Below are 226,621 nucleotides of genomic sequence, written 5' to 3'. Positions count from 1 at the left end.
GGGCGCGGAGGCCCCCGACCACGGTCGGCAGCCGCTGGTCATGAACGCCGTGCTCTGGGTGCTCGCCGTCCCTTCGCTCGCCCTCGGCGGGCTCGCCTACCGGGTACTGCCCGACTGGTTCGACGGCCGTGACCTGACCCCGACGCTCACCACCTCCATCCTGGGCACGGGCCTCGCCGTGGTCGGCGGACTCGTCACCTACGGCGCCTGGCAGCGCACCACCGCCCTGGCCGGCCGCGTTCCGCTCGGCGCGGTCGCGGCCCACCCCGAGGGCGACGCCGCACTCGTCGAGGCCGAGGCCATCGCCAGCCACGAACCCGTCTACGGCGACGTGGCCTACGCGCCCGACCCGGCCGACCCCGGACGGCTGCTGCTCGGCCCGCTGCACCGGCACGCGGCCGTCGGCTTCCACCTGGACGCCCTCTGCACAGCCCTGTTCGTCCGCCCGGTGCTGGCCGGCGCCAGTCTCGTCAGGTTCCTCGACCGCGAGGTCGTCGACACCTACGTCCACGGCGCCGCCGCCCTGCCCCGCCTCCTCGGCGCGGCCGTACGCCGGGCCCAGACCGGCAATGTGCAGACCTATGTGAGCGCGCTGCTCGCCGGCACCGTCGTCCTGGCGGTCGCCGTCCTCCTCGTCGCCACGGGAGCGTGAGCAGGCGTGATCGATATCAGCGAGTCCGTGATGCAGTTCCTTCTGGCGTTCGTCGTCGTCGGCCCGCTCCTCGGCGCCGTCGCCGCCCTCCTGCCCGCCCCACCCGGACTGAAGGGGAAATCACCCGAGCAGGCCGTGCTGCGCCACGGCCTGACCGTCACCGGCGCGATCCTCATCGCCGCGATCGTCCTGGCACTCGGCTTCGACCACGACCACCCGTCGAAGATGCAGGCCACGACCGACATCAGCTGGATCCCCGCACTCGACGTGCGCATCCACCTCGGCATCGACGGCATCTCCCTCCCCCTTCTGGTCCTGACCGCGCTGCTGACCTTCCTGTGCGCGCTGTACTCCTACTACAAGCCGCCGACCGGCCCGTCTCCGAAGGCGTTCGTCGCGCTGCTGCTCCTGCTGGAGTCCGGCACGCTCGCCACCTTCGCCGTCCTCGACCTCCTGCTGTTCTTCCTCGCGTTCGAGATGGTGCTCATCCCGATGTACTTCCTCATCGCCCGCTGGGGCGGTGCGGGCCGGACCCAGGCCGCCTGGAAGTTCATCCTCTTCACCCTGCTCGGATCCGTGGTCATGCTGCTCGGCCTGCTCCTGATCGGAATCAAGGCGGGCACATTCGACATGGTGGCACTCGCCACTGACAACGGCCGGTCGCTGACCACATCCGTGCAGGTCATCGCCGTTCTGGCGATCGGGATCGGGCTCGCGGTCAAGACACCGATGTGGCCGCTGCACAGTTGGCTGCCCGACGCCCACACCTCCGCCCCCACTGTCGGCTCGGTCCTGCTGGCCGGCGTCCTGCTGAAGATGGGTACGTACGGGTTCGTCCGGATTCTGCTGCCGATCGCACCGGACGGCTTCCGTACCTTCGCGCCCTACCTCGCCGCCTTCGCCGTCGTCGGGATCATCTACGGCTCCCTGGCCTGCCTGGCCCTCGCCAAGCAGGGCGCGAAGGGCGACCTCAAACGCCTGATCGCCTACTCCTCCGTCGGCCACATGGGCTTCGTCCTGCTCGGCATCGCGACCATGACCCCGACCGGTGTGAACGGCGCCCTGTTCGCCAACATCGCCCACGGCCTCATCACCGGCCTCCTCTTCTTCCTGGTCGGCGCGCTCAAGGACCGCACCGGCAGCACCGACCTCGACACCCTCGCGAAGGAGACGGGCGCCGCGCTCTACGCCAGGGCCCCCCGCCTCGGCGGCCTGCTCGCCTTCGGCGCCGTCGCCTCGCTCGGACTGCCGGGCCTGGCCGGGTTCTGGGGCGAGATGCTGGCGATGTTCGGCGCGTTCAAGCCCGCCGCCGCCCTCAGCCGGCCCGCCTTCCTCACCTTCATGGCGGTCGCCGCGTTCGGCACGCTGCTGACGGCCGCGTACATGCTCGTCGTGGTCCGCCGCGTCTGCATGGGCGCCCCGCAGCAGCAGGCCCCTCGCCTCGCCGACGTCCACACGTACGAGTTCGCGGCCTGGACCCCGCTCGTCGCCCTCACCCTCGTCGCCGGGCTGTGGCCCAGGGCCCTGCTCGGCCTGACCGACCCGGCCGTGCAGCAGCTCCTCGCAGGAGGCACCCGATGAGCGCCCTGGCCCAGCCGCTGGCCGAGTCGGCGGTCCAGTCCGTCGACTGGCTCGCCATCGCCCCGCCCACCACCGCCGCCGCCGTGGGCCTCGCCGTCCTGGTCGCCGACCTGTTCCTGCCGCAGGCCCGCAAGGCCGTCCTCGGCTGGGTCTCCGTCGCCGGGCTCGCCGCGGCCGCCCTCCTGCTGCTGCCCCTGCTCGACGGCGACCGCAGCACCTTCTGCCTGAGCGGCTCCACGCGCGCGTGCAGCTACACCGCCGACCGCTTCACCCTGATCATCCAGTTCCTCGTCCTCGGCGGCGCACTCCTGGCCGCCCTGCTGTCGGTCACGACCCTCAAGGACGAACAGCGGCGCGTTCCCGAGGGCGAGTTCTGGTTCCTGCTGCTCTCCTCGGCGGCCGGCGCCGCCCTGCTGCCCGCCTCCCGCGACCTGGCCACCCTGATCGTCGCCCTGGAGGTCGCCTCCCTGCCGGCGTTCGCCCTCGTCGGCATCCGGCACGGCGACAAGAAGTCCTCCGAGGCGGCCCTCAAGTTCTTCCTGTCCTCGGTCACCGCCACCGCGGTGAGCCTGATGGGCATCAGCTTCGTCTACGCCTCCACGGGCACCCTCTACCTCACCCAGGTAGCCCAGCGCATCCAGCACGTCGACGGACAACTGCACACCCTCGCCCAGACGGGCGTCGTCCTCACGCTGATCGGCTTCGCCTTCAAAACGGCCGCCGTCCCCTTCCACTTCTGGGTCCCCGACACCTACGTCGGCGCCCCCCTGCCCGTCGCCGCCTACCTGTCGGTCGTCGGCAAGGCGGTCGGCTTCTCCGGCCTCATCCTCGTCACCGTCGTCGCCCTCCCGTCGTACGCAGACGTCTGGGGTCCCGCCCTCGCCGCGCTGGCCGCCCTGACCATGACCGTCGGCAACGTCGGCGCGCTGCGCCAGCAGGCCACGCGCGCGTACAGCGCCGTACGGATCCTCGCCTGGTCCTCCGTCGGCCAGGCCGGATACCTCCTGGTACCGATCGCCGCCGCCGGCTACGCCAGGGACGCACAGAGGGCCATCGGCTCCACGGTCGCGTACGCCCTCATGTACGCCGCCGTGAACCTCGGCGCCTTCGCGGTGGCCGCCCTGGTGGGCCGAACCAGGTCCCTCAACCGGATCAGCGACTACCGCGGCCTGTACGCCGCCAACCCGCTCGCCGCCCTCCTCCTGGCCTTCTTCCTGCTCTGCCTCGCCGGGCTGCCGCCGGGCATCATCGGCCTGTTCGCCAAGGTCACCGTGTTCTCGGCGGCCGTCGACGCGGGCCTGGGCTGGCTCGCGGTCGTCATGGCCGTCAACGTGGTCATCGCCCTCTTCTACTATCTGCAGTGGACGGCCCTGCTGTTCCGCGCCCCCGAGGGCGAACCGGGCGGACACCGAGCCCCCGCCCCGCTCACCGCCGCGATCGGCCTCACCGGCATTCTCGCCGTCGCCCTGTCCGGAGCACCCCAGCTCGTCCTCCGCTTCGCCGCCACCAGCCTGTTCTGAGCCCGTCACCCGGACGGCCGAGCCGTGACACCCCCCGCACCAGGGAACTCGTGGCCGCCGCCTGGCGTTGACCATTGCGGGAGGGTCCACTGGACCAAAGGGTTCCCCTGCCGCACGACTTGGAGGGCGTACCGTGCACCGCCGGCACAACGGGCTAAGGACCGCAGTACTCCTCGGGGGGCTGTCGGCACTCATCATCGTCATCGGCAGCTTCTTCGGCCGTACGGGCCTGGTCGTCGCGGTCCTGGTGGCGCTGGGCACGAACGCCTACGCGTACTGGAACAGCGACAAGCTGGCGCTCCGCGCGATGCGCGCCCGCCCGGTGAGCGAGTTCGAGGCACCGGCCCTGTACCGCATGGTCCGCGAGCTGTCCACGCAGGCCCGTCAGCCCATGCCGCGCCTGTACATCTCGCCGACGGAGGCACCCAACGCCTTCGCGACCGGCCGCAACCCGCGCAACGCCGCCGTGTGCTGCACGGAGGGCATCCTGCGCCTGCTGGACGAGCGCGAGCTGCGCGGCGTCATCGGCCATGAGCTGAGCCACGTCTACAACCGCGACATCCTCATCTCCTCGGTCGCCGGAGCCCTCGCCTCGGTGATCATGTTCCTGGTCAATTTCGCCTGGCTGATCCCGGTCGGCCGCTCGGACGACGACGACGGCCCGGGTCTGCTCGGCATGCTGTTGATCATGATCCTGGGTCCGCTGGCCGCCAGTCTCATCCAACTGGCCATCAGCCGCTCCAGGGAGTACGAGGCGGACGCCTCGGGCGCCCAGCTCACCGGCGACCCGCTCGCCCTCGCCGGCGCGCTGCGCAAACTGGAGACGGGCACCCAGCAACTGCCGCTGCCCCCGGAGCCCCGGCTCGAGACCGCGAGCCACATGATGATCGCGAACCCCTTCCGCGCGGGTCAGGGACTCTCGAAGATGTTCTCCACGCACCCGCCCATGGCGGAGCGCATCGCCCGGCTAGAGAAGATGGCAGGTCGTTACCAGTGAAGATCATCCTTAATGTCATCTGGCTGATCCTGAGCGGGTTCTGGCTGTTTCTCGGCTACCTGCTCGCGGGCGTACTGCTGTGCGTCACGATCATCGGCATTCCGTTCGGGATCGCCGCCTTCAGAATCGGTGTCTACGCCCTGTGGCCCTTCGGTTACACGACCGTCGAGCGGCGCGACGCGGGCGCCGGCTCCTGCGTCGGCAACGTGCTGTGGCTGGTCCTCGCGGGCTGGTGGCTGGCCCTCGCCCACATCACCACCGGCATCGCCCTGTGCCTCACGGTCATCGGCATCCCGTTCGGCATCGCCAACTTCAAGCTGATCCCGGTGTCGCTCCTTCCACTGGGACGCGAGATCGTGCCCACGGACCAGCCGTTCGCGGCACGGTGACCGACTGACGGAACGTCATGGGCGACGGCATCACCCAGGGTTTTCCACAGGTGCGCGGTTGTCCACAGGGCCGCCCCGGCTGTCAGTGGCGGCCTGCATCATGAAGCCATGACCGACATCGAGCAACTGCTGACACGGGTGGCGGAGCAGGCCCGCAACCTCCGTCCGTGGGGCTGGCCTTCCCTTCCCCAGCCCGTCGACACGGCCGCGCTCGAACGAGCCGAGGCCGCCCTGGGCTTCCCCCTGCCACCCCTCCTCGCCGCGCTCTACCTGCGGATAGGAGACGGCGGCTTCGGCCCCTCCTACGGTCTGCTGCCCCTGCTCGACAGCCCGCCCTCCGGCGAACCGGCGGCCGTCGCCCAGTACCTGGCCAACCGGGAGCACTCCCTCAAGAACCCCGACTGGCCCTGGCCGGAGGACGTCCTGCCGATCTCCCACTGGGGCTGCGGAATGTACGCGTGCGTGGACTGCCGCAGCCCGCGGGCCACCGTCCTGCTCTACGAGCCCAACGCCGACCGGGCCGACGACGCCTGGTACCTGGACGCCCCCGACCTCACCGACTGGCTCCACGCCTGGCTCGACGGCACGGGCTGGTACGAAGAGGCCAACGACGGCATGGACCTCGCCCCCTGGAGCGACTTCCGGATACGTACGGCCCCGGCACAGGCGCTCTGACGGCGAGCCGCGAGCGCCCTACCGCGCTCCCCGCAGCCGCCGCACGCCGTACGCCGCCGCCCCCGCCGCCAGCACCCCGGCCCCCACGGCCACCGAGACCACCGGCAGTGCGAAGGCCAGCGTCGCGCAGCCCAGCACCCCAACCACCGGCACCACACGCGCGATCGGAGCACGACTCAGCGTCCAGGCCGAGGCGTTGGCCACCGCGTAGTAGGCCAGCACACCGAAAGAGGAGAAGCCGATGGCCCCCCGTACGTCCACCGTCGCCGCCAGCACGGCGACCACCGCGCCCACGGCCAGTTCCGCCCGGTGCGGCACCTGGAAACGCGGATGTACGGCGGCCAGCGCGCCGGGCAGATGGCGGTCGCGGGCCATGGCGAGCGTCGTCCGCGACACACCCAGGATCAGGGCGAGCAGCGAGCCCAGTGCCGCAACCGCCGCTCCCACCCGCACCACGGGCGCCAGCCCCGGCACCCCGGCCGCCCGCACCGCCTCGGCCAGCGGTGCCGCGGCACGGCCCAGACCCGCCGAGCCGAGCACGGACAGGACGGCCACGGCCACGCACGCGTACACCACCAACGCGATACCCAGGGCCAGCGGGATGGCGCGGGGGATGGTGCGCGCCGGATCCCGCACCTCCTCACCCAGGGTGGCTATGCGCGCGTACCCGGCGAAGGCGAAGAACAGCAGACCGGCAGCCTGAAGCGCCCCGCCCACGCCCGAGGACAGCCCGAGGTCCAGGCGCCCGGCGTCCGCCCGTCCGGAGGACAGGCACACCACCACCACGGAGACGAGGACAGTCAGCACCACGGCCACGATCAGCCGCGTCAGCCACGCCGACTTTTGGATGCCGCCGTAGTTCACGGCGGTCAGCGCCAGCACGGCCGCGACCGCCACCGCGTGCGCCTGCGCCGGCCAGACGTAGGCGCCCACGGTGAGCGCCATCGCCGCGCACGAGGCGGTCTTGCCGACGACGAACGCCCAGCCCGCGAGGTATCCCCAGAAGGCGCCGAGCCGCTCCCGCCCGTACACGTAGGTGCCGCCCGAGGCCGGGTACCGGGCGGCCAGCCGGGCCGAGGACATGGCGTTGCAGTAGGCCACCACGGCCGCGACGGCCAGCCCCGGCAGGAGCCCCGAGCCGGCCGCACGAGCAGCGGGGCCCAGCGCGGAGAAGACGCCGGCCCCGATCATCGAGCCGAGGCCGACGACGACGGCGTCCCGCACCCCCAGGGTGCGTCGCAGGCCGGTGTCCGGAAGTGTCATGGGGCGACCCTATGGGCGGCCGCAACCGCGCGGTGGACCTGGGGCGTCCTGTTCATCAACAGAGCACGAACACGCGCGCGGTGCACAGTCGGACCAGGCGGAAATCACAGCGCCCAGACGGTGCGAACACAGCGCGGAAGGGCAGGTTCACGGCATGAGCATCATCGGTTGGATCATCCTGGGACTGTTGGCCGGAGCCATCGCCAAACTCCTGCTGCCGGGGCGTGACCCGGGCGGCTTCATCGGCACGACCCTCATCGGCGTCGCGGGCGCGTTCATCGGGGGCTGGATCTCGGCCCGCTGGCTGGACCACCCGATCAGCAAGCACTTCTACGACGGCGCGACCTGGGCTGCCGCGATAGGCGGCTCGCTGGTCCTCCTGGTCGTCTACCGCATCCTGTTCGGGAACTCGCGCGACTGACCCAGGACAGCAGAGCCGCCGGACGAGGTGAGGGCGGCCACCCCCGCGGGCGACCGCCCTCACCTCGTGATCCCCGGCTCTCGTCCGGCTCTCGACGCTCCCGATTACCGGTAGTTCACGAACTGCACCGCGAAGTCGAAGTCCTTGCCCTTCAGCAGGGCGATCACGGCCTGCAGGTCGTCGCGGCTCTTGGAGCTGACGCGCAGCTCGTCGCCCTGGACCTGGGCCTTCACGCCCTTCGGGCCCTCGTCACGGATGATCTTCGCCACCTTCTTCGCGTTCTCCTGGGAGATGCCCTCCTCGATCGACGCGAAGATCTTGTACTCCTTGCCGGAGAGCTGGGGCTCGCCTGCGTCCAGAGCCTTCAGCGAGATGCCGCGCTTGATCAGCTTGGACTGGAAGACGTCGAGGACCGCCTTGACCCGCTCCTCGGAGTTCGCCTCCATCAGGATCTTCTCGCCGGACCACGAGATGGAGGCACCCACGCCCTTGAAGTCGTAGCGCTGGGAGATCTCCTTGGCGGCCTGGTTGAGGGCGTTGTCGACCTCCTGCCGCTCGACCTTCGAGACGATGTCGAAACTGGAGTCGGCCATGTCCTGTGGCTCCTTGTATCCGGGTGCGTGATCGGATGCGTGTCGGCGTGCGCGGCGGCGGCCGCCGAGCCCGGCATGACACCGGGCCGCATCCGCACCAGCCTAGCCACCCCACGACCCCCGGGTGGCGATCAATCGGGTGGCGAAGCACCCCCGGGCATCGGGTATTGTTTACGTCGTTGCCAGGGAGCACCGCCGAAAAGCGGGACTACCTGCATCACCCCCCGGCGGTGTGCCCGAGCGGCCAAAGGGAGCAGACTGTAAATCTGCCGGCTTCGCCTTCCCAGGTTCGAATCCTGGCGCCGCCACTTTGGGGATGACCCCCTCTGAACAGGTTCTTAGCCTGGTCAGAGGGGGTTTTCATTTGCTCGGCGCCGTTCGAATCAGCGTGGACGAGACGCGGACGTGTCTCACCTCGTACCGCCCATATCCCACTGTTGATCAGTGCGTGTCCCCCAGGTGTCCCCCGGGGGGAGAGCTTGATCACTCCGGCTCGTTCCACTCCCGAAGGGCTGCATCGATCCGGCTGTTCGCCCGCTCCCGCGTCTGGTCGAGCACCTTGGCGTACACCTTGTGCAGTACCGCGATGCTGTGGCCGGCGCGGCGGGCGCACTCCATCGCGTCCACCCCGGAACTGAGCCAGAACGACACCCCGGCGTGTCGGAGGTCGTAGGGACGACGGGCCAGCAGTGAGGCGGTTTCTGCCTCGCTCAGCACGTCCTTCCGGGCCTTCGCCCACACCTCCCCATAGCCGGTCTCCTGTAGCAGGCCGCCACGGTTCGTCCGGAAGAGTCGGCCATCGGGTGCCGTGCCGTGCGTGGCGATGTGCTCCCGCAGGAGGCGCACGAAGTGCGGGGGGATCGGCACCGGACGGGAGTCCTTCTTGGCGCGGGCCTTGAGGTGGCGCGTCTCATGCGCCGTTCCGTCGTCGGTCCAGCTCCGTCCGGCCCGGACGACTCCTTGCCGCAGGGTGAGCATCCCCCACCCCGTCTCCGGTAGGTGGCACTGGCTCACGCGCAGTCCGGCGGCCTCGGCTGGCCGCATGGCCGCGTAGTACAGGCACCCGAAGAACGCTTCCAGGTGCCGCCCGCGCGGGCCCTGCTCCCGTACCCCTGCCAGCAGCGCGCGGACCTGGCGGGGGTTGGCGACGCTTTCGGGGTCGACCGCTTCCACCGACTTCGGGGCGGTCCACTTCACGGCCGTGATCGGGTTGACCGGCATGGTGAAGTACTGCTCTTCCACGGCGAGCCCGAGAACGTCACTCAGGCAGGCCCGCTTGCGCTTCGCGGTGCGCGGCGACGCCTCTTTCCCGTCCAGCCGCAGGGAGAGCGCGTCGAGGGCCAGCCGGACGGTCGCGGGGTCCTCCATCGCGGAGACCGGCAGGGAGTGCTTGGAGATCCAGGCAAGGGCGTGGGCCACATCGTCCGGCGCGGTCAGGTCCCAGCGGTTCCGGTTGTACGCCCACCCGTACAGCGCGCGTCGCATAAGCGCGGTGTCGGGCATCCCCGTCTTCGTCTTCACGAGTGCGGGGGTGATGGTCGCCAGCGCATCGGCGTAGTTCTTCCGCGACTTTGCCGGGGCCAGCGCCCACTTGCGGTCGACGTAGGAGCGGCTGTGCTCGTACCACGTGATGGAGCCCTGCTTGGCGCGCAACTCGGAGACCGGCAGGCCCGTCTCCTCGTCGAACTGGTCGCCGCGCCGTACGGCGGACATCAGTTCCGAGCGGCGCCCCTCGGCCTGAACCTTGAGCGTGTAGCTCTTGGAGTGCTTGCGCTCCCCGACGAGCCAGCGCAGACGGTAGGGCTTCGGGCGATCCTTGCGGACCTCGATGGAGTAGAGGCGGACGTCGTAGGTCAGTGCCATATGAACTCCAGAGGGGCCCGCCGGAAGCGGGCCCCTCGTGTCTCGGGTGTTCGGGGAGGTGGTCAGGCAGCGTCTTCCATGGACGCCCACCAGGCGTCGAGGTCACTGCGTCGGCAACGGAGCTGCCCGTTCGGCAACTTGATGAGCTTGGGGGCCTTGCCCCGGGCGCGCATGCGGTAGAAGGCGGCGCGGCTCATCTTGATCTCGGTGAGGACTTCGCGGAGTTCGAGCTTCTCGGTGCTGGCCAAGACGGCGACTCCTTCTCGGGGTGAGAGCCGGGGGCCCGTCGGCCCCCTTCTGAGGGGCGCTACCTCCGCTACCGCCGCTACCGCGCAGGTCAGGGGCCTGTTCGAGGTAGCGGGAAGGGGTAGCGGTAGCGGATGGGTAGCGGCGGGGTAGCGGCTCCGGATGCCGGTTGCCGCTACCCCGTTGGTGCAGGTCAGGCCACGTTTTCCGTGCCGGGTAGCGGAGGTAGCGGACTTTGCGGGGGTGGAGGGAGGTACCGGTCCCACGCGTCGTGCAGATCGGTGGCGTAGTAGCCCTTGAGGACGCTCCCGGCGGTCTTGATGTTGCGGGAGGTGATCGGCTCGTTGTCCGCCGTCATGTACTCCGCGAGCATCTTCGACAGGCGCCGGTTGTCCAGCGGCTTGCCGTGGAGGTCGGCCCAGGGGGCGTCGTCGAGGGCGTTGAGCCGGTCGAGGATGGCGACGGTGGGCAGGCGGTCGATGCCGACCAGGACGTGGTCGCGCAGGTCGGCCAGCAGTCGAACCCCCAGGCTGCCCTTGTCGTTGGCCTTGGACGCGGTCACTAGAGTCACGCAGGCCTCGCGCGCCCGTCGGGGCCACTCCCCGCCAGCCGCGTCCGCAATGGCAAGCAGGGGCTCCCACACGTCCGCCGGCCGGTCGGCGACCCCCTCGGGCATCTCCGGGAACACGTCGGTGACCTGCTCCTGCACCGTTTCAGCCCACTTGGCGAGACGGTCCCGGAGCTGGTTGCCCTCCTGCACGTGGATGCGGGTGCGCCACTGTTCGACCTTCTCGTTGCGGGCCCGGCGGCGCATGCGGATGATCACGGACCGGGTCATGATCGTGTCGGGCAGTGAGCCGAGTCCGGCGACCGCGACGGCGCAGTACGAGGGGAAGCCCTGTACTTGCTGGTTGGCGCCGTCTCCGACGCACCGGTACATCGGGCGCCCGCGGGTGTGGCCTGCGTTGATGAACCCGCGAAGCTGCTCGTTCTCTCCGGCCTTCGGGCCGAAGATGGTGTCGATCTCGTCGAACAGGATCGTGGGACGGCCGCCGTCGACTCCTGAGACGGAGCGGAACAGCGCGGCGGCGGAGGCGTCCACGGCCGCCATGGCGCGCGGCACGAGGGCCTCCACGACCTCCAGCGCCCGTGACTTGCCTGAGCCGGGTTCCGGGGAGAGGAAGGCGAGGCGGGGCGTGGAGTCGAACGCGTCGAGCAGGTGGGCGTGCGCGTCCCACAGCGTGACGGCGACGTAGGCGGCCTCGGTGGGGAAGACGTTGAAGCGGCGGTGGAAGGCTTCCACCTCGTCGAGCAGTGCGGCCCCGTCAATGGTGTCGGTCATGCGGCGGTCCTCCCTTCCTGGGGAGTGCGGAGCGGGCAGAGGTCGCGGTGGGTTTCGTGGTCGGTGATCAGGGCGAGCACCTTGCCGTGGCCGACGGCGCTGCGGTCCCTGCCGCACAGGCACGTCGAGGTGGCCGTGGGTACCGCGCCGCGCGGTGCGGTGATGCGCAGCCACGCGATGGGGTACCGGCCGTCGCCCTGCGGCGGGTCAGGACGAAGAGCTGAAGGGACGCCTTCGGCGACGACCCTTCGGGCGCCCACGGTCGCCTGAGGCGCGGCCCGTCCGGCGGCGTGCGGGCCGGTCGTTACGGTGGGTTGGCCTTCCAAGGGGAGGCGGGGTCGTGTGTTCATGCCGCATCCCGGGGCCGGGCCTTGCGGATGGACGCGTCCAGGGCGCTGCGGATCGTGGCGCGGCACTCCGCAGCGGTGAGTCCGTGCGCCTCCCCCGCCGCTTGGAAGGCCTCTTCCACCACGTGCCGGGGGACGTCGCCCCATGCGACGAAGCGCCCCACCTTGAAGGCGCACCGGTTGAGCGTGATGTTGCGCATCGACTCCGGCGCGGCAGTGACCGCAGCGCACTCGGCTTCCAGCGCGGCCACGGCGGCACGGGAGCCGCTGACCGCCGGGAGCCGCAGCGGTGCGGCTGGTTGTACGGGAGCCGGTTCGAGCAGCCGCAGCAGCCATACGGGCAGCGCCGCTACGGGGGAGTCGTTCACGGTCTCGTACGGTCCGGCGGCGGTGATGCTGCCTGCGGCGACGACGTAGCCGCCCCATGCCCGGGTGTCGACCAACGGGGCGAGGGTGCCTGCGGTGTTGGCGAGCCGTGCGCCGGACGGGGCGGCGAGGTAGAGGTGTTGTCCACCGCTCGCGGTCCGGGTCCGGTGGGTGTCGGGGACGGTGTGGCCGGCGCGCTCGCAGAGCGCCTCAAAGGTTGCCGCGCCGCTAGGCGCGTCCGAACTGCCCTTTTCTTTGGGCATGTCGAGGTCGACCACGACCAGCCCGGACGGGCCGGTGGCGATGCCGACGTTGAACGGGGCGCGGGACCAGGCGGCGCGGATGCGGTCCGGGTCGGTGGTGGCGCGCTGCTCCCACTTCCGGTGGCCGTGCGTGCATTCGCCGGCTCCGGTGCAGGCGGCCTCGCCGTGCAGGGCGGGGCGCTTGGCGCCAGGCCGGAGAGGGAAGACGTGCCAGCCGCGTGCGGCGGCGTCCAGTGCCGCGCGCAGCAGCGCGGAACGGGCGTCATGGGTCATGCTGGAGACCTCCAATAGGTCTGTTGCGGACTGGAGACCAGGGCGGCCCGGGACTTTGGCGAGAAGCGGGCCGCCCTAGGCGTAGCTAGCCGTGGAAGTGGCTGCGCTTGATGACGGCTTTGCGGATGTTGACCGTGGTCCCGCCCCCGCCGGAGTGGCTCGGGCCGAAGACCTGCACGGCGATCCATCCGCCGAAGATGACCGCGGCGAGGATGATGAGCTGGTGGATGAACGCGGCGAGTGCCGCGATGAACGAGGTGAGCAGGACCAGCCCGCCGCACACCGCGCCGAACCCGATGCCTCCGAGAGCGATGTTCACCGCGGCGCGGGAGACGGCCGGTCGGGATTCGGCCGGTGCCGGGAGCGGGGCGGGTGTGGGGGTGAGGGCGTAGCCGGTGATTACGCGGCCGTCGGGCAGCACGATGCTCTGCACGGCCGGTGGCGGCCCCGGCTGTGCCGGCTCCAGGGGTGCGGCGGGCGGGTACACGGTGATCGGCTCGGGGTGGTGGACTTCGACGGTTCCGGGGCGTTCGAGGTGAGTCACGGCGACTCCTTCGGGACGGCTGCGGGCCCGCGCGTGGGTGCGCGCGGCGGGCCCGCGGGTCGGGTGTCAGAGACGGGTGTCAGGGGTGTCACGCGGGGGGCGTCACGCGTTTCTGACACCGGGTTTGCCTAGGGGTTTGGGTGTCAGACGACCGTGACGGTGTCAGGCGTCAGGCGGCCGTCAGGGCGGGGACGATGCGCCACCGGCCGGTGGTGTTGGTCGGCTCCAGCCGGCCGTCGATGGCCGCGTCCTTGAGGCGGGCGGAGACCCACGGGCGTGAGAGGTTGTGCCGGTCGCACCAGTCGGTGAAGTCCTTCGGGCCGACGATCATGCGTCCCTCGCGCTCGAACTCCTCCAGTGCCTGAGCGAACAGCCGCCGGGCCTCCTCCGGGGAGGGCTTGCGGCCGGTGTCCTGGCCGAAGATCGGGGCATCGTCGCCCTGCTCCGGCTCGGGGAGTTCGGCTTCGGGGTCGATGTCCTGGTCCTCGGGGTCGACCAGCAGGCCGGCTTGCTCCATGTCGTCTTCTTCCTGCTCGACGGCCCGCAGCGCGGTCGGCTGCTCGGTGCCGGCCGTGGCACGGCCGGCGTAGGCGCGTCCGGCGACGCTGGCGGCGGCGCCGGCGGTGACGGGGTCGGCGGTGGCGCCGTTGCGCTGTGCCCAGGTGGCGAGCAGTTCCATGACCGGCACGGCCCGGTGGGTGAAGCGCCGAGTGCGGCCCGGGGAGGGGTAACGGTCCTCTGGGATGCCCGGAGAGACGACGTAGCAGTAGCCCGGGCGCCGGTTGCCCCACGCCCCGGGGTGGGCGCCAGCGGCCAGCACCTCATCCGGCAGCGAGAACCCCTCATCGCGGGCGTCGCAGCCCAGTGCGATCACGGATGGCAGGGAGGCGCGGGTGCTCGTGGACATCTGGTCGTAGGACGGCCGCTGAAGCGACACGATCAGCGAAATACCCGCCGACCGGGCCTCCTGAGCGATGCCCGTGAATGCGTCGTCACCCAGCGCGCGCAGGGTGTTGGCGGCCTCCTCGAACCAGGCCACCAGGAACGGCATCCCTTCGCAGCCACACGCCCGCCCGTCCGAGCGGCAGGTGTGCTCGGGGCTGTTCTGCTGCTGCGCCGCCGCGGGGACCCACTGCCGGTAGCCGTGGGCCCCCAGCCAGCGCGTACGCGCCGGGATGGCGGCCTCGACCGCGGCCACCATGACCTCCGTGGACGTGCCGCCCTCCGCTGCCCAGTCCAGCCCGGGGCGCAGGGTGGCGAAGTCCTGGAACGCCTTCGGGTCGGAGAACCACACGATGACGTCGCGGCGGGAGAGGACCTCTGTGAGCAGGTTCAGCGCGGCGTCGCCCTTGCCGGAGCCGGTACCGCCCGCGACCAGGACGTGGGTGGAGTTGCGGCCGGCGTCCGGGTCGCCCGGCAGCCAGATGACCAGCGCGGCACCGTCGTCGTAGCGGCCGATGACCAGCGGTTCGGCGATCGACCCTCCGAGGTTCGACGGGCCCGCCCATTCGACGACTTCGGCGAGCATGTCTTCCGGCACGATGACCAGTTCCCCGCGCCGGGCGGATCCAGGGTCCGGGGTGTAGCGGACAGCGGACGTCGGCAGATCCAGCGCAGAGGCGATATTGCTCAGGGCCTTGGTCATGTCGTCGTTGGTCTGCGTGCCGGCTTCCAGGGCGACCGGCGCGGTGACCCGGTTCGGCTCCACCTTCGCCGCACCGATCTGCGCCCGCGCGAGCCCGATCTTCTCCATCAGCCCCTTGTCGCTGCTTTCGCCGGCCGCGTCCGGGTTGTGCCGCAGAACCATCCGCACGTTCCACGACAGGGCGATGACGGGCCCGCCCATCAGGTACAGGTCGCCGATCGGCCCGGCGGTGGGTCCGGCGAGGCAGGCCGCGGTCAGCCAGGCGGAGCCCGCGGCCACGGTGATGGCTGAGTGCAAACGCCGCTGCTGGCTGGTGTTCTTGCCGATCAGCCAGGTGGCACCGGTCAGCGCCACCGATCCCAGCGTGAGGCCGACGGCCGCCCCGGCGCTGTCGGCCCACCGCAGGTGGCCCAGGACTCCGGCCAGGCCGGTACCGGCCCACCCTAGCCACGGCGGCAGGTGGGGCTTGGCCCGGTGGAGCAGATACTTGCCGACCCCGCCGGCGTCCGAGCCGCCCTGCAATTGGACTTCGAGCAGCTCGGCAAGCTGCTGCTGTGCGTTGCGCTCAGCCATCGGTGAGCCTCCTTACTGCTGGGCCCAGTTGATGACCGGCTGAGCCGGACGCCGGGCGCGGTGACGGACGCGGTTGATCTCTTCTTCGTACTCCTGCTGGAAGGTGGAGTAGGCGGCCGCGGCGTTCTTCGCGGCATCCCGCAACGCGTCGGCGGAGCGGCGCATCTTGCGGGCCACCTTGTTGGCGCGCACCCGGGAGCCGCCCATGCGGCCTTGAGGATCCGGTACCGCGGCCAGCACGCCCTTGAGGATCTCGGCCCCCATCGCGACCTCGATGGACAAGGTCACGGCGGCGGCGCGCAGGGTGTTGCAGTACTGCCGTACCTGCGCCGGGGAGCCGAACTCCGGGGCGGGAAGCAGGGACTCGCTCCGCGAGCCGCCACCATGGCCGCCGGACGACCCGGAGCCGTTCGTGGTCTTGTTGCCCGCGTTGACGTTGATCGTGAACCCGGGTGCGAACGAGGCGCCGAAGTTCTTGCTGTTCACCGCGCCCTTGGCGTAGGAGCCGTTGGCTCCGTCGATGTGCCGGGGGTGAGTGAACGGCTGGCTTGCCTGCCGGTTCGCGAAGTCGCGAACCTGCTTGGCGGATCCGTTGTCTGCCATTGAGTGATCTCCTCGGGTCAGCGGGAGCGGACGATGAGCCAAGCGGTCTGCGCGGTGAGCCAGGTCAGGAGCCAGATCAGCGGCAGCGGACCCGCGAGAGGCCCGAACCCGGCCGCGAGCGCGGCCCAGGTGACGGCAGCGGTGGCGAGCAGGGCCAGGCCCACCCGCCAGGCCGATGCGGCGGCCCGGGCGGGTCGGCGGAACTGGACGAAGCCGAGCCACAGCAGCGGGGCTGCGGCGACGGGGGCGAGCAGGAGGCCGGACCACCAGGCGAGGGCGTGCAGGATGGCAGTCAGCGGCCACGCCGCCAGGGCCAGGAAGGTGGGGGCGAGCGCGTGGCGGAAGCGCCACAGCGTCCGGCCCAGGAAGCCGAGTGCCTCGCGGGTCAGGCTCGGGTGCTCGGGGACGACGACCACGAACGGCTGGGAACGGCGCCCGCGCGAGCGCGGGATGTGGACGGTGTGGATGCCCGCGGCCGTCTTCAGGCCACGGGAACGGGTACGGCTGGACACAGCGAAACTCCCAGGTTGAAGGGTCAGGCGGCGCGCTGTTCTTCGGCGGCCAGACACAGGCCGCAGATGCCGTGCGAGGTGGGGATGCAGTAGCCAACGTCGAGCAGGCAGCGCGGGCAGGTACGGCGGGCGAGCATCGCCAAAGCGAGCGCGCCCCACTTCCGCGACGTCATCGGCCGGACCGGCTTGGCCAGGTCGAGCCGGTAGAGGAAGGCGACCCGGGCGCCGTGGCGACGGTTGAACACCATCACCTGTGCGGCGATCGGCTGACCGCCGGGCCGTAAGCCCCGAGCACGGAGCTGCCGGCGGGTGGCGTAGCCGTCCGGGGCCATGCGCCACGGGAAGGTCGGTATGCCGTAGCGGGCCCCGTTCGGGTCGAAGCACTTCGTGTAGGCCGTGGGCATCAGACCATCGCCCCGTCAGCCTCGAACGTCGGGTGGCCGGCGTCGCGGAACTCCTGGTAGCGGGTGGAGACCCAGCCCACCGACCAGCCGCACAGCTCGGCCGCGGACCGGACCGATAGGCCCGCCTCGAACGCGGCCTGGACCGTCGCGCGGGCCTGCTCCTCCGGGAGCTTCTCAGTCGCGGGCCCGGCGGCCAGCAGGGCGGCGCGCTCACGCTCGGCCCGAGCATGACGCTCGGCCCGTTCACGGCGTTCACGCTCCGCCCGCGCGGCCCGCTCCCGCTCGCGGCGCTCGGCCTCCTCGCGCTCAGCGCGTTCACGCTCCCGCTGCTGGTGTTCACGCTCGCGCTCGGCCCGTTCACGCTCGGCTCGCTCGGCCTCCTCACGGGCGGCGGCGCGCTCACGTTCCTCGCGGCGGGCCCGCTCGTCGCGCTCGGCCTGTTCACGGATCAGGCGGGCTTCGTGTTCACGCTGTTCACGCGCCAACAGCGCGGCGTGCTCGCGCTCCTCACGGGCCAGCCGCACGGCCTCCTCACGGCGCTCGGCAGCCGCCTGCTCGCGAGCTTCCCGCTGTGCCTGCTGCCGCTCCTCCACCGCGGCCACCGCCGCGGCGATCGCACGCCGGTAAGCAAGTCCCGCCTCAGCGGTGACGATCAGCAACAGCGGAGCGACCGCATGTACGGCCACGCCCACCAGGTCTTTTCGCAGCGCGGAGTCCGCAACGTTCAGAGCGAGGGTCATGCAGCCGGTCATCCAGCGCAGGACGATCGGCCAACTGCCGCCGTGTCCCCCGAGCAGAGCCAGTACGGCATCCAGGCGGACGACGATCAGCACAGCCGCATCCACCACGGTCGGCAGGATCGGCGCCGTCCACGCCCACTTGGCCGGCGTGTGCGCGGCGGCCAGCGGGGTGACGGTGAGGATCGAATAGAGCATGGCGCCCGCCACGATCAGCCACGTGCCGATGGACAACGCGCGCTCGGCTGAACGGATCTGAACGGCGTTCACGCCCCGACCCCCGCGGCCGTGACCGCGTGGTTGGTCAGCTCCACCCGCGCGGCCAGCGCCCGCCGACGGGCCCGGCGAAGGCGGCGCTCATCCAGCTCGGTCGGCGTGCGGTCGAGGGTGACGATGTACGCGTCCAACAGGTCGATGTCCGCGAGGATGACCGGCATCTCCCGGTCGATGGCGTCCAGCTCTGCATCCGTCGGCTCGTTCCAGTCGGCGAACGCGGTAACAGCTTCCTGAACAGTGACGATGTCGCTCATTGGGTCGTGTCCTCTCAAGGTGAACGGCCCGAACAGAGCCCCCGGAGTTGCAGCTCCGGGGGCTCACGCCGTTGAAGTCGGTAGATCCGGCTCCCCTCAGCGCTGCTCGTACGAGACGAGCAGCGGAGGCAACCGGCGCAGCTCAGAGCGCTGCGAAGTGGTTGAGGTCGCGCTGTACCGCGCACAGGAGCAGAACCTGCACGCGCCCGCCCTCTTGCTTGCGGAGGTGGGGCGGGACTCCCTCAGACACGCTGTTGAGTTCTCAAGGAACGACCAGCTCAGGGCCCCACTTGCACGAGCAATCCCGAACCGACAAGGCCACGAAGCAGCCCAGAGAAGGCCCCTCCGTTTCGCTTCCGCTTGCGCGGTGGCGATAGACTGACCGTATCGCTATTCGCGAAAGGTAGCAAGGTTGAGGCGTGGGGCGTATCGCTTACTGTGTAAAGCGGCGAGGTTGGCAGCCCAACGGACTGAGATGGGGACCAGATGAGCAGCAGTGATTGGGTCAGTAGCTCGGTGCCGTACGTGGTGCCCAGGGCGAAGGGTGAGCGTGACGCGTGGCAGGACGAAGCCGCAGCCAAGGGGGGTGTGGGCAGTCAGCGCATCGTCCAGGCCGGCGAGGTGCCCGCGCCTGAGGAGGTGGCGACACTGCTCGCCATCGGGGACGGCGCTGACGTCGTAGTGAGGCAGAGGATCATCTATCTCGATGACCAGCCGACCGAGCTGACCGACACCTACTACCCGGTGGACATCGCCCGTGGCACTCGGCTGGAGGGAGCCGCCAAGATCCGGGGTGGCGCGGTCACACTCCTCGCGGAACTGGGCTACACCGCGCATCGCGTCCGCGAGGAAGTCTCAGCGCGGATGCCCACTGAAGCTGAACGGCGAGTGCTCGACCTCGCGGACGACGACCCTGTTCTGTGCATGACCAGGGTGACGTTGGACGCGGACGGGCGGCCCTTCCAGGTGGACGTGTCCGTCTTCCCTGCGAGCGGGCAGCGACTTCGTTACGAACTCGAACCGAGGAGCTGAACGTGCCCAAGGCTGAGCAAGACGCCTACGATCGGCGTCCCCTTCACGAGCGCATCGCGGCTGATCTGCGCGACGAGATCATGTCGGGCGATCTCCCGCCCGGGGCCAGTCTCCCGTCGACTCAGCGGCTCAAGGATCGGTTCGAGGCATCCAACGCGACCGTGCAGAAGGCGCTACAGGTCCTCAAGGACGAACGACTCGTGGTCGGCCGCGCTGGTGCGAGCGTCACGGTTCGGGAGCACCGGCAGGAGACCATCCGACCGGCCGACACGGGGCAGCCGGCGCCCCCTGGCGAGCAGTACTCATGGCTCACCGTGGCCAGCCGGCGGGGCAAGCGCGGAAGTATCGAGTTGGTGGATGTCGCGGAAGTGCAGCCGCCAGCGGACGTGACCGCAGCACTCGGGCTGGCCGAGGGGGAAACGGCCGTCATGCGGAGCCAAGTGCTCTCGTACGACGACGTGCCGGTGGAGCTGGTGAAGTCCTACTACCCTGTCGAGCTTGCCAGGGGGACAGCGATGGCCGAGCGCCGGAAGATTCGCGGCGGAACGCCCGCCCTGCTCGCAGAGATGGGGTACCCGCCGCGCAATACGGTGGACCGGGTGTCGGCCCGGGTGCCCACCCAGGAGCAGTTCGAGGCGTTGCAGTTGCCCAGTGGTCTCCCCGTGCTTCGCACGTTCCGGGTGGTCTACAGCGACGGAGAACGTCCGATCGAGGTCACGGTGATGGCCAAGGCCGGGCACCTCTATGAGCTTCAGTACGAGTTCGTCTGACCCGAGGATTCCCCCAGGTGTTCCCCAGGTGAGGAGATCGTCAGAAAAGCAGCAGCTCAGGGGCACTGAAAGCGGCCCGCTGTAAATCTGCCGGCTTCGCCTTCCCAGGTTCGAATCCTGGCGCCGCCACTTTGGGGATGACCCCCTCGGGACTGTGGAAACACAGTCCCGAGGGGGTCTCTTTGTGTTGTGTCCGCTCGGGGCACACTGGGGCCATGTCCTCCCGTCGCAGAACCTGTCCGGTGTGCCGTCGCGACATCGCCGTCGTCGCAGGGCGCTTCGCGCGGCACGATCCGCCCGGCGCGCGGGAGAGCGGGGGATTCGTCTCGTGCGCGGGTTCGCGACGGCAGGCGCAACTCGGGGCGGTCCAGCCGGCGTTGGACGGATACGCGGTGCCGGACTTCCCCGGGCAGCTGTCGCTCTTCTGACGGGTCGGCGACCGGTCGGGCGCTCCCTGCCGGACCGGCCGTCGGAGCCGTCGGAGCATTCAACGAACGGTGCGCGGCCTCAGTTCCCGGCCACCGACTTCACCGCCACCGACACCGGGGTGGACCCGCTGATCAGCTCCAGGGTCAGGCCGGCCGTGGCCGAGGTGTCCACCAGTTCGGCCAGCACGGCGGCCACGTCGTCGCGCGGGACCGGTCCCCGGCCTGTATGCGCCTCCAGGCGGACCAGACCGGTGCCCGCGTCGTCCGTCAGGCTGCCGGGCCGCAGGATCGTCCAGTCCAGGGCGTCCTGCCGCATCACGTACGCGTCGGCCTCGCCCTTGGCGCGCTGGTACACGTCGAAGACGTCGTCGCCCTCGTGTGCCGGATCCGCGCCCATCGAGGAGACGACCACGAAACGGCGTACCCGCGCGCGGACGGCCGCCTGCGCGAACAGCACCGCCGCGCCCTTGTCCACCGTCTCCTTGCGGGCCGCGCCGCTGCCCGGGCCCGCGCCCGCCGCGAAGACCGCCGCGTCCGCGCCCTGCAGATGCGCCGCGACCTCCTCCACCGAGGCCGACTCCAGGTCGAGCAGAACCGGTTCGGCACCGGCTTGCCGCAGATCGTCGCCCTGTTCGGGCCTGCGGATGATCCCCGCGACCTCTTCCCCGCGCGCGGAGAGCAGCCGCTCCAGCCGCAACGCGATCTGACCATGACCACCAGCGATGACAATGCGCATGATTCCGACCGTACGCCCGAAGGGACGCATCCGCCGCACGACTTGGCACCCGCCCCATCGGCGCACACCGTCGCTAGGAGAGTTCCTTGCGGCCCTGTCGGGGCAGGCCCAGTTCGGTCGTCACGGCGGAGTTGCAGTACTCGCGGACCGCGCTGGTGCGCGCCACCACGCGCCCCCGGTGCACCACGATCCTGCTGTACGCCAGCGACAGCGCACCGGCCAGGTGGTCACCGCGCAGAGCGAGGAGTTCGGCGGGGAAGCCGGCCTCCACCCGGACCTCGGGCAGGCCGAGGGCCGCGCGGGAGGACGTGCTCACCGCGTCGTAGGCCTCCTCGGCCCGCAGACCGCAGCGGGACGCGAGCAGGTAGGCCGCCTCCAGGGGGTCGCCCCGTCCCACGGGGTTCGACACGTCCCGCAGGGCGCCGCTGCCGGCCGCCACCCGCACCCCGGCCGCGCGCAGGACTCGTACCGGAACCATGCCCCGGCCGTCGGCCCCGCCGCAGCCGCCCTGGGGCAGGCAGACCACCGTCACACCGGCCGCCGCGAGCCGCTCCGCGACCCGGGCGGCCGACCCGGCGGGCAGGCGCGACAGGCCGGCGCACGGACCGATCGTCACGCCGGGGCGCAGGCCACCCGCCATGGCCGCGAGCCGGGACAGCCGGGCGGGATCGACCGCGTCCGTGTGCAGGTCGACCGGGCAGCCGTGCTCGGAGGCCACCTCCAGCACCGCCTCCACGTAACCCGTCGGGTCCGGGTCCAGGTCCGGGCATCCGCCCACCACGGAGGCGCCCATCTTCACCGCGTCCCGCAGCATCGCGAGCCCGTCCGCGCCGGCCGTACCGGTCAGCAGCCGTGGCACGGCCACCGCGGTCAGCTCCGCCAACCCCTGCAACGACCGCCGCGCCCGCAGAACGGCGGCCAGCGCGCCCAGCCCCTGCACATCGCCCACGCGCACGTGCGCCCGCAGCGCCGTCGCCCCGTGCCCGAGTTGCAGCAGCACCGCCTCCGTCGCGCGGCGCTGGACGTCCTCGGGGGTGTACGAGACCGGCCCGCCGCGCTCGGCGGACAGGGCGGTGTCGGCGTGGGCGTGGGGTTCGGCCGGGGCCGGCAGCAAGAGATATCCGCCGAGGTCCACGCGTGTGGCGCCGGTGCGGGCCCCCGGCGCCAGGCTGCCGGCCGTACCGACCGCCTCGATGCGCCCGTCGGCCAGCCGCACGTCCACGGTCCGGCCGTCGGTGAGCCGGGCCCCGCACAGCAGGAGCGCGGCCCTGTCGGGCTGTCCCGAGGAGCCCGAGGAGTCCGGCGACGACGGGGGCGGCTGCGGCTGGCTGTCGGGCATCGCGCTCCAGGGATCGGGCTGCGGCCTCGGGCGGGGCCGGGTGAGGACGCAGCAGTGGGGGCCGGGTGAGGGCGCAAGATCACGCAGAGTGAGTCGAGCCTAGGGTGACGAGCGGCACAGGGCGGGGAGGAGCGCAATAGTCGTACCGGCGTGGTCCGCCTCGGGGGACGGCCGTCGGGCACACGCGCGTGCGGCGCCTCGGAGGGGGCCGACGGGGTCGCCGGGAGACCCGTGACGGACCGGTCGAGGGTCGGCCGAGGGTCGGCCGGGGGCCGGTCCGGGGCCTGGTGTCGGGGGGCCCGAAACGGATTTGGGCGAACGGCTGCCGAGCGTGTAATGTCTTCATCGCTCGCCCCAATAGCTCAGTCGGCAGAGCGTCTCCATGGTAAGGAGAAGGTCTACGGTTCGATTCCGTATTGGGGCTCTGGTGTGAAAGGTTCCCGTCGCAAGGCGGGACCGATCGCATCACAGCGGTGTAGCTCAGTCGGTAGAGCAAGCGGCTCATAATCGCTGTGTCACCGGTTCAAGTCCGGTCACCGCTACTGACAGTAGCCGATTGCGGGGTCGGTCCTTCGATCGGCTACTCTTTCTTGCGTTGAATCAGTCCTATCCGTTCGTCAAGGAGCACTCACGTGGCTGCCACCGACGTCCGCCCGAAGATCACGCTGGCCTGCGTGGAGTGCAAGGAGCGGAACTACATCACCAAGAAGAACCGGCGTAACAACCCGGACCGTCTTGAGATGAAGAAGCACTGCCCGCGTTGCAACGCGCACACCGCGCACCGCGAAACGCGATAATCAGGCTCGTACGCGAGGCCGTCCCCACACCGGGGGCGGCCTCGCGTCGTTTCACCGGCTGGTGACCAGCCGATTCGTGGGCCATCACAGCAGACATCAGGAGGTGCCGGGCCATGGCGCTCGACCAGTCCTTCGTGGGGCGGAGCTACCCGCCCACCGAGCCCTACGAGGTGGGCCGGGAGAAGATCCGTGAGTTCGCCGAGGCGGTGGGGGAAGCCAATCCGGTGTACACGGACCCCGAGGCCGCCAAAGCGCTCGGCCACCCCGATGTGATCGCCCCGCCGACCTTCGTGTTCTCGATCACTTTCAGGGACGCCGGACAGGTCATCGAGGACCCCCAGCTCGGGCTCGACTACGGCCGTGTGGTGCACGGCGACCAGAAGTTCGCCTACAGCCGCCCGGTGCGCGCCGGTGACCGGCTGACGGTCGCCTCCACCATCGAGGGGATCAAGTCCATGGCGGGCAACGACATCCTCGACATCCGCGGTGAGGTGCACGACGAGGCGGGCGAGCACGTGGTGACCGCCTGGACCAAGCTGGTGGCGCGCGCGGCGGACGAGGGGGCGTGAGGAAGCGATGACGGCGAAGATCGCGTACGACGACGTCGAGATCGGCACCGAGCTGCCGGCCCAGACCTTCCCCGTGACCCGCGCCACACTGGTGCGCTACGCGGGGGCCTCCGGGGACTTCAACCCGATCCACTGGAACGAGAAGTTCGCCAAGGAGGTGGGCCTGCCGGACGTCATCGCGCACGGCATGTTCACCATGGCCGAGGCGATCCGCGTGGTCACCGACTGGACCGGCGACCCGGGTGCGGTCGTCGAGTACGGCGTCCGCTTCACCAGGCCCGTCGTCGTCCCGAACGACGACCGGGGCGCCGTGATCGAGGTCAGCGGCAAGGTCGGTGCCAAGCTCGACGACAACACGGTCCGCGTGGACCTGACCGCGACGAGCGGCGGCCAGAAGGTGCTGGGGATGTCCCGGGCGGTCGTACGACTGGCCTGAGGGAAGAGGTGAGGGTAAGGAGCGCCCATCAAGGGTGGGTGCCCCTTACTCGCGCTCGCCCCCTGCCCGCGTTCCGTCACCCCGCACTCCCTCACGCCCACTCCTGCCACCTCCCCTTGACTTGGTTAGTGATTGAGCACTAACTTCCAGGCATGGTCAGGATGAGCGCAGCCGAGCGGCGCGAGAGCGTGGTTCGCGCCGCGATCAGCGAGTTCGCGCGCGGCGGCTACCACGGCACGTCCACCGAGGCGATCGCCAGGCGGGTCGGGGTCTCGCAGCCGTACCTCTTCCGCCTCTTCCCCGGCAAGAAGGCGATCTTCCTGGCGGCGGCCGAACGCTGCGTCGAGGACACCATCCGCACCTTCGAGGAGGCCGCCGAGGGGTTGGAGGGCGAAGCGGCCCTGCACGCCATGGGCGCCGCGTACATCAGGGTCATCGAGGAGCGGCCGGAACGGCTGCTGATGCAGATGCAGATGTACGTCGCGGTGGCGGCCGCCGAGGAGGAGGGCGACCTGGCCTTCGGCGAGACCGTCCGCGCCGGATGGACGCGCCTGTGGGACGCCGTGAACCTGCCGCTCGGTGCCGACGTCAACGAGACGACGAACTTCCTGGCGTGCGGGATGCTCATCAACTGCCTGATGGCCATGGGGTTTCCGCCCGGACACCGGGTGTGGGAAGGGCTCTATCCATCGGCTCGCATCACCGGCCGGCTGGAGAAGTAGCGGGACCGCAGGGGTCGGTTCCGCCTTTTCATGGCCCGAGAAGTTAGTCATTGATAACTAACCGAAGACGCTCTGGGGGAGCGATGTCACAGCAGACCGCACAGACCACCACACGGCGCGGGGGAGCCGCCTGGGCCCTCGTGATCACCAGCGTCGCCGGATTCATGGCGGCCCTCGACAACCTCGTCGTCACCACCGCCCTGCCGTCCCTCCGCAAGGACCTCGGGGGCGCGCTGAGCGACCTGGAATGGACCGTCAGCGCCTACACGCTCACCTTCGCCGTCCTGCTGATGTTCGGTGCCGCGCTGGGTGACCGCTTCGGCCGCCGCCGGCTGTTCCTCGCCGGACTCACCGTCTTCACCGGCGCCTCCGCCGCCGCGGCCATGGCGCCCGGCATCGGCTCCCTCATCGCCGCACGCGCGGTCCAGGGCGTCGGCGCGGCCGTGATGATGCCGCTGACACTCACCCTGCTGACCGCGGCCGTGCCCGCCGCCAAGCGCGGAACCGCGTACGGCATATGGGGCGCCGTCAACGGCCTCGCCGTGGCCTCCGGCCCGCTCATCGGCGGCAGCCTCACCGAGCACGTCTCCTGGCACTGGATCTTCTGGCTGAACGTTCCGCTCGGCGTGGCCCTGCTGCCGCTCGCCCGGCTGCGCCTGGCCGAGTCCTTCGGCACCGGCGCCCGGCTCGACGTCCCCGGCACCCTGCTCGCCAGTGGTGGGCTCTTCGGAATCGTGTACGGCCTGGTCCGCGGGCCCGCCGACGGCTGGACCGACTCCCCGGTGCTGACCGCGCTGATCGCCGGGAGCGCCCTGCTGGCGGGCTTCGTCCTGTACAGCGCCCGCGCCGAGAACCCGATGCTGCCCATGCGGCTCTTCCGCTCCCGGGCCTTCTCCGGGATCAACGCGGCCAGCCTGCTGATGTTCGTCGGCATGTTCGGATCGATCTTCCTGCTCAGCCAGTACATGCAGGGCGTGCTCGGCTACTCGCCCACCGAGGCGGGACTGCGCATGCTGCCCTGGACCGGCATGCCCATGCTCGTCGCGCCCGTCGCCGGGATCCTCTCCGACCGCGTCGGCGGCCGTCCGGTCGTCGCCACCGGTCTGTTCCTGCAGGCCGTCGGGCTCGGCTACCTGGCCTCCCTGGTCACCGCGCACGCCTCCTACACCGCCCAGCTGCCCGGTCTGATCATCAGCGGCATCGGCATGGCCCTGTACTTCGCTCCCGCCGCCAACCTCGTCATGTCCAGCGTCCGCCCGCACGAACAGGGCATGGCGTCCGGCGCCAACAACGCGCTGCGCGAAGTCGGCGGCGCCCTCGGCATCGCGGTGATGTCGTCGATCTTCTCCGCACAGGGCGGCTACGCGAGCGCCCAGGACTTCGTCGACGGCCTGCGGCCCGCCCTGGTCACGGGCTCCGGGGTGGTCGCCCTCGGCGCCGCCGCGGCCCTGGTCATCCCGGGCCGGCGCCATGCCGGACGGGTCGTCGCCGAGGCGGAGCTGCCGCCGGTTCTGGGGGCGGTCGGCCACTGAGACCTCCGGCGGTCCGCCGCCGGACAGCGGCACGCGCGTGTACGGCTCCCGTCCCGACCAGGGGCGGGGTGGGGCCGTACGCGCGCGTGGGCGTTCCGGGCCTGCCGCGCGTCATGGCCGGCCAAGGGCTGTCGGTGGTGTCTCGTAGTCTTGGGCGCGTGCAGGAACTCCACGACGCCCCCCTCGCCCCGCTGACCACCTTCCGACTGGGCGGCCCCGCGGCCCGGCTGGTCACCGCCACCACCGACGCCGAGGTGATCGACGCCGTCCGCGAGGCCGACGACAGCGGGACACCGCTGCTCGTCATCGGTGGCGGGTCGAACCTGGTCATCGGCGACAAGGGCTTCGACGGCACCGCCCTGCGCATCGCCACCCGCGGGGCCGAACTGCGCGGTACGACGCTGGAGCTGGCGGCCGGCGAGGTGTGGACCGACGCCGTGACCGGCACCGTCGAGGCCGGGCTCGCCGGCATCGAGTGCCTGGCCGGCATTCCCGGCTCCGCGGGCGCCACGCCCATCCAGAACGTGGGCGCCTACGGCCAGGAGGTGTCCTCCACGATCACCGAGGTGATCGCCTACGACCGCCGGGCGGGCCGGACGGTCGCGCTCACGAACGAGGAGTGCGCCTTCTCGTACCGCCACAGCCGCTTCAAGGCCGACCCCGAGCGCTATGTCGTCCTGCGGGTCCGTTTCCAGCTGGAGGACGCGGACGGGCTGTCCGCACCGGTGAAGTACGCCGAGGCGGCCCGCGCCCTCGGCGTCGAGCCCGGCGAGCGAGTGCCGCTGGCCGCCGCCCGGGAGACCGTGCTGGGACTGCGGGCCGGCAAGGGCATGGTGCTCGACCCCGACGACCACGACACCTGGTCGGCGGGCTCGTTCTTCACCAACCCGATCCTCGACGACACCCAGTTCGCCGCGTTCCACGCGCGCGTGAGGGAGCGTCTGGGCGACGGCGTGGAGCCGCCCGCCTACCCGGCGGGCCAGGGCCGTACCAAGACGTCGGCGGCCTGGCTGATCGACCGGGCGGGCTTCACCAAGGGGTACGGCAGCGGACCCGCCCGGATCTCCACCAAGCACACGCTCGCCCTCACCAACCGGGGCGGTGCCAGCACCGAGGACCTGCTGGCCCTCGCCCGCGAAGTCGTCGCCGGAGTCCGCGAGGCCTTCGGCGTCACCCTCGTCAACGAGCCGGTCACGGTGGGCGTCAGCCTCTAGGGCTGCGACCGGAAAGGTTCACCGGCTCGCGACGCCGGGCACGGCACTCCCCCAGCCTTCGGCCGGGGGTACTCCCACGCCGCGTTGTCGCATCACCCGAGTACGTCCAGTACGCGGGCGACGCTCCGCCTTGCGATGTTCCCCCACTGCCTGAACGGCGTGGGAGGTGCCCCCAGCACCGGACGCCGCGAGCTTCTCGGCAAACCTTTCCGGTCACAGCACTAGACGGAGGACGCGGGCGGGCGGGCGAGCCAGTCGTCCACGCCCGCCAGCAGCTTCGCCCGCACGTCCGCCGGTGCCGCCGAACCCAGCAGCGACTGCCTGGCCAGTTCGGCCAGTTCCGCGTCCGTGAAGCCGTGGTGGCCGCGGGCCAGTTCGTACTGGGCGGCCAGCCGGGAGCCGAAGAGCAGCGGGTCGTCGGCGCCGAGCGCCATCGGCACCCCGGCCTCGAACAGCGTCCGCAGCGGCACGTCCTCGGGCTTCTCGTACACGCCCAGCGCCACGTTCGACGCGGGGCACACCTCACAGGTCACGCCCCGGTCCGCCAGCCGCTTCAGCAGCCGCGGATCCTCCGCCGCGCGCACCCCGTGCCCGATCCGGGCCGCGTGCAGGTCGTCCAGACAGTCGCGCACCGAGGCCGAACCGGCCAGCTCGCCGCCGTGCGGAGCCGCGAGCAGACCGCCGTCGCGGGCGATGGCGAACGCCCGGTCGAAATCCCGCGCCATGCCCCGCCGCTCGTCGTTCGACAGCCCGAAACCGACCACGCCCCGGTCCGCGTACCGCACCGCCAGCCGGGCCAGGGTGCGCGCGTCCAGCGGGTGCTTCATACGGTTGGCGGCCACCAGCACGCGCATGCCCAGGCCCGTCTCCCGCGAGGCCGTGTCCACCGCGTCCAGGATGATCTCCAGCGCCGGGATCAGGCCGCCCAGCCGGGGCGCGTACGACGTCGGGTCCACCTGGATCTCCAGCCAGCCCGAGCCGTCCCTCAGGTCCTCCTCGGCCGCCTCCCTGACCAGCCGCTGGATGTCCTCCGGCTCTCTGAGGCAGGAGCGCGCCGCGTCGTACAGCCGCTGGAAGCGGAACCAGCCCCGCTCGTCCGTGGCCCGCAGTCTCGGCGGTTCCCCGCCGGTCAGGGCGTCGGTCAGCGCCTCGGGCAGGCGCACGCCGTACTTGTCGGCCAGTTCCAGCAGGGTCGCGGGCCGCATCGACCCGGTGAAGTGCAGGTGCAGATGGGCCTTCGGCAGTTCAGAGACATCACGTACACGCTCCATTGGAGGATCCTGCCGTACGTTCCCGTGGTCCCGGTAGCGGATCGGGCGGCGGATTGCCCGGACGTGGTCTTGCTCGCACAAAGGAGCCAAAGAAACAGGGGCACATACGGGAACCCGTATGTGCCCCTGCCCAGGCGGGATCTCAGTCGCGGGCCTCCGCCAGCAGCTTCTGGATCCGGCTCACGCCCTCGACGAGATCCTCGTCACCCAGGGCGTACGACAGCCGCAGGTAACCGGGCGTACCGAAGGCCTCACCGGGGACGACCGCGACCTCGGCCTCCTCCAGGATCAGCGCGGCCAGTTCGACCGTGTCCTGCGGACGCCTGCCGCGGATCTCCTTGCCGACCAGGGCCTTCACCGAGGGGTAGGCGTAGAAGGCGCCCTCCGGCTCGGGGCAGACCACGCCGTCGATCTCGTTGAGCATCCGCACGATCGTCCTGCGGCGGCGGTCGAAGGCCTCACGCATCGTGGCGACGGCCTCCAGACCGCCGGAGACGGCGGCCAGGGCGGCCACCTGGGCCACGTTGGAGACGTTCGAGGTGGCGTGCGACTGGAGGTTGGTCGCGGCCTTGACGACGTCCTTCGGGCCGATGACCCAGCCCACCCGCCAGCCGGTCATGGCGTACGTCTTCGCCACGCCGTTGACCACGACGCACTTGTCGCGCAGCTCGGGCAGCAGCGCCGGCAGGGACACCGAGACCGCGTCGCCGTACACCAGGTGCTCGTAGATCTCGTCGGTCAGCACCCACAGGCCGTGCTCCACGGCCCAACGGCCGATCGCCTCGGTGTCGGCCTCGGAGTACACCGCGCCGGTCGGGTTGGACGGGGAGACGAAGAGGACGACCTTGGTCTTCTCGGTGCGGGCGGCCTCCAGCTGCTCCACGCTCACCCGGTAGCCGGTGGTCTCGTCCGCGACGACCTCCACCGGGACACCGCCGGCCAGGCGGATCGACTCCGGGTACGTCGTCCAGTACGGCGCCGGGACGATGACCTCGTCGCCCGGGTCGAGGATCGCGGCGAAGGCCTCGTAGATCGCCTGCTTGCCGCCGTTGGTGACCAGGACCTGCGAGACGTCGGGCTCCCAGCCGGAGTCGCGCAGCGTCTTCGCTGCGATCGCGGCCTTCAGCTCGGGCAGACCGCCGGCCGGGGTGTAGCGGTGGTACTTCGGGTTCTTGCAGGCCTCGACGGCCGCCTCGACGATGTAGTCCGGGGTCGGGAAGTCGGGCTCACCGGCGCCGAAGCCGATCACCGGACGTCCGGCGGCCTTGAGGGCCTTGGCCTTGGCGTCCACGGCGAGGGTGGCGGACTCGGAGATCGCGCCGACTCGGGCGGAGACCCGGCGCTCGGTGGGAGGGGTTGCAGCGCTCATGGGCCCCATCGTCCCAGACCGGAAACACGCCCGGCACGGGGGTTTCACGGACTGAACAGCATCGGGCCGATGCGTGAACACGGGTACGAATCCGGGCCCCCGCCAGGACGATCTTCCGTCGGGCGGGTCCGGACGGGCACTTTCTGTTCGACGCCGGGCGCCGGACCACGTACACTCTCACCTCGTTGGCCTTCAGCAGGCGCACACGCCAGGTGTACACCGAGCACCCGGTCGGATGCGGTACGTTGGGGGACAGACAAAGGGTCGTAGCTCAATTGGTAGAGCACTGGTCTCCAAAACCAGCGGTTGGGGGTTCAAGTCCCTCCGGCCCTGCTACACACACCGCCAGGATGTGTGCGCATGTACGTACAGCAGCGATGCACCGCCGTGCGGCTCAGAACCGGGCGCGGCACGGCCACGACCCGGGATCAGGTGAGGACGAATGACGGACGCCGTGGGCTCCATCGACACGCCTGATGCCCAGGACGAGCTGCCGGAGTCCAAGAAGAAGGCCCGCAAGGGTGGCAAGCGTGCCAAGAAGGGCCCGCTGAAGCGGCTCGGCACCTTCTACCGCCAGGTCATCGCGGAACTCCGCAAGGTCGTCTGGCCGACCCGCAACCAGCTGACGTCGTACACCACCGTGGTGATCTTCTTCGTCGCCATCATGATCGCCCTGGTGACCGTGATTGACTATGGGCTCAACCACGCGGCCAAGTACGTCTTCGGCTGAGCCAAGAGCGAAGGGCGCCGTGGTACCGGCGCCCGTTTTCGCATGTTCCACCCCTATGTATCCAGGAAGAAGCAGCCATCGTGTCTGACCCGAACCTGAACGACGCCACCGAGCCTCGCGAAAGTGCCGCCGAGGCGGTGGACGACGAGCTCGACATCGTCGAGGGCGCGGACGAGACCGACGAGTTCGAGGCTGCGGAGGCCGAGGCGGGAGAGGCGGCCGAGGAAGCCGCCCTGCACGTCGAGGACGACGAGACCGACGAGGACACCGACGAGAGCGAGGCCGACGAGGCCGAGGCCGTCGTCGAGGAGCCGGTCGAGGAAGAGCCCGCCGAGCCCGTCGACCCGATCCAGGCGCTCCGCGAGGAGCTGCGCACCCTGCCCGGCGAGTGGTACGTCATCCACACGTACGCCGGTTACGAGAACCGCGTGAAGACCAACCTGGAGCAGCGCGCCGTCTCGCTGAACGTCGAGGACTACATCTTCCAGGCCGAGGTGCCGCAGGAAGAGGTCGTCCAGATCAAGAACGGCGACCGCAAGACGATCAAGCAGAACAAGCTGCCGGGTTACGTGCTGGTCCGCATGGACCTCACCAACGAGTCCTGGGGCGTCGTCCGCAACACCCCGGGCGTCACCGGCTTCGTCGGCAACGCCTACGACCCGTACCCGCTGACCCTGGACGAGATCGTCAAGATGCTCGCCCCGGAGGCCGAGGAGAAGGCCGCCCGCGAGGCCGCCGAGGCCGAGGGCAAGCCGGCTCCGCAGCGCAAGGTCGAGGTCCAGGTGCTGGACTTCGAGGTCGGCGACTCGGTCACCGTCACCGACGGCCCGTTCGCCACGCTGCAGGCGACCATCAACGAGATCAACCCCGACTCGAAGAAGGTCAAGGGCCTGGTGGAGATCTTCGGCCGCGAGACTCCGGTCGAGCTCTCCTTCGACCAGATCCAGAAGAACTGACGCCTTCGGCGACTCAAGCCACCGGTCGGGTCAGACGGGCTGCACAGCCTGTCTGACCTGCTCGGTTTTTAGCCGCGCAGCACTACCCGTTAGGGTTGTGCGGTTGCCTTCGGGCACTCGGAAATCTACAGAGAAACGGGAGAGGACCCGAAATGCCTCCCAAGAAGAAGAAGGTCACGGGGCTCATCAAGCTCCAGATCCAGGCCGGCGCCGCCAACCCGGCTCCGCCGGTCGGCCCGGCGCTGGGCCAGCACGGCGTCAACATCATGGAGTTCTGCAAGGCCTACAACGCCGCGACCGAGTCGCAGCGTGGCTGGGTCATCCCGGTGGAGATCACGGTCTACGAGGACCGTTCCTTCACCTTCGTGACCAAGACGCCGCCGGCCGCGAAGATGATCCTGAAGGCCGCGGGCATCGAGAAGGGCTCCGGCGAGCCGCACAAGACCAAGGTCGCCAAGATCACCGAGGCGCAGGTCCGCGAGATCGCCCAGACCAAGCTGCCCGACCTCAACGCCAACGACCTGGACGCCGCCGCGAAGATCATCGCCGGTACCGCGCGTTCCATGGGCGTCACGGTCGAGGGCTGACCCTCACCTTCGTAGCAGTCATGCGGCCGTAGGAAGCCGCACGTGGCAGGGCCTGCTCGGCCCGTACACCACGACTCCTTTCAGAACACACAGGAGCAAGTTGTGAGCAAGCGCAGCAAGGCTCTCCGCGCTGCGGACGCCAAGGTCGACCGGGAGAAGCTGTACGCCCCGCTCGAGGCCGTCCGTCTCGCCAAGGAGACCTCCACGACCAAGTTCGACGGCACCGTCGAGGTCGCCTTCCGCCTGGGTGTCGACCCGCGCAAGGCCGACCAGATGGTCCGTGGCACCGTGAACCTTCCGCACGGCACCGGTAAGACCGCCCGGGTCCTGGTCTTCGCGACCGGTGACCGTGCTGCGGCCGCGGAGGCCGCGGGCGCCGACATCGTCGGCTCCGACGAACTGATCGACGAGGTGGCGAAGGGCCGTCTGGACTTCGACGCCGTCGTCGCCACCCCGGACCTCATGGGCAAGGTCGGCCGCCTCGGCCGCGTCCTCGGCCCGCGTGGCCTGATGCCGAACCCGAAGACCGGCACCGTGACCCCGGACACCGCCAAGGCCGTGACCGAGATCAAGGGCGGCAAGATCGAGTTCCGCGTCGACAAGCACTCGAACCTGCACTTCATCATCGGCAAGACGTCCTTCGAGGACGACAAGCTGGTGGAGAACTACGGCGCCGCGCTGGACGAGATCCTCCGTCTGAAGCCGTCCGCCGCCAAGGGTCGCTACATCAAGAAGGCCGCGATCAGCACCACGATCGGCCCCGGCATCCCGGTCGACCCGAACCGCACCCGCAACCTCCTCGTCGAGGAGGACCCGGCCGCCGTCTGAGCCCCCGCGCTCACCCGGTAGCCGCGTCAGGTACGCGCAAGCAAAGAGGGCGGGCCCCGCAACCTTCCAGGTGCGGGGCCCGCCCTCTTTCCTGTCGGTGGCAGGTACCGGTGGCAGGTACGGATGGTCGGCGTCGGTGGCCGGATTATTTCCGTACGGATGTCAGTGGCCTGGGTTAGCGTGCAGAGCACAGCGATCACACAGGGGTGGGGACCAATGAGGAACACGACCGTACGCCGGACGACTCTCGCGATAGCAGTGGTGGCCGCCCTGACGGGAGTGGCCGCCTGCGGCTCCTCCGGTTCCTCCGACGGCAAGGGCAAGGCCACGGGCGGTGCCCTGCAGGTCAGCCCCATCGCCGCCCTGCGCACCGCGGAGCAGTCCACGGACAAGGCGAACTCCGCCAAGGTCGAGTCGACCACCACCATCGGCACCGTGATGGCGATGACCGCGAAGGGCTCCGTCCGGTGGGGCCAAGGCCTCAACGGCACGCTCACCATCGACTACACCGGCGGCACGATGGCCGAGGCGATGCGCAAGACGGGCAGCACGTCCATGGAGGCGCGGTACCTGCCCGACGCCTACTACGCCCACATGAGTGACACCTTCGCCCGCCAGTCCGGCGGCAAGCACTGGCTCCGGTACGGCTACGACGACCTCGCCAAGATCGCCGGCGGTTCGGGCGCGTTCCTCAAGGACCAGATGCAGAACAGCACGCCGAACCAGTCGGTGAAGCTGCTGCTGGCCTCGGGGGATGTCAAGAAGGCCGGTGAGGCGACCGTGCGCGGTGAGCACACCACCCACTACGCGGGCACCGTCAGCGTCGCCGACCTCGCCGCCAAGACCTCCCACCTGCCGCAGAGTCAGCTGGACCAGCTGAAGAAGCAGCTCGCCCAGGCCGGTGTCACCACCGAGACCGTCGACATCTGGGTCAACGACCAGCAGCTGCTGGTCAAGTCGCACTCCACGGCCCACATGACCATGGGCGACATGGACCAGACCTCGTACTACAGCGACTACGGCGTACAGGTCCTGGTGCAGAAGCCCGCCGCGAGCGACACCATGGACTTCGCCCAGCTGCTGAAGAAGCTGGGCGGCTCGCCGAACACCGCGGTCGGCTCCGGCAGCGAGGTCGGCGGCTCCGGCGCGTCCTCCTGAGCGGCCGGCCCAGCCCCGTACGGGACCGATTTGCCTGACGGCGACCCGGTCCCGTACTCTTCCGAGGAAGCCAAAGACCGCTGGTCGTTGCCGTGCGCTCGAATGAGGGTGCGGTGGCCGAAGGATCCGCTGAAAAGTGGACGACCCGCGCAGGTGACTGTGGAAGAACTCCCGGAGCGAACGCGTTATCGCGTCTGCCGCCGGTCGAGTCCGCCCCGTGCGCCTGCGCCGGGGCGTTTCGTTTCCCCAGTCCTCCTTCGGGTCCGCGCGGTCCGAATCACCCGGAAGGAGGCCGAGGCTCTATGGCGAGGCCCGACAAGGCTGCCGCGGTTGCCGAGCTGACGGACAAGTTCCGCACCTCGAACGCTGCCGTGCTGACCGAGTACCGCGGTCTCACCGTGGCGCAGCTCAAGAACCTGCGCCGGTCGCTCGGTGAGAACGCCCAGTACGCCGTGGTGAAGAACACGCTGACCAAGATTGCGGCCAATGAGGCCGGGATCACCACGCTGGACGACCAGTTCAATGGTCCGACGGCTGTCGCCTTCATCACGGGTGACCCCGTGGTGTCGGCGAAGGGTCTCCGTGACTTCGCCAAGGACAACCCGAATCTCGTCATCAAGGGCGGTGTCCTTGACGGCAAGGCGCTGTCCGCCGACGAGATCAAGAAGCTTGCGGACCTCGAGTCCCGCGAGGTTCTGCTCTCCAAGCTGGCGGGTGCCTTCAAGGGCAAGCAGACTCAGGCTGCTCAGCTCTTCCAGGCGCTTCCCTCGAAGCTCGTCCGCACCGTGGACGCTCTTCGCGCCAAGCACGAGGAGCAGGGCGGTGCCGAGTAACTCGGCTCGCTTTCTGACCCGCGCCGCCTGAGGCGGCAAAGGTCGCAGCGGGCCGACGTACGCCCGCCTTACCCCGTACATCCGGCACCCGCCGAACAAGTGGAAGGATCGCCCATCATGGCGAAGCTCAGCCAGGAAGACCTGCTCGCGCAGTTCGAGGAGATGACCCTCATCGAGCTCTCCGAGTTCGTGAAGGCGTTCGAGGAGAAGTTCGACGTCACCGCCGCCGCCGCGGTCGCCGTCGCGGGCCCGGCCGGCCCGGCCGCCCCCGCCGAGGCCGTCGAGGAGAAGGACGAGTTCGACGTCATCCTCACCGGTGCCGGCGACAAGAAGATCCAGGTCATCAAGGTCGTGCGTGAGCTGACCTCGCTGGGTCTGAAGGAGGCCAAGGACCTCGTGGACGGCGCCCCGAAGCCCGTTCTCGAGAAGGTCGCCAAGGACGCCGCCGAGAAGGCCGCCGAGTCCCTCAAGGGCGCCGGCGCCTCCGTCGAGGTCAAGTGACCCCACGAGTCCTCCAGGACTCACCTGCGCGCTGACAGCGGCCCGGTAGGGCTGTAACGCGAACGCACCGAGGAGCGATCATCCATCCGGGTGGTCGCTCTTCGGCGTATCCGGGGGTCCGGCGGCGGCTACCTTGCGCCCACGGTCGCGGGGAGTATGGTGATCTTCGCCGTGGCCTTGAGCGCCCGTGGGGTCCGGCTGCAAGTGACGAGTGCAGCACCCGGTTTGGGCAAGGGGGGCCTTGACGAACCGCACGCAGCGCGCAATTCTCAGGACGCGTCGTCACAACGATCCGAATCCGAGGCATGGATCGACGGCGAAGAGGGCAGTATCAACGTGCGTTGAGGGCAGGATGCCAAGGGCTTTGACGGTAACGAGGGTCTCAAAGAACCCGCACTGGACATCAGTGTGCCAAGTGGCTACACTGACCCTTTGCGCTGCCTGTTAGCTGTCCCCTGCCCGTCACCAGGGGTCTGCCCTCCCTCGAGCATCGACGACGAACGTTCCCTGACCTGGGACTTCTGTCTCCGTGCGCGGGAGAGGGGCCGGTACGCGCGTAGTGAGTCCGAGCCCTCGGAAGGACCCCCTCTTGGCCGCCTCGCGCAACGCCTCGACCGCGAATACGAACAACGGCGCCAGCACTGCCCCGCTGCGCATCTCCTTTGCAAAGATCAAGGAGCCTCTCGAGGTTCCCAACCTGCTCGCGCTGCAGACCGAGAGCTTCGACTGGCTGCTCGGTAACACCGCCTGGCAGAGTCGGGTCGAGGAGGCTCTGGACAACGGTCAGGACGTCCCCACCAAGTCCGGCCTCGAGGAGATCTTCGAGGAGATCTCCCCGATCGAGGACTTCTCCGGGTCGATGTCGCTGACCTTCCGCGACCACCGTTTCGAGCCGCCGAAGAACAGCATCGACGAGTGCAAGGAGCGCGACTTCACGTACGCCGCGCCCCTCTTCGTGACGGCCGAGTTCACCAACAACGAGACCGGCGAGATCAAGTCGCAGACCGTCTTCATGGGCGACTTCCCGCTCATGACGAACAAGGGCACCTTCGTCATCAACGGCACCGAGCGTGTCGTGGTGTCGCAGCTGGTCCGCTCGCCCGGTGTCTACTTCGACTCCTCCATCGACAAGACGTCCGACAAGGACATCTTCTCCGCCAAGATCATCCCGTCCCGGGGTGCCTGGCTGGAGATGGAGATCGACAAGCGCGACATGGTCGGTGTCCGCATCGACCGCAAGCGCAAGCAGTCCGTGACCGTTCTGCTCAAGGCTCTCGGCTGGACGACCGAGCAGATCCTGGAGGAGTTCGGCGAGTACGAGTCCATGCGCGCCACCCTGGAGAAGGACCACACCCAGGGCCAGGACGACGCGCTGCTCGACATCTACCGCAAGCTGCGTCCGGGCGAGCCCCCCACGCGTGAGGCCGCGCAGACGCTTCTGGAGAACCTCTACTTCAACCCGAAGCGCTACGACCTCGCCAAGGTCGGCCGCTACAAGGTCAACAAGAAGCTGGGCGCGGACGCCCCGCTGGACGCCGGCATCCTGACCGTCGAGGACGTCATCTCGACGATCAAGTACCTGGTCAAGCTGCACGCCGGCGAGACCGAGACCACCGGTGACAGCGGCCAGTCGATCGTCGTCGAGACCGACGACATCGACCACTTCGGCAACCGTCGTCTGCGCAGCGTCGGCGAACTGATCCAGAACCAGGTCCGTACGGGTCTGGCGCGTATGGAGCGGGTCGTCCGCGAGCGCATGACGACCCAGGACGTCGAGGCGATCACGCCGCAGACCCTGATCAACATCCGGCCGGTCGTCGCCTCCATCAAGGAGTTCTTCGGCACCAGCCAGCTGTCGCAGTTCATGGACCAGAACAACCCGCTGTCGGGTCTCACCCACAAGCGCCGTCTGTCGGCCCTTGGCCCGGGTGGTCTCTCCCGTGAGCGGGCCGGCTTCGAGGTCCGTGACGTGCACCCCTCGCACTACGGCCGTATGTGCCCGATCGAGACCCCCGAAGGCCCGAACATCGGTCTGATCGGTTCGCTCGCCTCCTACGGACGGGTGAACGCGTTCGGTTTCGTCGAGACGCCGTACCGCAAGGTCGTCGACGGCCAGGTCACCGACGAGGTGGACTACCTGACCGCCGACGAAGAGGACCGATTCGTCATCGCGCAGGCCAACGCCACCCTCACGGAGGACATGCGGTTCGCCGAGAACCGCGTCCTGGTCCGCCGCCGTGGCGGCGAGGTCGACTACGTCGCCGGTGACGACGTGGACTACATGGACGTCTCGCCGCGCCAGATGGTGTCGGTCGCGACCGCCATGATCCCCTTCCTGGAGCACGACGACGCCAACCGTGCCCTCATGGGCGCGAACATGATGCGTCAGGCCGTGCCGCTCATCAAGTCCGAGTCCCCGCTCGTCGGCACCGGCATGGAGTACCGCTCCGCCGTCGACGCCGGCGACGTGGTCAAGGCCGAGAAGGCGGGTGTGGTCCAGGAGGTCTCCGCGGACTACATCACCACCGCCAACGACGACGGCACGTACATCACGTACCGCCTGGCCAAGTTCGCCCGTTCCAACCAGGGCACCTCGGTCAACCAGAAGGTCATCGTCAACGAGGGCGACCACGTCATCGAGGGCCAGGTCCTCGCCGACGGTCCGGCCACCCAGAACGGCGAGATGGCCCTCGGCAAGAACCTGCTCGTGGCGTTCATGCCGTGGGAGGGTCACAACTACGAGGACGCGATCATCCTGTCGCAGCGCCTCGTCCAGGACGACGTCCTCTCCTCGATCCACATCGAGGAGCACGAGGTCGACGCCCGTGACACCAAGCTCGGCCCCGAGGAGATCACCCGGGACATCCCGAACGTCTCCGAGGAGGTCCTCGCCGACCTCGACGAGCGCGGCATCATCCGTATCGGTGCCGAGGTCATCGCCGGTGACATCCTCGTCGGCAAGGTCACCCCCAAGGGTGAGACCGAGCTGACGCCGGAGGAGCGCCTGCTGCGCGCGATCTTCGGTGAGAAGGCCCGTGAGGTCCGTGACACCTCGCTGAAGGTGCCGCACGGCGAGACCGGCAAGGTCATCGGCGTGCGCGTCTTCGACCGCGAGGAGGGCGACGAGCTGCCCCCCGGTGTGAACCAGCTGGTGCGCGTCTACGTCGCGCAGAAGCGCAAGATCACCGACGGTGACAAGCTCGCCGGCCGCCACGGCAACAAGGGTGTCATCTCCAAGATCCTGCCGATCGAGGACATGCCGTTCCTGGAGGACGGCACCCCGGTCGACATCATCCTCAACCCGCTGGGTGTCCCGTCCCGAATGAACCCGGGACAGGTCCTGGAGATCCACCTCGGCTGGCTCGCCAGCCGCGGCTGGGACGTCTCCGGCCTCGCCGACGAGTGGGCCCAGCGCCTGCAGGTCATCGGCGCCGACCAGGTCGACCCCGGCACCAACGTCGCCACCCCGGTGTTCGACGGTGCCCGCGAGGACGAGCTGGCGGGTCTGCTGCAGCACACCATCCCGAACCGCGACGGCGAGCGCATGGTGCTCCCGTCCGGCAAGGCGCGGCTGTTCGACGGCCGTAGCGGTGAGCCGTTCCCGGACCCGATCTCGGTCGGCTACATGTACATCCTGAAGCTGCACCACCTGGTCGACGACAAGCTGCACGCCCGCTCGACCGGTCCGTACTCCATGATCACCCAGCAGCCGCTGGGTGGTAAGGCGCAGTTCGGCGGTCAGCGCTTCGGCGAGATGGAGGTGTGGGCGCTGGAGGCTTACGGCGCCGCCTACGCCCTCCAGGAGCTGCTGACCATCAAGTCCGACGACGTCACCGGCCGCGTGAAGGTCTACGAGGCCATCGTCAAGGGCGAGAACATCCCCGAGCCCGGCATCCCCGAGTCCTTCAAGGTCCTCATCAAGGAGATGCAGTCGCTCTGCCTGAACGTGGAGGTGCTGTCCAGCGACGGTATGTCCATCGAGATGCGTGACACCGACGAGGATGTCTTCCGCGCAGCGGAGGAGCTCGGCATCGACCTGTCCCGGCGCGAGCCGAGCAGCGTCGAAGAGGTCTGACGGGAGTTGGGCGGGGCCCTCACCCACAGGGCCCCGCCGACCCCCAGGCCCCCGTTTCAGACCACAGACTTACGACCCTGAGAGGGATTGACGCATAGTGCTCGACGTCAACTTCTTCGACGAGCTCCGGATCGGCCTGGCCACCGCTGACGACATCCGTCAGTGGAGCCACGGCGAGGTCAAGAAGCCCGAGACGATCAACTACCGCACGCTCAAGCCCGAAAAGGACGGACTCTTCTGCGAGAAGATCTTCGGTCCGACCCGGGACTGGGAGTGCTACTGCGGCAAGTACAAGCGCGTCCGCTTCAAGGGCATCATCTGCGAGCGCTGTGGCGTCGAGGTCACCCGCGCCAAGGTGCGCCGTGAGCGGATGGGCCACATCGAACTGGCCGCCCCCGTCACGCACATCTGGTACTTCAAGGGTGTTCCCTCGCGCCTCGGCTACCTGCTGGACCTGGCGCCGAAGGACCTCGAGAAGGTCATCTACTTCGCGGCGTACATGATCACGTTCGTCGACGAGGAGCGCCGTACCCGCGACCTGCCCTCCCTGGAGGCGCACGTCTCGGTCGAGCGGCAGCAGATCGAGAACCGTCGCGACGCCGACCTCGAAGCCCGCGCCAAGAAGCTGGAGAGCGACCTGGCCGAGCTGGAGGCCGAGGGCGCCAAGGCCGATGTGCGCCGCAAGGTGCGCGAGGGTGCCGAGCGCGAGATGAAGCAGCTGCGCGACCGCGCGCAGCGCGAGATCGACCGTCTCGACGAGGTGTGGACCCGCTTCAAGAACCTCAAGGTCCAGGACCTGGAGGGCGACGAGCTGCTCTACCGCGAGCTGCGTGACCGCTTCGGCACGTACTTCGACGGTTCGATGGGTGCCGCGGCGCTGCAGAAGCGCCTGGAGTCCTTCGACCTGGAGGAGGAGGCCGAGCGCCTCCGCGAGATCATCCGCACCGGCAAGGGCCAGAAGAAGACCCGCGCCCTGAAGCGGCTGAAGGTCGTCTCCGCGTTCCTGCAGACGTCCAACAGCCCCAAGGGCATGGTCCTCGACTGCGTCCCGGTCATCCCGCCGGACCTCCGCCCGATGGTGCAGCTGGACGGTGGCCGCTTCGCGACCTCCGACCTGAACGACCTGTACCGCCGCGTGATCAACCGCAACAACCGTCTGAAGAGGCTCCTCGACCTCGGCGCGCCCGAGATCATCGTCAACAACGAGAAGCGCATGCTTCAGGAGGCTGTTGACGCCCTCTTCGACAACGGCCGTCGCGGCCGTCCGGTCACCGGCCCCGGCAACCGCCCGCTGAAGTCCCTCAGCGACATGCTGAAGGGCAAGCAGGGCCGTTTCCGTCAGAACCTGCTCGGCAAGCGTGTGGACTACTCCGCGCGTTCCGTGATCGTCGTCGGTCCGCAGCTGAAGCTGCACCAGTGCGGTCTGCCGAAGGCGATGGCGCTGGAGCTGTTCAAGCCGTTCGTGATGAAGCGGCTCGTGGACCTCAACCACGCGCAGAACATCAAGAGCGCCAAGCGCATGGTCGAGCGCGGCCGCACCGTCGTGTACGACGTCCTCGAAGAGGTCATCGCCGAGCACCCGGTGCTGCTGAACCGTGCGCCCACCCTGCACCGCCTCGGCATCCAGGCCTTCGAGCCGCAGCTGGTCGAGGGCAAGGCCATCCAGATCCACCCGCTCGTCTGCACCGCGTTCAACGCGGACTTCGACGGCGACCAGATGGCCGTGCACCTGCCGCTGTCCGCGGAGGCGCAGGCCGAGGCCCGCATCCTGATGCTGTCCTCGAACAACATCCTCAAGCCCGCCGACGGCCGTCCGGTGACGATGCCGACCCAGGACATGGTCCTCGGTCTGTTCTTCCTCACCACCGACGGCGAGCTGCGTGACACCAAGGGCGAGGGCCGGTCCTTCGGCTCCACGGCCGAGGCGATCATGGCGTTCGACGCCGGTGAGCTGGCGCTGCAGTCGGCGATCGACATCCGCTTCCCGGTGGGCACCATCCCGCCGCGCGGCTGGACCCCGCCGGCGCGTGAGGAGGGTGAGCCGGAGTGGCAGCAGGGGGACACCTTCCGCCTGCGCACCACGCTGGGCCGCGCGCTCTTCAACGAACTGCTGCCCGAGGACTACCCGTTCGTCGACTACTCGGTGGGCAAGAAGCAGCTCTCCGAGATCGTCAACGACCTGGCCGAGCGCTACCCCAAGGTCATCGTGGCGGCGACGCTCGACAACCTGAAGGCGGCCGGCTTCTACTGGGCGACCCGTTCCGGCGTCACCGTGGCCATCTCCGACGTCGTCGTTCCCGAGGCGAAGAAGGAGATCGTCAAGGGCTACGAGGCGCAGGACGAGAAGGTCCAGAAGCAGTACGAGCGCGGTCTGATCACCAAGGAAGAGCGCACTCAGGAACTCATCGCGATCTGGACCAAGGCGACCAACGAGGTCGCCGAGGCGATGAACGAGAACTTCCCCAAGACCAACCCCATCTTCATGATGGTCGACTCGGGCGCCCGAGGAAACATGATGCAGATGCGGCAGATCGCGGGTATGCGCGGTCTGGTGTCGAACGCGAAGAACGAGACCATCCCGCGTCCGATCAAGGCGTCCTTCCGTGAGGGCCTGTCCGTGCTGGAGTACTTCATCTCCACGCACGGTGCCCGTAAGGGTCTGGCGGACACCGCCCTGCGTACCGCCGACTCGGGTTACCTGACCCGTCGTCTGGTGGACGTCTCGCAGGACGTCATCATCCGCGAGGAGGACTGCGGCACCGAGCGCGGCCTCAAGCTGCACATCGCGGAGCGCGGTGCGGACGGCGTGCTGCGCAAGGCGGAGAACGTCGAGACGTCCGTGTACGCGCGCTGCCTCGCCGAGGACATCGTGGTCGACGGTCAGGTCCTGGCCCCGGCCGGCACCGACCTGGGTGACGTCCTCATCGAGGAACTGGTGGCCCGCGGGGTCGAGGAGGTCAAGACCCGCTCGGTCCTGACCTGCGAGTCCGCCGTCGGTACCTGCGCGATGTGCTACGGCCGTTCGCTCGCCACCGGCAAGCTGGTCGACATCGGTGAGGCGGTCGGCATCATCGCCGCCCAGTCCATCGGTGAGCCCGGTACCCAGCTGACGATGCGTACCTTCCACACCGGTGGTGTGGCCGGTGACGACATCACCCAGGGTCTGCCGCGTGTCGTCGAGCTGTTCGAGGCCCGTACCCCGAAGGGTGTCGCCCCGATCTCCGAGGCCCAGGGCCGCGTGCGGATCGAGGAGACCGAGAAGACCAAGAAGATCGTCGTCACCCCGGACGACGGCAGCGACGAGACGGCGTTCCCGATCTCGAAGCGTGCCCGGCTCCTGGTCAGCGAGGGCGAGCACGTCGAGGTGGGCCAGAAGCTCACCGTGGGTGCCACCAACCCGCACGACGTGCTGCGCATCCTGGGTCAGCGTGCCGTCCAGGTGCACCTGGTCGGCGAGGTCCAGAAGGTCTACAACTCGCAGGGTGTGTCGATCCACGACAAGCACATCGAGATCATCATCCGGCAGATGCTGCGCCGGGTGACGATCATCGAGTCCGGTGACGCCGAGCTGCTGCCCGGTGAGCTGGTCGAGCGCTCGAAGTTCGAGACCGAGAACCGTCGTGTGGTCCAGGAGGGCGGTCACCCGGCCTCCGGTCGTCCGCAGCTGATGGGTATCACCAAGGCCTCGCTGGCGACGGAATCCTGGCTGTCGGCCGCCTCCTTCCAGGAGACGACCCGAGTCCTGACGGACGCGGCGATCAACGCCAAGTCCGACAGCCTCATCGGCCTCAAGGAGAACGTCATCATCGGTAAGCTCATCCCGGCCGGTACGGGCCTGTCCCGCTACCGCAACATCCGGGTGGAGCCCACCGAGGAGGCCAAGGCCGCGATGTACTCGGCCGTCGGCTACGACGACATCGACTACTCGCCGTTCGGCACCGGCTCCGGCCAGGCCGTTCCGCTGGAGGACTACGACTACGGTCCGTACAACCAGTAGGCGAGCAGCCGCTTGAACCGAAGGGCGGTCACCCCGTGGGGTGGCCGCCCTTCGGCGTTCCTCCTGTGCCCGCCTGGAGCCCGTGCCGGCCTGAGCGGGTGTCAGCCGACCAGCAGCGCCGTCGGCAGAAGCACCGTGCCCACGCAGAAGGCGATCAGGCCGGCGCGGATCCACTGGTGTTTGCGGGCCGCGATGCGACTGGTCTGGGTGAGGGCGTCGGTGAGCCGGGCGGCGGGGTCGCGCTCGGTGTCGGCCAGGGCGTCGGCCAGCCGGCCCTGACGGACGGCCTGCTGGACGTCGCCGAAGTAGCCCAGCGGGCGGCCCGGGACCCAGGCGCCGGAGCGGTAGCGGGGGAGTACGGCCAGGAGCAGCGCGAAGAGGGAGAGGGCGAGCGCGAGGGCGCCGGCCCACCACAGCACGGTGCCGGCGGCCGAGAGCATCTCCGGTCCCCAGTTCCGTCCGGCCACCAGCCCGGTGAACACGCCCGCCGTCATGCCCAGGGCGGCGACCAGCACGGACGCCTTGCTGTCGGCACGCGCGATCTCCCCGCGCATCTCGGCCAGCAGCCGCTCCCCGGCGACCACACCGGGCAGGGGAGCCGGCGGGGGCCCACCGGGCCTGGGCCGGGCCCCGGCCGTCACGCCGCGTCACCTCCGGTCCCGCCGAGGTGTACGTCCCCGGTCCCCTGGCCCCCGGACGCGCCGTGCTGGTCGGCGGCGACGGCACCGCCGCCGAAGTCGAGCACGACACCGCCCGGGGCCCGGCGTGCGGAGGGCGCCGCTGCGCGCCCCGGTGCCGGGCCGTCCCCCGAGGCACCCGGCACCGGGGCTCCCCCCACCCCCGTTCCACTGTGGTCGTCGGGCCCGGCCGCCCCCTGGGGCGGCGGGCCGTGCAGCCAGGCCTTCAGCGGGCCGTTCTCGCCGTCCACCGTCATCGGGTGGAAGTCCGCCGCCGGGATCCCGGCGCAGACGCTCTCGCAGACGCACAGCGCGAAGTCGCCGGGGCGCTCGCGCAGCGCTTCGCGCAACGGGCCGGAGTCGAGCAGGCGGCGGGCCTGGTCGAGGCCGGAGCCGGCCCAGCCGTACGGGGCGGTGGTGACGTACCCCGAGGCGACCACCCCGCGCAGCCGGATCTGCGCCGAACTGGACGCCATCCGGTTGACCGTGCGCAGCTGGGCCGGGATCTCGGTGAGCAACGCCCGCAGCAGCGCGGGCACGGAGGCGCCCGCGTCGATCAGCTCCATCACCGGGGCCGGGTCCCCCCGGCCGGCCCGCAGCCGCAGCGTCTCGTCGATGCCGGCGCGCTCCAGCGCGCGGTCGGTGATGTCGTACAGCATCCGCCGCAAGTAGGCCCGCTCGATGTCGTCCCGGTCGCTGTGGCGCTCGGTGTCGAGCAGCAGGATCGTCTGGCTCACGGGATCACTCATGGTCACCTTTCTCGCGAGGGCATGGTGCCTGGCGAGAACAGTGGCCCGTGGACCGGTGCGCGGAAGACGGCGGATGACCCACTCGAAGTGTGACCGTATGCACAGAAGACCGGATCGGTGTGCGCGGGAGGACCCCGAACGGTCAGCCGTCCCGCGCGATCCGGCGCAGCACGTCCATCCGCACGATCCGCAGGGTCCGGCGGCCGGTCACCACCACCCCCCGGTCCCGCAGCTCCTTCAGCAGCCGCTGGACCATCTCCCGCGAGGCCCCCACCGACCCGGCCAGCTCCTGCTTGCTGAGCGGGACCAGCAGCTCCACGCCGGTCTCGGTGTAGCGGGCGTTGGTGCGGGCCAGGTCCAGCAGGAGCACGGCGAGCCGTTCCCGGACGCTCAGCGAGGCGAACTCGACGCGGCGCTGGTCGGCGGCGCGCATCCGGTCGGAGGTGAGGCCGAGCAGGACGTAGGAGACCGTTGGCGAGCCGGTGAGGAACTCGGTGAAGCGCTCCCGGTCCACGGCGACCGCGCGGACCGCCTCCAGCGCGGTCACCGTCGCCGACCGCGGGCGGCCGGTCAGCGCGGCCGACTCGCCGACGATGTCACCGGGGCCGCGCAGCGCCAGCAGCGCCTCGTAGCCGTTGGCCGCGGCGGCGGTCACCTTCGTCCAGCCGTGGATGACGAAGAGGACGTAGGAGGAGGGTTCGTGCTGGTGGAGCAGCACGTCCCGGGGGCGGAAGGCCAGCTCGCGGCCCAGCCCGAGCAGCGTCTCGCGGTCGGCCCGTTCCAGCCGCGCGAGGAAGGGCACCCGGTCGTCGAGCCCGGTGCCGTCGGGTAAGCCGGCCGCCGTCATCCCGTTCCCCCGATCCCCGCGTCCCCCAGCAGACGGTCAACGTACTGAAAGGGTGGTTAACATGGGCACTGGATCAGAGGATGTTCACTCCTGGCCCACGCCGGACCCACACCGGGCCCACGGGACCCCCCGATGACGGGGGAGATGATTCCGGCGTGTCGGGGCGGACTCCATTTGTTTTGACCGAAGTCCTTGAGGTAGGTACGCTCAGACCTTGTGCCTGGGGTGTGCCCTGGCTCTCGTGCGTGCCTTCAACCGCATGGCGAGCCGTCACCGGCCACCGTAATCTGCGCCTTTCCCGCCTTCCGGCGGGAGTCTGCGGGATTCGACACACCCGACCGCGTGGGTCGGCGAAGTTCCAGGTTAGCTGTACCCATCGGCACACAGAAACCGGAGAAGTAGTGCCTACGATCCAGCAGCTGGTCCGTAAGGGCCGGCAGGACAAGGTCGAGAAGAACAAGACGCCCGCACTCGAGGGTTCGCCCCAGCGTCGTGGCGTCTGCACGCGTGTGTTCACGACCACCCCGAAGAAGCCGAACTCGGCCCTGCGTAAGGTCGCGCGTGTGCGTCTGACCAGCGGGATCGAGGTCACCGCTTACATTCCGGGTGAGGGACACAACCTGCAGGAGCACTCCATCGTGCTCGTGCGCGGCGGCCGTGTGAAGGACCTGCCGGGTGTTCGCTACAAGATCATCCGCGGCTCGCTCGACACCCAGGGTGTCAAGAACCGCAAGCAGGCCCGCAGCCGCTACGGCGCCAAGAAGGAGAAGTAAGAATGCCTCGTAAGGGCCCCGCCCCGAAGCGCCCGGTCATCATCGACCCGGTCTACGGCTCTCCTCTGGTGACCTCCCTGATCAACAAGGTGCTGCTGAACGGCAAGCGCTCGACTGCCGAGCGGATCGTTTACGGTGCCATGGAGGGCCTGCGCGAGAAGACCGGCAACGACCCGGTCATCACCCTCAAGCGCGCTCTCGAGAACATCAAGCCGACCCTCGAGGTCAAGTCCCGCCGTGTCGGTGGCGCCACCTACCAGGTTCCGGTCGAGGTCAAGCCCGGCCGTGCCAACACCCTGGCGCTGCGCTGGCTGGTCGGTTACTCCCGCGCCCGTCGCGAGAAGACCATGACCGAGCGTCTGCTCAACGAGCTTCTCGACGCTTCGAACGGCCTCGGTGCGGCCGTCAAGAAGCGCGAGGACACGCACAAGATGGCCGAGTCCAACAAGGCCTTCGCGCACTACCGCTGGTAGTCGCTACCCACATCGAGACCGAGAGAAGACTGAAGCCTTATGGCTACCACTTCACTTGACCTGGCCAAGGTCCGCAACATCGGGATCATGGCCCACATCGACGCGGGCAAGACGACCACCACCGAGCGGATCCTGTTCTACACCGGCGTTTCGTACAAGATCGGTGAGGTCCACGACGGCGCTGCCACCATGGACTGGATGGAGCAGGAGCAGGAGCGTGGCATCACGATCACCTCTGCTGCCACCACCTGTCACTGGCCGCTGGAAGACGTCGACCACACGATCAACATCATCGACACGCCGGGCCACGTCGACTTCACCGTCGAGGTGGAGCGTTCGCTGCGCGTGCTCGACGGTGCCGTGACGGTGTTCGACGGCGTCGCCGGCGTTGAGCCCCAGTCCGAGACGGTGTGGCGTCAGGCGGACCGCTACGGCGTTCCGCGTATCTGCTTCGTCAACAAGCTCGACCGCACGGGTGCCGAGTTCCACCGCTGCGTGGACATGATCTCGGACCGCCTGGGCGCGCAGCCGATCGTCATGCAGCTCCCGATCGGTGCCGAGGCCGACTTCAAGGGCGTCGTGGACCTGGTCCGCATGAAGGCGCTCGTGTGGTCCGCCGAGGCCACCAAGGGCGAGATGTACGACGTCGTCGACATCCCGGCCACGCACACCGAGGCGGCCGAGGAGTGGCGCGGCAAGCTGCTCGAGGCCGTCGCCGAGAACGACGAAGAGATCATGGAGCTGTACCTGGAGGGCGAGGAGCCTTCCGAGGAGCAGCTGTACGCCGCGATCCGTCGTATCACCATCGCGTCCGGCAAGTCGAAGGACACCACGGTCACCCCGGTGTTCTGCGGCACCGCGTTCAAGAACAAGGGCGTCCAGCCCCTGCTCGACGCGGTCGTGCGCTACCTCCCCTCGCCCGTCGACATCGAGGCCATCGAGGGCCACGACGTCAAGGACCCCGAGGTGGTCGTCAAGCGCAAGCCGTCGGACGAGGAGCCCCTCTCCGCGCTGGCGTTCAAGATCATGAGCGACCCGCACCTCGGCAAGCTCACCTTCGTCCGGGTCTACTCGGGCCGCCTGGAGTCCGGCACCTCGGTGCTGAACTCCGTCAAGGGCAAGAAGGAGCGCATCGGCAAGATCTACCGCATGCACGCGAACAAGCGTGAGGAGATCGACTCGGTGGGCGCCGGCGACATCATCGCCGTCATGGGTCTGAAGCAGACCACGACCGGTGAGACGCTGTGCGACGACAAGCAGCCGGTGATCCTGGAGTCCATGGACTTCCCGGCGCCGGTCATCCAGGTCGCCATCGAGCCCAAGTCGAAGGGCGACCAGGAGAAGCTGGGCGTCGCGATCCAGCGCCTGGCCGAGGAGGACCCGTCCTTCCAGGTCCACTCGGACGAGGAGACCGGCCAGACCATCATCGGTGGTATGGGCGAGCTGCACCTCGAGGTGCTGGTCGACCGTATGCGCCGTGAGTTCAAGGTCGAGGCCAACGTCGGCAAGCCGCAGGTGGCCTACCGCGAGACGATCCGCAAGGCCGTCGAGCGCGTCGACTACACGCACAAGAAGCAGACCGGTGGTACGGGTCAGTTCGCCAAGGTCCAGATCGGCATCGAGCCGATCGAGGGCGGCGACGCGTCGTACGAGTTCATCAACAAGGTCACCGGTGGCCGCATCCCCAAGGAGTACATCCCTTCGGTGGACGCGGGTGCGCAGGAGGCCATGCAGTTCGGCATCCTCGCCGGCTACGAGATGACCGGTGTGCGGGTCATCCTGCACGACGGTGGCTACCACGAGGTCGACTCCTCCGAGCTGGCCTTCAAGATCGCCGGTTCGCAGGCCTTCAAGGAGGCCGCGCGCAAGGCTTCGCCCGTGCTCCTGGAGCCGATGATGGCCGTCGAGGTCACCACGCCCGAGGACTACATGGGTGAGGTCATCGGCGACATCAACTCCCGCCGTGGCCAGATCCAGGCCATGGAGGAGCGGGCCGGTGCCCGCGTCGTGAAGGGCCTCGTGCCCCTGTCGGAGATGTTCGGCTACGTCGGCGACCTCCGTAGCAAGACGTCGGGGCGCGCAAGCTACTCGATGCAGTTCGACTCCTACGCCGAGGTTCCGCGGAACGTCGCCGAGGAGATCATCGCGAAGGCCAAGGGCGAGTAACGCACCGCGTTCACACGCCGTAGGCTTGACTCCGGAGCCTCCAGGGGCATTCCCCCGCAATCGCGGACGGAATGCCCCCGGGTTCCGGGCCTTTACAGCAAAGATCACCTGGCGCCGATGAAGTAAGGCGTACAGAACCACTCCACAGGAGGACCCCAGTGGCGAAGGCGAAGTTCGAGCGGACTAAGCCGCACGTCAACATCGGCACCATCGGTCACATCGACCACGGTAAGACGACCCTCACGGCCGCCATTACCAAGGTGCTGCACGACGCGTACCCGGACCTGAACGAGGCCACCGCGTTCGACAACATCGACAAGGCGCCCGAGGAGCGTCAGCGCGGTATCACCATCTCCATCGCGCACGTCGAGTACCAGACGGAGACCCGTCACTACGCCCACGTCGACTGCCCGGGTCACGCGGACTACATCAAGAACATGATCACCGGTGCCGCGCAGATGGACGGCGCGATCCTCGTCGTCGCCGCCACCGACGGTCCGATGCCGCAGACCAAGGAGCACGTGCTCCTGGCCCGCCAGGTCGGCGTTCCGTACATCGTCGTCGCCCTGAACAAGGCCGACATGGTGGACGACGAGGAGATCCTGGAGCTCGTCGAGCTCGAGGTCCGTGAGCTGCTCTCCGAGTACGAGTTCCCGGGCGACGACCTGCCGGTCGTCAAGGTCTCCGCGCTCAAGGCCCTCGAGGGCGACGCCGAGTGGACCCAGTCCGTCCTCGACCTGATGAAGGCCGTCGACGAGTCCATCCCGGAGCCCGAGCGTGACGTCGACAAGCCGTTCCTCATGCCGATCGAGGACGTCTTCACGATCACCGGTCGCGGTACGGTCGTCACCGGCCGTATCGAGCGTGGTGTCCTGAAGGTCAACGAGACCGTCGACATCATCGGCATCAAGACCGAGAAGACCACCACCACGGTCACCGGCATCGAGATGTTCCGCAAGCTGCTCGACGAGGGCCAGGCCGGTGAGAACGTCGGTCTGCTCCTCCGTGGCATCAAGCGCGAGGACGTCGAGCGCGGCCAGGTCATCATCAAGCCCGGTTCGGTCACCCCGCACACCGAGTTCGAGGCCACGGCGTACATCCTGTCCAAGGACGAGGGTGGCCGCCACACGCCGTTCTTCAACAACTACCGCCCGCAGTTCTACTTCCGTACCACGGACGTGACCGGCGTCGTGACCCTCCCCGAGGGCACCGAGATGGTCATGCCGGGCGACAACACCGACATGAGCGTTCAGCTGATCCAGCCGATCGCCATGGAGGAGGGCCTGAAGTTCGCCATCCGTGAGGGTGGTCGCACGGTGGGCGCCGGCCAGGTCACCAAGATCAACAAGTGACTCTGTCCGACCCGGCCGGTCACTGACCGGTAGGTCTCGAAGGGCCCGTACGACCTCGGTCGTACGGGCCCTTTGCCGTGCCCCGAAAGTATTCGACGCACCCGACCCGTTGTCCCCAGGGGCCACCCCCCTCAGCATTTGTCATGCCGGTGACCAAATTCGGTGTGGAGGGGTGACGCATGTCCGTCAGTCGCAGAACCGTCCTGGGCGCAGGTCTGGGGGCCGGCCTGGGCGCCGGGACGGCCGCGGTCCCCGCGGTGCCCGCGATGGCCGAGGGGGCGGCCTCGGCCGAAGCCGCCGGGGGCCTCCGGGTGACGGACCCCGGCGGCTACGTCTCCTTCACCGGCGGGGCGTTCTCGCTGGTCGGCGCGCCGGTGGTGGTCAGTCCCGACGATCATCCGGGAGTCGTACGGGTGGCGGGCGACCTCCGCGACGACCTCGAACGGGTGACGGGCGTACGGCCCGGCTCCACCATCGCCCGCTTCCCGGTGCTGGTGGGCACGATCGGCCGCAGCCGGCTGATCGACGGGCTGATCGAGAGCGGCAAGCTGGACGTCACCGGCGTACGCGGCCGGTGGGAGACCTCGCTGCAGACGGTGGTGGACCGTCCGATGCCCGGCGTGGAGCGGGCGTTCGTGATCGCGGGCAGCGACCCGCGCGGCACGATCTTCGGCGCGTACGACGTCTCGTACGGCATCGGTGTCTCCCCCTGGCACTGGTGGGACGACGTGCCGCCGGTGCGGCGCGAGGGGGTGTGGGTACTGCCCGGCAGGCACACCCAGGGCACCCCCGCCGTGAAGTACCGCGGCTTCTTCGTCAACGACGAGAACCCGGCGCTCGGCACCTGGGCGCCCGCGTACTTCGGACCGGGGAAGGCACCGGGGTACCCCGGGGGCTTCAACGCGGACTTCTACTCCAGGGTCTTCGAGGTCCTGCTGCGCCTGAAGGGGAACTACCTCTGGCCGGCGGTGTGGGGCAGGGCCTTCGCGGAGGACGACCCGGACAACCACCGCCGCGCCGCCGAGTACGGCGTTGTCATGGGCACGTCTCATGAGGCGCCGATGATGCGGGGCATCGAGGAGTGGAACCGGCACGCGGGGTCAGGGAAGGACCCGTACGGGGGAACGGGGGAGTGGTCGTACCGGCGCAACGCCGAGGCGATCCGCGCGTACTGGCGAGCCGGAATCCAGCGGATGGTGGACCAGGGCTTCGAGGGCGTGGTCACGCTGGGCATGCGCGGCAACGGCGACACCGGCCTGCCCGACGGCGACGGCATCGATCTGATGCGGGAGATCATCGCGACGCAGCGGCAGATCATCGAGGAGGTGACGGGGAAGCCGGCCGCCGAGACCCCGCAGGTGTGGACGCTGTACAAGGAGGTGCAGCGCTACTGGGACCGGGGCCTGCGCGCACCCGACGACGTGACGGTGGTCCTCACCGACGACAACTGGGGCAACATCCGCAAGCACCCGGACCCGGCCGAGGGGCCGCGGGCCGGCGGCTACGGCCTCTACTACCACTTCGACTACGTGGGCGCCGGCCGCAACTACAAGTGGGTGGACACCGCCAACATCCGCAACACCTGGGACCAGCTCCACCAGGCGCACGCGTACGGCAACCACGGCCTGTGGGTGGCCAACGTGGGCGACCTGAAGGGCAACGAACTGCCGACCGAGTTCTTCCTCGACTACGCCTGGAACCCGGACCGCCTGGACCTGGACCGGCTCGGGGAGTGGGAGCGGGGGTACGCCCGGCAGAACTTCGGCGCGGCGGAGGCGGGGGCGATCGCCGAGCTGCTGGCGGAGTACGGCCGGCTGCAGGCACGCCGCAAGCCGGAGCTGCTGAACCGCCGGATCACCGTGGCGGCGGACGGCCAGGTGATCGACGACGACCAGCAGACCCCGTACTACTTCGGGCACCGGGAGCTGGAGCGGGTGACGGGGGAGTGGCAGCGGCTGGCGCACACGGCGGACCGCATCGCGCGCAGGCTGCCGGCCGGGACGCGGGACGCCTGGTTCGAGCTGGTCGGCTACGAGGTGGCGGCGACCGCCAACCTGTACGCGCTACGGGCGGCGGAGTTCGAGAACCTGCTGTACGCGGGCCAGGGCCGGGCGGCGACCGACGACAGGGCGGCGGCGGCCGAGGCGGCCCTGCGGACGGACTTCGCGCTGGCCGACCGCTTCAACTCCACGGTCGCGGACGGCAAATGGCGGGGCTTCCAGACGCAGCCGCACATCGACTACGGGGATGTCGCCCGGTACGGCCCGAACGCTCCCTGGCAGCAGCCGGAGAAGGACAACGTGGCACTGCCGGACGTGCTGTTCCCGGCGGTGCGGCGGGTGGAGGTACCCGCCGGGGCCCAGCTGGGGGTGTCGCTGGACGGCGCCGAGGACTCCGGGCGGTGGTGGCCGGGCGGGGCGGCCGGGCAGGAGCCGGCGCTGCCGGAGTTCAGTCCGCACCAGACACGGCCGCGACAGTACGTGGAGATCTTCAACCGGGGCCGGACGCCCTTCGACTACCGCGTGGAGACGTCGGCGCCCTGGCTGGTGGCCGACCGGCCGCGGGGCCGGGTGGAGCAGCAGGTACGCGTCGAGGTACGGGTGGACTGGTCCCGCGCGCCGGCCGGCCGCGCCGAGGCCGCGCTGACGGTGAGCGGGGCGGGGGCGTCGGTGACGGTGGCGTGCGTGACGGACGATCCCCGGGTGCGGGGCCTCGGGGGCTTCGTCGAGGCGGGCGGGTACGTGGCGATCGACGCGGAGCACCACCACCGCGCGGTCGGGCAGTGGCGCCGGCTGGACGGCATCGGCCGTACGTCCGCCGGGATGACCCCGTGGCCGGTGACCGCTCCCCGCCGCACCCCCGGCGGCTCCTCCCCGCGTCTGGAGTACGAGGTGAGCCTGGTGTCGGGGCCGGGTGAGGTGACGGTGTGGGCGTACCTGTCCCCCAGGAACCCGGCCCTGGCGGCGGAAGGCCTGCGCTACGCCGTCTCCTTCGACGAGGACGCCCCGCAGCAGGTGGACATCACCGTGGGCGCGGACGACGGCCTGCTGAACGCGGTCTGGGCCCGCAACACGTCGGACAACGTCAACCGGACGTCGACACGGCACACGCTCGACCGGCCCGGTGTCCACCGGCTGAAGTTCTGGATGGTCGACCCGACGGTGGTGCTGCAGCGGCTGGTGATCGACACGGGCGGGTTGACGCCGACGTATCTGGGCCCGCTGGAGAGCCGGCGGATCTGAGGAAGGGAATCCGCCGGCACCGGGCGCCACCCGGTGCCGGCGGACCGGACCGGGTGGGTCAGGGGTTCACGACCTTGCCGCCGAAGGTCACCACGAGGTGGCCGTCGGAGGCGAAGGACCAGCCCAGGGCGCCGGAGTACGACGAGCAGCGGGAGCCGTTCGTCCCGGACCAGAACTGGTCGGAGCCGTCGGTGTCACCGGAGATCTTGTCGCTCGAACCGTTGACGGCGAACCGGCACGAGGTGTCGGTCCTGAACACCGACGTCCCCTTGTCGAAGGAGAAGTTGCGTTCGGTGTTGTCGATGCTGACGTCGTTCGAGACCGAGATCGTGCCGGGGTTGCTGTTGTACGTGAACCCGTGATGGCCGTTGCCGTACGCGATGTCGTGCCGGACCACGTGGTTGACCGCGATGGCGTCGCCGCCGAGCTTGTAGCCGTTGCGGTCGCCGTTCGGGTTCTGGGTGCCGTCGGTGAGGGTGCCGTTGTGGTACGAGAGGGAGTACTCGATGGTCACCGGGCCGATGGGGCCCGTGGCGGTCTTGGTGTAGAGGTCCCAGCCGTCGTCGATGTTGTTGTGGGAGACGTCGTAGCGGAAGACGTTCCCGGTGCCGGTGGTGAGCTTCGAGGCGAAACCGTCGGCGTTCTCGCCGGTGGCGTCCATGTTGTCGTGCGACTCCGAACTCACCACCAGGTTGTTCGACGGCCACTGGCCGTTGGGCGTGGTGGAGGCGATCCGGCCCAGTTGCAGGCCCGTGTCGCGGTTGAACGCCGTCACCGCGCGCTCGACGACGTTGTTGCTGCCGCCGATGAAGATGCCGTTGTCACCGGCGTGTTCGACGGTGAGGCCGTACAGGCGCCAGTAGTCGGCGTTCAGCTGGATCCCGCGGTTCGACGCACCCGCGCTCTGTCCCGAGAAGTCCAGTACCGGCTTCTCGCCCGCGTACGCGGAGAGGGTGGTACGGGCACCGGCCGTGCCGTTGTCGCCCGCCGGGATCGTGATCGTCGACGAGTAGTTGTACGTCCCGCCGCGCAGGTAGATGGTGCCGCCGGGGGCGATGCGGCTGATCGCCGAGGTGAGGGTGGTGGGGGCCGACTGCGTTCCGGCCGCGCCGTCGGTACCGCTCGGGGACACGTACAGCGTGCTGCTCGCTGCCTGCGCCGAGGTGCCGGACAGGGCGACGAGCGCGCCGGCCAGCAGGCTGACGCACGCGATGACGGGTCGCACTTGCATGGTGGTGCCTCCAGGTTCGTCCGTGACCAGGGGTTCCGTGCAAGGGAAAGCGCTTTCTCCGGAATCTCGTAGGCGAACGTAAGCGCTTGCTGTGGACGCGTCAATAGACCTGTACTTGATTCTTATTCATGAACATGAACACGAGCGGGGGTGTCCGGTGGGCGTGTGTTTGACGTGCGCCACTCCGGGGGTAATCTCTTCGCCCCGATTGGCCAGGCCCCCGACCCGTATGGCAGACTGTCCGAGTTGCTCGGTCGAGTGTTGATGCTGCGCGCCTCCCGCCGGGAGGACCGAAAGCGAGTCCCACAGTACTCGTCGCCCTAACTGCCACCACGGCAGCGCTGGGGCGGACGTACGGGAATCTTTCGGGAAGTGCGGTGCGGCACCGGCCAGGCGCCCGGTGGGCCTTCGCCCTCGGCTTGCGGTTCCGGAAGGGCCGTGTGCATTCCCCGCAGGGATGTTCGAACAAGGGACATCCGTGTCAGCGGGAGCGCGACACGCCCGACCGCGTGGGTCGGAGGAGAGGGAAACGGAACCACCGGGTTCCGGAGCGTAAGAGAGACAGGACTACTGAGTAGCCATGGCGGGACAGAAGATCCGCATCCGGCTCAAGGCCTACGACCACGAGGTCATCGACTCCTCGGCGAAGAAGATCGTCGAGACGGTGACCCGCACTGGTGCGTCGGTCGCGGGCCCGGTGCCGCTGCCCACTGAGAAGAACGTGTACTGCGTCATCAAGTCGCCGCACAAGTACAAGGACTCGCGCGAGCACTTCGAGATGCGCACGCACAAGCGCCTGATCGACATCCTCGACCCGACCCCCAAGACCGTTGACTCTCTGATGCGACTCGACCTCCCGGCCGGTGTCGACATCGAGATCAAGCTCTGAGGGCTGGTGATCTGAGAATGGCTAAGCAGATCAAGGGCATCCTGGGCGAGAAGCTCGGCATGACGCAGGTGTGGGACGAGAACAACCGCGTTGTTCCGGTCACCGTCGTCAAGGCCGGCCCCAATGTCGTCACCCAGGTCCGCACGAACGACGTCGACGGCTACGAGTCCGTCCAGATCGCGTTCGGCGAGATCGACCCGCGCAAGGTGAACAAGCCCCTCAAGGGCCACTTCGCCAAGGCCGACGTCACTCCCCGCCGCCACCTCGTCGAGATCCGCACCGCGGACGCCTCCGAGTACACGCTGGGCCAGGAGATCTCCGCGGAGGTCTTCGAGGCCGGCGTCAAGGTCGACGTGACCGGCAAGAGCAAGGGCAAGGGCTTCGCCGGTGTCATGAAGCGTCACAACTTCAAGGGCCTCGGCGCCGGACACGGCACCCAGCGCAAGCACCGCTCGCCCGGTTCCATCGGTGGCTGCGCCACCCCGGGCCGCGTGTTCAAGGGCCTCCGCATGGCGGGTCGCATGGGCAACGAGCGTGTCACCACCCAGAACCTGACCGTCCACGCCGTTGACGCGGAGAAGGGTCTGCTGCTCATCAAGGGCGCGGTTCCCGGTCCGAACGGCGGCCTCGTCCTGGTCCGCACCGCGGCCAAGGGGGCCTGAGGTACCGATGAGCACTGTTGACATCCTTTCGCCTGCGGGCGAGAAGACCGGTAGCGTCGAGCTCCCCGCGGAGATCTTCGGCGTGGAGAAGATCAGCATCCCGCTGATCCACCAGGTCGTCGTCGCGCAGAACGCCGCTGCCCGCCAGGGCACGCACAAGACCAAGACCCGCGGTGAAGTCCGTGGTGGCGGCAAGAAGCCGTACCGCCAGAAGGGCACCGGCCGCGCCCGTCAGGGTTCGACCCGCGCCCCGCAGTTCGCCGGCGGTGGCGTCGTCCACGGCCCGCAGCCGCGTGACTACTCGCAGCGGACCCCGAAGAAGATGAAGGCCGCGGCCCTGCGCCACGCCCTCACCGACCGGGCCCGCCACAACCGCATCCACGTCGTCACCGGCGTGATCGAGGGCGAGAACCCCAGCACCAAGGCCGCCAAGAGCCTGTTCGGCAAGATCAGCGAGCGCAAGAACCTGCTCCTGGTCGTCGAGCGCGCCGACGAGGCCGCGTGGCTGTCCGCCCGCAACCTGCCCCAGGTCCACATCCTGGAGCCGGGCCAGCTGAACACGTACGACGTTCTCGTCTCGGACGACGTGGTCTTCACCCAGGCCGCGTTCGAGTCCTTCGTGTCTGGCCCCAAGGCCGCTGACACCGAAGGGAGCGAGGCCTGATGGCTACGCGTCACCCGAGCATCGCCTCGAAGGCCGCCAAGGCCGCCAAGGCCGCGCGCGTCGCCAAGGCGAAGCGCCACGCCACCGAGGGCAAGAACACCGTCGAGACCCCGCTGAGCAAGTCGTTCACGGACCCCCGTGACGTGCTGCTCAAGCCGGTCGTCTCGGAGAAGAGCTACGCGCTCCTCGACGACAACAAGTACACGTTCATCGTCGCCCCGGGCGCCAACAAGACCCAGATCAAGCAGGCCGTCCAGGCGGTCTTCTCGGTCAAGGTCACCGGGGTCAACACGATCAACCGCCAGGGCAAGCGCAAGCGCACCAAGACCGGTTTCGGTCAGCGCGCCGGCAGCAAGCGCGCGATCGTGACCCTCGCCGAGGGCGACCGTATCGACATCTTCGGCGGTCCGACCGCGTAAGCGGGTCGGATCGTCCGATATCGGACGAGGACTGAGAAATGGGAATCCGCAAGTACAAGCCGACTACGCCGGGCCGTCGTGGCGCCAGCGTCGCCGACTTCGTCGAGGTCACGCGGTCCACGCCGGAGAAGTCGCTGGTCCGCCCCCTGCACAGCAAGGGCGGCCGTAACAACGCCGGTCGTGTGACCGTTCGCCACCAGGGTGGCGGACACAAGCGCGCCTACCGAGTGATCGACTTCCGTCGTCACGACAAGGACGGCGTGCCGGCGAAGGTCGCGCACATCGAGTACGACCCCAACCGCACCGCGCGCATCGCGCTGCTGCACTACGCCGACGGCGAGAAGCGCTACATCCTCGCCCCGCGCAACCTGCAGCAGGGTGACCGCGTCGAGAACGGTCCCGGGGCCGACATCAAGCCGGGCAACAACCTGGCCCTCCGCAACATCCCGGTCGGTACCACGATCCACGCGATCGAGCTCCGTCCCGGTGGCGGTGCCAAGTTCGCCCGCTCCGCCGGTGCCTCCGTGCAGCTGCTCGCGAAGGAGGGCTCGATGGCCCACCTGCGCATGCCGTCCGGCGAGATCCGGCTGGTCGACGTCCGCTGCCGCGCCACCATCGGCGAGGTCGGCAACGCCGAGCAGTCCAACATCAACTGGGGCAAGGCGGGCCGTAAGCGCTGGCTGGGCGTTCGCCCGACCGTGCGTGGCGTGGTCATGAACCCGGTTGACCACCCGCACGGTGGTGGTGAGGGCCGGACCTCCGGTGGCCGCCACCCCGTGTCCCCGTGGGGCAAGAAGGAAGGCCGTACTCGTTCGCCCAAGAAGGCGTCGAACAAGTACATCGTCCGCCGCCGCAAGACGAACAAGAAGCGCTAAGGACGGGTTGAGATGCCTCGTAGCTTGAAGAAGGGACCCTTCGTCGACGACCACCTGATCAAGAAGGTGGACGTCCAGAACGAAGCCGGTACCAAGAACGTCATCAAGACCTGGTCCCGTCGCTCGATGATCGTCCCGGCGATGCTCGGCCACACGATCGCGGTGCACAACGGCAAGACCCACATCCCGGTGTTTGTCACCGAGTCCATGGTCGGCCACAAGCTCGGCGAGTTCTCGCCGACCCGCACCTTCCGGGGTCACGTCAAGGACGACCGGAAGTCGAAGCGCCGCTAGTAGCGGGGTGGAATGACCAATGACAAACACTGAAGGGACAACCATGGAAGCCAGGGCCCAGGCGCGGTACATCCGCGTCACGCCCATGAAGGCCCGCCGTGTGGTGGACCTCATCCGTGGCATGGACGCCACGGAGGCTCAGGCGGTCCTGCGTTTCACCCCGCAGGCCGCGAGCGTGCCGGTGGGCAAGGTGCTGGACAGCGCCATTGCCAACGCCGCGCACAACTACGACCACACCGACGCCGACAGCCTCTACATCTCCGAGGCCTACGTCGACGAGGGCCCGACCCTGAAGCGGTTCCGTCCGCGCGCCCAGGGCCGCGCCTACCGGATCCGCAAGCGGACCAGCCACATCACCGTGGTCGTCAGCAGCAAGGAAGGAACCCGGTAATGGGCCAGAAGGTAAACCCGCACGGGTTCCGGCTCGGTGTCACGACCGACTTCAAGTCGCGTTGGTACGCCGACAAGCTGTACAAGGACTACGTCAAGGAAGACGTCGCCATCCGTCGGATGATGACGTCCGGCATGGAGCGCGCCGGCATCTCCAAGGTCGAGATCGAGCGCACCCGTGACCGCGTGCGTGTGGACATCCACACCGCTCGTCCGGGCATCGTCATCGGCCGCCGTGGCGCCGAGGCCGACCGCATCCGCGGCGACCTCGAGAAGCTGACGGGCAAGCAGGTCCAGCTGAACATCCTCGAGGTCAAGAACCCCGAGACGGACGCTCAGCTGGTCGCGCAGGCCGTCGCCGAGCAGCTCTCCTCCCGCGTCTCCTTCCGCCGTGCCATGCGCAAGAGCATGCAGTCGGCGATGAAGGCCGGCGCCAAGGGCATCAAGATCCAGTGCGGTGGCCGCCTCGGCGGCGCCGAGATGTCCCGCTCGGAGTTCTACCGCGAGGGCCGTGTGCCCCTGCACACCCTCCGCGCGAACGTGGACTACGGCTTCTTCGAGGCCAAGACGACCTTCGGCCGTATCGGTGTGAAGGTCTGGATCTACAAGGGCGACGTCAAGAACATCGCCGAGGTCCGCGCCGAGAACGCTGCCGCCCGTGCGGGTAACCGCCCGGCTCGCGGTGGCGGTGCCGACCGCCCGGCCCGTGGTGGCCGCGGTGGCGAGCGGCGCGGTCGCAAGCCGCAGCAGGCTGCCGGCGCCGAGGCCCCCAAGGCCGAGGCTCCCGCGTCCGCTCCGGCTGAGAGCACCGGAACGGAGGCCTGACCGACATGCTGATCCCCCGTAGGGTCAAGCACCGCAAGCAGCACCACCCGAAGCGTCGCGGTGAGGCCAAGGGCGGTACGACGGTCGCGTTCGGCGAGTACGGCATCCAGGCCCTCACGCCGGCGTACGTGACCAACCGCCAGATCGAGGCGGCCCGTATCGCGATGACCCGCCACATCAAGCGTGGCGGCAAGGTCTGGATCAACATCTACCCGGACCGCCCGCTGACCAAGAAGCCCGCCGAGACCCGCATGGGTTCCGGTAAGGGTTCGCCGGAGTGGTGGATCGCGAACGTTCACCCGGGCCGGGTGATGTTCGAGCTGTCCTACCCGAACGAGAAGATTGCGCGTGAGGCCCTCACTCGTGCGGCCCACAAGCTGCCGATGAAGTGCCGGATCGTCAAGCGCGAGGCAGGTGAAGCGTGATGTCGGCCGGTACCAAGGCGTCCGAGCTGCGCGAGCTGGGCAACGAGGAGCTTCTGGCGAAGCTCCGCGAGGCCAAGGAAGAGCTGTTCAACCTCCGCTTCCAGGCGGCGACCGGTCAGCTCGAGAACCACGGTCGGCTGAAGGCCGTCCGTAAGGACATCGCGCGGATCTACACCCTGATGCGTGAGCGCGAGCTGGGCATCGAGACGGTGGAGAGCGCCTGATGAGTGAGAGCAACGTGACTGAGCAGACTGCAGAGGCCCGCGGCTTCCGCAAGACCCGTGAGGGTCTCGTCGTCAGCGACAAGATGGACAAGACCGTCGTCGTCGCCGTCGAGGACCGTGTCAAGCACGCGCTGTACGGCAAGGTCATCCGCCGTACGAACAAGCTCAAGGCCCACGACGAGCAGAACGCCGCAGGCGTCGGCGACCGCGTCCTCCTCATGGAGACCCGGCCGCTGTCCGCGACGAAGCGCTGGCGCGTCGTCGAGATCCTCGAGAAGGCCAAGTAATTTCCTGCGGGACCAACCCCGCAGGTCAGTTCCGCCAGGCTCCGGGGGCCGCTGAGAAGCGGTCCCCGGGGAACCGGCAGACGATCAGGAGATAGACGTGATCCAGCAGGAGTCGCGACTGCGTGTCGCCGACAACACTGGTGCGAAGGAAATCCTTTGCATCCGTGTGCTCGGTGGCTCCGGTCGCCGCTACGCGGGCATCGGTGACGTCATCGTCGCCACCGTCAAGGACGCGATCCCCGGTGGCAACGTGAAGAAGGGTGACGTCGTCAAGGCGGTCATCGTTCGCACCGTCAAGGAGCGCCGCCGTCCGGACGGCTCGTACATCCGCTTCGACGAGAACGCCGCCGTCATTCTGAAGAACGACGGCGACCCTCGCGGCACCCGCATCTTCGGCCCGGTCGGGCGTGAGCTGCGCGAGAAGAAGTTCATGAAGATCATCTCGCTGGCTCCGGAGGTGCTGTAAGCATGAAGATCAAGAAGGGCGACCTGGTCCAGGTCATCACCGGTAAGGACAAGGGCAAGCAGGGCAAGGTCATTGCCGCTTACCCGCGCGAGGAGCGCGTCCTGGTCGAGGGTGTCAACCGGGTCAAGAAGCACACCAAGGCCGGTCCGACCGCTCGCGGTTCGCAGGCCGGCGGCATCGTCACGACCGAGGCGCCGATCCACGTCTCCAACGTCCAGCTGGTCGTTGAGAAGGACGGCAACAAGGTCGTCACGCGTGTCGGCTACCGCTTCGACGACGAGGGCAACAAGATCCGCGTTGCCAAGCGGACGGGTGAGGACATCTGATGGCTACCACCACCACTCCGCGTCTCAAGACGAAGTACCGCGAGGAGATCGCGGGCAAGCTGCGTGACGAGTTCAAGTACGAGAACGTCATGCAGGTTCCCGGCCTCGTCAAGATCGTGGTCAACATGGGTGTGGGCGACGCCGCCCGCGACTCCAAGCTGATCGAGGGCGCGATCCGCGACCTCACCACGATCACCGGTCAGAAGCCGGCCGTCACCAAGGCCCGCAAGTCCATCGCGCAGTTCAAGCTGCGTGAGGGCCAGCCGATCGGTGCCCACGTCACGCTCCGTGGCGACCGCATGTGGGAGTTCCTGGACCGCACCCTGTCGCTCGCGCTGCCGCGCATCCGCGACTTCCGCGGTCTGTCCCCCAAGCAGTTCGACGGCCGTGGCAACTACACCTTCGGTCTCACGGAGCAGGTCATGTTCCACGAGATCGACCAGGACAAGATCGACCGTACCCGGGGCATGGACATCACCGTGGTCACCACGGCGACCAACGACGCTGAGGGCCGTGCGCTCCTTCGTCACCTCGGCTTCCCGTTCAAGGAGGCGTGAGCGAGATGGCGAAGAAGGCTCTGATTGCCAAGGCTGCTCGCAAGCCCAAGTTCGGTGTGCGTGGCTACACCCGCTGCCAGCGCTGCGGCCGTCCGCACTCCGTGTACCGCAAGTTCGGCCTGTGCCGCGTGTGCCTTCGTGAGATGGCTCACCGTGGCGAGCTGCCGGGCGTGACCAAGAGCTCCTGGTAGTCCCGTCTTTTAGGGATTCCCGAAGCTCTCGGTAAGCAATGGGCGTGTCAGGCGCCCTCCCTTCCATGGCTTAGGCTTGGAGGGTTGGGCGTCTGACGACTGCCCGTACGACTTACTACGCCGTAGGTCCACCGCACCGCACCCGCCTCGTCTCGGATCGAGGAGAGGGATGGGCACCTGGAAACCCCGGCGAGAGAGGCCGAAGGCCAATTCATGACCATGACTGATCCGATCGCAGACATGCTTACGCGTCTGCGGAACGCGAACTCGGCATACCACGACTCCGTGACGATGCCGGCATCGAAGATCAAGTCGCACATCGCGGAGATCCTCCAGCAGGAGGGCTTCATCACGGGCTGGAAGGTCGAGGACGCCGAGGTCGGCAAGAACCTCGTCCTGGAGCTGAAGTTCGGCCCCAACCGTGAGCGCTCCATCGCGGGGATCAAGCGCATCTCCAAGCCCGGTCTCCGGGTGTACGCGAAGTCCACCTCCCTGCCGAAGGTGCTGGGCGGCCTCGGCGTGGCGATCATCTCCACGTCGCACGGGCTCCTCACCGACAAGCAGGCCGGCAAGAAGGGCGTGGGTGGGGAAGTCCTCGCCTACGTCTGGTAGCAGAAGGGAACGGAGGAAACAGCTATGTCGCGCATCGGCAAGCTCCCCATCGCGGTTCCCGCCGGCGTGGACGTCACCATCGACGGCCGTACGGTTTCGGTCAAGGGCCCCAAGGGCGAGCTGACCCACACCGTCGTGGCACCGATCGAGATCGTCAAGGGTGAGGACGGCGTCCTGAACGTCACCCGCCCGAACGACGAGCGTCAGAACAAGGCTCTCCACGGCCTGTCCCGCACGCTGGTGGCGAACATGATCACCGGCGTGACCCAGGGTTACGTGAAGAAGCTCGAGATCAGTGGTGTCGGTTACCGCGTGACCGCCAAGGGTTCGGACCTCGAGTTCGCGCTCGGCTACAGCCACCCGATCACCGTCGAGGCGCCCGAGGGCATCACCTTCAAGGTGGAGACCCCGACCCGCTTCCAGGTCGAGGGCATCGACAAGCAGAAGGTCGGCGAGGTTGCGGCCAACATCCGCAAGCTGCGCAAGCCTGACCCGTACAAGGCCAAGGGTGTCAAGTACGAGGGCGAAGTCATCCGCCGCAAGGTCGGAAAGGCGGGTAAGTAAGCCATGGCATACGGGCAGAAGATCCTGAAGGGCGACGCCTACAAGCGCGCCGCGATCAAGCGCCGTCACATCCGGATTCGCAAGAACCTTTCCGGTACGGCGGAGCGCCCCCGTCTGGTCGTGACCCGCTCCAACCGCCACATCGTGGCGCAGGTGATCGACGACCTGAAGGGCCACACCCTGGCTTCGGCGTCCACGCTGGACACGTCGATCCGCGGTGGCGAGGGCGACAAGTCCGCGCAGGCCAAGCAGGTCGGCGCCCTGGTCGCCGAGCGTGCCAAGGCCGCCGGCGTCGAGGCTGTCGTGTTCGACCGTGGTGGTAACCAGTACGCCGGGCGCATCGCCGCCCTGGCGGACGCCGCCCGCGAGGCCGGGCTCAAGTTCTGAGCCGCTTGTAGCTAGCGGAAAGAGAGAGGTAATCCAATGGCTGGACCCCAGCGCCGCGGAAGCGGTGCCGGTGGCGGCGAGCGGCGGGACCGGAAGGGCCGTGACGGCGGCGCTGCTGCCGCCGAGAAGACCGCGTACGTCGAGCGCGTCGTCGCGATCAACCGCGTCGCCAAGGTTGTGAAGGGTGGTCGTCGCTTCAGCTTCACCGCGCTGGTCGTGGTGGGCGACGGTGACGGCACCGTGGGTGTCGGATACGGCAAGGCCAAGGAGGTGCCGGCCGCCATCGCCAAGGGCGTTGAGGAGGCCAAGAAGCACTTCTTCAAGGTCCCGCGTATCCAGGGCACCATCCCGCACCCGATCCAGGGTGAGAAGGCTGCCGGCGTCGTGCTGCTCAAGCCCGCGTCCCCCGGTACCGGTGTTATCGCCGGTGGTCCGGTGCGTGCCGTGCTCGAGTGCGCCGGTATCCACGACGTGCTGTCGAAGTCGCTCGGCTCCGACAACGCGATCAACATCGTGCACGCGACCGTGGAGGCCCTGAAGGGTCTGCAGCGTCCCGAGGAGATCGCGGCCCGCCGTGGTCTGCCCCTGGAGGACGTCGCCCCCGCGGCTCTGCTGCGTGCCCGTGCCGGAGTGGGTGCGTGATGGCTCAGCTGAAGATCACGCAGGTCAAGTCCTACATCGGCAGCAAGCAGAACCACCGTGACACCCTGCGCTCCCTTGGTCTCAAGGGCATCAACACGCAGGTCGTCAAGGAGGACCGCCCCGAGTTCCGCGGCATGGTGCACACCGTCCGCCACCTCGTGACGGTCGAGGAGGTCGACTGATCATGGCGGAGAACAACCCGCTCAAGATCCACAACCTCCGTCCCGCCCCGGGCGCCAAGACCGCCAAGACCCGTGTCGGTCGTGGTGAGGCGTCGAAGGGTAAGACGGCTGGTCGTGGTACCAAGGGTACGAAGGCCCGTTACCAGGTTCCGGAGCGCTTCGAGGGTGGCCAGATGCCCCTCCACATGCGTCTTCCGAAGCTGAAGGGCTTCAAGAACCCGTTCAAGACCGAGTTCCAGGTCGTGAACCTCGACAAGCTGGCCGCGCTGTACCCCGAGGGTGGCGAGGTCACCGTCGAGGGTCTGGTGGCCAAGGGTGCCGTTCGCAAGAACAGCCTCGTCAAGGTCCTCGGCCAGGGCGAGATCTCCGTGGCGCTGCAGGTGACGGTCGACGCCGTCTCCGGCTCCGCCAAGGAAAAGATCACCGCCGCCGGCGGCACCGTCACCGAGCTCGTCTGACCCGCTCAGGCGTCTCGATGACGTAAAGCACACTCCCGACCGGGGATACCTCACAATGGGGTATCCCCGGTTGGTCGTTCCAAGGGGGGCAGTGTCGCCGGTAAGGTGGCCAGCACTGTTCTTTTCCGTATTCGTCGAACCTCAAGACCGTCACCCTTGACGCAGTTGCGCGGGGGTCGCAGGAGGCACCGTGCTCACCGCGTTCGCCCGGGCGTTCAGGACGCCCGACCTGCGCAAGAAGCTGCTCTTCACGCTGGGCATCATCGTGGTCTACCGGGTCGGTACCCACGTTCCGATCCCCGGCGTCAACTACAAGGCCGTCCAGACGTGCGTGAAAGAGGCGTCCGGCAACCAGGGCCTCTTCGGTCTCGTCAACATGTTCAGCGGTGGCGCGCTGCTCCAGATCACGATCTTCGCGCTCGGCATCATGCCGTACATCACGGCCAGCATCATCCTTCAGCTGCTGACCGTGGTCATCCCGCGCCTCGAGGCCCTGAAGAAGGAGGGCCAGGCCGGTACGACGAAGATCACGCAGTACACCCGGTACCTCACGGTGGCGCTCGCCATCCTGCAGGGCACCGGCCTGGTGGCCACCGCCCGCAGCGGGGCCCTCTTCGGCTCCTGCTCGGTGGCCAGCCAGATCGTCCCCGACCAGGCGATCTTCACCACGATCACGATGGTGGTCTGCATGACCGCCGGCACCGCCGTCGTGATGTGGCTCGGTGAGCTGATCACCGACCGGGGCATCGGCAACGGCATGTCGATCCTGATGTTCATCTCGATCGCCGCCACCTTCCCCTCCGCGCTGTGGGCCATCAAGAAGCAGGGCACGCTGGCCGGCGGCTGGATCGAGTTCGGCACCGTCATCGTGGTCGGCCTGGTCATGGTCGCGCTGGTGGTCTTCGTCGAGCAGGCCCAGCGCCGCGTCCCGGTGCAGTACGCGAAGCGCATGATCGGCCGCCGTTCCTACGGCGGTACGTCCACGTACATCCCGCTCAAGGTGAACCAGGCGGGTGTGATTCCCGTCATCTTCGCCTCGTCGCTGCTCTACATTCCGGCACTGGTCGCGCAGTTCGCGGGCGGTAATTCGAACTGGAAGCAGTGGATCACCCAGAACCTGACCAAGGGTGACCACCCGATTTACATCACTCTGTACTTCTTGCTCATCGTGTTCTTCGCGTTCTTCTACGTGGCGATCTCCTTCAACCCCGAGGAAGTCGCCGACAACATGAAGAAGTATGGTGGCTTCATCCCGGGCATCCGGGCTGGCCGGCCGACCGCTGAGTACCTGTCGTACGTGCTCAACCGGATCACCTGGCCGGGTTCGCTGTATCTGGGTCTGATCGCTCTCGTGCCGACGATGGCGTTGGTCGGCTTTGGGGCAAGCCAGAACTTCCCGTTCGGCGGGACCAGCATCCTGATCATCGTGGGTGTCGGTCTCGAGACGGTGAAGCAGATCGAGAGCCAGCTCCAGCAGCGCAATTACGAAGGGTTCCTCCGCTGATGCGTATCGTCCTCGTCGGGCCGCCGGGTGCCGGTAAGGGAACGCAAGCCGTCCGTCTCGCCGAGAAGCTGCGCGTCCCGCACATCTCCACGGGTGACCTGTTCCGGGCCAACATCAGCCGGCAGACGGACCTCGGAAAGCTCGCGAAGTCCTACATGGACGCCGGCAACCTCGTCCCGGACGAGGTCACCATCGCCATGGCGAAGGACCGCATGGAGCAGCCGGACGCCGAGAACGGCTTCCTGCTGGACGGGTTCCCGCGCAACGTCTCGCAGGCGGAGGCGCTCGACGAGCTGCTGGACAGCGAGCACATCAAGCTGGACGCGGTCCTGGACCTGGAGGTCCCGGAGGAGGAGGTCGTCAAGCGGATCGCCGGCCGGCGCATCTGCCGCAACGACTCCAGCCACGTCTTCCACGTGACGTACAGCCCGGCGAAGAAGGACGACGTCTGCGACGTCTGCGGCGGCGAGCTGTACCAGCGCGACGACGACTCCGAGGAGACCGTCCGCAAGCGGCTGGAGGTCTACCACACGCAGACCGAGCCGATCATCGACTACTACAAGGCGCAGGGCCTGGTCGTCACGATCTCCTCCCTGGGCCCGGTGGACGAGATCACGCAGCGGGCGCTGGAGGCCCTCAAGCGCGAGAAGGCCGAGAACAAGTAGTCTCCGGCCCTTTCGGCCGCGGTGCCCCTGCCGGGTGCCGCGGCCGTACTGTTGTGTAGGTAACCCAGTCGACGTGAGTGACGGAGAGCGCAGGCCCCCCATGGTGCAGATCAAGAGCCCCGAGCAGATCGCGAAGATGCGTGCGGCGGGGCTGGTGGTCGCCGCGATCCACTCGGCCACCCGGGAGGCGGCGGTGCCCGGCGCCAGCACCAGGGACCTGGACGAGGTGGCCCGCAAGGTGCTCGCCGAGCACGGCGCGAAGTCGAACTTCCTCGGGTACGGCGGTTTCCCCGCGACGATCTGCACCTCGGTCAACGACGTGGTCGTCCATGGCATCCCCTCCGAGGACGTCGTCCTGAAGGACGGCGACATCATCTCCATCGACTGCGGCGCGATCGTCGACGGCTGGCACGGTGACGCGGCCTACACGGCCTTCGTGGGCTCCGGTCACGCCCCGGAGCTGATCGAGCTGTCCCGGGTGACCGAGGAGTCGATGTGGGCCGGCATCGCCGCGATGAAGCAGGGCAACCGGCTCGTCGACGTCTCCCGCGCGATCGAGACGTACATCCGCCGCCAGCCCAAGCCGGGCGGCGGCAAGTACGGGATCATCGAGGACTACGGCGGCCACGGCATCGGCACCGAGATGCACATGGACCCGCACCTGCTGAACTACGTCGACCGCAAGCGAGGCAAGGGCCCCAAGCTGGTCCCCGGTTTCTGTCTGGCCATCGAGCCGATGGTGTCCCTGGGGACCCCCAGGACCGAGGTCCTCTCCGACGACTGGACGGTCATCACCACGGACGGCACCTGGTCCTCCCACTGGGAGCACTCGGTGGCGCTGACGGAGCAGGGCCCCCTGGTCCTCACCGCCCCGGACGGCGGCCGGGCGAAGCTGGCCGAGTACGGCGTGACCGCGGCGCCCGACCCGCTCGCCTGAAGGTCCCGTTCGTCGGAGCGTCCCCTTCTCCCAAGGCCCCGCATGATGATCTCCGCGCCGGGGCAGACTGTCTCGATTCGTGTTTCCAGGTGCCCTGACGTAGACTGACTCGTCGGCTCTCGTGCACCCGCATGTCCGCATGCGCCCGCAAGGGAAAGCGGGAGAGTCGATCAAGGTAGTCGATTCGAAGGGCGAAGCGTGGCCAAGAAGCAAGGTGCCATCGAGATCGAGGGCACTGTCGTCGAGTCTCTGCCGAACGCCATGTTCAAGGTCGAGCTCCAGAACGGCCACCAGGTCCTGGCACACATCAGCGGCAAGATGCGTATGCACTACATCCGCATCCTCCCTGACGACCGGGTCGTGGTGGAGCTGTCTCCTTACGACCTGACGCGTGGTCGGATCGTTTACCGCTACAAGTAGATCTTGCCCGCATCCCGCTCCGGCGGGGTGGTGGCACTGACCCGGAGAACCTCAATCCCATGAAGGTCAAGCCGAGCGTCAAGAAGATCTGCGACAAGTGCAGGGTGATCCGCCGTCATGGTCGGGTCATGGTCATCTGCGAGAACCCGCGCCACAAGCAGCGCCAGGGCTGACGCACGACCGCACCCTCTGCATCCATCGCAGGGATTCGCGCGACGCAAGCTGAATTGTTCATACGCAGGACCCAGGCATGCAGATGTCTGACACCCCCGGTTCGGAGGCCGGGGACCCAGTTCGTACCTGGTACGGCGACTGGGAGCCGGTCCTGTGGAAGACCTCCGACGATCACCAGGAGCCATTGAATGGCACGCGTTTCCGGTGTTGACATCCCGCGCGAAAAGCGTGTGGAGGTCGCCCTCACCTACGTGTTCGGCATCGGCCGGACCCTTTCGAAGGAGACGCTGGCTGCGACCGGCGTCGACCCGAACACCCGCGTTCGTGACCTGACCGAAGAGCAGCTGGTCGCGATCCGCGAGTACGTCGACAACAACATCAAGACCGAGGGTGACCTCCGTCGCGAGGTTCAGGCCGACATCCGCCGCAAGGTCGAGATCGGCTGCTACCAGGGTCTGCGCCACCGTCGTGGCCTGCCCGTCCGCGGTCAGCGCACCAGCACCAACGCCCGCACCCGCAAGGGCCCGCGTCGCGCCATCGCCGGCAAGAAGAAGCCGGGCAAGAAGTAGTCCTCAGCGGACAACGCTTCATCAGCGGTCTTCGCTGTAGGACCGACCACCTCCCCGTAGGAGTTTGTAGATGCCCCCCAAGGGTCGTCAGGGCGCTGCCAAGAAGGTGCGCCGCAAGGAAAAGAAGAACGTCGCTCACGGCCACGCGCACATCAAGAGCACGTTCAACAACACGATCGTCTCCATCACGGACCCGTCCGGCAACGTGATCTCCTGGGCCTCCGCCGGCCACGTCGGCTTCAAGGGCTCCCGGAAGTCCACGCCGTTCGCCGCGCAGATGGCCGCCGAGTCGGCCGCCCGCCGCGCCCAGGAGCACGGCATGCGCAAGGTCGACGTGTTCGTGAAGGGCCCGGGTTCGGGTCGTGAGACCGCGATCCGCTCGCTCCAGGCGACCGGTCTCGAGGTCGGCTCCATCCAGGACGTCACCCCGACCCCGCACAACGGCTGCCGGCCGCCGAAGCGCCGTCGCGTCTGACGCAGGCACGGCTTGAGGATTCGGGCGGTACGGCTCCGTAGAACGGCCGTATCGCCCGTACCCTTGCAGTACCCGTCCCTTTCGCCGGGGGCGGTTTCCGTCGGGCGTCAAATAGCGGGCGTCCACGAAAGAAGGATCTGATCCACACATGCTGATCGCTCAGCGTCCCTCGTTGACCGAAGAGGTCGTCGACGAATTCCGCTCCCGGTTCGTGATCGAGCCGCTGGAGCCGGGCTTCGGCTACACCCTCGGCAACTCGCTCCGTCGCACCCTCCTGTCGTCGATCCCCGGTGCCGCTGTCACCAGCATCCGCATCGACGGCGTCCTGCACGAGTTCACCACCGTGCCGGGCGTCAAGGAGGACGTCACCGACCTGATCCTCAACATCAAGCAGCTGGTCGTCTCCTCGGAGCACGACGAGCCGGTCGTGATGTACCTGCGCAAGCAGGGCCCGGGTCTGGTCACCGCCGCCGACATCGCGCCCCCGGCCGGTGTCGAGGTCCACAACCCCGACCTGGTCCTCGCCACGCTCAACGGCAAGGGCAAGCTGGAGATGGAACTGACGGTCGAGCGCGGCCGCGGTTACGTCTCCGCCGTGCAGAACAAGCAGGTGGGCCAGGAGATCGGCCGTATCCCGGTCGACTCGATCTACAGCCCCGTGCTGAAGGTCACGTACAAGGTCGAGGCCACCCGTGTCGAGCAGCGCACCGACTTCGACAAGCTGATCGTCGACGTCGAGACCAAGCAGGCGATGCGTCCGCGTGACGCCATGGCCTCCGCCGGCAAGACCCTGGTCGAGCTGTTCGGTCTCGCGCGTGAACTCAACATCGACGCCGAGGGCATCGACATGGGCCCGTCCCCCACGGACGCCGCCCTGGCCGCCGACCTCGCGCTGCCGATCGAGGAGCTGGAGCTCACCGTCCGCTCCTACAACTGCCTCAAGCGTGAGGGCATCCACTCCGTGGGTGAACTCGTCGCCCGCTCCGAGGCCGACCTGCTGGACATCCGCAACTTCGGTGCGAAGTCCATCGACGAGGTCAAGGCGAAGCTGGCCGGCATGGGCCTGGCCCTCAAGGACAGCCCGCCCGGATTCGACCCCACGGCCGCCGCCGACGCCTTCGGCGCCGACGACGACGCGGACGCGGGTTTCGTGGAGACCGAGCAGTACTGACCGTACTGACCGGTCGTTGCCGGTGAGCATCCGCTCATCGGGTTCCTGACCCCGGTACCTGATACGGCCGGGGCAGACACACAGGAGAAGAACAATGCCGAAGCCCACCAAGGGTGCCCGTCTGGGCGGCAGCGCCGCGCACGAGAAGCTGCTCCTCGCGAACCTCGCGAAGAGCCTCTTCGAGCACGGCCGTATCACCACCACCGAGGCGAAGGCCCGCAAGCTGCGGCCGTACGCCGAGCGTCTGGTCACCAAGGCGAAGAAGGGCGACCTTCACAACCGCCGTCAGGTGCTCCAGGTGATCACGGACAAGAGCGTCGTCCACACGCTCTTCACCGAGATCGGCCCGCGCTACGAGAACCGTCCGGGTGGCTACACCCGCATCACCAAGATCGGTAACCGCCGTGGCGACAACGCGCCCATGGCTGTCATCGAGCTGGTCGAAGCGCTGACGGTGGCGCAGCAGGCGACCGGCGAGGCCGAGGCCGCCACCAAGCGTGCGGTCAAGGAGGCGGACGAGGCCAAGGTCGAGGAGACCAAGGCCGAGGACGCCCCCGAGGAGTCCACGGACGCCTGAGGCCCTGCCTTGAGCTGAGCGGGTCCGCCCTTCACCGGGCGGGCCCGCTTTCGCGTTCTTTCCGAGGGATCCGCACTGAAAGGATCTGTGTGTGAGTGAAGTACAGCCCGGTCACGTCCGTGTCCGTCTCGACCTGTCCTACGACGGCGCCGACTTCCACGGCTGGGCCAAGCAGGCCGGCGGGAAGCGGACCGTACAGGCCGAGATCGAGGACGCGCTGCGGACGGTCACGCGGTCGGGGGAGAGGACGTACGAGCTGACCGTGGCCGGACGCACCGACGCCGGGGTGCACGCCCGCGGCCAGGTGGCGCATGTGGACCTGCCCGGGGAGCTGTGGGCCGAGCACCGGGAGAAGCTGCTCAAGCGGCTCGCCGGGCGGCTGCCCAAGGACGTGCGCGTGTGGCGTCTGACCGAGGCCCCCGCCGACTTCGACGCACGTTTCTCCGCGATCTGGCGCCGCTACGCCTACCGCGTCACCGACAACCCGGGGGGCGTCGACCCGCTGCTGCGCGGGCACGTGCTGTGGCACGACTGGCCGCTCGACGTGGACGCCATGAACGAGGCGGCCCGCGCGCTCCTCGGCGAGCACGACTTCGCGGCGTACTGCAAGCGGCGCGAGGGCGCGACCACCATTCGTACGCTCCAGGAGCTGAGCCTGGCCCGCGGCGCGGACGGGGTCGTCACCGCGACCGTCCGGGCCGACGCGTTCTGCCACAACATGGTGCGCTCACTGATCGGCGCGCTGCTGTTCGTCGGGGACGGCCACCGGGGTCCGGAGTGGCCCGGGAAGGTGCTGGCGGCCGGTGTCCGGGACTCCGCCGTGCATGTCGTACGGCCGCACGGGCTGACGCTGGAGGAGGTCGGCTACCCCGCCGACGAGCTGCTGGCGGCCCGGAACAAGGAGGCCCGGAACAAGCGGTCGCTGCCCGGATCGCCGGGCTGCGAAACCTGCTGACCGTCTCCTGGCGGCTAGTGGTTCGTGGCCGCGGACGCCTGGGCCTCGCCCCGGCGGCGGATCTGCCGGAAGGTGAACTCGGCCAGGTCGTCACCGGTGCGGAAGACCTTGGTGTCCTTGTTGGTGACGTTCTTGCCGTTGGTGAAGCCGGCGATCGTGAAGTAGGCGTAGCGGCCGTAGGAGTTGGTCGTCGAACGGCAGATCGCCGAGTCGCAGAAGGCCTTGATGCCCTGGCCGGCCAGCGACTTCACGATGCTGTGCGGGTCCGCCTGGCCCTTGGCCTTGAGCGCCTGGGCCTCGGTGTCGAAGACCGCGACGCCGACGGTCACCGCGACACCGTCCTTGGTGTAGCTGACCCGCAGCAGCCGGGTGCAGCCGTTGGCGGTGAGGACCTTGGGAAGGGTGCCGCCCGCGACCGAGGCGCAGTCCTTGGTGTCGGCCGTGGCGCCCTTCTTGTACACCGTCTCGCCCATGGTCAGCTGGGTGCCCGGGAAGAGGGTCTCGGCGCTGAGCGGTGCCGTGTCCTTCTTCACACTGGATATGAACACCTTGGGGTCCAGCGGCGGCGGGGCAGTGGTCGGCGCGAAGGACGGCGCGCCGGCCGAACTGCTGGGCAGCGAGGCGCTCGCGGGCAGGTTGGTCGGCTGCCCCGAGGCGCTGCTGCGGCCGTCGTTCGCCGAGACCACGGCCATGGCGACGGCGGCCCCGACGCCGACCGTGGCGAGCGCGCCACCGCCGATGAACAGCAGTTTGCGCCGCTTGTTGCGTGTCTCCGACGCTTCGGCGAGCGCCGCCCAGTCGGGAGACGCACCCCCGTCCGCGCTCCACGGCTGCTGGGAATTCGGTTTCCAGGGATCCCACTGAGACTGGGGTCCCCCCTGCCCGTAACTCATGGGGCGCATCTTAGACGGGGGGCGCGGGGTGCCGGTGCGCTCTGCCGGATGCCGTAGGGGACGTATCGCCGTAGGCTGGATCATCTCGGCGCGCCCGGATCCCGGCGGGCTCGTTTTGACCCGTCCGGGGGCGTCCCGGTACGCTAACCCTTCGTTGTGTATTGGCTCGCTCATTTTCACGGGAGTGGCCTCTACCTAGGTTCCCTGGAGCAGTTACCAGTGGGCGGCATACGGGCAGCGTCCCCGGCATTGTCGTCCCCAGCTGCACGATCGCTTCAGTGATGCCATGTGTCAGCACCCATCCACTGAAGAAGAAGGCTGCGAAGTGCGTACGTACAGCCCCAAGCCCGGCGATGTGACTCGCCAGTGGCACGTCATTGACGCTCAGGACGTCGTCCTGGGCCGTCTCGCCACCACCGCCGCGTCCCTTCTCCGCGGCAAGCACAAGCCGATCTACGCCCCCCACGTCGACACCGGTGACTTCGTCGTCATCATCAACGCCGACAAGGTGCACCTGTCCGGCAACAAGCGGACCCAGAAGATGGCGTACCGCCACTCCGGCTACCCGGGTGGTCTGCGCTCCGTCCGTTACGACGAGCTGCTCGACAAGAACCCTGAGAAGGCCATCGAGAAGGCCGTCAAGGGAATGCTCCCCAAGAACACGCTGGGCCGTCAGATGCTCTCGAAGCTGAAGGTCTACAAGGGTGACGTGCACCCGCACGCTGCGCAGCAGCCGGTGCCGTTCGAGATCACCCAGGTCGCGCAGTAAGTCCGGCCACCCCCTAAGACTGAACAGAATCTGAGGAGAATCGTGGCCGAGACCACTGCCGAGCAGCCGCTCGAAGAGCTTGACATCGACAGCTACACCACGGAGTCGGACGTCCCCGTCGAGGGCGAGTACACCTCCGAGTCCCTCGCGTCCCGTTTCGGTGAGCCCCAGCCGGCCGCCGGCCTGGGCCGCCGCAAGAACGCCATCGCCCGCGTCCGGATCGTCCCGGGCACCGGCAAGTGGAAGATCAACGGTCGCACCCTCGAGGACTACTTCCCCAACAAGGTGCACCAGCAGGAAGTCAACGAGCCCTTCAAGGTGCTCGAGCTCGAAGGCCGTTACGACGTCGTCGCCCGCATCGCGGGTGGCGGTGTCTCCGGCCAGGCCGGTGCCCTGCGTCTCGGTGTCGCCCGTGCCCTGAACGAGGCCGACGTCGACAACAACCGCGGTCCGCTCAAGAAGGCCGGCTTCCTCCGTCGCGACGACCGTGCGGTCGAGCGCAAGAAGGCCGGTCTGAAGAAGGCCCGCAAGGCCCCGCAGTACAGCAAGCGTTAATCGTCGCCTGCTCGTACTCCGAACGCCCCGGCGGCACGCCACATGTGCCGTCGGGGCGTTCGTTTATCCCAGTCAAGGGCGTATAACGACACAAGACGCTCAGCTGCTCAGAGGCTTGTGTGATCGGATGGAGGACAAGTGGGACGACTCTTCGGTACGGACGGCGTGCGCGGTGTCGCCAACGCGGATCTGACGGCCGAGATGGCGCTCGGTCTCTCCGTCGCGGCGGCCCACGTACTGGCCGAGGCGGGTACCTTCGAGGGCCACAAGCCGACGGCGGTGGTCGGACGGGACCCGCGTGCGTCCGGGGAGTTCCTGGAGGCCGCCGTGGTGGCCGGCCTGGCGAGCGCAGGCGTGGACGTCCTGCTGGTCGGCGTGCTGCCGACGCCCGCGGTGGCGTACCTCACCGGCGCGCTCGGCGCCGACCTCGGCGTGATGCTGTCCGCCAGCCACAACGCGATGCCCGACAACGGCGTCAAGTTCCTCGCGCGCGGCGGGCACAAGCTCGACGACGAGCTGGAGGAGCGGATCGAGGCCGTGTACGAGGCGCACCGCCACGGTGAGCCCTGGGAGCGCCCCACCGGCGCGGGCGTCGGCCGCGTCCGGTCCTACGACGAGGGCTCCGAGAAGTACGTCACCCATCTCCTCGGCGTGCTCCCGAACCGGCTCGACGGGCTGAAGATCGTCCTCGACGAGGCGCACGGCGCGGCCTCGCGGGTCTCGCCCGAGGTGTTCACCCGGGCCGGTGCCGAGGTCGTCACGATCGGCGCGGACCCGGACGGTCTCAACATCAACGACGGCTGCGGTTCCACCCATCTCGGCCCGCTGAAGGCCGCCGTCATCGAGCACGGCGCCGACTTCGGGATCGCCCACGACGGCGACGCCGACCGCTGCCTGGCCGTGGACCACACCGGCGAGGAGGTGGACGGCGACCAGATCATGGCCGTCCTCGCGCTGGCGATGCGGGAGCGTTCCGCGCTGCGCTCCGGCACCGTCGTCGCGACGGTCATGTCGAATCTGGGCTTCAAGCTGGCCATGGAGCGCGAGGGCATCCAGCTGGTGCAGACGGCGGTCGGTGACCGCTATGTGCTGGAGGAGATGAAGGAGCACGGCTACGCCCTCGGCGGCGAGCAGTCCGGGCACGTCATCATCCTCGACCACGCCACCACCGGTGACGGCACGCTGACCGGCCTGCTGCTGGCGGCCCGGGTCGCGCAGACCGGCCGTACGCTGCGCGACCTCGCCTCCGTCATGGAGCGGCTGCCGCAGGTGCTCATCAACGTCCCGGACGTGGACAGGTCCCGGGTGAAGACGTCGGCGGACCTGGCCGCGGCGGTCGCCGAGGCCGAGCGGGAACTGGGCACGACGGGCCGGGTGCTGCTCCGGCCGTCCGGTACGGAACCGCTGGTACGCGTGATGGTCGAGGCGGCCGACATCGACCAGGCGCGCTCGGTGGCGGGCCGGTTGGCCGACGCCGTGAAGTCGGCGCTGGGCTGACCTTCTTCGAGCGGATCCCTTTCAGGCCGATCCGCTTCAGGCCGGTCCGTTTCAACCGGTCCGTTTCAACCGGTCCGTTTCAACCGGTCCGCGCGGTGCGCTCGCGCTGTTTCCGCCAGAGCCACTTCTGGGCGAGCAGCGTGAGCGTGCTGGCCAGGACGATACCGAGCAGGTTGAGCAGCAGCTGGTCCGTCGAACCGACGGTCTGGCGCGTGTCGCCGTAGGTGAGGGCGACGGCCGCGTTGGCGGCGGCCGGCACCGTCGTCACGGAGATCGCCACGCCGACCAGCGCGCCCGACTTGGCGGAGGTCAGCGACAGGGTCCCGGCGATGCCGGCCAGCACGGCCACGACGAAGGAGAAGGCGTCGGGGGCGTAGACGAAGGCCGTGTTGGGCCGCTCGCCCGCCAGGTCCGAGCGGTGGAACAGACCGACCGCGTCCATGAAGTGACTGAAGCCCACGGTCGCCGCCATCGCCACCGCGAAACCCACCAGCAGGGCGGTCAGCGAGCGCAGCGCCAGGCGCGGGGCCCGCTGGACGACGGCCGTGCTCAGTCCGGCCAGCGGACCGAACTCGGGTCCCACGGCCATCGCCCCCACGATCAGGACCGCGTTGTCCAGGACCACGCCGCAGGCCGCGATCATGGTGGCGACGGTGAGGAAGGCGACGTACGTGATCGAGAGCGTGGACTCGTCGTGCGTGGCGTCGGCCAGGTGTTCCCACAGCACCGCGTCCGCGCCCTCGCCCGGCGCCTCCTCCTCGGCCTTGTCGGCCCGCCTGGACAGCGACAGGTCGATGTTCTCCACGGCGATGGAGCCGGTGTCCTCGATGCCCAGTTCCTGCAGTCCGGTCAGCAGTCCGTCGCCCGCCTCCCGGGCGACGTCGCACATCACGATGTCCCCGGCCGGGTTGCGTGCGGCCCCCGGCAGGACGGCGAGGTGCGTGGTGCCGACCGTCTTCTCGATCAGCCGCACCACCTCGTCGGTCCTGTCGGCCGGGGTGATCAGACGCAGATGCAGCATGCCCGCAGGGTAGCGGGGAGCGCGGCGGTCACAGTTTGCGCAGCCGGAGCCGCTGCACCTTGTGGTCCGGGCCCTTGCGCAGGATGAGCGTGGCCCGGCCGCGGGTGGGGGCGATGTTCTCGACGAGGTTGGGCTTGTTGATGGTGCGCCACAGGGTGCGCGCGTAGTCCAGCGCGTCCTCCTCGGACACCTGGGTGTACTTGCGGAAGTACGAGGACGGGTTCTGGAAGGCGGTCTGGCGCAGCTTCTTGAACCGGTTGAGGTACCAGCGCTCGATGTCCTCGCCGCTCGCGTCGACGTACACGCTGAAGTCGAAGTAGTCGGCGAGACCGACGCGGGTGCGGCCGTCCTTGCCGGGCAGAGCGGGCTGCAGGACGTTCAGCCCCTCGACGATGAGGATGTCCGGCCGGCGGACGGTGAGCCGCCGGTCGGGGACGATGTCGTAGATGAGGTGGGAGTAGACGGGGGCCGTCACCTCGTCCTTGCCGGCCTTGATGTCGGCGACGAAGCGGGTGAGCGCCCGGCGGTCGTAGGACTCGGGGAAACCTTTCCGCGACATCAGGCCCCGGGCCTGCAGCTCCCGGGTGGGCAGCAGGAAGCCGTCGGTGGTGACCAGCTCCACGCGGGGGTGCTCGGGCCAGCGCGAGAGCAGGGCCTGCAGCAGACGCGCGACGGTCGACTTGCCCACGGCGACGGAGCCGGCGACGCCTATGACGAACGGGGTGCCGGACTGGGAGCCCTGCTCGCCGAGGAAGGTGTTGAGCGCCCCGCGCAGTCCGTCCGTCGCGCCGACGTAGAGATTGAGGAGCCGGGACAACGGCAGATAGATGTCCCGCACCTCGTCGAGGTCGATGACGTCGCCGAGGCCACGCAGCTTCTCGACCTCCTCGGCGGTGAGCGGCAGCGGCGTCTTGTCGCGCAGCGCGCTCCACTCGGCGCGGGTGAGGTCGACGTAGGGAGTCGCCTCCGGCCTGTGCCGGTGGGCGCTCCGGGGCATCGGGGAGACCGGAGAGATCACAGTCCATTGTTAACGGAGTTTGAACGGGCCGTGGGGTGGGGTGGGTCACGCTCGGCCGTCGCTGCACCGGGATTCCACGTCGGCTCCGGAACCACCCCGATAATTTCCGATTCCGGGCACGCGATGCCGGTTTCCGGCGGGGTAGTGACCGTAGGCTGCGCTGCATGTGCGGAATCGTGGGATACGTGGGGTCGCAGTCGGCGCTGGATGTGGTCATGGCCGGACTGAAGCGACTTGAGTACCGGGGGTACGACTCGGCGGGCGTCGCCGTGCTGGCGGACGGCGGGCTGGCGGCCGCGAAGAAGGCCGGGAAGCTGGTGAACCTGGAGAAGGAGCTGGTCGACCGGCCGCTGCCGACCGGGTCCACCGGGATCGGGCACACGCGGTGGGCCACGCACGGCGGGCCGACGGACGCCAACGCGCACCCGCACCTGGACAACGCGGGCCGGGTGGCGGTGGTCCACAACGGGATCATCGAGAACTTCGCGGTGCTGCGCGCGGAGCTGGCGGAGCGGGGGCACGAGCTGGCCTCCGAGACGGACACGGAGGTGGTCGCCCACCTGCTGGCCGAGGAGTTCTCCTCGTGTGCGGATCTCGCCGAGGCGATGCGGCTGGTGTGCCGGCGGCTGGAGGGCGCGTTCACGCTGGTCGCGGTGCACGCGGACGAACCGGATGTGGTGGTGGGCGCGCGGCGGAACTCCCCGCTGGTGGTGGGCGTTGGAGAGGGCGAGGCCTTTCTCGCCTCGGACGTCGCCGCGTTCATCGCCCACACGCGGTCGGCGGTCGAGCTGGGACAGGACCAGGTGGTGGAGCTGCGCCGGGACGGCGTGACGGTGACGGGCTTCGACGGCCGTCCGGCCGACGTCCGCTCGTACCACGTCGACTGGGACGCGTCGGCCGCGGAAAAGGGGGGTTATGACTACTTCATGCTCAAGGAGATCGCCGAGCAGCCCAAGGCGGTCGCCGATACGCTGCTGGGCCGCATCGACGCGGCCGGCTCGCTGACGCTCGACGAGGTCCGCATCGGCGCGGCCGAGCTGCGCGAGGTGGACAAGGTCGTCATCGTGGCCTGCGGTACGGCCTTCCACGCCGGGATGATCGCCAAGTACGCCATCGAGCACTGGACGCGCATCCCGTGCGAGGTGGAGCTGGCGAGCGAGTTCCGCTACCGGGACCCGATCCTGGACTCCCGCTCGCTGGTCATCGCCATCTCCCAGTCCGGCGAGACGATGGACACGCTGATGGCGCTGCGGCACGCCCGGGAACAGGGCTCCAAGGTGCTGGCGATCTGCAACACCAACGGTTCGACGATTCCGCGCGAGTCGGACGCGGTGCTGTACACGCACGCGGGGCCGGAGGTGGCGGTCGCCTCGACGAAGGCGTTCCTGACGCAGCTGGTGGCGTGTTACCTGGTGGCGCTGTATCTGGGCCAGGTGCGGGGCACCAAGTGGGGTGACGAGATCCGGGCGGTCATCCGGGACCTGTCACAGATCTCCGGCGAGGTCGACCGGGTGCTGGAGACGATGGAGCCGGTGCGTGCGCTGGCGCGGTCCCTGGCCGGCAAGAACACCGTGCTGTTCCTGGGACGGCACGTGGGCTACCCGGTGGCGCTCGAAGGCGCGCTGAAGCTCAAGGAGCTGGCGTACATGCACGCGGAGGGCTTCGCGGCGGGCGAGCTGAAGCACGGTCCGATCGCGCTGATCGAGGAGGACCTGCCGGTGGTGGTGGTCGTCCCCTCGCCACGCGGCCGTTCCGTCCTGCACGACAAGATCGTCTCCAACATCCAGGAGATCCGGGCGAGGGGCGCCCGGACGATCGTGATCGCGGAGGAGGGCGACGAGGCGGTGGTGCCCTACGCGGACCACCTGATCCGCATCCCGGTCACGCCTACGCTGCTGCAGCCGCTCGTCGCCACCGTGCCCCTCCAGGTCTTCGCCTGCGAGCTGGCCACCGCCCGGGGCAACGAGGTGGACCAGCCGCGCAACCTGGCCAAGTCCGTCACGGTGGAGTGAGGATCCCTCAGGAATCCTCGCCCAAGGGCCCCTAAGCTGCCTCGCATGAGCATCATCGGGGTCGGAATCGACGTAGCCGAGATCGACCGGTTCCGGGCGTCGTTGGACCGTACGCCTGCGCTGGCCGACCGGCTGTTCCTGGAGAGCGAGTTGCTGCTGCCGAGCGGGGAGCGGCGGGGCATCGCCTCGCTCGCCGTCCGGTTCGCCGCCAAGGAGGCCGTCGCCAAGGCCCTCGGCGCCCCGCCCGGCCTGCACTGGACGGACGCCGAGGTGTACGTCGAGGAGAGCGGGCAGCCCCGGCTGCGGGTGACCGGGACCGTCGCCGCCCGGGCCGCCGAACTCGGGGTGCGCTCCTGGCATGTGTCGCTCAGTCACGACGCAGGGATCGCGTCGGCCGTGGTGATCGCCGAAGGGTGAACTCGGGAAGCGAGCGGTACCGGATTCGGGGCAGACTCGACCCATGCGTACCGCTCATACCGTGGAAACCGTAAGGACAGCCGAGCGCGAGCTGATGGCGCGGGTCCCCGAGGGGGCCCTCATGCAGCGGGCCGCCGCCGGACTGGCCGCCGCCTCGGCCGAGTTGCTCGGGCGGGTGTACGGCCGCCGGGTCGTCCTGCTCGTCGGCAGCGGGGACAACGGGGGAGACGCGCTGTACGCCGGGGCGAGGCTCGCCCGGCGTGGCGCGGGGGTCACCGCCGTACTCCTCAACCCCGAGCGCGCCCATCCCGGGGGACTCGCGGCACTGCGGCGGGCGGGGGGCGTCGTCGTGCCGGCGGCGGCCGGCGGCGCCGGCACGCACATCGCGCGTGCCGACCTCGTCCTGGACGGGATCGTCGGCATCGGCGGGAAGGGCGGGCTGCGGGCGGACGCCGAGGCGCTGGCCGCCGCCGTCGAACGATCCGGCGCCGCCGTCGTCGCCGTCGACCTGCCGAGCGGGGTCGACGCGGACAGCGGAGAGGTGCGCGGGACCGCCGTACGCGCCGATCTCACCGTCACCTTCGGCACGCACAAGCCCGGACTGCTGATCGACCCGGCCCGGGAGTACGCCGGCTCCGTCCGCCTCGTCGACATCGGGCTCGAACTGCCCGCCGAGGCCGAACTGGAGGCCCTGCAGCACGCCGACGTGGCCGCGCTGCTGCCCCGGCCCGCCGCCGAGAGCGACAAGTACCGGCGGGGGGTGGTGGGCATCGCCGCCGGCTCCGTCCGGTATCCGGGGGCCGCCGTGCTCGCCGTCGCCGGGGCCCTGCGGGGCGGGGCCGGCGCGGTCCGGTACGTCGGGCCCGCCGGGGACGCCGTCATCGCCCGGTTCCCGGAGACGCTCGTGTCCGGTCAGGGGCCGAGGAAGGCCGGGCGGGTCCAGGCCTGGGTGGTGGGGCCCGGCGCCGGGGACGACGCGGCCACCGTGGCCGAGGTGCTGGGGTCCGACGTGCCGGTGCTGCTCGACGCGGACGGGCTGCGGCTGGCCGAACGGGACGCGGTCCGGGGCCGTACGGCTCCCACGCTGATGACCCCGCACGCCGGGGAGGCCGCCGCGCTGCTCGGGGTGCGGCGCGAGGAGGTCGAGGGGGCGCGGCTGGAGTCCGCGCGGAGGCTGGCCGCGCTGTACGGGGCGACCGTGTTGCTCAAGGGGTCGACGACGTTGGTCGCCGACGGCGCGGGAGGGACCGTACGGGTGAACCCGACCGGGACGCCGTGGCTGGCCACCGCCGGGAGCGGGGACGTGCTGTCGGGGCTGGCCGGGTCCCTGCTGGCGGCCGGGCTCACGGCGCTGGACGCGGGCAGCGTGGCGGCCTATCTGCACGGCCTCGCGGGGCGGTTCGCGTCGGACGGGGCGCCGGCGGGGGCCCACGACGTGGCGGCGCGGATCCCGGAGGCGTGGCGGGATGTACGGGACTGACGCCGCCGTACAGGGCCGTGCGGGTGTCTGTCGGGTGGTCCGACCGCTCTCTTATCGGGTGAACCGACCGCGCGGCTTCCGTGATCCCGGCGGGCGGGGCGTTTGGCTGATCGCATGGTCAGCACACGAATGATCAACCGAAGAATGACCGGCACGCGGCTCGCGTTCCGAGGCATCGCCGTACTGCTCGCCACTGCCACGGCGACCGCCTCTGCCTCAGCGACTGCCTCCGCCTCTGCCTCCGCATCCACCTCCGCATCCACCTCCACCTCCACCTCCACCACCGCCTTCGCCGCGCCACTCGTCCCCGCCACGGTTCTCGGCGCCACCGCGCCCCGCGTCGCCGCGCCCGCGCCTCCCGCCGTCGCCGGCGCGGAGACGGAGCTGGTGCCCGGCATCCCGCCCGGCCCCGCCCAGCCGTGGGAGATCGACACGCCCGACCAGATGCTGCCCCCGAAGGTGTACACGCCCAGCGCGGCCGAGGACGCCGTGGAGCCGAAGGACGCGGCGCCGGGGGCGTACGACCTCGTCGAGTACGTGCCCCTCGGTGACGTCGTCGCCAAGGTGGCGTGCAGCAAGCAGGCCGGTCCCTACCAGCGGCAGGTCGAGCGGTGGCTTAAGCGGAAGGTCGACGGCAAGCAGTCCACGGGCGACTGCAAGGCCATCCGCGCCTTCCAGAAGAAGCACGGGATCAAGCCCGCCATCGGGTTCGCGGGTCCGGTCACCTGGTCGACCATGATGCTGATCTCGGCGGGGAAGAACCCCAACGCGGCCAAGAAGTGCCCGGTGCGCTCCTACCGGGTCGCCTGTGTGGACCTGAACCGGCAGCTGACCTGGGTGCAGAAGGGCAAGAAGGTGATCTTCGGCCCGGTGCCGATGCGCAGCGGACGCAAGGGACATGTGACCCGGGGCGGCTGGCACCGGATCTACTGGCGGCACAAGAACCACTGGTCGACGCTGTACAACCAGCCCATGCCGTACGCCCAGTTCTTCGACGGCGGCGAGGCCTTCCACGCCGTCTACGGCAGCATCTACACCACCGTCGGTTCCTGGGGCTGTGTCAACCTCGAACTGAAGGACGCGCGCAAGCTGTGGGACGTGCTGAAGCTGAACGACCGGGTATACGTCTGGGGGCGGCGAGCCGGTTCGTAGGGCCTGCGCCCCAGGGCGTCCGGGGGCCTCTGAGACACTGGGGGCGCGATGAGTGAGACAGCACCTGCGCCGACCGCGCCCCTGCGCGCCCGCGCCGAGATCGACCTGGCCGCCCTGCGGGCCAACGTGCGCGCCCTGCGTGCCCGCCTCGCGCCGGGCGCGGCCCTGATGGCCGTGGTCAAGTCCGACGCTTACGGCCACGGGGCGGTGCCGTGTGCCCGCGCGGCCGTCGAGGCGGGCGCGGACTGGCTCGGCACGGCCACGCCCGAGGAGGCCCTGGCGCTGCGCGCGGCCGGTCTGCCGGGGCGGATCATGTGCTGGCTGTGGACGCCGGGCGGCCCCTGGCGGCAGGCGGTCGAGGCCGACCTCGACGTGTCCGTCAGCGGGATGTGGGCGCTGCGCGAGGTGACCGGGGCGGCCCGGGAGGCCGGGCGGACCGCCCGCGTGCAGCTGAAGGCCGACACGGGACTCGGCCGGGGCGGCTGCCAGCCCGCCGACTGGTCCGAACTGGTGGCCGAGGCCCGGCGCGCCGAGAGCGAGGGCCTGATCCGGGTCACCGGGCTGTGGTCGCACTTCGCCTGCGCCGACGAGCCGGGCCACCCCTCCATCGCCGCACAGCTCGGCCGGTTCAGGGAGATGCTGGCGTACGCCGAGGATCAGGGCGTGCGCCCCGAGGTGCGGCACATCGCCAACTCGCCCGCCACGCTGACCCTCCCCGAGACCCACTTCGACCTGGTCCGCACCGGGATCGCGCTCTACGGCGTCTCGCCCAGCGCGGAGCTCGGCAGCCCGGCCGACTTCGGCCTGCGCCCGGTGATGACGCTCTCGGCGTCCCTGGCGCTGGTCAAACACGTGCCGGGCGGTCACGGCGTCAGCTACGGCCACCACTACGTGACCGCCGGCGAGACGACCCTCGGGCTGGTCCCCGTCGGCTACGCGGACGGTGTCCCGCGCCATGCCTCCGGCTCCGGGCCGGTGCTGGTCGGCGGCAAGTGGCGGACGGTCGCCGGGCGGGTCGCGATGGACCAGTTCGTGGTCGACCTCGGCGGCGACGAGCCCGCCGCGGGCGACGAGGCGATCCTGTTCGGCCCCGGCGACCGTGGCGAGCCCACCGCCGAGGACTGGGCGCAGGCCGCGGGCACGATCGCCTACGAGATCGTCACCCGGATCGGAACCCGTGTTCCTCGCGTCTATGTGAACGAGGAACAGGACGGGTAAACGGACCAGTAGACGCACGGGCAGAAGGACGGACGACCGTCCGGGGGCGTCCGTCGGCCGCGCGCCACGGTACCGCCCGCCACGCTGACACCTGTACGACCGGTAACTGGAACACTGCGGCACGGCGAAGAGGAGCGGTACGTGAGCGAGAGCAGTGCGGAGGCCGTGGCCGACGCCGCCGCGGTGGTCGTCGCCTCCGCCGCCGGGGCGGCCGGGGGCTGGCGCAAGGCGACCGGCATCGCCGGGGCCGCGATAGGCGTACTCGCCGCCGGTGCGGCCGCCGGCGTCGCCGTGGAGCGCATGACGGTCGGCCGGGGGGTGCGCCGCAAGGCCCGGCTGGCGCTGGACTCGGCGGGACCGTACGGCACCCTGCGCGGCACCCCCGGCAAGGCGTACGCCGACGACGGCACCGAGCTGTACTACGAGGTCGACGACGTCGAGCCCGACGCGGGCGGTCCGAACCTGTCCCCGCGCCGGCGCCGGCTCTTCGGCCGCAAGGCACCCGCCCCGGTCACCGTCGTCTTCAGCCACGGCTACTGCCTCAGCCAGGACTCCTGGCACTTTCAGCGCGCGGCGCTGCGCGGCGTCGTACGGACCGTGCACTGGGACCAGCGCAGCCACGGGCGCTCCGGGCGGGGCGTGGGCCAGCTCCAGAACGGCGTGGCGCTCACCATCGACCAGCTCGGCCGCGACCTCAAGGCGGTCGTCGACGCGGCCGTGCCGGACGGGCCGATCGTGCTCGTCGGGCACTCCATGGGCGGGATGACGGTGATGGCGCTGGCCGCCCAGTACCCGGAACTGATCCGCGAACGGGTGGTCGCCACCGCCTTCGTGGGTACCTCCTCCGGGCGGCTCGGCGAGGTCAACTTCGGTCTGCCGGTGGCCGGGGTCAACGCGGTGCGCCGGGTGCTCCCCGGGGTGCTCAAGGCGCTGGGGCAGCAGGCGGCGCTGGTGGAGAAGGGGCGGCGGGCCACGGCCGAGCTGTTCGCCGGGATCATCAAGCGGTACTCGTTCGCCTCCCGGGACGTCGATCCGGCGGTGGAGCGGTTCGCCGAGCGGATGATCGAGTCCACCCCGATCGACGTGGTCGCCGAGTTCTACCCGGCCTTCACCGACCACGACAAGACCGAGGCGCTCGCCCTCTTCCGGGACTTCCCGGTGCTGGTGCTGGCCGGAGTGAAGGACCTGGTCACCCCCAGCGAGCACAGCGAGGCCATCGCCGACCTGCTGCCGGACGCCGAACTGGTCCTCGTGCCGGACGCCGGGCACCTGGTGATGCTGGAGCACCCGGAGGTGGTCACCGACCGCCTCGCCGACCTCCTCACCCGCGCCGGTGCCGTGCCCGCAGGGGCTACGGTAAGTGGCTATGGAAGCACCAGCAGCACCGCACAACCCCGTTGAGACCCAGCTGATCGTCAACTCCCCCGAGCAGATGCGGGAGGTGGGCCGACGCCTGGCCAAGCTGCTGCGCGCGGGCGACCTGGTGATGCTCACCGGGGAACTCGGGGCGGGCAAGACGACGCTGACCCGGGGCCTCGGCGAGGGGCTCGGCGTGCGCGGCGCGGTCACCTCGCCCACCTTCGTGATCGCCCGTGTGCATCCCTCCCTGGTCGACGGCCCGCCGCTCGTCCACGTCGACGCCTACCGCCTGGCCGGCGGCCTCGACGAGATGGAGGACCTCGACCTCGACGTCTCGCTGCCCGACTCGGTGATCGTCGTGGAGTGGGGCGAGGGCAAGGTCGAGGAGCTGACCGAGGACCGCCTCCAGGTCGTCATCCACCGGGCCGTCGGCGACACGACCGACGAGGTCCGGCACGTGACGGTGACCGGTCTGGGCGAGCGGTGGACGACCGTGGATCTCGGGGCGCTGTCCGCCTGAGGGAACTTTCCGACAAGCCGTCGGCAACATATTGCGCTGGAGCCGTCGGGCGTGGTCACATGGTATCCAGCACGTAGTTAGGTGTGCCTAACTACCTCCGCCCCCGTACCTCAGGAGGCGTCCATGCCCGCTTCTCAGCCCATGGCACGGCCGTACGCGGCCGCCGGGGTCTCGATGCGCGATCTGCTGGCGTCGTGCGCGGCCGCGGACGTGATCTCCACACCCCCGAGGGAACCGGAACCGGAGACCCCCGTGAAGCCGACGGAAGGGCACCGCGAGGCGGCGTAGCCGGGAACAGGACCGGCCCCGAGCCTGGCGCGGGGCCGCCCGGGAACCGCCCTAGTGGATCACGACGACCCATACCCCGATCGTCGCGAACCGCCACATGGCGTCGCCGTCCGCCCGCTTCTCGCGGATGCCGCCCGTCCTGGTCACCGGGTCCGGGGGTGCGGCGGAGCCGTCGCCCACCGCCGCGCTGAAGCCGATCGTGACCCCGTCCAGCGTGGTGAAGCGGACGACGTGCTCGATGGGGGTGCCGTCGGTGCCGGTGACCGCGTTGGAGCGGGAGGTGACCCGGTACCTGCCCGGCAGCGGGTCCACGGTGCCGGGCCGTACCGTGAAGGTGCGCTGCACCCGGTTCCGTTCGGTGACCAGCCAGACCCGGTCGGTGTCCACCGAGTACACGACCCGTTCACCCGTTCCGGAGGAGGCGGGCAGCGCGGTGGGGTCGCGCCGGTCCCGGGACGTCCTGGCGGCGTTCGGCCCGGGCGCGCCGCTCGCCGTGACCCTGGCGCCCAGTCCCGCCGGTACGGTCGCCGACGCCTGGTAGGCGAGGAAACCCACGGCTCCCACGGCCGCCGCGGTGAGCCCGGCCACGATCCCCGCGCTGGTCCCTGCCACGTGCGCCCACCTCTGTCTCGCGTCATTTGTCGTACTTCGTACAGACGGTAGCAGTCCGTGACCACCCCACCGGGACGGCCGCCCGCCACGCGCGAGAGCCGTAGGCTGTTCGCGTGCTCTTGCTCGCTCTGGATACCGCCACCCCCGCCGTCACCGTCGCGCTGCACGACGGCACGGACGTCATCGCCTCGTCGAGCCAGGTGGACGCGCGCCGGCACGGAGAGCTGCTGCTGCCGGCCGTCGACCGCGTCCTCGCCCAGGCCGGCCTCACGCTGGACACCGTCACCGGGATCGTCGTCGGCACCGGTCCCGGCCCCTACACCGGGCTGCGCGTCGGCCTGATGACCGCGGACACCTTCGGTCTCGCGCTCGGCGTGCCGGTGCACGGGCTGTGCACGCTGGACGGCCTCGCCTACGCCGCCGACATCGAGAAGGGGCCCTTCGTCGTGGCGACCGACGCCCGGCGCAAGGAGGTCTACTGGGCCACGTACGCCGACTCCCGCACCCGGCTCACCGACCCGGCCGTGGACCGGCCCGCCGACATCGCCGAACGGGTGACCGGGCTGCCGGCCGTCGGCGCCGGCGCGCTGCTCTACCCCGACACCTTCCCGCAGGCCCACGAACCGGAGCACATCTCCGCCGCCGCCCTCGCCTCCCTGGCCGCCGAGAAGCTGGCCGCGGGCGAGGAGCTGCCGGCGCCCCGGCCGCTGTACCTGCGCCGGCCCGACGCCCAGGTCCCCAAGAACTACAAGGTGGTCACCCCGAAGTGACCGCACGACTGCGTGAGATGCGCTGGTGGGACATCGACCCGGTCCTGGAGCTGGAGAAGGACCTGTTCCCCGAGGACGCCTGGTCGCGGGGCATGTTCTGGTCCGAGCTGGCCCATTCCCGCGGCGCCGAGGCGACCCGGCGCTACCTGGTGGCCGAGGACGGGACCGGCCGGATCGTCGGATACGCGGGCCTTGCGGCCTCCGGTGAACTGGCCGACATCCAGACCATCGCCGTGGCCCGCGACCACCAGGGCACCGGCCTCGGCGGACGGCTGCTCACCGAGCTGCTGAAAGCCGCCACCGCCTTCGAGTGCGCCGAGGTCATGCTCGAATGCCGGGTCGACAACCTTCCCGCCCAGAAGCTCTACGAGCGCTTCGGCTTCGCCCCCATCGGCTTCAGACGCGGCTACTACCAGCCGGGCAACGTGGACGCCCTGGTGATGCGCCTGACCGACCCTTCCTCATCCGTGCAAGGAACTGAGATCAATGGCTGACGAACCCCTGGTACTGGGGATCGAGACCTCCTGCGACGAGACCGGCGTCGGCATCGTGCGCGGCACCACCCTGCTCGCCGACGCCATCGCCTCCAGCGTCGACGAGCACGCCCGCTTCGGCGGTGTCGTACCCGAAGTGGCGTCCCGGGCGCACCTGGAGGCGATGGTCCCGACCATCGACCGCGCGCTGAAGGAGGCCGGGGTCTCGGCCCGGGACCTGGACGGCATCGCGGTGACCGCCGGTCCCGGCCTGGCCGGCGCCCTGCTGGTCGGCGTCTCGGCCGCGAAGGCGTACGCCTACGCGCTGGGCAAGCCCCTGTACGGCGTCAACCACCTCGCCTCGCACATCTGCGTGGACCAGCTGGAGCACGGCCCGCTGCCCGAGCCGACCATGGCGCTGCTGGTCAGCGGCGGCCACTCCTCGCTGCTGCTGTCCTCGGACATCACCTCGGACGTCCGCCCCATGGGCGCCACGATCGACGACGCGGCGGGCGAGGCCTTCGACAAGATCGCCCGTGTGCTGAACCTGGGCTTCCCGGGCGGCCCGGTCATCGACCGGTACGCCAAGGAGGGCGACCCGGCGGCGATCGCCTTCCCGCGCGGCCTGACCGGGCCCCGCGACCCGGCCTACGACTTCTCCTTCTCCGGTCTGAAGACGGCCGTGGCCCGCTGGATCGAGGCGAAGCGGGCGGCGGGCGAGGAGGTCCCGGTGCGGGACGTCGCCGCCTCCTTCCAGGAGGCCGTGGTGGACGTACTGACCCGCAAGGCCGTACGGGCCTGCAAGGACGAGGGCGTCGACCACCTGATGATCGGCGGCGGAGTGGCCGCGAACTCGCGGCTCCGGGTGCTGGCCCAGGAGCGCTGCGAGGCGGCCGGCATCCGGCTGCGGGTTCCGCGCCCCAAGCTGTGCACCGACAACGGCGCGATGGTGGCGGCCCTGGGCGCGGAGATGGTGTCCCGGAACCGGGCGGCCTCCGGCTGGGACCTGTCCGCGGACTCCTCGCTGCCGGTGACCGACCCGCATGTGCCGGGCCACGACCATGTGCACGAGGTCGGCGAGGAGAACCTCTACTCGTGACGGTCGCGCTGATGTGGGAGGCCCGGGCGGCCCGGGGCAGGGGGGACGACCTCCTCACCTGGGCGCGTGGACAGCGGCTCGCCGGGCAGCCACTGCGCCGGGAGGCCTTCCGGGCGCCCGAGGACCGGGTCCTGGTGATCACCTGGTGGGAGGGGTCGTACGACGCCGAACTGCCGGAGCTGCCCGAGCCGCCCGGGGACCTGGTCACCCGGGCGGTGCACCGGTGGCGGTTCGAGTCGGTGGAATGCGAGTCGGTGGAATGCGAGTCGGCGCGCGTGGACGGGCACTGACCGGGCGCAGCCCGGTACCGACGGCTCCTAACGCCTGGCCCGCTGCGGCTGGGTCGCCTCCGCCTCCGGGCCCTCGTGCTCCGGTCCCGCGGTCATGGGGGCGGCACGGCGCTCCCTCAGGTGAGCGGAGCCCATCAGCCCGAACAGGACGGCCAGCAGGACCGCCGAGGAGCCGGCCGTGCCCAGGTCGAGGCCGCCCTTGGCGACCGGCTTGGTCAGGAGGTCACCGGCGGTGGCGCCGAGCGGGCGGGTGAGGACGAAGGCGATCCAGAACAGCACCACGTTCGGCACCACGGGCACCTTCGTCAGCGCGAGCAGCACGGCCAGCGCACCCGACACGAGGAGCGCGCCGCCCAGGTAGCCGAGGCCGGAGCTGTCGGAGAGGTAGTCGCCCATCGAGGTGCCGAGGGTGTTGGAGACGAGGATCGCCGACCAGAACAGCGCCTCGCCGCGGAAGCTGACGATCTCGGTGATCCGGAAGGTCATACCGGTCAGCTTCCAGGCCACGAAGATGGCGGCGAGGAGCGAGATCAGGATCGCGGCGCCGGTGGGGTAGCCGAGACCGAGACCCTGCGGGCCCCAGCCCAGCCGGGTGGCGCCGCCCGAGAGGTATCTGGCGCTGGCGTCACGGTTCATGAAGTCGGACATCGTGGTGCCGGCCATGCTGGTCGACAGGATCACGGTCCAGTAGAAGAACGGGTTGTAGCGGGACGAGCGGAGCTGGATCACCAGCGTCACCACGAACAGCCCGAACAGGGCGAGCGTGGTGAGGAAGTATCCGAGCTTCAGGGTCTGCGCGAAGAGGTCGCCCGCGGTCTCGCCCAGCGTGGTCGCCGCGATCTTCATGATCCAGAACGCCAGCGTGACCTCGGGCAGTTTCTTCATCACCGGTTTCGGCGGGGCCAAGGGTGCTCCTGACGGGGTGGGCGGGGCGGTCGGCAAGCCGGATGTCGTCCGCTCCAGGATTTCTATCCCGTCGGGATGCGCGGCCACACCGGCGCCGGGTCGGCGTCGCCCGGGCGCCCGGGCGGCCCTGGGCCGTTCGGCGGCCCCGGGAGAAGGGCGTCCTCGGCCGGCTGCCGGTGACGTGGTCGATCACGAACCTCACCCCCGTCGGCACCGGGCCCACCCGAAAGAGTGACGCCCGCGGGGGTGGGCTCATGGGGTCCGTCCTCGCGGCACGGTGCCGTGGGAGGCGGTCAGGGTGATCCCCCTCGGTCGCCTCGCCTCGCCTCGCCTTGCCTAGCCGTCGACGTCGCTGGTCGACACCTCGCAGCGCAGCCGACGGTCCGCCCCCACCGCTCGGGCCGGACCCGTCAGGGTGAGCCGGGCGGTGTGCCGGGGATCGGCGCTGGAGGAGGCCAGCCGCAGCTCCAGGTCGCCCGGTTCGACCACCCGGCGGCCCGAGCGGTCGGTGAACGCCGAGAGGTCCGCGTGGAAGTGGAAGGTCACCCGGCGGGACCTGCCGGGGGACAGCTCCAGCCGCTCGTAGCCGACCAGGCGGACGTCCGGGCGGGTCACCGACGCCACCGGGTCGTGCAGATAGAGCTGGACGACCTCGGTGCCCGCGCGCTCGCCCGTGTTGCGGACGGTCAGCGTGAGGTCGTAGGAGCCGTCCGTGGTGATCCGGGGCTCCGAGCCCGTGAAGTCCTCCCAGGCGAAGGTGGTGTAGGACCGCCCGTACCCGAAGGCGTAGAGCGGTGTCGGATCCAGGTTGCTCAGCTCGCCCGCCAGGCCCAGCGGCGGCTGGAGGTACGTCCACGGCTGGCCCCCGGGCACGCGCGGCACGCTCACCGGAAGCCGGCCCGAGGGGTTCACCCGGCCGGACAGGACCCCCGCGACCGCCGGGCCGCCCTCCTCGCCCGGGAAGAACGCCTGGACCACCGCGCCCAGCCGGCCGTGCCAGCGGCCCAGCGCATAGGGGCGGCCGGTCAGCAGGACCAGGACCACCGGGACCCCGGTCGCCACCAGAGCGTCCAGCAACTCCCCCTGCACTCCGGGGAGTTCGAGGTCCGTCACATCGCAGCCCTCGCCGGACGTGCCCCGCCCGAACAGGCCCGCCCGGTCGCCCAGCACCGCCACGCACACGTCCGCCTCCGAGGCCCGCGCCACCGCTTCCGGGAAGCCGGCCCGGTCCGGGTCCGACACCCCGCAGCCCTCGGCGAACGTCACCTTGGCGTCCGGGCGTTCGGCGCGCAGCGCGTCGAGGACGGTCGCGATGTCCAGGCCGAGCGGCACATCGGGGTGCTGGGTGAGGACATGGGACGGGAAGGAGTAGCAGCCGAGCATCGCCAGCGGGTCGGCCGCGCGCGGTCCCACGACCGCGACACGGCTGTCGGCGGCCAGCGGAAGCAGGCCGTCCGGGTTGTCCAGCAGCACCACCGACTCCTCGGCCAGGCGGCGGGCCAGCACCCGGTTCGCCGTGGCGTCGAGGTCGACGCGGCCGGCCGGCTCCGGCCGCCAGTCCTCGTCGAGCAGCCCCAGCCCGCACTTCTGCAGCAGCACACGGCGGGCCGCGCGGTCCACCAGCTCCTCGGCGACGCGCCCCTCCCGTACGGCCGCCACCAGCGGCTTTCCATAGCACTTGAGCGTCGGCAGCTCGACGTCGATGCCCGCCTCCAGCGCCAGCCGGGCCGCGTCCGCCTCGGTCGCGGCGACCCGGTGCAGGCTCTGGAGGAAGCCGATGCCGAAGTAGTCGGCGACCACCGTCCCGGTGAACCCCCACTCCTCGCGCAGGAGTTCGGTGAGCAGGGCGGGATCACCGGAGGCGGGAACGCCGTCGCGCTCGGTGTAGGCCGCCATCACCGATCGCGCCCCGCCCTCCCGCAGCGCCATCTCGAAGGGCGGGAGCGTGACGTCCGCGAACTCCCGGGTGCCCGCCCGCACCGGCGCCAGGTTCCGCGCCCCCGCCGAGGACGCGTACCCGGCGAAGTGCTTGAGCGTGGCGACGACCCCGGCCGACTCCAGCCCCCGCACATACGCGGCGCCGATCGTGCCGACCAGGTAAGGATCCTCGCCGATCGTCTCCTCCACCCGGCCCCAGCGCGGATCGCGTACGACGTCCAGGACGGGCGCCAGGCCCTGGTGGACGCCGACCGAGCGCAGGTCCCCGCCGATCCGCCGGCCCATCTCCTCCACCAGCGGCGGGTCGAAGGACGCGCCCCAGGCGAGCGGGACCGGGTACGCCGTCGCCCCCCAGGCGGTGAAGCCCGCCAGGCACTCCTCGTGGGCGACGGCCGGGATGCCGAACCGGCCCGCAGCGGCGATACGACGCTGGGCGCGGGCCAGTGCCTGCGCGCCCAGCGCCGGGTCAACGGGGGCGGTGCCGAAGGAGCGGGTCAGCTGGCCGAGACCGAGGGTGATCAGCTCGTCCCAGTGGTAGTCGGCGGTCATCTCGCGCTGCAGCGGGGCGACGCCGTCGCCGTCCGTGGCGGCACCCACCCACACGCCGTACAGCTGGGCGGTCTTCTCCTCCAGGGTCATCCGGGAGAGCAGATCGTCCACCCGGGCGTCGGCGGGCAGGGCGGGGTCGCGCCAAGGAGCGGTGGTCATATAACTCCCGTCTCTGCTCACGAATGTTTCGGGCAATGCACCGAATGTTCCGGGAACCTATGGCGGGACTGGGCCTTCGTCAAGAGGTCCCGCAGGGATACGATCGCGGGCATGAAGCCTCCGAAGCCCGCAGAAACGCAGACGGCGACCCTCGCCGAAATCGCCCGTGAGGCCGGCGTGTCCGCTCCGACTGTTTCGAAGGTCCTCAACGGCCGCGCGGATGTCGCCCCGGCGACCCGGCTGCGCGTCGAGGAACTGCTGCGGGCCTACGGCTACCGGCGCCGGCGCGCCGAGGCTTCCCGTTCGCCCCTGATCGACCTGGTCTTCCACGAGCTGGAGAGCGCCTGGGCGATGGAGGTCATCCGGGGCGTGGAGAACGTGGCCCGGGACGCCGGGCTGAGTGTCGTCCTGTCCGAGTCCGCCGGGCGGCTCACCCCCGGGCGGACCTGGGCCGATCAGGTCGCCGCCCGCCGGCCGCACGGTGTCGTGCTGGTGCTGTCCGGGCTCGACGAGTCCCAGCGGGCGCTGCTGACCAGCCGCTCCATCCCGTTCGTGGTGATGGACCCGGCCGGCGACCCCGGCCCCGACGTCCCCTCCATCGGCGCCACCAACTGGCAGGGCGGCCTCGCCGCCACCCGCCACCTGGTCGAACTCGGTCACACCCGGATCGGCGCGATCAGCGGCCCGTCCCGGATGATGTGCAGCCGCGCCCGCCTCGACGGCTACCGGGCGGCCCTGGAGACCGCCGGACTGCCCGTCGACCCGGACCTGGTCAAGACCGGCGACTTCCACCACGAGGCCGGCTACCGCCTGGGACTGGAGCTGCTGCGCCGTCCCGACCGGCCCACCGCCGTCTTCGCGGGCAACGACCTGCAGGCGCTCGGTCTGTACGAGGCCGCGCGAGAGCTGGGGCTGCGCCTGCCCGAGGACCTGAGCGTGGTCGGCTTCGACGACCTGCCGGTGGCCCGTTGGGTGGGCCCGCCGCTGACGACCGTACGGCAGCCGCTGACCGAGATGGCGGAGGCCGCGGCCCGGCTGGTGCTGGAACTGGGCCGCGAGGACGACGAACGGGCGGCGACCCGGGTGGAGCTGGCGACCAGCCTGGTGGTGAGGTCGAGCACCGGAGCGCCTCCCGTGGGCCAGGGGCGCGGGTATTGACGGTGCGGCGCGCGTATTGACGGGTCTGCGGGGTCACCCCACACTGCTCCGAAGCCAGTCGGTTGTACGACCGAAACTTTCGGAGGCGCCCCCGATGAGATCTCTGAGAACAGGCTTGTCCCTCGCATCCCTGGTGACCGGTCTCGCGCTCCTGCTCGCGGCGCCCGCCGCGCACGCCGCCGACACCCCGCTGCGCGACCTCGCGGCAGCCAAGGGAAAGGTCATCGGCACCGCCGTCACCGGCTCCAAGCTCACCGGCGCCTACGGCGACATCGCCGGGGCGCAGTTCAGCTCGCTCACCCCCGGCAACGCCATGAAGTGGGGCACGGTCGAGCCCGCGCAGGGCACCTTCGACTGGACCGAGGCCGACCAGATCGTGGCCTTCGCCCAGGCCCACAACCAGCAGGTGCGCGGCCACACCCTGGTCTGGCACAACCAGAACCCGAGCTGGCTGACCAACGGCAGCTGGACCCCCGCGCAGCTCAGCGGCCTGCTGCAGAACCACATCAGCACCGAGGTGGGCCGCTACAAGGGCAAGATCGCCTCCTGGGACGTGGTCAACGAGCCCTTCAACGAGGACGGCACCTACCGCCCCACCCTCTGGTACGACGGCCTCGGCGCGGACTACATCGCCAACGCCCTGACCTGGGCGCACGCCGCCGATCCGGCCGCCAAGCTGTACATCAACGACTACAACGTCGAGGGCGTCAACGCGAAGTCCACCGCCCTGTACAACCTGGTCAAGTCCCTGAAGGCGCGGGGTGTCCCGATCGACGGGGTGGGCCTCCAGGCCCATCTGATCCTCGGCCAGGTGCCCTCCACCCTCCAGCAGAACATCCAGCGCTTCGCCGACCTGGGCGTGGACGTGGCGATCACCGAGCTGGACATACGGATGGCGCTGCCCGCCGACAGCGCGAAACTCGCCCAGCAGAAGGCCGACTTCACCTCCGTCGTGGCCGCCTGCGTGGCCGTGACCCGCTGTGTCAACGTCACCGTCTGGGGCTTCACCGACTCCGACTCCTGGGTGCCCGGCACCTTCCCGGGGTACGGCGCGGCGACGCCGTACGACGAGAACTACGCGCCGAAACCGGCGTACTACGGCATCTCCGGGGCGCTTGGCGGGACGACGCCCACGCCGCCCCCGCCCGCTGGGGCCTGCCAGGCGGCGTACAGCGTGACCAGCCAGTGGAACACCGGGTTCACCGGGCAGGTGACGATCTCCTGTTCCGGTGCCTCGCTGTCGTCGTGGAAGGCGAACTGGACGTTCGGCGCGGGGCAGCAGATCACCCAGGCCTGGAACGCCACCTGCACCCAGAGCGGCACGGTGGTCAGTTGCGCGAACGCCTCGTACAACGGCTCGGTCCCGGACGGCGGTTCGGTGACGTTCGGGTTCAACGGATCGTGGAGCGGGAGCAATCCGGTGCCTGTAGTGACCCTGGGATGAGTGTGCACGGTCGCCCGGAGTGAGAATCTCCCCAGAGACGGGCCGGCGGGTGGGCCGGCGGTCGAGAGCGCTGAAGGCCGTCGGTCTCACCCCGGCGGGTGCGCTGGTGCTGGGCGCGGGCGCCGCAGGCTGGGCGTACCGGCATCTGAACGGCAACATCAAGAGCGTCGACATCAACAGCGCGCTCGGCCACGACCGCGCCCGGTAGGCGATGACCCCCCGTCCGCCGCCGCCTCGGCGTCCGCCGCCCCGCTGCCCGCCGGGTCCCTGAACATCCTGGTCAAGAGCCGTCTGCTCCTCAAGGCGGGCGCCCACCACCTCGACGGCACCCAGGCCCTCGCCCTGGCCCGCACCCGGTACGGCATCGGCGACGGCAGCGACCTGGGCCGCACAGGCCTGCGGCAGAAGCCGGTCAAGGCCCTGCCGGCACAGTCGGCCGCCACCGACCTGCTCACCGACCCGGGCAGGCTCTACCGGGTGGTGCCCTCCCGGCCGGCGGGACCGGCTGTGGGCGTCCCTGCGCTGAGTGGACGCTCCCTGAGCTGCGCGAACAGCGGCCGGGTCGCCCGCTGCGGAGGTTCCCGGAAGAATCTCGAAGAAATTCCGAGGAGCGTGTCGATCCGGGTGCCGCCCGTTCGACGCAGGGGTGAGAAGGCGGGGACAGCCCCCGCCGTCCCGACCGAAGGAGTCACCATGCCCCGTTACCTGTCGCTCGTGAGGATCGACGAGAAGACCGCCCCCGCCGAGGGCCCCAGCCCCGAGCTGATGCGGCGGATGGGCGAGCTGATCGAGGAGATCACCAAGGCCGGCGTCATGCTCGACACCGCCGGGCTGACCCCCTCCGCCGAGGGCACCCGGGTGCGCTGGGAGGGCGGCCAGATCTCCGTCACCGACGGACCCTTCACCGAGTCCAAGGAGGTCATCGGCGGCTACGCGCTCATGCAGTGCAAGGACAAGGCCGAGGCCCTGGAGTGGACCAAGCGGTTCCTGAAGGTGCACGAGGAGTTCTGGACGGTGACCTGCGAGGTCCGTGAGATCGCCGAGGGCTGAGCCTTCTTGGCCCTGGGGGCTCGGGGGTGTTGCATGTGGGCTGTGGAACCACAGCCCACGGCCGCACACGCCACCGAGCCCGCCCCCGACCCCGCACACGGCACCGCAGGCACCACCGCTGACGCCGCCGAGCACGCCGCCGAGCACGCCATCGAGACCGTCTTCCGGCTCGAATTCCCCCGGGTCGTCGCCGGTGTGGCCCGCCTCGTCCGGGATGTCGGCATCGCGGAGGAACTGGCCCAGGACGCCCTCGTGGCGGCGCTGGAGCGGTGGCCCCGGGACGGGGTGCCGGACAACCCGGGCGCCTGGCTCATGGCCACCGCCCGCCATCGCGCCGTGGACCTGATCCGCCGCCGCGAGACCTACGCCCGCAAACTGGCGGAGATCGGCCGCGACCTGGAGACGACGGCCCCGGCCGGGGAGCCGGCCGACGCCGCCGACCCGGACGACATCGACGACGACCTGCTGCGGCTGGTCTTCACCGCCTGCCACCCGGTGCTGTCGCCCGAGGCCCGCACGGCCCTGACCCTGCGGCTGCTGGGCGGCCTGACCACGGCCGAGATCGCCCGCGCGTTCCTCCTGCCGGAGCCGACGGTCGCCCAGCGCATCGTCCGCGCGAAACGCACCCTGGCCACGAAGAACGTCGCCTTCGAGGTCCCGTACGGCCCCGACCGCGAGGCCCGCCTGGGCTCCGTACTGGACGTCATCTACCTGATCTTCAACGAGGGGTACGCCGCCACGGCGGGCGACGACTGGCTGCGTCCCGCGCTGTGCGAGGACGCCCTCAGGCTGGCCCGTGTCCTGTCCTCCCTCATGCCGAAGGAACCGGAGGTCCACGCCCTCACCGCCCTCCTGGAGTTCCAGGCCTCCCGCTCCGCCGCCCGCACCGGCCCCGACGGCGCGCCGGTCCTGCTCAAGGACCAGAACCGCCGCCGCTGGAACCGCCTGCTCATCTCCCGTGGCGTCACCGCCCTCGGCCGGGCCGAGGCCACCGGCGCCGGCGTCCCCGGCCCCTACACCCTGCAGGCGGCCATCGCGGCCTGCCACGCGCACGCGTACGCCTACGAGGACACGGACTGGGCCGCCATCGCCCGCCTCTACGCCCTGCTCGCCGTCCGGTCCCCGTCCCCGGTGGTCGAGTTGAACCGCGCGGTGGCCGTCTCCATGACGGAGGGCCCGGCCGAGGCGCTGCGCCTGGTGGACGCACTCGCCGGCGAACCCTCGCTGCGGACCTACCACCTGCTGCCGAGCGTCCGCGCCGACCTCCTCTCCCGCCTCGGCCGTACGGCGGAGGCCAGGGCGGAGTTCGAGCGGGCGGCGGCACTGACCCACAACGAACGGGAGCGGGAGCTGTTGCTGCGCAGGGCCGCGGAGACCGGTTGACGGGGCCCGCCGGGTCGACGGGTGTCAGTCCAGCGGGTGGCCGATCAGCATCGTCGGGGCCCCGGCCACGCGGGTCAGGAACACCGTCGCCGAGTTCGGTCCCTGGGGCTTCACCTTCCGGCGCAGTTCCTCCGGTTCCACCGCCGAGCCGCGCTTCTTCACGGTCAGGACGCCGACCCCGCGTTCCCGCAGCAGGGCCTTCAACTTCTTGACGTTGAAGGGGAGTCGGTCGGTGATCTCGTACGCCGACGCGTAGGCCGTCTCCCGGCGCTCGTCCGCCGTGACGTACGCGATCGTCGCGTCGATCAGGCCCCCGTCCAGCTCCCGCGCGACCTCGGCGACCAGGTGGGCACGGATCACGGCGCCGTCGGGCTCGTACAGGTACCGGCCCACCGGCCGTACGGCGGGATCGGGCAGGCCCCGGCCGAGCAGGGAGCGCGGGCCGGGGAGCAGGGTGGCCCGCACGGCGCCCGGGGAGCCCGTGCCGAACCACAGGACCGCCTCCTTGACGTCCCCGCCGTCGGAGATCCACTCGGCCTCCGCCGGCGGCGGGACCGCCTCGTGCGGAATGCCGGGGGCGATCTTCAGGGCGGCCACGGGGGCGGCGGAGGCCGCCGACACCGCCCAGGACAGGGGAGGGGAGTAGGCCTCGGGGTCGAAGATGCGGCCCCGGCCGCCACGCCGGGCCGGGTCCACGAACACCGCGTCGTACGGCGCCGGGTCCACCTCCGTGACGTCGGCCTCCCGCACCTCGATCAGATCGTCCAGCCCGAGCGCCCGCGCGTTCGCCCGGGCCACCGCGGCCGTCAGCGGGTCACGGTCCACCGCGAGCACCCGGATCCCGGCCCGCGCGAGCGCGATCGCGTCACCGCCGATCCCGCAGCACAGGTCGGCCACGGACGTCACCCCCAGCGTCCGCAGGCGCCGCGCCCGGTAGGCCGCCACACTCGCCCGCGTCGACTGTTCCACCCCGTTCGGCGTGAAGAACATCCGCTCCGCGTCCGCCGCCCCGAACTTCACCACCGCCCGCTGCCGCAGCCGGGCCTGGCCGAGCGCCGCCGACACCAGGTCGGCCGGGTGGTCGCGGCGCAGCCGGGTGGCGACGGCGAGTTCGTCGGCCGGCGCGGTCCCGCGCACCTCGTCGAGGAGCGCTCGTCCCTCGGGGGTCAGCAGCGCGTGGAAGGGGAGATCGTTCACCGGCTCATTGTGGGCCAGTCGGTGGATGCTGCGCCCGCGGCGGCGGTGTCGGGCAGGCTTCCGGGCCGGTGCCTGGGAGGATCCGGCACCATGCGACTAGTAGTACAAAATGAAGAAAATCGGTCATCTGGTCCCATGGCGCGGTGCGCCGCGCTCGCCGCCCTCGTCCTCGCCCTCGTGGCCTCCGGCTGCGCGGGTCCCTACCCGGACACCGGTGTCCGGCCCGCCCCCGGCCAGCAGCCGGGGCGGGCCGCCGGCCCGGCACACGACCTGGACTCCCACGCCTCCCGGCTCGCCGCCGAGCACGCCCGCGTGGCCGCGGCCGCCCGGCGCTGGGGACTCGCCCAGGTGCCGCTCACGCCCCCGGCCCCACCGGCCAGGAAGCCGACGATCACCGCGCGCGCCGGCTTCGAGGTGGACGGGCAGGTGGAGGACGACCTGCCCCCCGTCTTCACCACGATCCCCACCAAGCAGAAGGTCGTCTTCCTCACCATCGACGACGGCGCCGAGAAGGACCCGGCGTTCCTGCGCATGATGAGCGAGCTGAAGATCCCGTACACCGCCTTCCTCAGCAACTACCTGGTCAAGGACGACTACGGCTACTTCCGCAAGATGCAGTCCGAGGGCCACACCCTCAACAACCACACCCTCACCCACCCCTACCTGCCCGGCCTCGACTACGAGGAACAGCGGGACGAGATCTGCGGCATGCAGACGATCATGCGCAAACAGTTCGGCAGGCGCCCCGCCGTCTTCCGGCCGCCGTACGGCAACTACAACGGCGACACCCTGCGCGCCGCCAAGTCCTGCGGCATCAAGTACGCGCCGATCTGGGACGAGGAGGTCTTTGTCGACCACTGGGAGTACCGCGAGGACGACCGCAGTCTGCACCCCGGCGACATCGTGCTCACCCACTTCCGCGGCCGCGACGACTGGAACGGCACGATGGTCGACGACATGCGCCGCTTTCTGGAGAAGGTCACCCGGGAGGGCTACGCGGTCGCACGCCTGGAGGACTACCTGTGACGAGCGGGCGGGCGCGGCGGGCGGGGCGGTGCCGGATGCTCCTGGCGGCGGCCCTCACCGCCGCCCTCCTGCCGGCCGGCACCGGCTGCGCCCAGTCCGTCGACCCCATCGAGCGGCTCGGCAGGAAGGCGGCCCAGGAGGTGCGGCCGAACGGGCCGGCCAGGGAGCCGGCGTACCGCCGCTGGGGCCTGCGGTACCCGCTGGCCCCGCCTCCGCACCCGCCGGCCCGCCCGCTGTCGGAGTCCCGCACCCCGGCCCACGCCCGGCCCCCGGTCGTGGACCGCGTCCCCACCACGGACCGGGTCGTCTTCCTCACCTACGACGACGGCGCCGAGCGGGACCCCCGATTCGTCGACCTGGTCCGCGAACTCCGGCTCCCCGTCAGCCTGTTCCTCACCGACAGCGTCGTCGGACCGGGCTACGGCCACTTCGCCCGGCTGCGTTCGGTCGGCGCCACCGTCCAGAACCACACGCTCCACCACCCCGCCCTGCCCGGACTCCCGTACGCCGGCCAGCGCGCCGAGATCTGTGGCCAGCAGGACAAGCTCCGCTCCCGCTTCGGAATCCGCCCCCGCCTGTTCCGCCCGCCCTACGGCAGGTACGACACCACCACCCTGCGCGCGGCGGCCCACTGCGGGATCAGGGCGGTGGTCCTGTGGCGCGCGGCCATGACCGCCACCGGCCTCGCCTGCCCGAGGGGCGACCGCCACCTCCACCCCGGCGACATCGTCCTGGTCGGCCCGGACGAGCCGACGGCCCCCACCCCGAGGAGCCTCACGACCCGCCTCCTGCGCACGATCCAGTCCCAGGGCCTGACGGTGGCCCGCCTGGAGGACTACCTGTAAACCCCCCGCAGCCGCCGCGAGCCGCGCCCGCAACACGCCCAGTCGGGCGCGGCGCCGCCCCCGCACCGCGCGCCCGCAACTGAGCCGTCCGCGCGACCCGCAGCCGCATCGCGCACCCAAACCGAGCCCCCGCACCCCACCGCACCCCACCGCGCCGCCCGCGCGCCCCGCCACCGCGCACCGCGCACCCGCAGCCGTGCTGCCCGCACCCGCAGCCGTGCTGCCCGCACCCGCAGCCGTGCTGCCCGCACCCGCAGCCGTGCTGCCCGCACCCGCAGCCGTGCTGCCCGCGCCCGCAGCGTGCCGTGCTGCCGCGAGGTGCGGCGCGCGCGTGCAAACTGCTGACGCGCCGCACGGCAATTGGCACTCCGCTTGACCGAGTGCTAATCGCAGTCATAGTCTCGGCTCTGGCACTCGACGAAGGAGAGTGCCAACAACGCGACGGGCAGGTCCGGCACCCGCGACGACGGATCGACCTGGTCGCCACCTCAGACAGTTAACCCCGTGAGATCTCCGAAGGGGGAGGTCGGATCGTGACGACCACCAGCTCCAAGGTTGCCATCAAGCCGCTCGAGGACCGCATCGTGGTCCAGCCGCTCGACGCCGAGCAGACCACCGCCTCTGGCCTGGTCATCCCGGACACCGCCAAGGAGAAGCCCCAGGAGGGCGTCGTCCTGGCCGTGGGCCCGGGCCGCTTCGAGAACGGCGAGCGTCTGCCGCTCGACGTCAAGACCGGCGACATCGTGCTGTACAGCAAGTACGGCGGCACCGAGGTGAAGTACAACGGCGAGGAGTACCTCGTCCTCTCGGCTCGCGACGTTCTCGCGATCATCGAGAAGTAAGCATCACCTCGAAGCGAACCTTTGCCTGAGCTGCGCCCCTGGCCCCCCGCGACAGATAACGAAGCCGGGCGCCCGGGGCGCAGTGTCTTTTTCACCCACCAGTTTCCGAGAGGGCTCCCGCTGTCATGGCGAAGATCCTGAAGTTCGACGAGGACGCCCGTCGCGCCCTCGAGCGCGGCGTCAACAAGCTTGCCGACACGGTCAAGGTGACGATCGGTCCCAAGGGCCGCAACGTCGTCATCGACAAGAAGTTCGGCGCCCCGACCATCACCAACGACGGCGTCACCATCGCCCGCGAGGTCGAGATCGAGGACCCGTACGAGAACCTCGGCGCCCAGCTGGTGAAGGAGGTGGCGACCAAGACCAACGACATCGCGGGTGACGGCACCACCACCGCCACCGTGCTCGCCCAGGCGCTGGTGCGCGAGGGCCTGAAGAACGTCGCCGCCGGCGCCTCCCCGGCCGCCCTGAAGAAGGGCATCGACGCCGCCGTCAAGGCCATCTCCGAGGACCTGCTCGCCTCGGCCCGGCCGATCGACGAGAAGTCCGACATCGCCGCCGTGGCCGCGCTGTCCGCCCAGGACCAGCAGGTCGGCGAGCTGATCGCCGAGGCGATGGACAAGGTCGGCAAGGACGGTGTCATCACCGTCGAGGAGTCCAACACCTTCGGTCTGGAGCTGGACTTCACCGAGGGCATGGCCTTCGACAAGGGCTACCTGTCGCCGTACTTCGTGACGGACCAGGAGCGCATGGAGGCCGTCCTGGAGGACCCCTACATCCTGATCAACCAGGGCAAGATCTCCTCCATCCAGGACCTGCTGCCGCTGCTGGAGAAGGTCATCCAGGCCGGCGCGTCCAAGCCGCTGCTGATCATCGCCGAGGACGTCGAGGGCGAGGCCCTGTCGACCCTGGTCGTCAACAAGATCCGCGGCACCTTCAACGCGGTCGCCGTCAAGGCCCCCGGCTTCGGTGACCGCCGCAAGGCGATGCTGGAGGACATGGCGGTCCTCACCGGCGCCACGGTCATCTCCGAGGAGGTCGGCCTCAAGCTCGACCAGGCCGGCCTGGACGTGCTGGGCTCCGCCCGCCGCATCACGGTCACCAAGGACGACACCACCATCGTCGACGGCGCCGGCGACTCCGCCGCCGTCCAGGGCCGCATCGCCCAGATCAAGGCCGAGATCGAGAACACGGACTCCGACTGGGACCGCGAGAAGCTCCAGGAGCGCCTCGCCAAGCTGGCCGGCGGCGTGTGCGTGATCAAGGTCGGCGCCGCCACCGAGGTGGAGCTGAAGGAGAAGAAGCACCGTCTGGAGGACGCCATCTCCGCGACCCGCGCCGCGGTCGAGGAGGGCATCGTCTCCGGTGGTGGCTCCGCCCTGGTCCACGCGGCCAAGGTGCTGGAGGGCGGCCTGGGCAAGTCCGGCGACGAGGCCACCGGTGTCTCCGTCGTCCGCCGCGCGGTCGTCGAGCCGCTGCGCTGGATCGCCGAGAACGCCGGCCTCGAGGGCTACGTCATCACCTCCAAGGTGGCCGAGCTGGAAAAGGGCCAGGGCTTCAACGCCGCCACCGGCGAGTACGGCGACCTGGTCAAGGCCGGCGTCATCGACCCGGTGAAGGTCACCCGCTCCGCCCTGGAGAACGCCGCGTCCATCGCCTCCCTGCTGCTCACGACCGAGACCCTGGTCGTCGAGAAGAAGGAAGAGGAAGAGGCGGCCGCCGGGGGCCACGGCCACGGCCACGCCCACTGACGCACGTCGGTAGATCCGGCTGAAGGCTGAAGGCTGAAGGCCCGGTACCCCGAGGGGTGCCGGGCCTTCACGCTGCCCGGCCGCCCGCTACCGCTCCAGCGCGTCCAGCGCGCCCAGTTGCTGCATCAGACCCAGCTGGTCCTCGTGCCACCACAACTCGGCGATCTTCCCGTCGTCACCGAACCGGCAGATGGTCGTCCCGGTCATCGCGACCTGCCGCCCGGTGTTCGGCAGCCCCAGGAACTCGCCCTTCTGCACAGCCGTCCAGGTCCACCGCGCGCACACCCGGTCGCCCTGGGCGATCAGGTCGTCGACCGTGAAGCTGAAGTCGAAGGCGTCGCGCCACATCCGGAACTCGCTCCGTGCGGCGTCCAGCCCGATCGTGTCCTGAGGGTTCATCGGATCGTGGCTGTGGATGTCCTCCTGCAGCAGGTCGTTGAGCGGTGCCAGTTCGCCCGGGGCCGCCAGGGCGTCCAGGAACCGGCGCACCATGTCCACGGACAACTGCTCGTCCCGTACGACGTCGAGATCCATGAACGTCGGCATCTCGTCGCACAGTGCGACCATCTGCCTGAAGATCCGGTCGGTCTCCGGGAGGTTCGAGTTCCGCATCGCCTCCTCGTACGACGGGAACTCCACGATCTCGATGAGGTGCGACCCGTCCGAACGGTCCCGGCCGACCAGATCGTGCGTCGCCGTCCGCTTCCCCTTGGTCTGCTCGACCCACCTGTCCAACAGCCGGTTCATCTCGTCGAACCGGCTGGTCCTGCACTCGATGAGCTGTACGAACGTCATGACGCCGCCTCCGGCCCCCCTGGTCCGGTTCCGTCACGCCCATTTTCGCACCGGGGCGGCGGCGTCACCCGTCCGCTACTGAGGGCCGTACTTCCGCCCGGTCTTCGAGGTGACGCCGCCGAGCAGGCCGCGCGGGGCCACCTTCACCAGCCCCATCAGCGCCTTGTAGCGGGGATCCGGGATGGACAGCGACTTCCCGCGCGCCAGATCGGCCAGCGCCGCCGTGACCAGTTTGTCCGCGTCCAGCCACAGCCAGCCCGGGATGTTGTCCGTGCCCATCCCGGCCCGCTGGTGGAACTCGGTGCGCACGAAGCCGGGGCACAGCGCCATCAGCCGGACCCCGCTGCCCGCCAGGTCCTTCGCCGCCCCCTGGGTGAACTGCACGACCCACGCCTTGGACGCCCCGTAGGTGCCGCGCGGCACGAAGGCCGCCACCGAGGCCACGTTGACGACACCGCCCCGCCCGCGCTCCCGCATCGCCTCGGCCGCCGCCGAGGTCAGCCGCAGCACCGCCTCGCAGTGCACCTTGAGCATCTTCAGCTCGTCCGCCATCGACACGTCGAGGTAGCGGCCCTTGTTGCCGAAGCCCGCGTTGTTGATCAGCAGGTCGACGGGGTTGCGGCGGTCGCCGAGGCGGGCGGCGACCGTCTCGATTCCGTCGTCGGTCGCCAGGTCGGCGGTGCGGACCTCCGCCTCGATGCCGTGCCGGTCGTGCAGCTCGGTCGCCTGCTCGCGCAGCCGTTTGGTGTCCCGGGCCACCAGGACGAGGTCGTGCCCGTCCGCCGCCAGCCGTCGCGCGAACGCGGCACCGATGCCCGCGGTCGATCCCGTAATGAGAGCCGTTGTCATGGCCCAAGGGTAGTTACCCGGACTGACACGGTCCGCTCCGCGCGCGGGCCTCGGCCCTCCTGCGGCGCCGGGTGCGCCAGTGCCGCGTGACGTCGGGTGACATCCGCTCAGGACGAGGCGTCCGCCACGTACTTGCGGGCCGCCGCCAGGGACTCCGGGTGCAGGGCCGTACCCGCCGGGAGCAGACGCGGCAGCAGCTCCCGCTCGGTGGTGACCGCACGGAACTGCAGCGCCACCGTCACCTCGTGCTCCGGCCGGTGCACGATCTCGATCGGATCGCCCGTCCGTATCTCACCCGGATCGATCACCCGGAGGTAGGCACCCGGCGCACCCTTCCGCGTGAATCTGCGGACCCACCCGCGTTCGCCCAAATGGCCCTGAAAAGTACGGCACGGAATCCGCCCGGAGGTGACCTCCAGGACCACCTGTGAACCGACCCGCCAGCGCTCGCCGATCAGCGCGCCGGAGACGTCCACGCCGGCGGTGGTGAGGTTCTCGCCGAAGGCGCCGTTGCCCAGCGTCCGGCCCAGCTCGCGCTCCCAGCCGTCCAGGTCCTCGCGCGCGAAGGCGTACACCGCCTGGTCGTCGCCGCCGTGGTGGCGGGTGTGGCAGACCGCGTCCCCGGCCAGCCCGCTCGCCCCGAGCCCCTTGGGGCCCGGCGCCGCCACCCGCACCGCCGTGTCCACCGGCCGCTTGTCGATGCCGGTGACGCCGTCCGGCTGCTCGGTGTACGACACCGGGAGCGGGCGGCCGAGGTTGACCGAGAGAAGCTTCATGGCCGAACGGTAGGCGACCGCACCCCAAAGCGTCTACGCGTTATTCGGCTCCCGGCCCAAGTCGGCCTTATACTCGAAGGGTGATCGAGGCCCGTCATCTCCGCGTCCTGCGCGCCGTCGCCACCACTGGCTCCTTCTCGGCGGCCGGACGGGAACTGGGCTGCACCCAGCCCGCGGTCAGCCAGCAGATGAAGGCCCTGGAGGCATCCGTCGGCACCCCGCTGCTGGTCCGCGGCGGCCGCGAGATGCGCCTGACCCAGGCCGGTGAGGCCCTCGTACGGCACGCTTCGGGGATCCTCGCCGGGCTCACCGCGGCCGAGGAGGAGGTCGCCGCCATCGCCGGCCTGCGCGCGGGCCGGGTCCGGCTGGTCTCCTTCCCCAGCGGCAGCTCCACCCTGGTGCCCACCGCCCTCGCCGCCCTGCGCGCCGCGCACCCCGGCACCCGGGTCTCCCTCGAGGAGGCCGAACCCCCGGAGTCGGTCGGGCTGCTGCGCGAGGGCGACTGCGACGTGGCGCTGGCCTTCCGCTACGAGGGGGCGGCGGCCGAGGAGGAGTGGGACGACCTGGTCGTACAGCCCCTGCTGACGGACCGGCTGGTCGCCCTGGTGCCCGAGCGGCACCGGCTCGCGCGCACCGGCGTCTCGGGGCCCGTCGCCATCGGGGAACTGGCCGGGGAGCCGTGGATCGCGGGCTGCCCGCGCTGTCGCGGCCAGCTGGTCCAGGTCTGCGAGAGTGCCGGATTCACCCCGCGTATCGACTTCGCCACCGACGACTACCCGGCGGTGGTGGGCCTGGTGGGAGCGGGTCTCGGCGTCGCCGTCCTGCCCCAGCTCGCGGTGGAGTCGGTACGGCCCAGGGGAGTGCGCACGGTGGCGCTGGAACCGGCGGTACGGCGGGAGATCGTCGCGCTCACGCTGCCCGATCTGGCGCAGGTGCCGGCGGTCGCGGCCACGCTGGCACAACTGGCGCGCGCGGCGCGCCGTTAGGCGTCCCCCCTTCCGTCCCCCCTTCCTCGTCGCTTTCCGCGGTCCTCAGGTCGCTTCCCGCGAGTTGCGAACTGCAGAAACGTTCCTTCAAGTGTTCGAGGCGGTGTGCCCGCTGGTCGACGACGCCGACACCAGCCGGTTCCGCGCCCGCCCCATGAGCTCTTCACGCTCGTCCTCGGTCAGGCCGCCCCACACGCCGTACGGCTCGCGCACCGCCAGTGCGTGCGCCGCGCACTCCGCGCGCACGGGGCACCTCATGCAGACCTCCTTGGCCGAGTTCTCGCGAGCGCTCCGAGCCGCCCCGCGCTCGCCCTCCGGATGGAAGAAGAGCGAGCTGTCGACCCCGCGGCAGGCAGCCAGCAGCTGCCAGTCCCACAGGTCCGCGTTCGGTCCGGGAAGGCGGGAGAAATCTGCCATTACGTGACCCCTTGTAGCCGTTCTGGGCGGATACGGTGCCAATGACCGTACAGGTTCCGGTCTAAGGAGATGAAAATATGACTCATTGCGAATCTAGCTCCAGACACTGAGAAACGGGAAGAAAAGGCGCTAAATGGGGCATAGGTTGTGATGAAAAGTTGAGGGTCTGACGACCGTGTCTGCACCGTGTGCGCGCCCTCACGTAGAGTGCCGAAGACGGCACGCGGGCCCGTAACTCTTTCGAGTGACCGTCGTTGAGAGTGCGGAGGCGGTTGAAAGCACAAGCGCTCGGGCAGGCGTCCGAGACGTTCGACCGCACAGGTGACGATTCCGTACCAGCCTGGAGGCTCAAGGTGACGCGCATCAGCTGCGGAGGGCGGTCATGACATCCGTCCTCGTCTGCGACGACTCCCCGCTTGCCCGAGAGGCGCTGCGCCGCGCGGTCGCGACCGTGCCCGGCGTCGAGCGTGTGACGACGGCGGCCAACGGCGAGGAAGTCCTCCGCCGCTGGGGCGCCGACCGCTCGGACCTCATCCTGATGGACGTGCGCATGCCCGGACTGGGTGGCGTCGAGACAGTGCGCCGGCTGCTGTCGGCAGACCCCGGCGCGCGCATCATCATGCTCACCGTCGCCGAGGACCTCGACGGCGTGGCCCTCGCGGTCGCCGCCGGCGCCCGGGGCTACCTGCACAAGGACGCCTCCCGCGCGGAGCTGCGCGCCACGGTGACCCAGGCGCTCGCCGACCCGACCTGGCGGCTGGCACCGCGCCGGCTGCGCTCCGCCGAGATGGGCGCCGCGCCCACGCTCACGGCGCGCGAGATCCAGGTCCTCGAAGGCATGAGCCACGGCCGCTCCAACGCCGAGATCGGCCGCGAGCTGTTCCTCTCCGAGGACACCGTCAAGACCCACGCCCGACGCCTGTTCAAGAAGCTCGGCGCCTCGGACCGCGCGCACGCGGTGGCGCTCGGGTTCCGCTGGGGACTGGTCCGGTAGGGAGTGGACCGCAGCGGGGGAGCGGAACGGCCCGGCCGGCTCGGCGTTCCCCGCCTACCCGATGGTGGGCGGGGTCGGCAACCAGGGCCGCCCGAGGGCCGCTGCTCGTTTCGTCGCCGATGCCGCATCCTTGAGGTGTGGAGTCTCTCGGGGACGAGTCGATCGAGCGGAAGGGGAGGGCGCAGGGGATGAGTGCCGGCGCACCTGCTCATAACGCTTCGGTGCACAACCACGGGCACGATGCGACGGACCGGACGGCCGCAAGGCACCATGGACCGATGCGCGACGACGAGGCGGGCACGGCCCCAGGGGCGTTCGGTGCGCTCGTGCACCGAGCCGTCGACGGGGACGAGCAGGCCACGCACGACCTGCTCGCCCATGTCCACCCGTTGGCGCTGCGCTACTGCCGGACCAGGCTCTCCCGGCTCCCGGGCGACGCGCGCCACTTCGTGGAGGACCTCGCCCAGGAGGTCTGCGTCGCCGTCCTGCTGGCCCTGCCCCGCTACCGGGACACCGGCCGGCCCTTCGAGGCGTTCGTCTTCGCCATCGCCTCGCACAAGGTCGCCGACCTCCAGCGGGCCGCGATGCGACACCCCGGCTCCACGGCCGTCCCCTCGGACGAGATGCCGGAGCGGCCGGACGACTCGCTCGGCCCCGAGGAGCGCGCCCTGCTCAGCAGCGACGCCGAGTGGGCCAAGAAACTGCTGGCCAACCTGCCCGAGAACCAGCGGGAACTGCTGTTGCTGAGGATCGCCGTGGGGTTGACGGCAGAGGAAACCGGTCAGATGTTGGGAATGTCACCCGGCGCGGTCAGGGTGGCCCAGCACCGGGCGCTGAGCCGGCTCAGAGCCCTGGCGGAGCAGTGACATCCGTGCGGTGAGCGCCTTCCCTGAACAGGCACCGCCCCGTTTCCGTACGAACATACGAGGCCGGAGCCGTCCCTGACCGTGGACGATCGTGGAATGTGACGGCCGTGCTTCCCGTTAGCATGGACATCCGCACCGATCAAGGCCATTTGGGGAAGGTGTCATGACTGCCAACGTCGACGGAGTGCCCGGTAAATTCGCGACACTCGGGCTGACCTACGACGACGTGCTGCTGCTGCCGGGTGCATCGGAAGTGCTCCCCAACGCGGTCGACACCTCGTCCCGCATCTCCCGCAACGTCCGGGTCAACATCCCGCTGCTCTCCGCGGCGATGGACAAGGTGACCGAGTCCCGCATGGCCATCGCGATGGCCCGGCTGGGCGGCGTGGGCGTGCTGCACCGCAACCTCTCCGTCGAGGACCAGGTCAACCAGGTCGACCTGGTCAAGCGGTCCGAGTCCGGCATGGTCACCGACCCCATCACGGTGCACCCCGAGGCCACGCTCGCCGAGGCGGACGCCCTGTGCGCCAAGTTCCGCATCAGCGGTGTCCCGGTCACCGACCCGGCCGGCAAGCTGCTCGGCATCGTCACCAACCGCGACATGGCCTTCGAGACCGACCGCACCCGTCAGGTCCGCGAGGTCATGACGCCGATGCCGCTGGTTACCGGCAAGGTCGGCATCTCCGGCACGGACGCCATGGAGCTGCTGCGCCGCCACAAGATCGAGAAGCTCCCCCTGGTCGACGACGCGGGTGTCCTCAAGGGCCTCATCACGGTCAAGGACTTCGTCAAGGCCGAGAAGTACCCCAACGCGGCCAAGGACGCGGAGGGCCGGCTGCTCGTCGGCGCGGCCGTGGGCGCCAGCCCCGAGGCACTGGAGCGTGCCCAGGCCCTCGCCGAGGCCGGCGTGGACTTCCTGGTCGTCGACACCTCGCACGGCCACAACAGCAACGCCCTCAGCTGGATGTCGAAGATCAAGTCGAGCGTCTCCGTCGACGTGATCGGCGGCAACGTCGCCACCCGCGACGGTGCGCAGGCCCTCATCGACGCCGGTGTCGACGGCATCAAGGTGGGCGTGGGCCCCGGCTCCATCTGTACGACCCGTGTCGTCGCCGGCATCGGCGTCCCGCAGGTCACCGCCATCTACGAGGCCTCCCTCGCGGCCCGTCCGGCGGGCATCCCGCTGATCGGTGACGGCGGTCTGCAGTACTCCGGCGACATCGGCAAGGCCCTCGCGGCCGGCGCCGACACGGTGATGCTCGGCTCGCTGCTCGCGGGCTGCGAGGAGTCGCCCGGAGAGCTGCAGTTCATCAACGGCAAGCAGTTCAAGTCGTACCGCGGCATGGGCTCGCTCGGCGCGATGCAGTCCCGCGGCCAGGCGAAGTCGTACTCGAAGGACCGCTACTTCCAGGGCGAGGTCTCCTCGGACGACAAGCTCGTGCCCGAGGGCATCGAGGGTCAGGTGCCCTACCGCGGCCCGCTGTCCAGCGTCCTGCACCAGCTCGTCGGCGGCCTGCGCCAGACCATGGGCTATGTGGGCGCGGCCACCATCGAGGAGATGGAGTCCAAGGGCCGCTTCGTCCGCATCACCTCGGCGGGCCTCAAGGAGAGCCACCCGCACGACATCCAGATGACGGTCGAGGCGCCGAACTACAGCCGAAAGTAGTCTGCACGCGCGCGCGTGCAGACGATCGAGGGCGGCTCCGGAGCAACCGGGGCCGCCCTCGTCGTGCCCGTCGGCGATACTGGAAGACGCTGAGACGCATCAGGGAAAGGCCACACATCGTGACTGAGATCGAGATCGGGCGCGGCAAGCGCGGCCGCCGGGCGTACGCCTTCGACGACATCGCCGTCGTCCCCAGCCGCCGTACGCGGGACCCGAAGGAGGTCTCGATCGCCTGGCAGATCGACGCCTACCGGTTCGAGCTGCCGTTCCTCGCCGCTCCCATGGACTCGGTCGTCTCCCCGGCCACCGCGATCCGCATCGGCGAGCTGGGCGGCCTGGGTGTACTGAACCTGGAAGGCCTCTGGACCCGCCACGAGGACCCGCAGCCGCTGCTCGACGAGATCGTCGAGCTGGACGCGGACACGGCCACCCGCCGCCTCCAGGAGATCTACTCCGCCCCCATCAAGGAGGAGCTGATCGGCGCGCGCATCAAGGAGGTGCGCGACTCCGGGGTGGTCACGGCTGCCGCGCTCTCCCCGCAGCGCACGGCGCAGTTCTCCAAGGCGGTCGTGGACGCTGGCGTGGACATCTTCGTCATCCGCGGTACGACGGTCTCGGCGGAGCACGTCTCCGGCGCGCACGAGCCGCTCAACCTGAAGCAGTTCATCTACGAACTCGACGTCCCGGTGATCGTCGGCGGCTGCGCCACCTACACGGCCGCGCTGCACCTGATGCGCACCGGCGCGGCGGGCGTCCTGGTGGGCTTCGGCGGCGGCGCCGCGCACACCACGCGCAACGTGCTCGGCATCCAGGTGCCGATGGCCACGGCGGTGGCCGACGTGGCGGCTGCCCGCCGTGACTACATGGACGAGTCCGGCGGCCGGTACGTGCACGTGATCGCGGATGGCGGCGTCGGCTGGTCCGGCGACCTGCCCAAGGCGATCGCCTGCGGCGCCGACTCGGTGATGATGGGCTCCCCGCTCGCGCGCGCTACGGACGCTCCGGGCAAGGGCCACCACTGGGGCATGGAGGCCGTCAACGAGGAGCTGCCGCGCGGCAAGAAGGTCGACCTCGGCACGGTCGGCACCATCGAGGAGATCCTCACCGGCCCGTCCCACACCCCCGACGGCTCGATGAACTTCTTCGGCGCCCTGCGCCGCGCCATGGCCACCACCGGCTACAGCGAACTGAAGGAGTTCCAGCGGGTCGAGGTGACGGTGGCGGACAGCCAGCACAGCCGCTAGTGCTGCGACCGGAAAGGTTCACCGGCTCGCGACGCCCGGCACGGCACTCCCCCAGCCTTCGGCCGGGGGTACCCCCACGCCGCGTTGTCGCATCACCCGAGTACATCCAGTACGCGGGCGACGCTCCGCCTTGCGAGGCTCTTCTACTGCCTGAACGGCGTGGGAGGTGCCCCCAGCACCGGACGCCGCGAGCTTCTCGGCAGACCTTTCCGGCCACAGCACTAGGTCCGCCGTCACGGCGAAGGGCCGGCCCCTCACGGAGGGGCCGGCCCGTTCGCGTCCGCGACCGTCGCCGTTACCGCGCGGCCTTGCTGGTGCCGGAGAACGCGGCGTAGCCGGCGATGCCGAAGAAGACGAAGGTCAGCGGGTCGGCCTCGTCCTTCCAGGCCTTCTGGACCACGTCGAAGTGGTCGAAGAAGACCTGGGCGAAGCTCAGTCCGGTCTCCTTGGCGCCGATCATGGCCTCGCCCACCAGCTGGCCGAGGTAGACCGAGCCCAGGGCGAGGACGACGGCGGTGATCGCGAGGGCCGGGTTGCGGCCGCCCGCCTTGCCCGCGGCGACGCCGATGACGAGGCCGACGCCGACGGCCGCCCAGCCGATCTCGTGCTTGGTGACGCCGATGACCACACCGTAGAGAGCGGCCGCGACCAGGGCGGCGGCGACGGCGGCGATCAGTCCGAGGACGAGGTTGTTCCTGGGCGGCGCGGGCGGCGCCACGGGCGGCGGCACGGAACCCGGCTGCGCGTACGGCGGCAGCCCGGGCGGACCGGCGGGCTGCTGCTGCGCCGGGAACGGCTGCGGCGCCTGGGCCGGCTGCTGGGCCTGGGCCGACTGCTGCGGTGGCGGTGCTGACTGGCTCATGACAGGAATCCCCCCGTGTGGTGACACAACTGGTTGCTGAGCGGCGGCTGTGCGCACGGTGTGTACGGCGTGTGTGCCGTGTGCGACAAGTGGGGGGAGAGTAACAGTCGCCACCGACAACGCCCCGGGCGATTTCCGCTCAGAGCCGGTGCGCGGCCCCCGTCGGCGTGGCTCCCCGGGTGTCCAGCAGCAGTTGCGCCTTCACCGACAGCCCTTGCAGGTCGTACGTCCGGTGCTGCTGGAGCAGGATCGTCAGGTCGGCGTCCGCGGCCGCCTCGTAGAGGGAGTCCGCGCGCGGTACGGGTCGGTCCAGGACGCTCCAGGCGGCCACGTGGGGATCGTGGTAGCTGACCGAGGCGCCCAGCTCCAGCAGCCGGATCGCGATCTCCTGGGCGGGGGTGCCCTGCTGGTCGGCGAGGTCGGCCTTGTAGGTGACGCCGAGCAGCAGCACGCGCGCGCCCCGGGCGGACTTGCCGTGCTCGTTGAGCAGGGCGCCGGCCCGCTGGACGACGTAGTGGGGCATGCGGTGGTTGACCTGCTGGGCCAGCTCCACCATGCGCAGCGGCCGGTTGCCGTGGCCGGCCAGGTCCTGCGCGGCGCCGTGGCCGCCGACCCCGGGGCCGGGCCGGAAGGCCTGGAAGCCGAACGGTTTCGTCTCCGCGCAGCGGATGACGTCCCACAGGTCCACGCCCAAGTCGTGGCAGAGGACGGCCATTTCGTTGACCAGCGCGATGTTGACGTGCCGGTAGTTGGTCTCCAGGAGCTGCACGGTCTCCGCCTCGCGCAGCCCGCGCGCGCGGACCACCTTGTCGGTGAGCCGCCCGTAGAAGGCGGCGGCCGACTCGGTGCAGGCGGGGGTGAGGCCGCCGATGACCTTGGGCGTGTTCGACGGCGTGAAGTCGCGGTTGCCGGGGTCGATGCGGCTGGGCGAGTAGGCGAGGTGGAAGTCGCGGCCGGCGCGCAGCCCCGAGCCCTCCTCCAGCAGGGGCCGCAGCAGCTCCTCGGTGGTGCCGGGGTGCACGGGCGACTCCAGGATCACCGTGGTGTGCGGGCGCAACCGCTCGGCGAGGGTGCGGGCGGCCGCCTCCAACTGGCCCAGGTCGGGTCCGCCGTCCGCGCCGCGCGGGGTCGGCGCGCAGATCACGGCCGTGCGCACCCGGCCCAGCTGGGCCGGGTCGGTGACCGGCCGGAAACCGGCCTTGTGCATCCGGCGCAGCTCGGCCGGGCTGAGCGAGACCGACTCGTGGCCGGTGGCGTAGCCGACCGTGGCGAAGCCGGCGGCTACGGCGGCCTGGGCCAGGGGCAGGCCGTAGGGACCGAGTCCGATGACGGCGAGGTCTGCGGGCATGGCGTGGGCCGTCCTTCCCAGTAACCGAAGCGGGACAGATGCGCAAGCCCTGTGGACAGCACGGTCGAGCGCAATGTCACACTAGGAGTAAATATGACCGTGATGCGGGATTGTTTTCGTGTGTCTTCCTGTGGTCTTCCGTTGGTCACGTGCCCGTTGTCCACAGGCCGGGAGCCAGTGGTGGCTGAAGTCGGGCAACCCGGTCAGAATTTGGGCAGGAGGAGGGGATGAACCGGGCTTCGCCCACCGGGTGCGGCCGAGGCGAGCGGGATGGCGACAGCGGGAGGCAGCGGTGAGGACAGCGACTCTGGGACCGGAGCAGCGGGCCGGTTCACTGGCGGCGATGGCGGAGCGCGAACTGGACGTGCTGGTGGTCGGCGGTGGCGTGGTCGGTGCGGGCACCGCGCTGGACGCGGTCACCCGTGGTCTGTCCACCGGTCTGGTCGAGGCCCGCGACTGGGCCTCGGGCACCTCCAGCAGGTCCAGCAAGCTCGTCCACGGCGGCCTGCGCTATCTGGAGATGCTCGACTTCGCCCTCGTCCGGGAGGCGCTCAAGGAACGTGGCCTGCTGCTGGAGCGGCTGGCCCCGCACCTGGTGAAGCCGGTTCCCTTCCTCTACCCGCTCCAGCACAAGGGCTGGGAGCGCCTGTACGCCGGCTCGGGCGTCGCGCTCTACGACGCCATGTCGATGGCCCGGGGCCACGGCCGCGGCCTGCCGGTGCACCGGCACCTGACCCGTCGTCACGCGCTGCGCGTCGCCCCCGCCCTGCGCAAGGACGCCCTGGTAGGCGCGTTGCAGTACTACGACGCCCAGATGGACGACGCCCGCTACGTGGCGACCCTGGTGCGCACGGCGGTGTCGTACGGAGCGAAGGCGGCCAACCGCGCGCGGGTGACCGGCTTCCTGCGCGAGGGCGAACGGGTCGTCGGGGCGAGGGTGCAGGACGTGGAGGGCGGCGGGGAGTACGAGATCCGCGCCCAGCAGGTCGTCAACGCCACCGGCGTGTGGACCGACGACACGCAGTCCATGGTGGGCGAGCGCGGCCAGTTCCACGTCCGCGCCTCCAAGGGCATCCACCTGGTCGTGCCCAAGGACCGCATCCACTCCACCACCGGTCTGATCCTGCGCACCGAGAAGTCCGTGCTGTTCGTCATCCCCTGGGGCCGGCACTGGATCGTCGGTACGACCGACACCGACTGGGACCTCGACAAGGCCCACCCGGCCGCCTCCAGCGCCGACATCGACTATCTGCTGGAGCACGTCAACTCGGTCCTCGCGGTGCCGCTGACCCGCGACGACGTACAGGGCGTGTACGCGGGGCTGCGGCCGCTGCTGGCCGGTGAGTCCGACGCCACCAGCAAGCTGTCGCGCGAGCACACGGTGGCGCATCCGGCACCGGGGCTGGTGGTCGTGGCGGGCGGCAAGTACACGACGTACCGGGTGATGGCCAAGGACGCGGTCGACGAGGCGGTGCACGGCCTCGACATGCGGGTCGCCGACTGCGTCACCGAGGAGATCCCGCTGCTCGGCGCGGAGGGCTACCGGGCGATGTGGAACGCGCGGGCGCGGATCGCCGCCCGCACCGGACTGCACGTGGTCCGCGTGGAGCACCTGCTGAACCGGTACGGCTCGATGGCCGAGGAGGTCCTCGACGTCATCGCCGCCGACCCGACGCTGGGCGAGCCGCTGCAGGCCGCCGACGACTATCTGCGCGCCGAGATCGTGTACGCCGCCTCCCACGAGGGCGCCCGGCACCTGGACGACGTGCTGACCCGCCGCACCCGTATCTCCATAGAGACCTTCGACCGGGGCACCCGCAGCGCCCGTGAGGCCGCCGAACTGATGGCTCCGGTCCTCGGCTGGGACAAGGACCAGATCGAGCGCGAGGTGGAGCACTACGAGAAGCGGGTGGAGGCCGAGCGGGAGTCGCAGCGCCAGCCGGACGACCTGACGGCGGACGCCGCTCGGCTGGGGGCGCCGGACATCGTGCCGCTGAGTTGAGGTGACCGGGCCCCCAGGGCGTTGACCACTTGTCGGGTGAGGGACAATGGAGGCTCTGTCAGGGCGGGTTGCATGAGGGGACGCATGTCGGAGGCGGAGCGGGCGGCGACATCCCGTCAGGGGACTCGTCAGGACAAGAGCGAGCGTCTTCTCGCCGGGCGGTACCGGCTGGGGGACGTGCTCGGCCGGGGCGGCATGGGCACGGTGTGGCGTGCGGAGGACGAGACCCTCGGACGGACGGTCGCCGTCAAGGAGTTGCGGTTCCCGTCGAACATCGACGAGGAGGAGAAGCGGCGCCTGATCACGCGCACCCTGCGCGAGGCCAAGGCGATCGCCCGGATCCGCAACAACAGCGCGGTGACGGTCTTCGACGTCGTCGAGGAGGACGACCGGCCGTGGATCGTCATGGAGCTGGTGGAGGGCAAGTCCCTGGCCGAGGTCATCCGGGAGGACGGCCTGCTGCAGCCGAGGCGCGCCGCCGAGGTCGGGCTCGCCGTCCTCGACGTGCTGCGCTCGGCGCACCGCGAGGGCATCCTGCACCGTGACGTGAAGCCGTCCAACGTGCTGATCTCCGAGGACGGCCGGGTCGTGCTCACCGACTTCGGCATCGCCCAGGTCGAGGGCGACCCGTCCATCACCTCCACCGGCATGCTGGTCGGCGCCCCCTCCTACATCTCCCCGGAGCGGGCCCGCGGCCACAAGCCCGGCCCCGCCGCCGACCTGTGGTCGCTGGGCGGGCTGCTGTACGCGTCGGTCGAGGGCACTCCGCCGTACGACAAGGGGTCGGCGATCGCCACGCTGACCGCCGTGATGACCGAGCCCCTGGAGGAGCCCAAGAACGCGGGCCCCCTGCGGGACGTCATCTACGGGCTGCTCAACAAGGACCCGGCGAAGCGGCTCGACGACGCCGGCGCGCGGGCCCTGCTCAACTCGGTGATCCACGCGCCCGAGCCGGAGCCGATGGACGCCACGCGGGTCGTTCCGCTGCCGGCGCAGCCCGGACCCGAGGGCGACGGCGAGGGCGGTGCCGCGGGCAAGCGGGGCGAGGAGGCCGGGGAGAAGCTGCGCGGTGCGCTGCGTTCCGTGCGCAAGGCCGCCGGGGTGGCCTCGGCGGCCGCGGCGACCCGGACCAAGAGCGGCGGCAGCGGCAGCGGTGGCCGGAGCGCCGAGGGCGGTGCCGGCCAGGCGGCCCCGGCTTCCGGGGGCACGGCCGGTACCGGAGGCGCGGGCGCCGTCGGCGCCGGTTCCAAGGGCGGGACCAAGGGCGGCACCGGCAGCGCTCTTTCCGGCTCCGTCGGGGCGCAGCGCGCCGGGGCGCCGGACCGGCCCGTCCCGCCGCCGAAGCCGGTCCCCGCACCGGCCGCCGGCCCGTCGGCCGGACCGGCGTCGTCGTCGGCGCCGTCCAACAGCGGCCCGCGCAAGCCGAGTTCTGGCTGGCCCGTGATGACACCGCCGGACCTGCCGCCGCGGTCCGTGCCGAGGGCCCCGCTGACCGACGTGGTGCCGAAGCGGACCCTGGTGATCATCGCCGTGGTGGTCGCGCTCGCGGTGATCGGCACCGTACTGGCCCTCGTGTTCGGGGGCGGCGACAGCGGCTCCAAGGGCGGCGGGAACAACGGCGGCGCCAAGGCGGCGGCGAGCGCGCGGGCGGGCGCCTCCCCCAAGCAGGACAGGAGCGGCGGCGCCAGTACGGACGGTGGCACGGCGTCCGGTACGGCGCCGGGCGGTACGGCGAACGGCAGCGACGCGAGCACCAGCGCTAGCGGGGCCGCCGCCGGCGGCTCTGGGTCCTCGGGTTCCGGCGGGAGCGCGCCGGCGGAGTCGACGCGCACATCGGGCCAGGGGTACTCCATCGGGCTGCCCAAGGGCTGGAAGTACCAGTCCACCGATGCGGCCGGGGACCGGTACACCGGCCCCGACGGGCAGAAGCTGCTCATCGCCTGGACCAGCACGCCCAAGGACGACCCGGTGGCGGACTGGAAGAACCAGGAAGGCTACATGGTGCGTTCCCAGTACCGGCGGATCCGCATCGAGCGGGTCGACTACCGCGGCTGGAACACCGCGGACTGGGAGTTCACCTACACCGACGGCGGCACCGCGTACCGGACCATCGACCGGGGGTTCGTCGTCAACAGCCATCTCGGTTACGCGCTGATGTACACCGCGAAGGCCGCCGACTGGGACGGTGAGCTGCGCAAGGACACCTGGGCGACGCTGACGGGGTCGTTCCGGCCGAAGGGCTGAGCCGGGCCGGCGCGGGGTCCCGGGGAGCGAGAATCTGTCATCCCCTCAATGCAGGTTGCCTCCGGCACGTATCGTGAGTGGTTGCGGACCGTACGCATCTAGGTATGGATACGGAACGGGGCGTAACGAGAACGGATTTGACCAGCCGGCCGGCCGGGGGAGGCAACGTGGACGACTATGCGGGTCGGGTACTCGCCGACCGCTACCGCCTGCCGCTGCCGCCCTCGGACGAGTACGAACTCACCGAGAGCCGCGCCTTCGACACCTACAGCGGGCAGGAAGTGCTGGTGCGGCAGGTGCCGTTGCCGGAGGTCGTCGAGGCGGAGGTGCTCGACGCTGAGGGGCTGCCGGAGGGGTTCACGGCCCGTGAGCGCTCGACGGGGCGGAACCCGGCCGGCCGGAACGCCACCCGACGGCCCGCCGACCCGGCCGTGCGGCGGGCGGTCGAGGCAGCGCAGGCGGCGGCCCGCATCCCCGACCACCCACGGCTCGACCAGGTCTTCGACGTGTTCGCCGAGGGCGGGTCACTGTGGATAGTGAGCGAGTTCGTGGCCGCGCGCCCGCTGTCCGCGCTGCTGGCCGAGCAGCCGCTGACGCCGTACCGGGCGGCCGAGGTCGCCTCCGACGTGCTCATGGCGCTGCGGGTGCTGCACGCCCATGGCTGGGTGCACCGCAACATCACCGCCCGCACGGTCCTGGTCTGCGACGACGGCCGCGTCATGCTGACCGGCCTCGCGGTCGGGGCGGCGGAGGAGGCACTGTCCGGGTACGACCCGGTGCCGGCCCAGGACCCGGACGGGGATGCCGAGGAGGCCGGTGCGCGGCCGGGTGGCTCCGCCGGTTCGCCGGGACCGGGCGGTGGACGCGGCCCGGCCGGTGCCGTCGGCGCACCCGGGGGTGCGGACCCGGAGGCGGCCCGGCGGGCCGCCATCCAGGCGCGGGCGGCTGGCGTGGAGGCACGCCCGGTCCCGGCCAGTGGGGCGCCGGCGCCGCGCGCCCTGGAGGGCGACGCTGACATTCGCGCCGCCCGGGCCGGCGCGATCGCCGCGTACCGTGCGGGCGCCCGTGCCGCGGCCCGAGTGCAGGAAGCCCAGCAGACCGGACGGGCGGCCCTGCCCGGCGCCCGCCCGGCCCCGGAGGGCGAGGGCGGTGCCGGGCAGGCGAACGGCGCGGGGCAGTCGCCGTACGCGCCGGCGGCCGGCGAGCGGTCCGGGGGCGCGCGTCCGGGGCGGGCGGGCAACCCGTACGGGGTGGGCCCGGAGGGTGACAGTGGATACGGGGTGCGGCCGGAGGGCGAGGGCGGTGCCGGGCAGGCGAACGGCGCGGGGCAGTCGCCGTATGTGCCGGGGCAGGGGGGCGAGCGGTCGGGTGGCGTGCCTCCGGGGCCGGCGGCCGGGGCGTACGGGGGGCGGCCCGGGCACTGGCACGGTGCCTCGCCGCGGCCGTCCCAGACGCAGGGCGGGCCCGAGGCGTTGGGGCAGGGTCCGCGGCGGACGGCCCTTCCCCCGGCCGGGCCCGGTGGCGGGCCGGCGGTGGCCAACGGCGGCTCCCACGCCCTGGGCGCCGTACCCGTCCCCGCGACCGGCACGTCAGCATCGGGTTCTCGTCCCGCCGCCCGCTGGGACGACGGGCCGGCGGGCGGCGCCCCCCGGCGCGGGCCCGCCACCGCACTCGCCGCCGAACGCGCCCGCCAGGTGCGGATGACCGTGGTCGGGCCGGTGACCGAACGCTGGGCGCCCGAGCAGGCCGTGCCCGTGCACGAGAACTGGCAGCTGGCCGCCCCGATCGGACCCGCCACCGACCTGTGGGCGCTGGGCGCGCTGCTCTTCCGCGCCGTACAGGGCCACGCGCCCTACCCCGAGGAGTCGACGGCCGAGCTGGTGCAGCTGGTCTGCGCGGAGCCGCCCGCGTTCGCGGAGGAGTGCGGGCCGCTCAGGCCGGTCGTGGAGTCGCTGCTGCGCCAGGACCCCACCGACCGGCTGGACTTCGAGGAGCTGGGCGGCTGGCTGCGCTCACTCGTGCGCTCGGCGCCCGAGCCGGACGCCGGCACGCACGTCGTACCCGCCCCGCCCACCGATCCGCGCCGGCTGCCGATCGTCCGGCGGCGCGGCGAACTGGTGCGCAGGCGCCGGGCCGGGCTGCCCGCCACCAGTGCGCACGGCCGGCACAAGCGGGCCAGGCAGGAGGCCGGATCCCCGCGCAGCCTCGGCCGCATCCTGCTCCTGCTGATACTGCTCCTGCTGGCCGGTGCCATCGCCTACGCCATGCTCTTCATGCCGAAGCAGGGCGGCGACGGCGCGGCGGGCGGTGACCGCACCGGAGCCGCCGGAGAGGCCGGCCAGGCGCCGCGCACCAGCGACAGCCCGTCCGCCGGGGCGAGTTCGCCGGACACCAGCCCGTCCGCGTCCGGCTCCGGTTCCGCGCCCGCCACCGAGACGCAGACCGCGGGCGGCCCCGCCGTCGCCGACGGTTTCACCCTGCGCAAGGACCCGGAGGGATTCCAGGTCGCCGTCGCCAAGGGCTGGAGCCGCACGCCGAAGAACGGCGACGGCGAGGTCGTCTACACGCACGGCGACTTCCAGCTCATCGTCGTACCCGGGCGGGACAGCGCGTCCACGTACGGCGGTGACCCGATGGCCTACCAGCGGGACAAGGAGAGCGAACTGCGGCCCTACCGCGACTCCAGCTGGGCCACCGCGACCGGCCTGCGCACCATCCAGGTGGGCCAACGGACCATGGCCGAGGGCCAGTTCACCTGGACCGACGGCCAGGGCCGGGACCTTTTCGTACGCAACGTCGCGATCCTGATCTCGGGCCGCTACCACATCGTGCAGGTCCGTGGCCCGGAGGCGCAGCGCGACGAGGTGACGCGGCTGTACGAACAGGCGTCGGCGACCTACGCGTACACCGGCTGAGCGGCGGAACGCACACCGGCGCGCCGAGCGACCGCCCTCCCGATTTGGTTCCCAGTTGCCCGCAAGAGCGAAAACCGTCACAGTGCGGTTTCCTTGGCACCCCGCTGGTTCCCTGTCGGCAGACCGGTCCTTAGTCTGACCCTGACAAGAGCATTGCGGGGCAACGTGAATCAGATGCAGGGCCTGCTCATCGCGGGCCGCTACCGACTTGCCGACTCCATCGGCAGCGGCGGCATGGGCCGGGTGTGGCGCGCCCACGACGAGGTGCTGCACCGGACGGTCGCCATCAAGGAGTTGACCGCCGCGCTCTACGTCTCCGAGAGCGACAAGACCGTCCTGCTCGCCCGTACCCGGGCCGAGGCGCGTGCCGCCGCCCGGATCAACCACTCCGCCGTCGTCACCGTGCACGACGTCCTCGAACACGACGGCCGTCCGTGGATCGTGATGGAACTGGTCGAGGGCAGTTCGCTGGCCGACACGGTCAAGGAGCGCGGACGGGTGGAGGCCCGGGAGGCCGCGCGCATCGGCCTGTGGGTGCTGCGGGCGCTGCGCGCCGCGCACTCCGCCGGCGTACTGCACCGGGACGTGAAGCCCGGCAACGTCCTGCTCGGCCGGGACGGCCGGGTGCTGCTCACCGACTTCGGCATCGCCCAGATAGAGGGCGACAGCACCATCACCCGCACCGGAGAGGTCGTCGGCTCGGTCGACTACCTCGCGCCCGAGCGGGTCCGCGGCCACGACCCGGGTCCCTCCTCCGACCTGTGGGCGCTGGGCGCGACGCTGTACACGGCGGTGGAGGGCCGCTCGCCGTTCCGCCGCACCTCGCCGCTGAGCACCATGCAGGCGGTCGTCGAGGAGGACGCCACCGAGGCGGCCCACGCCGGCTCGCTCGGGCCCGTCATCACCGCCCTGCTGCGCAAGGACCCGGCCCACCGGCCGGGCGCCGAGGAGGCGGAGCGGATGCTCGCCGAGGCGGCGGAGGGACGGCGGCCCAGCGAGGCGCAGGCCTACGTACCGACGCAGCACAGCGGTTCGCGCCAGGACCCGTCGGGTTCGTACGGATCCGGCCCGTACGCCTCCGGCCCGGCCACGTCCGGCTCCGGATCCGCCTCGGCCGCGTCCGGTTCGTACGCCTCCGGGGCGTACGCGAACGGCACCTCCGTCCCCGGCTCCCGCCACTCCGCGACCGCGCCGACCGCCGTGGGCTCACCGACGGCCGGTCCGACGATGGTGGGTCCACCGCCGGCGGGCTCCACAACCGGTTCCACGGCTGGTTCCACAACCGGCCCGGGGTCCGCGCAGCGCCCGGCGCCCTCCCGCCCCCGCCGCCGTCTGCGCACGCTGGCCCTGGTCGTCGCGTTCGCCGCCGTCGTCGGCGGCGGTGCCGCGGTGGCCTGGCAGAAGCTGTACCCCGGGCAGCAGCAGGACGCCACCGGGTCCGGAGCCGCACCGGCCCCCGCCAGCACGACCGCCGGTACTCCCAGCCCGGACGGCGCCATTCCGGACAGCTGGGTCCAGGTGAAGGACCCGCTGGGCTTCGGGCTCTCCCTGCCCGGCAAGGAGTGGAAGCGGAAGGTGTACGGGATCGAGGGCCACCTCAAGCAGATCGACTACTCGCCCGACAACGGCCGGCACTTCGTCCGCATCGCCATCGACACCTCACCCGACTTCCCCGGCCCCTTTCCGCACCAGCAGGACCTCGAACAGCAGCTCCAGCGGCTGGTCGGCTACCACCGGGTCGCCCTGGGCGCCAACATCTACCGGGACCGGCCGGGCTCCCTGTGGGAGTACACGTGGACCGCGTTGAAGAAGGACCCGCCGTACGTGCCCGGGCCGCGCCACGCGATCGAGGAGACGTACTTCTCCCGGACCGGCGTCGAGTACGCGATCTACATGTCGACGCCCGCCAAGGACTGGGCGAAGACCGACAAGCAGTTCAAGTGGGTGCTGCGGAGCTGGCAGCCGCCCTCCGAGTGACGACCGCCCGTGGGGCATGATGGGCCCATGGGGACCGAGGGCGACGACTTCCGTGTGATCGCGGGCCGTTACCGTCTTCAGACGCGGCTCGGACGCGGCGGGATGGGTGTCGTATGGCGGGCGAACGACCAACTGCTCGGCCGCGACGTGGCGGTCAAGGAGATCGCCCAGGACGACTCCCTCTCCGCCGAGGACGCGCGCCGGCACCATGACCGCACCCTGCGCGAGGCGCGGGCGGTCGCGCAGCTGAGCCATCCGCACATCATCGTCGTGCACGACGTCGTGGAGCACGACGAACGGCCGTGGATCGTCATGGAGTTGATCGACGGCGGTTCGCTGGCCGACCGGATCTCCCGGCGCGGCCCGGTCGACGCCACCGAGGCCGCGCGGATCGGCATCGCCCTGCTCAGCGCCCTGCGCACCGCGCACGCGGCCGGTGTCCTGCACCGCGACATCAAGCCGGCGAACGTCCTGGTCGAGTCCGGCACCGACCGGGTCGTCCTCACCGACTTCGGTATCGCCCAGGTGGCCGGTGCCACCACGCTGACCGAGACCGGCTCCTTCGTCGGCTCACCCGAGTACACCGCGCCGGAGCGCATGTCCGGCTCCCGGACCGGGCCCGAGTCCGACCTGTGGTCGCTGGGCGCGCTGCTGTGCACGGCGCTCAGCGGCGCGTCGCCGTTCCGCCGGGACTCGCTCGGCGGCATCCTGCACGCCGTCGTCACCGACGACATCCGGCCCCCCGCCCAGGCCGCGCCGCTGCTGCCCGTCATCCTCGGCCTGCTGGAGCGGGACCCCGACCGGCGGCTGGACGCGACGGAGGCGGAGCGGCTGCTGCGCGGCTTCCTGGAGACGGGACGGACGGCGGACCCGGTGTCGTACACCCCCACCCAGCGGGACGTCCCCCGCCGGACACCGCCGCCCGTACCGCCGGGGCCGGCCACACCTGCCACACCGGCCACGCCCGTCACGGCCGCCTCGGAGCGGCCTCCCTCCCGCACCTCCCCGCGCGGTGTCCTGATCGCCGTACTGCTCGCCGCCGCGATGGCCGGGGCGGGTGTGTCGGCGGCGGCGCTGCTGGTGGACCGGGGCGGTGACGGGGGTGGCGGCGCACCCGGCGGTCCGGCGGCCGGCCCCACGTCCCGGATCGGCACGAGCGCCACGCCCTCCCCGACGGCCACGACGACGTCCCCCACGGCCCCGACCGCCTCCACGGCGGCCGACACCCACACCGCCCCCTCGGGCTACCACACCGCCCAGGACCCGGCCGGCTTCTCCCTCGCCGTCCCGGACGGTTTCACCCGTGAGCCGCAGGGGGAGCGGGTCTTCTACCTGTCGCCGGGGGAGACCTTCCGCCTCGGCATCAAGGTCGCCGACCCGGAGACGGGCGGCCCCGCCGCGGTGATGCGCCGGGCCGCCGCCGACGGACCGAGCACGAACCCCGGTTACCACGACGGCCGGGTCACCGACACCACGCACGCCGGACACCCCGCCGCGCTCTGGGAGTTCAGCTGGAACGGCTTCAGCGCGACGGAGGGGCCCCGGCACACCTACGACCTGTGCTGGCAGGAGTCGGGGCGGATGTACGACGTGTGGGTCTCGGCGCCGGTGGGCAAGGTGCGCGAGGCACGGGAGTACTTCGACGTCGCCGTCGACACGTTCGCGCCCAGGTAGCCGTCGGGTACCGCGGTGGTGCTCCCTGCCTGGTCACTTCGACAAGGGCGTGGTGCGCACGGTACAGATGAGACATGAGCGAAGACGGCGAACACCCGCCTGACGGACGCCTGTTCGATGAACCGGTGACCGGTGGACGTCTGGTCGGTGGGCGCTACCGGCTGGCCGACCGCATAGGCTCCGGCCCGGCCGGCACCGTCTGGCGGGCCCTCGACGAGCGGGAGCGGCGGTACGTCGCCGTCAAGGAGCCCCTGCTCCCCGGGGATCCGGACGACCCGGAGGACGAGGAACGCCGCAGGACCGCGCACCGGCTCTACCGCGAGGCCCGCGCCGCCGCCCGGGTGCACCACCCCAGCGCCGTCACCATCCACGAGGTCGTTCCCGAGGACGGACTCCCCTGGATCGTCATGGAGTTGATCGAGGGGGAGTCGCTCGACGAGGCGCTGCGGCGCGACACCCTCGCCCCGGCCGAGGCGGCCCGTGTGGGCCTCGCCGTCCTCGGTGCCCTGCGCGCGGCGCACGCGGTCGGCATCGTCCACCGGGACATCAAGCCCGCCAACGTCCTCCTGGAGTCCGGCACCGACCGCGTCGTCCTCACCGACTTCGGCATCGGCGACGCGCACACGGAGGAGGCGCACGCGCAGGAGGTGGACGCGGGGGAGGCCCACGCGGAGGACGTGGATACGCGGGGTGCGGAGTCGCGGGGCGCGGGCTTGGAGGGCGCGGAGTCGCGGGGTGCGGGCTTGGAGGGTGCGGTCTCGCGGGGCGCGGGCTTGCGGGGTGCGGGCTTGGAGGGTGCGGTCTCGCGGGGCGCGGGCTTGCGGGGTGCGGGCTTGGAGGGTGCGGAGTCGCGGAGCGCGGTCTCGCGGGGCGGGGACTCGGGGGGCGTGATCCTGGAGGGTGCGGATTCGCGGGGTGCGGGCTCGGAGGGCGTGGACTCGCGGAGCGCGGTCTCGCGGGGTGCGGGCTCGGAGGGCGTGGACTCGCGAGGCGCAGTCTCGGAGGGCGCAGTCTCAGGGGCTGGGGATTCGCGGGGCGTGGGCTCGGAGGGTGCGGATTCGAGGCGCGCGGTCTCGCGGGGTGCGGATTGGCGGGGTGCGGGCTCGACGGGGGCGGGCTTGGAGAGTGCGGACGCGGCGGGTGACGACTCGGAGGGTGTGATCCCGGCGGACGCGCGCGGCTCCGTCGCCTTCGTCGCGCCCGAGCGGGCCTCGGGCCGCGGTGCCGGGCCCGCCTCCGACCTCTGGTCGCTGGGCGCGCTGCTGCGCGCCGCCGTCGGCCCCGGGCGGGCGGGCCCCCTGGAACCGGTGCTGGCCCGCCTCCTGGCGCCGGAACCGGAGGCACGGCCGGACGCGGAGGAGACCGCGGCGCTGCTGGGGGCGCTCGCCGGCATCGACGTATCCCCGCGAGAACCGAAGCGCGCACCGGCACCGGAACCCGCGCCCGCAACCACAGACCCCGAGGCGGCGGGCGGGGAACCCGGACCACCCCCTGCCCCCCGGCCCGCCACCGCCCGCCCCCGGCGCCGTACCCCCGCCGCCGTACTCGGGCTGCTCCTCGCGAAAAAACCCGAAGCGGAGTGATCGTCCGCCCCACAACGCCCTGATCAGCGCATTCCCTGCCAGTGATCGCTGGCGTTGTGTGCGCAGTCGGTGAATCCCCGTTACCGACGGGTACCCAAAGCTTCCGGTCCGGCATACCCTGCGCCTCATGACGGACTCGCAGGCCCCGGTCATCACCGGCACGAATCCCCTCGCCCCCGCCCCGGAAGGGGCCCGTACCGCCGCCGACGTGGTCACCCCGGAGCTGGTCGCCCAGCTCACCAGGGGTGTCGTCGGCTCCGGCCGGACCGCCAACCACACGCCCTTCACCGGGGAGAAGCTGGCCGACCTGCCCGAGTCCACCCCCGAGGACGTCCTCAAGGCCTTCGAGGCCGCCCGTACCGCGCAGGCCGTGTGGGAGAGGACGCCGGTACGGGAGCGGGCCGCCGTGCTGCTGCGCTTCCACGACCTGCTGCTGGAGCGGCAGGCCGAGGTCCTCGACCTGGTCCAGCTGGAGACCGGCAAGGCCCGGCTGCACGCCCACGAGGAGGTGCAGGCGGTCGCCGTGGCCGCCCGGCACTACGGCCGCCGCGCCGCCGCCTACCTGAAGCCGAAGCGGCACACCGGCGCCATCCCCACCCTCACCAAGGTCACCGAACTGCGCCACCCGCGCGGTGTCGTCGGCCAGATCGCCCCCTGGAACTACCCCCTCGAACTCTCCGTCGGCGACGCCCTGCCCGCCTTCGTCGCGGGCAACGCGGTCGTGATGAAGCCCGACACCGAGACCTGCCTCACCGCACTGTGGGCCCGCGACCTGCTCATCGAGGCCGGACTGCCGGCCGGCGTCTTCCAGGTGGTGCTCGGCGAGGGACCGGTCGTCGGCCCGGAGGTCGTCCGGCACGCCGACTACGTCTCCTTCACCGGCTCCACCCGCACCGGCCGCGAGGTCGCGCAGGGCGCCGCCGCACGTCTGGTCGGCGTCTCCCTGGAACTCGGCGGCAAGAACGCCATGCTGGTCCTGGAGGACGCGGACATCGAGAAGGCGGCGGCCGGAGCCGTCCGCGCCTGCTTCTCCTCCGCCGGCCAACTGTGCATCTCCATCGAGCGGTTGTACGTCCACGAGGCGGTCGCCGACGCCTTCCTGGAGCGCTTCGCCGCCCGCACGAAGGCCATGCGCCTCGGCAGGTCCCTGGCCTACGGCGCCGACATGGGATCCCTGGTCGGCGAGCGCCAGCTGGAGACGGTCACCCGCCATGTCGAGGAGGCCGTCGCCAAGGGCGCCAAGGTGGTCGCCGGCGGTGTCGCCCGCCCGGACATCGGCCCGTACTTCTTCGAGCCGACGATCCTCGACGGCGTGACCGAGCCGATGGCCGTCTGCACCGAGGAGACCTTCGGCCCCGTCGTCTCCGTCTACCGCTTCAAGACCGACGCCGAGGCGATCGAGCACGCCAACTCGACGCCGTACGGCCTGAACTCGTCCGTGTGGACGAAGGACGGCGGCCGGGGCCGTGAGGTCGCCGCCCGGCTGCGCACCGGCACCGTGAACGTCAACGAGGGCTACGCCCCCGCCTACGGCAGCGTCCAGTCCCCGATGGGCGGCATGAAGGACTCCGGGCTCGGCCGCCGCCACGGCTCGGAGGGCATCCTCAAGTACACGGAGGCGCAGACGGTCGCCCAGCAGCGCCTGCTTCCGATGGCGCCCTCGCTCGGGATGGACGACGAGAAGTACGCGGCCTTCATGAGCCGGAGCCTGCGGCTCATGAAGGCGTTCCGGTTCCGGTAGACCGCACCCGTTCTCAACGAGAAACCGCACCCGTTCTCAACGAGGAGAGCACGTGTCCCAGGACGCTTACGACGATGCTTCCGACGACGTTCGCGACGGCGCTTACGACTACGACGTCATCGTCGTCGGCTCCGGCTTCGGCGGCTCCGTCACCGCTCTGCGCCTGAGCGAGAAGGGCTACACCGTAGGCGTCCTGGAGGCCGGCCGCCGCTTCACCCGCGGCACCCTCCCCAAGAACTCCTGGGACCTCAGGAACTACCTCTGGGCCCCGAAGCTCGGCATGTACGGCATCCAGCGCATCCATCTGCTGGGCAACGTCATGGTGCTGGCCGGCGCGGGCGTGGGCGGCGGCTCGCTCAACTACGCCAACACCCTCTACGTCCCGCCGAAGGCCTTCTTCGACGACCCCCAGTGGCGGGACATCACCGACTGGCAGGAGGAGCTGAAGCCGTACTACGACCAGGCCCAGCGCATGCTCGGCGTACGGCTGAACCCGACGATGACCCCCTCCGACGTGCATCTGCGGGCGGCGGCGCGGCGGATGGGCGTCGGCGACACCTTCCACATGGCGCCGGTCGGGGTGTTCTTCGGCGATGGTGAGGACGCCGACGGGCAGGCGAGGGCCAAGCCGGGGGAGCGGGTCGCCGACCCCTACTTCGGCGGGGCGGGTCCGGCGCGCAACGCCTGCACCGAGTGCGGCGAGTGCATGACGGGCTGCCGGCACGGCGCGAAGAACACCCTGAACGAGAACTACCTGTACCTGGCCGAGAAGGCGGGCGCGGTGGTCCACGCGATGACGACGGTCGTCTCCGTCACGGACGACTCGCGCGGCGGGTACGCGGTGGCGACCCTGCCGACGGACCGGAAGAAGAAGGCCGAGGGCCGGATCCTCACCGCACGAAGGGTCGTCCTCGCGGCCGGGACCTACGGCACTCAGACCCTGCTCCACCGGATGAAGGCCGGCCGTCAACTGCCGTACCTGTCCGACCGGCTGGGCGACCTGACCCGCACCAACTCCGAGGCGCTGGTGGGCGCGCAGACCGACGACCGGCGCTACCGCAAGGCCCACGGCACGGCGCGGGCCGACTTCACCCGGGGCGTGGCGATCACCTCCTCCATCCACCCGGACGAGAACACGCACATCGAGCCCGTCCGCTACGGCAAGGGCTCCAACGCGATGGGCGGCCTGTCCATCCTCCAGGTGCCCTACGCCGAGGGTTCCTCGCGCGCCCTGGCCTGGCTGGCGAACGCGGCCCGGCACCCGCTGCTGGTCGCCCGCTCGCTGTCCAACCGCCGCTGGTCGGAGCGGACCATCATCGGTCTGGTGATGCAGTCGCTGGACAACTCGCTGACGACGTTCCTGAAGCCCGGCGGCGTCGGCAAGGGCCTGCTCACCGCCCGGCAGGGCCACGGCGCCCCCAACCCCAAGCAGATCAAGGCGGCCTCGGAGGCGGCCACCGCGCTCGCCGCCGAGATCAACGGCTTCGCGGGCAGCAACGTCGGCGAGCTGATGGGCACCCCGCTCACCGCGCACTTCCTCGGTGGCTGCCCCATCGGCGACTCGCCCGACACCGGCGTGATCGACCCGTACCACCGGCTCTACGGCCACCCGGGCATATCGGTGGTGGACGGCTCGGCGGTCTCGGCGAACCTGGGCGTCAACCCGTCGCTGACGATCACCGCGCAGGCCGAGCGGGCGATGTCGTACTGGCCCAACAAGGGCGAGGACGATCCGCGTCCGGCGCAGGGAGCGGCGTACGAGCGGCTGAAGCCGGTGGAGCCGCGCAATCCGGCGGTGCCGGCTGAGGCGTTCGGCGCGCTGCGGCTGCCGTTCCTCGGGATGCCGGCGGTGCCGCCGAAGAAGTGACGCCCGCGGCGGACGAGCAAGAAGGACCTGCGCCCCCCTCCGAGCGCAGGTCCTTCTCGTCCGTCAGGCGTCGCCGCTCGCTTACGCGTCGGCCGCCCCGGACTTCCGGCGCCGCATCGCGAACACCGCGCCCGCGCCGGCGACGACGGCGACTCCGCCGACGAGGCCGACGGTCGGCAGCGCGTCGCTGGAGCCGGTCGCGGCGAGGTTGCCGGTCGGCAGTTCGGAGACGTTGCCCTGCGGCTTCTTCACCGAGTCCTTGGTGCCTTTGTCGCTCGGGACGGCGTTGCCCGGGGCCGGGTTGGTCGAACCGGGCTTCAGGACCGTGAAGTCGTACTGCGCCCAGCCCTCGGCGATGCAGTCCTGGCCCTTGACCTTGTCGAGGTAGGCGCCGGAGCCGAAGGAGTAGGCGTCACCGGCCGGGGCCTTGGAGTCGATGCTGACACGCAGGTCGATCGACTTGCCGGCGCCGGGCTTGAGGTGGTCGACGTAGAAGAAGTAGTCCCCGGCCCAGTCGTCGGTGCCGATGCGGTCCCAGCGGCCGTTCGCGGGGTTCTTGAACTCCAGGTCGACGTAGGGGCTCAGGTACTTGGCCTGGTCCAGCTCGTAGTTCTCGACCTCGGCGTAGAAGGCGACGCCGTCGACGGTGGTCTTCGACTCGTTGGTGACGACGAGCTTGAACGCGTGGAAGCCGTCACCCGCGACGATCTTGCCCGGCAGGCCCTTGATGCCGGCGGACACCTTGGCGTTGCGGAAGTCCTGGTCGAGGTCCTCGCAGTAGGGGACGTCGGGGTCCGACGGGTCCTCGCTCGGCTCGGCCGTTGCGGAGGGCTCGGACGGCGACGGCGAGGCGGACTGGCCGGCGCTGTCGCTCGGGGCCGGCGAGGTCGGTGCGGTGCTGTCGGTCGGGGAGGCGGAGTCCGACGGTGCGGTGCTGTCCGACGGTGAGGCGGAGGGCGAGTCGCTCGGGATCTCGGTGGGCGCGTCGCTGGTCACGCTCTCGACGGGCGTGGGGGAGGCGGAGTCGTCGGCGAACGCCGCGGGGGCGGACAGCAGCGCGAGGGGCGCTATGACGGCCGTCGCGGCGGCTGTGGCCATGGCACGGCGAAGCTTCATGAAGACCTCGGGGAGTCCGGTGCGCCGCTGCGGGCGGCACAGGGTGTCTTACCGTTTTCTTGAGTCGGCAGGTTTGATCACCGAGGTCGGTAAAGGGTTGCACCGGAATTCGCAGGCTTCTCATGTGGCCTGAGTCACAGCTGCGAAGAGCCCCGCGAACCGGACTGGACTCCGGTTCGCGGGGCTCTTCCTTCAGTCAGCACCGACGTCAGGGCATCGCCGGTGCCTGGAGCGGCGCCGGGGGGGTTGCGCCGCTTGGGTATGGCTTGTGGGTGTATGGCGTGTGGGCTTTTCACGCATGGTGCTGGATCGGCGCGGCCTCCGCAACCGTTTGACCCACCACTTCTGCATTTTTCTAATTTTTCCGTCGGCCGACCCCGGGCGTCCCCGGGGCCGACCGTTCTCTTGGATGACCGGGCTGCTGTCCCCTGCCGTCCGGTCACTTCCCTGGAACGAGGTCCCACGACGCACGGCACGATCCGTGCGTCTCATCGCTCCAGTGAGCCACGCGTGGTTCTGTCGGGCCCGCCCCTGGCTGGCACGGACACCGGTACCAACGAAGCGGTGCGCCGGGCGGTCACGCACCGTACGGGTGAGAGGGCGAACGAACTCAGATGCGACCACGGCACAGTTCGAGCAGCGTCATGGCGAGCGGCGTGCCCGGCTTGCCGAGTGCCTGCCGGTAGCGGTCGAGGATCTCCATCTCCCGCGACAGGTGCACGCGCCGCCCGCCGGAGGTGATCCGGGTCTCCTGGATCACGGCGGACACGGCCATCCGTTCCTGGATCAGACCGATGATCCGGTCGTCGAGCGCGTCGATGCGCTGCCGGGCGTCGGAGATGGTCTGTTCGGGCGTGGTGGCGGTCATGTCGGGGCTCCTCGTCGGACGCGGCAACCCCTGGGACGACAGAACCGGGAAACGCCAGGCGCCCCGGGCCTTGTCGGCCCGGGGCGCCTGGGAAGTCGCTTGGCGATCAGCTCAAGCAGCACGACCATGGCAGCCGGCGGGCCGGTCACCATAGGTAAAGAGGAAGGTCGTCTGCGCGAACATGGCGCCAAGTATGCCACGCCCCGATCCCCTCGCCCCGCCCCTGTCTCAGCACCCTGCCCCGGCCCCCGGCCCCCGGCACTCTGCCCCGGCAACCGGCCCCCGGCAACCTGCATCCGGCATCCGGCATCCGGCATCCGGCAACCGGCACCCTGCCCCGGCAACCGGCAACCGGCACCCTGCCCCGGCACCCTGCCCCGGCACCCGGCACCCGGCACCCGGCAACCGGCACCCTGCCCCGGCACCCTGCCCCGGCACCCGGCACCCGGCACCCGGCACCCGGCCCTCGGTCTTCGGCCCTCGGTCTTCGGCACCGCGCCCCGGGAGGGCGAGGCCTCCGCGGCCACCCGGCTAGAATCGGTACCACAGACCCCCGCCCGACCGCCGGAAGGCACCCCGTGTCATCAGCGACAACCGCTGCCGCCACCCCCGACACCGTCCTGGTCGTCGACTTCGGCGCGCAGTACGCCCAGCTCATCGCCCGTCGCGTCCGCGAGGCGCGGGTCTACAGCGAGATCGTGCCGAGCACCATGCCGGTCGCGGAGATCCTCGCCAAGAACCCCGCGGCGATCATCCTCTCCGGAGGCCCCTCGTCGGTGTACGAGGAGGGCGCTCCCCGCCTCGACCGCGAGATCTTCGAGGCCGGCGTCCCCGTCTTCGGCATGTGCTACGGCTTCCAGCTGATGGCGCAGACCCTCGGCGGGACGGTCGACAACACCGGCGCCCGCGAGTACGGCCGTACCGACCTGCACGTCTCCCGCGCCTCCTCGACCCTGTTCGAGGGCACCCCCGCCGAGCAGGCGGTCTGGATGTCGCACGGCGACGCCTGCTCCGCCGCCCCCGAGGGCTTCTCGGTCACGGCCTCCACGGACGTCGTCCCCGTCGCCGCCTTCGAGAACGACGAGAAGAAGCTCTACGGCGTCCAGTACCACCCCGAGGTCATGCACTCCACGCACGGCCAGCAGGTGCTGGAGCACTTCCTGTACCGGGGCGCGGGCCTGAGCCCGGACTGGACCACCGGCAACGTCATCGACGAGCAGGTCGCCGCGATCCGCGAGCAGGTCGGCGACCGGCGCGCCATCTGCGGCCTGTCCGGCGGCGTCGACTCCGCCGTGGCCGCGGCCCTCGTCCAGAAGGCGATCGGCTCGCAGCTGACCTGCGTGTACGTCGACCACGGCCTGATGCGCAAGGGCGAGACCGAGCAGGTCGAGAAGGACTTCGTCGCGGCCACCGGCGTACAGCTGAAGGTCGTCGACGCGGAGGAGCGCTTCCTGACCGCTCTGCAGGGCGTCTCCGACCCCGAGGAGAAGCGGAAGATCATCGGCCGCGAGTTCATCCGGGTCTTCGAGCAGGCCCAGGCGGAGATCATCGCGGACGAGGGTCCGGCGGTGGAGTTCCTCGTGCAGGGCACCCTCTACCCCGACGTGGTCGAGTCCGGTGGCGGCACCGGCACGGCGAACATCAAGTCGCACCACAACGTCGGCGGCCTCCCCGAGGACCTCGAGTTCAAGCTGATCGAGCCCCTGCGCAAGCTGTTCAAGGACGAGGTCCGCATGGTCGGCCAGGAACTGGGCCTGCCCGAGGAGATCGTCCAGCGCCAGCCGTTCCCGGGCCCGGGCCTCGGCATCCGCATCGTCGGCGAGGTCACCAAGGACCGCCTCGACCTGCTCCGCGACGCCGACGCCATCGCCCGCGAGGAGCTGACCGCGGCCGGTCTCGACCGCGACATCTGGCAGTGCCCGGTGGTCCTGCTCGCGGACGTCCGCTCGGTCGGCGTCCAGGGCGACGGCCGCACCTACGGCCACCCGATCGTCCTGCGCCCGGTCTCCTCCGAGGACGCGATGACGGCCGACTGGTCCCGTCTCCCGTACGACGTCCTCGCGAAGATCTCGACCCGCATCACCAACGAGGTCCGCGACGTCAACCGCGTCGTCCTCGACGTGACCTCGAAGCCGCCGGGCACGATCGAGTGGGAGTAGGCCTCCCCTCGGTGAAGGTCACGTCCGTCTGAGAGCGCGCACCGGCTCTCCGGGCTTCCAGATCTGGACGACGAGGTACTCGTCGTCCTCGACGCTGGTCCGCACGACCTCCGTCAGCTCGGTGCGGAAGAGGTGGAACGGCTCCGGCGGTTCCACCTCTTTCACATACGCCCCCTTCTCCACCGGATCGACGACCTCGTAGGCGCGCCCGCCGATCCGGACGTCCCCGCCGCCCATGCTCTGCCCCTCCCCGGGGTTCGCCTGCAGCGCGAACCGCGGATCGCGCCGCAGGTCCAGTGCCTTCAACGAGTCCGGCATCATGCCGAGCCACAGCTCGCCGTCGCGGAAGCGGAGCTCCATGCCGGTGGTGCGCGGTGAGCCGTCCTTGCGGACGGTGGCGAGGACATGGTGGGTGAAGGCGCCGAAGCGCTCTTCCACGGTCCTCGCGAGTTCGGGTTCGGCGGCGGTGAAAGCCGCCCAGTTCCATGCCATACGCCGAGTCTGGCGCCGATACCGGACATCTTCTGTCGGGTATCCGCTGCGTGCGTCATCTTTACAAAACAGCCCTGTTCTCCTGCGCTGACCGACGGTAACTTCCGCCTCGTACACCCACCCAGTGCTGGAGGACACATGCACGGGCCGACCCCACCGCTGCCCCTGCCCACCGATCAGCTGCAGTTCGCGATGCCACCGATGCACGAATCGCTGGACGACGAGCGTCGGCACCGCAAGGAACGGCTGGCCGGCGCGCTGCGACTGTTCGGGCGGCTCGGCTTCGAGGACGGAGTCTCCGGGCACATCACCGCGCGCGATCCCGAGTTCACCGACTGCTTCTGGGTCAATCCGTTCGGGATGCCGTTCCGGCACGTCACGGTCGGTGACCTCGTCCTGGCCAACCGGGACGGGCAGGTGATCGAGGGCCGCTACCACGTCAACCAGGCGGCGTTCACCGTGCACGTCCAGGTGCATGCCGCCCGCCCGGACGTCGTGGCCGTCGCCCACTGTCACTCGGTGCACGGCCGCGCCCTGTCCGCGCTCGGCGACCTGCTCGACCCGATCACCCAGGAGAGCTGCGCCTTCTACGAGGACCACGCCCTCTACGACGCCTACACGGGCGTGGCAGTCGACGCCGACGAGGGCCGCCGGATCGCGACCGCGCTCGGCTCGCGCAAGGCGCTCGTGCTGCGCAACCACGGGCTGCTCACGGTCGGCGACTCGGTGGACGCGGCGGCCTGGTGGTTCGTGTCGATGGAGCGTTCCTGCCAGGTGCAGCTGATGGCCAAGGCGGCCGGCCGGCCCGTCCTCATCGACCACAAGCTGGCCGTGGCCACCCGCGAGCAGCTCGGCGGCGACCTGGTGGCCTGGATCAACTACCAGCCGCTGTGGCAGGACATCAGCCGAAGCGAACCGGACCTGCTGAGCTAGCGGCGCCCCCCGGTGCGGCTCCCCGGACAGGGTCAACACGGCGTCCCCCGGCTTCACCCGTGGCGACCGGGAGCGGACCCCATGGACGGCGGTCGTAGGGCACAATTCGCTGTCGTCGCAGGCGAGTTGTCGTGGGCTGTTTTCCGGGGAAGGCGGGCGTCGGGCGTGGCGGTGCGGGAGGCGGGGCAGAGCGCGGAGACGGGCGTCCACGAGGGCGGCTGCACCTGTGGGGAATGCCCGCACGGGGCGCGTGAGGGGCACCGACGGGCCGTCGCCGCGTTCCTGCGCCGACGCGACGAGTTCGCGGCCGGGCAGGGCGTGCCCGCGGCCGTCGCCCACTCCGCCCAGGCGTCCCGCCAGTGGGTCTCCGAGGAGCTGACCCAGCAGGCGGAGGCCGTCGCCGAACGCGGCCGCGCGGAGGGCGCGGCCTGGCTCGCCCGGCTGTGGCCGCGCACGGCCTACGTCGTGTGGGGCGCCGTCGTCGCGCTGCTGCTGGCCCAGTCGCTCACCGCAGTCGGCGCGGGCTGGAGCAGCGCGCGCACCGCGGGACTGCTGGCCGCACTGGTGATGGCCGCCGCTGTGACGGCCACCGCGTGGCTGCACCGGGCGCGCGGCGGGGTACTGGCACCCGCCATCGGCGAGGACAACCGGATGTCCACCTCCCGCACCGTGGCCGCGGCCTGGGTGCTGTTCGTCGCCTACGCCGTGCTGCTGCTCGCGGGCCGCCTCGCCGCCGCCTCCGGTCACACCGAACGCGACGCGCTGGTGTCCGGCCTCGAACTCGCCCGGGGCGCCGGTCTGGTGACCGTCCTCGCCGTGGTCTGCGCGATCGCCGTACTGGTCCGCCGGGTGGTCGGCCTGCGTATCCTCGCCCAGCGGCTGCAGAAGCTGCGCGCCCACCGGCCGCGCGCCGCCGACCTGCTGACCGACGACTCCGGCCGGGGCACCTTCGCCGACATCCAGTACGTCCTGATCAGCGCCGTCGCCCTGCTGTTCGCCGCCGTACGGCTGGCCCGCCGCCCCGACCGGCTGCCCGACCTGCCCTGGGGGCTCGCGGTCCTGGTGCTGGTCTCGGCCGCCACCTACCTCGCCGGCAAGTACGCGGAGGGCGGCCGTCCGGTGATCCTCTCCGTGGTCCGCGCCCGCGAGGCCGGAGACCTGGACGCGCCGATCCGCACCGGCGACGACATCGAGATCCGCGGCACCGGCTTCGTCCCGCCCGGCGCGCAGACCGCCGACCGCCTCTCCCGCATGGTCGTGCGCATCGGCGCGGTCCACGTCCATGTCCCCCTCGTCCCGGTCGCCGGCGGCTTCAGCAACCCCACCGACACCGCCCTGACCGTCCCCGTGCCGGCGGACGTGGATCCGGGCTGGGTCGAGGTCCAGGTGGTGACAGCGGCCGGGGCGGCGACGAACCGGTGCGTCGTAGAAGTGACGGAATAAGGGAAATCGCGGACGCGGACACCCACACGTGACCCACCGTCCCCAGGAACGCCATAACCCCATGAACGCCATGAACGCCGTGAACACCACAAGCCTCATCCGGCTCATCGACTTCTCCAGCTGTCCTCTGACTCTTCGTTGATTCGGAAAAACATCCGGCATTGGGTTGAGCCGGATCCGTTTGCCGTACGTATCTTCTGTCGGGGGGTCTGTGCACGGCGGGCGAGAGGCGGCTTGGAGCGATGACTCACGGTATGCGCATGGACACGCACAGCCCCTATCGCGAGGGGGGCCGTGACTGGCGGGACACCGCCACCCACTACGCCCTCCTTCCGCTAAGGATCTTCCTGGGCGTCACCTTCGTCTACGCGGGTCTGAACAAGCTCACCAGCAGCGCCTTCCTGAAGTCCGGCGGCTCCGGTTCGATCGGCGACACCATGCGCTCGGTCCGTGACAGCTCGGCCATCCCGGCCCTGGTCGACCTGGCCCTGAAGAACCCGGTCGGCTTCGGTTACGCCATGGCCTTCGGTGAGTTGGCGGTCGGCCTCGGCATCCTGGTCGGCCTGCTGAGCCGGCTGGCCGCGCTCGGCGGCGCTCTGATCTCGCTCAGCCTGTGGCTGACGGTGAGCTGGTCCTTGACCCCCTACTACTACGGCAACGACCTCGCCTACCTGATGGCGTGGCTGCCCCTCGTCCTGGCCGGCGCCCCCTACCTCTCACTGGACGCGGCCCTGCGCGCCCGGCGCCGGCAGCGGCTCGGCGGCTACCGGTAGCCGCCCCCGGCGGTGCCCCGCCGTCTGCGTATCCCCTTGGTGACGGCCGTCGTCGCGCCCGCCAGGCACAGGCCGCCGACGACCAGGGGGATCGCCACGAACCACTCGGCGTTCCAGAGACCGGCCGCGTCCCCGGCGTAGACGACGCCCGTCGCGACGAGAACGAGGCCGGCGACCAGCCTCCCCGGCTGGGCCTCATGACGCAGCACGGCTCACCTCCACCTGTCCCGCGCCGACCTGGAGACCGAGATCCAGCGTGCCGGCGTTCTTCTGGCCCGTCGTCGGTGACAGGGTCACGTCCTTGTGCCTGTCCGGTGCCACGTTCACGTCCTTCTTGTCGTCACCGGGCAACCGGATGTCACCCAGGCCCACGTCGATGCTCATCCGTACCGTGGCGTCCGACGGCACGATCACCTTCAGCTGCCCCGCACCCACCTGGGCCCCGGTCGCCACGGTCTGCCCCTTGGCGATACGCAGCCTGGTCAGGTCGAGGGTGCCGACACCCGTGCCCAGGTCGTACCTGCCCCGCAGGTCCGCCGTCGCGACCGGCTGCCACGAGGTGTGCCGCCAGTGCGTGGTGATGTCCTTGGGCAGCGCAGCCGACCCGGCCAGCAGGGCCGCCGTGACGACCGCCAGGAACACCGACCCCGCCCCCGTACGCCCCAGGAACGCGCTGAGCGCGATGCCCAGACCGAACACGAGGAGCGCGCAGGCCAGACCGAACTGCAGGCTGGTGCCCAGCGGCCGGGTCCGCCACGTCAGTCCGGTGCCCGTGCCGCCCGCCAGCAGGGCGAGCAGGAACACCCAGCCGCCGATCCAGCGCGGGCCGCGCGTTCCGGCGGGCGTGGTGGCGGCCCCGTAGGCGGTGCGTATCGCCTCGCGGTGGCTGTACGGCTGGGCGAGGCCGATGTCGACGGCGTCCGCGACGTCCGGGGCGCGGGTGTCCCCGGGCCCCCACAGATAGCCGGTGCCGCCGACGTGCGTGCCGTCCTTGACTATCGGGTCGCGCCACCACGACGGGTAGGCGGTGGCCACCGGCGGTGCCTGGGCTTCCGGCGGGGCGTCGGCGACCGCCTGCGCGGCCAGCGGGTCGGGGTCGGGCGCCCCGCGCCGCCGCGACCAGTAGCCGGCACCGGCCAACAGCAGGGAGAGGACGACGGCGAACGCGAGCACCCCGCCGTTCTTCAGCATCGTCAGGAAGACCCCGCAGCCGACCAGCGCGAACAGCACGGCCGCCAGCGCCTGTCCGTCGACCCGGCCCGTCAGCAGCTTGCGGACCTCGTTCTCCTCCCTGTCCTCGTACGGCACCAGCAGCCACGCGAAGCCGTAGAAGATGAGGCCGATCCCGCCGGTCGCGGCCAGCACGGCCAGGGTGATGCGGAAGATCACCGGGTCCATGTCGGTCTGCCGCCCGAGCCCGGCACACACTCCGGCGACCATCTTGTGCCGCCGGTCGCGGCGGAACCGGTGGGGCACGCCGTCGACGGCAGGCTCGGTGGCCGGGGCCGGGCTCGGGCGAGAGCCGGGTCCCGGACCCGTCGAGGCGTGCTCGTGATCCGTCATGCGTCCATGGTGACGGCCCGGCCGCCCCGACGGCAGCCGGAACGACCCTGGCCGAACCCTGAAATCGGCCCTGAGACCGGGCCCGGGAAGCAGGCGACGACCCGCCGCCACCAGTCACTTCGAAGATAAGGGGAGTCTCGGGGGCCGACCCTGATGCCCCGCCCCGCGGGCCGTGTGACCATCAATGGCATGCCGGAAGCCGCAGCAGTGCCAGTCGACGACCCGCGGCCGCCGCGCAAGCTCTACCGCAGCAGCGACGGCCGCTGGCTCGGCGGAGTGGCGCGGGGCCTCGCCGGGCATCTCGGCCTGCCCGTGATCTGGGTGCGCCTCGTCTTCGCCGGCCTGTTCATGGCCGACGGCCTCGGCGCGCTGCTGTACGCCGCGTTCTGGTTCTTCGTCCCCCTCGGCGTCGGCGGCGTGGCCGGCCAGAAGCCACCGTCGCTGGTCGGCACCGAGACCGCACCCGACGGCCGCCGCAGACTCGTCGCCCGCAAGCCGGACCGGGGCCAGATCGTGGCCCTGCTCCTCATGGTCGTCGTGGCCATGGTCTTCGTCGGCAGTGTGAACCTGGGCAGCGGAGCCAAGGCGTATCTGCTCCCGGCCGTTCTCGTCGCCGCCGGTGTCGCCCTCGTCTGGCGCCAGGCGGACAACGCCCGCCGGGCCCGCTGGGTCGAGGTCGGCAGCCGCCGCCGCACACTGACACTGCTGCGCGCGGGCGTCGGGGTGCTGCTCGTCACGGCGGGCGTCTCCGGCATCTTCGTCATGCAAGGTTCGGCCGCCCACCTCGGCTCGGTCCTGCAGGCGGCCCTCGCTGTCCTCGTCGGCATCACCCTCCTCGCCGGCCCCTACCTCGTGCGCATGACCCAGGACCTCTCCGAGGAGCGGCTGATGCGCATCCGCGCCCAGGAGCGGGCCGAGGTCGCCGCCCACGTCCACGACTCCGTGCTGCACACCCTCACCCTGATCCAGCGCAACGCGGAGAACGCGGGCGAGGTGCGCCGCCTCGCCCGCGCCCAGGAGCGCGACCTGCGGACCTGGCTCTACAAGCCCGAGGGGACCGGCAAGGACGACGCGGACGAGCCGGCCACGGTCGCCGACGCGGTGCGGCGCAGCGCCGCCGAGGTGGAGGACAAGCACGGCGTGCCCATCGAGGTGGTGGTGGTCGGGGACTGCCCGATCGACGAGCGGATCGGCGCCCAGATGCAGGCCGCGCGCGAGGCGATGGTCAACGCCGCCAAGTACGGTGGCGAGGGCGGTGCCGTGCAGGTCTATGCCGAAGTCGAGGGGACGGCGGTCTTCGTATCCGTCCGCGACCGAGGCCCGGGCTTCGACCTCGACTCGATACCCGCCGACCGTATGGGCGTCAGAGAATCGATCATCGGCCGCATGGAGCGCCACGGCGGTACGGCGCGGCTGCGGGCGGTGCCGGGCGGCGGCACCGAGGTCGAGCTGGAGATGGAGAGGGCGGAGAAGACGTCATGAGCGACGCGACCGAGGCGAACGGCACGACGGGGGCGGCGGAGGGAACCGTGGACGGCGTGGGGAGCAGGCACGTGCGCGTGGTGCTCGTCGACGACCACCGTATGTTCCGTACGGGTGTCCAGGCCGAGATCGGACAGACCGCCGAGACGGGGGTCGAGGTGGTCGGCGAGGCCGCCGACGTCGACCAGGCGGTCACGGTCATCACCGCGACCCGCCCCGAGGTGGTCCTCCTCGACGTCCACCTGCCGGGCGGCGGCGGGGTCGAAGTGCTGCGCCGCTGCGCCGCGTTGATGGCCGACGCCGAGCGGCCCGTGCGCTTCCTCGCGCTGTCCGTCTCGGACGCGGCCGAGGACGTCATCGGGGTGATCCGGGGCGGCGCGCGGGGCTATGTGACCAAGACGATCACCGGCACCGACCTCGTCGACTCCATCTTCCGGGTCCAGGACGGCGACGCCGTGTTCTCCCCGCGCCTGGCCGGGTTCGTCCTCGACGCCTTCGCCTCCACCGACGCCCCGCCGGTCGACGAGGACCTCGACCGCCTCACCCAGCGCGAGCGCGAGGTGCTGCGGCTCATCGCCCGCGGTTACGCGTACAAGGAGATCGCCAAGCAACTGTTCATCTCGGTGAAGACGGTCGAGTCCCACGTCTCGGCGGTCCTGCGCAAACTCCAGCTGTCCAACCGCCACGAGCTGACCCGTTGGGCGACGGCCCGGCGGCTGGTGTGACCCCCAGCGTGGGCCGGTCCGCCTCAGACCACCCGGGTCGCCCCGGCGAACGGCATCTCGTCGACCGGGGCCAGACGTACGGGCGCTGACGGGTTCGGGGCGTGGATCATCTGGCCGTTGCCCACATAGATGCCGACATGGCTGATGCCCGAGTAGAAGAACACCAGGTCACCGGGGAGGAGTTCGGAGCGTGAGACCCGTCGGCCCGCGTTGATCTGGGCGTAGGTGGTGCGCGGCAGCAAGACTCCGGCGGCGCGGTAGGCGGCCTGCGCCAGGCCGGAGCAGTCGAAGGCGTCGGGCCCTGTCGCGCCCCACACATAGGGGCTGCCGAGCTTCTGGTAGGCGTAGGCGAGGGCCGCGGCCACCCGGGAGTCGGAAGCCGGGACGGAGTCGGCCGCGGCCGGGGCGTCGCGCCCGTCCGGGGCCGGCCGCGAGGCGCGGCCGGCCGTGCCGCCGTCGGCCGTCACCCGCGTCCGCTCCCGCGGTGAGAGCCGGGACAGCAGCCGTCGTGCCTCGTCCAGCTTCCCGGTGATCGTCTTCTTGTGCCGTCTCAGCTCCGCCTGCCGGGCCCGGAGCGATACCAGTTCGACATGGGCGGCACCGCGCAGCTGCTCGATCTCCCGCAGTTGTCGGCGGACCCGGGCCACGGCCCCGGCCTGCCGGCCCCCGACCCGCTCGGCCAGCGCGGCCCCGTCCAGGTACTGGTCCGGATCGCTGGACAGGGCCAGCTGCCAGGCCGGGGCGATGTCCCCGCTGCGGTACTGCGCGGCCGCCACCGAACCCAGCGCGTCCCGCGCCGAGTCGAGCTTGTCCTGCTCGCGGGCCGCCTCGTCCTGCAGGGTCCTCAGCCGCCGCCGTGCCGTGTCCGCCTCCTCCTTCGCCCCGTCGTACTTCTCGGTGGCGGCCTCCGCCTCCTGGTACAGCTTGTCCACCTTGGCCTTCACCTGCGCCGGTGTCAGTTCAGGGTCGGCGTGCCCCGTCCCGTCGAAGCCGGTCGCGGTGGCCGCGCCCGCCAGGGCGATGGTGACGGCCGTGCGGGCCGTGGTTCCGCCGAGCGAGCGCTGTCGGGGCTTGCGGTGCGCTGCCACCTGGACCGTCACGTCCTTCCGTACGCCTCGTACGACCGAGGGGTTCACGCACCCGGCGGCGGCCCGCACAGGGGGAACGGGCCACCACCGGGCTTTCTCGGCGGAGGTGACCGGCAGCCGCCCCTGGCCCGGGCGGCGGTGGGAAGCCGGTCACCTGGGGGAGGACGCTAAACCGGTCTGTGACGACCTGGTAACGCATTGTGCGGAACTGTCTCCACGGGACGTCGGATGACCGAACGTGACCGACGTGCCGCCCGCGAGTCGTTTGCTTCACGCAGCGTGGTGACCGATGCGCGGGTTTCCGGGGCGGGCGGGGACCGTCCGCTGCTATGGGCGCATATATGCGCGCCTCGGTGCGCCCCGCCGCTGCCCCCGCGGCCGCCCCGCCCCCGCCGCTGCCGGGCCCGGCCGAGGGCCCCGGTGAGAGGTGGCCCCGGGGTGTCTGATTAGGCTCCGGCCTCATGGACGTACTCATCCATCTCTTCGTCGGCCTGCACATCATCGGCATCGCCGCGCTGCTCGGCGGCTTCCTCACCCAGATGAAGGCGATGGGCCGGGGCACGGCCCGCTTCGTCCCCGGCATGCTGCACGGCGCGCTGACCATGCTGGTCACCGGCGTCGCCCTGGTCGGCCTCAACCAGGCCGACCACCACCACGTCAACACGATCAAGATCGGCGTGAAGCTGGCCCTGCTGATCGTGATCCTGGGGCTCGTCTACGTCAAGCGCGACGAGGAGACGGTGGACAAGAGCCAGTTCGCGCTGGTCGGCGGCCTCACCATGGCGAACGTCTTCATCGCCGTGCTGTGGACCTGAGCCCCGTCGCCGCACCGGCGGCGACCGCCGGCCAGACCGCCACCGCCAACCACGTCAGCACCCGGCCCGGCCCCTCGAGCAGCGGGATCCTGGAGGCGGCGGCGACGGACAGCGTCGCCGCCGCCGTCATCCCCATCGGGAAGGCCGTCGACCAGCGCCGCATGTCGTAGCCGGGCCGCCGCCACACCACCTCGGCGACCAGTAGCAGGGCGTACCCGGCCGGCCCGGGGGCGAGCAGCGCGACCGTCACGGCGCGCAGGACACCCCGGTCGTCCCCGTTCCACAGATACAGGCGCGTGCTGCCGGCGGAGACCAGTTGCGCGTCGGCCAGCGCCGAGATCGCGAGCGCACCGCCCGCGATCCAGTGGTCGCCGGCCCCCTCGGCCACCTGCCGGGGATCGAAGCGGGGCAGCGCGAGACCGTAGAGCGCCAGGCCCGCCCAGAACAGCACCAGCGCCGTGTGCGCGAGTCAGGCCGTCGCCTCGGCCGCGGCCAGCGCGGCGGCCGGCACGGCCAGCCCCTGGGCGGCCACACAGACCAGGAACACCGCTCCGGACATGCGCCGCCGCCAGTGCCGTACGACGAGGAGCAGCAGCGGCGGCCACAGGGCCGCCGCCAGTGCGAGCAGCGCCATGCCGGCGAGCGCCCGGTCCGGCGCCGCGATCCGCGTGCCGAGCACCGTGGTGGCGGCCACGGCGGTGAGCGCGCCCGGCGTCCGGGCCTCCGCCAGCCACCGCCGCCGGTCGCCCAGCAGCCGTACGACGAAGTCCGCGGCCAGTCCCGGCCACGCGGCGCACGCCGACGCGAGTGCGATCCGGGGACCACACCTCGTCGCCGGTCAGCAGCAGCGCCACCGACAGGACACCGGTCGCCATGACGGCGGCCCCGGCCGCGGGCGGCCGTCGAGCCCACCACTCGCGCAGCTCCGAGGTCCCGTACCTGCGCCGATGCTAGGCCCTGCCCAGCGGCTCAGGCCGGTCGCACCACGCTGTGGATGATCGATTCGCCGCCGTAGTAGACCGACTCCTCGCGGACGTAGGCGCCGGGCTTCGGGGCGTGGATCATCATGCCGTTGCCGATGTAGAGGCCGACGTGGCTGATGTCGTCGTAGAAGAAGATCAGATCACCGGGCCGCGCGTCGGCGAGGGAGACGGTGGTGCCCGCGTTCACCTGGTCGTAGGTGGTGCGCGGGAGGCTGACGCCGGCGGCCTTCCAGGCGGCCTGGGTCAGGCCGGAGCAGTCGTAGGACCCGGGGCCGGTGGCGCCCCACACGTACGGCTTGCCGATCTGCGCGCGGGCGAAGGCGAGGGCCTTGTCGGCCTGGGTGGTGTTCGAGGACGGGGACGTGCCGTTCGATGTGGACGTGCCCGTCGATGTGGACGTGCCCGTCGACGTGGACGTGCCTGCCGACGTGGACGCGCCGCTGTCCTGGCCGGACGTCCGCTCGGCCGCCTGCCGCTTCGCCAGCTCGGCCGCCTGGCGCGCCGCCTCCTGCTGCTTCTGCTTCTCGATCGCCGCCAGCCGCGCCTTCTCCCGGGCCGTCAGCTCGGACAGCAGTTCGCGCGCGGAGGCGAGCTTGTTCTGGACGGTGGCCTTGGCGGTCTGCAGGTCACTCTGCGACCGGGTCAGCGTCCGCAGGCTGTCGGCGGCCTCCTGGCGCTTGACCATGGTCGCGGACTGCTGGGTGACGTAGTCGTCGACCGCGCCCTTCTCCCGTGAGGTGAGCCGGCTCATCAGCTGGCTCTGGTCGAAGTAGTCCTGCGGGCTGTCCGCGAGCAGGAAGGTTGCCGTGCCGGGGGTGGTGGCCCCGGTCCGGTACTGCGCGGCGGCGTACGAGCCCAGCTCCTCGCGCGCCTTGTTGAGCCTGTCCGTGCGGCGGGCCACGTCGTCGAGGAGGGTGTCGACGCGCCTGCGCTGCCTGCCGGTCTTCTCCTTGGCCGCGTCGTACTTCTCGGTCGCCGACTCCGCCTGGCGGTAGAGGTCGTCGACCTTCTTCTCCACCTCCTCCAGGCTCGGCTTGTTCCCGTCGGCGGACGGCGTGGCGCTCGCCGTCTGGGAGAACATGGCCACGGAGGTCAGGGCGGCGGTGGCCAGGGCGGGCGTGCGTATGCCTGCTGCACGCGGACCGGCGGGGCGCTTGCGGTGCGACGCCAAGGGAGGCGACTCCTTCCATGATCCGCCTACCGAGTTAGCTGTCGGGTTCGGGCGGGTGGTTCGGAAGGGTTGCCCTACGGCCGCGTCCCCGAAGGGAGTTGCGCCGATTCACCCCAAGGTCGGTGTGGGTCCCCGGCTCCGGGCGCCGCACTGGGGGCACGCCGGACTCGGCGGAGGCCGCGCGGCCCGGCGAGGTTCGCCGGAGGACGGTCGTGCGGCCCGACGGAACGGTAGCCAACTCGTGTGACTGATGTGAAGGCTGGTGCGAGATATGTCCGATACGTATTCGTGACCCAAGGGCAAAATCGCGTCTCGGTGACGGTGCGGTTCCACAGTGTGGGAGCTGCGGGGTCCGGCCAAGTTCCCGGGGCGGCCGTCGGTTGTCGGTGCGGCGCCCTAGACTCGGAGAGCGATGAGCAGCCTCTTTGACGACAGCTTCCTGGCCGACCTCCAGGCCCCCCGCGGCCACGAGGAGGAGCCCCCGCCACCCGAGGACGACCACGCTCCGGAATCGCTTCCGGACGATCTGTTCGGTGGCCGGTTCGACGCGCCGCCGGACCGGGACGCCTACTACCGGGACGGCGCCCCGCGCCCGGCCCTCGACGCGGCCGCCCTGCTGGAGGGGCTGAACGAGAACCAGCGCGCCGCCGTCGTGCACGCCGGATCCCCGCTGCTCATCGTGGCCGGCGCCGGCTCCGGCAAGACCCGGGTGCTCACCCACCGCATCGCCCATCTGCTCGCCGAGCGGCAGGTGCACCCGGGCCAGGTCCTCGCGATCACCTTCACCAACAAGGCCGCGGGCGAGATGAAGGAGCGCGTCGAGCACCTCGTCGGCCCGCGCGCGAACGCGATGTGGGTGATGACCTTCCACAGCGCGTGCGTGCGCATCCTGCGCCGGGAGAGCAAGAGGCTCGGCTTCACGTCGTCCTTCTCGATCTACGACGCGGCCGACAGCAAGCGCCTGATGGCCCTGGTCTGCCGGGACCTGGAACTCGACCCCAAGCGCTTCCCGCCGAAGTCCTTCAGCGCCAAGATCTCCAACCTGAAGAACGAGCTGATCGACGAGGAGGACTTCGCCGCGCAAGCCACCGACGGCTTCGAGAAGACCCTCGCGCAGGCCTACGCCATGTACCAGTCCCGTCTCCGTGAGGCCAACGCCCTCGACTTCGACGACCTGATCATGACGACGGTCAACCTGCTGCGCGCCTTCCCCGACGTCGCCGAGCACTACCGCCGACGCTTCCGGCACGTCCTGGTCGACGAGTACCAGGACACCAACCACGCCCAGTACGCCCTGGTACGCGAGCTGGTCGGCACCGCCGAACACCCGGTGGACGTACCGTCGGGCCCGGACGGCCTGTCGCCCGCCGAGCTGTGCGTGGTGGGTGACGCAGACCAGTCGATCTACGCCTTCCGCGGCGCCACGATCCGCAACATCCTCCAGTTCGAGGAGGACTACCCGGACGCGACGACGATCCTGCTGGAGCAGAACTACCGCTCCACCCAGACCATCCTCTCCGCCGCCAACGCGGTCATCGAGCGCAACGAGTCGCGCCGCCCGAAGAACCTGTGGACCAACGCGGGCGCGGGCGCCCGCATCACCGGGTACGTCGCCGACACCGAGCACGACGAGGCCCAGTTCGTCGCCGACGAGATAGACCGCCTCACGGACGCGGGCGAGGCGAAGGCGGGCGACGTCGCCGTCTTCTACCGTACGAACGCCCAGTCCCGCGTCTTCGAAGAGGTCTTCATCCGCGTCGGCCTGCCCTACAAGGTCGTCGGCGGGGTCCGCTTCTACGAGCGCAAGGAGGTCCGGGACGTCCTGGCCTACCTCCGGGTGCTGTCCAACCCCGAGGACTCGGTCCCGCTGCGCCGCATCCTCAACGTGCCCAAGCGCGGCATCGGCGACCGCGCCGAGGCGATGATCGACGCCCTCTCCCAGCGCGAGAAGATCAGCTTCCCGCAGGCCCTGAAGCGGGTCGACGAGGCGTACGGCATGGCCGCGCGGTCGGCCAACGCCGTCAAGCGGTTCAACGTGCTGATGGACGAGCTGCGGACGATCGTCGAGTCCGGCGCGGGACCGGCGACCGTCCTGGAAGCCGTCCTCGAACGCACCGGCTACCTCGCGGAGTTGCAGGCCTCCACCGACCCGCAGGACGAGACCCGCATCGAGAACCTCCAGGAACTCGCGGCCGTCGCGCTGGAGTTCGAGCAGGAGTCCGGCGAGGGCGAGACGGCGGGCGGACTCTCCGACTTCCTGGAGCGGGTCGCCCTCGTCGCCGACTCCGACCAGATTCCCGACGAGGAGGACGGCGACGGTGTCATCACGCTGATGACCCTGCACACCGCCAAGGGCCTGGAGTTCCCGGTGGTCTTCCTGACCGGCATGGAGGACGGTGTCTTCCCGCACATGCGCGCCCTCGGCCAGGCCAAGGAGCTGGAGGAGGAGCGCCGTCTGGCCTACGTCGGCATCACGCGCGCGCGGGAGCGGCTGTATCTGACCAGGTCGGCGATGCGCAGCGCCTGGGGGCAGCCGTCGTACAACCCGCCCTCCCGGTTCCTGGAGGAGATCCCGGCGGCCCATGTGGAGTGGAAGCGGACGGGTGCGACGGCCCCGGTGCCCTCGGGTCCGGCCTCCGGGGTGGCGGCCTCGCTCTCCTCGTCCCGCTCGCGCTCCTCGGCGTCGGGCGCCTCGGGCTTCGCCACCCGCCGGACCTCGGAGAAGCCGGTGGTCGCGCTGGCCGTCGGGGACCGGGTCACGCACGACCAGTTCGGGCTCGGCACGGTCGTCGCCGTGAATGGCACGGGAGCGAACGCGGAGGCGACGATCGACTTCGGGGACAAGCCGAAGCGGCTGCTGCTGCGGTACGCGCCGGTGGAGAAGCTTTAGCCGCAGTCGTCCGTGGGGGCTGGACCTATGTGGGGTCCAGCCCGTGGCTGCGCAGCCACGGCAGCGGGTCTATGGCCGCCCCGCCCGCGGGCCGGACCTCGAAGTGCAGGTGCGGCCCGGTGGAGTTGCCAGAGTTGCCGGAGTACGCGATCGGATCGCCGGCCTTGACGGTCGTACCCGAGGGGACGCGGTAGCGGGAGAGGTGGCAGTACCAGGTCTGGGTGCCGTCCTTGGCCGTCAGGATCAGCATGTTGCCGTAGGCGCTGTTCCACTTCGTGGTGACGGTGCCGTCGGTCGCGGCCATCACCGTCGTGCCGTAGGCGACGGGGAAGTCGATGCCCGTGTGCACGGACATCCAGTTCACGCCCGCCTGACCGAAATAGGCGCTGAGCCCCTTCTGGAGGACCGGAAGGACGAACTTGGGGCGCAGCCGCTCCTTGAGCGCGGCCTCGGCCGCCGCCTTCTTCTTCTCGGCCGCCTGCTGGGCCTTGAGGTCGATGCGTTCCTGGGTGCGGCTGGCCCGGTCGGCGAAGTCGTCGGCGCCCGCGGACAGGGTCTTGAGCTGGGCGTCCAGCTTGCTGTTGGCGATGGACGGTTTCACCGACTGGGGGTCCGAGGCGGTGGCCGTCGTGTCCTTGCCGTTGTCGCCGAAGGTGCCGACCGAGGCGACGGCGATCCCGGCGACGCCCATCACACATGCCGACGGTACGGCGATGGTCAGCAGCGCGGAGCGCTTGGGGGGCGTACGACGGCGGGAGCGCGCCGCGTTGCGGGCACCCGCGCGTGTCGTGGGGCCCGGAGTGGTCTCTTCCTGGTCTTCCAGCAGGGACGTCACTGCGGGCATCTCGCCCGTGGCGCCCGACTCGCCGTCGTCCACGACCTGTTCGAAGGTCGCGGTCGCCTGCTGGTCGAAGGGCTCGGGAGCGGGCGCCGGCTCGGGCTCGACGGTGGCGGCGGTGCCGTCGGAGTTCCACTGCGTGGCGTCGTACGCACCCGTGTCGAACGACTGCGTACCCCACTCCCACTGCTGGGTCGGGGCCGCTCCGGCGGACTGGTCGGGCTGCGCCCAGGCGCTCGTGTCCCACTGGCCACTGGCGTCGACCGTCGTGGCCTGATGCGGGACCGTCCAGGCGGTGGTCTCGTAGGCGCCGGTGTCGTAGGCGGCGTGGTGCTGGGCCGCGTACGGGTCGTAGTTCAGGGTGTGGTGACTGCCGGTCGCCCACTGAGTGGAGTCGTACGACCCGGTGGATCGGCCGTCGCCGGGCATGTTGCCGAACAGCGGGTCGGAGTCGAAGGTCGTGGTGGCGTGGGCGCCGGTGTCGAAGCCGGTGGTGCCGTAGTCGCCGTACGTGGCTTCCTGCTGGGTGCCGTACGCCGCGTAGTGTGCCGAGGCGTCGGAAGCCGGAGCCGGGGTGGTCATGGTCCCCGACGGGTGACGGTCGTTCACCAACTTCTCTTTCGCCTCGACAACAGGGGCTGCCAGAGCAGTGCGGCGACTGTACCCGGCGGTATGCGGGCGCGACAATCTTCGGCAGGTTTCCCACTCGGCGGAAACGGGCATTCGGCGGTGTTTCGGGGGACGCCGGGCGCGGGTTTGGCCTTGCGTTCGAAGAGTGTTCGATGTCAGGGGGGTTTCGCGCACCCCGTCACGCCACTGTGAGACCTCCGGCGACCCGCTCCCGCGGGTTCGAGGCGTCGAGGGCTTCCCTTATCCCGGTCGCCACGGCGGGGTGCACGGGCAGCGCCAGATGTCCGATGCCCGTCACCCTTATGTTCTGCGCGTCCAGGTCGGGGTGGTCGACACAGGCCGTCTCCAGCGGGTCCATCAGGGAGTCGAGGTCGCTCCAGAAGCTGACGAACCGGGTACGGCAGCCGGGCGCGGGCCGGGTCAGCTCCTCCATGACCTCCGAACCGGGGCGCATCTGGCGCACGATCGGATGCGCGTTGGCCAGCGGCACCACGCGCGTGCCGGAATGCGGGGTGCCGAGGGTGACCAGCGTGCGGACCCTCAGGTCGCCGCCGAGCCGCTGCACGTAGTAACGCGCTATCAGCCCGCCGAGGCTGTGGCCCACGATGTCCAGCCGGCGGCTGCCGGTGCGCTCGCAGATTTCCTCCACATGCCGGCCGAGCAGTTCGGCCGCCGTGCGGATGTCGCAGGTCAGCGGCGAGTAGTTGAGCGATTCGATGCGCTGCCTGCCGTGCTGGGCGAGGCTGCGGCGCAGCAGGACGAACACCGAGCGGTTGTCGATGAAGCCGTGCAGCAGCAGGACCGGCGGTCCGGACTGCACCGGCAGCTGCGCGGCGCCGTCCGGAGCGGGCGGCGCGGGGGAGCGGCGCTCCTGTACGAGGCCCGTCGGATACAGCATGATGTGGCCCGCCAGGATCGCCGCCTCCAGGGCGGTCGACCTGAGCAGGGCCAGGGAAAGGCCCGCCAGTCTGCTGGGCAGGAGACGCCGGCACAGCGGAAGAAGCGGTTGCAGCAGTACCCCGGTGACCTTCATGGCCGACCTCCTGTCGGCACGCAGGAGGACGGCTCGATCCCCCGTGTGCCCTCAAGTCCCACCGTGTGATTTCCCCCTCGGTCAGCACCGCGAAACTGCCGGTTGGGGGATGCTGGAGATAACGTTCGTTCACTTCGCGTCGCTTCATGGAGGCAGTGATGGGTGTGGCAGCCGGTCCGATCCGCGTGGTGGTGGCCAAACCGGGGCTCGACGGCCACGATCGCGGGGCCAAGGTCATCGCGCGGGCGCTGCGCGACGCCGGCATGGAGGTCATCTACACGGGGCTCCACCAGACGCCGGAGCAGATCGTCGACACGGCCATCCAGGAGGACGCCGACGCGATCGGCCTGTCCATCCTCTCGGGTGCCCACAACACCCTTTTCGCCGCGGTGATCGACCTCCTCAAGGAGCGCGACGCCGAGGACATCCTGGTCTTCGGCGGTGGCATCATCCCCGAGGCGGACATCCCGCCCCTCAAGGAGAAGGGTGTCGCCGAGATCTTCACGCCCGGGGCCACGATGGCGTCGATCGTGGAGTGGGTGCGGGCGAACGTACGCCAGCCGACCGCCTCCGCCGGCTGAACCGACGACGTGGCCGGGGCGGCCCAGCGCCCTTTCCGGCCGCGCATCCTGAGGACCTTGCGGCCGGAACGGCCTTCGCCTCAGTCGCCGGGCGCGGTGGCGTCGCCGGCCGGTGCCAGCTCCTCGGCCATCGCCGCGCGCAGTCGCAACGTCGTCACCAGCCGCTGGAACGCCTCCGCCCAGTAGCCTCCGGCCCCCGGCGCCGAGTCCTCCCGCTCGTCCGGTACCGCCAGCAGCCCGTCCAGCCGGGACGCCTCCGCGGGGTCCAGACAGCGTTCGGCCAGACCCATCACGCCACTGAAACTCCAGGGATAACTGCCCGCGTCCCGAGCGATGTCGAGAGCGTCCACCACCGCCCGTCCCAGCGGCGGCGCCCACGGCACGGCGCACACGCCGAGCAGTTGGAACGCCTCGGACAACCCGTGCGTCGCGATGAACCCGGCCACCCACGCGGCCCGCTCCCCGGCCTCCAGCGTGCCCAGCAGCTTGGCCCGCTCGGCCAGCGACACCGCGCCCGGGCCGCCCGCCTCCGGCGCCGAGGGCGCCCCGAGCAGCGCTTTGGACCATTCCGCGTCGCCCTGCCGCACCGCCGCCCGGCACCAGGCGGCGTGCAACTCCTCCTGCCAGCCGTCCGCCACGGGCAGCGCCACGATCTCCTGAGGGGTGCGTCCGCCGAGCCGCCCGGACCAGGTCGCCACCGGGGCCGCCTCGACCAGCTGACCCAACCACCATGACCGTTCCCCTCTGCCCGCCGGAGGTTTGGCCACCACACCGTCTCTCTCCATCCTCGGATCGCACTCAAGCGGCGCCTCCACCGCGATCGTCGGCCCGTCCCCGGTGTGATCGACCGCCACGCACTGGCCGGCCCGCACCGCCATCCGCGCGGCGAGCGCGGATCCGGGCAGCGCGGACAGCAGCTCCGCCGCCGTCGCCCGGACGTTGCGGCTGCGATCGGCCAGTGCCAGCTCAAGAAACGGTTCGTCCTCGGCGCCCAGTCCCGTACGCAGCGAGTCGAGGAACATCAGCCGGTCCTCGGCCCGTTCCGTCGGCCAGGTGGACGCCAGCAGTTCGCGGGCGGCCGCCGGTGTGCGGGCCCGCAGCGCCGCCAGCAGGGCGACCCGCTCGGCGAACAGGCCCTCCTGCCACAGTCGGCGCACCTTGGTGGTGTCCTCCGGGTCGGGCACGGCCGCACCGCCACCCGGCGTGGCGCGCAGCGCGAACCGCCAGTCCGGGTTCAGCTTGGCCAGCCACAGCGCCCGCGCCCCCGCGAACTCCAGCGCCGCCGGGCGCAGGTCCGTCCGCCCCCGGGCCGCGTCCAGCAGCGCGGGCAGCGCCTGCGGGGGCGCCGCGAAGCCGCGCGCGTTGGCCGCCGCGAGCCACTGCGGCAGCAGCTCGATGAGATCGGGCGCGCTGCCCCGGCGCCCGCCCCCCGCGTTCCCGGCCCGGTCGGCCAGCAGCAGGGCGAGTCTGCGCACCGCCGGGGCGGGCAACGCGGGACGCGGGTCCTCGGGCGCGGGCTCGGGCCGTCTCCCGGCCCGCGCCGGCCGCACCCCGGCCCGCCGCCGTACGGTCTCCACGGCCGCCGCGTCCAGCAGTGCCACGGGCGCCTCCCGGCCGGGCCCGCCGCCCGGGAAGGGACGCCGGTCCGTGCCGAGGAGGGCGCAGGTGACGAGGTCCTCCCAGGAGGGCGAGGCCGCGGTGGGCGGGGTCCCGTTCATGGACACTTTCCTTCCTTCGGGTCATCGGCAGGGCAGGCGGGCCGGGTCAGCACAGGGGCACCGCCTCTCCCGGGCCCTCCGGCCAGGCCGTCAGGGGGGCGAAGCCCCGGTGGCCGCACTCGCCGAAGACCTTGACGGGGGCTCCGCCGGAGAGGGCGACCAGGCGCCACAGGCCCGGACGGGAGCGGGCGGTGGGGGTGAGGGGGAGCGCCGAGTCCGTGTCGGCGTCCGCCAGTTGCCAGGACTCGCCGTCCGGGACCGGGACGACCCGGTCCAGGGTCACGGGTGTCGAGTCCAGCCACGGGTCGGCGCGCAGCGCCTCTCCGTACCGGACCGCCGCCTCGGCCGTGCTCACTCCCGGCGGCCGTACCGAGGTGGGCGCGGGCGGCCCGAACGTCTGGCCGAGCGCCGCCCGCGCCTGCCCGGCACCCGGGTAGGGGGACAGCTCCGCGTCCAGGACCAGACCGACCGGCAGCGCCAGCTCCGGCGCCCGGCCGGCCGCGCCGTAGGACAGGAGCAGGCCCGTACGCCCCGACTGGGCGCCGTGCAGCCATATCCGGCGGGTCGTCAGTTTCGCGTCCGCCGTGTCGTACTGGGCCAGCACCAGCCAGTCGTCGCGCACCGGCGGCCCGACGGCGGACGCGGGCAGCCCGATGCGGGAGCGGACCGTCGCCCGCAGCGGCTCCGGCAGCCGGTCGCGGCGCAGCCAGCCCTGGTCGAGGAGGTGGAGCAGCGCGCACTCCTCCAGCAGGCGCACCGGCCAGCCCGGACCGGAAGCCGGGATCGCGCCCAACTCCCTCACCCTCGCCGCGAGTCCGGGCGCCTGCGCGTCGACCATGCGGGCCGCCGTCTCCTCCCACAGCCCGTACTCCGCCCGCTCGGCCGTGGCCAGGCCGCCGCGCAACAGATCCGCCAGACGCTGCTCCAGCTCGGTCGCGCCCGCCGTCACCCGCTCGGCCCGCCGCTCGGCCCGGCGCCGCGCCGCCTCCGGATCGGCGGATCCGCCGCCCGAACTCCCCGCGTCCGCCGTCCGTTTGTCCCGCGCCCGCTCGCGTCTGCCCGAGATCCACTCCTCGGCCCAGTCCGGGGCCCGCTGCGCGGTGGGCACCGAGTCGTCCTCGCCCGCCCACAGCAGCAGCAGACCCAGCGCGTGCTTGCACGGGAACTTCCGGCTCGGACAACTGCACTTGTACGCCGGAGCGGCCGTGCCCGCCATGTCCACGATCGTCTGGTACGGCCTGCTCCCACTGCCCTTGCACAGCCCCCACACCGCCCCCTCGTCGCAACTGCCCGCCTCGGACCACGGACCGGCCGTGCCGAGCTTGCTCCCCGCCCTGCGTGACGAATCGTCAGGCGCCAGTGCCAGCACCTGGTCCGCGGTCCAGCGCGCCCCCTGCTGAGTCATGCCATCGAAGGTAGATCCCGCCACTGACAATCGCCCTCGCCAGCACGTTTGCGCAGGTCAGGGCGCATTGTCAGTGGCGTGGTGCAGGGTGGACACCAGATCCGAACCGGCCGAGCTGGAGGGGGCCTCAGCCATGACTGCGTCCGTGGAGCCGACGTCCGTGGAACCGGGCGGCAGCGCGTCGAGCGAGGCGTTGCGACCGCACGCCGAGCATGCCTTCGCCGTCGAACTGGCCGCGCTGGCCGCGCAGGACGACCGTCCGCGCCCGGCCCGCTGGAAGCTGTCGCCGTGGGCGGTGGCGACCTACCTGCTCGGTGGCACCCTGCCGGACGGCACCGTGATCACACCGAAGTACGTGGGCCCACGCCGGCTCGTCGAGGTCGCCGTCACCACGCTCGCCACCGATCGCGCCCTTCTCCTGCTCGGTGTGCCCGGCACGGCCAAGACCTGGGTGTCGGAGCACCTGGCGGCGGCGGTCAGCGGCGACTCGACCCTGCTGGTGCAGGGCACCGCGGGCACGCCGGAGGAGGCGATCCGGTACGGCTGGAACTACGCGCAGCTGCTCGCGCACGGCCCCAGCCGTGACGCCCTCGTGCCCAGTCCCGTCATGCGGGCCATGGCGGAGGGCATGACGGCCCGGGTGGAGGAGCTGACCCGCATCCCGGCCGACGTGCAGGACACTCTGATCACGATCCTGTCCGAGAAGACGCTGCCGATACCGGAACTGGGACAGGAGGTGCAGGCGGTCCGCGGCTTCAACCTGATCGCCACCGCCAACGACCGCGACCGCGGGGTCAACGACCTCTCCAGCGCCCTGCGCCGCCGCTTCAACACGGTGGTGCTGCCGCTGCCGGAGAGCGCCGACGCCGAGGTGGACATCGTCGCCCGCCGCGTCGACCAGATCGGCCGCTCCCTCGACCTGCCGGCCGTGCCCGACGGCATCGACGAGATCCGCCGCGTCGTCACCGTCTTCCGGGAACTGCGCGGCGGAATCACCGCCGACGGCCGGACCAAGGTGAAGTCCCCGAGCGGCACGCTGTCCACGGCGGAGGCCATCTCCGTCGTCACCAACGGCCTCGCCCTAGCCGCCCACTTCGGGGACGGTGTGCTGCGCCCGAGCGACGTCGCCGCCGGCATCCTCGGGGCCGTCGTCCGCGATCCGGCGGCCGACCGCGTCGTCTGGCAGGAGTACCTGGAGACGGTCGTCCGTGAACGCGACGGCTGGAAGGACTTCTACCGGGCCTGCCGGGAGGTCAGCGCGTGAACGACTCCTGGTGGGACAAGGCCCACGATTCCGGACCGCTGCTCCTCGGGGTGCGGCACCACGGACCCGGCTCCGCGCGTGCGGTACTGGCCGCCCTGGAGGCCGCCCGGCCCCAGCTGGTGCTGATCGAGGGGCCGCCCGAGGCGGACGCGCTGATCCCCCTTGCCGCCGACCCCGGCATGCGGCCGCCGGTGGCTCTCCTCGCCCACGCCGTGGACGAACCGGGCCGCTCCGCGTTCTGGCCGATGGCCGAGTTCAGCCCCGAGTGGGTGGTCATCCGCTGGGCGCTGGACCAAGGCGTTGCGGCCCGCTTCATCGACCTGCCCGCCACGCACACCCTGGCGTGGGAGGACCCCGACGCCGAATCGGGCGGCGGGGACGGGCCCGCCGCCGACCAGATGCGCGTCGACCCGCTCGCCGTGCTCGCCGAGACCGCCGGCTACGACGATCCCGAGCGCTGGTGGGAGGACGTCGTCGAACACCGGGGCGTCGGGCAGCGGGACGCGTACGCGCCGTTCACCGCGCTGGAGGAGGCCATGACGGCACTCCGGGAGGAGTACGGCGTCGACGGCCGGCGCAGGGACCTCGTGCGGGAGGCGCACATGCGGCTCCACCTGCGGGCGGCCCGGCGGGAGTTCGGGGAGGCCGTGGCCGTGGTGTGCGGGGCGTGGCACGTACCCGCGCTGCGGCGGCCGGCCGCGGTCACCGCCGACCGGGCGCTGCTGAAGGGGCTGCCCAAGGCCAGGGCCGAGCTGACCTGGGTGCCGTGGACCCACCGCAGACTGGCCCGGGCGAGCGGGTACGGCGCCGGCATCGACGCGCCGGGATGGTACGGGCACCTGTTCCGCGCGCCGGACCGGCCGGTCGAGCGATGGCTGACCAAGGTGGCGGGGCTGCTGCGCGCGGAGGACCGGATGGTCTCCTCCGCGCACGTCATCGAGGCGGTGCGGCTGGCCGAGACGCTCGCTGCGATGCGCGGCCGTCCGCTGCCCGGCCTGAGCGAGACGACCGACGCGGTGCGTGCGGTGATGTGCGAGGGCTCGGACGTGCCGCTGGCGCTGGTGCGCGACCGGCTGGTGGTCGGGGACGCCCTCGGCGAGGTACCGGAGGCGGCGCCCGCGGTGCCCTTGCAGCGCGACCTGGCCCGGGAACAGCGCCGACTGCGTCTGAAGCCCGAGGCACTGGAGCGGGAACTGGAGCTGGACCTGCGCAAGGAGACCGACGCCGGCCGCAGCACGCTGCTGCACCGGCTGCGGCTGCTGGGCGTGGGCTGGGGCGAACCGGCCCGCTCGCGGGGCGGCACGGGCACCTTCCGGGAGACCTGGAGGCTGCGCTGGGAGCCCGAGTTGTCGGTGCGGGTCGCCGAGGCGGGGGTGTGGGGTACGACGGTGAGCGCGGCGGCGACGGCCAGGGCCGAGGGGGACGCGGTGGCCGCGCGGGGGCTCGCCGAGGTCACCGCGCTCGCCGAGCGCTGCCTGTTGGCCGCGCTGCCGGACGCGCTGCCGCTGGTGATGCGGGTCCTCGCCGACCGGGCGGCGCTGGACGCGGACGTCGGCCATCTCGCCGAGGCCCTGCCCGCCCTGGTCCGCTCGCTGCGCTACGGCGACGTGCGCGGCACCGACACCGGCGCGCTGGCCGAGGTCGCCGCGGGACTCGCCGAGCGGGTGTTCGTGGGTCTGCCCCCGGCCTGCGCCGCCCTGGACGCGGACGCTGCGGAGGAGATGCGGGGCCGGGTGGACGCGGTGCACGGGGCGGTGGGGCTGCTCGCGGAGGCGGCCGTCCCCGGCCACGGCGACCTGCCCCGGCGGTGGCGCGCGGTGCTGCGCACGCTGTCCGCGCGGGACACCGTGCCCGGAGTCATCCGGGGCCGCGCGGTACGCATCCTGTTGGACGAGGGGGAGTTGGGGCAGGAGGCGGCGGCGCGGCTCATGGGACTCGTGCTGTCGCGGGGGACGCCGCCCGCCGACGCCGCCGCGTGGATCGAGGGCTTCGTCGGCGGCGGGGGCGGCATGCTGCTCGTACACGACGAGCGGCTGCTCGGCCTGGTCGACGCGTGGCTGACCGGGGTGCCGGCGGAGGCGTTCACGGACGTACTGCCGCTGCTGCGTCGGACGTTCTCGGCGTACGAGGCGGGAGTGCGCAGGACCCTCGGGGAACTGGTGCGGCGCGGGCCGGGCGGGAGAGGGCCCGCGGCGGACACGGCGGCCTCCGGGATACCCGGGTTCGGCCCTGACCCGGACACCGGGCGCGCCGACGCGGTGCTGCCGGTGGTGTGGTCGCTGCTCGGCCTGGACGAAACGACCGGAGAAGCCGGCGGACTGGTGGGGGTGGGCACATGACAACACCGACGACGGAGACGCCGGAACCAACCGCCACGCCGGAGGCGACCGCCGCGCCGGAGGCGACCGACGCGGCGGGGGCGGCCGATACGACGACGGCGGCGCCCGCGACGGTGGCCGGCACGGGTGACCCCGGGTGGGAGCGGGAGCGGCTGCGGCGTTGGCGGCTCGTGCTCGGCGGTGACGCGGCCGACGGGACCGGTTGCGTGCTGTCGGGGCAGGACGCGGCGATGGACGGCACGCTGGCCGCGCTCTACGGCAAGGGGGACAGAGCGCAGTCGGGACGGGACCGTTCGGCGGGGCTCGGGGCGTCGGCACCGTCCGTGGCGCGCTGGCTGGGGGACATCCGGACCTACTTCCCCTCCTCCGTCGTCCAGGTCATGCAGCGCGACGCCATCGACCGGCTCGGGTTGTCCGCGCTGCTGCTGGAGCCGGAGATGCTGGAGGCGGTGGAGGCCGACGTGCACCTGGTCGGCACGCTGCTCTCGCTCAACAAGGCGATGCCGGAGACGACCAAGGAGACCGCGCGGGCGGTGGTGCGCAAGGTGGTCGAGGGCCTGGAGAAGCGGCTCGCCGGCCGCACCCGGGCCACCCTCACGGGCGCCCTCGACCGCAGCGCGCGGGTCAGCCGGCCGCGCCACCACGACATCGACTGGAACCGCACGATCGCGGCCAACCTCAAGCACTACCTGCCCGAGTACCGCACGGTCGTGCCGGAGCGGCTGATCGGCTACGGGCGGGCGGCGCAGTCCGTGAAGAAGGAGGTCATCCTCTGCATCGACCAGTCCGGGTCGATGGCGGCGTCCGTCGTCTACGCGTCCGTGTTCGGCGCGGTGCTCGCCTCCATGCGGTCGATCAACACGCGGCTCGTCGTCTTCGACACGGCGGTCGTCGACCTCACCGACCAGCTCGACGACCCGGTGGACGTGCTCTTCGGCACCCAGCTGGGCGGCGGTACGGACATCAACCGGGCCCTCGCCTACTGCCAGTCGCAGATCACCCGCCCGGCGGAGACGGTGATCGTGCTGATCAGCGACCTGTACGAGGGCGGCATACGGAACGAGATGCTCAAGCGGGTCGCGGCGATGAAGGCGTCGGGGGTGCAGTTCGTGGCGCTGCTAGCGCTGTCGGACGAGGGGGCGCCCGCCTACGACGGGGAACACGCGGCGGCGCTCGCCGCGCTCGGCGCACCGGCCTTCGCCTGCACGCCCGATCTGTTCCCGGAGGTGATGGCGGCGGCGATCGAGAAGCGGCCGTTGCCGATACCCGAGGCGTGAAACGGACATGACTACCCATTGGTAACAGGGGGGTTGCGCGACCGCGGGCAGACCGTGCGAGGATCGACGCTCATTCCGCCGCACGGGAGGACCCTCCCCCTCTTGACCTTGTCAGCAGTCCAGTCCGGTGCCGCTGTACGCGTGATGCGTACGGTGGCCGGACGGCGTGCGCTGCAAGTGGCGCTGCTGGTGGGAGGCTTGTTCCTGCTCGGGTTCGTCTGCGGGGAGCAGGCGCACGCGGCGGAGGGAACGCCGGCCGTGACGTCGGTGACCTCATCGGCTCACCTGGCGGGCGATGTCGTCGGCGACGTGACGAGACCCGCACCCGCACGGCGGGTCGCGGATCCGCTGAAGCCGAGCGGGCCGGTGGAGTCGGTGGAACCGGTGGGGAGCGTCGTCACCACGGCGGTCCACGGCCTGGTGGAGGAGTGGGTGAAGCCCACCTCGCTGCCGCTCCTGCCGAAGCTCCCCGGAGCACCCACGATTCCCTCGGTCCCCGCAGTTCCCCCAGTCCCCGCAGTTGCCGAACTCCCTGCCGTTCCGTCACTTCCCGGGGCGGCCCCGCTGCCCGGGCGTCTGCTGCCCGTCCCGGTCACGGCCGCGCCCGCGCCGCCGAGGCCGGAAGCTCCGCGACGGACGGCGACCCCGCGAAGTGCCGGGTCCGGCGCCGAAGCGGTGCCCGTGTCGACGCCCACCGCCTACGGTCCGGGCATCGGCGTCGCCGTCCCGGCGCCGGACGCCTCGGCGCACGGCGGCGGTCAGCGGGTCGCCCGTCCCGCCGCCCCCACGCGTCCCGCGCCCCCCGTGGACCGTGACGGCGCGGTGGGCAAGGCGGCGGTGGACGGCGCCGCCTCCCGGCACGGTGACGCACACGCCGTCACCCTCGACCACCTGGCGCCGCTGCGGCTCGCGCCCGGCGTTCCCGCGCGCGGCTACGCGACCGGCCTCCGGGACGGGCACCGGGACATCCCGGTCTTCCCCGGCTAGGGCTGCCCGCCCGTCCGGAGCACACCCTGATCCTCTCCGGACGGAACCGGCCATGTCCCCAGCCGTTTCCGGTGACCTGGACGCCCCGCGCGGGCGCCGGTGTCCCGGAATTCCGAAGGAACCGACGCACGCATGAACAAGAACATCCGTCGCTCGATCGTGATAGCCGCCGGTGTCTCCGGCGCGTGGGCGCTCGGCTCGGCCGTAGCCAGCGCCGATGAGCTGCCCGCCTCCTCGCTCTCCACGCCGGACGCCACCGGCACCCTCGCCGGCACTGTGAACGGTGTCGTCTCCGATGTGCGGGACACCGTCTCCGGCGTCACCGGCACCGCCACCTCGACGGTCGCGGACACGGCGGCCGGGGCGACGGCCGAGGTCGCCCCCGGGACGCGGCACACCGGCACCGCCGTCCACACCGACCCCGCCCGCCGCTATGTCGACGCCAAGGTCTCGGTGGCGGCCCGGGTCAGGGGTGCGCAGGCCATCGAGGGCGCGCACGCGGCCCGTGCCGCCAAGACGCAGGCCGAGGCAGTGGCGGCCCGGGCCGCCCACCGGGCGACCGCCAAGGCCACGCGGACCGTGTCCCACCCGCCCGCGCCCGGCATCCCCACGGCCCCCCGCGACGACATCGACTACCTCTTCGGACCGCTCGCCTCCTTCGCCCCCGAGGTGGAGCAGGCGCTGGCCGCGGCCCAGAGCAGGATTCAGGCCGCCCAGGGCGTCCGGAGTGCCGTACGGACCACCGCCCGGCAGACGGTCGCGGGGGCGCAGGGCAGGACCGTGGGCGCCGCCGGCGCGGTACGCGGTGGGGCCACGGAGGTGACGGGTGCCGCCGGGGCGACCGTCTCCGCCGTTCCCGCGCACCTCACCAGCACGGTCGGCACGGTCGGCGGGACCGAGCAGCGGGTCGTGGGCACGGTGCAGGCGGTGCCGGGCACGCTGGCTCCCGTCGTCGCCGGCGCGACGGCAGCCGCCGTTCCGCCGGTGGCGGCCGGCGCTGTGCACGGCGCGATCCCAATCGCCGGCCAGGCCGCAGCGGGTGTCGCACCGGCCGCCGGGCACGCCGTCGCCGGCGTCCGGGGCGTCGCCGAGGGCGCCGTGACCGACGTCCGGCCGGTCGTCGGCGGGGCCGTCGCGGACGTACCGCCCTGCGCCACCGGCCTGGCCGCCGAGATCGCCCAGGGCTCCACGGACGCCGTGCTGCCGCCGGTGGCGGCGACCGCCGTGCACGGTGCGGTACCGGTCGCCGCCCAGGCCACGAGGGACGCGGGCACTCTCGCCCACGGCGTGACGGACGACGTCCACCCCTTCGCCGCGGGGGTCGCTGCCGATGTCGCCCCGTTCGCCGGGCAGGCCGTCGGCTTCGCCCATGGTGTGACCGCTGACGTGTCGCCGTTCGCGGCCGGGGTCACGGAGGCCGTGCGGACGGTCGGTGAGACGGTTCGGCCCGTGGGCGGAAGCGCGGCGGCGTTCGCCTACGGGGTCGCCGAGCATGGTCAGCCCTTCGCGGGTGCGGTCGTCGGGGACGCGGCCCCCGTCGCACGGCACGCCGGATTCTTCGCGCAGGGCCTGGACGGGACCGTCCAGGCGGCCGGTGGGTCACTGGCCGGGCACACGGTCGTCGGCGTCGAGGGGGTGGCCGGGGCGGCCACTCCGGGGTATCCGCACCTGGGCGACACCGCCGTCGTCCACACGTACGGCGTCTGACCTCACACGACTCCGCGAGGTGACCGGACCCGGACGGCCGAATGCCGTCGGTTCGTCCGGCCGGGGCTTCGCGGACCGGGGCGGGTGATCCCCATTGGGGTGGGGATCAACCGTCCCTGCCCCCCTCGCGAGGGGGGCGCTCCAGAGGCCTCACCGGGTCAACCCCAGCCCGGTGAGGCCTCGCACATCCCCAGGAAGACGGCACGCCGTGCCAGGGAACCCGGCATCATGTGACAGGTATCACCGCTCAGGTGTGACCCCGCGATTTAGAGGCCCCCCGCAAGCAGAGATAACCTGCGAGACGGACATGCCGCGCGCTCGGACACCGTGTGCGCTTCCCTTGTGACATAGCGGACGTCACGTTGCCCTTCGCGGCACGCCCACGCATCCAACGAACCGCGAGATCACTGATAGGGACGGAAGCGCGTGGACCTGTTCGAGTACCAGGCGAGGGACCTCTTCGCCAAGCACGATGTACCGGTGCTGGCCGGTGAAGTCATCGACACGCCTGAGGCGGCGCGCGAGATCACCGAGCGTCTGGGCGGCAAGTCCGTCGTCAAGGCGCAGGTGAAGGTCGGTGGTCGTGGCAAGGCCGGTGGCGTCAAGCTGGCCGCCTCCGCGGACGAGGCCGTCGCCCGTGCGACGGACATCCTCGGCATGGACATCAAGGGCCACACGGTCCACAAGGTCATGATCGCCGAGACCGCTCCGGAGATCGTCGAGGAGTACTACGTCTCCTTCCTCCTCGACCGCGCCAACCGCACCTTCCTCTCCATCGCCTCCGTCGAGGGCGGTATGGAGATCGAGGAGGTGGCGGCCACCCGTCCGGAGGCCGTCGCCAAGATCGCGATCGACGCGATCGACGGTGTGGACGAGGCCAAGGCCCGCGAGATCGTCGAGGCCGCCAAGTTCCCGGCCGAGGTCGCGGACAAGGTCGCGAACGTCCTCGTCAGGCTCTGGGACACCTTCATCAAGTCGGACGCCCTCCTCGTCGAGGTCAACCCCCTCGCGAAGGTCGCCTCCGGTGAGGTCATCGCCCTCGACGGCAAGGTGTCGCTGGACGAGAACGCCGAGTTCCGTCACCCCGAGTACGAGGAACTGCACGACAAGGACGCCGCCAACCCGCTCGAGGCGGCCGCCAAGGCGAAGGGCCTCAACTACGTCAAGCTCGACGGCGAGGTCGGCATCATCGGCAACGGCGCGGGTCTCGTCATGAGCACCCTGGACGTCGTCGCGTACGCCGGTGAGAAGCACGGCAACGTCAAGCCCGCCAACTTCCTGGACATCGGCGGCGGCGCCTCCGCCCAGGTGATGGCGAACGGCCTGGAGATCATCCTGGGCGACCCGGACGTCAAGTCCGTCTTCGTCAACGTCTTCGGTGGCATCACCGCCTGCGACGAGGTCGCCAACGGCATCGTGCAGGCCCTGAAGCTCCTGGAGGACCGCGGCGAGAAGGTCGAGAAGCCGCTCGTCGTCCGTCTCGACGGCAACAACGCCGAGCTGGGCCGCAAGATCCTCACCGACGCCAACCACCCGCTGGTGCAGCGCGTCGACACCATGGACGGCGCGGCCGACAAGGCCGCCGAGCTGGCCGCCGCCAAGTAAGCACTCAGGACGAGGACACCAAAACACCATGGCTATCTGGCTCAACAAGGACAGCAAGGTCATCGTCCAGGGCATGACCGGCGCCACCGGCATGAAGCACACCAAGCTCATGCTCGGCGACGGCACCACGGTCGTGGGCGGCGTGAACCCGCGCAAGGCGGGTCAGACCGTGGACTTCGACGGCACCGAGGTACCCGTCTTCGGCACCGTCAAGGAGGCCATCGAGAAGACCGGCGCCAACGTCTCGGTCATCTTCGTGCCGGAGAAGTTCACCAAGGACGCGGTCGTCGAGGCCATCGACGCCGAGATCCCGCTGGCCGTCGTGATCACCGAGGGCATCGCCGTGCACGACACGGCGTCCTTCTGGGCGTACGCCGGCAAGAAGGGCAACAAGACCCGCATCATCGGCCCGAACTGCCCCGGCATCATCACCCCGGGCCAGTCCAACGTCGGCATCATCCCGGGCGACATCACCAAGCCGGGCCGCATCGGCCTGGTCTCGAAGTCCGGCACGCTGACGTACCAGATGATGTACGAGCTGCGGGACATCGGCTTCTCGACCGCCGTCGGCATCGGTGGCGACCCGATCATCGGCACCACGCACATCGACGCGCTCGCCGCGTTCGAGGCCGACCCCGAGACCGACCTGATCGTCATGATCGGCGAGATCGGCGGCGACGCCGAGGAGCGGGCCGCGGACTTCATCGCGAAGAACGTGACCAAGCCGGTCGTCGGTTACGTCGCGGGCTTCACCGCGCCCGAGGGCAAGACCATGGGCCACGCCGGCGCCATCGTCTCCGGTTCGTCGGGCACCGCCCAGGCGAAGAAGGAGGCCCTGGAGGCCGCGGGCGTCAAGGTCGGCAAGACGCCCACCGAGACGGCGAAGCTGGCTCGCGAGATCCTGGCCGGCTGACACCCCCGGCACAGTCGGAAGGGCCCGCACCTCACGGGGGGTGCGGGCCCTTCCGTATGTCCGTCACGCATATGTCCGTCACGCATATGTCCGTCACCCGTATGCCCGTCACGGCATCGGCACCAGCCGCTCGGGTCCGTTCGCGGCCTCCCGCCTCAGCTTCGCCCGCAGCGCCAGCTCGTTCTGCGACAGCGGCCCCTGCACCGCCCTGGGCGGCACCCCCAGCACCGCCTGCGGCGGCGACGGCGGACGCTCGTAGTGCGTGGGCGCCGTCCTGAGCGTGAGCGTCGTCGCCCCGGCGATGGCGACCGTGAAGGCGATGGCGGCGCGGGTCCAGAACACGTTGCGGCGCTCGCCCCGGGTCCGCACCACCGGGGGCCCGGCCGCGCGTGGGTGCTCCGTCGAGGCCAGTTCGGCCAGCCGCCGGTGGAGCGCGTCCGGGTCGGCCAGCTCGGGGACGTGCGCGGCGACCGCCCGCCGGGCCCGGGTCAGCCGGTTGGCCGCGGCCGGGGTGCTCGCCTCCGTCTCCGCCGCCGTCTCCGGCAGGTCGAGGCCCACACCGTCGTACAGAACAAGCGTGCGACGGTAGGACGGCGGGAGCCTGAGCAGCGCGTGCAGCAGGGCACGGTCCGCCGGGTCGGCGGGCGGTGGATCGGGGTGCCGGTGGCGCGGGCGGAAACGGTGCCAGGGGGAGAGGGCGCACTCGTACGCCAGCGCCCGCACCCAACCGGCCGGATCCCGGTCCCGGGCCACCTCCGGCCAGCGCTGCCAGGCGAGTTGGAAGGCCCGCTCCACGGCCTCCCTGGCCAGCTCCCGTCGCCCGGTCAGCAGATAGGTCTGCCGCACCAGCGCGGGCGCGCAGAACGCGTACAGGGCGTCGAAGGCCTGAGCGGGTGTCAGGGCGGTCTCCGCCTGATCCGCTGTCACCGGACATCCCTCCAGAGGAAAAAGCACATAAACATATATTGGGCGACACTTCGGAGGTTCGCCTGTTACGACGGGAAAGCGCGTGTCGTTGGGAGCATGGCGGTCGTGATCCAGATGACCGTGCGCCGACCGTCGTTGCCCGTCCTGCTCGCCTGGCTCCGGGACGGCTCGCCCGGCCTGTCCGGGTGCCTCCTGAACGGCGCGGTGGCGGCCGGACTCGGCATCGGCTGCTTCGCCGTACTCGTGATGTGCCTGTGGGTCAGCTCCCCTTACCCGGACAGCGGGCCCGGGGGCGCGCTGCATGTCGCGGCCGCGCTGTGGCTGCTGGCCCACGGCGTGCAACTGACCCGCACCGACACGCTCTCCGGCGCCCCCATGCCGGTGGGCGTCACGCCGCTGCTGCTGCTCGCCCTGCCGGTCTGGCTGCTGTACCGGGGAGCGCGGGACGCGGTGGACGCGCCCACCGATGCCGACGGACCGCCCCCCATCGCGGCGCGCACGGCGTGGACGGGCACCGTCCTCGGCTACCTCGCCGTCGGCTGCGCGGCCGCCGTGTACTGCTCCGGCCATGAACTGCGGCCCTGCTGGGGCTGGGTGACGGTGTGCCTGCCGCTGATCGCCACGAGCGCGGCGGGCGCCGGGGTGTGGACGGCGTACGGCCGTCCGCGCGACCCGGTGTTCGACGCGCTGCTGGTGCTGCCGGGAGGCCTGCGGGGCCTGGTGCGCGGACGCGAGGCCCAGGCCCGCACGGCTACGGCCGTCCGGGCGGCCGGTGCCGGGACGGCGGTGCTCGTCGGCGGCGGGGCGCTGCTGCTCGCGGTGTCACTGGTGTGGCACGGGGAGGCGGCGCGGGTCTCCTTCCTCCAGCTGACGGAGGGCTGGACGGGCCGGATCGCCGTACTGCTGCTGGGGATCGCGCTGGTCCCCAACGCGGCGGTGTGGTCGGCGTCGTACGCCCTCGGCCCCGGCTTCGCCCTCGGCGCCGGACACGCGGTGCACCCGCTCGCCTCACGCCCCGCGCCGTTGCTGCCGCCGTTCCCGCTGCTGGCGGCGGTGCCGGACGCGGGCGTCGGGACGCCGTTGCAGTGGGCGACCGGCGCGGTGCCGGTGGTGGCGGGGGTGACGGTGGCGTGGTTCGTGGTGGGCCGTGCGGTACGGGCCCGTCAGCCGTGGTCGGCGGCGCGGACCGTGGGGGTGGTCGGCCTGGCGGCGCTGGGGTGCGCGGCGGTGGTCGCCCTGCTCGCGGCACTGTCGGGCGGACCGATGGGCGTGGCCGCGCTGGCCCGGTTCGGTCCGGTGTGGTGGCAGGCGGGGGGTGCGGCCGGAGCCTGGATCGCGGTGGTGGGAGTCCCGGTGGCGCTGGTGGTACGGCTGTTCCGGGTCTGGGCGCGCAAACGTTCCACCCCGGCGCCGCTCCCACAGGAGAGGCGGAACCAAGGGCAGCAGAAGCAGGACAGGGAGAAGCTGGAGCAGGTCCGAGCTCAGTCGTCGTACGCCCCGCCCCAGGCATACGACCCGGACCACACCGGGGACCGGGAGCCCTACGGCGAGGAGGCCTACGACCTGCTCCCCTCCGACGCTCCGGTCACTCCGGACTGGCACGACACCCTGTCCGGCGAAACCGGCGGTACCGCCGTGAAGAAGGCGCCGGCTTCCCCCGACTCGTCGGACCAGGCCACCGCGACTCCGGCTCCCCCGGCCCCGCCGGAAACGCCGGAGCCCGCGCCGGAGCCCGCCGTCCCACCCGTCATCTCCGCACCGGAGCCGTCCGCCGCCCCCGCACCGCCGTCCGAACTACCACCCGCCTGACCGGCTCGGGCGGCCCACGCAGGCCCGGGCGGTCTCAGCTGTTCCCGACCCCCAGGACCCCCCGAAGCTGCTGCGGCAGCAGCTGGTCGCAGGAGTGTCTCGCCTCGTTGGTCAGGGAGTCGCCCACGCAGGTGTAGTAGTCCCGGTACACCAGCTGCGCGGTGAAGGTCGCGGCCACCAGGGCGAGGGCCACGACCCCGGTGACCAGGCCGCTGATGGCCGCCGTGGTCTGCGGGCGGTTGCCCTGGGGGTCCGGCTCGGGCGGGCGGGGCTTGGCGCGCAGGGTGCTGATGCCCCAGTACACGGCCAGCGTGCCCAGCAGCAGCGCCACGTACGTCCAGCCGAAGAGGACGAAGAAGAAGGCCCACATCCCGCACAGCAGCGCGTACCGCGCCCGGCGCTGTACCGGATCCGTCGGGTCCCAGCGCATGCCCGGCCCCTGTCCCGGTCCCTGTCCTGGACCCTGGCCGCCGGGCCCGCCCTCGGGGCCACCGCCCGGACGGTCGCCGAAGCCGCCCGGGGAACGGCCGGGCTGGCGGTCGCTCCACTGGCTGCCCCAGGGAGAACCCTGAGCGGGCCGCCTGGGCTGCCAGGGCCGGTCGGGGGTGCCCTCCGGCGGCGGCGCGAACGGGTTGTCGTCCTCCTGCTCACCGCCGCCCCCCTCGCCGTCCCGGCCGCCCTGGGGCGCCTCGGGCGGCGAGGCCGGCCGCTCCCGCAGCAGCACGGCACCACGCTCCCCTCCCAGCGCCGGGAGCGGGGGGACCGTGAGGAGTCGCAGGCTGCGATCGGGCATCAAAAGAGCGTCTTCCCCTAGGTGAATACGTCTGCCGACATGAGCTTCCACCCCGTGAACGCGCCGCACGACGACCGCGTTCCCAAGGCTGCTCGTTCTCGATTCCCCCCGAACGCTACCTTCCGGCCACGCCCCCGTCCCGAGGGGGCCTTGAGGAGTGCCGGTATCGTTGCTGACGGTCGGCCGCTTCGTAGACTTCCCCGTATCCGGGGGCGCGATGCATTCGTATGAATGAACAAGCCAAGCCGCCCGCACCAACCGCTTCCCCGAGAAAGGGCCCCACCGTGGCCGCCAAGCCCGTGGCCAAGCGCCTCGTCGTGCTGGTCTCCGGATCCGGCACCAATCTGCAGGCGCTGCTGGACGAGATCGACCGGGCCGGCGCCGAGGCCTACGGCGCCCGGATCGTGGCCGTCGGCGCGGACCGGGAGGGCGTCGAGGGGCTCGCCCGCGCCGAGCGCGCCGGGCTCCCCACCTTCGTGTGCAAGGTCAAGGACCACGCCACCCGGCAGGAGTGGGATGCCGCCCTCGCCGAGGCCGTGGCCGCGCACGAGCCCGACCTCGTGGTCTCCGCCGGGTTCATGAAGATCGTCGGCAAGGAGTTCCTCGCACGGTTCGGCGGGCGGTTCGTGAACACCCACCCGGCTCTGCTGCCCAGTTTTCCCGGGGCCCACGGCGTCCGTGACGCGCTCGCGTACGGCGCCAAGGTCACCGGCTGCACCGTCCACTTCGTCGACGACGGCGTCGACACCGGGCCGATCATCGCCCAGGGCGTGGTCGAGGTCCGGGACGAGGACGACGAGAGCGCTCTGCACGAGCGCATCAAGGAAGTCGAGCGAAGGCTGCTCGTCGAGGTCGTGGGGCGGCTCGCCCGCAACGGCTATCGCATTGAGGGACGAAAGGTAGTTATCCAGTGACCGCCACCGCCGAGAGCACCAAGCGGCCCATTCGCCGGGCGCTCGTCAGCGTCTACGACAAGACCGGCCTGGAAGACCTCGCGCGCGGACTGCACGAGGCCGGTGTGGAGCTGGTCTCCACCGGGTCCACGGCCGGCCGGATCGCCGCCGCCGGCGTGCCCGTCACCAAGGTCGAGGAGTTGACCGGCTTCCCCGAGTGCCTGGACGGCCGGGTGAAGACGCTGCACCCGAGGGTGCACGCGGGCATCCTCGCCGACCTGCGGCTGGACAGCCACCGGGAGCAGCTCGCCGAACTGGGTGTGGAGCCGTTCGACCTGGTCGTCGTGAACCTGTACCCGTTCCGGGAGACCGTCGCCTCCGGGGCCTCGGACGACGAGTGCGTGGAGCAGATCGACATCGGCGGTCCGTCGATGGTCCGCGCCGCCGCCAAGAACCACCCGTCCGTCGCCGTGGTGACCAGCCCCGAGCGCTACGCCGACGTCCTCGCCGCCGTCCAGGCCGGCGGCTTCGACCTCACCACCCGCAAGCGGCTGGCCGCCGAGGCCTTCCAGCACACGGCCGCGTACGACGTGGCGGTGGCGAGCTGGTTCGCCAGTTCCTACGCGCCCGTCGACGAGTCCCGGTTCCCCGACTTCCTCGGCGCCACCTGGGAGCGCGCGCACACCCTGCGCTACGGCGAGAACCCGCACCAGCCCGCCGCCCTCTACGTCGACGGCAGCCGTGCCGGTCTCGCCGAGGCCGAGCAGCTGCACGGCAAGGAGATGTCGTACAACAACTACACGGACACGGACGCCGCCCGCCGTGCCGCGTACGACCACGACGAGCCCTGCGTCGCGATCATCAAGCACGCCAACCCGTGCGGCATCGCGATCGGCGCGGACGTCGCCGAGGCGCACCGCAAGGCGCACGCCTGCGACCCGGTGTCCGCGTACGGCGGTGTGATCGCGGTGAACCGGCCGGTCAGCAAGGAGCTGGCCGAGCAGGTCGCGGAGATCTTCACCGAGGTCATCGTCGCGCCCGACTACGAGGACGGTGCCCTCGAGGCGCTGACCAAGAAGAAGAACCTCCGGGTGCTCAAGGCCCCGAACGGTCCCGGGGGCGCGGTCGAGGTCAAGGCCATCGACGGCGGCGTGCTGCTGCAGGAGACCGACCGTCTGCAGGCCGACGGCGACGACCCGGCGGGCTGGACGCTCGCGAGCGGCGAGGCGCTGAGCGCGCAGGAGCTGAGGGAACTCGCCTTCGCCTGGAAGGCGTGCCGCGCGGTGAAGTCGAACGCCATCCTGCTGGCCAAGGACGGGGCCTCGGTCGGCGTCGGCATGGGCCAGGTCAACCGGGTCGACTCCTGCAAGCTGGCCGTCGAGCGGGCCGGGGAGGAGCGGGCGCGCGGCTCCTTCGCCGCCTCGGACGCGTTCTTCCCGTTCCCCGACGGCCCGGAGATCCTCATCGGCGCGGGTGTCCGGGCGATCGTCCAGCCCGGTGGCTCCATCCGTGACGACGCGGTCGTCGAGGCCGCCAAGAAGGCCGGCGTGACCATGTACTTCACGGGGACGCGCCACTTCTTCCACTGAGCGCGGGAACAGCGCCGGCAGACGCCGAGGGCCGTGTCCCTCCCCTCGAAGGGGGCGGGACACGGCCCTCGGCGGTCAGCCGGTCAGCCGGTCAGTGGCTCACCGGTCCACCGGTGCGCTCGCTCACTTGGTGCGGATCACGATCGAGCCGCAGACCTTGTCGGCGAACGTCTGACGCTTGCTGTCCCACGCCGGCCACAGCCAGCCGAGGTAGCAGGCGAGGCTGTCGAGGAAGTGGGCGAGACGGCGCACGAACGCCATGCCGACGCCGAGCGGCTCGCCGGTGGCCTCCTTGACCAGGCGGATGCCCATCGCCTTCTTGCCGACCGTCTGACCGGTGCGGCCCTCCTGGATCAGCTGCCAGATCGCCAGCGCGATCAGCGCGATGGCGCCGACCCCCATGAGCGCCGCGTTGTTCTTGCCGACGATGACCAGGATGTACGGCACCAGGAAGACCAGGCCGTCGACCAGGGTGCCGAGGAAACGCTGCCCCCAGTTCGCGTACGACGGCTGGACGCCGTAGCCGGCCTGCTGCGGGTAACCGGGGTAGCCGGGCTGCTGCGGGTAGCCGTAGCCCTGCTGCGGCGGCACGCCCTGCGGGGCCTGCTGGTAGCCGGGCTGCTGCGGCTGGCCGTAACCCTGCTGCGGGTCCTGCGGCTGGCCATAAGGGTTGTTGGGAGCGCCGAAACTCATGGCTGGATTCCTCCGTTGACACTGCGGGGACGACGCGGAAGGCACGGAGGATCGTCAAGAACTGAGCGGTTTGCCCCCCCAACCGGACCGCGATACTGCGTCGCTCATCGTTGTGGCTGGACATGTACTTGTCCAGCCACATTCGAGAGGCGTTGTACAAGTGCAACATCCTTGATCATGAGCGGACATTACGGGGTACCCGGATTGGAACCCGGAGCCGGTCATCCGCGAGGATGGAACCATGACCGCCCAGATTCTCGATGGCAAGGCCACCGCAGCCGCGATCAAGTCCGATCTGACCGCCCGCGTCGCGGCGCTGAAGGAGAAGGGCGTCACGCCCGGCCTCGGCACGATCCTGGTCGGGGACGACCCCGGCAGCCAGAAGTACGTCGCCGGCAAGCACCGCGACTGCGCGCAGGTCGGCATCGCCTCCATCCAGCGCGAACTGCCGGGCACCGCCACCCAGGAGGAGATCGAGGCGGTCGTACGCGAGCTGAACGAGGACCCAGCCTGCACCGGCTACATCGTCCAGCTGCCGCTGCCCAGGGGCATCGACGAGAACCGCATCCTGGAGCTGATGGACCCGGCCAAGGACGCGGACGGCCTGCACCCGATGAACCTCGGCCGCCTGGTCCTCAACGAGCCCGCCCCGCTGCCCTGCACCCCCAACGGCATCCTCACCCTGCTGCGCCGCCACGGCGTCGAGATCAAGGGCGCCGAGGTCGTGGTCGTCGGCCGCGGTGTCACCATCGGCCGCCCGATGCCGCTGCTGCTCACCCGGCGCAGCGAGAACGCCACCGTGACCCAGTGCCACACCGGCACCCGCGACCTGTCGGCGCACCTCAAGCGCGCGGACATCGTCATCGCGGCCGCCGGAGTCGGACATCTCATCCGGCCCGAGGACGTCAAGCCGGGCGCCGCCGTCCTGGACGTCGGTGTCTCCCGCAACGCCGAAGGCAAGATCGTCGGCGATGTCCACCCCGGGGTCGCCGAGGTGGCCGCCTGGATCTCCCCGAACCCGGGCGGCGTGGGCCCGATGACCCGTGCCCAGCTGCTCGTCAACGTGGTCGAGGCGGCGGAGCGCAGTGCCGGTTGAGGACGACGGCACCACCACCGAACCGACCGCCCGCGACGCGATCAGCGCCCCGGACGCCGAGGGGCGCCCGAGGCGCGTCACCCGCCGCTTCCCGCTGTTCACCCGGGACACCGCCCGACCCGAGGGCGGCGGCCGGGCCGCGTCCCGGGACGCCCCGGCGCCCGCCCGGCAGTGGCCGTTGCTCGTCGTGCTGGCGTCGGTCGGACTCGGCCTGCTGCTCACCGCCCTCGACGTCTTCCGCTACGGCACCCTGCTGATCGGCGCCGCCCTGCTGGCCGGCGCGGTCCTGCGCTGGATGCTGCCGAGCGTCGGCATGCTCGCGGTGCGCTCCCGGTTCACGGACATCGTCACCTACGGCGTCCTGGGCCTGGTGATCGTGCTGCTGGCGATGATGGCCCAGCCCAAGCCATGGCTGGAGATCCCGTTCCTGAAGGACACGCTCCACTTCACGATGAGGAAGTGAGCCCGCGCGGAAGCGACCCTCCGCCCTCCGCCCTCCGCCCCCGCCCTCCGCTGTCGCCGAGGACGACGACCACCCGACCTCCCGTGTGGTGGCCGTTGTCCTCGCCTGAGCACTCTGTGACCAGGGATGTCACGCCCGTGTCTCCACTGTGTCGATGCCTTGACAAGGTGGGGGATGGGGTACGAACACCCCGTAGAAGCGGGCTAACGTGTACAAGCGGGGGACAAGAGGGGGGAAAGCAATGCCTCGTTGGAAAGCCTTGCCGGATGAACTCGACCCGCAGGTGCGGGAGTTCACGAGCCAGCTGCGGCGGCTCGTGGACCGTGGCGGACTGAGCATCGCGGCGCTGGCCGACCGCACGGGCTACAGCAAGACGTCGTGGGAGCGCTACCTCAACGGCCGGCTCCTCGCACCGAAGGGCGCGATCGTCGCGCTCGCCGAGGTCACCGGCACCCATCCCGTCCATCTGACGACCATGTGGGAACTTGCCGAACGGGCCTGGAGCCGTTCGGAGATGCGCCACGACATGACCATGGAGGCCATCCGGATCTCCCAGGCACGCGCCGCGCTCGGGGAGTTCGGCGGCCCGCCGGTGGGCACCAACGGCACGGCGGGTACGGCGGGCAGGACGGGCACGGCCCGAAAGAGCGGCGGTACGGTCGTCACGCCGGGGATCGCGGGACCCGCGGGCGTCTCGCCGACGATCCCGCCGCAGCCGACGGCGCCGGACGCGGACGCACGCGAGCGGGAGGGGGCCAAACGCGGCCCCGGATCCACCGCGGGGGGCAACTCCCTGCGGCCGGGTTCGCCGTCAGGTTGGCCTTCGTCCCAGCCTCCATCTCCATCTCCATCTTCTCCGTCTCCGTCTCAGTCTCCGTCTCTGTCTCCTTCTCCGTCTCCATCTCCGACTCCGTCCTCGCCTTCGCCTTCGGGCGGTCCCCCGGGACCCGGCGGTGACGCGTCCGCGGGCAGGCGGCGGCTGACCATGTTCCTCGCGGGCGTCGGCAGTGTGCTCGTCGTCATCGCCGCCGTCTTCTTCCTCACCGGCGGGGGCGCCAAGAAGAACGAGAGCGCGGCCAAGTCGGCCTCCCCGTCCGCCACCGTCGGCGCCAGGCTGCCCGCCGGGGTCAAGTGCTCCGGTTCCGGCTGCACCGGCAAGGACGCGGAGAGCATGGGGTGCAGCGGCAGCCTGGTGACCACGACCAGGACCGCCGCCGTCGGCGCGGCCACCCTGGAGGTCCGCTACAGCAAGACCTGCGGTACGGCGTGGGGGCGGATCACCGGCGCGGCACGGGGCGACCAGGTGCAGGTCCTGGTGGGCAAGGTCAGGAAGACGGGCGACATCACGACCACCGGGGACACCATCGCGTACACGCCGATGGTGGCCGTGCAGGACGCGGCCCAGGCCAGGGCCTGCGCCAGGCTGGCCTCCGGGGTGACCGGCTGCACCAGGTGAGCAGGCGAAGAAGGAGATTGTGAAAACAACCGGGTGACACATGCATGCCCCCGGCGGGATCGGGCAGGCGACAGTTACCCCCACGGGAGTCCGGACACCGGATACCCCCCCCACGGCGGCCGCCTCCGTCCCCACCTCTCCCGGACGGACGGGCGGCCGCCGCTCTGCGTGGCGCGGGTTTCTGCGCCGGGGGAGGGAGTTCGCTCACTCTGTGGGCCGGGCCACACCGACCCGGACGTCCGGGATCCCGGAGGCGCGATAGCCTGACCGGTGGATCTCTCTTGATACCAAGAGATCGATCATCTGTACGTCCCACCCGGACGACCACCGCCAGCTGTCCTACGGAGAACGCCATGACCCGCACTCCCGTGAACGTCACCGTCACCGGCGCGGCCGGCCAGATCGGTTACGCCCTGCTCTTCCGCATCGCCTCAGGCCAGCTGCTCGGCGCGGACGTGCCGGTCAAGCTCCGTCTGCTGGAGATCACCCCGGCGCTGAAGGCCGCCGAGGGCACGGCCATGGAGCTGGACGACTGCGCGTTCCCGCTCCTGCAGGGCATCGACATCACGGACGACCCGAACGTGGCCTTCGACGGCACCAACGTCGCTCTCCTGGTGGGCGCCCGCCCGCGCACCAAGGGCATGGAGCGCGGTGACCTGCTCGAGGCAAACGGCGGCATCTTCAAGCCGCAGGGCAAGGCCATCAACGACCACGCGGCGGACGACATCAAGGTCCTCGTGGTCGGCAACCCGGCCAACACCAACGCGCTCATCGCGCAGGCCGCCGCCCCGGACGTACCGGCCGAGCGCTTCACCGCGATGACCCGTCTGGACCACAACCGCGCGCTGACCCAGCTCGCGAAGAAGACGGGCAGCACGGTCGCCGACATCAAGCGCCTGACCATCTGGGGCAACCACTCCGCCACCCAGTACCCGGACATCTTCCACGCCACGGTCGCCGGCAAGAACGCCGCCGAGACCGTGAACGACGAGAAGTGGCTGGCGGAGGACTTCATCCCGACCGTCGCCAAGCGCGGCGCCGCCATCATCGAGGCCCGTGGCGCCTCCTCGGCCGCGTCGGCCGCCAACGCCGCCATCGACCACGTGTACACCTGGGTCAACGGCACCGCGGACGGCGACTGGGCCTCCATGGGCATCCCGTCGGACGGCTCCTACGGCGTCCCGGAGGGCCTGATCTCCTCCTTCCCGGTCACCACCAAGGACGGCAAGTACGAGATCGTCCAGGGCCTGGAGATCAACGAGTTCTCCCGCGCCCGCATCGACGCCTCCGTCAAGGAGCTGGAGGAGGAGCGCGAGGCGGTCCGCTCCCTCGGCCTGATCTGACGCCGTCCGTCCGAGCGACGACACTTACCACACCGGTCCCCGGCCGCTACGACAGCGGCCGGGGACCGGTGCGTTGGGGGCGCCCACCGGCAGCGGACGTCATCCGGCCGAGTCGCTGCGCGGCTGCGTACGGGACCTGATCACCCGGCACCCCTCGGCCACCGCCCCCGGTGAGCGGCCGCCGGCCCAGGCCCGTCGTCCGGGAGGCGTGTCATGGACGCCTTCCATTTCTGAGCCTTTTGTTCCAGTATGTCCGAATCCCCAGTGATGCGGCGCACTTTCGGCCATCGATTGCGCATGCAATCCAAGGTCGGGGGCAGGCGATAGCGGTCCCCGAGAGTGACACCGGTGTGACACAGGGGTACTGAACAGGAACGGAAGGCAATACCGATCATGGCGGACAGAACGGAACGAACGGCCGAGGCGACGATCCATGCCGGAGGCGAGTGGCTGGAAGCGGCCTCCGGTGCCACGCGCGAGATCCTCGACCCCGCGGACGCCCGGCCCTTCGCCGTGGTCGCCGAGGGTGACGAGAAGGACGCCGAACGCGCGGTGGCCGCGGCCCGCCGCGCCTTCGACGCCGGCGACTGGCCACGCACCCCGGTCACCGAGCGCGCCGCCCTGCTGCGCCGGGTCGCCGACCTGCTCGTTCGCGACCGCGAGGAACTCGGTCTGCTGGAGAGCAGGGACGCGGGCAAGACCGTCGAGGAGGGCCGCGTCGACATCGACTGTGTCGCCGACGCCTTCCGCTACTTCGCCGACCTGGTCGCCGCCGAGTCCCCGGGCCGGGTCGTCGACGCGGGCTCGCCCGACGTCCATAGCGTCGTCGTCCACGAGCCGGTCGGCGTCTGCGCACTGATCACCCCCTGGAACTACCCCCTCCTGCAAGCCAGTTGGAAGATCGCCCCGGCACTCGCGGCCGGCAACACCTTCGTGGTCAAGCCCAGCGAGATCACCCCGATGACCACCATCGCGCTGATCGAACTGCTCATCGAGGCCGGGCTGCCCGCCGGAGCCGCCAACCTGGTCACCGGCCCCGGCCACACCGTCGGCGCCCGGCTGGCCGAACACCCCGACGTTGACCTCGTCTCCTTCACCGGCGGCCTGGTCAGCGGCACCAAGGTCGCCCAGGCCGCCGCCCCGACCGTCAAGAAGGTCGCCCTCGAACTCGGCGGCAAGAACCCCAACGTGGTCTTCGCCGACGCCTGCGCCACCGAGGAGGGCTTCGACACCGCCGTCGACCAGGCCCTCAACGCCGCCTTCATCCACAGCGGCCAGGTCTGCTCGGCCGGCGGCCGTCTCATCGTCGAGGAGTCCGTCCGGGACCGCTTCGTCGCCGAACTCGCCCGCCGGGCCGAGAAGATCCGCCTCGGCCGGGGCACCGAGGACGGCGTGGAGTGCGGCCCGCTCGTCTCCGAGCAGCAGCGCGCCAAGGTCGAGGCGTACGTCGCCTCGGCGCTGGAGGAGGGCGCGGCCCTGCGCGCCGGCGGCGGCCGGCCCGCACCCTCACCCGAGCGGCCGGAGTCCGGCTACTTCTACCGGCCGACCGTCCTCGACCGCTGTCACCGCGAGATGCGCGTGGTCCGCGAGGAGGTATTCGGGCCGGTCCTCACCGTGGAGACCTTCCGCACGGAGGACGAGGCGGTGTTCCTGGCCAACGACACCGAGTACGGCCTCGCGGGCGCCGTCTGGACCTCCGACGCGGGCCGGGCGCGCAGGGTCGCGGGCCGGCTGCGGCACGGCACCGTCTGGATCAACGACTTCCACCCCTACCTCCCGCAGGCGGAGTGGGGCGGCTTCGGCAAGAGCGGCACCGGTCGCGAGCTGGGGCCCGCCGGGCTCGCCGAGTACCGCGAGACCAAGCACGTCTACCAGAACCTCGCGCCGAAGCCGGTGCGCTGGTTCGCCGGCTGAGCCCCACCGGGCCCCGCTCCCATCGGGCCCCGCTCCCACCGATCCCCGCCGACCTCCCACCGATCCCCGCCGACACCGAGCCCCGCCGCCACCGGGCCCCGCTCCCACCGAAACTCGCTGCTGTCCCCACCCCCACTGGAGTAGTACCCCGATGTCCCACACGCCCCACACCTACGACTACGTCGTGATCGGCGGCGGAACCGCGGGTTCCGTGATCGCCTCCCGTCTCACGGAGAATCCGGACGTCACCGTCGCCGTCATCGAGGGCGGACCCAGTGACGTGGGCCGTGACGACGTCCTCACCCTGCGCCGCTGGATGGGCCTGCTCGGCGGCGACCTCGACTACGACTACCCGACCACCGAACAGCCGCGCGGCAACTCCCACATCCGGCACAGCCGCGCCCGCGTCCTCGGCGGCTGTTCCTCCCACAACACCCTCATCGCCTTCAAGCCCCTTCCCTCCGACTGGGACGAGTGGGAGGCGGCCGGCGCCAAGGGCTGGGGCGCCGTCCCCATGGAGGCCTACTACGCCCGCCTCCTCAACAACATCGTCCCGGTCGACGAGAAGGACCGGAACGCCATCGCCCGCGACTTCGTCGACTCCGCCCAGTCAGCGCTCGGGGTACCCCGGGTCGAGGGGTTCAACCGCAAGCCGTTCACCGAGGGCGTCGGCTTCTTCGACCTGGCCTACCACCCGGAGAACAACAAGCGGTCCTCCGCCTCGGTGGCGTACCTGCACCCGGTGATGGACGAGCGCCCCAACCTGACCATCCTGCTGGAGACCTGGGCGTACCGGCTGGAACTGAACGGCACCCGCGCCGAGGGCGTCCACGTGCGTACCAAGGACGGCGAGGAACTGCTGATACGGGCCCGCACCGAGGTCCTGCTGTGCGCCGGCGCCGTCGACTCGCCCCGGCTGCTCCTGCACTCCGGCATCGGCCCCCGCAAGGACCTGGAGGCGCTCGGCATCCCGGTCGCCCACGACCTGCCCGGCGTCGGTGAGAACCTGCTCGACCACCCCGAGTCGGTGATCGTCTGGGAGACGAACGGGCCGATCCCGGAGAACTCCGCGATGGACTCCGACGCGGGCCTGTTCGTGCGCCGCGACCCCGAACACGCCGGTCCGGACCTGATGTTCCACTTCTACCAGGTCCCCTTCACCGACAACCCGGAGCGCCTCGGCTACCGGCGGCCGGAGTTCGGCGTCTCGATGACCCCGAACATCCCCAAGCCGAAGAGCCGCGGCCGGATCTTCCTGACCAGCGCGGACCCCGCCGTGAAGCCCGCCCTGGACTTCCGTTACTTCACCGACGAGGACGACTACGACGCCCGTACCCTCGTCGACGGCATCCGCATCGCCCGCGAGATCGCCCGCACCGAACCGCTGGCCGGCTGGCTCAAGCGCGAGGTGTGCCCGGGCCCGGACATCCTCGGCGACGCCGAGCTGAGCGAGTACGCCCGCAAGGTCGCGCACACCGTCTACCACCCAGCGGGCACCTGCAAGATGGGCGCCGACGACGACGAACTGGCCGTCGTCGACCCCGAGTTGAAGATTCGCGGCCTCGACGGCATCCGTATCGCCGACGCGTCCGTGTTCCCGACCATGCCCGCCGTGAACCCCATGATCGGGGTGCTCATGGTCGGGGAGAAGGCCGTCGACCTGATCGGAGGTGGTGTGCGATGACCATCACGCCCGCCACACGCAAACCGCCCACCACGAACGCTCCCGTCTTCGCCGTCGACGGACTGTGGAAGGTGTTCGGCCCGAAGGCCGACCGCGTCCCCGCCGACCCCGAACTGACCTCGCTCGACCCGGCCGAACTGCGCTCCCGCACCGGGTGCACGGCCGCCGTCCGGGACGTCTCCTTCGACGTCCGCAAGGGCGAGGTCTTCGTCGTCATGGGCCTGTCCGGCTCCGGCAAGTCCACCCTGGTGCGCTGTCTGACCCGGCTCATCGAGCCGACCTCCGGCACGATCGCCATCGACGGCGAGGACGTCCGCTCCATGGACCGCACCCGGCTGCGCGAACTGCGCCGCCACCGCGCCGCGATGGTCTTCCAGCACTTCGGACTGCTCCCGCACCGCACGGTCATCGACAACGTGGCGTACGGCCTGGAGATCCAGGGCGTCGCCAGGGCCGAACGCCGGGCCCGGGCCCAGGAGGTCGTCGACAAGGTCGGCCTGGAGGGCATGGAGAAGCGCCGGCCCGGCCAGCTCTCCGGCGGCCAGCGCCAGCGCGTCGGCCTCGCCCGCGCGCTCGCCGTCGACCCCGAGGTGCTGCTCTTCGACGAGCCGTTCAGCGCGCTCGACCCGCTGATCCGGCGGGACATGCAGGACGAGGTGGTGCGCCTGCACCGCGAGGAGGGCCGCACGATGGTCTTCATCACCCACGACCTGTCCGAGGCCCTCAAGCTCGGCGACCGCATTGCCCTGATGCGCGACGGCCGCGTGGTCCAGCTCGGCACCCCGGAGGAGATCGTCGGCTCCCCGGCCGACGACTACGTCCGCGAATTCGTCCGGGACGTACCGCGCGAGCAGGTGATGACGGTCCGTACGGCGATGAAGCCAGGCGACTGCGGCGGCCCCGACCACCCCGGCGCCCTCCCCCCGAACGCGGTGGTCGCCGACGCGATCCGGGCCGTGGCGCTGGGCGGCAGGCCCGCCTGCGTGGTGGAGGACGGCCGTTGCCTGGGGGTGGTGGACCACGAGCGGCTGCTCGCCGTGGTCGCCGGAACGGAGAAGCTCAAGGAGGCCGCGTGATGGCCTCCGTCACCACCGCTTCCGCCCCCCGTCTCGCGCTGCCCGCCGTCCTGCGCCGCCCCGGCGCCCGCAAGCTGCTGGCCCTCGCGCTCCTCGCCGCCGTCCTCGTGCCCCTCGCCGACTCCCGCTGGGCGAGCGGCAGCTGGCCGCACGCGCTGACCGTCGACCTGTCCAAGCCCCTCACCAGCGCCAGCACCTGGGTCATCGACAACCGGGACAGCCACCCCCTGTTCCTGTACTTCTTCGGCTACATCAGCAACGCCGTCGTCCTGTCCGTACGCGCCGTCTACCTCACCCTGCTCGCCGCGGGCTGGGCCGGCGTCACCGCGTTCGGCGCGCTCGTCGCCTGGCGGGTGGCCGGTGTCCGGCTCGCCCTCGGTACCGCCGTCGCCTTCCTGACCTGCGGTGTCCTCGGCATGTGGGTGCCGACCATGCAGACCCTCGCGCTGATGGTGGTCGCCGTACTCGCCTCCGTCGTCGTCGGCTTCGTCCTCGGCCTCGGCGCCGGGCTCTCCGACCGCCTCGACCGCGCCCTGCGCCCGGTCCTGGACACCATGCAGGTGCTCCCGGCCTTCGCGTACCTCCTCCCCGTCGTCCTGGTCTTCGGCATCGGCGTCCCCGCGGCCGTCCTCGCCACCGTCGTCTACGCCGCCCCGCCGATGGCCCGCCTGACCGCGCTCGGTCTGCGCGGCGCCGACCCCGAGGTCCTGGAGGCCGTGGAGTCGCTCGGCGCCACGGGCCGCCAGCGGCTGCTGACCGCCCGCATCCCGCTCGCCCGCAAGGAACTCCTGCTCGGCCTCAACCAGACGATCATGATGGCCCTGTCCATGGCCGTCATCGCCTCCGTCATCGGCGCCGGCGGCCTCGGCGACCGCGTCTACCAGGCGCTCGCCTCCGTCGACGTCGGCGCCGCCCTCGCCGCCGGCATCCCCATCGTGCTGCTCGCCGTGGTCCTGGACCGGGTCACCGCCGCCGCCGGACAGGGCACCGGCACCGAGCGGCCCCGGACGATCGGGTGGCCCTACGCCCTCGCCGTCACGGTCGCCCTGGCCGTGGCCTTCCGGCTGCTGGGCAGCGCCGACTGGTCCGACTCCTGGACGCTGAACATCGCCGAGCCCGTCAACCGCGCCGTCGACTGGATGACCGCCCACCTCTACTCCGGTGTCCCGGTCGTCGGCGGCACCGCGGACTGGGCGGCCCACTTCACCACCTGGGTCCTCGACCCCCTGCGCGGCGGCCTGCAGTGGCTGCCCTGGTGGTCGGTGCTGCTGATCGTGGCCGCGCTGGCCTGGCTGATCGGCACCTGGCGCACCGCCCTGACCGCCGTCCTCGCGATGGCCGCGATCGGTGTGCTCGGCGTGTGGGAGCCGTCCCTGGACACCCTCGCCCAGGTACTCGCGGCCGTCGCGGTCACCCTGGTCCTCGGCATCGCCACCGGCATCGCCGCGGCCCGCAGCGACCGCTTCGAACGCGCCCTGCGTCCCGTCCTGGACGTCTTCCAGACGATGCCGCAGTTCGTGTACCTGATCCCGGTCGTCGCCCTGTTCGGCGTCGGCCGTGCCCCGGCGGTCGCGGCCGCCGTGGTCTACGCCCTGCCCGCGGTCGTCCGGATCACCGCGCAGGGCCTGCGCCAGGTGGACCCGGCCGCGCTGGAGTCCGCCCGCTCGCTCGGCGCCACCGGCCGCCAGCAGCTCTGGCAGATCCAGCTCCCGCTCGCCCGGCGCTCCCTGCTGCTCGCCGTCAACCAGGGCGTGGTCCTGGTGCTGGCCGTCGTCATCATCGGCGGCCTGGTCGGCGGCGGCGCCCTCGGCTACAACGTCGCCTTCGGCCTCGCCCAGGGCGACCTGGCGACCGGACTCGTGGCGGGCGCCGCGATCGTCTGCCTCGGCCTGGTCCTGGACCGGGTGACCCAGCCGACCGAACGCCGCGCGAGGAAGGGAGCCTGACATGCGACTTCGCGCAATCGCCGGAGCGGGCGCGCTGCTGCTGCTGACCGGCTGCGGCGCCGCCGACATGACCAAACAGGCCTCGCCGTTCGCCAACGCCCAGGGCTCGAAGACCGTCACCCTGTCCGTCCAGTCCTGGGTCGGCGCCCAGTCCAACGTGGCCGTCGCCCAGTACCTGCTGGAACACGAGCTGGGCTACCGCGTCGACACCGTCCAGGTCGACGAGGTCCCCGCCTGGGACGCGCTCAGCCAGGGCCGGGTCGACGCCATCCTGGAGGACTGGGGCCACCCGGACCAGGAGAAGCGGTACGTCGACGACAAGAAGACGATCGCGCGCGGCGGCGACCTCGGGGTGACCGGCCACATCGGCTGGTTCGTGCCGACCTACCTGGTCAAACAGCACCCCGACATCACGAACTGGAAGAACCTCGACAAGTACGCCTCCCTCTTCCGCACCGCGGAGAGCGGCGGCAAGGGCCAGCTGATGGACGGCTCCCCGTCCTACGTCACCAACGACAAGGCGCTGGTGCAGAACCTGAAGCTGGACTACCAGGTGGTGTTCGCCGGCTCCGAGGCCGCCCAGATCACCCAGATGAAACAGTTCGCCAAGGAGAAGAAGCCCTTCCTGACCTACTGGTACTCACCGCAGTGGCTGTTCAAGAAGGTCCCGATGACCGAGGTGCAGCTGCCGCCGTACAAGGAGGGCTGCGACGCGGACCCGGCGAAGGTGGCCTGCGCCTATCCGCACACCCCGCTGCAGAAGTACCTCAACACGGACTTCTCCCGCCACGGCGGCAGGGCGGCGGCCTTCCTGAAGAAGTTCAAGTGGACGACCGAGGACCAGAACGAGGTCTCCCTGATGATCGCCGACCAGAAGCTGACGCCGGAGGCGGCGGCGAAGAAGTGGGTGGACAGCCACCCCAAGGTGTGGAAGGCGTGGCTGTCCTGACGGCCGTCACCGCATCAGCTGTTCGGCCATCCCCCGCAGCGCCAGTGCCGCCCAGCGCTGCAGCCCCGGCCCGAACGTGACGCGGGTGGCCCCGAGTTCACCGAGTTCGGTGGGCGAGGGGCCACCGCCGTCCAGCCGGGCCCCGACATTGAGCGGCCCCTCGACCCCCGAGCGCAGCAGCGGCAGTACGGTCACCGGAGCACCGATCGGATAGACGCAGTCGGCACCCGCGGCGACGTACAGCGCCGCACGCTCGATGGCCCGCTCGGGGGAGCCGTCCCCGTGCGCGAAGACGTCGACACGGGCGTTGACGAAGAGCCGGTCACCGGCCGCGTGCCGCACCTCGGCGAGCCAGTCCGCGTGCCGTCGTGGGTCCCTGAGGACACCGCCGTCCGAGTCCTCCAGGTTGCAGCCCACGGCCCCCGCCTCCAGCAGCCGCTCCACCAGTTCCCCCGGCGCCAGCCCGTAGCCGCCCTCGACGTCCGCCGACACCGGCACGTCCACCGCCCGGCAGATGCGCGCCACCGCAGCGAACATCTCGTCGGCCGGGACCGCCCCGTCCGCGTACCCGAGCGAGGCGGCGACGCCCGCGCTCGGGGTGGCCAGCGCAGGGAAGCCGGCCTCGGTGAACACCCGCGCGCTGGCCGCGTCCCAGGGGCCGGGCAGGACCAAGGGATCTCCCTGCGCGGGCCTTCTGTGCAGGGACCGGAAGACGTCGACGCCGCTCACCCGCGCTGCCCCGGCCGGTAGTGGCCGGGTGTCATCCGGGTGGTCACCGCGATCCGGTTCCACGCGTTGATCACCGTGATCGAGGCGATCAGATGCGCCAGCTCGGCCTCCCCGAAGTGCTTGGCGGCCTTCTCGTACACCTCGTCAGGGACGAAGCCGTCGGTGAGGACGGTGACCGCCTCCGTCAGCTCGATCGCCGCCAGCTCCTTCTCGGTGTAGAAGTGCCGGGACTCCTCCCACGCGCCGAGCTGCACGATCCGCTCCACGCTCTCCCCGGCCGCCAGGGCGTCCTTGGTGTGCATGTCGAGACAGAAGGCGCAGTGGTTGAGCTGCGAGGCGCGGATCTTCACCAGCTCGAAGAGGGTGGGGTCGAGGCCCTGCTTGGCGGCCGCGTCCAGGCGGACCATGGCCTGGTAGACCTCGGGCGCGTGCTGGGCCCAGGGCATGCGGGGCGGCTGTTCGGCCGCGTACTCGACGGTCTCTCGGGTGCTTTCCTCTGTGGTCATGTCCCGACCCTAGGAGCGAGGCAGCCCAGGAGTATGGTCCATTTCCATGCCAGAAACCTGGGCCACTCTGGGCGTCGACCTGCATCTGGAAACGACCCGCGCGGGCGGTCTGCGCCGGGGCCTGACCGACGCGCTGCGGGACGCCGTCCGCACCGGCCGCCTCGCCCCCGGCACCCGGCTGCCCTCCTCCCGGTCCCTCGCCGCCGACCTCGGCATCGCCCGCAACACGGTCGCCGACGCCTACGCCGACCTGGTCGCCGAGGGCTGGCTCACGGCCCGGCAGGGGTCGGGCACACGGGTGACGGAGCGGACGCCGGCCCGGCCGTCCAGCACCCCGCACCCCGGCCGGCGCACACCCTCCCGGCCGGCCTACGATCTCGCCCCCGGCACCCCCGACCTGGCCTCCTTTCCCCGCACGGCCTGGCTCAAGGCATCCCGCCGGGCCCTCACCCTCGCCCCGTACGACGCCCTCGGCTACAGCGATCCCTACGGCCGCGTGGAGCTGCGGACCGCCCTGGCCGACTACCTGGCGCGGGCCCGCGGGGTCCGCGCGCACCCCGACCGCATCGTCATCTGCTCCGGCTTCGCGCACGGCCTGATGCTGCTCGGCCAGGTGCTCCGGGCCAGGGGGCTGGACTCGCTGGCGGTCGAGTCGTACGGGCTGCCGGCCCACTGGCGGCTGCTGGAGCGGGCCGGCCTGCGGACCGTACCGCTGGGCCTGGACGAACGCGGCACCCGCACCGAGGAGCTCGCGGCGGGCGAGCCGGCCGGCCCGCGCGCCGTGCTGCTCACGGCGGCGCACCAGTTCCCGACCGGCGGGGCGCTGCACCCCGACCGGCGGGCCGCGGTGGTGGACTGGGCGCGGCGCGTCGACGGTCTGATCCTGGAGGACGACTACGACGGCGAGTTCCGCTACGACCGGCAGGCGGTGGGCGCGCTGCAGGGCCTCGACCCCGACCGGGTGGTGTACCTGGGCACCGCCAGCAAGTCCCTCACCCCTGGCCTGCGCCTGGGCTGGCTGGTGCTGCCGCCGTCGGCCGTCGACGAGGTCGTGGCGGCCAAGGGCGGGGTGGACTGGTCCTGCGGGGTGCTGGACCAGCTGACGCTGGCGGAGTTCATCACGTCCGGCGCCTACGACCGACACGTCCGCTCGTCCCGGCTGCGCTACCGCCGCCGCCGGGACGCCCTGGTCGCCGAACTCGCCCGCCGGGCCCCCTCGGTGCGCGCCACCGGCATCGCGGCGGGCCTGCACGTGGTGCTGAGCCTCCCGCCGGGCGGCGAGGACGCGGCCCAGCGGGCGGCCGCCTGGCACGCCCTCGAGGTGCACGGTCTGCACGGCTACCGGCACCCGGAGTCGACCGCGGAGCGCCGGGACGCGCTGGTCGTCGGGTACGGGACACCCCCCGACCACGCCTGGACGGGGGCGCTGGACGCGCTGTGCGCGGCGCTGGCCGAATAACCGGTTTCTTTTTCCGTCTCTTTTCCGGTTTCCGTTCCCGGTGGTATTCGGGCGTATAGAGTCACCCCATGAGCACTGTCGATCCCGTAGCCCGCGTGGCGCTGAAGAAAATCACCCCCGATGTCTCCGCGGCCATGGGCTCCCTGCACGGCGCCGCCGTTTCGGCGGCCCAGGACGCCGAGGTCGAACCCGAAATCCTGGAACTGGTCAGGATCCGCGCCTCACAGCTCAACGGCTGCGCGTTCTGTCTCGACATGCACACCAAGGACGCCCGCGCCCAGGGTGAGACCGAGCAGCGGATCTACGCCCTGAACGCCTGGCGGGAGACGCCCTTCTTCACCGGACGGGAGCGCGCCGCACTGGCGTTGACCGAGGCCGTGACCCTGGTCCACGACGGCCACGTACCGGACGCCGTCTACGCCGAGGCCGCCGGGGTCTTCGACGAGCGACAGGTCGCGGCCCTCATCTGGGCGGCCACGGTCATCAACGCCTACAACCGGATCGCGATCGCCACCCGAATGGTTCCCGGCGCCCACCAGCCGACTCGGAAATAACCCCGACAGGAATTCGGGCAAGGGGGAAAGGCGCCGGGTCGAAGACGATTCGATCCGGCGCCTTTCCGTAATCCGCCGCTCTGTAATCCGCCGCTCTGTAATCCGCCGCTCTGTAATCCGCTGCCCGGCGCCTATACGTCCGGCAGCGGTTCCATGCTGTCGTCCAGCCACGCCCGCCATTCAGGCGCCCGCACCGCCTCGGCCGCCCGCAGGCGCCTGCCCGTCCAGCCCGTCACCGGCCGGATCCCGTGCAGCGCGTTGACCAGCCACACCTCCCGGCCGTCCAGTTCGGCGACCGTCCGTTCGCGATGGGCGACCCGGACGCCCGAACGCAGGGCCCGCGCCTGGATGAGACCGACGGTCACGCCGGGCAGCAGGGGCAGCTGCGGCGCGGGCAGGCAGAGGGTGTCGCCCTCCCACCACAGCACGCTGGCGGTGGCCGCCTCCAGCACCACACCCGACGGCGTGACCAGCACCGCCTCCTGGGCACCCGCCCCGGACGCCCGGTCCCGTACCCGGGCCAGGGCGTCCAGGTCCGGCCCCTTGCGGCGCGGCACGGTACGCGGATCGGTCTGACCCGCCGCCCACACCCGCACCTCGGCGCCGAGCGGCGGAGCGGGCCGCAGCAGCAGCCGCAACTCACCCGAACCGGCGGCGAGTTCGACCCGGGGGAACCACTCGCCGGTGCGTGGCAGCGCGTCGGTCATCACATGCCAGAACTCCAGCAGCCGCAGCACGGACGGCCCGCCGGCCTCGCCGCAGGCCCGCACGAAGCGCTCCCGGTGCCGGTCGAGGCCGCGCACCCGGCCGTCGCGCACCAGCCACGAGTCGGCGACGAGCAGCCGCCCGCCGACCGGCGGACCGCAGACCAGCCCGCTCCCTGGTGTCCACGTCAACAGTTCCTCGGCCACCGCCGGTCGGGTCACAGCCGCTCCTTCCTCAGTACGTGCCGCTGCATTCAGTACGTGCCGCCGACGAGAGCCGCTGCCCCGTGGCGGGGCCCGTACGGCGCGTGTTCCAGCCATGAACCGCACCAGGGCAGCACCGGCGCCAGGGCCGCCGCCGCCCGCTGCTTGACCCGGACGATCCGGCGCCGTGGCCGCAGATGGTCCAGCGCGGTCCCGGCGGCGGCACTGTTGAACAGCGCCGCCGCCCGCCGCACCTCGGCGAAGCCGGCGACCGCCTCGGGCGTCCCGGCGGCGACGGCCCGCGCCGCCGCCGTCGCGTCGGCTATGCCGCTGTTCATGCCCCGTGCCCCGAACGGCGGGAAGAGATGCGCCGCCTCACCGGCGAGCAGCACCCGCCCGTGCGGGTCGGTGAACGAGGCCGCGACCTTGCGCAGGAAGCGGTACGTCGACACCCACAGGACGCGTTCCCCGTACCCCTCGCCGACGGCCGCCGGCAGCCACCGCCGTACCGCGTCCTCGCCGCCGAACTCCTCCCGCACGTCGTCGTCCCGGCACTGCAGGTCCACCTGGAAGCCCCCGGTGAACGGCACCCGCATCACACTGCGTCCGCCGAGCCCCGGGTGCTCGTAGTGGAAGACCCGCTCCAGCGGCAGCTCGGCGTCCGGCACGTCGGCCACGTCCACGACGACATGGAAGCCGTCCCCGTGCGTCCCCTCCATGCGGATGCCCAGCGCCGCCCGGACCGCCGAGCGGGCGCCGTCCGCGGCGATCACGTGCCGAGCCGTCCAGGACCGGCCGTCCGCCGCGGTCAGCACCGCCCCGGCGGCGCTGGTGCGTACCCGCGCCACCTCCGCATCCCAGACGAACTCCACCCCGGCCGCCTCGCAGGCGGCGAGCAGGAAGCGCTCGGTGTCCGTCTGGCGCAGGCTGGTGAAGGGCGGGAGCCCGGACGGCGCCGACGCCGGCCGGAAGGTGCGGGAGTACACCTCACGGCCCCGGTACAGCGTGCGCCGGGTGTGCCAGGTGCGCCCGTACGCCGTGATCTCGGCGGCCAGTCCCGGGCGTACGCCGTCCAGCAGCCGCAGCGTCTCCCGGTGCACGAACAGGGCCCGGCTGCCGGGCCGCCGGCGGCCCTCGGGGCCGGCCTCCAGCAGGAGGACGGGCAGACCGTGGGCGCGCAGGCCGAGCGCCGCCGACAGACCCACCGGGCCGGCGCCGACCACGACCACCGGGGTCACGCGTGGACGCCCTGGGTCAGCATGCGGGTGATCTCCACCCGTTTCACCTTCCAGGTGGCGGTCATCGGCAGCTCCTCGAACCGCCACTGCCTGGGCTCGGCCATCGCGGGCAGGTCGGCGGTGGCCTCCCGCCAGCGCTCCGGGTCCAGCGGCCGCTCGCCCCGGACGCACACCACCGGCACCGGTTCGTGGTCCGCGCCGGGCACGATGACCACCTCCCGCAGCTCCTCGAGACGGGACATCAGCGTGTCCTCGACCTCCAGGTTGCTGCGCACGGAGTCCAGCCGGTCGGTCTCACGGTCCATCAGGTGCAGCGCGCCGAGCCGGTCCCGGTATCCCAGGTCGCCCATCTGCCACCATTCTCCGTCCAGTTGGCGCTCGTAGTGGTCCCGGGCGCCCAGGTAGGTGAGGATGCGGCCCCGGGTGCGGGCCTCGATCCGGCCGGGCGTGCCGGGCCGGGCCGGCCTGCCGTCGGGGCCGGTGACACGGACGCGGGTGAAGCCGGGTATCCCGGTGCCCACCCGGCGGCCGTCCGCCCGGGAGGCGCTGCGCCGGGTGAACCACTGGAACGCCACCGGCCCCGTCTCGCTCTGCCCGTACAGCTGGATCAGCCAGGGCGCCCGGCGGCCGGAGGCGTCCAGCAGCCGCCGTACGGTGCGCGGGTGGATGGCGTCGAACGTCGAGCCGTAGGACCGGACCCGGGACAGCGGCGCGCCGGGCGCGTCGGCCAGTTCCTCCCACAGCACGAACGTGTTGGGGTGCGTCTCCACGATCCCGGGCCGGTGCCGGGACAGCAGCGGGCCCACCGACGCCGGTTCGGGGTCGGTGATCAGCACCAGCGGGCTGCCGAAGTGCAGCAGGACGCCGAGCAGATGGTAGAAGCGGGAGTGCACGAAGGACATGTGCAGCGCCGCCGTCTCGCCGCGCGTGGGCCAGCCCATCGCCTTCTGCGGGACGAGCCGGTTCCACATGGTGTTCGCGCAGTGCACGGCGAGCTTGGGCACACCGGTGGTGCCCGAGCTGTGGGTGATCAGGGCGGGTTCGCGCGGGTGCAGCCGGACCGGCGCGGGAGCCTCGGCTCCGGTGTACTTCTCCAGCGGTTCGGCGCCGGGCGCGTCGTCCACCGACAGCGTCCGCGAGACCAGACAGGAGAGGTCGAGGTCCCGCAGCGGGCCCTCCAGCCTCGCCCGGTCGGTGACCAGCCAGGGCCGCCGCAGCCGCCCCAGCAACTGCCCGACGACCGGACCGGCCAGCCCCGGCGACAGCAGCACGGGCACCGCGCCGATCCGGGAGACGGCGCAGGTCAGCAGCACGATGTCGACGTTGTCCGCCTTGTGCACCACGACCTGCTCCGAGGGCCGTACCCCGGCCTGCCACAGCCGGCCGGACAGCTCCTCCACGACGTCGGCCAGCAGCGGGTAGCCGAGGTCGACGCCCAGCGCAGGGTTCACGTCCAGCGGCCGGTCCAGGGTGACGAAGACGTCTCCGTGCCGGTCGGCGGCCTGCCGGAACACCGGGCCCAGATAGAACCCGCGATCGGCGAACAGGGGCCGCTGTGCCATGTGCCCCCTCCTTTCGGTGGAGTCCGCGGCGCTCACCAGGCGCCCTGGCGGACGAGGTGGCGGCGGAGCTTTCCGGTGGACGTGCGGGGGAGCGAGGGGACGAAACTGACGCTCCGGGGCACCTTGAAGGCGGCCAGCCGCTCGTGCGCCAGCCCGATCAGCTCCTCCTCCAGCCCCGGCGCGGGGGGCGCGACGGGGACGACGAAGGCGCGCAGCCGGCTGCTGCCGCGTCCGTCGGTGACGGCGACCACCGCGACCTCCCTGACCGCCGGATGGGCGCGCAGGGCGGCCTCCACCTCCAGCGGGGAGACGGTGATGCCGCCGACCATCTCCATGTCGTCGGTGCGGCCCAGGTGCCGGAAGGCGCCGTCCGGTTCGCGGCGCGCCCGGTCGTGGGTGGCCAGCCAGCCGCCGACCAGGGTGCGTGCCGTCTCCTCGGGCCGGTTGAGGTAGCCGGGCGTCACGGTCGGTCCGCGCACCCACAGTTCGCCCTCCGCGCCCTCGGGCACCGGACGCCCGGCCCGGTCGCGCAGCTCCACCTCGAAGCCGGGCACCGGACGGCCGACGGTGCCCGGATGGTTGTGGTCGAAACCGTTGGCGCAGAAGGCGTGCCCGGCCTCGGTGGAGCCGATCTGTTCCAGCACCGGCGCGCCGAGCAGTTCGGTCACCTGCCGTCCGAGCCCCTCGGGCAGCCCCTCGCCGGCCGACACCGCGGCCCGTACCGAGGCGAAGCAGGCCTCGTGGCCGCTGCCCCGGTCGGCGACCAGCGCGGCGTACGCGGACGGCACGGAGTACAGCAGGGTCACCCGGTGCCGGGCGACGAGTTCGTCCACGGCGGCCGGGGTCGGGCGCCGGTCGACGAGGACCGCGCAGGAGCCGGAGAACAGCGGGAAGACGAAGGCGTTCCCGAAGCCGTAGGCGAAGTACAGCTTCGACACCGACAGGGTGACGTCGTCCTCGCCGATCCGCAGCAGCCGCCGCCCGACGAGGTCGTAGTACGTCCCCGGGTCGCCGTGCACGTGCACCACGCCCTTGGGCCGGCCGGTGGTGCCGGAGGTGTACTGCACGTACAGCGGGGTGTGCGCGTCGACCGGATGCGCGGCGGCCGGTTCGGTGACGGCGGTGAGCGCGACCAACTGGTCGGCGCCGAGCCGGGCCCGGTCGGCGAACCGGTCCTCCAGGCCCGGCCCGGTGACGCACAGCACGGCCTGGCAGTCCTCGGCCATGAACGCGTGCTCGGACGCCGGGAGTTCGGGGTTGACCAGCACGGCCACGGCCCCGAGGCGGGCGGTGGCCAGGAACGCCGTCACCCAGGCGATGCCGTCGGGCAGCGCGAGCAGCACCCGGTCGCCGGGCCGCACCCCGTGCCCGGCGAGCACCCCGGCCGCACGGGCCGCGAGCGCGTGCACCTGGCCGTGCGTCCAGGCCCGGTGCCCCTGGTGGAAGGCGATCCGCCCGCCCCAGCCGCGCCGCTCGGCGAGCGCGGCGAGACGGGCGGCGAGATTGCCGGGCGCGTCGGCGTCCGGCGGGACGGCGTCCGGCGGGACGGCCGCGGGCGCGGTCCGGACGGCGGCCGTGGGACGCGGGACCGCGACGGACGGCGGGGCCACGGCCGGCTGCGGGGTAGCGGTGAACCGCGGGGCGGTCATCGGACGGGCTCCTCTGCCGGCTCCGCCACGGCGGGGGGCCCGTCGAGGGCCTTCGTCGCCTCCAGCTCCCGCAGGGCCCGCATCTGGGCCGCGGTCTTCAGCAGCATCTCCTCGTACTCCGCGACCGGGTCCGAGTCGAGGACGATCGCCCCGCCGGCGCCCAGGTGCAGCAGCCCGTCCGCGAGGACGGCCGTACGGATGACGATGCTCAGGTCGGCGCCGCCGCCGCACCCCAGGTAGCCGAGGGCACCGGAGTAGACGCCGCGGGCCTCGGTCTCCAGGGAGTCGATGATCTCCAGGGTGCGCAGCTTCGGCGCTCCGGTCATCGACCCGCCGGGGAAGCAGGCGCGCACGCAGTCCACCGGGTGGGTGTCCCCGCGCAGCCGTCCCTCGACGGTGGACACCAGCTGGTGGACGGTCGCGTACGTCTCGGTGGCCATGAGCCGGGAGACCCGCACCGTGCCGGTACGGCAGACCTGGCCCAGGTCGTTGCGGAGCAGGTCGACGATCATCAGGTTCTCCGCGCGGGTCTTGGCGTCCGCCGCGAGCGCGTCCCTCAGCCGGGCGTCCTCGGCCGGGGTGTCGCCCCGGGGCGCGGTGCCCTTGATCGGTCTGGCCTCGGCGGTCCCGTCCCGGGTGATCCGCAGGAACCGCTCCGGGGAGGAGCCGGCCACATCGAGGTCGCCGAACCGCAGGAAGGCCCCGTACGGCGCCGGGTTGACGCGGCGCAGCGTCCGGTAGAAGCCGAACGCGTCGGACGGCGCGGGCAGCCGGGCGGCGTTGGTCAGACAGACCTCGTAGCTGGTGCCCGCCCGCAGTTCGTCCTGGCAGGCCGCGATGTCCGCGAGGTACGTCGCCCGGTCCCGGACCAGCCACGGCTCGGCGGCGCCGAGGTCGGGGCCGGCCGTACGGCGCGGCGCCGGCTGCTCCCGGTCCGGGGCGACGAAGGTGAGCTGGGCCACCGAGCCCTCCAGCCAGTCGGCCGCCTCGCGTGCGGCCTGCGGGGTGTCCTCCGCCAGGCAGACGGCGTAGGTGTGCCCCTTCTGGTGGTCCACCGCGATCAGCCGGTCGGCGAACAGCCAGCAGGCGTCCGGTGTCCCGGCCCGGTGCCGGTTCGGCGATCCGCAGTCCGCCTTCGTCTCGTAGCCGAAGTAACCGACATAGCCGCCGGTGAAGTCGAAGGGCAGACCGGTGGCGTCCACCCGCCGGTTCGTCAGCTGCCGCTTGAGGTAGTCGAAGACGTTCGCCGTGATCTTGCGCGGGGGCCGTCCGGCGCGCTCGATCTCGCAGCGGCCGGCGGTGACGTCGTAGCGCACGTACTCGGCGAGCGGACCGCTGCCGTCCCCGAAGAACGAGAACCGGGACAGGCCGGGCTCGACCAGCGAACTGTCCAGCCAGAACGCCCGCGCGGAACCGGCGTACATCCGGGTGAAGGCGGCCTCCGCGTCCACGGCGGTGGTGATGCGGCGGGTGTGCAGGCGGTAGCCGGGGCCGCCGGCGCGGCGGGGGCGGGGGATGGTCGCCGCCGGGCCGGGCGAGGGACCGGGGATCGGGGTGACCGCGGTGTTCTTGGACCGCGTTCTGCGGGCCCGCTCGGCCGTCAGATTGCGGAAGTTGACCAGCATGCGGTGGCCGTACTCGGTGAGCACCGACTCCGGGTGGAACTGCACCCCCCACAGCGGCCGGGTGCGGTGCCGCAGCCCCATCAGCACCCCGTCCTCGGCCCAGGCGGTCGCCTCCAGGGTCTCGGGCAGCGGCTCGTGCACGGACAGCGAGTGGTAGCGGACGGCGGTGAAGTGCTGCGGCAGCCCCTGGAACAGGTCGCGTTCGTCGTGCCGGACGGTGGTCAGATGTCCGTGCCGGGGCTGCGGGGCGGGCCGCACCCGGCCCTGTTCCCCGAGCGCGATTCCCTGGTGGCCCAGACAGACACCCAGGACGGGGAGCGTGGACCGGGCCAGTAAGCGGGCGCTGATGCCGAAGTCCCGCGCGTCGCCCGGGTGGCCCGGACCGGGTGACACCACCACGTTGTCGAACTCCGCGAGATCCGGCAGCGCGCCGGCCGGCACGTCATTGCGGATGACGACCGGTTCCAGGCCGTTGACCTCGGCGATCAGCTGGAACAGGTTGTACGTGTACGAGTCGTAATTGTCGATGAGCAGGGTCTTCACCCGCCCACCTCCCTCTGGTCGTTCACGGGCCTATGCGGTCCGTCGTTTGTGCCGTCCGCGAAGCGCCTGGAGCGGTGGATAAAGCCATTTCTTGAAGAAACGCTGGAGGCGCGGCATAAGAATCCAGGTGACGATGGCCGTCACACACAGGCACAGCGCGAATGTGCGCACGAGCGGATTAAGGCCGCCAAGGTAAGGGAGCACGAGCAAATTGAACAGAAGCACCGGCGGAAACACCGCGCTCATGTTCACGAACCACAGTTTCCATTTCGCCGGCGGGGCCGGTGGAGGAGCCGGGGCCGGTGCCGCCGGGTCGGTGAGCCCGGCGGCACCGGTGGTCTGGGCGTCGAACCACGCCTTCGCGTCCCGCACGCTACGGCGCCCGGTCTGCCGTGCGAACCCGTGCAGCCGGTTGTCCCACTGCCTCCGGTCGGTGGAGTCCTCCCAGGCCAGAGCCGTGCCTTCGGTGGCGAAGCGATAGACGACATGCCACTCCGCTTCTTGTTCGACAAGGACGCCACCCCCGAGGAAACCCGGCTGCCGCGCACTCGCGGCCAGCATGGCCCACCCCCACGAGTGGAAGTCGGCCTCGCGGCCCGGCACCACGTGAAAGGCGGTGGTGACGGTGACGGAATTACTGGTCACGATGTCGATTACGCGGCGCACCGCGCCCGCGTTCAACCTTCAACAAAAGTTTTCGGGCGCCCGCCCGCGGCAACTCACGAGTAACCCTGGAAGCGCTTGCTGAAAAGCGGGAAAACCTCAGGCCGGCTCGGCCGGCGCCTCACCGAAGCGGGCCAGCGCCAGCGCCCCCGCCACCGCCACCGCGAACCCGAGCACCGCGAGCCACCCCAGGCCCTCCCGGGTGCGGTCGCCGAGCCACACCACCCCCACGGCCGCCGGACCGATCGTCTCCCCGATCACCATCCCGGCCGTCGCCGTCGTCACCGACCCCCGCTGCAGGGCCGAGGTCAGCAGCATGAAGGCGGCACCACCGCCGAGCAGCAGGGCGTACGCCGCCGGATTGGTGAGCAGGTGGGCCGGGCGCAGCGAGTCGATCAGCCGCACCGCCACCTCCACCACCCCGAACCCGAACCCCGCCCCGAGCCCCAGCAGCAGCGCCCGGCCGCGCCCCGGCAGCCGCCCGCCGACCGCACCCAGCAGCAGCACCCCCACGGCCGCCCCGAGCATCGCCCACTTCAGGACGGCGGGCCCGCCCCGGTCCCCTTCCGTCCCGGACGCCAGCCCCAGCATCGCCATGCCCGCGCACACCACCCCCACGGCAGCCCATTCCACCCCGCTCAGCCGCACCCGCAGCAGCCGCGCCGCGACCACCGCCGTCACCGCCAGGCTGGAGGCCAGCGCCGCGCCCACCGCGTAGATCGGCACCGACCGCAGCGCGGCGATCTGCAACAGGAACCCCAGCCCGTCCAGCGCCAGCCCGGCCAGGTATCGCCACTGCCGCAGGGCCCGCAGCAGCAGCGCGGCGTCCGAGCCCCCGTCCGCACTCGCCGCCCGCGCGGCCACCGCCTGCCACACCGTCGCGGTACCGAAGCAGACCGCCGCCCCCAGGGCGCACACCATTCCAAACAGCACGAAGGGACTCTAGGCCCTGCCGAACAGCCGGAACCCGGCCCCCCTGCCGGGACCCTCTCACCGATCTCTAGGCTGACCACGCGGCGACAAGCCAAGCAACGGCAAAAACCGCAGCAGAAGCCAGAGAGCCGAACCCAGAGAGCCGAACCCCGGGGGAACACACCAACATGGCCAGCACACGTCGGCGTCTCCGCTCCACCACCGTCGTCCTGGGCGGCATGGGCCTGCTCGCCGCCGCCCTCACGGCCTGCTCGTCCGAACCGGACAAGCGCTGCGTCGACCGGAACAGCCACCACATCGCCAAGGGCTACAAGGTCGTCGCCGACAGGAACTGCAAGTCCACCAAGGTCGGCAAGGTGGGCAAGATCTCCGCCGACGGCGCCTGGTACTACGGCGGCAAGAAGCAGGGCGCCTGGGTCGACGGCGGTTCCTTCGTCAGGCCCGGCAGCGGCTCCGGCGGTTCCGGCGGCTCCTCGGACGACGACCACCGCCACCACCGCACCGGCGTCCACCGCGGCGGCTTCGGCCACGGCAGCGGCCACGGCTCCGGCGGCTGACCGACGACGCCGACACCACCGAAGACACCGACACCATGGAACGCCGTACGATCGCCCCCCGCCCCGGCTGGCAGCGGACCGTCGAGGAACAGGGCCTGGTCTACCCGCTGACCCGCCACCCCGACGGCACCCTGCGCCCGTACTGGGACGAGAGCGCCTACTACGCCTCCAGCGCCTCGACGAGGTCGAGGCGCTGGAGGAGACCGTCGAGGAACTGCACCGCATGTGCCTGGCGGCGGCCGGCCACCTCGTGGCCACCGGACGCCTCGCCGACCTCGGCATCACCGACCCGCGTGTCGCCCACGCCGTCACCGAGGCCTGGCACCGCCGCGCCGAACTCCCCTCCCTCTACGGCCGCTTCGACCTCCGCTACGACGGCACCGGCCCGGCGAAACTCCTGGAGTACAACGCCGACACCCCCACCTCACTGGTCGAGGCGGCCGGCCCGCAGTGGTTCTGGATGGAGGACCGCTTCCCCGGCGCCGACCAGTGGAACTCCCTGCACGAACGCCTGGTCGCCGCCTGGCGGCGGCAGGCCGCGCTGCTGCCGCCCGGCGCCCCGCTGCACTTCGCGCACTCCTCGGCCGACGAACTCGGCGAGGACCTCATGACGGTCGCCTACCTGAAGGAGACCGCCGAACAGGCCGGCCTGGACACCGACTGGATCTCCATGGAGGAGATCGGCTGGGACACGCTCTCCGGCCGCTTCGTCGACAACCGGCTCCGTTTCATCCGGAGCGTCTTCAGCTCTATCCCTGGGAGTGGCTCACCACCGACGCCTTCGCCGGCCACGTCCTCGACACCCTCGACAACGGCGGCGGCACGGGCACCACGATGTGGATCGAACCCGCCTGGAAGATGCTCCTCAGCAACAAGGCCCTGCTCGCCGTCCTCTGGGAGCTGTACCCGGACCACCCCAACCTGCTGCCCGCCCACCTGGACGGCCCCCGCGAACTGGCCCGCACCACGGGCTACGTCGCCAAGCCGCTGCTCGGCCGGGAGGGCGCGGGTGTCACGGTCCACCGGCCCGGCGAACCACCCGCCGTACGCCGGGAGCCCTGCTGCTACCAGCAGCTGGCGCCCCTGCCCGCCTTCGACGGCAACCATGTGGTGCTGGGCGCCTGGGTCGTCGAGAACGAGTCGGCGGGGCTCGGCATCCGCGAGTCCCGCGGCCTGGTCACCGACGAGTACGCCCGCTTCCTGCCGCATGTCGTCCTGGAGGAAGCCGGCGCGAATCCGTGAGGACACCCCGCTCGCATGATGGACGCCGGACCGGCACGGTGTCCGTCGGCGGGTAGGCTGACCAGCGGGCCGTGACTGGCGCGCAGGGATGGGACGGACCATCGGGGAGCGGCCCGGAGTCGAGGGAACATGTGCCGTGCGCCTGGGCCGAACCGTGAATCGTGAACGCTGAACGCCACGCCGTCCGGAGGTCCCGAATGTCCGAGTCCCTGTCCACCGAGTCCACCGCCTTCCGCGCCGCCCTCGACGTCGTCCGCGCCGTCGAGCCGCGCGTGGCCGACGCCATCGTCCAGGAGGTCGCCGACCAGCGCGAGATGCTCAAGCTGATCGCCTCCGAGAACTACGCCTCGCCGGCCACCCTGCTCGCGATGGGCAACTGGTTCAGCGACAAGTACGCCGAGGGCACCGTCGGCCGCCGCTTCTACGCCGGCTGCCGCAACGTCGACACGGTGGAGTCGCTGGCCGCCGAGCACGCGAGGGAACTCTTCGGCGCCCGGCACGCCTACGTCCAGCCGCACTCCGGCATCGACGCCAACCTGGTCGCCTTCTGGGCCGTCCTCGCCGACCGCGTGGAGGCCCCGTTCCTGGAGAGGACCGGCGTCCGCCAGGTCAACGACCTGACCGAGGCCGACTGGGCCGAGCTGCGCCAGGCCTTCGGCAACCAGCGCATGCTCGGCATGTCCCTGGACGCCGGCGGCCACCTCACCCACGGCTTCCGCCCGAACATCTCCGGCAAGATGTTCGACCAGCGCTCCTACGGCACCGACCCGGCCACGGGCCTCATCGACTACGACGCCCTGCGCGTCCAGGCCCGCGACTTCAAGCCGCTGATCATCGTGGCGGGCTACTCGGCCTACCCCCGCCTGGTGAACTTCCGGATCATGCGCGAGATCGCCGACGAGGTGGGCGCCACGCTCATGGTGGACATGGCCCACTTCGCGGGCCTGGTCGCCGGAAAGGTCCTCACCGGCGACTTCGACCCGGTCCCGCACGCCCAGATCGTCACCACCACCACCCACAAGTCGCTGCGCGGCCCGCGCGGCGGCATGGTCCTGTGCGACGACTCCCTCAAGGACCAGGTCGACCGGGGCTGCCCGATGGTCCTCGGCGGCCCGCTCCCGCACGTCATGGCCGCCAAGGCCGTCGCCCTCGCCGAGGCCCGCCGGCCCGCCTTCCAGGACTACGCCCAGCGCATCGTCGACAACTCCCGCGCGCTGGCCGAGGGCCTGACGCGGCGCGGCGCCACCCTGGTGACCGGCGGCACGGACAACCACCTCAACCTGATCGACGTCGCCGGCTCCTACGGCCTCACCGGCCGCCAGGCCGAGGCGGCCCTGCTCGACTCGGGCATCGTGACCAACCGCAACGCCATCCCGGCCGACCCGAACGGCGCCTGGTACACCTCCGGCATCCGCATCGGCACCCCGGCGCTCACCACCCGGGGCCTGGGCACGGCCGAGATGGACGAGGTGGCCGGCCTCATCGACCGCGTCCTGACCACGACGGAGCCGGGTACCACCAAGTCGGGCGCCCCGTCCAAGGCCCAGCACGTGCTGGACCCGAAGATCGCGGACGAGGTCTCCCACCGGGCATCGGATCTGGTCGCGGGCTTCCCCCTGTACCCGGAGATCGACCTGGGCTGAACCCGGACGGCACCGCGGGGTCGTATCGGGGCGGTACCGGGGTCCACACCGGTACCGTGCCACTCTCCACAGCTGAGAGAATGGTGCACATGGCCTCTGACCGACCCCGTGTGCTCTCCGGAATCCAGCCCACCGCAGGCTCGTTCCACCTCGGCAACTACCTCGGTGCCGTCCGCCAGTGGGTGGCGCTGCAGGAGACCCACGACGCGTTCTACATGGTCGTCGACCTGCACGCGATCACGGTCCCGCAGGAACCGGCGGCCCTGCGGGCCAACACCCGGCTGGCGGCCGCCCAGCTGCTGGCCGCCGGTCTCGACCCGGACCGGTGCACACTCTTCGTGCAGAGCCATGTGCCCGAGCACGCGCAGCTCGCCTGGGTCATGAACTGCCTCACCGGCTTCGGCGAGGCGAGCCGGATGACCCAGTTCAAGGACAAGTCGGCGCGGCACGGCGCCGACCGGGCGTCCGTCGGCCTGTTCACCTACCCGGTCCTCCAGGTCGCCGACATCCTGCTGTACCAGGCCCACGAGGTGCCGGTCGGCGAGGACCAGCGCCAGCACGTGGAGCTGACCCGCGACCTCGCCGAGCGCTTCAACGGCCGCTACGGCCAGACCTTCACCATCCCCAAGCCGTACATCCTCAAGGAGACGGCGAAGATCTACGACCTCCAGGACCCGTCGATCAAGATGAGCAAGTCGGCCTCCACGCCGAAGGGCCTCATCAACCTCCTCGACGACCCGAAGGCGACCGCCAAGAAGGTCAAGAGCGCCGTCACCGACACCGACACGGTGATCCGCTACGACGCGGAGCACAAGCCGGGCGTGTCGAACCTGCTCACCATCTACTCCACCCTCACCGGCAGGACGATCGCCGAGCTGGAGCAGGAGTACGAGGGCAAGATGTACGGCGCCCTGAAGACGGACCTCGCCGAGGTCATGGTCGAGTTCGTGACGCCGTTCAAGGAGCGCACCCAGCAGTACCTGGACGACCCCGAGACGCTCGACTCGATCCTGGCCAAGGGCGCGGAGAAGGCGCGCGCGGTCGCCGCCGAGACGCTCTCGCAGACGTACGAGCGGGTGGGCTTCCTGCCGGCGAAGCACTGAGGCGTACGACCGCACACGCGTCCGCCGGGCGGAGCGGGCAGAGCGCTGCACATCACTCGGACTGCGCCTGCCCACAGCCCGGCCGTGGCCGTACAGTCGATAACCGGCGCCTTAGAACGCACCGAATGAGAACGAAACAGACGTGACGACGGGAGACGACGTGGGGATCGTAACGATCGGCGTGTCGATCGCGGTCCCGGAGCCTCACGGCAGCCTGCTCCAGGAGCGGCGCGCGGGCTTCGGTGACGCCGCCGCCCATGGCATCCCCACGCACGTCACCCTGCTGCCCCCGACCGAGATCGACGGCGCCGACCTGCCGGCCGTCGAGGCGCACCTGACCGAGGTGGCCGCGGCCGGACGGCCGTTCCCCATGCGGCTGTCGGGGACGAGCACCTTCCGTCCGCTGTCCCCGGTGGTCTACCTGCGGGTGGTCGAGGGCGCCGAGGACTGCGCCCGGCTGCAGCAGCAGATCCGCGACGCGTCCGGTCCCATGGCGCGCGAGCTGCAGTTCCCCTACCACCCGCACGTCACGATCGCCCACGGCATCGACGAGGCGGCGATGGACCGAGCCTTCGAGGAACTCGCCGACTACGAGGCCCAGTGGCCCTGCGTCGGCTTCGCCCTGGCCGAACAGGGCGGCGACGGCGTGTGGCGCAAGCTGCGGGACTTCACCTTCGGCGGCGGCCCGGTGGTGCCCCAGCAGGCGGCGCCGATGGACCTCGGCACGCTCCCCAGCCGCCGCTAGTGCCGCAACAGGCAGCGTTCGCCCCGTCGCGACGCCCGGCACGCGCCCCCACCCTCGAACCGGCTTCGCCGCCTCGGGCGGGGGGACCCCCTTCGCCGCGCCGGCCGAAAGCCCAGGTACGTCCAGTACGAGGCCTTCCGGCCGGCACTCCCCAGCCTCCGGCCGGGGGGGACCCCCAGAGCACGCACCGGACGCCGCTCCTTGACGGGCAAACGTTGCCTGCCGCGGTACCAGGCCCTGTCCGGCGCACCAGGCCGAAGGCCCGGATCCGCTACAGCGGCAGCCGCCTGAACACCGCCCTCGGCAGGTGCCGTAGCGCCGACATCAGCAGCCGCAGCGTGCCCGGCACCCACACCGTCTCCGAGCGCCGCCGCAGCCCCAGCTCGATGGCCGTGGCGACGGCCTCCGGCGTGGTGACGGGCGGCGCCGCCTCCAGACCCGCTGTCCCGCGCGTGCGCACGAACCCGGGGCGTACGACCATGACGTGCACGCCGGTGCCGTACAGCGCGTCGCCCAGGCCCTGCGCGAAGGTGTCCAGACCCGCCTTGCTGGAGCCGTAGATGAAGTCGGCGCGGCGGGCCCGCTCCCCGGCGGCCGAGGACAGCACCACCAGGGAGCCGTGGCCCTGCGCCTGGAGCGCCCCGGCGGCGACCAGGCCCGCCGAGACCGCTCCGGTGTAGTTGGTCTGGGCGACCCGGACCGCGCTCAGCGGGTCGCGCTCGTCGCTCGCCTGGTCGCCGAGGACGCCGAACGCGAGCAGCACCATGTCGATGTCGCCGTCGGCGAAGACCTTGCCGAGCACCTCCTCGTGCGCGTCGGGGTCCAGCGCGTCGAAGGGGACGGTCCGCACGTCCGCGCCGATGCCGCGCAGGTCCTCGGCGGCCCGGTCCAGGGCGGCGGAGGGCCGCCCCGCGAGCCACACCGTGCGGGTGCGCCGGGCGATCAGACGGCGGGCGGTGGCGAGGGCGATCTCGGACGTACCGCCGAGGACGAGCAGGGACTGGGGGAGGCCGAAGGCGTCCTTCACGGCAACTCCTGGTTCTCCGGACATGCCGGTGACCGTATCGTCCCGTTGGTCACGATTGTTCACGCACGGCTCGCTTGATCCCCGGAATGGCCGAGGGTGTGGTCCTGCACGGCCGTACCCTCACTCCTTGGTGAACCCGTTCCGGGAAGCGGAACATGGGTGTTCGGGGACCAGGGCAGAGTTGGATCATGGACTGGCTGAAGAGACTTCCCGGCGTCGGGCCGCTCGTCACACGCCTGATGGCCACGCACGCGTGGCGGTCCTACGAGCGGCTGGACCGGGTGAAGTGGACGCGGCTGGCCGCCGCCATGACCTTCGTCAGCTTCGTCGCGCTGTTCCCGCTGCTGACCGTGTCCGCCGCGGTCGCCGCGGCGACGCTGAGCCCCGCGCGGCAGACGAACGTCCAGCACAGGATCGCCGAGCAGTTCCCGGGCCTGTCCGACCAGCTGGACGTCGGCTCGCTGGTGCAGAACGCGGGCACCGTCGGGGGCATCGCGGGCGCGGTCCTGCTGCTGACCGGCATCGGCTGGGTCGGCCAGATGCGGGACTGCCTGCGGGTGGTGTGGGAGCTGCCGGACCGCCCCGAGAACCCGATCGTCACCAAGGCGAAGGACGCGGGCATCCTGGTCGGTCTCGGCGGCGCGCTGCTGGTGACGCTGGTGGCCTCCACGCTCGCCTCGGCCGCCGTGGGCCGGCTGGCCGTGCTGATCGGCCTCGACCAGCACGGCTGGGGCACCGTCCTGCTGCGGATCGCGGCGTTCGCGGTCGCCGCGCTCGCCGACTTCCTGGTCCTGCTCTACGTGCTGACCCTGCTGCCCGGGGTGGAGCCGCCGCGCCGCCGTCTGCTGGTGGCCGCGCTGATCGGCGCGGTCGGCTTCGAACTGCTGAAGCTGCTGCTCAGCGGCTATGTCCAGGGAGTCGCCGCGAAGAGCATGTACGGCGCGTTCGGGGTCCCGGTGGCGCTGCTGCTGTGGATCAACTTCACCGCGAAACTGGTGCTGTTCTGCGCCGCCTGGACGGCGACGGGGAGCAAGGAGGCGGACCTCAGGGACGGCTCCGACGGCGTACCAGATCCGGCAGCGGCCATCGGCGGTTGACCAGGAACGCCCCGCCCGCGAGCAGCACCAGCAGGCCGCCGGCGATGCCCAGGGCGATACCCATGCCGCTGGAGCCGGCGTCGGCGGTGGCACTGGCCACCGGCTTCGCCCCGGCCCCGCCCGTGCCGCCGCCGGCCCGGCCGACGGCGGTGGCGCCCGGCTGGGCGGTGGACTGGCCGGCGCTCCTCGGCGCGACCAGTTCGCCCACCGGCCGCACCTTGCCGGCCGCCGCGAAGCCCCAGTCGAAGAGCTTGGCGGTCTCCTTGTAGACCTCGTTGTGCTCGTGCTTCTCCGGCTTCATGACCGTGACCAGGAGCACCCTGCCGTTGCGTTCGGCGACCCCGGTGAAGGTGGCGCCCGCGTTGGTGGTGTTGCCGTTCTTCACCCCGGCGATGCCCTGGTAGACCGGGACGTCGGTGTCGCCGCTCAGCAGGCGGTTGGTGTTCTGGATCTCGAAGGACTCGCGGCCGGGGCTGCCCTTGCCCTTCTTCTCGGTGGTGGCGCCGGGGAACCGCGCCCGCACGGTCGAGCAGTACTCGCGGAAGTCCTTCTTCTGCAGCCCGGAGCGGGCGAACAGGGTCAGGTCGTAGGCCGAGGACATCTGCCCGTCCTCGTCGTAGCCGTCCGGGGTGACCACATGGGTGTCGAGGGCCTGGAGTTCGTCGGCGTGGTCCTGCATGTCCCTGACGGTCTGCTGGACGCCGCCGTTCATCGCGGACAGGACGTGGACGGCGTCGTTGCCCGAGCGCAGGAAGACACCGAGCCACAGGTCGTGGACGGTGTACGTCTCACCCTCCTTTATCCCGACCATGCTGGAGCCGGCGCCCATGCCGGCCAGGTCGGACGGCACCACCTTGTGCTGCGTGTCCTTCGGGAAGCGGGGCAGCACGGTGTCGGCGAACAGCATCTTCAGCGTGCTGGCCGGCGGCAGCCGCCAGTGCGCGTTGTGCGCGGCCAGCACCTCGCCGGACTCGGCGTCGGTGACGATCCAGGAGCGGGCCGTGAGGTCGTTCGGGAGCGCCGGGACCCCGCCGCTCGGGTTCACCTGGGTGCCCGGCAGGCCGAGCCGGGCACCGCCCACGGTCGACATCCGCGCGGGCGGGGTCGCCGAGGCGCTGGTGGAGGGGGCCGGCGCGGCCAGGGCGGCCGGTGCGGTGATCGAGAGGGACAGCAGTGTGGCGGAAGTGACCAGCAGGGATCGCCTGGCGGTCTTCTGTGGAGCAGACACGGTCGGAAACGTACATGTCCGGCGCCCTGAAGTCGCGCCGACGACCCCACCCCGGGGAAGGAACCGGACAGGAGACGGCGATACTGGTGACATGAAGCTCAGCCGCCCCGTCTCCTGGTTCCTGCTCGCCTTCGGGGTGTGGAGCTGGATCATCTGGGTCACTTTCGTCAAGAACCTGGTCAAGGACAGCAGTGGTCTCGCCTTCGACCACGGCAACCCGACGGCCTACTTCTGGGTGCATCTGCTGCTGGCGATCGTCTCCGCCGTATTGGGGACGGTCATCGGGGTCATCGGGTTCCGCGGCCTGCGCGCACTGCGGCGTACGCCATGACCCACGCCACGAGCGGCCCCTGTGGTCTCCCTGTGGAAAAGTCATGGCAGTGACGTGAAACCCGGCCGAAACCAGCGCCCGGTAAGTTCTTCGCCTGTCTCATCAGAAAGCTCTTCCCCCCGGTCAAACACGTGTGATTAGGTGAGCCGCGCCACTTAGGGGAGTGGGCACTGTGTGCTGGTCCAGGGGTAGGGCCTTGGCAGGCCTGGGGAGGGCACCACCATGCGATCTGTTCGCATGCGGATTCTCGTGACGCTGCTCGTGCTCGCGGTCGTGGGAATCGGCGGCTGGCAGCTTCTGCCGTCGCAGGAGAACAAGAACAAGACCATCACGGTCGGTACGACGGACGCGGTGACCTCGCTCGACCCGGCCGGTGCCTACGACGCCGGGTCCTGGGCCTTGTTCAGCAATGTCTTCCAGACGCTGCTGACCTTCGAGCCGGGCGGCGTCCAGCCCGTCCCGGACGCCGCGAAGAGCTGCGCCTTCGTGGGCGGCGGACTGCGCACCTACCGCTGCGAGCTGCGGCCCGGTCTGCAGTTCCCGAGCGGCCGGGCGATGACCGCCGAGGACGTGAAGTACTCCTTCGACCGGGTCAAGAAGATCAACTCGGACGTCGGCCCGGCCTCCCTGCTGTCCACCCTCGGCTCGGTGGACGCCTCCGGCGGCACGGTCACCTTCCACCTGGCCTCGGCGGACGCCACCTTCCCGCTGAAGGTCGCCACCGGCGCCGGGTCCATCGTCGACAAGGACAAGTACCCGGCGACGGCCCTGCGCACCGGCTCCGAGGTGGACGGCACCGGCCCGTACACGCTGACCTCGTACACCGACAAGAAGTCGGCCGTCCTCACGCCGTACGACAACTACCACGGCGCCATCAGCGGCACCGGCCGCCCGGTCGAGCTGCGCTACTACGCCGGCTCGGGGCAGCTCGACAGCGCCTGGAAGGCCAAGCAGGTCGACGTGGCCACCCGGACCCTGCCGCCCGGCGTGCTCTCCGGTCTCTCCGCGAGCGACCCCAACCGGCGCGTCACCGAGTCCGACAGCGCCGAGACCCGCAACCTGTACCTCGACACCCGCACCGGCTCACCGCTGCACGACGCGCGGGTACGCCGGGCCATGGCCTGGCTGGTCGACCGCGAGCAGCTGGCCGCGACGGTGTACGACGGCACGGTCGACCCCCTGTACTCGCTGGTCCCCACCGGCATCATCGGCCACACCACCGCGTTCTTCGACGACTACCCGAAGCAGAGCGTCGCCAAGGCGAAGCAGCTGCTCACCGAGGCCGGCGTCAGCGTCCCGCTGCACTTCACCTTCGGCTACGGCAAGCGCGACTCGGGCGCCGAGGAGGCCGCCGTGCTGAAGAAGCAGCTGGAGACCGGCGGCCTGTTCAAGGTGGACGTGAAGGGCTACGAGTGGACCGACTTCCAGAAGCAGTGGGCGACCGGCAAGCTGGACGCCTACGCGGTCGGCTGGGTCGCCGACTACCCGGACCCGGACACCTTCGGCGCCGCGCTCGTCGGCACCCACTCCACGATGAACACCGGTTACAGCAACAAGTTCGTCGACAACCTCATCCTGGACAGCCAGCAGTACCCCGACCGCAGCCGGGTCGACACCGACTTCCGCGAACTCCAGAGGGACGTGGCCTCCGACGTGCCGCTGATCCCGCTGTGGCAGCGCAAGGAGTACGTGGTCAGCACCGAGGACGTCGGCGGCGCCCAGTACCTCGACGACGGCACCGGCGTCTTCCGCCTGTGGCGCCTGAACTGGATCTGACGCCACCGCCCGGGCGCCCCCGACGGGTTACTGGGGCCCGGACTTCCGGCCCGGGTCCGGCAGTGCCCGGGTCATCCCCGGCAGGAAGTCCGTGAACAGCTCGTGCACCTCAAGCACCAGGGGCCGCAGCACCCGGAAGCGGGCCAGTGCGACGCCCCTGGCCGTGAGCCGGGCCCCCCGGCGGGCGAGGCGGTAGCTGCGCTCCCGCCCCTCCGTGCGGTCGAAGATCCAGTACAGGACCAGGCCCATCTGGGACAGCCACAGCAACTCCGGGAGGATGTCCCGCAGTTCGGCCGGGACCTTGGCCCTGGAGCCGGCCAGGACCTGGCGGTGCACCCCGATCGCCTGCAGCCGCGCGTGCTCGCTCTGCGGGGAGAAGGGGCTGAGCGGGCTGTCCGGGTCGGCGGCGTTCTTGAAGAACTGGACCGCGAACTCGTGGTACGGCCGCGCGATGTCCAGCCACACCGTCAGCACGCCCGCCAGCCGCGCCTCCAGATCGGTCTCCTTCGCCAGCACCTCCCGGACCGCCACCTCGTGCTCGGCGGCGATCCGGTCGTAGAAGCCCTGGATCAGGTGCTCCTTGCCCTCGAAGTAGTAGTACGCGTTGCCGACGGAGACCCCGGCCTCCTTGGCGATGGCCCGCATCGTCGTCTTGTCGTAGCCCCGCTCCTGGAACAGCCGCATCGCGGTCTCCAGGATCAGCGCGCGGGTCTGCTCGGACTTGCTCTGGGTGGCGGCCTCGTGGGGACCGTCGTTGTTCGCGGACACGGTAGGGAGCCTAACCAGTGGGGCAGGTGCCGTCCGCGCAGGACGGGGGGTCGTAGGTCCAGCCCAGGCCGGGGCGGTACGACCACCCGTCCGCCCGCCGGTAGGCCCCGCCGCCCCACCGCCCGCCCGGCGGCCGCGTCCCCCACAGCGCGCCGCGCCACTTCGCCGCCGCCAGCACCGCGCCCCGGGCCAGCCGGGCACCGGCCGGGGTGCTGAGCCTGTGGGCCAGCGGGCGCTGCTCGCGCAGGGCCCACAGGACGACGACCCAGGCGGCGGCGGCCCGGTAGACCTGCCCGGAGTCGCCGACCACGGTGACTTCGTCGAGGGTGGCGCCGTGGTCGAGCCCGGGAAAGCGCGTCCGGGCCTCGGCCGACCCGGCCGGGACCAGCTCCAACGGCACCAGCTGCGGCTGCCGTACCAGCCAGTCGCGCAGATGCGTGCAGAGCGAGCACTCGGCGTCGTACAGGACGGTGAGCCCGCGGACCGGGACGCGCGCGGCGCCCCGGCCCTCGGTGGCGGTCACGGTGCTCACGCCCCGGCCGCCGGGGCGACCCACTCCTGCGGGGCGACCGGCGGCAGCTGCTCCCGGTCCAGCATGCCCCGCCGCCGGATGCGGCTGAGGACGTACACGTTGCCCAGGTGCATCACGCCGAGCACCAGCAGCACCACGCCCAGCTTGGTCGACAGCGCCTCGAAGATGCCGCGGGTGTCCTCGATGGTGTCGCCGCCGCTCAGGTACAGGGCGACGAAGCCGAGGTTGACCAGGTAGAAGCCGACCACCAGGAGGTGGTTGACGGCATCGGCGAGCTTCTCGTTGCCGTGCAGTACGTCGGCGAGGAAGACCTTGCCGTGGTGGCTGAGCGTGCGGGCCACCCAGATGGTCAGCGCGATGCTGACGACCAGGTAGATGACGTAGGCGATGACGGTGCGGTCCATGCCCCACCCCTTCTTGAACGCGTTCAAAACGCTGACAGGAATGACTGTAGACCTGGTTTTGAACGTGTTCAACCAAGGGGGGTGTGGCGCCGCTCTCAGCCCCGGCGCGCCAGTTCGGGGCGCTTGGTGTAGTCCGTGAAGCCGAGGACGTTGCCCCAGGGGTCGGCGATCTCGACGGTCCAGCCGGTGGCCACCGGGAAGACCTCGTCGAGCGGTGTGATTCCGGCGGCGGTCAACTCCCGCAGCGCCGCCCGCGCGTTGGGCACCTCCAGCCACACGTGGGGGGACGGCCAGAGGGGCGGCCGGGGCCCCAGCCCCTCCTCCGCCCGCAACAGGATTCCGGGGGTCTCGCCCCCGACCTTGAGCAGCGCGATCCCGGCCTCGTCGAACCGGAACGCGACGGTGAAACCGGCCCGCTGGTAGAAGGCGACGGCCTCGCGCAGGTCGCCGACGGGGAGCAGGACGTTGTCGAAACCGAGCAGCTCGTACGACGCTTCGTCTGACATGTCGTCACATTAGAGCGCCCGGATGAAAGGCACCGGCGACTGCCCGAGGGCCCGGTGCCCCGATCACTCGTTGAGGTGAGGCGGCCTCGCACGGCGCCCGGCGAACGGCCGCACGAGGCTCCCCGCTGTGGCCCCCTGCCCATGGCGAAGGGGCCGTTCCCCCCGCCACCGGGAGGAACGGCCCCTCGTGCCGCTCGGGCCTGCTCGGCCTGTCGTCAGAAGCGCCGGGTGATCAGCGCCCTCTTCACTTCCTGGATCGCCTTGGTCACCTCGATACCACGCGGACAGGCGTCCGTGCAGTTGAACGTCGTACGGCAACGCCACACGCCGTCGCGGTCGTTGAGGATCTCCAGACGCTGCTCGCCCGCCTCGTCACGGCTGTCGAAGATGAAGCGGTGGGCGTTCACGATCGCGGCCGGGCCGAAGTACTGGCCGTCGTTCCAGAAGACCGGGCACGACGAGGTGCAGGCCGCGCAGAGGATGCACTTCGTCGTGTCGTCGAAGCGCTCGCGGTCCTCGGCGGACTGCAGACGCTCACGCGTCGGCTCGTTCGTCTCCTTGGTGATCAGGAACGGCATCACGTCCCGGTACGCCTGGAAGAACGGCTCCATGTCCACGACCAGGTCCTTCAGGACCGTCAGGCCCTTGATGGGCTCGATCGTGATCGGCTTCTCGGGGTTGATGTCCTTGATCAGGGTCTTGCAGGCCAGCCGGTTGCGGCCGTTGATCCGCATCGCGTCCGAACCGCAGATGCCGTGCGCGCAGGAGCGGCGGAAGGTGAGCGTGCCGTCCACGTCCCACTTGATCTTGTGCAGACCGTCGAGGACGCGCTCCTTGGGGTCGATCTCCAGCTGGAAGTCTTCCCAGACCGCCTCGGCCGCGACCTCCGGGTTGAACCGGCGGACGCGGAAGGTGACGGTGATGTACGGGGAGTCGGCGAAACCGGGCTCGGGCTGACCGGCCGCGTCTTCCTTGTCCAGAACAGGGGTTGCCATCAGTACTTACGCTCCATCGGCTGGTAGCGGGTCTGGACGACCGGCTTGTAGTCGAGACGGACGGTTTCCGAGCCGTCGGCGCCGACCTCGCGGTACGCCATGGTGTGACGCATGAAGTTGACGTCGTCGCGGTTCGGGTAGTCCTCGCGGTAGTGACCGCCGCGGGACTCCTTGCGGGCCAGCGCCGAGACGGCCATGACCTCGGCCAGGTCCAGCAGGTTGCCCAGCTCGATGGCCTCCAGCAGGTCGGTGTTGAACCGCTTGCCCTTGTCCTGGATCGCCACGTTCTTGTAGCGCTTGCGCAGCTCGGCGATCTTCTCGACCGCCGTCTTGATCGTCTGCTCGGTGCGGAAGACCATGACGTTGGCGTCCATGGTCTCCTGCAGCTCACGGCGCAGGGTCGCCACTCGCTCGTTGCCCGTGGAGGTGCGCAGCCGCTCGATCTGCTCGACGACGAGGGACTCGGGGTTCTCGGGCAGCTCGACGAAGTCGGCCTTGTGCGCGTACTCGGCGGCGGCGATGCCCGCGCGGCGGCCGAACACGTTGATGTCCAGCAGCGAGTTGGTGCCCAGACGGTTGGCGCCGTGCACCGACACGCAGGCGACCTCGCCGGCCGCGTACAGGCCAGGGACGACCGTGGTGTTGTCCGACAGGACCTCACCCTCGACGTTCGTCGGGATGCCGCCCATCGCGTAGTGGGCGGTCGGCTGGATCGGGATCGGGTCCGTGTACGGCTCGATACCGAGGTAGGTGCGCGCGAACTCGGTGATGTCCGGCAGCTTGGCGTCCAGCTGCTCCGGCGGCAGGTGCGTCAGGTCGAGGTAGACGTGGTCGCCCTCGGGACCGCAGCCGCGGCCCTCCCGGATCTCCGTGTAGATGGAGCGGGAGACGACGTCACGGGAGGCGAGGTCCTTCATGACCGGCGCGTACTTCTCCATGAAGCGCTCGCCGTCCTTGTTGCGCAGGATGCCGCCCTCACCGCGGGCGCCCTCCGTCAGCAGGATGCCCATGCGCCAGATGCCGGTCGGGTGGAACTGGAAGAACTCCATGTCCTCCAGCGGCAGCCCGCGCCGGTACACGGCGGCCTGGCCGTCACCGGTCAGGGTGTGCGCGTTCGAGGTCACCTTGAAGAACTTGCCGCAGCCGCCGGAGGCGTAGATCACGGCCTTCGCCTGGAAGACGTGGATCTCACCGGTCGCCAGCTCGTAGGCGATGACACCGGCCGACTTCTTGACGCCGTCGACCTCGGTGATCAGCTGGTCCAGGACGTAGAACTCGTTGAAGAACTCCACGCCCTCCTTGACGCAGTTCTGGTACAGCGTCTGGAGGATCATGTGGCCGGTGCGGTCGGCCGCGTAGCAGGAGCGGCGGACCGGGGCCTCGCCGTGGTTGCGGGAGTGACCGCCGAAGCGGCGCTGGTCGATGGTGCCGTTCGGCGTCCGGTTGAACGGCAGGCCCATCTTCTCCAGGTCGAGGACGGCGTCGATGGCCTCCTTCGCCAGGATCTCGGCGGCGTCCTGGTCGACCAGGTAGTCACCGCCCTTGACCGTGTCGAAGGTGTGCCACTCCCAGTTGTCCTCCTCCACGTTGGCCAGCGCGGCGGCCATGCCGCCCTGCGCGGCGCCCGTGTGGGAGCGGGTGGGGTAGAGCTTGGTCAGGACCGCGGTGCGGCTGCGCTTGGTCGACTCGATGGCCGCACGCATGCCCGCGCCGCCGGCGCCGACGATGACGGTGTCGTACTTGTGGATCTTCATGATTCTCGCAGCCCCGTGCCTAGCGGATGTTCGGGTCGAAGGTGAAGATCACCAGCGAGCCCAGCAGGATGGTGAACACCGTGGCCGTGTAGAGCAGGCCCTTGAGCCACAGCCGGGTGTTCGCCCGCTCCGCGTAGTCGTTGATGATCGTGCGCAGGCCGTTGGCGCCGTGCAGCATCGCGAGCCAGAGCATCAGCAGGTCCCAGACCTGCCAGAACGGGCTCGCCCAGCGGCCCGCCACGAAGGCGAAGCCGATCTTCGACACACCGCCGTCCAGCACGAGCTGGATCAGCAGGTGCCCGAGGACCAGGACGACCAGGACGACGCCGGACAGACGCATGAACAGCCAGGCGGCCATCTCGAAGTTGCCGCGGGTCGACCGCGGGGTCTTCTTGGTGCGCTTGCGCGGGGCCTCGATGAGGGGGGCCGGGTTGTCGACGCCGTAGAAGGCGGCGCCCTCCACGGGGCCGATGCCGGCGGCGGGGGATTCGGCGGTGACTGAGTTGTTGGACATCGGCGGCGTCAGCTCCCGAACAGGACTCGAGCGGCGTGACCGAGGACGGGGTAGATCGCGCCGGCCATCAGGACGACCCAGACGCCCACCACGGTCCACAGCATCTGCTTCTGGTAGCGCGGGCCCTTCGACCAGAAGTCGACGGCGATGACGCGCAGGCCGTTGAGCGCGTGGAAGAGGATCGCGGCGACGAGGCCGTACTCCAGCAGCGCGACGACGGGCGTCTTGTAGGTGGCTACGACCTTGTCGTAGTCCTCGGGGCTGACACGGACGAGAGCGGTGTCCAGCACATGAACGAACAGGAAGAAGAAGATGAGGACGCCGGTGACTCGGTGAGCCACCCAGGACCACATTCCTTCCCGGCCGCGGTACAGCGTTCCAGCCGGCACGGAAGAACCCTCCGAAAGCGGGGACTAGGGCCGCGCCGGCTTCACTGTCGGTCGGGCCCGGCCGGATATGGTCCACCGGCCCCCAGCATCGTAGCCATGTGCCGCGCTGTGCTTTACGGGGGGCCTACCTTGTGTGATCAATTTGGCACCGGACGGGCTACCTGCGGCGGCTGACGGGGCGGGGTGTCCTGTCGTCCGACGTGAGGCAGGTCCGCAGCCTGTGCCGCGCGAGGCGCCGCAGCTGCTCCGCCGCCACCACCCGCTCGTCCTCCGGATCGTTCGCCAAACGTGACCGGATGCCCTCCAGGATGCGGTCGAGGGTTTCGTCGGGGTGCACATCGCCCAGATAGATGACGAACGCGTGTCCGAACCGGGCTTCGTAGGCGGCGTGCGCCGCGCTCAGCGCCATGTGGGCCGCCGAGTAGGTGTCCTCCGGCAGCTCGGGCAGGGCCTCGCCCTCGAGCGCCTCCGCGAGATCCCCCGGAGACAGGTCGTACGCCGCCTCGTCCGCCGCCGCCAGCAGGGAGTCCAGGTCGGGGTAGGGGCGGTGCTCGGCCACGCGACGGGACCAGCGCAGGCTGCGCAGGCAGTGCAGGAGGAGCGCACGGGCCTCGTCGGCCGGGGCGCCGTTGAAGACGTCCAGCGGGTCGGGAAGGTACGGGAGACGGTGCGCAGGCAGCGTGGGTCCTCGCGTCACATGCGGTGTGGCAGGGGATGTTGTGAAAGGTGTGTCGACACGTTATCGAGAGCGGTCACGGTGTGTCCGACTGTTGCCCGAAATTCACTCCATCGGCAGAGTTTCGGAACGGCTCGATGACGAAGGCCGGGCGCGGGAGCCGTAGGTTGAACGGGTGACCCAGCACAAGCGCCGGGACTCGGTGCAGCAGGTGAGGCGGAAGCGGGCGATCGTCACCGGCGCGTTCGTCGGGACGGTCGCGCTCGGCGTGGGTGTGGCGGTGTGGGCCTCCACCGGCGGCGGTCCGGCCGGGGTGGCCGGGGAGGCGTCGAGGAGCGGCCCGGCGGACTCCGCGGGACGCACGGCCACTTCGCCGAGCCCCACCCCCACCCGCGTCTACCCCCTGTCCCAGGCCCCGCGCACGATACCGGCCGTTCGCTCCCACACCCCGGCGCGCGGCCCCGGCTGGCGCCCTCGCGCGGGGGAGCGCGTGGTGGTGAGCGATCCGCGGCTGGCGGACGAGGGCCGGCTGATAGCGGGGGAGCTGGGGCTGTCGTACGCGGGCGGGCGGACCGATGCGCGGCCGGGGGACGTACGGCTGGCGCTGGGCGGTGGCCAGGGCGGGAACCCGGAGTCGTACACCATGACCGTGCGGGGCGGGCAGGTCGGCATCAGCGGCCCGGCCGACGCGGGGGTGTTCTACGGCACCCGGACGCTCAAGCAGGAGGTGCACGGCGGGGGTACGGCGCCGGAGGGCGTCGTGCGGGACGAGCCGGCCAAGCCGCGGCGCGGGTTCATGCTGGACATCGCGCGCAAGCCGTTCACCGCGTCCTGGATAGAGGACCGGATCAGGGAACTCGGCGACCTGAAGTTCAACGAACTGGGGCTGCACTTCTCCGACGACCAGGGCTTCCGGATCGAGTCCGGCACCCACCCCGAGATCGTCTCGGCGAACCACCTGACCAAGGCGCAGGTCAGGCAGATCGTCGACCTGGCGGCCAGTCGGCACATCACCGTGGTGCCGGAGATCGACTCGCCCGGGCACCTGGGCGCCGTCCTCGCCGCCCACCCGGAACTGCGGCTGCGTGACGCGCGGGGCGCCGCCACGCGCGGGGCGGTCGACATCTCCGAGGCCGCCGCGGCCAGGACCGTGGACGACCTGCTGAACGAGTACGCCGGTCTGTTCCCGGGCCCCTACTGGCACCTGGGCGGCGACGAGTACCAGGCGCTCACCGCGGCCGACCCGCAGGCCTCCTACCCGCAGCTGGCCGCCGCCGCCCGGCAGGCCTACGGCTCCGGCGGCACCGTCGCCGACCTCGCCACCGGGTGGCTGAACGGCCGCGCCGGCACCGTCCGCGCCCACGACCGGACCATGCGGGTGTGGAACGACGGCTTCTTCCGCGGCACCTCCGTACCGGCCGCCAGGGACCTGGAGGTGGCCTACTGGACCGGCAAGGAGATCGGCGCCCGGCCGCCGGCGGCCTACCTGGGCGAGGGGCGGAAGGTGCTCAACTACAACGACGAGTTCCTCTACTACGTCCTCGGCCAGCCGCAGACCTTCGTCTACCCGACCGGACAGCGCATCTACGAGCAGTGGACCCCGCGCATGCTGCGCGGCACGACCGAGGTCCCGGCGCGGTACGACGGGCAGATCCTCGGCGGTTCGTTCGCCGTCTGGTGCGACTTCGCCGGCTCGCAGACGCAGGATCAGGTCGCCGCCGGCATCCGGATGCCGCTGCGGGCCACCGTGCAGAAACTGTGGGACCCGGGCCGGCCCGCGATGTCCTGGACCGCCTTCGAGGCCCTGGCGAACCGGCTGGGCTGACGGAGTGGACGGGCGGCGGTTGACGATGGCCGAAAACCGCTGGCTGTGACACTCCCGCCCCGTCGCACGCAGTAAGGGGAAGTGCGGGCTCCGTAAAGATCGGCGCCCTGGCGAGGGAGGCGTGGATGAGCCTGGTGGAACTGATCGCTCAGGCCGACGAACGCGGACTGGCCGCCAGCGGTTTGGCTTGTCTTGACCGGTGCGTGCCCCTGCTGGGCGGCGACGACGAGGCGCTGCGCCCGCTGTGGGGGAGCCTGGCGGACGACGCCGACTGGGGACAGGCCCTGGACAAGGCGCGCGCAGCGCTCGGCGGCACCGGCGCCGAGGAGCCCGGCGAGGACGAGGCCGTACGCCTCACCCGCCGCATGCTCGACGCCGCCCCGGACGCGAGCACCGGGGCCGGGCTGCGGCTGTGGGCGGACGGCTGCTCGGTCGCCTCGCTGCAGGTCCACCGGCTCCTCGACCCGGCCGAGGACGGCACCTCGGTCGACTCCCGCCGCGAAGGCCGCACCGACGGCATGTCCCCCCTGGTCGCCGCCGAGCTGCGCCGCCAGGTCGCCGTCCTCGAACTGCTCGCCGGCCACGGCAAGGCCGGGCTGCGCGGGGCGCTGGAGGTGTCGACCGAGGGACGGCGGGTGCTGCGCGCGGTGGTCTCCCGGCGCGCCCGGGGCCGGGGCTGACGGGCGGGCCGGCCGGCGGACGGGCTGTTGGGCGGGCGCCTCACAGCACCAGCCACTTCACCACCGCGTCCCCGTGCTCGGCGGCCGTGGCGTAGAAGGTCCGCAGGTCCCGGTGGGCGGCGGCGAAGGTGCCCCGGGTCCGCGGTTCGGCGCCCGCGCCGCCGTAGCGGGGGAGCAGGTCGGCGCGGGCGAGGTGCCACAGCGCCGCGAAGTCGGCCGTGCCGAGGAAACCGGCGACCCGCTCCGCCTCGGCGGCGGTGAGCAGCAGGAACGGCGGCCGGGGGCCGGAGTGGAAGACCGGCCGGCCGCCGAGGATCACGTCGGCGCGCGGACCGTCCTCGGCGGGGTACGGCGGCGAGCCGGCGTAGAGCAGTTCGTGGTCCAGGTAGCGCCGGTCCAGGATCTCCTCCCGGTGCCGGCGCACGCGTCCCCGGACGGTGTCCCGGTCGTCCCGGAACAGCCGCTCCAGCGAGCGCACGTCGTCGCGTAACTCCGTGGGCCGCACCGCCCGCAGATGGAACGCCATAGTCGGCACAGTCATCGTCAGCTTGCAGCGCACGGCGGAGGCGGAACGTCACTCCAGCTCCAAACCCGGTCCCCCGGGTGGGTCCTGTGAGCGTCGTGCGGTGGAGGCGGGGCGGCCTTGCGCCGGTCCTGCGCCGGTTGCGGAAACGGTACGGATCGCCGTGACGAAAGCCCCGCCCGGACCGCTTTTCCCTATGTGACAGCCCAGTACGTGACAGCACAGCAGGAGACCAGGCCGCACGCCGCCGCCAAGCCCGTCCGGTGGGCGGCGGACGCGGTGGCGACGATGCGCGAGGGCGCCCGGGTGCGGCTCGACTACTCGGCACAGAGCCTGTGGCGGGTCGACCGGATCATCGAGGAGATACGGCGCGAGGGCCCGCCGCAGGCCGCCGTCGAGGGCGCGCTGCGCGGCTTCGGGGCGTACGCCGGTGAGGTCATCGTCCGCCAGACCGGCGCCGAGTGGTGGGCGACCGGCGGCGACCACTGGATCCGCACCCCCGACGGCAGGCTCTGGGACCCGCTCGACGAGGCCCGCCGCTGCTACGCCGGCCACGGCTCGCTGCGGCTGCTGTGCCGGGACGCGACGGCGGCTCACTAGCCCCCGGCGTCCTGGCCCGGCCGCCCGAACGGACCGGGCAGTGACACTTCCGTCCGGTCCGACGCAGATGACCTTGGGACGAGGAAGCGGTTTCTTGGGCCAGGGAGGGGACAGCCGCCGCGTGCAGGCGTACGACGGGGAACTGGGCGAGGCGGTCGCGCGCGCCCAGGACGGGGACGAGGCCGCCTTCGCGCTGGCCTATCGCCTCGTCCAGCCCGGCCTGCTCGGCTATCTGCGCGGACTCGTCGGACAGGACGCCGAGGACGTGGCCTCCGACGCCTGGCTGGAGATCGCCCGGGACCTGGGACGGTTCACGGGCGACGGCGCCGGGTTCCGGGGCTGGACCGCGACCATCGCCCGGCACCGGGCCCTGGACCATCTGCGCCGGCAGCGGGTACGGCCCCGGTCGGCGGCGCTCGAACCGGACGTACTGGACCTGGCCGCCCCGCACAGCACGTACGACCAGGCGCTGGAGTCCCTCTCCACCGAGTACGCCCTCGAACTGATCCGGAGTCTGCCGCGTGACCAGGCCGAGGCCGTGCTGCTCCGGGTGGTCGTCGGCCTCGACGGCCCCTCCTGCGCCCGCGTCCTCGGCAAACGCCCCGGCGCCGTGCGCACGGCCGCGCACCGGGGGCTGAAGCGGCTCGCCCGCCAAGTGGGTGTCCGGGGCGCCCCGGACGGGGGTGTGACGGAAGCGGACGCCCGGACGCTGGGGGAGTCGGACGTCCGGAACGCCGACGGCGCGGCGGACGCGGCCGGCGCGATCGAGGCGGCCGGTGCGGCCGAGGTGACGGACCGGGACAAGGACCGGGACAGGGACAGGGACGGGTTGGGGCATGGGTGAACGGCAGGGCGACCGCGGGCTCCTCGGCCGTACGCCCGACGCCGGGCTGCCGGACCGGCTCGCCGCCGCGCTGCGGCCGGCCCACATCGACCCGGAGCGCGAACGCCGGGCCGTGGCCGCGTTCCGCGCCGCCCGGGAGGCGGGACCGCACCGGGCACGGAACCGGCGCCGCTACGACTGGCGGCCCCGCGCGGCGCGCCGGCCGCGGCTCTCGGTGAGGGCCACGCTCTCGGTGCTCCTGGCGAGCCTCATGCTGGGCGGTGTCGCCTTCGCGGCGATCGACTCGGCGGACCACGGCGCGGGCGACGGACACGAGGTGCGTCCCTCGCCGACCGCCCCGGAACGCCCGGGCACCACCAAGGGCAGGAACGGCGACACGTACAAGCCGGGCACATCGTCCATGGCGGGCAAGCCTGCCAAGCAGAACAAGGGCAACAAGGGCAACAAATCCGGCAAGGCCAAGAAGTCGAAGAAGGCCGGGAAGGCCGGGAAGGCCGCCAAGCCGAAGAAGGCCAAGAAGACGAAGACGACCCAGAAAGACCAGGTCAAGAAGGCGAAGAAGGCCAAGAAGGTCCACGGACCCGAGAAGCCCGGGTGAGCGTCGAGGCAACGGCCGGAGCCGCCACCCCCCACAGGAGAGGCCCCGGCCGTCGCGCTCCACGGGCCGCGCGGCGACCCGTACTCTCTTCAGCGCCAGGGGTGCGTTTTCTGTCACACCGCGCCACTACGTACCGCGTCACGAGTTAGTTGCATCTTGGACGGACATGGACGAGGAGCGGTTTCAGGTCGTAACGTGCCTTTCGCCGACCATCTGACTGAGGAACGACGGGTGCTGGGGGACGACGCGGAGCTGACCGCCGCGGTGCGTGCGGCACAGGACGGGGACGAGACCGCGTTCCGTACCGTGTACCGCGCGGTGCACCCGCGGCTGCTGGGCTACGTGCGGACACTGGTCGGGGACGCGGACGCCGAGGACGTGGCCTCCGAGGCCTGGCTGCAGATCGCCCGGGACCTGGACCGGTTCAGCGGCGACGCGGACCGGTTCCGCGGCTGGGCGGCCCGGATCGCCCGCAACCGCGCCCTGGACCACATACGGATGCGCGGCCGCCGCCCCGCGATCGGCGGCGACGAGACGGAACTGACCGGCCGGGCCGCCGAGTCCGACACCGCGGGCGAGGCCATCGAGGCGCTGGCCACCGGCACCACCCTCTCCCTGATCGCGCGGCTCCCGCAGGACCAGGCCGAGGCGGTCGTCCTGCGCGTGGTGGTGGGCCTCGACGCCAAGACCGCCGCCGAGACGCTCGGCAAGCGCGCGGGCGCCGTACGCACCGCCGCGCACCGGGGTCTGAAGCGGCTCGCGGAGCTGCTCGGCGACGATCCGGAATCCGCCGGAGTGCTCGACGCGCTCCCGCCCCAGCGAGAACCGCGCGGTGGCGCGGTGACGTCCGCCACTGTGACGCATACGCGTGCGCGGACGCAGAAGGACATGTGATGGCCGACGAGCACAACAAGTGGCTGAACCGGGAGACGGCGGAACGTCTGCTGAGCGGTGAGTCGCTGGAAGCCGTCGACGCCTCCGCCCGTGACCAGGCAGAACGGCTCGCCAAGACGCTCGGCGCACTCTCCGTCGACCCTGCCCCGGACGGCGTTGAACTCCCCGGCGAGGCCGCCGCGCTGGCCGCCTTCCGCAAGGTGCGCGAGGCCGCGGACGCCGAGCGGGCCGCAGCCGGCGCCCTCCACCGGGACCCCGCGCAGCACTCCGTCCAGGCCCCCGGCGGCACCGACGCCGGCCTGTTCCGCATCACCGGAGCGGCGCGTAGCGGAGGCCGCTCCCGCCGCCCCCGCTGGGCCCGTCCGGCGCGGCTGGCGCTGGCCGCGGCGCTGGCCGCCGGCACGCTCGGCGGGGTCGCCGTGGCCGCCGGCGCCGGAGTGCTGCCGACACCCTTCGGTGGCGACGACCACCCCGGTCCCGCGGCCTCCGTCTCGGCCGCAGTGACCCCCGACCGCCCGCTCGGCCCGCCCTCCCCGCAGAGCACCGGCGGCACCGGAACCGGCCCGGCCACACCGAGCGGTACGGCAAGCGGCTCCCCCGGTGGCTCCGGCCTCTCCGGCACCGCGACGCCGAGCCCCGACGGGAGCCAGGGCGGCGGCAAGGACCAGGGCACCCCCGGCTCCGCGGGCGCCTCGGCCGGCACCTGGTGGAGCGGGGCCGCCGAGGCCTGTCGCGCCATCCGGGACGGCAGACCCCTGGGTGACGACCGCAAGCACGTCCTGGAGGGCGTGGCGGGAGGCTCCTGGCGGGTGAAGAAGTACTGCCAGGTCGTCCTCGGCGGCGCCGGTGGCACCTTGGACGGCTGGAACGGCTCGGGCGGCGGCGGCCAGGACGACGGGAACGGCGGCTCCGGCGGCCGGGGCGGTGACGGCGACGGCCGCGGGGGCGACGGGCACGGCGACCACCACCAGGACGGCGGCGCCTCTCCGGCCCCGACGCTCCTCGGCCAGCAGCCCCACCCCCGGCGGATCAGCTCCCCGCTGCCTGCGCCGAGCCCCTCGTACTCGGCGCTCTGACCTGCGCTTTTCCCTCGCGTTCGGATGGTGTCGAAGTTTTTTCGCGACGGGTGTGACGTTTTCGGCCGTCGGGACGCAGTACTGAGTGAGCCGACTGGTCATCGGCCGTCGCACTGAGCCGGGGTTCCCCCCGTACCTACGGCTCGTGCACCTGGCGCGGGCGGGACACGTTCCCCCGGTCCCGCCCGCGCCCCACACTCCTCACTCCCTCACCAGGAGACGACGACCTTGTCACCGGTCCTCGCCTGCGCGAACAGCGCCGCGATCGCCGTCTCGTCCCGCACGTTCACACAGCCGTGGGAGCCACCCGCGTAACCGCGCGCCGCGAAGTCGTACGAATAGTGCACCGCTTCGCCGCCGCTGAAGAACATCGCGTACGGCATCGGGGAGTGGTAGAGCGTCGACACGTGGTGCCGTGACTTCCAGTAGACGTGGAACACGCCCTCGCGGGTCGGGGTGTGCTCCGTCCCGAAGCGGACCGCCATCGTCGACAGGGTCTGTCCGTCCACCATCCAGCGCAGCGTCCGGCTGGTCTTGCTGATGCACAGCACCCGTCCGGTCAGACAGCGCGGATCGGGCGCGGCGGCCGGCTGACCGCCCATCAGGTACAGCTCCCACCGGCCCGGCGGGTGCGTCATGCCCAGCAGCCGCCGCCAGGTCTCGGTGTCGGTCCGTCCCGTCTCGGGCAGTCCGCGTCTGCCCTGGAAGCCCCTGACGGCCCGCTCGGTCAGGTCGTCGTAGTTCCCCGTCGGCCCGTCGAACAGCCAGTCCACCTGGCGCAGCCGGGCCTGGAGTTCCCGCACGCCGGTGCCCGCGTCACCACGGGACCACAGGACGTCCGTAGCGGCGGGGTCCGCCGGGCCGGCGGACTCCGGAAGGGCTGGGCCGGACGCCCGGCCGGTGGGCAGCCCGGCCCGTACCGGTGGGTGGTTCTTGCCGTCCGTGTCCGCGGGCCGCACCGTGCAGCCGCACAGGACGGTCAGCGCGACGGCGGAGACGAGTGCGGCGATCGGTCGTCCGAGACTGCCCATGCCGGAGATGCTTCCCCCGCGTGAGGGCCGCCGAACAACCGGGCATGGTGGGAAGTAACTGGACGTACTGCCGAGGGTCTGCGGAGGCATCCACCATGACGCGTGAGTCGGAGTCCGGGCTGCCGATCGAGCCGGTCTACGGGCCCGGGGACCTGACCGGCTGGGACCCGGCGCACAAGCTGGGCGAGCCGGGCGCCTACCCCTTCACCCGGGGTGTGTACCCGACCATGTACACCGGCCGCCCCTGGACCATGCGCCAGTACGCCGGTTTCGGCACGGCGACCGAGTCCAACGCCCGCTACCGGCAGCTCATCGAGCACGGCACCACGGGCCTGTCCGTCGCCTTCGACCTGCCCACCCAGATGGGCCACGACTCCGACGCGCCCCTCGCCCACGGCGAGGTCGGCAAGGTCGGGGTGGCCATCGACTCGGTCGACGACATGCGGGTGCTGTTCGACCGGATCCCGCTGGACCAGGTCTCGACCTCGATGACGATCAACGCACCGGCCGCCGTCCTGCTGCTGCTCTACCAGCTGGTGGCGGAGGAGCAGGGAGTCGCCGCCGACCGCCTGACCGGCACCATCCAGAACGACGTCCTCAAGGAGTACATCGCCCGGGGCACGTACATCTTCCCGCCGAAGCCCTCGCTGCGGCTGACCGCCGACATCTTCCGGTACTGCGGCGCCGAGATCCCGAGGTGGAACACGATCTCGATCTCCGGCTACCACATGGCCGAGGCGGGAGCCTCCCCCGCGCAGGAGATCGCCTTCACCCTCGCGGACGGCATCGAGTACGTCCGTACGGCGGTCTCGGCCGGCATGGACGTCGACGACTTCGGCCCCCGTCTGTCGTTCTTCTTCGTGGCCCGTACGACGCTGCTGGAGGAGGTCGCCAAGTTCCGTGCCGCGCGCCGGATCTGGGCGCGGGTGATGCGGGAGGAGTTCGGCGCGAGGAACCCCAAGTCGCTGATGCTGCGCTTCCACACCCAGACGGCCGGGGTCCAGCTGACCGCCCAGCAGCCGGAGGTGAACCTGGTCCGGGTCGCCGTCCAGGCCCTCGCGGCCGTCCTCGGCGGCACCCAGTCCCTGCACACCAACTCCTTCGACGAAGCGCTCGCGCTGCCCACCGACAGGTCCGCGCGGCTGGCGCTGCGCACCCAGCAGGTGCTGGCGTACGAGACGGACGTCCCGGCGACCGTCGACCCCTTCGCGGGCTCCTACGCGGTGGAGCGGATGACGGACGACGTGGAGGCGGCGGCCGTGGACCTCATGCGCAGGGTCGAGGACCTGGGCGGCGCGGTGGCGGCGATCGAGCGGGGCTTCCAGAAGGAGGAGATCGAACGCCACGCCTACCGCATCGCGCGGGAGACCGACTCCGGCGAACGGGTGGTGGTCGGCGTCAACCGCTTCCGCGCGGACGAGGAGGAGCCGTACGAGCCGCTGCGCGTCGACCCGGCGATCGAGGCCCAGCAGGTGGAACGCCTCACCCGGCTCCGTGCCGGCCGGGACGAGGGCGCGGTGCGCTCGGCGCTGGCCGCCCTGAAGAAGGCGGCGGAGGGGGAGGACAACGTCCTGTACCCGATGAAGGAGGCGCTGCGGGCACGGGGGACGGTGGGGGAGGTGTGCGGTGCCCTCCGGGAGGTGTGGGGGGCTTATGAGGCGGGGGATGGGTTCTGAGCCGCGTGACTCGTCCGAATGGGTGATCGTGGACGGAATCCACACCTGCCCGGTTACGCTCGTGGAGTGTGTCCCCGGAAGGAGGGTGCCGTGGCCGTGATGCTGCACGAGTCGCCGCTTACTGAAGCCGCCGACCGGCTCCGGGAGGAGCTGCCCGGGCACCGGGTGGAGATCCTCAACGGGAGCATTGTCGTGACACCGCCTCCGGACGGACCTCATCAGATGACACTGACCTGGCTCATTGAGGAGTTCGCGAGGGCCCGGGCCAGGCAGGCGGGTCTCAGATACGTGCAGGGCATCGGTTTGTGGCTGCCCACCGGGCCCGACGACTACGCGGTGCCGGATTTCAGCGTGGTCGACGCCGGCTTCACCGACGCGTTGGCGGAGAAGAACTGCTACGCACCGCACGTGTTCCGTCTGGTGGTGGAGGTGACCTCCTCCAACTGGACGAACGACACCGCTGCCAAGGTCGACGTCTACGCCCGTGCGGGGATCCCCTCGTATCTCGTCGCCGACCGCACACACGACGAAGTCCTCCTCTACACCGACCCCGCCGACGGCAAGTACCCCGACCCCGCCCGCTACAAGCGGGGCCGGAGCGTCCCCGTTCCGGAGTCCGTCGGTGTGAGTCTCGAACTCTCCGTCGACACCCTTCTCGACGGCGACGACTGACCCCGCCGGCCCCGCTAGCGGACCGGCCGGGCCCCCGCGCGGGCCCTGCGGATCGCGCGGGTGACCACCGGTGGCAGCAGGTCCACGGCCAGGCGCCGGGCCGGTGAGAGCACCGACCGCGCCGTCGGCTCGGCACCCGCGTGGACCGGTTCGGGCGTCGGCGTCGGCTCCGCGTGGCGGGAGGGCGGGAAGGGCGGGGCCTGCATCCCCTTCGACTTGAGTCGGATGATCCGGTGCCCCGCCGCCTCCTGGACACTGAGATGACAGTCGTCCCGCCCCCGGACCATCGCCAGCAGATCCTCCTGCACCCGCTCCGGGTCGTCCCAGGTGCCGTACAGCTTCTGCGTGCTCAGACAGACCGGACGCAGCCCCCGGTTGAGGACCGCCTCCCAGGCGGCGATGGAGACCCCGGGTGTGTGCTCGGAGCGGAAGTCGTCCACGACGACCACCCCGCCCGGCAGCAGCGCCTCCCGCGCCGTGCCTATGTCGTCGTACACGTGCTCGTACAGATGGGAGGCGTCGACGTGCACGAACCGGCAGGTGCGGGGCGGGACCTCGCCCCGCACCAGGGAGCTGGGGCCCTGCAGGACACGGGGCAGCTCGTCGTGGAAGGAGAGGTAGTTGTCCTCGAAGACCCGCCGGGTGAGCCGGTGGTACGACTTCGTCGCCTCCGCCCGGTTGGCGTCGTCCGGGGCGTCGCCCTCGAACAGGTCGCACACCGTGTACCGCTCCCCGTCCCGCAGATGACGGCCGGTGAATATCGCGCTCTTGCCCATGTACACCCCGACCTCCAGCAGATCACCCCGCACTCCCGCGGACTCCTGCCGGTTCAGGAACCAGTCGAAGAGCATCTGGTCGAGCACGGGGAACCAGCCGGGGACGTCGTCGAGCCGGCGCGGCGGGCGGGTCGTTTCCTGCGTGGTGACCATGTGGAGGAGGCACTCCCTCGATACGGCGGTCTGTGGAAACCCCGCGGAAAGCCTGTGGTGGGGGGGGGGGGGGGGGGGGGGGCGGCGCCCCCCCCCCCCCCCCCCCCCCCCCCGCGACCGCCATCGGCGCGGTCGGCGCGCTGCTCGCGCTCACCGGCACCGACTCGCCGCTGCGC

General features: G+C 71.2%; 214 protein-coding genes, 4 tRNA genes, 4 pseudogenes and 1 riboswitch (1 of these 223 only partly in view). Of the genes and pseudogenes, 149 read left to right on the top strand and 73 right to left on the bottom strand.

Going from position 1 to position 226,621, the window contains the following annotated elements:
* The 6 genes from ACFYMM_RS03305 to ACFYMM_RS03280 all read left to right on the top strand — a co-directional run.
* Positions 1–652: the 3' end of an NADH-quinone oxidoreductase subunit L gene (locus ACFYMM_RS03305; RefSeq protein WP_388383246.1), read on the top strand. Its footprint begins 1,343 nt before the window's first position; the window shows 652 of its 1,995 coding nt (coding positions 1,344–1,995); its start codon lies off the left edge, out of view; its stop codon occupies positions 650–652.
* Positions 653–658: 6 nt separating this feature from the next.
* Complete coding sequence (locus ACFYMM_RS03300) at positions 659–2,233, top strand: NADH-quinone oxidoreductase subunit M (protein ID WP_388383244.1); 1,575 nt, start codon at positions 659–661, stop codon at positions 2,231–2,233.
* The gene (locus ACFYMM_RS03295) at positions 2,230–3,753 is read left to right on the top strand and encodes an NADH-quinone oxidoreductase subunit N (RefSeq protein ID WP_388383242.1); all 1,524 of its coding nucleotides are present in this window, start codon (positions 2,230–2,232) and stop codon (positions 3,751–3,753) included. The genes ACFYMM_RS03300 and ACFYMM_RS03295 overlap by 4 nt, the downstream gene beginning before the upstream one ends.
* Before the next feature lie 133 nt (positions 3,754–3,886).
* The gene (htpX, locus tag ACFYMM_RS03290) at positions 3,887–4,750 is read left to right on the top strand and encodes a zinc metalloprotease HtpX (RefSeq protein WP_388383240.1); all 864 of its coding nucleotides are present in this window, start codon (positions 3,887–3,889) and stop codon (positions 4,748–4,750) included.
* Entirely contained in the window at positions 4,747–5,139 is a 393-nt protein-coding gene (locus ACFYMM_RS03285; protein WP_388383238.1) for a YccF domain-containing protein, read from the top strand. Before htpX ends, ACFYMM_RS03285 begins: the two co-directional genes overlap by 4 nt.
* Positions 5,140–5,247: 108 nt before the next feature.
* Positions 5,248–5,814 (top strand): SMI1/KNR4 family protein, encoded by a 567-nt coding sequence (locus tag ACFYMM_RS03280; RefSeq protein ID WP_388383236.1) that lies wholly within the window; start codon positions 5,248–5,250, stop codon positions 5,812–5,814.
* An 18-nt stretch (positions 5,815–5,832) separates the two neighbouring features.
* Here the strand turns inward: ACFYMM_RS03280 and ACFYMM_RS03275 are convergent, their stop codons facing one another.
* A complete protein-coding gene (locus ACFYMM_RS03275) occupies positions 5,833–7,077 on the bottom strand; it encodes an APC family permease (protein ID WP_388383234.1) in 1,245 nt (414 codons plus the stop codon).
* A gap of 154 nt (positions 7,078–7,231) precedes the next feature.
* On the opposite strand from ACFYMM_RS03275, the gene ACFYMM_RS03270 reads away from it, so the two are divergent.
* A complete protein-coding gene (locus ACFYMM_RS03270; protein WP_388383232.1) occupies positions 7,232–7,498 on the top strand; it encodes a GlsB/YeaQ/YmgE family stress response membrane protein in 267 nt (88 codons plus the stop codon).
* Positions 7,499–7,602: 104 nt separating this feature from the next.
* Here ACFYMM_RS03270 and ACFYMM_RS03265 read toward each other — a convergent pair whose 3' ends face one another.
* Positions 7,603–8,091, bottom strand: coding sequence for a YajQ family cyclic di-GMP-binding protein (locus ACFYMM_RS03265; protein ID WP_338896567.1), 489 nt, complete (start codon positions 8,089–8,091; stop codon positions 7,603–7,605).
* A 226-nt stretch (positions 8,092–8,317) separates the two neighbouring features.
* On the opposite strand from ACFYMM_RS03265, the gene ACFYMM_RS03260 reads away from it, so the two are divergent.
* A tRNA-Tyr gene (locus tag ACFYMM_RS03260) sits at positions 8,318–8,399 on the top strand.
* Between the two features lie 175 nt (positions 8,400–8,574).
* Here ACFYMM_RS03260 and ACFYMM_RS03255 read toward each other — a convergent pair.
* The 12 genes from ACFYMM_RS03255 to ACFYMM_RS03200 form a co-directional block, all read right to left on the bottom strand.
* Entirely contained in the window at positions 8,575–9,954 is a 1,380-nt protein-coding gene (locus ACFYMM_RS03255; protein ID WP_388383230.1) for a tyrosine-type recombinase/integrase, read from the bottom strand.
* 62 nt (positions 9,955–10,016) lie between these two features.
* A complete protein-coding gene (locus ACFYMM_RS03250; protein ID WP_388383228.1) occupies positions 10,017–10,202 on the bottom strand; it encodes a helix-turn-helix transcriptional regulator in 186 nt (61 codons plus the stop codon).
* 191 nt (positions 10,203–10,393) lie between these two features.
* Positions 10,394–11,542 (bottom strand): DUF3631 domain-containing protein, encoded by a 1,149-nt coding sequence (locus ACFYMM_RS03245; protein WP_388383226.1) that lies wholly within the window; start codon positions 11,540–11,542, stop codon positions 10,394–10,396.
* Complete coding sequence (locus ACFYMM_RS03240; RefSeq protein WP_388383224.1) at positions 11,539–11,892, bottom strand: hypothetical protein; 354 nt, start codon at positions 11,890–11,892, stop codon at positions 11,539–11,541. Before ACFYMM_RS03240 ends, ACFYMM_RS03245 begins: the two co-directional genes overlap by 4 nt.
* Complete coding sequence (locus ACFYMM_RS03235) at positions 11,889–12,791, bottom strand: bifunctional DNA primase/polymerase (protein WP_388383222.1); 903 nt, start codon at positions 12,789–12,791, stop codon at positions 11,889–11,891. Before ACFYMM_RS03235 ends, ACFYMM_RS03240 begins: the two co-directional genes overlap by 4 nt.
* A gap of 85 nt (positions 12,792–12,876) precedes the next feature.
* Positions 12,877–13,335 carry a hypothetical protein gene (locus ACFYMM_RS03230; RefSeq protein ID WP_388383220.1) on the bottom strand — a complete coding sequence of 153 codons (459 nt, stop codon included), beginning with the start codon at positions 13,333–13,335 and terminating at the stop codon, positions 12,877–12,879.
* 169 nt (positions 13,336–13,504) lie between these two features.
* Entirely contained in the window at positions 13,505–15,553 is a 2,049-nt protein-coding gene (gene traB, locus ACFYMM_RS03225) for a plasmid transfer protein TraB (RefSeq protein ID WP_388383218.1), read from the bottom strand.
* 12 nt (positions 15,554–15,565) lie between these two features.
* Positions 15,566–16,156 carry a plasmid transfer protein TraA gene (gene traA / locus ACFYMM_RS03220; RefSeq protein WP_388383216.1) on the bottom strand — a complete coding sequence of 197 codons (591 nt, stop codon included), beginning with the start codon at positions 16,154–16,156 and terminating at the stop codon, positions 15,566–15,568.
* A 17-nt stretch (positions 16,157–16,173) separates the two neighbouring features.
* Positions 16,174–16,668: a hypothetical protein gene (locus ACFYMM_RS03215; protein ID WP_388383215.1), complete on the bottom strand. Its 495-nt coding sequence runs from the start codon at positions 16,666–16,668 to the stop codon at positions 16,174–16,176.
* Between the two features lie 23 nt (positions 16,669–16,691).
* Positions 16,692–17,072 (bottom strand): RRQRL motif-containing zinc-binding protein, encoded by a 381-nt coding sequence (locus ACFYMM_RS03210; RefSeq protein WP_388383213.1) that lies wholly within the window; start codon positions 17,070–17,072, stop codon positions 16,692–16,694.
* Entirely contained in the window at positions 17,072–18,079 is a 1,008-nt protein-coding gene (locus ACFYMM_RS03205; protein WP_388383211.1) for a DUF2637 domain-containing protein, read from the bottom strand. The genes ACFYMM_RS03210 and ACFYMM_RS03205 overlap by 1 nt, the downstream gene beginning before the upstream one ends.
* Positions 18,076–18,339: a DUF6284 family protein gene (locus ACFYMM_RS03200; protein WP_388383210.1), complete on the bottom strand. Its 264-nt coding sequence runs from the start codon at positions 18,337–18,339 to the stop codon at positions 18,076–18,078. Before ACFYMM_RS03200 ends, ACFYMM_RS03205 begins: the two co-directional genes overlap by 4 nt.
* 486 nt (positions 18,340–18,825) lie before the next feature.
* Between ACFYMM_RS03200 and ACFYMM_RS03195 the strand changes: the two genes are divergently transcribed.
* The 3 genes from ACFYMM_RS03195 (at position 18,826) to ACFYMM_RS03185 (ending at position 20,569) form a co-directional block, all read left to right on the top strand.
* Positions 18,826–19,371, top strand: coding sequence for a GntR family transcriptional regulator (locus ACFYMM_RS03195; RefSeq protein WP_388383208.1), 546 nt, complete (start codon positions 18,826–18,828; stop codon positions 19,369–19,371).
* Positions 19,368–20,141, top strand: a complete 774-nt coding sequence (locus tag ACFYMM_RS03190; RefSeq protein WP_388383324.1) for a GntR family transcriptional regulator — start codon at positions 19,368–19,370, stop codon at positions 20,139–20,141. Before ACFYMM_RS03195 ends, ACFYMM_RS03190 begins: the two co-directional genes overlap by 4 nt.
* Before the next feature lie 215 nt (positions 20,142–20,356).
* Complete coding sequence (locus ACFYMM_RS03185) at positions 20,357–20,569, top strand: hypothetical protein (RefSeq protein WP_388383207.1); 213 nt, start codon at positions 20,357–20,359, stop codon at positions 20,567–20,569.
* Between the two features lie 79 nt (positions 20,570–20,648).
* Here the strand turns inward: ACFYMM_RS03185 and ACFYMM_RS03180 are convergent, their stop codons facing one another.
* Together ACFYMM_RS03180 and ACFYMM_RS03175 are read right to left on the bottom strand one after the other, a co-directional pair.
* Positions 20,649–21,305, bottom strand: coding sequence for an NAD(P)H-binding protein (locus ACFYMM_RS03180; protein ID WP_388383205.1), 657 nt, complete (start codon positions 21,303–21,305; stop codon positions 20,649–20,651).
* A 73-nt stretch (positions 21,306–21,378) separates the two neighbouring features.
* The gene (locus tag ACFYMM_RS03175; RefSeq protein ID WP_388383203.1) at positions 21,379–22,644 is read right to left on the bottom strand and encodes an amidohydrolase family protein; all 1,266 of its coding nucleotides are present in this window, start codon (positions 22,642–22,644) and stop codon (positions 21,379–21,381) included.
* A gap of 351 nt (positions 22,645–22,995) precedes the next feature.
* Between ACFYMM_RS03175 and ACFYMM_RS03170 the strand changes: the two genes are divergently transcribed.
* The 8 genes from ACFYMM_RS03170 (at position 22,996) to ACFYMM_RS03135 (ending at position 27,914) form a co-directional block, all read left to right on the top strand.
* Positions 22,996–23,068, top strand: a tRNA-Thr gene (locus tag ACFYMM_RS03170).
* Between the two features lie 45 nt (positions 23,069–23,113).
* Positions 23,114–23,186: transfer RNA gene (locus tag ACFYMM_RS03165), tRNA-Met, on the top strand.
* Positions 23,187–23,276: 90 nt separating this feature from the next.
* The gene (gene rpmG / locus ACFYMM_RS03160; RefSeq protein ID WP_003948671.1) at positions 23,277–23,441 is read left to right on the top strand and encodes a 50S ribosomal protein L33; all 165 of its coding nucleotides are present in this window, start codon (positions 23,277–23,279) and stop codon (positions 23,439–23,441) included.
* Between the two features lie 113 nt (positions 23,442–23,554).
* Entirely contained in the window at positions 23,555–24,010 is a 456-nt protein-coding gene (locus ACFYMM_RS03155; RefSeq protein WP_388383202.1) for a MaoC family dehydratase N-terminal domain-containing protein, read from the top strand.
* Between the two features lie 7 nt (positions 24,011–24,017).
* Positions 24,018–24,446 (top strand): MaoC family dehydratase, encoded by a 429-nt coding sequence (locus ACFYMM_RS03150; RefSeq protein ID WP_388383200.1) that lies wholly within the window; start codon positions 24,018–24,020, stop codon positions 24,444–24,446.
* Positions 24,447–24,598: 152 nt separating this feature from the next.
* Entirely contained in the window at positions 24,599–25,168 is a 570-nt protein-coding gene (locus ACFYMM_RS03145) for a TetR/AcrR family transcriptional regulator (RefSeq protein WP_388383198.1), read from the top strand.
* Positions 25,169–25,251: 83 nt separating this feature from the next.
* Entirely contained in the window at positions 25,252–26,700 is a 1,449-nt protein-coding gene (locus ACFYMM_RS03140; RefSeq protein ID WP_388383196.1) for a DHA2 family efflux MFS transporter permease subunit, read from the top strand.
* A 158-nt stretch (positions 26,701–26,858) separates the two neighbouring features.
* Complete coding sequence (locus ACFYMM_RS03135; RefSeq protein WP_388383194.1) at positions 26,859–27,914, top strand: UDP-N-acetylmuramate dehydrogenase; 1,056 nt, start codon at positions 26,859–26,861, stop codon at positions 27,912–27,914.
* A 221-nt stretch (positions 27,915–28,135) separates the two neighbouring features.
* Here the strand turns inward: ACFYMM_RS03135 and ACFYMM_RS03130 are convergent, their stop codons facing one another.
* Complete coding sequence (locus ACFYMM_RS03130) at positions 28,136–29,185, bottom strand: adenosine deaminase (RefSeq protein ID WP_388383192.1); 1,050 nt, start codon at positions 29,183–29,185, stop codon at positions 28,136–28,138.
* 142 nt (positions 29,186–29,327) lie between these two features.
* Positions 29,328–30,554, bottom strand: a complete 1,227-nt coding sequence (locus ACFYMM_RS03125) for a pyridoxal phosphate-dependent aminotransferase (RefSeq protein WP_388383191.1) — start codon at positions 30,552–30,554, stop codon at positions 29,328–29,330.
* A gap of 260 nt (positions 30,555–30,814) precedes the next feature.
* Here ACFYMM_RS03125 and ACFYMM_RS03120 point away from each other — a divergent pair.
* The 10 genes from ACFYMM_RS03120 to ACFYMM_RS03075 all read left to right on the top strand — a co-directional run bounded on the left by ACFYMM_RS03120 (position 30,815) and on the right by ACFYMM_RS03075 (position 44,219).
* Positions 30,815–30,887: transfer RNA gene (locus ACFYMM_RS03120), tRNA-Trp, on the top strand.
* A gap of 109 nt (positions 30,888–30,996) precedes the next feature.
* Positions 30,997–31,284, top strand: a complete 288-nt coding sequence (gene secE, locus ACFYMM_RS03115) for a preprotein translocase subunit SecE (RefSeq protein WP_388383189.1) — start codon at positions 30,997–30,999, stop codon at positions 31,282–31,284.
* A gap of 80 nt (positions 31,285–31,364) precedes the next feature.
* Positions 31,365–32,240, top strand: a complete 876-nt coding sequence (gene nusG, locus ACFYMM_RS03110; protein WP_388383187.1) for a transcription termination/antitermination protein NusG — start codon at positions 31,365–31,367, stop codon at positions 32,238–32,240.
* Between the two features lie 152 nt (positions 32,241–32,392).
* Positions 32,393–32,827 carry a 50S ribosomal protein L11 gene (rplK, locus tag ACFYMM_RS03105; RefSeq protein ID WP_316750050.1) on the top strand — a complete coding sequence of 145 codons (435 nt, stop codon included), beginning with the start codon at positions 32,393–32,395 and terminating at the stop codon, positions 32,825–32,827.
* Positions 32,828–32,929: 102 nt separating this feature from the next.
* Positions 32,930–33,655 (top strand): 50S ribosomal protein L1, encoded by a 726-nt coding sequence (rplA, locus tag ACFYMM_RS03100; RefSeq protein WP_388383186.1) that lies wholly within the window; start codon positions 32,930–32,932, stop codon positions 33,653–33,655.
* A gap of 216 nt (positions 33,656–33,871) precedes the next feature.
* The gene (locus tag ACFYMM_RS03095; RefSeq protein WP_388383184.1) at positions 33,872–34,813 is read left to right on the top strand and encodes a hypothetical protein; all 942 of its coding nucleotides are present in this window, start codon (positions 33,872–33,874) and stop codon (positions 34,811–34,813) included.
* A gap of 302 nt (positions 34,814–35,115) precedes the next feature.
* Complete coding sequence (gene rplJ / locus ACFYMM_RS03090) at positions 35,116–35,646, top strand: 50S ribosomal protein L10 (RefSeq protein ID WP_388383182.1); 531 nt, start codon at positions 35,116–35,118, stop codon at positions 35,644–35,646.
* Positions 35,647–35,763: 117 nt separating this feature from the next.
* Complete coding sequence (gene rplL, locus ACFYMM_RS03085; RefSeq protein WP_388383181.1) at positions 35,764–36,147, top strand: 50S ribosomal protein L7/L12; 384 nt, start codon at positions 35,764–35,766, stop codon at positions 36,145–36,147.
* Positions 36,148–36,736: 589 nt separating this feature from the next.
* Positions 36,737–40,222: a DNA-directed RNA polymerase subunit beta gene (rpoB, locus tag ACFYMM_RS03080; RefSeq protein WP_388383179.1), complete on the top strand. Its 3,486-nt coding sequence runs from the start codon at positions 36,737–36,739 to the stop codon at positions 40,220–40,222.
* A gap of 97 nt (positions 40,223–40,319) precedes the next feature.
* A complete protein-coding gene (locus ACFYMM_RS03075) occupies positions 40,320–44,219 on the top strand; it encodes a DNA-directed RNA polymerase subunit beta' (RefSeq protein ID WP_388383178.1) in 3,900 nt (1,299 codons plus the stop codon).
* Positions 44,220–44,320: 101 nt separating this feature from the next.
* Here the strand turns inward: ACFYMM_RS03075 and ACFYMM_RS03070 are convergent, their stop codons facing one another.
* The 3 genes from ACFYMM_RS03070 to ACFYMM_RS03060 form a co-directional block, all read right to left on the bottom strand.
* Positions 44,321–44,773: a Pycsar system effector family protein gene (locus tag ACFYMM_RS03070; protein ID WP_388383322.1), complete on the bottom strand. Its 453-nt coding sequence runs from the start codon at positions 44,771–44,773 to the stop codon at positions 44,321–44,323.
* A gap of 83 nt (positions 44,774–44,856) precedes the next feature.
* Positions 44,857–45,645 carry a hypothetical protein gene (locus ACFYMM_RS03065; protein WP_388383176.1) on the bottom strand — a complete coding sequence of 263 codons (789 nt, stop codon included), beginning with the start codon at positions 45,643–45,645 and terminating at the stop codon, positions 44,857–44,859.
* 142 nt (positions 45,646–45,787) lie between these two features.
* Positions 45,788–46,492 (bottom strand): Crp/Fnr family transcriptional regulator, encoded by a 705-nt coding sequence (locus tag ACFYMM_RS03060; RefSeq protein WP_388383174.1) that lies wholly within the window; start codon positions 46,490–46,492, stop codon positions 45,788–45,790.
* Positions 46,493–46,893: 401 nt separating this feature from the next.
* On the opposite strand from ACFYMM_RS03060, the gene rpsL reads away from it, so the two are divergent.
* The 5 genes from rpsL (at position 46,894) to ACFYMM_RS03035 (ending at position 54,498) form a co-directional block, all read left to right on the top strand.
* Positions 46,894–47,265: a 30S ribosomal protein S12 gene (gene rpsL / locus ACFYMM_RS03055; RefSeq protein WP_003948652.1), complete on the top strand. Its 372-nt coding sequence runs from the start codon at positions 46,894–46,896 to the stop codon at positions 47,263–47,265.
* A 2-nt stretch (positions 47,266–47,267) separates the two neighbouring features.
* On the top strand, positions 47,268–47,738 hold the full coding sequence (gene rpsG, locus ACFYMM_RS03050; RefSeq protein WP_003998848.1) for a 30S ribosomal protein S7: 471 nt from the start codon (positions 47,268–47,270) through the stop codon (positions 47,736–47,738).
* A 39-nt stretch (positions 47,739–47,777) separates the two neighbouring features.
* On the top strand, positions 47,778–49,904 hold the full coding sequence (fusA, locus tag ACFYMM_RS03045) for an elongation factor G (protein ID WP_388383171.1): 2,127 nt from the start codon (positions 47,778–47,780) through the stop codon (positions 49,902–49,904).
* A gap of 158 nt (positions 49,905–50,062) precedes the next feature.
* Positions 50,063–51,256, top strand: coding sequence for an elongation factor Tu (tuf, locus tag ACFYMM_RS03040; RefSeq protein WP_388383169.1), 1,194 nt, complete (start codon positions 50,063–50,065; stop codon positions 51,254–51,256).
* A 179-nt stretch (positions 51,257–51,435) separates the two neighbouring features.
* Entirely contained in the window at positions 51,436–54,498 is a 3,063-nt protein-coding gene (locus tag ACFYMM_RS03035) for a glycosyl hydrolase 115 family protein (protein ID WP_388383167.1), read from the top strand.
* 58 nt (positions 54,499–54,556) lie between these two features.
* On the opposite strand, the pseudogene ACFYMM_RS03030 reads toward ACFYMM_RS03035, so the two are convergent.
* Positions 54,557–55,642: pseudogene (locus ACFYMM_RS03030) on the bottom strand (right-handed parallel beta-helix repeat-containing protein); the annotation flags it as partial.
* A gap of 667 nt (positions 55,643–56,309) precedes the next feature.
* Here ACFYMM_RS03030 and rpsJ point away from each other — a divergent pair.
* From rpsJ to truA, 31 genes are all read left to right on the top strand, one after another.
* Positions 56,310–56,618 (top strand): 30S ribosomal protein S10, encoded by a 309-nt coding sequence (gene rpsJ, locus ACFYMM_RS03025; RefSeq protein ID WP_003948644.1) that lies wholly within the window; start codon positions 56,310–56,312, stop codon positions 56,616–56,618.
* Between the two features lie 17 nt (positions 56,619–56,635).
* Complete coding sequence (gene rplC / locus ACFYMM_RS03020; RefSeq protein WP_005481233.1) at positions 56,636–57,280, top strand: 50S ribosomal protein L3; 645 nt, start codon at positions 56,636–56,638, stop codon at positions 57,278–57,280.
* 7 nt (positions 57,281–57,287) lie between these two features.
* Positions 57,288–57,944 carry a 50S ribosomal protein L4 gene (gene rplD, locus ACFYMM_RS03015; protein WP_388383165.1) on the top strand — a complete coding sequence of 219 codons (657 nt, stop codon included), beginning with the start codon at positions 57,288–57,290 and terminating at the stop codon, positions 57,942–57,944.
* On the top strand, positions 57,944–58,363 hold the full coding sequence (gene rplW / locus ACFYMM_RS03010) for a 50S ribosomal protein L23 (RefSeq protein WP_388383163.1): 420 nt from the start codon (positions 57,944–57,946) through the stop codon (positions 58,361–58,363). Before rplD ends, rplW begins: the two co-directional genes overlap by 1 nt.
* Positions 58,364–58,401: 38 nt before the next feature.
* Complete coding sequence (gene rplB, locus ACFYMM_RS03005) at positions 58,402–59,238, top strand: 50S ribosomal protein L2 (protein ID WP_031167077.1); 837 nt, start codon at positions 58,402–58,404, stop codon at positions 59,236–59,238.
* Positions 59,239–59,250: 12 nt separating this feature from the next.
* Positions 59,251–59,532, top strand: coding sequence for a 30S ribosomal protein S19 (gene rpsS / locus ACFYMM_RS03000; RefSeq protein ID WP_003948639.1), 282 nt, complete (start codon positions 59,251–59,253; stop codon positions 59,530–59,532).
* Between the two features lie 43 nt (positions 59,533–59,575).
* Entirely contained in the window at positions 59,576–59,923 is a 348-nt protein-coding gene (gene rplV, locus ACFYMM_RS02995; RefSeq protein WP_388383161.1) for a 50S ribosomal protein L22, read from the top strand.
* Positions 59,923–60,747: a 30S ribosomal protein S3 gene (rpsC, locus tag ACFYMM_RS02990; protein WP_094215512.1), complete on the top strand. Its 825-nt coding sequence runs from the start codon at positions 59,923–59,925 to the stop codon at positions 60,745–60,747. Before rplV ends, rpsC begins: the two co-directional genes overlap by 1 nt.
* A 5-nt stretch (positions 60,748–60,752) precedes the next feature.
* The gene (gene rplP, locus ACFYMM_RS02985; RefSeq protein WP_030788270.1) at positions 60,753–61,172 is read left to right on the top strand and encodes a 50S ribosomal protein L16; all 420 of its coding nucleotides are present in this window, start codon (positions 60,753–60,755) and stop codon (positions 61,170–61,172) included.
* Positions 61,172–61,396: a 50S ribosomal protein L29 gene (rpmC, locus tag ACFYMM_RS02980; RefSeq protein ID WP_003974259.1), complete on the top strand. Its 225-nt coding sequence runs from the start codon at positions 61,172–61,174 to the stop codon at positions 61,394–61,396. The genes rplP and rpmC overlap by 1 nt, the downstream gene beginning before the upstream one ends.
* Positions 61,396–61,683: a 30S ribosomal protein S17 gene (gene rpsQ, locus ACFYMM_RS02975; protein WP_003992363.1), complete on the top strand. Its 288-nt coding sequence runs from the start codon at positions 61,396–61,398 to the stop codon at positions 61,681–61,683. The genes rpmC and rpsQ overlap by 1 nt, the downstream gene beginning before the upstream one ends.
* 97 nt (positions 61,684–61,780) lie before the next feature.
* On the top strand, positions 61,781–62,149 hold the full coding sequence (rplN, locus tag ACFYMM_RS02970; protein WP_003998823.1) for a 50S ribosomal protein L14: 369 nt from the start codon (positions 61,781–61,783) through the stop codon (positions 62,147–62,149).
* A gap of 2 nt (positions 62,150–62,151) precedes the next feature.
* Positions 62,152–62,475: a 50S ribosomal protein L24 gene (rplX, locus tag ACFYMM_RS02965; RefSeq protein WP_031477830.1), complete on the top strand. Its 324-nt coding sequence runs from the start codon at positions 62,152–62,154 to the stop codon at positions 62,473–62,475.
* Positions 62,475–63,032 (top strand): 50S ribosomal protein L5, encoded by a 558-nt coding sequence (rplE, locus tag ACFYMM_RS02960; RefSeq protein ID WP_015658460.1) that lies wholly within the window; start codon positions 62,475–62,477, stop codon positions 63,030–63,032. The genes rplX and rplE overlap by 1 nt, the downstream gene beginning before the upstream one ends.
* A 5-nt stretch (positions 63,033–63,037) precedes the next feature.
* The gene (locus tag ACFYMM_RS02955; protein WP_003948630.1) at positions 63,038–63,223 is read left to right on the top strand and encodes a type Z 30S ribosomal protein S14; all 186 of its coding nucleotides are present in this window, start codon (positions 63,038–63,040) and stop codon (positions 63,221–63,223) included.
* A 213-nt stretch (positions 63,224–63,436) separates the two neighbouring features.
* On the top strand, positions 63,437–63,835 hold the full coding sequence (rpsH, locus tag ACFYMM_RS02950) for a 30S ribosomal protein S8 (RefSeq protein ID WP_013001411.1): 399 nt from the start codon (positions 63,437–63,439) through the stop codon (positions 63,833–63,835).
* Positions 63,836–63,859: 24 nt separating this feature from the next.
* A complete protein-coding gene (gene rplF / locus ACFYMM_RS02945; RefSeq protein WP_388383158.1) occupies positions 63,860–64,399 on the top strand; it encodes a 50S ribosomal protein L6 in 540 nt (179 codons plus the stop codon).
* 3 nt (positions 64,400–64,402) lie between these two features.
* Entirely contained in the window at positions 64,403–64,786 is a 384-nt protein-coding gene (rplR, locus tag ACFYMM_RS02940; protein ID WP_071373345.1) for a 50S ribosomal protein L18, read from the top strand.
* Positions 64,787–64,822: 36 nt separating this feature from the next.
* Positions 64,823–65,428 (top strand): 30S ribosomal protein S5, encoded by a 606-nt coding sequence (rpsE, locus tag ACFYMM_RS02935; RefSeq protein ID WP_014674381.1) that lies wholly within the window; start codon positions 64,823–64,825, stop codon positions 65,426–65,428.
* Positions 65,428–65,610 (top strand): 50S ribosomal protein L30, encoded by a 183-nt coding sequence (rpmD, locus tag ACFYMM_RS02930; RefSeq protein ID WP_003974250.1) that lies wholly within the window; start codon positions 65,428–65,430, stop codon positions 65,608–65,610. Before rpsE ends, rpmD begins: the two co-directional genes overlap by 1 nt.
* Before the next feature lie 2 nt (positions 65,611–65,612).
* Positions 65,613–66,068, top strand: coding sequence for a 50S ribosomal protein L15 (gene rplO / locus ACFYMM_RS02925; protein WP_003974249.1), 456 nt, complete (start codon positions 65,613–65,615; stop codon positions 66,066–66,068).
* Between the two features lie 190 nt (positions 66,069–66,258).
* The gene (gene secY / locus ACFYMM_RS02920) at positions 66,259–67,572 is read left to right on the top strand and encodes a preprotein translocase subunit SecY (RefSeq protein ID WP_388383156.1); all 1,314 of its coding nucleotides are present in this window, start codon (positions 66,259–66,261) and stop codon (positions 67,570–67,572) included.
* Positions 67,572–68,237: an adenylate kinase gene (locus ACFYMM_RS02915; RefSeq protein WP_388383153.1), complete on the top strand. Its 666-nt coding sequence runs from the start codon at positions 67,572–67,574 to the stop codon at positions 68,235–68,237. The genes secY and ACFYMM_RS02915 overlap by 1 nt, the downstream gene beginning before the upstream one ends.
* 100 nt (positions 68,238–68,337) lie before the next feature.
* Positions 68,338–69,174 (top strand): type I methionyl aminopeptidase, encoded by an 837-nt coding sequence (map, locus tag ACFYMM_RS02910; protein WP_388383320.1) that lies wholly within the window; start codon positions 68,338–68,340, stop codon positions 69,172–69,174.
* A 198-nt stretch (positions 69,175–69,372) separates the two neighbouring features.
* Positions 69,373–69,594, top strand: coding sequence for a translation initiation factor IF-1 (gene infA, locus ACFYMM_RS02905; RefSeq protein ID WP_003948620.1), 222 nt, complete (start codon positions 69,373–69,375; stop codon positions 69,592–69,594).
* 59 nt (positions 69,595–69,653) lie between these two features.
* Entirely contained in the window at positions 69,654–69,767 is a 114-nt protein-coding gene (gene rpmJ / locus ACFYMM_RS02900) for a 50S ribosomal protein L36 (protein WP_003998809.1), read from the top strand.
* Positions 69,768–69,956: 189 nt separating this feature from the next.
* Positions 69,957–70,337, top strand: coding sequence for a 30S ribosomal protein S13 (gene rpsM / locus ACFYMM_RS02895; protein WP_388383150.1), 381 nt, complete (start codon positions 69,957–69,959; stop codon positions 70,335–70,337).
* Between the two features lie 70 nt (positions 70,338–70,407).
* Positions 70,408–70,812, top strand: a complete 405-nt coding sequence (gene rpsK, locus ACFYMM_RS02890; RefSeq protein ID WP_003956432.1) for a 30S ribosomal protein S11 — start codon at positions 70,408–70,410, stop codon at positions 70,810–70,812.
* Positions 70,813–70,960: 148 nt separating this feature from the next.
* Positions 70,961–71,983, top strand: a complete 1,023-nt coding sequence (locus ACFYMM_RS02885) for a DNA-directed RNA polymerase subunit alpha (RefSeq protein WP_003966937.1) — start codon at positions 70,961–70,963, stop codon at positions 71,981–71,983.
* A 94-nt stretch (positions 71,984–72,077) separates the two neighbouring features.
* Positions 72,078–72,560, top strand: a complete 483-nt coding sequence (rplQ, locus tag ACFYMM_RS02880) for a 50S ribosomal protein L17 (protein ID WP_388383148.1) — start codon at positions 72,078–72,080, stop codon at positions 72,558–72,560.
* A 91-nt stretch (positions 72,561–72,651) separates the two neighbouring features.
* Positions 72,652–73,515 carry a tRNA pseudouridine(38-40) synthase TruA gene (gene truA / locus ACFYMM_RS02875; RefSeq protein ID WP_388383145.1) on the top strand — a complete coding sequence of 288 codons (864 nt, stop codon included), beginning with the start codon at positions 72,652–72,654 and terminating at the stop codon, positions 73,513–73,515.
* Positions 73,516–73,529: 14 nt separating this feature from the next.
* On the opposite strand, the gene ACFYMM_RS02870 is transcribed toward truA, so the two are convergent.
* Positions 73,530–74,408 carry a hypothetical protein gene (locus ACFYMM_RS02870; protein WP_388383143.1) on the bottom strand — a complete coding sequence of 293 codons (879 nt, stop codon included), beginning with the start codon at positions 74,406–74,408 and terminating at the stop codon, positions 73,530–73,532.
* A 325-nt stretch (positions 74,409–74,733) separates the two neighbouring features.
* Here ACFYMM_RS02870 and rplM point away from each other — a divergent pair, with 325 nt between their 5' ends.
* The 3 genes from rplM (at position 74,734) to glmM (ending at position 77,229) form a co-directional block, all read left to right on the top strand.
* The gene (gene rplM, locus ACFYMM_RS02865; protein WP_317444892.1) at positions 74,734–75,177 is read left to right on the top strand and encodes a 50S ribosomal protein L13; all 444 of its coding nucleotides are present in this window, start codon (positions 74,734–74,736) and stop codon (positions 75,175–75,177) included.
* Positions 75,178–75,219: 42 nt separating this feature from the next.
* Complete coding sequence (gene rpsI / locus ACFYMM_RS02860) at positions 75,220–75,732, top strand: 30S ribosomal protein S9 (RefSeq protein ID WP_181801315.1); 513 nt, start codon at positions 75,220–75,222, stop codon at positions 75,730–75,732.
* Positions 75,733–75,870: 138 nt separating this feature from the next.
* Positions 75,871–77,229, top strand: coding sequence for a phosphoglucosamine mutase (glmM, locus tag ACFYMM_RS02855; RefSeq protein WP_388383140.1), 1,359 nt, complete (start codon positions 75,871–75,873; stop codon positions 77,227–77,229).
* A 79-nt stretch (positions 77,230–77,308) separates the two neighbouring features.
* Here glmM and ACFYMM_RS02850 read toward each other — a convergent pair whose 3' ends face one another.
* Entirely contained in the window at positions 77,309–78,250 is a 942-nt protein-coding gene (locus tag ACFYMM_RS02850) for a DUF389 domain-containing protein (RefSeq protein WP_388383139.1), read from the bottom strand.
* A 28-nt stretch (positions 78,251–78,278) separates the two neighbouring features.
* Complete coding sequence (coaA, locus tag ACFYMM_RS02845) at positions 78,279–79,247, bottom strand: type I pantothenate kinase (RefSeq protein WP_388383137.1); 969 nt, start codon at positions 79,245–79,247, stop codon at positions 78,279–78,281.
* Positions 79,248–79,432: 185 nt separating this feature from the next.
* Here coaA and glmS point away from each other — a divergent pair, with 185 nt between their 5' ends.
* The 8 genes from glmS (at position 79,433) to ACFYMM_RS02805 (ending at position 87,714) form a co-directional block, all read left to right on the top strand.
* Positions 79,433–81,280 (top strand): glutamine--fructose-6-phosphate transaminase (isomerizing), encoded by a 1,848-nt coding sequence (gene glmS / locus ACFYMM_RS02840; RefSeq protein WP_388383135.1) that lies wholly within the window; start codon positions 79,433–79,435, stop codon positions 81,278–81,280.
* A 45-nt stretch (positions 81,281–81,325) separates the two neighbouring features.
* Positions 81,326–81,697, top strand: coding sequence for a holo-ACP synthase (locus ACFYMM_RS02835; protein WP_388383133.1), 372 nt, complete (start codon positions 81,326–81,328; stop codon positions 81,695–81,697).
* A 43-nt stretch (positions 81,698–81,740) separates the two neighbouring features.
* Positions 81,741–83,177: an NAD(P)H-hydrate dehydratase gene (locus ACFYMM_RS02830; RefSeq protein ID WP_388383131.1), complete on the top strand. Its 1,437-nt coding sequence runs from the start codon at positions 81,741–81,743 to the stop codon at positions 83,175–83,177.
* 144 nt (positions 83,178–83,321) lie between these two features.
* Positions 83,322–84,329: a L,D-transpeptidase family protein gene (locus ACFYMM_RS02825; RefSeq protein WP_388383129.1), complete on the top strand. Its 1,008-nt coding sequence runs from the start codon at positions 83,322–83,324 to the stop codon at positions 84,327–84,329.
* A gap of 48 nt (positions 84,330–84,377) precedes the next feature.
* Positions 84,378–85,547, top strand: a complete 1,170-nt coding sequence (gene alr, locus ACFYMM_RS02820; protein ID WP_388383126.1) for an alanine racemase — start codon at positions 84,378–84,380, stop codon at positions 85,545–85,547.
* A gap of 141 nt (positions 85,548–85,688) precedes the next feature.
* Complete coding sequence (locus tag ACFYMM_RS02815; RefSeq protein WP_388383123.1) at positions 85,689–86,948, top strand: alpha/beta fold hydrolase; 1,260 nt, start codon at positions 85,689–85,691, stop codon at positions 86,946–86,948.
* Positions 86,914–87,426, top strand: coding sequence for a tRNA (adenosine(37)-N6)-threonylcarbamoyltransferase complex ATPase subunit type 1 TsaE (gene tsaE / locus ACFYMM_RS02810; RefSeq protein WP_388383121.1), 513 nt, complete (start codon positions 86,914–86,916; stop codon positions 87,424–87,426). The genes ACFYMM_RS02815 and tsaE overlap by 35 nt, the downstream gene beginning before the upstream one ends.
* A gap of 123 nt (positions 87,427–87,549) precedes the next feature.
* Positions 87,550–87,714, top strand: a complete 165-nt coding sequence (locus tag ACFYMM_RS02805) for a hypothetical protein (protein WP_388383120.1) — start codon at positions 87,550–87,552, stop codon at positions 87,712–87,714.
* Between the two features lie 51 nt (positions 87,715–87,765).
* Here the strand turns inward: ACFYMM_RS02805 and ACFYMM_RS02800 are convergent, their stop codons facing one another.
* Complete coding sequence (locus ACFYMM_RS02800; protein ID WP_388383118.1) at positions 87,766–88,326, bottom strand: hypothetical protein; 561 nt, start codon at positions 88,324–88,326, stop codon at positions 87,766–87,768.
* A gap of 113 nt (positions 88,327–88,439) precedes the next feature.
* Here ACFYMM_RS02800 and tsaB point away from each other — a divergent pair, with 113 nt between their 5' ends.
* From tsaB to ACFYMM_RS02780, 4 genes are read left to right on the top strand one after another with little or no spacing between them, the layout of a single operon-like run.
* Entirely contained in the window at positions 88,440–89,096 is a 657-nt protein-coding gene (gene tsaB / locus ACFYMM_RS02795; protein ID WP_388383116.1) for a tRNA (adenosine(37)-N6)-threonylcarbamoyltransferase complex dimerization subunit type 1 TsaB, read from the top strand.
* Positions 89,097–89,113: 17 nt separating this feature from the next.
* Positions 89,114–89,590 carry a ribosomal protein S18-alanine N-acetyltransferase gene (gene rimI, locus ACFYMM_RS02790; protein WP_388383318.1) on the top strand — a complete coding sequence of 159 codons (477 nt, stop codon included), beginning with the start codon at positions 89,114–89,116 and terminating at the stop codon, positions 89,588–89,590.
* A complete protein-coding gene (tsaD, locus tag ACFYMM_RS02785) occupies positions 89,583–90,668 on the top strand; it encodes a tRNA (adenosine(37)-N6)-threonylcarbamoyltransferase complex transferase subunit TsaD (protein ID WP_388383114.1) in 1,086 nt (361 codons plus the stop codon). The genes rimI and tsaD overlap by 8 nt, the downstream gene beginning before the upstream one ends.
* The gene (locus ACFYMM_RS02780) at positions 90,665–90,958 is read left to right on the top strand and encodes a hypothetical protein (RefSeq protein WP_388383113.1); all 294 of its coding nucleotides are present in this window, start codon (positions 90,665–90,667) and stop codon (positions 90,956–90,958) included. The genes tsaD and ACFYMM_RS02780 overlap by 4 nt, the downstream gene beginning before the upstream one ends.
* A 27-nt stretch (positions 90,959–90,985) precedes the next feature.
* Here the strand turns inward: ACFYMM_RS02780 and ACFYMM_RS02775 are convergent, their stop codons facing one another.
* A complete protein-coding gene (locus tag ACFYMM_RS02775; protein ID WP_388383111.1) occupies positions 90,986–91,864 on the bottom strand; it encodes a hypothetical protein in 879 nt (292 codons plus the stop codon).
* A 336-nt stretch (positions 91,865–92,200) separates the two neighbouring features.
* On the bottom strand, positions 92,201–94,510 hold the full coding sequence (locus ACFYMM_RS02770; RefSeq protein WP_388383110.1) for a glycoside hydrolase family 3 N-terminal domain-containing protein: 2,310 nt from the start codon (positions 94,508–94,510) through the stop codon (positions 92,201–92,203).
* Between the two features lie 111 nt (positions 94,511–94,621).
* Here ACFYMM_RS02770 and ACFYMM_RS02765 point away from each other — a divergent pair, with 111 nt between their 5' ends.
* The 5 genes and pseudogenes from ACFYMM_RS02765 to ACFYMM_RS02745 all read left to right on the top strand — a co-directional run bounded on the left by ACFYMM_RS02765 (position 94,622) and on the right by ACFYMM_RS02745 (position 99,545).
* Positions 94,622–95,668: a LacI family DNA-binding transcriptional regulator gene (locus ACFYMM_RS02765; protein WP_388383108.1), complete on the top strand. Its 1,047-nt coding sequence runs from the start codon at positions 94,622–94,624 to the stop codon at positions 95,666–95,668.
* 94 nt (positions 95,669–95,762) lie between these two features.
* Positions 95,763–97,112 (top strand): endo-1,4-beta-xylanase, encoded by a 1,350-nt coding sequence (locus ACFYMM_RS02760; RefSeq protein ID WP_388383106.1) that lies wholly within the window; start codon positions 95,763–95,765, stop codon positions 97,110–97,112.
* Between the two features lie 49 nt (positions 97,113–97,161).
* Positions 97,162–97,592, top strand: a pseudogene (locus ACFYMM_RS02755) (LCP family protein); the annotation flags it as partial.
* A gap of 213 nt (positions 97,593–97,805) precedes the next feature.
* On the top strand, positions 97,806–98,162 hold the full coding sequence (locus tag ACFYMM_RS02750; RefSeq protein WP_388383316.1) for a YciI family protein: 357 nt from the start codon (positions 97,806–97,808) through the stop codon (positions 98,160–98,162).
* 42 nt (positions 98,163–98,204) lie between these two features.
* A complete protein-coding gene (locus ACFYMM_RS02745) occupies positions 98,205–99,545 on the top strand; it encodes an RNA polymerase sigma factor (protein WP_388383104.1) in 1,341 nt (446 codons plus the stop codon).
* A 24-nt stretch (positions 99,546–99,569) separates the two neighbouring features.
* Here the strand turns inward: ACFYMM_RS02745 and ACFYMM_RS02740 are convergent, their stop codons facing one another.
* Entirely contained in the window at positions 99,570–100,742 is a 1,173-nt protein-coding gene (locus ACFYMM_RS02740; protein ID WP_388383102.1) for a methyltransferase domain-containing protein, read from the bottom strand.
* Between the two features lie 135 nt (positions 100,743–100,877).
* Between ACFYMM_RS02740 and ACFYMM_RS02735 the strand changes: the two genes are divergently transcribed.
* The 4 genes from ACFYMM_RS02735 to groL all read left to right on the top strand — a co-directional run bounded on the left by ACFYMM_RS02735 (position 100,878) and on the right by groL (position 105,206).
* Positions 100,878–101,768: a polysaccharide deacetylase family protein gene (locus tag ACFYMM_RS02735; RefSeq protein WP_388383101.1), complete on the top strand. Its 891-nt coding sequence runs from the start codon at positions 100,878–100,880 to the stop codon at positions 101,766–101,768.
* 35 nt (positions 101,769–101,803) lie between these two features.
* On the top strand, positions 101,804–102,613 hold the full coding sequence (locus ACFYMM_RS02730) for a polysaccharide deacetylase family protein (protein ID WP_388383314.1): 810 nt from the start codon (positions 101,804–101,806) through the stop codon (positions 102,611–102,613).
* A gap of 533 nt (positions 102,614–103,146) precedes the next feature.
* Positions 103,147–103,455 (top strand): co-chaperone GroES, encoded by a 309-nt coding sequence (gene groES / locus ACFYMM_RS02725; protein WP_003998759.1) that lies wholly within the window; start codon positions 103,147–103,149, stop codon positions 103,453–103,455.
* A gap of 125 nt (positions 103,456–103,580) precedes the next feature.
* A complete protein-coding gene (groL, locus tag ACFYMM_RS02720) occupies positions 103,581–105,206 on the top strand; it encodes a chaperonin GroEL (RefSeq protein WP_388383098.1) in 1,626 nt (541 codons plus the stop codon).
* Positions 105,207–105,293: 87 nt separating this feature from the next.
* On the opposite strand, the gene ACFYMM_RS02715 is transcribed toward groL, so the two are convergent.
* The 3 genes from ACFYMM_RS02715 to ACFYMM_RS02705 form a co-directional block, all read right to left on the bottom strand.
* On the bottom strand, positions 105,294–106,001 hold the full coding sequence (locus tag ACFYMM_RS02715) for an ester cyclase (protein WP_388383096.1): 708 nt from the start codon (positions 105,999–106,001) through the stop codon (positions 105,294–105,296).
* Between the two features lie 75 nt (positions 106,002–106,076).
* The gene (locus tag ACFYMM_RS02710) at positions 106,077–106,850 is read right to left on the bottom strand and encodes an SDR family NAD(P)-dependent oxidoreductase (protein WP_388383094.1); all 774 of its coding nucleotides are present in this window, start codon (positions 106,848–106,850) and stop codon (positions 106,077–106,079) included.
* A 107-nt stretch (positions 106,851–106,957) separates the two neighbouring features.
* Positions 106,958–107,626, bottom strand: a complete 669-nt coding sequence (locus ACFYMM_RS02705; protein ID WP_388383092.1) for an MOSC domain-containing protein — start codon at positions 107,624–107,626, stop codon at positions 106,958–106,960.
* 80 nt (positions 107,627–107,706) lie between these two features.
* Between ACFYMM_RS02705 and ACFYMM_RS02700 the strand changes: the two genes are divergently transcribed.
* The gene (locus ACFYMM_RS02700) at positions 107,707–108,612 is read left to right on the top strand and encodes a LysR family transcriptional regulator (protein ID WP_388383090.1); all 906 of its coding nucleotides are present in this window, start codon (positions 107,707–107,709) and stop codon (positions 108,610–108,612) included.
* An 87-nt stretch (positions 108,613–108,699) separates the two neighbouring features.
* Here ACFYMM_RS02700 and ACFYMM_RS02695 read toward each other — a convergent pair whose 3' ends face one another.
* Positions 108,700–109,029, bottom strand: coding sequence for a WhiB family transcriptional regulator (locus ACFYMM_RS02695; RefSeq protein ID WP_388383089.1), 330 nt, complete (start codon positions 109,027–109,029; stop codon positions 108,700–108,702).
* 382 nt (positions 109,030–109,411) lie between these two features.
* Here ACFYMM_RS02695 and ACFYMM_RS02690 point away from each other — a divergent pair, with 382 nt between their 5' ends.
* From ACFYMM_RS02690 to ACFYMM_RS02675, 4 genes are all read left to right on the top strand, one after another.
* Entirely contained in the window at positions 109,412–110,023 is a 612-nt protein-coding gene (locus ACFYMM_RS02690) for a response regulator transcription factor (protein ID WP_003948568.1), read from the top strand.
* Between the two features lie 278 nt (positions 110,024–110,301).
* Positions 110,302–110,889: a sigma-70 family RNA polymerase sigma factor gene (locus ACFYMM_RS02685; RefSeq protein ID WP_030345526.1), complete on the top strand. Its 588-nt coding sequence runs from the start codon at positions 110,302–110,304 to the stop codon at positions 110,887–110,889.
* A gap of 163 nt (positions 110,890–111,052) precedes the next feature.
* Positions 111,053–112,555 carry an IMP dehydrogenase gene (gene guaB, locus ACFYMM_RS02680; protein WP_388383087.1) on the top strand — a complete coding sequence of 501 codons (1,503 nt, stop codon included), beginning with the start codon at positions 111,053–111,055 and terminating at the stop codon, positions 112,553–112,555.
* 119 nt (positions 112,556–112,674) lie between these two features.
* Positions 112,675–113,799 carry a GuaB3 family IMP dehydrogenase-related protein gene (locus ACFYMM_RS02675; protein ID WP_388383085.1) on the top strand — a complete coding sequence of 375 codons (1,125 nt, stop codon included), beginning with the start codon at positions 112,675–112,677 and terminating at the stop codon, positions 113,797–113,799.
* Between the two features lie 295 nt (positions 113,800–114,094).
* On the opposite strand, the gene ACFYMM_RS02670 is transcribed toward ACFYMM_RS02675, so the two are convergent.
* Together ACFYMM_RS02670 and ACFYMM_RS02665 are read right to left on the bottom strand one after the other, a co-directional pair.
* Entirely contained in the window at positions 114,095–114,661 is a 567-nt protein-coding gene (locus tag ACFYMM_RS02670; RefSeq protein WP_388383083.1) for a hypothetical protein, read from the bottom strand.
* A 139-nt stretch (positions 114,662–114,800) separates the two neighbouring features.
* On the bottom strand, positions 114,801–116,009 hold the full coding sequence (locus tag ACFYMM_RS02665) for a nucleotide sugar dehydrogenase (RefSeq protein WP_388383081.1): 1,209 nt from the start codon (positions 116,007–116,009) through the stop codon (positions 114,801–114,803).
* A 292-nt stretch (positions 116,010–116,301) separates the two neighbouring features.
* On the opposite strand from ACFYMM_RS02665, the gene ACFYMM_RS02660 reads away from it, so the two are divergent.
* From ACFYMM_RS02660 to ACFYMM_RS02625, 8 genes are all read left to right on the top strand, one after another.
* On the top strand, positions 116,302–118,011 hold the full coding sequence (locus ACFYMM_RS02660; RefSeq protein ID WP_388383080.1) for a glycerol-3-phosphate dehydrogenase/oxidase: 1,710 nt from the start codon (positions 116,302–116,304) through the stop codon (positions 118,009–118,011).
* Between the two features lie 84 nt (positions 118,012–118,095).
* Positions 118,096–120,255 carry a serine/threonine-protein kinase gene (locus tag ACFYMM_RS02655; protein ID WP_388383078.1) on the top strand — a complete coding sequence of 720 codons (2,160 nt, stop codon included), beginning with the start codon at positions 118,096–118,098 and terminating at the stop codon, positions 120,253–120,255.
* A 167-nt stretch (positions 120,256–120,422) separates the two neighbouring features.
* Positions 120,423–123,170, top strand: coding sequence for a protein kinase (locus tag ACFYMM_RS02650; protein WP_388383077.1), 2,748 nt, complete (start codon positions 120,423–120,425; stop codon positions 123,168–123,170).
* Between the two features lie 174 nt (positions 123,171–123,344).
* A complete protein-coding gene (locus ACFYMM_RS02645; RefSeq protein WP_388383075.1) occupies positions 123,345–125,147 on the top strand; it encodes a serine/threonine-protein kinase in 1,803 nt (600 codons plus the stop codon).
* 27 nt (positions 125,148–125,174) lie between these two features.
* On the top strand, positions 125,175–126,821 hold the full coding sequence (locus tag ACFYMM_RS02640) for a serine/threonine-protein kinase (protein WP_388383073.1): 1,647 nt from the start codon (positions 125,175–125,177) through the stop codon (positions 126,819–126,821).
* 74 nt (positions 126,822–126,895) lie between these two features.
* The gene (locus ACFYMM_RS02635) at positions 126,896–128,404 is read left to right on the top strand and encodes a protein kinase (RefSeq protein WP_388383071.1); all 1,509 of its coding nucleotides are present in this window, start codon (positions 126,896–126,898) and stop codon (positions 128,402–128,404) included.
* A gap of 127 nt (positions 128,405–128,531) precedes the next feature.
* Positions 128,532–130,145: a succinic semialdehyde dehydrogenase gene (locus tag ACFYMM_RS02630; protein ID WP_388383069.1), complete on the top strand. Its 1,614-nt coding sequence runs from the start codon at positions 128,532–128,534 to the stop codon at positions 130,143–130,145.
* Between the two features lie 52 nt (positions 130,146–130,197).
* Positions 130,198–132,012, top strand: a complete 1,815-nt coding sequence (locus ACFYMM_RS02625; RefSeq protein ID WP_388383067.1) for a GMC family oxidoreductase N-terminal domain-containing protein — start codon at positions 130,198–130,200, stop codon at positions 132,010–132,012.
* Between the two features lie 81 nt (positions 132,013–132,093).
* Here ACFYMM_RS02625 and ACFYMM_RS02620 read toward each other — a convergent pair whose 3' ends face one another.
* Both ACFYMM_RS02620 and ACFYMM_RS02615 read right to left on the bottom strand, forming a co-directional pair.
* The gene (locus ACFYMM_RS02620) at positions 132,094–133,128 is read right to left on the bottom strand and encodes a cell wall protein (RefSeq protein WP_388383065.1); all 1,035 of its coding nucleotides are present in this window, start codon (positions 133,126–133,128) and stop codon (positions 132,094–132,096) included.
* 610 nt (positions 133,129–133,738) lie between these two features.
* On the bottom strand, positions 133,739–133,996 hold the full coding sequence (locus ACFYMM_RS02615; RefSeq protein WP_388383064.1) for a chorismate mutase: 258 nt from the start codon (positions 133,994–133,996) through the stop codon (positions 133,739–133,741).
* A 578-nt stretch (positions 133,997–134,574) separates the two neighbouring features.
* Here ACFYMM_RS02615 and guaA point away from each other — a divergent pair.
* Positions 134,575–136,155: a glutamine-hydrolyzing GMP synthase gene (guaA, locus tag ACFYMM_RS02610; protein ID WP_388383062.1), complete on the top strand. Its 1,581-nt coding sequence runs from the start codon at positions 134,575–134,577 to the stop codon at positions 136,153–136,155.
* A gap of 18 nt (positions 136,156–136,173) precedes the next feature.
* Here guaA and ACFYMM_RS02605 read toward each other — a convergent pair whose 3' ends face one another.
* The gene (locus tag ACFYMM_RS02605; protein ID WP_388383060.1) at positions 136,174–136,647 is read right to left on the bottom strand and encodes a pyridoxamine 5'-phosphate oxidase family protein; all 474 of its coding nucleotides are present in this window, start codon (positions 136,645–136,647) and stop codon (positions 136,174–136,176) included.
* A gap of 138 nt (positions 136,648–136,785) precedes the next feature.
* Here ACFYMM_RS02605 and ACFYMM_RS02600 point away from each other — a divergent pair, with 138 nt between their 5' ends.
* The 3 genes from ACFYMM_RS02600 (at position 136,786) to ACFYMM_RS02590 (ending at position 139,796) form a co-directional block, all read left to right on the top strand.
* Complete coding sequence (locus ACFYMM_RS02600) at positions 136,786–137,580, top strand: class II aldolase/adducin family protein (RefSeq protein ID WP_388383058.1); 795 nt, start codon at positions 136,786–136,788, stop codon at positions 137,578–137,580.
* Positions 137,581–137,745: 165 nt separating this feature from the next.
* Positions 137,746–139,023, top strand: coding sequence for a hypothetical protein (locus tag ACFYMM_RS02595; RefSeq protein ID WP_388383056.1), 1,278 nt, complete (start codon positions 137,746–137,748; stop codon positions 139,021–139,023).
* A 242-nt stretch (positions 139,024–139,265) separates the two neighbouring features.
* A complete protein-coding gene (locus ACFYMM_RS02590) occupies positions 139,266–139,796 on the top strand; it encodes a DoxX family protein (RefSeq protein ID WP_388383054.1) in 531 nt (176 codons plus the stop codon).
* Here ACFYMM_RS02590 and ACFYMM_RS02585 read toward each other — a convergent pair.
* Both ACFYMM_RS02585 and ACFYMM_RS02580 read right to left on the bottom strand, forming a co-directional pair.
* Positions 139,787–140,005, bottom strand: a complete 219-nt coding sequence (locus ACFYMM_RS02585; RefSeq protein ID WP_388383052.1) for a hypothetical protein — start codon at positions 140,003–140,005, stop codon at positions 139,787–139,789. The two genes, ACFYMM_RS02590 and ACFYMM_RS02585, sit on opposite strands and share 10 nt — an antisense overlap.
* Complete coding sequence (locus ACFYMM_RS02580) at positions 139,992–141,359, bottom strand: PspC domain-containing protein (RefSeq protein ID WP_388383050.1); 1,368 nt, start codon at positions 141,357–141,359, stop codon at positions 139,992–139,994. The genes ACFYMM_RS02585 and ACFYMM_RS02580 overlap by 14 nt, the downstream gene beginning before the upstream one ends.
* Positions 141,360–141,548: 189 nt before the next feature.
* Between ACFYMM_RS02580 and ACFYMM_RS02575 the strand changes: the two genes are divergently transcribed.
* Positions 141,549–142,841: a PspC domain-containing protein gene (locus ACFYMM_RS02575; protein WP_388383048.1), complete on the top strand. Its 1,293-nt coding sequence runs from the start codon at positions 141,549–141,551 to the stop codon at positions 142,839–142,841.
* A complete protein-coding gene (locus ACFYMM_RS02570) occupies positions 142,838–143,566 on the top strand; it encodes a LuxR C-terminal-related transcriptional regulator (protein WP_388383046.1) in 729 nt (242 codons plus the stop codon). The genes ACFYMM_RS02575 and ACFYMM_RS02570 overlap by 4 nt, the downstream gene beginning before the upstream one ends.
* A 23-nt stretch (positions 143,567–143,589) precedes the next feature.
* Here the strand turns inward: ACFYMM_RS02570 and ACFYMM_RS02565 are convergent, their stop codons facing one another.
* Positions 143,590–144,654, bottom strand: coding sequence for an NlpC/P60 family protein (locus ACFYMM_RS02565; RefSeq protein ID WP_388383312.1), 1,065 nt, complete (start codon positions 144,652–144,654; stop codon positions 143,590–143,592).
* Positions 144,655–145,115: 461 nt separating this feature from the next.
* Between ACFYMM_RS02565 and ACFYMM_RS02560 the strand changes: the two genes are divergently transcribed.
* On the top strand, positions 145,116–145,469 hold the full coding sequence (locus ACFYMM_RS02560) for a hypothetical protein (RefSeq protein ID WP_388383044.1): 354 nt from the start codon (positions 145,116–145,118) through the stop codon (positions 145,467–145,469).
* Here ACFYMM_RS02560 and ACFYMM_RS02555 read toward each other — a convergent pair.
* Together ACFYMM_RS02555 and ACFYMM_RS02550 are read right to left on the bottom strand one after the other, a co-directional pair.
* A pseudogene (locus ACFYMM_RS02555) lies at positions 145,447–146,392 on the bottom strand (tellurite resistance/C4-dicarboxylate transporter family protein). The gene ACFYMM_RS02560 and the pseudogene ACFYMM_RS02555 sit on opposite strands and share 23 nt — an antisense overlap.
* Before the next feature lie 46 nt (positions 146,393–146,438).
* On the bottom strand, positions 146,439–147,623 hold the full coding sequence (locus ACFYMM_RS02550; protein ID WP_388383042.1) for an NlpC/P60 family protein: 1,185 nt from the start codon (positions 147,621–147,623) through the stop codon (positions 146,439–146,441).
* Between the two features lie 7 nt (positions 147,624–147,630).
* Positions 147,631–147,806, bottom strand: a riboswitch (cyclic di-AMP (ydaO/yuaA leader).
* A gap of 229 nt (positions 147,807–148,035) precedes the next feature.
* Between ACFYMM_RS02550 and pcrA the strand changes: the two genes are divergently transcribed.
* Positions 148,036–150,513 (top strand): DNA helicase PcrA, encoded by a 2,478-nt coding sequence (pcrA, locus tag ACFYMM_RS02545; protein WP_388383040.1) that lies wholly within the window; start codon positions 148,036–148,038, stop codon positions 150,511–150,513.
* 25 nt (positions 150,514–150,538) lie between these two features.
* Here the strand turns inward: pcrA and ACFYMM_RS02540 are convergent, their stop codons facing one another.
* Both ACFYMM_RS02540 and ACFYMM_RS02535 read right to left on the bottom strand, forming a co-directional pair.
* Positions 150,539–151,960 carry a M23 family metallopeptidase gene (locus ACFYMM_RS02540; protein WP_388383038.1) on the bottom strand — a complete coding sequence of 474 codons (1,422 nt, stop codon included), beginning with the start codon at positions 151,958–151,960 and terminating at the stop codon, positions 150,539–150,541.
* Between the two features lie 199 nt (positions 151,961–152,159).
* Entirely contained in the window at positions 152,160–153,014 is an 855-nt protein-coding gene (locus ACFYMM_RS02535) for an esterase/lipase family protein (RefSeq protein ID WP_388383036.1), read from the bottom strand.
* 158 nt (positions 153,015–153,172) lie between these two features.
* Here ACFYMM_RS02535 and ACFYMM_RS02530 point away from each other — a divergent pair, with 158 nt between their 5' ends.
* Complete coding sequence (locus ACFYMM_RS02530; protein WP_388383034.1) at positions 153,173–153,595, top strand: cobalamin B12-binding domain-containing protein; 423 nt, start codon at positions 153,173–153,175, stop codon at positions 153,593–153,595.
* An 80-nt stretch (positions 153,596–153,675) separates the two neighbouring features.
* Here ACFYMM_RS02530 and ACFYMM_RS02525 read toward each other — a convergent pair whose 3' ends face one another.
* Together ACFYMM_RS02525 and ACFYMM_RS02520 are read right to left on the bottom strand one after the other, a co-directional pair.
* Entirely contained in the window at positions 153,676–155,313 is a 1,638-nt protein-coding gene (locus tag ACFYMM_RS02525; protein WP_388383032.1) for a DUF5691 domain-containing protein, read from the bottom strand.
* 46 nt (positions 155,314–155,359) lie between these two features.
* Complete coding sequence (locus tag ACFYMM_RS02520; RefSeq protein WP_388383030.1) at positions 155,360–156,718, bottom strand: SWIM zinc finger family protein; 1,359 nt, start codon at positions 156,716–156,718, stop codon at positions 155,360–155,362.
* Positions 156,719–156,851: 133 nt separating this feature from the next.
* Here ACFYMM_RS02520 and ACFYMM_RS02515 point away from each other — a divergent pair, with 133 nt between their 5' ends.
* The 7 genes from ACFYMM_RS02515 (at position 156,852) to sucD (ending at position 166,810) form a co-directional block, all read left to right on the top strand.
* Positions 156,852–157,982, top strand: coding sequence for an AAA family ATPase (locus ACFYMM_RS02515; protein ID WP_388383029.1), 1,131 nt, complete (start codon positions 156,852–156,854; stop codon positions 157,980–157,982).
* The gene (locus ACFYMM_RS02510; protein ID WP_388383027.1) at positions 157,979–160,321 is read left to right on the top strand and encodes a DUF5682 family protein; all 2,343 of its coding nucleotides are present in this window, start codon (positions 157,979–157,981) and stop codon (positions 160,319–160,321) included. The genes ACFYMM_RS02515 and ACFYMM_RS02510 overlap by 4 nt, the downstream gene beginning before the upstream one ends.
* Entirely contained in the window at positions 160,318–161,598 is a 1,281-nt protein-coding gene (locus ACFYMM_RS02505) for a VWA domain-containing protein (RefSeq protein WP_388383025.1), read from the top strand. The genes ACFYMM_RS02510 and ACFYMM_RS02505 overlap by 4 nt, the downstream gene beginning before the upstream one ends.
* Positions 161,599–161,700: 102 nt before the next feature.
* Positions 161,701–162,585, top strand: a complete 885-nt coding sequence (locus ACFYMM_RS02500; RefSeq protein WP_388383023.1) for a hypothetical protein — start codon at positions 161,701–161,703, stop codon at positions 162,583–162,585.
* A 132-nt stretch (positions 162,586–162,717) separates the two neighbouring features.
* On the top strand, positions 162,718–164,292 hold the full coding sequence (locus ACFYMM_RS02495) for a hypothetical protein (RefSeq protein ID WP_388383021.1): 1,575 nt from the start codon (positions 162,718–162,720) through the stop codon (positions 164,290–164,292).
* A 426-nt stretch (positions 164,293–164,718) separates the two neighbouring features.
* Positions 164,719–165,897 carry an ADP-forming succinate--CoA ligase subunit beta gene (sucC, locus tag ACFYMM_RS02490; protein WP_388383019.1) on the top strand — a complete coding sequence of 393 codons (1,179 nt, stop codon included), beginning with the start codon at positions 164,719–164,721 and terminating at the stop codon, positions 165,895–165,897.
* Positions 165,898–165,925: 28 nt separating this feature from the next.
* Complete coding sequence (gene sucD / locus ACFYMM_RS02485; protein ID WP_388383017.1) at positions 165,926–166,810, top strand: succinate--CoA ligase subunit alpha; 885 nt, start codon at positions 165,926–165,928, stop codon at positions 166,808–166,810.
* Positions 166,811–166,918: 108 nt separating this feature from the next.
* On the opposite strand, the gene ACFYMM_RS02480 is transcribed toward sucD, so the two are convergent.
* Positions 166,919–168,040, bottom strand: a complete 1,122-nt coding sequence (locus ACFYMM_RS02480) for an RNA polymerase sigma factor (RefSeq protein ID WP_388383015.1) — start codon at positions 168,038–168,040, stop codon at positions 166,919–166,921.
* Here ACFYMM_RS02480 and ACFYMM_RS02475 point away from each other — a divergent pair.
* Positions 167,984–169,546, top strand: a complete 1,563-nt coding sequence (locus tag ACFYMM_RS02475; RefSeq protein ID WP_388383013.1) for a DUF6350 family protein — start codon at positions 167,984–167,986, stop codon at positions 169,544–169,546. The two genes, ACFYMM_RS02480 and ACFYMM_RS02475, sit on opposite strands and share 57 nt — an antisense overlap.
* Positions 169,547–169,580: 34 nt before the next feature.
* On the opposite strand, the gene ACFYMM_RS02470 is transcribed toward ACFYMM_RS02475, so the two are convergent.
* Positions 169,581–170,339 (bottom strand): hypothetical protein, encoded by a 759-nt coding sequence (locus ACFYMM_RS02470; protein WP_388383011.1) that lies wholly within the window; start codon positions 170,337–170,339, stop codon positions 169,581–169,583.
* Between the two features lie 284 nt (positions 170,340–170,623).
* Here ACFYMM_RS02470 and purN point away from each other — a divergent pair, with 284 nt between their 5' ends.
* Both purN and purH read left to right on the top strand, forming a co-directional pair.
* The gene (gene purN / locus ACFYMM_RS02465) at positions 170,624–171,253 is read left to right on the top strand and encodes a phosphoribosylglycinamide formyltransferase (protein ID WP_388383009.1); all 630 of its coding nucleotides are present in this window, start codon (positions 170,624–170,626) and stop codon (positions 171,251–171,253) included.
* Complete coding sequence (gene purH, locus ACFYMM_RS02460; protein ID WP_388383007.1) at positions 171,250–172,821, top strand: bifunctional phosphoribosylaminoimidazolecarboxamide formyltransferase/IMP cyclohydrolase; 1,572 nt, start codon at positions 171,250–171,252, stop codon at positions 172,819–172,821. Before purN ends, purH begins: the two co-directional genes overlap by 4 nt.
* Before the next feature lie 123 nt (positions 172,822–172,944).
* Here purH and ACFYMM_RS02455 read toward each other — a convergent pair whose 3' ends face one another.
* Complete coding sequence (locus ACFYMM_RS02455) at positions 172,945–173,514, bottom strand: RDD family protein (protein WP_388383005.1); 570 nt, start codon at positions 173,512–173,514, stop codon at positions 172,945–172,947.
* A 241-nt stretch (positions 173,515–173,755) separates the two neighbouring features.
* Here ACFYMM_RS02455 and ACFYMM_RS02450 point away from each other — a divergent pair, with 241 nt between their 5' ends.
* The 9 genes from ACFYMM_RS02450 (at position 173,756) to ACFYMM_RS02410 (ending at position 185,441) form a co-directional block, all read left to right on the top strand.
* Positions 173,756–174,610 carry a bifunctional methylenetetrahydrofolate dehydrogenase/methenyltetrahydrofolate cyclohydrolase gene (locus ACFYMM_RS02450; RefSeq protein ID WP_388383003.1) on the top strand — a complete coding sequence of 285 codons (855 nt, stop codon included), beginning with the start codon at positions 173,756–173,758 and terminating at the stop codon, positions 174,608–174,610.
* Entirely contained in the window at positions 174,600–175,073 is a 474-nt protein-coding gene (locus tag ACFYMM_RS02445) for a DUF3017 domain-containing protein (RefSeq protein ID WP_388383001.1), read from the top strand. Before ACFYMM_RS02450 ends, ACFYMM_RS02445 begins: the two co-directional genes overlap by 11 nt.
* 259 nt (positions 175,074–175,332) lie before the next feature.
* Entirely contained in the window at positions 175,333–176,529 is a 1,197-nt protein-coding gene (locus ACFYMM_RS02440) for a helix-turn-helix domain-containing protein (protein ID WP_388382999.1), read from the top strand.
* 353 nt (positions 176,530–176,882) lie between these two features.
* Positions 176,883–177,872: a malate dehydrogenase gene (locus ACFYMM_RS02435; RefSeq protein WP_388382997.1), complete on the top strand. Its 990-nt coding sequence runs from the start codon at positions 176,883–176,885 to the stop codon at positions 177,870–177,872.
* A 393-nt stretch (positions 177,873–178,265) separates the two neighbouring features.
* A complete protein-coding gene (locus ACFYMM_RS02430) occupies positions 178,266–179,786 on the top strand; it encodes an aldehyde dehydrogenase family protein (protein ID WP_388382995.1) in 1,521 nt (506 codons plus the stop codon).
* A gap of 151 nt (positions 179,787–179,937) precedes the next feature.
* On the top strand, positions 179,938–181,470 hold the full coding sequence (locus ACFYMM_RS02425) for a GMC family oxidoreductase (protein WP_388382992.1): 1,533 nt from the start codon (positions 179,938–179,940) through the stop codon (positions 181,468–181,470).
* On the top strand, positions 181,467–182,546 hold the full coding sequence (locus ACFYMM_RS02420; RefSeq protein ID WP_388382990.1) for a glycine betaine/L-proline ABC transporter ATP-binding protein: 1,080 nt from the start codon (positions 181,467–181,469) through the stop codon (positions 182,544–182,546). The genes ACFYMM_RS02425 and ACFYMM_RS02420 overlap by 4 nt, the downstream gene beginning before the upstream one ends.
* Entirely contained in the window at positions 182,546–184,492 is a 1,947-nt protein-coding gene (locus ACFYMM_RS02415) for an ABC transporter permease (RefSeq protein ID WP_388382989.1), read from the top strand. The genes ACFYMM_RS02420 and ACFYMM_RS02415 overlap by 1 nt, the downstream gene beginning before the upstream one ends.
* A 1-nt stretch (position 184,493) precedes the next feature.
* A complete protein-coding gene (locus tag ACFYMM_RS02410) occupies positions 184,494–185,441 on the top strand; it encodes an ABC transporter substrate-binding protein (protein WP_388382987.1) in 948 nt (315 codons plus the stop codon).
* Positions 185,442–185,447: 6 nt separating this feature from the next.
* Here the strand turns inward: ACFYMM_RS02410 and ACFYMM_RS02405 are convergent, their stop codons facing one another.
* Together ACFYMM_RS02405 and ACFYMM_RS02400 are read right to left on the bottom strand one after the other, a co-directional pair.
* Positions 185,448–186,170 carry an isocitrate lyase/phosphoenolpyruvate mutase family protein gene (locus ACFYMM_RS02405; RefSeq protein ID WP_388382985.1) on the bottom strand — a complete coding sequence of 241 codons (723 nt, stop codon included), beginning with the start codon at positions 186,168–186,170 and terminating at the stop codon, positions 185,448–185,450.
* Positions 186,167–186,676: a carboxymuconolactone decarboxylase family protein gene (locus tag ACFYMM_RS02400; RefSeq protein ID WP_388382984.1), complete on the bottom strand. Its 510-nt coding sequence runs from the start codon at positions 186,674–186,676 to the stop codon at positions 186,167–186,169. Before ACFYMM_RS02400 ends, ACFYMM_RS02405 begins: the two co-directional genes overlap by 4 nt.
* 46 nt (positions 186,677–186,722) lie before the next feature.
* Here ACFYMM_RS02400 and ACFYMM_RS02395 point away from each other — a divergent pair, with 46 nt between their 5' ends.
* Positions 186,723–188,135, top strand: coding sequence for a PLP-dependent aminotransferase family protein (locus ACFYMM_RS02395; protein ID WP_388382983.1), 1,413 nt, complete (start codon positions 186,723–186,725; stop codon positions 188,133–188,135).
* Between the two features lie 68 nt (positions 188,136–188,203).
* Positions 188,204–188,689, top strand: a complete 486-nt coding sequence (locus tag ACFYMM_RS02390; protein ID WP_388382981.1) for a carboxymuconolactone decarboxylase family protein — start codon at positions 188,204–188,206, stop codon at positions 188,687–188,689.
* Positions 188,690–188,820: 131 nt separating this feature from the next.
* Here the strand turns inward: ACFYMM_RS02390 and ACFYMM_RS02385 are convergent, their stop codons facing one another.
* The 7 genes from ACFYMM_RS02385 to ACFYMM_RS02355 form a co-directional block, all read right to left on the bottom strand.
* Positions 188,821–189,615, bottom strand: a complete 795-nt coding sequence (locus ACFYMM_RS02385) for an aminotransferase class IV (RefSeq protein ID WP_388382979.1) — start codon at positions 189,613–189,615, stop codon at positions 188,821–188,823.
* 32 nt (positions 189,616–189,647) lie between these two features.
* Positions 189,648–190,835: an FAD-dependent monooxygenase gene (locus tag ACFYMM_RS02380; RefSeq protein WP_388382977.1), complete on the bottom strand. Its 1,188-nt coding sequence runs from the start codon at positions 190,833–190,835 to the stop codon at positions 189,648–189,650.
* Positions 190,832–192,397: a class I adenylate-forming enzyme family protein gene (locus tag ACFYMM_RS02375; RefSeq protein WP_388382975.1), complete on the bottom strand. Its 1,566-nt coding sequence runs from the start codon at positions 192,395–192,397 to the stop codon at positions 190,832–190,834. Before ACFYMM_RS02375 ends, ACFYMM_RS02380 begins: the two co-directional genes overlap by 4 nt.
* Positions 192,398–192,429: 32 nt before the next feature.
* Positions 192,430–194,046 carry a benzoate-CoA ligase family protein gene (locus tag ACFYMM_RS02370; protein WP_388382973.1) on the bottom strand — a complete coding sequence of 539 codons (1,617 nt, stop codon included), beginning with the start codon at positions 194,044–194,046 and terminating at the stop codon, positions 192,430–192,432.
* The gene (pabB, locus tag ACFYMM_RS02365) at positions 194,043–196,214 is read right to left on the bottom strand and encodes an aminodeoxychorismate synthase component I (protein WP_388382972.1); all 2,172 of its coding nucleotides are present in this window, start codon (positions 196,212–196,214) and stop codon (positions 194,043–194,045) included. The genes ACFYMM_RS02370 and pabB overlap by 4 nt, the downstream gene beginning before the upstream one ends.
* 30 nt (positions 196,215–196,244) lie before the next feature.
* A complete protein-coding gene (locus ACFYMM_RS02360) occupies positions 196,245–196,859 on the bottom strand; it encodes a hypothetical protein (protein WP_388382970.1) in 615 nt (204 codons plus the stop codon).
* 117 nt (positions 196,860–196,976) lie between these two features.
* The gene (locus tag ACFYMM_RS02355) at positions 196,977–197,798 is read right to left on the bottom strand and encodes a hypothetical protein (protein WP_388383310.1); all 822 of its coding nucleotides are present in this window, start codon (positions 197,796–197,798) and stop codon (positions 196,977–196,979) included.
* Positions 197,799–197,977: 179 nt separating this feature from the next.
* Here ACFYMM_RS02355 and ACFYMM_RS02350 point away from each other — a divergent pair, with 179 nt between their 5' ends.
* From ACFYMM_RS02350 to ACFYMM_RS02330, 5 genes and pseudogenes are all read left to right on the top strand, one after another.
* Positions 197,978–198,367, top strand: a complete 390-nt coding sequence (locus ACFYMM_RS02350) for a hypothetical protein (protein WP_388382969.1) — start codon at positions 197,978–197,980, stop codon at positions 198,365–198,367.
* A 35-nt stretch (positions 198,368–198,402) separates the two neighbouring features.
* A pseudogene (locus tag ACFYMM_RS02345) lies at positions 198,403–199,609 on the top strand (glutathionylspermidine synthase family protein).
* A gap of 197 nt (positions 199,610–199,806) precedes the next feature.
* Complete coding sequence (locus ACFYMM_RS02340) at positions 199,807–201,252, top strand: glycine hydroxymethyltransferase (protein WP_388382967.1); 1,446 nt, start codon at positions 199,807–199,809, stop codon at positions 201,250–201,252.
* A gap of 89 nt (positions 201,253–201,341) precedes the next feature.
* Positions 201,342–202,355 (top strand): tryptophan--tRNA ligase, encoded by a 1,014-nt coding sequence (trpS, locus tag ACFYMM_RS02335; RefSeq protein WP_388382965.1) that lies wholly within the window; start codon positions 201,342–201,344, stop codon positions 202,353–202,355.
* Positions 202,356–202,515: 160 nt separating this feature from the next.
* Positions 202,516–203,100 carry a 2'-5' RNA ligase family protein gene (locus ACFYMM_RS02330; protein WP_388382964.1) on the top strand — a complete coding sequence of 195 codons (585 nt, stop codon included), beginning with the start codon at positions 202,516–202,518 and terminating at the stop codon, positions 203,098–203,100.
* A 271-nt stretch (positions 203,101–203,371) separates the two neighbouring features.
* Here the strand turns inward: ACFYMM_RS02330 and ACFYMM_RS02325 are convergent, their stop codons facing one another.
* A complete protein-coding gene (locus ACFYMM_RS02325; protein ID WP_388383307.1) occupies positions 203,372–204,127 on the bottom strand; it encodes a decaprenylphospho-beta-D-erythro-pentofuranosid-2-ulose 2-reductase in 756 nt (251 codons plus the stop codon).
* Between the two features lie 188 nt (positions 204,128–204,315).
* On the opposite strand from ACFYMM_RS02325, the gene ACFYMM_RS02320 reads away from it, so the two are divergent.
* Entirely contained in the window at positions 204,316–205,224 is a 909-nt protein-coding gene (locus ACFYMM_RS02320; RefSeq protein ID WP_388382962.1) for a YihY/virulence factor BrkB family protein, read from the top strand.
* Here ACFYMM_RS02320 and ACFYMM_RS02315 read toward each other — a convergent pair.
* A complete protein-coding gene (locus tag ACFYMM_RS02315) occupies positions 205,172–206,452 on the bottom strand; it encodes a D-alanyl-D-alanine carboxypeptidase family protein (protein WP_388382960.1) in 1,281 nt (426 codons plus the stop codon). The two genes, ACFYMM_RS02320 and ACFYMM_RS02315, sit on opposite strands and share 53 nt — an antisense overlap.
* 91 nt (positions 206,453–206,543) lie before the next feature.
* On the opposite strand from ACFYMM_RS02315, the gene ACFYMM_RS02310 reads away from it, so the two are divergent.
* Both ACFYMM_RS02310 and ACFYMM_RS02305 read left to right on the top strand, forming a co-directional pair.
* Complete coding sequence (locus ACFYMM_RS02310; protein WP_388382958.1) at positions 206,544–206,783, top strand: SCO4848 family membrane protein; 240 nt, start codon at positions 206,544–206,546, stop codon at positions 206,781–206,783.
* A gap of 237 nt (positions 206,784–207,020) precedes the next feature.
* Positions 207,021–208,559, top strand: coding sequence for an ABC transporter substrate-binding protein (locus tag ACFYMM_RS02305; protein ID WP_388382957.1), 1,539 nt, complete (start codon positions 207,021–207,023; stop codon positions 208,557–208,559).
* Positions 208,560–208,586: 27 nt separating this feature from the next.
* Here the strand turns inward: ACFYMM_RS02305 and ACFYMM_RS02300 are convergent, their stop codons facing one another.
* The 9 genes from ACFYMM_RS02300 to ACFYMM_RS02260 all read right to left on the bottom strand — a co-directional run bounded on the left by ACFYMM_RS02300 (position 208,587) and on the right by ACFYMM_RS02260 (position 215,118).
* Positions 208,587–209,327 carry a TetR/AcrR family transcriptional regulator gene (locus ACFYMM_RS02300; protein WP_388382955.1) on the bottom strand — a complete coding sequence of 247 codons (741 nt, stop codon included), beginning with the start codon at positions 209,325–209,327 and terminating at the stop codon, positions 208,587–208,589.
* Positions 209,328–209,337: 10 nt separating this feature from the next.
* Positions 209,338–209,859, bottom strand: coding sequence for a thiol-disulfide oxidoreductase DCC family protein (locus tag ACFYMM_RS02295; protein WP_388382953.1), 522 nt, complete (start codon positions 209,857–209,859; stop codon positions 209,338–209,340).
* Positions 209,856–210,263 (bottom strand): hypothetical protein, encoded by a 408-nt coding sequence (locus tag ACFYMM_RS02290; RefSeq protein ID WP_388382952.1) that lies wholly within the window; start codon positions 210,261–210,263, stop codon positions 209,856–209,858. Before ACFYMM_RS02290 ends, ACFYMM_RS02295 begins: the two co-directional genes overlap by 4 nt.
* Positions 210,264–210,358: 95 nt before the next feature.
* Positions 210,359–210,769, bottom strand: a complete 411-nt coding sequence (locus ACFYMM_RS02285) for a VOC family protein (protein WP_388382950.1) — start codon at positions 210,767–210,769, stop codon at positions 210,359–210,361.
* Positions 210,770–210,984: 215 nt separating this feature from the next.
* Complete coding sequence (locus ACFYMM_RS02280; protein ID WP_388382947.1) at positions 210,985–211,764, bottom strand: succinate dehydrogenase iron-sulfur subunit; 780 nt, start codon at positions 211,762–211,764, stop codon at positions 210,985–210,987.
* Complete coding sequence (gene sdhA / locus ACFYMM_RS02275) at positions 211,764–213,518, bottom strand: succinate dehydrogenase flavoprotein subunit (protein ID WP_388382946.1); 1,755 nt, start codon at positions 213,516–213,518, stop codon at positions 211,764–211,766. Before sdhA ends, ACFYMM_RS02280 begins: the two co-directional genes overlap by 1 nt.
* 19 nt (positions 213,519–213,537) lie before the next feature.
* A complete protein-coding gene (locus ACFYMM_RS02270) occupies positions 213,538–214,032 on the bottom strand; it encodes a succinate dehydrogenase hydrophobic membrane anchor subunit (RefSeq protein WP_388382944.1) in 495 nt (164 codons plus the stop codon).
* An 8-nt stretch (positions 214,033–214,040) separates the two neighbouring features.
* Positions 214,041–214,421, bottom strand: a complete 381-nt coding sequence (gene sdhC / locus ACFYMM_RS02265; protein WP_388382942.1) for a succinate dehydrogenase, cytochrome b556 subunit — start codon at positions 214,419–214,421, stop codon at positions 214,041–214,043.
* A 157-nt stretch (positions 214,422–214,578) separates the two neighbouring features.
* Positions 214,579–215,118, bottom strand: coding sequence for a 2-oxo-4-hydroxy-4-carboxy-5-ureidoimidazoline decarboxylase (locus tag ACFYMM_RS02260; RefSeq protein WP_388382941.1), 540 nt, complete (start codon positions 215,116–215,118; stop codon positions 214,579–214,581).
* A 154-nt stretch (positions 215,119–215,272) separates the two neighbouring features.
* Here ACFYMM_RS02260 and ACFYMM_RS02255 point away from each other — a divergent pair, with 154 nt between their 5' ends.
* Both ACFYMM_RS02255 and ACFYMM_RS02250 read left to right on the top strand, forming a co-directional pair.
* Positions 215,273–216,922 carry a glycoside hydrolase family 20 protein gene (locus ACFYMM_RS02255; RefSeq protein ID WP_388382940.1) on the top strand — a complete coding sequence of 550 codons (1,650 nt, stop codon included), beginning with the start codon at positions 215,273–215,275 and terminating at the stop codon, positions 216,920–216,922.
* A gap of 125 nt (positions 216,923–217,047) precedes the next feature.
* A complete protein-coding gene (locus tag ACFYMM_RS02250; RefSeq protein ID WP_388382938.1) occupies positions 217,048–217,602 on the top strand; it encodes a hypothetical protein in 555 nt (184 codons plus the stop codon).
* Positions 217,603–217,642: 40 nt separating this feature from the next.
* Here ACFYMM_RS02250 and ACFYMM_RS02245 read toward each other — a convergent pair whose 3' ends face one another.
* The gene (locus ACFYMM_RS02245) at positions 217,643–218,143 is read right to left on the bottom strand and encodes a DUF1877 domain-containing protein (protein ID WP_388382936.1); all 501 of its coding nucleotides are present in this window, start codon (positions 218,141–218,143) and stop codon (positions 217,643–217,645) included.
* 195 nt (positions 218,144–218,338) lie between these two features.
* Between ACFYMM_RS02245 and ACFYMM_RS02240 the strand changes: the two genes are divergently transcribed.
* From ACFYMM_RS02240 to ACFYMM_RS02220, 5 genes are all read left to right on the top strand, one after another.
* Positions 218,339–218,725, top strand: a complete 387-nt coding sequence (locus ACFYMM_RS02240; protein WP_388382934.1) for a hypothetical protein — start codon at positions 218,339–218,341, stop codon at positions 218,723–218,725.
* 94 nt (positions 218,726–218,819) lie between these two features.
* Positions 218,820–219,569 carry an RNA polymerase sigma factor gene (locus tag ACFYMM_RS02235; RefSeq protein ID WP_388382933.1) on the top strand — a complete coding sequence of 250 codons (750 nt, stop codon included), beginning with the start codon at positions 218,820–218,822 and terminating at the stop codon, positions 219,567–219,569.
* On the top strand, positions 219,562–220,167 hold the full coding sequence (locus ACFYMM_RS02230) for a hypothetical protein (protein ID WP_388382931.1): 606 nt from the start codon (positions 219,562–219,564) through the stop codon (positions 220,165–220,167). The genes ACFYMM_RS02235 and ACFYMM_RS02230 overlap by 8 nt, the downstream gene beginning before the upstream one ends.
* Positions 220,168–220,398: 231 nt before the next feature.
* Positions 220,399–221,061, top strand: coding sequence for an RNA polymerase sigma factor (locus ACFYMM_RS02225; RefSeq protein ID WP_388382929.1), 663 nt, complete (start codon positions 220,399–220,401; stop codon positions 221,059–221,061).
* The gene (locus ACFYMM_RS02220; RefSeq protein WP_388382926.1) at positions 221,061–222,137 is read left to right on the top strand and encodes a hypothetical protein; all 1,077 of its coding nucleotides are present in this window, start codon (positions 221,061–221,063) and stop codon (positions 222,135–222,137) included. The genes ACFYMM_RS02225 and ACFYMM_RS02220 overlap by 1 nt, the downstream gene beginning before the upstream one ends.
* A gap of 209 nt (positions 222,138–222,346) precedes the next feature.
* Here ACFYMM_RS02220 and ACFYMM_RS02215 read toward each other — a convergent pair whose 3' ends face one another.
* The gene (locus ACFYMM_RS02215; protein ID WP_388382924.1) at positions 222,347–223,168 is read right to left on the bottom strand and encodes a L,D-transpeptidase family protein; all 822 of its coding nucleotides are present in this window, start codon (positions 223,166–223,168) and stop codon (positions 222,347–222,349) included.
* Positions 223,169–223,263: 95 nt separating this feature from the next.
* Here ACFYMM_RS02215 and ACFYMM_RS02210 point away from each other — a divergent pair, with 95 nt between their 5' ends.
* Both ACFYMM_RS02210 and ACFYMM_RS02205 read left to right on the top strand, forming a co-directional pair.
* The gene (locus ACFYMM_RS02210) at positions 223,264–224,844 is read left to right on the top strand and encodes a methylmalonyl-CoA mutase (RefSeq protein WP_388382922.1); all 1,581 of its coding nucleotides are present in this window, start codon (positions 223,264–223,266) and stop codon (positions 224,842–224,844) included.
* A 90-nt stretch (positions 224,845–224,934) separates the two neighbouring features.
* Entirely contained in the window at positions 224,935–225,516 is a 582-nt protein-coding gene (locus ACFYMM_RS02205; protein WP_388382920.1) for a Uma2 family endonuclease, read from the top strand.
* Positions 225,517–225,530: 14 nt separating this feature from the next.
* On the opposite strand, the gene ACFYMM_RS02200 is transcribed toward ACFYMM_RS02205, so the two are convergent.
* Positions 225,531–226,445, bottom strand: a complete 915-nt coding sequence (locus ACFYMM_RS02200) for a class I SAM-dependent methyltransferase (RefSeq protein WP_388382918.1) — start codon at positions 226,443–226,445, stop codon at positions 225,531–225,533.
* Between the last annotated feature and the right edge of the window lie 176 nt (positions 226,446–226,621).

The organism is Streptomyces sp. NPDC006739 (genome assembly GCF_042869815.1).
GTDB lineage: Bacteria > Actinomycetota > Actinomycetes > Streptomycetales > Streptomycetaceae > Streptomyces.
Note: the sequence above shows the minus strand (reverse complement) of the source record. Positions and strands in the feature narration are given on the sequence as shown.

Coding starts and splice junctions, on each gene's coding strand:
- ACFYMM_RS03295 (WP_388383242.1), top strand. CDS start 2,230: ATGAGCGCCCTGGCCCAGCCGCTGGCCGAGTCGGCGGTCCAGTCCGTC.
- ACFYMM_RS03280 (WP_388383236.1), top strand. CDS start 5,248: ATGACCGACATCGAGCAACTGCTGACACGGGTGGCGGAGCAGGCCCGC.
- ACFYMM_RS03275 (WP_388383234.1), bottom strand. CDS start 7,077: ATGACACTTCCGGACACCGGCCTGCGACGCACCCTGGGGGTGCGGGAC.
- ACFYMM_RS03270 (WP_388383232.1), top strand. CDS start 7,232: ATGAGCATCATCGGTTGGATCATCCTGGGACTGTTGGCCGGAGCCATC.
- ACFYMM_RS03265 (WP_338896567.1), bottom strand. CDS start 8,091: ATGGCCGACTCCAGTTTCGACATCGTCTCGAAGGTCGAGCGGCAGGAG.
- ACFYMM_RS03255 (WP_388383230.1), bottom strand. CDS start 9,954: ATGGCACTGACCTACGACGTCCGCCTCTACTCCATCGAGGTCCGCAAG.
- ACFYMM_RS03245 (WP_388383226.1), bottom strand. CDS start 11,542: ATGACCGACACCATTGACGGGGCCGCACTGCTCGACGAGGTGGAAGCC.
- ACFYMM_RS03240 (WP_388383224.1), bottom strand. CDS start 11,892: ATGAACACACGACCCCGCCTCCCCTTGGAAGGCCAACCCACCGTAACG.
- ACFYMM_RS03235 (WP_388383222.1), bottom strand. CDS start 12,791: ATGACCCATGACGCCCGTTCCGCGCTGCTGCGCGCGGCACTGGACGCC.
- traB (WP_388383218.1), bottom strand. CDS start 15,553: ATGGCTGAGCGCAACGCACAGCAGCAGCTTGCCGAGCTGCTCGAAGTC.
- traA (WP_388383216.1), bottom strand. CDS start 16,156: ATGGCAGACAACGGATCCGCCAAGCAGGTTCGCGACTTCGCGAACCGG.
- ACFYMM_RS03210 (WP_388383213.1), bottom strand. CDS start 17,072: ATGCCCACGGCCTACACGAAGTGCTTCGACCCGAACGGGGCCCGCTAC.
- ACFYMM_RS03200 (WP_388383210.1), bottom strand. CDS start 18,339: ATGAGCGACATCGTCACTGTTCAGGAAGCTGTTACCGCGTTCGCCGAC.
- ACFYMM_RS03195 (WP_388383208.1), top strand. CDS start 18,826: ATGAGCAGCAGTGATTGGGTCAGTAGCTCGGTGCCGTACGTGGTGCCC.
- ACFYMM_RS03185 (WP_388383207.1), top strand. CDS start 20,357: ATGTCCTCCCGTCGCAGAACCTGTCCGGTGTGCCGTCGCGACATCGCC.
- ACFYMM_RS03180 (WP_388383205.1), bottom strand. CDS start 21,305: ATGCGCATTGTCATCGCTGGTGGTCATGGTCAGATCGCGTTGCGGCTG.
- ACFYMM_RS03175 (WP_388383203.1), bottom strand. CDS start 22,644: ATGCCCGACAGCCAGCCGCAGCCGCCCCCGTCGTCGCCGGACTCCTCG.
- ACFYMM_RS03155 (WP_388383202.1), top strand. CDS start 23,555: ATGGCGCTCGACCAGTCCTTCGTGGGGCGGAGCTACCCGCCCACCGAG.
- ACFYMM_RS03150 (WP_388383200.1), top strand. CDS start 24,018: ATGACGGCGAAGATCGCGTACGACGACGTCGAGATCGGCACCGAGCTG.
- ACFYMM_RS03145 (WP_388383198.1), top strand. CDS start 24,599: ATGGTCAGGATGAGCGCAGCCGAGCGGCGCGAGAGCGTGGTTCGCGCC.
- ACFYMM_RS03140 (WP_388383196.1), top strand. CDS start 25,252: ATGTCACAGCAGACCGCACAGACCACCACACGGCGCGGGGGAGCCGCC.
- ACFYMM_RS03130 (WP_388383192.1), bottom strand. CDS start 29,185: ATGGAGCGTGTACGTGATGTCTCTGAACTGCCGAAGGCCCATCTGCAC.
- ACFYMM_RS03125 (WP_388383191.1), bottom strand. CDS start 30,554: ATGAGCGCTGCAACCCCTCCCACCGAGCGCCGGGTCTCCGCCCGAGTC.
- secE (WP_388383189.1), top strand. CDS start 30,997: ATGACGGACGCCGTGGGCTCCATCGACACGCCTGATGCCCAGGACGAG.
- rplK (WP_316750050.1), top strand. CDS start 32,393: ATGCCTCCCAAGAAGAAGAAGGTCACGGGGCTCATCAAGCTCCAGATC.
- ACFYMM_RS03095 (WP_388383184.1), top strand. CDS start 33,872: ATGAGGAACACGACCGTACGCCGGACGACTCTCGCGATAGCAGTGGTG.
- rplJ (WP_388383182.1), top strand. CDS start 35,116: ATGGCGAGGCCCGACAAGGCTGCCGCGGTTGCCGAGCTGACGGACAAG.
- rplL (WP_388383181.1), top strand. CDS start 35,764: ATGGCGAAGCTCAGCCAGGAAGACCTGCTCGCGCAGTTCGAGGAGATG.
- ACFYMM_RS03070 (WP_388383322.1), bottom strand. CDS start 44,773: ATGCGCGGGGAGATCGCGCGTGCCGACAGCAAGGCGTCCGTGCTGGTC.
- ACFYMM_RS03065 (WP_388383176.1), bottom strand. CDS start 45,645: ATGAGTGATCCCGTGAGCCAGACGATCCTGCTGCTCGACACCGAGCGC.
- ACFYMM_RS03060 (WP_388383174.1), bottom strand. CDS start 46,492: ATGACGGCGGCCGGCTTACCCGACGGCACCGGGCTCGACGACCGGGTG.
- rpsG (WP_003998848.1), top strand. CDS start 47,268: ATGCCTCGTAAGGGCCCCGCCCCGAAGCGCCCGGTCATCATCGACCCG.
- fusA (WP_388383171.1), top strand. CDS start 47,778: ATGGCTACCACTTCACTTGACCTGGCCAAGGTCCGCAACATCGGGATC.
- ACFYMM_RS03035 (WP_388383167.1), top strand. CDS start 51,436: ATGTCCGTCAGTCGCAGAACCGTCCTGGGCGCAGGTCTGGGGGCCGGC.
- rpsJ (WP_003948644.1), top strand. CDS start 56,310: ATGGCGGGACAGAAGATCCGCATCCGGCTCAAGGCCTACGACCACGAG.
- rplC (WP_005481233.1), top strand. CDS start 56,636: ATGGCTAAGCAGATCAAGGGCATCCTGGGCGAGAAGCTCGGCATGACG.
- rplD (WP_388383165.1), top strand. CDS start 57,288: ATGAGCACTGTTGACATCCTTTCGCCTGCGGGCGAGAAGACCGGTAGC.
- rplW (WP_388383163.1), top strand. CDS start 57,944: ATGGCTACGCGTCACCCGAGCATCGCCTCGAAGGCCGCCAAGGCCGCC.
- rplB (WP_031167077.1), top strand. CDS start 58,402: ATGGGAATCCGCAAGTACAAGCCGACTACGCCGGGCCGTCGTGGCGCC.
- rpsS (WP_003948639.1), top strand. CDS start 59,251: ATGCCTCGTAGCTTGAAGAAGGGACCCTTCGTCGACGACCACCTGATC.
- rplV (WP_388383161.1), top strand. CDS start 59,576: ATGGAAGCCAGGGCCCAGGCGCGGTACATCCGCGTCACGCCCATGAAG.
- rpsC (WP_094215512.1), top strand. CDS start 59,923: ATGGGCCAGAAGGTAAACCCGCACGGGTTCCGGCTCGGTGTCACGACC.
- rplP (WP_030788270.1), top strand. CDS start 60,753: ATGCTGATCCCCCGTAGGGTCAAGCACCGCAAGCAGCACCACCCGAAG.
- rpmC (WP_003974259.1), top strand. CDS start 61,172: ATGTCGGCCGGTACCAAGGCGTCCGAGCTGCGCGAGCTGGGCAACGAG.
- rpsQ (WP_003992363.1), top strand. CDS start 61,396: ATGAGTGAGAGCAACGTGACTGAGCAGACTGCAGAGGCCCGCGGCTTC.
- rplX (WP_031477830.1), top strand. CDS start 62,152: ATGAAGATCAAGAAGGGCGACCTGGTCCAGGTCATCACCGGTAAGGAC.
- rplE (WP_015658460.1), top strand. CDS start 62,475: ATGGCTACCACCACCACTCCGCGTCTCAAGACGAAGTACCGCGAGGAG.
- ACFYMM_RS02955 (WP_003948630.1), top strand. CDS start 63,038: ATGGCGAAGAAGGCTCTGATTGCCAAGGCTGCTCGCAAGCCCAAGTTC.
- rpsH (WP_013001411.1), top strand. CDS start 63,437: ATGACCATGACTGATCCGATCGCAGACATGCTTACGCGTCTGCGGAAC.
- rplF (WP_388383158.1), top strand. CDS start 63,860: ATGTCGCGCATCGGCAAGCTCCCCATCGCGGTTCCCGCCGGCGTGGAC.
- rplR (WP_071373345.1), top strand. CDS start 64,403: ATGGCATACGGGCAGAAGATCCTGAAGGGCGACGCCTACAAGCGCGCC.
- rpsE (WP_014674381.1), top strand. CDS start 64,823: ATGGCTGGACCCCAGCGCCGCGGAAGCGGTGCCGGTGGCGGCGAGCGG.
- rpmD (WP_003974250.1), top strand. CDS start 65,428: ATGGCTCAGCTGAAGATCACGCAGGTCAAGTCCTACATCGGCAGCAAG.
- rplO (WP_003974249.1), top strand. CDS start 65,613: ATGGCGGAGAACAACCCGCTCAAGATCCACAACCTCCGTCCCGCCCCG.
- ACFYMM_RS02915 (WP_388383153.1), top strand. CDS start 67,572: ATGCGTATCGTCCTCGTCGGGCCGCCGGGTGCCGGTAAGGGAACGCAA.
- map (WP_388383320.1), top strand. CDS start 68,338: ATGGTGCAGATCAAGAGCCCCGAGCAGATCGCGAAGATGCGTGCGGCG.
- rpmJ (WP_003998809.1), top strand. CDS start 69,654: ATGAAGGTCAAGCCGAGCGTCAAGAAGATCTGCGACAAGTGCAGGGTG.
- rpsM (WP_388383150.1), top strand. CDS start 69,957: ATGGCACGCGTTTCCGGTGTTGACATCCCGCGCGAAAAGCGTGTGGAG.
- rpsK (WP_003956432.1), top strand. CDS start 70,408: ATGCCCCCCAAGGGTCGTCAGGGCGCTGCCAAGAAGGTGCGCCGCAAG.
- ACFYMM_RS02885 (WP_003966937.1), top strand. CDS start 70,961: ATGCTGATCGCTCAGCGTCCCTCGTTGACCGAAGAGGTCGTCGACGAA.
- rplQ (WP_388383148.1), top strand. CDS start 72,078: ATGCCGAAGCCCACCAAGGGTGCCCGTCTGGGCGGCAGCGCCGCGCAC.
- ACFYMM_RS02870 (WP_388383143.1), bottom strand. CDS start 74,408: ATGAGTTACGGGCAGGGGGGACCCCAGTCTCAGTGGGATCCCTGGAAA.
- ACFYMM_RS02850 (WP_388383139.1), bottom strand. CDS start 78,250: ATGCTGCATCTGCGTCTGATCACCCCGGCCGACAGGACCGACGAGGTG.
- coaA (WP_388383137.1), bottom strand. CDS start 79,247: ATGCCCCGGAGCGCCCACCGGCACAGGCCGGAGGCGACTCCCTACGTC.
- glmS (WP_388383135.1), top strand. CDS start 79,433: ATGTGCGGAATCGTGGGATACGTGGGGTCGCAGTCGGCGCTGGATGTG.
- ACFYMM_RS02835 (WP_388383133.1), top strand. CDS start 81,326: ATGAGCATCATCGGGGTCGGAATCGACGTAGCCGAGATCGACCGGTTC.
- ACFYMM_RS02830 (WP_388383131.1), top strand. CDS start 81,741: ATGCGTACCGCTCATACCGTGGAAACCGTAAGGACAGCCGAGCGCGAG.
- ACFYMM_RS02825 (WP_388383129.1), top strand. CDS start 83,322: ATGACCGGCACGCGGCTCGCGTTCCGAGGCATCGCCGTACTGCTCGCC.
- alr (WP_388383126.1), top strand. CDS start 84,378: ATGAGTGAGACAGCACCTGCGCCGACCGCGCCCCTGCGCGCCCGCGCC.
- tsaE (WP_388383121.1), top strand. CDS start 86,914: ATGGAAGCACCAGCAGCACCGCACAACCCCGTTGAGACCCAGCTGATC.
- ACFYMM_RS02805 (WP_388383120.1), top strand. CDS start 87,550: ATGCCCGCTTCTCAGCCCATGGCACGGCCGTACGCGGCCGCCGGGGTC.
- rimI (WP_388383318.1), top strand. CDS start 89,114: ATGCGCTGGTGGGACATCGACCCGGTCCTGGAGCTGGAGAAGGACCTG.
- tsaD (WP_388383114.1), top strand. CDS start 89,583: ATGGCTGACGAACCCCTGGTACTGGGGATCGAGACCTCCTGCGACGAG.
- ACFYMM_RS02770 (WP_388383110.1), bottom strand. CDS start 94,510: ATGACCACCGCTCCTTGGCGCGACCCCGCCCTGCCCGCCGACGCCCGG.
- ACFYMM_RS02765 (WP_388383108.1), top strand. CDS start 94,622: ATGAAGCCTCCGAAGCCCGCAGAAACGCAGACGGCGACCCTCGCCGAA.
- ACFYMM_RS02760 (WP_388383106.1), top strand. CDS start 95,763: ATGAGATCTCTGAGAACAGGCTTGTCCCTCGCATCCCTGGTGACCGGT.
- ACFYMM_RS02750 (WP_388383316.1), top strand. CDS start 97,806: ATGCCCCGTTACCTGTCGCTCGTGAGGATCGACGAGAAGACCGCCCCC.
- ACFYMM_RS02735 (WP_388383101.1), top strand. CDS start 100,878: ATGGCGCGGTGCGCCGCGCTCGCCGCCCTCGTCCTCGCCCTCGTGGCC.
- ACFYMM_RS02730 (WP_388383314.1), top strand. CDS start 101,804: ATGCTCCTGGCGGCGGCCCTCACCGCCGCCCTCCTGCCGGCCGGCACC.
- groL (WP_388383098.1), top strand. CDS start 103,581: ATGGCGAAGATCCTGAAGTTCGACGAGGACGCCCGTCGCGCCCTCGAG.
- ACFYMM_RS02715 (WP_388383096.1), bottom strand. CDS start 106,001: ATGACGTTCGTACAGCTCATCGAGTGCAGGACCAGCCGGTTCGACGAG.
- ACFYMM_RS02710 (WP_388383094.1), bottom strand. CDS start 106,850: ATGACAACGGCTCTCATTACGGGATCGACCGCGGGCATCGGTGCCGCG.
- ACFYMM_RS02705 (WP_388383092.1), bottom strand. CDS start 107,626: ATGAAGCTTCTCTCGGTCAACCTCGGCCGCCCGCTCCCGGTGTCGTAC.
- ACFYMM_RS02695 (WP_388383089.1), bottom strand. CDS start 109,029: ATGGCAGATTTCTCCCGCCTTCCCGGACCGAACGCGGACCTGTGGGAC.
- ACFYMM_RS02690 (WP_003948568.1), top strand. CDS start 109,412: ATGACATCCGTCCTCGTCTGCGACGACTCCCCGCTTGCCCGAGAGGCG.
- ACFYMM_RS02685 (WP_030345526.1), top strand. CDS start 110,302: ATGCGCGACGACGAGGCGGGCACGGCCCCAGGGGCGTTCGGTGCGCTC.
- guaB (WP_388383087.1), top strand. CDS start 111,053: ATGACTGCCAACGTCGACGGAGTGCCCGGTAAATTCGCGACACTCGGG.
- ACFYMM_RS02670 (WP_388383083.1), bottom strand. CDS start 114,661: ATGAGCCAGTCAGCACCGCCACCGCAGCAGTCGGCCCAGGCCCAGCAG.
- ACFYMM_RS02665 (WP_388383081.1), bottom strand. CDS start 116,009: ATGCCCGCAGACCTCGCCGTCATCGGACTCGGTCCCTACGGCCTGCCC.
- ACFYMM_RS02655 (WP_388383078.1), top strand. CDS start 118,096: ATGTCGGAGGCGGAGCGGGCGGCGACATCCCGTCAGGGGACTCGTCAG.
- ACFYMM_RS02645 (WP_388383075.1), top strand. CDS start 123,345: ATGCAGGGCCTGCTCATCGCGGGCCGCTACCGACTTGCCGACTCCATC.
- ACFYMM_RS02640 (WP_388383073.1), top strand. CDS start 125,175: ATGGGGACCGAGGGCGACGACTTCCGTGTGATCGCGGGCCGTTACCGT.
- ACFYMM_RS02635 (WP_388383071.1), top strand. CDS start 126,896: ATGAGCGAAGACGGCGAACACCCGCCTGACGGACGCCTGTTCGATGAA.
- ACFYMM_RS02630 (WP_388383069.1), top strand. CDS start 128,532: ATGACGGACTCGCAGGCCCCGGTCATCACCGGCACGAATCCCCTCGCC.
- ACFYMM_RS02620 (WP_388383065.1), bottom strand. CDS start 133,128: ATGAAGCTTCGCCGTGCCATGGCCACAGCCGCCGCGACGGCCGTCATA.
- ACFYMM_RS02615 (WP_388383064.1), bottom strand. CDS start 133,996: ATGACCGCCACCACGCCCGAACAGACCATCTCCGACGCCCGGCAGCGC.
- ACFYMM_RS02605 (WP_388383060.1), bottom strand. CDS start 136,647: ATGGCATGGAACTGGGCGGCTTTCACCGCCGCCGAACCCGAACTCGCG.
- ACFYMM_RS02600 (WP_388383058.1), top strand. CDS start 136,786: ATGCACGGGCCGACCCCACCGCTGCCCCTGCCCACCGATCAGCTGCAG.
- ACFYMM_RS02590 (WP_388383054.1), top strand. CDS start 139,266: ATGACTCACGGTATGCGCATGGACACGCACAGCCCCTATCGCGAGGGG.
- ACFYMM_RS02580 (WP_388383050.1), bottom strand. CDS start 141,359: ATGACGGATCACGAGCACGCCTCGACGGGTCCGGGACCCGGCTCTCGC.
- ACFYMM_RS02575 (WP_388383048.1), top strand. CDS start 141,549: ATGCCGGAAGCCGCAGCAGTGCCAGTCGACGACCCGCGGCCGCCGCGC.
- ACFYMM_RS02570 (WP_388383046.1), top strand. CDS start 142,838: ATGAGCGACGCGACCGAGGCGAACGGCACGACGGGGGCGGCGGAGGGA.
- ACFYMM_RS02560 (WP_388383044.1), top strand. CDS start 145,116: ATGGACGTACTCATCCATCTCTTCGTCGGCCTGCACATCATCGGCATC.
- pcrA (WP_388383040.1), top strand. CDS start 148,036: ATGAGCAGCCTCTTTGACGACAGCTTCCTGGCCGACCTCCAGGCCCCC.
- ACFYMM_RS02535 (WP_388383036.1), bottom strand. CDS start 153,014: ATGAAGGTCACCGGGGTACTGCTGCAACCGCTTCTTCCGCTGTGCCGG.
- ACFYMM_RS02530 (WP_388383034.1), top strand. CDS start 153,173: ATGGGTGTGGCAGCCGGTCCGATCCGCGTGGTGGTGGCCAAACCGGGG.
- ACFYMM_RS02525 (WP_388383032.1), bottom strand. CDS start 155,313: ATGAACGGGACCCCGCCCACCGCGGCCTCGCCCTCCTGGGAGGACCTC.
- ACFYMM_RS02520 (WP_388383030.1), bottom strand. CDS start 156,718: ATGACTCAGCAGGGGGCGCGCTGGACCGCGGACCAGGTGCTGGCACTG.
- ACFYMM_RS02515 (WP_388383029.1), top strand. CDS start 156,852: ATGACTGCGTCCGTGGAGCCGACGTCCGTGGAACCGGGCGGCAGCGCG.
- ACFYMM_RS02505 (WP_388383025.1), top strand. CDS start 160,318: ATGACAACACCGACGACGGAGACGCCGGAACCAACCGCCACGCCGGAG.
- ACFYMM_RS02495 (WP_388383021.1), top strand. CDS start 162,718: ATGAACAAGAACATCCGTCGCTCGATCGTGATAGCCGCCGGTGTCTCC.
- sucD (WP_388383017.1), top strand. CDS start 165,926: ATGGCTATCTGGCTCAACAAGGACAGCAAGGTCATCGTCCAGGGCATG.
- ACFYMM_RS02475 (WP_388383013.1), top strand. CDS start 167,984: ATGTGCCTGTGGGTCAGCTCCCCTTACCCGGACAGCGGGCCCGGGGGC.
- ACFYMM_RS02480 (WP_388383015.1), bottom strand. CDS start 168,040: ATGCAGCGCGCCCCCGGGCCCGCTGTCCGGGTAAGGGGAGCTGACCCA.
- ACFYMM_RS02470 (WP_388383011.1), bottom strand. CDS start 170,339: ATGCCCGATCGCAGCCTGCGACTCCTCACGGTCCCCCCGCTCCCGGCG.
- ACFYMM_RS02455 (WP_388383005.1), bottom strand. CDS start 173,514: ATGAGTTTCGGCGCTCCCAACAACCCTTATGGCCAGCCGCAGGACCCG.
- ACFYMM_RS02450 (WP_388383003.1), top strand. CDS start 173,756: ATGACCGCCCAGATTCTCGATGGCAAGGCCACCGCAGCCGCGATCAAG.
- ACFYMM_RS02435 (WP_388382997.1), top strand. CDS start 176,883: ATGACCCGCACTCCCGTGAACGTCACCGTCACCGGCGCGGCCGGCCAG.
- ACFYMM_RS02430 (WP_388382995.1), top strand. CDS start 178,266: ATGGCGGACAGAACGGAACGAACGGCCGAGGCGACGATCCATGCCGGA.
- ACFYMM_RS02425 (WP_388382992.1), top strand. CDS start 179,938: ATGTCCCACACGCCCCACACCTACGACTACGTCGTGATCGGCGGCGGA.
- ACFYMM_RS02420 (WP_388382990.1), top strand. CDS start 181,467: ATGACCATCACGCCCGCCACACGCAAACCGCCCACCACGAACGCTCCC.
- ACFYMM_RS02415 (WP_388382989.1), top strand. CDS start 182,546: ATGGCCTCCGTCACCACCGCTTCCGCCCCCCGTCTCGCGCTGCCCGCC.
- ACFYMM_RS02410 (WP_388382987.1), top strand. CDS start 184,494: ATGCGACTTCGCGCAATCGCCGGAGCGGGCGCGCTGCTGCTGCTGACC.
- ACFYMM_RS02400 (WP_388382984.1), bottom strand. CDS start 186,676: ATGACCACAGAGGAAAGCACCCGAGAGACCGTCGAGTACGCGGCCGAA.
- ACFYMM_RS02395 (WP_388382983.1), top strand. CDS start 186,723: ATGCCAGAAACCTGGGCCACTCTGGGCGTCGACCTGCATCTGGAAACG.
- ACFYMM_RS02390 (WP_388382981.1), top strand. CDS start 188,204: ATGAGCACTGTCGATCCCGTAGCCCGCGTGGCGCTGAAGAAAATCACC.
- ACFYMM_RS02375 (WP_388382975.1), bottom strand. CDS start 192,397: ATGGCACAGCGGCCCCTGTTCGCCGATCGCGGGTTCTATCTGGGCCCG.
- ACFYMM_RS02370 (WP_388382973.1), bottom strand. CDS start 194,046: ATGACCGCCCCGCGGTTCACCGCTACCCCGCAGCCGGCCGTGGCCCCG.
- ACFYMM_RS02355 (WP_388383310.1), bottom strand. CDS start 197,798: ATGGTGTGCGCCCTGGGGGCGGCGGTCTGCTTCGGTACCGCGACGGTG.
- ACFYMM_RS02350 (WP_388382969.1), top strand. CDS start 197,978: ATGGCCAGCACACGTCGGCGTCTCCGCTCCACCACCGTCGTCCTGGGC.
- ACFYMM_RS02340 (WP_388382967.1), top strand. CDS start 199,807: ATGTCCGAGTCCCTGTCCACCGAGTCCACCGCCTTCCGCGCCGCCCTC.
- trpS (WP_388382965.1), top strand. CDS start 201,342: ATGGCCTCTGACCGACCCCGTGTGCTCTCCGGAATCCAGCCCACCGCA.
- ACFYMM_RS02320 (WP_388382962.1), top strand. CDS start 204,316: ATGGACTGGCTGAAGAGACTTCCCGGCGTCGGGCCGCTCGTCACACGC.
- ACFYMM_RS02310 (WP_388382958.1), top strand. CDS start 206,544: ATGAAGCTCAGCCGCCCCGTCTCCTGGTTCCTGCTCGCCTTCGGGGTG.
- ACFYMM_RS02305 (WP_388382957.1), top strand. CDS start 207,021: ATGCGGATTCTCGTGACGCTGCTCGTGCTCGCGGTCGTGGGAATCGGC.
- ACFYMM_RS02290 (WP_388382952.1), bottom strand. CDS start 210,263: ATGGACCGCACCGTCATCGCCTACGTCATCTACCTGGTCGTCAGCATC.
- ACFYMM_RS02285 (WP_388382950.1), bottom strand. CDS start 210,769: ATGTCAGACGAAGCGTCGTACGAGCTGCTCGGTTTCGACAACGTCCTG.
- ACFYMM_RS02280 (WP_388382947.1), bottom strand. CDS start 211,764: ATGGCAACCCCTGTTCTGGACAAGGAAGACGCGGCCGGTCAGCCCGAG.
- sdhA (WP_388382946.1), bottom strand. CDS start 213,518: ATGAAGATCCACAAGTACGACACCGTCATCGTCGGCGCCGGCGGCGCG.
- ACFYMM_RS02270 (WP_388382944.1), bottom strand. CDS start 214,032: ATGTCCAACAACTCAGTCACCGCCGAATCCCCCGCCGCCGGCATCGGC.
- ACFYMM_RS02250 (WP_388382938.1), top strand. CDS start 217,048: ATGAGCCTGGTGGAACTGATCGCTCAGGCCGACGAACGCGGACTGGCC.
- ACFYMM_RS02245 (WP_388382936.1), bottom strand. CDS start 218,143: ATGACTGTGCCGACTATGGCGTTCCATCTGCGGGCGGTGCGGCCCACG.
- ACFYMM_RS02230 (WP_388382931.1), top strand. CDS start 219,562: ATGGGTGAACGGCAGGGCGACCGCGGGCTCCTCGGCCGTACGCCCGAC.
- ACFYMM_RS02220 (WP_388382926.1), top strand. CDS start 221,061: ATGGCCGACGAGCACAACAAGTGGCTGAACCGGGAGACGGCGGAACGT.
- ACFYMM_RS02215 (WP_388382924.1), bottom strand. CDS start 223,168: ATGGGCAGTCTCGGACGACCGATCGCCGCACTCGTCTCCGCCGTCGCG.
- ACFYMM_RS02210 (WP_388382922.1), top strand. CDS start 223,264: ATGACGCGTGAGTCGGAGTCCGGGCTGCCGATCGAGCCGGTCTACGGG.
- ACFYMM_RS02200 (WP_388382918.1), bottom strand. CDS start 226,445: ATGGTCACCACGCAGGAAACGACCCGCCCGCCGCGCCGGCTCGACGAC.